Annotated in this window: 208 protein-coding genes, 2 tRNA genes, 3 rRNA genes, 1 other RNA gene and 2 pseudogenes (2 of these 216 cut by a window edge); 92 read left to right on the top strand and 124 right to left on the bottom strand. The window is 53.0% G+C overall.

Annotation, left to right across the window (positions count from 1 at the left end):
• Positions 1 to 1129, bottom strand: the 5' portion of a protein-coding gene (locus ACOXYR_RS02830; RefSeq protein ID WP_421356043.1) for an MFS transporter. 41 nt of this gene lie to the left of the window's left edge; 1129 of the gene's 1170 nt are visible here — the first part of the coding sequence; it begins with the start codon at positions 1127 to 1129; its stop codon lies beyond the left edge, outside the window.
• Between the two features lie 188 nt (positions 1130 to 1317).
• On the opposite strand from ACOXYR_RS02830, the gene ACOXYR_RS02825 reads away from it, so the two are divergent.
• From ACOXYR_RS02825 to ACOXYR_RS02815, 3 genes are all read left to right on the top strand, one after another.
• Complete coding sequence (locus ACOXYR_RS02825; RefSeq protein ID WP_167405878.1) at positions 1318 to 2211, top strand: LysR family transcriptional regulator; 894 nt, start codon at positions 1318 to 1320, stop codon at positions 2209 to 2211.
• A 190-nt stretch (positions 2212 to 2401) separates the two neighbouring features.
• Positions 2402 to 4606, top strand: coding sequence for a ferric-rhodotorulic acid/ferric-coprogen receptor FhuE (fhuE, locus tag ACOXYR_RS02820; RefSeq protein WP_415728514.1), 2205 nt, complete (start codon positions 2402 to 2404; stop codon positions 4604 to 4606).
• Between the two features lie 117 nt (positions 4607 to 4723).
• Positions 4724 to 6331 carry an FAD-NAD(P)-binding protein gene (locus ACOXYR_RS02815; RefSeq protein ID WP_421356042.1) on the top strand — a complete coding sequence of 536 codons (1608 nt, stop codon included), beginning with the start codon at positions 4724 to 4726 and terminating at the stop codon, positions 6329 to 6331.
• 51 nt (positions 6332 to 6382) lie between these two features.
• Here ACOXYR_RS02815 and ACOXYR_RS02810 read toward each other — a convergent pair whose 3' ends face one another.
• The 17 genes from ACOXYR_RS02810 to ACOXYR_RS02730 all read right to left on the bottom strand — a co-directional run bounded on the left by ACOXYR_RS02810 (position 6383) and on the right by ACOXYR_RS02730 (position 26662).
• Positions 6383 to 7378, bottom strand: a complete 996-nt coding sequence (locus ACOXYR_RS02810; protein ID WP_421356041.1) for a hypothetical protein — start codon at positions 7376 to 7378, stop codon at positions 6383 to 6385.
• Positions 7375 to 8316 carry an ACP S-malonyltransferase gene (locus ACOXYR_RS02805; protein ID WP_421356053.1) on the bottom strand — a complete coding sequence of 314 codons (942 nt, stop codon included), beginning with the start codon at positions 8314 to 8316 and terminating at the stop codon, positions 7375 to 7377. Before ACOXYR_RS02805 ends, ACOXYR_RS02810 begins: the two co-directional genes overlap by 4 nt.
• A gap of 16 nt (positions 8317 to 8332) precedes the next feature.
• Positions 8333 to 9721 (bottom strand): hypothetical protein, encoded by a 1389-nt coding sequence (locus ACOXYR_RS02800; protein ID WP_421356040.1) that lies wholly within the window; start codon positions 9719 to 9721, stop codon positions 8333 to 8335.
• Positions 9718 to 10506, bottom strand: a complete 789-nt coding sequence (locus ACOXYR_RS02795) for an outer membrane lipoprotein-sorting protein (RefSeq protein WP_189623903.1) — start codon at positions 10504 to 10506, stop codon at positions 9718 to 9720. Before ACOXYR_RS02795 ends, ACOXYR_RS02800 begins: the two co-directional genes overlap by 4 nt.
• An 8-nt stretch (positions 10507 to 10514) precedes the next feature.
• Complete coding sequence (locus ACOXYR_RS02790) at positions 10515 to 11825, bottom strand: ABC transporter permease (protein ID WP_189623902.1); 1311 nt, start codon at positions 11823 to 11825, stop codon at positions 10515 to 10517.
• Positions 11826 to 12482: a hypothetical protein gene (locus tag ACOXYR_RS02785; protein WP_421356039.1), complete on the bottom strand. Its 657-nt coding sequence runs from the start codon at positions 12480 to 12482 to the stop codon at positions 11826 to 11828.
• Complete coding sequence (locus ACOXYR_RS02780; protein ID WP_350435927.1) at positions 12466 to 13173, bottom strand: ABC transporter ATP-binding protein; 708 nt, start codon at positions 13171 to 13173, stop codon at positions 12466 to 12468. The genes ACOXYR_RS02785 and ACOXYR_RS02780 overlap by 17 nt, the downstream gene beginning before the upstream one ends.
• A gap of 10 nt (positions 13174 to 13183) precedes the next feature.
• Complete coding sequence (locus ACOXYR_RS02775; RefSeq protein ID WP_421356052.1) at positions 13184 to 14137, bottom strand: ATP-binding protein; 954 nt, start codon at positions 14135 to 14137, stop codon at positions 13184 to 13186.
• Entirely contained in the window at positions 14134 to 15357 is a 1224-nt protein-coding gene (locus ACOXYR_RS02770; RefSeq protein ID WP_108475902.1) for a beta-ketoacyl synthase, read from the bottom strand. The genes ACOXYR_RS02775 and ACOXYR_RS02770 overlap by 4 nt, the downstream gene beginning before the upstream one ends.
• Positions 15358 to 15361: 4 nt before the next feature.
• Positions 15362 to 17920, bottom strand: coding sequence for a beta-ketoacyl-[acyl-carrier-protein] synthase family protein (locus tag ACOXYR_RS02765; RefSeq protein WP_189623899.1), 2559 nt, complete (start codon positions 17918 to 17920; stop codon positions 15362 to 15364).
• Between the two features lie 77 nt (positions 17921 to 17997).
• Positions 17998 to 19158 carry an aminomethyl transferase family protein gene (locus ACOXYR_RS02760; RefSeq protein WP_189623898.1) on the bottom strand — a complete coding sequence of 387 codons (1161 nt, stop codon included), beginning with the start codon at positions 19156 to 19158 and terminating at the stop codon, positions 17998 to 18000.
• Positions 19159 to 19193: 35 nt separating this feature from the next.
• On the bottom strand, positions 19194 to 19475 hold the full coding sequence (locus ACOXYR_RS02755; protein WP_146745451.1) for an acyl carrier protein: 282 nt from the start codon (positions 19473 to 19475) through the stop codon (positions 19194 to 19196).
• Positions 19476 to 19496: 21 nt separating this feature from the next.
• Positions 19497 to 20045 (bottom strand): 3-hydroxyacyl-ACP dehydratase FabZ family protein, encoded by a 549-nt coding sequence (locus ACOXYR_RS02750; RefSeq protein ID WP_108475899.1) that lies wholly within the window; start codon positions 20043 to 20045, stop codon positions 19497 to 19499.
• 3 nt (positions 20046 to 20048) lie between these two features.
• On the bottom strand, positions 20049 to 20810 hold the full coding sequence (locus ACOXYR_RS02745) for an SDR family NAD(P)-dependent oxidoreductase (protein WP_146745450.1): 762 nt from the start codon (positions 20808 to 20810) through the stop codon (positions 20049 to 20051).
• Between the two features lie 13 nt (positions 20811 to 20823).
• Positions 20824 to 21192 carry a holo-ACP synthase gene (gene acpS, locus ACOXYR_RS02740; protein WP_108475897.1) on the bottom strand — a complete coding sequence of 123 codons (369 nt, stop codon included), beginning with the start codon at positions 21190 to 21192 and terminating at the stop codon, positions 20824 to 20826.
• A 14-nt stretch (positions 21193 to 21206) separates the two neighbouring features.
• Positions 21207 to 22826, bottom strand: a complete 1620-nt coding sequence (locus tag ACOXYR_RS02735; protein ID WP_108475896.1) for a ShlB/FhaC/HecB family hemolysin secretion/activation protein — start codon at positions 22824 to 22826, stop codon at positions 21207 to 21209.
• 89 nt (positions 22827 to 22915) lie between these two features.
• Positions 22916 to 26662: a two-partner secretion domain-containing protein gene (locus tag ACOXYR_RS02730; RefSeq protein ID WP_421356051.1), complete on the bottom strand. Its 3747-nt coding sequence runs from the start codon at positions 26660 to 26662 to the stop codon at positions 22916 to 22918.
• A gap of 1360 nt (positions 26663 to 28022) precedes the next feature.
• Here ACOXYR_RS02730 and ACOXYR_RS02725 point away from each other — a divergent pair.
• From ACOXYR_RS02725 to ACOXYR_RS02700, 6 genes are all read left to right on the top strand, one after another.
• Positions 28023 to 28646, top strand: coding sequence for a hypothetical protein (locus tag ACOXYR_RS02725; protein WP_421356038.1), 624 nt, complete (start codon positions 28023 to 28025; stop codon positions 28644 to 28646).
• A gap of 54 nt (positions 28647 to 28700) precedes the next feature.
• The gene (locus ACOXYR_RS02720) at positions 28701 to 29264 is read left to right on the top strand and encodes a fimbrial protein (RefSeq protein WP_421356037.1); all 564 of its coding nucleotides are present in this window, start codon (positions 28701 to 28703) and stop codon (positions 29262 to 29264) included.
• Positions 29265 to 29345: 81 nt separating this feature from the next.
• On the top strand, positions 29346 to 30047 hold the full coding sequence (locus ACOXYR_RS02715; protein WP_146745448.1) for a fimbrial biogenesis chaperone: 702 nt from the start codon (positions 29346 to 29348) through the stop codon (positions 30045 to 30047).
• Positions 30048 to 30098: 51 nt separating this feature from the next.
• Positions 30099 to 32621: a fimbria/pilus outer membrane usher protein gene (locus ACOXYR_RS02710; protein WP_108475893.1), complete on the top strand. Its 2523-nt coding sequence runs from the start codon at positions 30099 to 30101 to the stop codon at positions 32619 to 32621.
• 15 nt (positions 32622 to 32636) lie between these two features.
• Positions 32637 to 33971 (top strand): fimbrial protein, encoded by a 1335-nt coding sequence (locus tag ACOXYR_RS02705; protein WP_421356036.1) that lies wholly within the window; start codon positions 32637 to 32639, stop codon positions 33969 to 33971.
• Positions 33968 to 34657 carry a fimbrial biogenesis chaperone gene (locus tag ACOXYR_RS02700; RefSeq protein WP_421356035.1) on the top strand — a complete coding sequence of 230 codons (690 nt, stop codon included), beginning with the start codon at positions 33968 to 33970 and terminating at the stop codon, positions 34655 to 34657. Before ACOXYR_RS02705 ends, ACOXYR_RS02700 begins: the two co-directional genes overlap by 4 nt.
• A 60-nt stretch (positions 34658 to 34717) precedes the next feature.
• Here the strand turns inward: ACOXYR_RS02700 and ACOXYR_RS02695 are convergent, their stop codons facing one another.
• A complete protein-coding gene (locus ACOXYR_RS02695) occupies positions 34718 to 35500 on the bottom strand; it encodes an SDR family oxidoreductase (protein WP_108475891.1) in 783 nt (260 codons plus the stop codon).
• 819 nt (positions 35501 to 36319) lie between these two features.
• On the opposite strand from ACOXYR_RS02695, the gene ACOXYR_RS02690 reads away from it, so the two are divergent.
• Both ACOXYR_RS02690 and ACOXYR_RS02685 read left to right on the top strand, forming a co-directional pair.
• Positions 36320 to 37138, top strand: coding sequence for a winged helix-turn-helix domain-containing protein (locus tag ACOXYR_RS02690; protein WP_350436637.1), 819 nt, complete (start codon positions 36320 to 36322; stop codon positions 37136 to 37138).
• Positions 37131 to 37622, top strand: a complete 492-nt coding sequence (locus ACOXYR_RS02685; protein ID WP_350436636.1) for a FidL — start codon at positions 37131 to 37133, stop codon at positions 37620 to 37622. Before ACOXYR_RS02690 ends, ACOXYR_RS02685 begins: the two co-directional genes overlap by 8 nt.
• A gap of 22 nt (positions 37623 to 37644) precedes the next feature.
• Here the strand turns inward: ACOXYR_RS02685 and ACOXYR_RS02680 are convergent.
• From ACOXYR_RS02680 to ACOXYR_RS02670, 3 genes are all read right to left on the bottom strand, one after another.
• Positions 37645 to 37718 (bottom strand) — tRNA-Gly (locus ACOXYR_RS02680).
• Between the two features lie 82 nt (positions 37719 to 37800).
• Entirely contained in the window at positions 37801 to 38505 is a 705-nt protein-coding gene (gene actS / locus ACOXYR_RS02675; RefSeq protein WP_373300342.1) for an amidase activator ActS, read from the bottom strand.
• Positions 38506 to 38602: 97 nt separating this feature from the next.
• On the bottom strand, positions 38603 to 39505 hold the full coding sequence (locus tag ACOXYR_RS02670) for a LysR family transcriptional regulator (RefSeq protein WP_113857750.1): 903 nt from the start codon (positions 39503 to 39505) through the stop codon (positions 38603 to 38605).
• A gap of 169 nt (positions 39506 to 39674) precedes the next feature.
• On the opposite strand from ACOXYR_RS02670, the gene ACOXYR_RS02665 reads away from it, so the two are divergent.
• From ACOXYR_RS02665 to idi, 4 genes are all read left to right on the top strand, one after another.
• Positions 39675 to 41147, top strand: coding sequence for a UbiD family decarboxylase (locus ACOXYR_RS02665; RefSeq protein WP_421356034.1), 1473 nt, complete (start codon positions 39675 to 39677; stop codon positions 41145 to 41147).
• Between the two features lie 25 nt (positions 41148 to 41172).
• Positions 41173 to 41742, top strand: coding sequence for a UbiX family flavin prenyltransferase (locus ACOXYR_RS02660; RefSeq protein WP_108475960.1), 570 nt, complete (start codon positions 41173 to 41175; stop codon positions 41740 to 41742).
• Positions 41743 to 41760: 18 nt separating this feature from the next.
• Positions 41761 to 42477, top strand: coding sequence for a DUF554 domain-containing protein (locus ACOXYR_RS02655; RefSeq protein ID WP_015963137.1), 717 nt, complete (start codon positions 41761 to 41763; stop codon positions 42475 to 42477).
• A gap of 120 nt (positions 42478 to 42597) precedes the next feature.
• Positions 42598 to 43161: an isopentenyl-diphosphate Delta-isomerase gene (gene idi, locus ACOXYR_RS02650; protein WP_108475874.1), complete on the top strand. Its 564-nt coding sequence runs from the start codon at positions 42598 to 42600 to the stop codon at positions 43159 to 43161.
• A 135-nt stretch (positions 43162 to 43296) separates the two neighbouring features.
• Here the strand turns inward: idi and lysS are convergent, their stop codons facing one another.
• From lysS to xerD, 5 genes are all read right to left on the bottom strand, one after another.
• The gene (gene lysS / locus ACOXYR_RS02645) at positions 43297 to 44814 is read right to left on the bottom strand and encodes a lysine--tRNA ligase (protein ID WP_108475873.1); all 1518 of its coding nucleotides are present in this window, start codon (positions 44812 to 44814) and stop codon (positions 43297 to 43299) included.
• A 9-nt stretch (positions 44815 to 44823) separates the two neighbouring features.
• Positions 44824 to 45922, bottom strand: a protein-coding gene (gene prfB / locus ACOXYR_RS02640) for a peptide chain release factor 2 (RefSeq protein ID WP_108475872.1) whose coding sequence is annotated in 2 segments (ribosomal slippage) — positions 44824 to 45846 and positions 45848 to 45922 — 1098 coding nt in all. Because the reading frame shifts where the segments join, the coding sequence is not laid out codon by codon here.
• A 91-nt stretch (positions 45923 to 46013) separates the two neighbouring features.
• Positions 46014 to 47747, bottom strand: coding sequence for a single-stranded-DNA-specific exonuclease RecJ (gene recJ, locus ACOXYR_RS02635; RefSeq protein ID WP_421356033.1), 1734 nt, complete (start codon positions 47745 to 47747; stop codon positions 46014 to 46016).
• 5 nt (positions 47748 to 47752) lie between these two features.
• Complete coding sequence (dsbC, locus tag ACOXYR_RS02630; RefSeq protein WP_108475870.1) at positions 47753 to 48466, bottom strand: bifunctional protein-disulfide isomerase/oxidoreductase DsbC; 714 nt, start codon at positions 48464 to 48466, stop codon at positions 47753 to 47755.
• A 23-nt stretch (positions 48467 to 48489) separates the two neighbouring features.
• Positions 48490 to 49386, bottom strand: coding sequence for a site-specific tyrosine recombinase XerD (gene xerD, locus ACOXYR_RS02625; protein ID WP_108475869.1), 897 nt, complete (start codon positions 49384 to 49386; stop codon positions 48490 to 48492).
• 102 nt (positions 49387 to 49488) lie between these two features.
• Here xerD and fldB point away from each other — a divergent pair, with 102 nt between their 5' ends.
• Positions 49489 to 50010 carry a flavodoxin FldB gene (fldB, locus tag ACOXYR_RS02620; protein ID WP_108475868.1) on the top strand — a complete coding sequence of 174 codons (522 nt, stop codon included), beginning with the start codon at positions 49489 to 49491 and terminating at the stop codon, positions 50008 to 50010.
• On the opposite strand, the gene ACOXYR_RS02615 is transcribed toward fldB, so the two are convergent.
• Together ACOXYR_RS02615 and sdhE are read right to left on the bottom strand one after the other, a co-directional pair.
• Positions 50007 to 50423, bottom strand: coding sequence for a protein YgfX (locus ACOXYR_RS02615; protein ID WP_108475867.1), 417 nt, complete (start codon positions 50421 to 50423; stop codon positions 50007 to 50009). The genes fldB and ACOXYR_RS02615 overlap by 4 nt on opposite strands.
• Positions 50404 to 50670 carry an FAD assembly factor SdhE gene (gene sdhE / locus ACOXYR_RS02610; protein WP_108475866.1) on the bottom strand — a complete coding sequence of 89 codons (267 nt, stop codon included), beginning with the start codon at positions 50668 to 50670 and terminating at the stop codon, positions 50404 to 50406. The genes ACOXYR_RS02615 and sdhE overlap by 20 nt, the downstream gene beginning before the upstream one ends.
• 247 nt (positions 50671 to 50917) lie before the next feature.
• Between sdhE and ygfZ the strand changes: the two genes are divergently transcribed.
• Complete coding sequence (gene ygfZ, locus ACOXYR_RS02605) at positions 50918 to 51898, top strand: tRNA-modifying protein YgfZ (RefSeq protein WP_421356032.1); 981 nt, start codon at positions 50918 to 50920, stop codon at positions 51896 to 51898.
• A gap of 95 nt (positions 51899 to 51993) precedes the next feature.
• Here the strand turns inward: ygfZ and trhA are convergent, their stop codons facing one another.
• Entirely contained in the window at positions 51994 to 52653 is a 660-nt protein-coding gene (gene trhA / locus ACOXYR_RS02600; RefSeq protein ID WP_113857758.1) for a PAQR family membrane homeostasis protein TrhA, read from the bottom strand.
• Between the two features lie 142 nt (positions 52654 to 52795).
• Positions 52796 to 53128, bottom strand: coding sequence for a N(4)-acetylcytidine aminohydrolase (yqfB, locus tag ACOXYR_RS02595; RefSeq protein WP_189623883.1), 333 nt, complete (start codon positions 53126 to 53128; stop codon positions 52796 to 52798).
• 51 nt (positions 53129 to 53179) lie between these two features.
• On the opposite strand from yqfB, the gene ACOXYR_RS02590 reads away from it, so the two are divergent.
• Entirely contained in the window at positions 53180 to 53908 is a 729-nt protein-coding gene (locus ACOXYR_RS02590) for a MurR/RpiR family transcriptional regulator (RefSeq protein WP_113857819.1), read from the top strand.
• A gap of 119 nt (positions 53909 to 54027) precedes the next feature.
• Positions 54028 to 55461, top strand: coding sequence for a 6-phospho-beta-glucosidase BglA (gene bglA, locus ACOXYR_RS02585; RefSeq protein ID WP_189623882.1), 1434 nt, complete (start codon positions 54028 to 54030; stop codon positions 55459 to 55461).
• A gap of 128 nt (positions 55462 to 55589) precedes the next feature.
• On the opposite strand, the gene ACOXYR_RS02580 is transcribed toward bglA, so the two are convergent.
• The 8 genes from ACOXYR_RS02580 to ACOXYR_RS02545 form a co-directional block, all read right to left on the bottom strand.
• The gene (locus ACOXYR_RS02580) at positions 55590 to 56333 is read right to left on the bottom strand and encodes an SDR family oxidoreductase (RefSeq protein ID WP_421356031.1); all 744 of its coding nucleotides are present in this window, start codon (positions 56331 to 56333) and stop codon (positions 55590 to 55592) included.
• 56 nt (positions 56334 to 56389) lie between these two features.
• Positions 56390 to 59263, bottom strand: a complete 2874-nt coding sequence (gene gcvP / locus ACOXYR_RS02575; protein WP_421356030.1) for an aminomethyl-transferring glycine dehydrogenase — start codon at positions 59261 to 59263, stop codon at positions 56390 to 56392.
• A 69-nt stretch (positions 59264 to 59332) separates the two neighbouring features.
• Positions 59333 to 59722, bottom strand: coding sequence for a glycine cleavage system protein GcvH (gcvH, locus tag ACOXYR_RS02570; RefSeq protein ID WP_421356029.1), 390 nt, complete (start codon positions 59720 to 59722; stop codon positions 59333 to 59335).
• 25 nt (positions 59723 to 59747) lie between these two features.
• The gene (gene gcvT / locus ACOXYR_RS02565) at positions 59748 to 60842 is read right to left on the bottom strand and encodes a glycine cleavage system aminomethyltransferase GcvT (RefSeq protein WP_421356028.1); all 1095 of its coding nucleotides are present in this window, start codon (positions 60840 to 60842) and stop codon (positions 59748 to 59750) included.
• A gap of 408 nt (positions 60843 to 61250) precedes the next feature.
• Positions 61251 to 62453 (bottom strand): FAD-dependent 2-octaprenylphenol hydroxylase, encoded by a 1203-nt coding sequence (ubiI, locus tag ACOXYR_RS02560; RefSeq protein WP_113857763.1) that lies wholly within the window; start codon positions 62451 to 62453, stop codon positions 61251 to 61253.
• A gap of 9 nt (positions 62454 to 62462) precedes the next feature.
• Positions 62463 to 63641 (bottom strand): 2-octaprenyl-6-methoxyphenyl hydroxylase, encoded by a 1179-nt coding sequence (gene ubiH / locus ACOXYR_RS02555; RefSeq protein ID WP_189623879.1) that lies wholly within the window; start codon positions 63639 to 63641, stop codon positions 62463 to 62465.
• Positions 63638 to 64954: a Xaa-Pro aminopeptidase gene (pepP, locus tag ACOXYR_RS02550; RefSeq protein WP_421356027.1), complete on the bottom strand. Its 1317-nt coding sequence runs from the start codon at positions 64952 to 64954 to the stop codon at positions 63638 to 63640. The genes ubiH and pepP overlap by 4 nt, the downstream gene beginning before the upstream one ends.
• A gap of 33 nt (positions 64955 to 64987) precedes the next feature.
• Positions 64988 to 65566 (bottom strand): YecA/YgfB family protein, encoded by a 579-nt coding sequence (locus tag ACOXYR_RS02545; protein ID WP_144052225.1) that lies wholly within the window; start codon positions 65564 to 65566, stop codon positions 64988 to 64990.
• Positions 65567 to 65726: 160 nt separating this feature from the next.
• On the opposite strand from ACOXYR_RS02545, the gene zapA reads away from it, so the two are divergent.
• The 3 genes from zapA (at position 65727) to ACOXYR_RS02530 (ending at position 66900) form a co-directional block, all read left to right on the top strand.
• On the top strand, positions 65727 to 66056 hold the full coding sequence (zapA, locus tag ACOXYR_RS02540) for a cell division protein ZapA (protein WP_015963113.1): 330 nt from the start codon (positions 65727 to 65729) through the stop codon (positions 66054 to 66056).
• A 41-nt stretch (positions 66057 to 66097) separates the two neighbouring features.
• Positions 66098 to 66281, top strand: a non-coding RNA gene (gene ssrS / locus ACOXYR_RS02535) — 6S RNA.
• A 22-nt stretch (positions 66282 to 66303) separates the two neighbouring features.
• Positions 66304 to 66900 carry a 5-formyltetrahydrofolate cyclo-ligase gene (locus tag ACOXYR_RS02530; RefSeq protein WP_108475854.1) on the top strand — a complete coding sequence of 199 codons (597 nt, stop codon included), beginning with the start codon at positions 66304 to 66306 and terminating at the stop codon, positions 66898 to 66900.
• Between the two features lie 100 nt (positions 66901 to 67000).
• Here the strand turns inward: ACOXYR_RS02530 and ACOXYR_RS02525 are convergent, their stop codons facing one another.
• From ACOXYR_RS02525 to rpiA, 3 genes are all read right to left on the bottom strand, one after another.
• Positions 67001 to 67060, bottom strand: coding sequence for a type I toxin-antitoxin system Ibs family toxin (locus ACOXYR_RS02525; protein ID WP_113857820.1), 60 nt, complete (start codon positions 67058 to 67060; stop codon positions 67001 to 67003).
• A 227-nt stretch (positions 67061 to 67287) separates the two neighbouring features.
• Positions 67288 to 68520, bottom strand: a complete 1233-nt coding sequence (serA, locus tag ACOXYR_RS02520) for a phosphoglycerate dehydrogenase (RefSeq protein ID WP_108475852.1) — start codon at positions 68518 to 68520, stop codon at positions 67288 to 67290.
• A 262-nt stretch (positions 68521 to 68782) separates the two neighbouring features.
• A complete protein-coding gene (rpiA, locus tag ACOXYR_RS02515) occupies positions 68783 to 69442 on the bottom strand; it encodes a ribose-5-phosphate isomerase RpiA (RefSeq protein WP_108475851.1) in 660 nt (219 codons plus the stop codon).
• A gap of 148 nt (positions 69443 to 69590) precedes the next feature.
• Between rpiA and argP the strand changes: the two genes are divergently transcribed.
• Complete coding sequence (argP, locus tag ACOXYR_RS02510; protein ID WP_015963109.1) at positions 69591 to 70484, top strand: DNA-binding transcriptional regulator ArgP; 894 nt, start codon at positions 69591 to 69593, stop codon at positions 70482 to 70484.
• A 43-nt stretch (positions 70485 to 70527) separates the two neighbouring features.
• Here argP and ACOXYR_RS02505 read toward each other — a convergent pair whose 3' ends face one another.
• The 8 genes from ACOXYR_RS02505 to ACOXYR_RS02470 all read right to left on the bottom strand — a co-directional run bounded on the left by ACOXYR_RS02505 (position 70528) and on the right by ACOXYR_RS02470 (position 79055).
• Positions 70528 to 71274, bottom strand: coding sequence for an oxidative stress defense protein (locus tag ACOXYR_RS02505; protein WP_113857766.1), 747 nt, complete (start codon positions 71272 to 71274; stop codon positions 70528 to 70530).
• Between the two features lie 91 nt (positions 71275 to 71365).
• Positions 71366 to 72001 carry an arginine exporter ArgO gene (gene argO / locus ACOXYR_RS02500; RefSeq protein ID WP_421356026.1) on the bottom strand — a complete coding sequence of 212 codons (636 nt, stop codon included), beginning with the start codon at positions 71999 to 72001 and terminating at the stop codon, positions 71366 to 71368.
• Positions 72002 to 72139: 138 nt separating this feature from the next.
• On the bottom strand, positions 72140 to 72994 hold the full coding sequence (locus ACOXYR_RS02495; RefSeq protein ID WP_108475848.1) for a small-conductance mechanosensitive channel MscS: 855 nt from the start codon (positions 72992 to 72994) through the stop codon (positions 72140 to 72142).
• Positions 72995 to 73117: 123 nt separating this feature from the next.
• Positions 73118 to 74050: an HTH-type transcriptional activator AllS gene (allS, locus tag ACOXYR_RS02490; protein WP_189623876.1), complete on the bottom strand. Its 933-nt coding sequence runs from the start codon at positions 74048 to 74050 to the stop codon at positions 73118 to 73120.
• Positions 74007 to 74840: an oxamate carbamoyltransferase subunit AllH family protein gene (locus ACOXYR_RS02485; protein ID WP_421356025.1), complete on the bottom strand. Its 834-nt coding sequence runs from the start codon at positions 74838 to 74840 to the stop codon at positions 74007 to 74009. Before ACOXYR_RS02485 ends, allS begins: the two co-directional genes overlap by 44 nt.
• 39 nt (positions 74841 to 74879) lie before the next feature.
• A complete protein-coding gene (locus ACOXYR_RS02480) occupies positions 74880 to 76142 on the bottom strand; it encodes a YlbE family protein (RefSeq protein WP_421356024.1) in 1263 nt (420 codons plus the stop codon).
• A gap of 15 nt (positions 76143 to 76157) precedes the next feature.
• On the bottom strand, positions 76158 to 77819 hold the full coding sequence (locus tag ACOXYR_RS02475) for an acyl-CoA synthetase FdrA (protein ID WP_421356023.1): 1662 nt from the start codon (positions 77817 to 77819) through the stop codon (positions 76158 to 76160).
• 12 nt (positions 77820 to 77831) lie between these two features.
• The gene (locus ACOXYR_RS02470; protein ID WP_108475843.1) at positions 77832 to 79055 is read right to left on the bottom strand and encodes an MFS transporter; all 1224 of its coding nucleotides are present in this window, start codon (positions 79053 to 79055) and stop codon (positions 77832 to 77834) included.
• A 322-nt stretch (positions 79056 to 79377) separates the two neighbouring features.
• On the opposite strand from ACOXYR_RS02470, the gene ACOXYR_RS02465 reads away from it, so the two are divergent.
• Complete coding sequence (locus tag ACOXYR_RS02465) at positions 79378 to 80277, top strand: carbamate kinase (protein WP_421356022.1); 900 nt, start codon at positions 79378 to 79380, stop codon at positions 80275 to 80277.
• Positions 80278 to 80347: 70 nt separating this feature from the next.
• Here the strand turns inward: ACOXYR_RS02465 and fbaA are convergent, their stop codons facing one another.
• From fbaA to epd, 3 genes are all read right to left on the bottom strand, one after another.
• Positions 80348 to 81427 (bottom strand): class II fructose-bisphosphate aldolase, encoded by a 1080-nt coding sequence (gene fbaA / locus ACOXYR_RS02460; protein ID WP_108475841.1) that lies wholly within the window; start codon positions 81425 to 81427, stop codon positions 80348 to 80350.
• 97 nt (positions 81428 to 81524) lie between these two features.
• Positions 81525 to 82688 carry a phosphoglycerate kinase gene (gene pgk, locus ACOXYR_RS02455; RefSeq protein WP_421356021.1) on the bottom strand — a complete coding sequence of 388 codons (1164 nt, stop codon included), beginning with the start codon at positions 82686 to 82688 and terminating at the stop codon, positions 81525 to 81527.
• Between the two features lie 47 nt (positions 82689 to 82735).
• On the bottom strand, positions 82736 to 83755 hold the full coding sequence (epd, locus tag ACOXYR_RS02450; RefSeq protein ID WP_421356020.1) for an erythrose-4-phosphate dehydrogenase: 1020 nt from the start codon (positions 83753 to 83755) through the stop codon (positions 82736 to 82738).
• Between the two features lie 1458 nt (positions 83756 to 85213).
• Here epd and ACOXYR_RS02445 point away from each other — a divergent pair.
• Genes ACOXYR_RS02445 through ACOXYR_RS02430 form a run of 4 tightly spaced genes read left to right on the top strand, consistent with a single transcriptional unit; the run spans position 85214 to position 92612 of the window.
• A complete protein-coding gene (locus ACOXYR_RS02445; RefSeq protein WP_421356019.1) occupies positions 85214 to 86845 on the top strand; it encodes a PTS transporter subunit EIIC in 1632 nt (543 codons plus the stop codon).
• The gene (locus ACOXYR_RS02440) at positions 86845 to 88053 is read left to right on the top strand and encodes a CehA/McbA family metallohydrolase (protein ID WP_421356018.1); all 1209 of its coding nucleotides are present in this window, start codon (positions 86845 to 86847) and stop codon (positions 88051 to 88053) included. Before ACOXYR_RS02445 ends, ACOXYR_RS02440 begins: the two co-directional genes overlap by 1 nt.
• Before the next feature lie 3 nt (positions 88054 to 88056).
• Positions 88057 to 90045 (top strand): DUF5054 domain-containing protein, encoded by a 1989-nt coding sequence (locus tag ACOXYR_RS02435; RefSeq protein WP_421356017.1) that lies wholly within the window; start codon positions 88057 to 88059, stop codon positions 90043 to 90045.
• Positions 90042 to 92612, top strand: a complete 2571-nt coding sequence (locus ACOXYR_RS02430) for a glycoside hydrolase family 38 N-terminal domain-containing protein (protein ID WP_421356016.1) — start codon at positions 90042 to 90044, stop codon at positions 92610 to 92612. The genes ACOXYR_RS02435 and ACOXYR_RS02430 overlap by 4 nt, the downstream gene beginning before the upstream one ends.
• A gap of 45 nt (positions 92613 to 92657) precedes the next feature.
• On the opposite strand, the gene tkt is transcribed toward ACOXYR_RS02430, so the two are convergent.
• Positions 92658 to 94649 carry a transketolase gene (gene tkt, locus ACOXYR_RS02425; protein ID WP_108475834.1) on the bottom strand — a complete coding sequence of 664 codons (1992 nt, stop codon included), beginning with the start codon at positions 94647 to 94649 and terminating at the stop codon, positions 92658 to 92660.
• Between the two features lie 279 nt (positions 94650 to 94928).
• Between tkt and loiP the strand changes: the two genes are divergently transcribed.
• Both loiP and ACOXYR_RS02415 read left to right on the top strand, forming a co-directional pair.
• Entirely contained in the window at positions 94929 to 95687 is a 759-nt protein-coding gene (loiP, locus tag ACOXYR_RS02420) for a metalloprotease LoiP (RefSeq protein ID WP_113857777.1), read from the top strand.
• 435 nt (positions 95688 to 96122) lie between these two features.
• Positions 96123 to 97391 carry an OprD family outer membrane porin gene (locus ACOXYR_RS02415; RefSeq protein ID WP_015963093.1) on the top strand — a complete coding sequence of 423 codons (1269 nt, stop codon included), beginning with the start codon at positions 96123 to 96125 and terminating at the stop codon, positions 97389 to 97391.
• A 242-nt stretch (positions 97392 to 97633) separates the two neighbouring features.
• On the opposite strand, the gene ACOXYR_RS02410 is transcribed toward ACOXYR_RS02415, so the two are convergent.
• From ACOXYR_RS02410 to ACOXYR_RS02345, 14 genes are all read right to left on the bottom strand, one after another.
• A complete protein-coding gene (locus tag ACOXYR_RS02410) occupies positions 97634 to 99274 on the bottom strand; it encodes a thiamine pyrophosphate-binding protein (RefSeq protein WP_421356466.1) in 1641 nt (546 codons plus the stop codon).
• A gap of 15 nt (positions 99275 to 99289) precedes the next feature.
• A complete protein-coding gene (locus tag ACOXYR_RS02405) occupies positions 99290 to 100759 on the bottom strand; it encodes an aldehyde dehydrogenase (protein ID WP_415728545.1) in 1470 nt (489 codons plus the stop codon).
• A 9-nt stretch (positions 100760 to 100768) separates the two neighbouring features.
• Positions 100769 to 101539, bottom strand: a complete 771-nt coding sequence (locus ACOXYR_RS02400; RefSeq protein WP_421356469.1) for an aspartate dehydrogenase — start codon at positions 101537 to 101539, stop codon at positions 100769 to 100771.
• A gap of 9 nt (positions 101540 to 101548) precedes the next feature.
• Positions 101549 to 102343 carry an SDR family oxidoreductase gene (locus ACOXYR_RS02395; protein WP_421356465.1) on the bottom strand — a complete coding sequence of 265 codons (795 nt, stop codon included), beginning with the start codon at positions 102341 to 102343 and terminating at the stop codon, positions 101549 to 101551.
• Positions 102327 to 103097 (bottom strand): alpha/beta fold hydrolase, encoded by a 771-nt coding sequence (locus tag ACOXYR_RS02390; protein ID WP_421356464.1) that lies wholly within the window; start codon positions 103095 to 103097, stop codon positions 102327 to 102329. Before ACOXYR_RS02390 ends, ACOXYR_RS02395 begins: the two co-directional genes overlap by 17 nt.
• A 9-nt stretch (positions 103098 to 103106) precedes the next feature.
• Positions 103107 to 103637: a cupin domain-containing protein gene (locus ACOXYR_RS02385; protein WP_108475828.1), complete on the bottom strand. Its 531-nt coding sequence runs from the start codon at positions 103635 to 103637 to the stop codon at positions 103107 to 103109.
• Between the two features lie 10 nt (positions 103638 to 103647).
• The gene (locus tag ACOXYR_RS02380; RefSeq protein WP_189623864.1) at positions 103648 to 104904 is read right to left on the bottom strand and encodes an MFS transporter; all 1257 of its coding nucleotides are present in this window, start codon (positions 104902 to 104904) and stop codon (positions 103648 to 103650) included.
• A gap of 26 nt (positions 104905 to 104930) precedes the next feature.
• Positions 104931 to 106127, bottom strand: a complete 1197-nt coding sequence (locus ACOXYR_RS02375; RefSeq protein ID WP_421356463.1) for an NAD(P)/FAD-dependent oxidoreductase — start codon at positions 106125 to 106127, stop codon at positions 104931 to 104933.
• Positions 106124 to 107050, bottom strand: a complete 927-nt coding sequence (locus ACOXYR_RS02370) for a VOC family protein (protein ID WP_113857785.1) — start codon at positions 107048 to 107050, stop codon at positions 106124 to 106126. Before ACOXYR_RS02370 ends, ACOXYR_RS02375 begins: the two co-directional genes overlap by 4 nt.
• An 87-nt stretch (positions 107051 to 107137) precedes the next feature.
• Positions 107138 to 107926, bottom strand: a complete 789-nt coding sequence (locus ACOXYR_RS02365) for an IclR family transcriptional regulator (RefSeq protein WP_108475824.1) — start codon at positions 107924 to 107926, stop codon at positions 107138 to 107140.
• Positions 107927 to 107942: 16 nt separating this feature from the next.
• The gene (locus tag ACOXYR_RS02360; RefSeq protein WP_421356462.1) at positions 107943 to 108692 is read right to left on the bottom strand and encodes an SDR family oxidoreductase; all 750 of its coding nucleotides are present in this window, start codon (positions 108690 to 108692) and stop codon (positions 107943 to 107945) included.
• Complete coding sequence (locus ACOXYR_RS02355; RefSeq protein ID WP_108475822.1) at positions 108692 to 109714, bottom strand: aromatic ring-hydroxylating oxygenase subunit alpha; 1023 nt, start codon at positions 109712 to 109714, stop codon at positions 108692 to 108694. Before ACOXYR_RS02355 ends, ACOXYR_RS02360 begins: the two co-directional genes overlap by 1 nt.
• A gap of 10 nt (positions 109715 to 109724) precedes the next feature.
• Complete coding sequence (locus ACOXYR_RS02350) at positions 109725 to 110033, bottom strand: recombinase-like helix-turn-helix domain-containing protein (RefSeq protein ID WP_108475821.1); 309 nt, start codon at positions 110031 to 110033, stop codon at positions 109725 to 109727.
• On the bottom strand, positions 110030 to 110353 hold the full coding sequence (locus tag ACOXYR_RS02345; RefSeq protein WP_108475820.1) for a Rieske (2Fe-2S) protein: 324 nt from the start codon (positions 110351 to 110353) through the stop codon (positions 110030 to 110032). The genes ACOXYR_RS02350 and ACOXYR_RS02345 overlap by 4 nt, the downstream gene beginning before the upstream one ends.
• Positions 110354 to 110768: 415 nt before the next feature.
• Here ACOXYR_RS02345 and ACOXYR_RS02340 point away from each other — a divergent pair, with 415 nt between their 5' ends.
• Positions 110769 to 111980 carry an MFS transporter gene (locus ACOXYR_RS02340; RefSeq protein WP_421356467.1) on the top strand — a complete coding sequence of 404 codons (1212 nt, stop codon included), beginning with the start codon at positions 110769 to 110771 and terminating at the stop codon, positions 111978 to 111980.
• Between the two features lie 4 nt (positions 111981 to 111984).
• Here the strand turns inward: ACOXYR_RS02340 and speB are convergent, their stop codons facing one another.
• The 4 genes from speB to ACOXYR_RS02320 form a co-directional block, all read right to left on the bottom strand.
• Positions 111985 to 112905, bottom strand: a complete 921-nt coding sequence (gene speB, locus ACOXYR_RS02335) for an agmatinase (RefSeq protein WP_407731587.1) — start codon at positions 112903 to 112905, stop codon at positions 111985 to 111987.
• 233 nt (positions 112906 to 113138) lie between these two features.
• Positions 113139 to 115115 carry a biosynthetic arginine decarboxylase gene (gene speA, locus ACOXYR_RS02330; RefSeq protein WP_421356461.1) on the bottom strand — a complete coding sequence of 659 codons (1977 nt, stop codon included), beginning with the start codon at positions 115113 to 115115 and terminating at the stop codon, positions 113139 to 113141.
• A gap of 8 nt (positions 115116 to 115123) precedes the next feature.
• Positions 115124 to 115255, bottom strand: a complete 132-nt coding sequence (gene yqgB, locus ACOXYR_RS02325) for an acid stress response protein YqgB (RefSeq protein WP_144052291.1) — start codon at positions 115253 to 115255, stop codon at positions 115124 to 115126.
• An 84-nt stretch (positions 115256 to 115339) separates the two neighbouring features.
• Positions 115340 to 115489 (bottom strand): hypothetical protein, encoded by a 150-nt coding sequence (locus tag ACOXYR_RS02320; protein ID WP_421356460.1) that lies wholly within the window; start codon positions 115487 to 115489, stop codon positions 115340 to 115342.
• Between the two features lie 404 nt (positions 115490 to 115893).
• Here ACOXYR_RS02320 and metK point away from each other — a divergent pair, with 404 nt between their 5' ends.
• The 8 genes from metK to ruvX all read left to right on the top strand — a co-directional run bounded on the left by metK (position 115894) and on the right by ruvX (position 123128).
• Entirely contained in the window at positions 115894 to 117048 is a 1155-nt protein-coding gene (metK, locus tag ACOXYR_RS02315) for a methionine adenosyltransferase (RefSeq protein WP_015963075.1), read from the top strand.
• Positions 117049 to 117396: 348 nt separating this feature from the next.
• Positions 117397 to 118791: a galactose/proton symporter gene (gene galP, locus ACOXYR_RS02310; RefSeq protein ID WP_108475818.1), complete on the top strand. Its 1395-nt coding sequence runs from the start codon at positions 117397 to 117399 to the stop codon at positions 118789 to 118791.
• A 79-nt stretch (positions 118792 to 118870) separates the two neighbouring features.
• On the top strand, positions 118871 to 119371 hold the full coding sequence (locus ACOXYR_RS02305; protein WP_189623860.1) for a SprT family zinc-dependent metalloprotease: 501 nt from the start codon (positions 118871 to 118873) through the stop codon (positions 119369 to 119371).
• Positions 119372 to 119465: 94 nt separating this feature from the next.
• Positions 119466 to 120173: a deoxyribonuclease I gene (endA, locus tag ACOXYR_RS02300; RefSeq protein ID WP_108475816.1), complete on the top strand. Its 708-nt coding sequence runs from the start codon at positions 119466 to 119468 to the stop codon at positions 120171 to 120173.
• A gap of 122 nt (positions 120174 to 120295) precedes the next feature.
• Positions 120296 to 121027 (top strand): 16S rRNA (uracil(1498)-N(3))-methyltransferase, encoded by a 732-nt coding sequence (rsmE, locus tag ACOXYR_RS02295; protein ID WP_108475815.1) that lies wholly within the window; start codon positions 120296 to 120298, stop codon positions 121025 to 121027.
• 23 nt (positions 121028 to 121050) lie between these two features.
• Complete coding sequence (gene gshB, locus ACOXYR_RS02290; protein WP_421356459.1) at positions 121051 to 121998, top strand: glutathione synthase; 948 nt, start codon at positions 121051 to 121053, stop codon at positions 121996 to 121998.
• A 144-nt stretch (positions 121999 to 122142) separates the two neighbouring features.
• Positions 122143 to 122706 carry a YqgE/AlgH family protein gene (locus ACOXYR_RS02285; RefSeq protein WP_108475813.1) on the top strand — a complete coding sequence of 188 codons (564 nt, stop codon included), beginning with the start codon at positions 122143 to 122145 and terminating at the stop codon, positions 122704 to 122706.
• A complete protein-coding gene (gene ruvX / locus ACOXYR_RS02280; RefSeq protein ID WP_108475812.1) occupies positions 122706 to 123128 on the top strand; it encodes a Holliday junction resolvase RuvX in 423 nt (140 codons plus the stop codon). Before ACOXYR_RS02285 ends, ruvX begins: the two co-directional genes overlap by 1 nt.
• A 94-nt stretch (positions 123129 to 123222) precedes the next feature.
• Here ruvX and ACOXYR_RS02275 read toward each other — a convergent pair whose 3' ends face one another.
• Both ACOXYR_RS02275 and ACOXYR_RS02270 read right to left on the bottom strand, forming a co-directional pair.
• The gene (locus ACOXYR_RS02275; protein ID WP_015963067.1) at positions 123223 to 123876 is read right to left on the bottom strand and encodes a LuxR C-terminal-related transcriptional regulator; all 654 of its coding nucleotides are present in this window, start codon (positions 123874 to 123876) and stop codon (positions 123223 to 123225) included.
• A gap of 484 nt (positions 123877 to 124360) precedes the next feature.
• Positions 124361 to 125341 carry a type IV pilus twitching motility protein PilT gene (locus tag ACOXYR_RS02270; RefSeq protein ID WP_421356458.1) on the bottom strand — a complete coding sequence of 327 codons (981 nt, stop codon included), beginning with the start codon at positions 125339 to 125341 and terminating at the stop codon, positions 124361 to 124363.
• Positions 125342 to 125358: 17 nt separating this feature from the next.
• Here ACOXYR_RS02270 and ACOXYR_RS02265 point away from each other — a divergent pair, with 17 nt between their 5' ends.
• Genes ACOXYR_RS02265 through hemW form a run of 5 tightly spaced genes read left to right on the top strand, consistent with a single transcriptional unit; the run spans position 125359 to position 128665 of the window.
• On the top strand, positions 125359 to 126072 hold the full coding sequence (locus tag ACOXYR_RS02265; RefSeq protein ID WP_108475810.1) for a YggS family pyridoxal phosphate-dependent enzyme: 714 nt from the start codon (positions 125359 to 125361) through the stop codon (positions 126070 to 126072).
• 8 nt (positions 126073 to 126080) lie between these two features.
• The gene (locus tag ACOXYR_RS02260) at positions 126081 to 126647 is read left to right on the top strand and encodes a YggT family protein (RefSeq protein ID WP_108475809.1); all 567 of its coding nucleotides are present in this window, start codon (positions 126081 to 126083) and stop codon (positions 126645 to 126647) included.
• Complete coding sequence (gene yggU, locus ACOXYR_RS02255) at positions 126644 to 126934, top strand: DUF167 family protein YggU (protein ID WP_108475808.1); 291 nt, start codon at positions 126644 to 126646, stop codon at positions 126932 to 126934. Before ACOXYR_RS02260 ends, yggU begins: the two co-directional genes overlap by 4 nt.
• A gap of 8 nt (positions 126935 to 126942) precedes the next feature.
• Positions 126943 to 127536, top strand: coding sequence for an XTP/dITP diphosphatase (locus ACOXYR_RS02250; protein WP_108475807.1), 594 nt, complete (start codon positions 126943 to 126945; stop codon positions 127534 to 127536).
• Entirely contained in the window at positions 127529 to 128665 is a 1137-nt protein-coding gene (gene hemW, locus ACOXYR_RS02245; protein WP_421356457.1) for a radical SAM family heme chaperone HemW, read from the top strand. Before ACOXYR_RS02250 ends, hemW begins: the two co-directional genes overlap by 8 nt.
• A 38-nt stretch (positions 128666 to 128703) precedes the next feature.
• On the opposite strand, the gene ansB is transcribed toward hemW, so the two are convergent.
• Positions 128704 to 129750 carry an L-asparaginase 2 gene (gene ansB, locus ACOXYR_RS02240; RefSeq protein ID WP_189623851.1) on the bottom strand — a complete coding sequence of 349 codons (1047 nt, stop codon included), beginning with the start codon at positions 129748 to 129750 and terminating at the stop codon, positions 128704 to 128706.
• Between the two features lie 181 nt (positions 129751 to 129931).
• Positions 129932 to 130936, bottom strand: coding sequence for a DUF1202 family protein (locus ACOXYR_RS02235; protein ID WP_421356456.1), 1005 nt, complete (start codon positions 130934 to 130936; stop codon positions 129932 to 129934).
• A 150-nt stretch (positions 130937 to 131086) separates the two neighbouring features.
• Between ACOXYR_RS02235 and ACOXYR_RS02230 the strand changes: the two genes are divergently transcribed.
• Positions 131087 to 131473 carry an endonuclease domain-containing protein gene (locus tag ACOXYR_RS02230; RefSeq protein WP_421356455.1) on the top strand — a complete coding sequence of 129 codons (387 nt, stop codon included), beginning with the start codon at positions 131087 to 131089 and terminating at the stop codon, positions 131471 to 131473.
• 290 nt (positions 131474 to 131763) lie between these two features.
• Here the strand turns inward: ACOXYR_RS02230 and ACOXYR_RS02225 are convergent, their stop codons facing one another.
• The 3 genes from ACOXYR_RS02225 to trmB are packed head-to-tail and all read right to left on the bottom strand — an operon-like array spanning position 131764 to position 133580.
• Positions 131764 to 132483, bottom strand: a complete 720-nt coding sequence (locus ACOXYR_RS02225) for a YggN family protein (protein ID WP_108475802.1) — start codon at positions 132481 to 132483, stop codon at positions 131764 to 131766.
• A 51-nt stretch (positions 132484 to 132534) separates the two neighbouring features.
• Positions 132535 to 132861, bottom strand: a complete 327-nt coding sequence (locus ACOXYR_RS02220) for a YggL family protein (RefSeq protein WP_015963056.1) — start codon at positions 132859 to 132861, stop codon at positions 132535 to 132537.
• Entirely contained in the window at positions 132861 to 133580 is a 720-nt protein-coding gene (trmB, locus tag ACOXYR_RS02215) for a tRNA (guanosine(46)-N7)-methyltransferase TrmB (protein ID WP_108475801.1), read from the bottom strand. Before trmB ends, ACOXYR_RS02220 begins: the two co-directional genes overlap by 1 nt.
• 150 nt (positions 133581 to 133730) lie before the next feature.
• Here trmB and mutY point away from each other — a divergent pair, with 150 nt between their 5' ends.
• Genes mutY through mltC form a run of 3 tightly spaced genes read left to right on the top strand, consistent with a single transcriptional unit; the run spans position 133731 to position 136216 of the window.
• Positions 133731 to 134789: an A/G-specific adenine glycosylase gene (gene mutY, locus ACOXYR_RS02210; protein WP_421356454.1), complete on the top strand. Its 1059-nt coding sequence runs from the start codon at positions 133731 to 133733 to the stop codon at positions 134787 to 134789.
• A 26-nt stretch (positions 134790 to 134815) separates the two neighbouring features.
• Complete coding sequence (locus ACOXYR_RS02205) at positions 134816 to 135091, top strand: oxidative damage protection protein (protein WP_108475799.1); 276 nt, start codon at positions 134816 to 134818, stop codon at positions 135089 to 135091.
• Positions 135092 to 135136: 45 nt separating this feature from the next.
• Positions 135137 to 136216: a membrane-bound lytic murein transglycosylase MltC gene (gene mltC / locus ACOXYR_RS02200; protein WP_108475798.1), complete on the top strand. Its 1080-nt coding sequence runs from the start codon at positions 135137 to 135139 to the stop codon at positions 136214 to 136216.
• Between the two features lie 38 nt (positions 136217 to 136254).
• On the opposite strand, the gene citG is transcribed toward mltC, so the two are convergent.
• The 8 genes from citG to ACOXYR_RS02160 are packed head-to-tail and all read right to left on the bottom strand — an operon-like array spanning position 136255 to position 143597.
• Positions 136255 to 137076 carry a triphosphoribosyl-dephospho-CoA synthase CitG gene (citG, locus tag ACOXYR_RS02195; RefSeq protein WP_421356453.1) on the bottom strand — a complete coding sequence of 274 codons (822 nt, stop codon included), beginning with the start codon at positions 137074 to 137076 and terminating at the stop codon, positions 136255 to 136257.
• Positions 137054 to 137593, bottom strand: a complete 540-nt coding sequence (gene citX / locus ACOXYR_RS02190; protein WP_421356452.1) for a citrate lyase holo-[acyl-carrier protein] synthase — start codon at positions 137591 to 137593, stop codon at positions 137054 to 137056. The genes citG and citX overlap by 23 nt, the downstream gene beginning before the upstream one ends.
• Positions 137593 to 139116, bottom strand: coding sequence for a citrate lyase subunit alpha (citF, locus tag ACOXYR_RS02185; protein ID WP_421356451.1), 1524 nt, complete (start codon positions 139114 to 139116; stop codon positions 137593 to 137595). The genes citX and citF overlap by 1 nt, the downstream gene beginning before the upstream one ends.
• 10 nt (positions 139117 to 139126) lie before the next feature.
• Positions 139127 to 140002: a citrate (pro-3S)-lyase subunit beta gene (gene citE / locus ACOXYR_RS02180; RefSeq protein ID WP_108475794.1), complete on the bottom strand. Its 876-nt coding sequence runs from the start codon at positions 140000 to 140002 to the stop codon at positions 139127 to 139129.
• Positions 139999 to 140292 carry a citrate lyase acyl carrier protein gene (gene citD, locus ACOXYR_RS02175; protein ID WP_421356450.1) on the bottom strand — a complete coding sequence of 98 codons (294 nt, stop codon included), beginning with the start codon at positions 140290 to 140292 and terminating at the stop codon, positions 139999 to 140001. The genes citE and citD overlap by 4 nt, the downstream gene beginning before the upstream one ends.
• Positions 140293 to 140310: 18 nt before the next feature.
• Positions 140311 to 141333, bottom strand: a complete 1023-nt coding sequence (gene citC / locus ACOXYR_RS02170) for a [citrate (pro-3S)-lyase] ligase (RefSeq protein ID WP_108475792.1) — start codon at positions 141331 to 141333, stop codon at positions 140311 to 140313.
• Between the two features lie 15 nt (positions 141334 to 141348).
• Positions 141349 to 142212, bottom strand: coding sequence for a fumarylacetoacetate hydrolase family protein (locus tag ACOXYR_RS02165; protein ID WP_113857802.1), 864 nt, complete (start codon positions 142210 to 142212; stop codon positions 141349 to 141351).
• 23 nt (positions 142213 to 142235) lie between these two features.
• Entirely contained in the window at positions 142236 to 143597 is a 1362-nt protein-coding gene (locus ACOXYR_RS02160; protein ID WP_108475790.1) for a 2-hydroxycarboxylate transporter family protein, read from the bottom strand.
• Positions 143598 to 143796: 199 nt separating this feature from the next.
• On the opposite strand from ACOXYR_RS02160, the pseudogene ACOXYR_RS02155 reads away from it, so the two are divergent.
• The 3 genes and pseudogenes from ACOXYR_RS02155 to ACOXYR_RS02145 all read left to right on the top strand — a co-directional run.
• Positions 143797 to 143919: pseudogene (locus tag ACOXYR_RS02155) on the top strand (hypothetical protein); the annotation flags it as partial.
• A 1-nt stretch (position 143920) separates the two neighbouring features.
• The gene (locus tag ACOXYR_RS02150) at positions 143921 to 145558 is read left to right on the top strand and encodes an ATP-binding protein (RefSeq protein WP_113857804.1); all 1638 of its coding nucleotides are present in this window, start codon (positions 143921 to 143923) and stop codon (positions 145556 to 145558) included.
• Positions 145548 to 146240 carry a response regulator gene (locus ACOXYR_RS02145; RefSeq protein WP_108475788.1) on the top strand — a complete coding sequence of 231 codons (693 nt, stop codon included), beginning with the start codon at positions 145548 to 145550 and terminating at the stop codon, positions 146238 to 146240. Before ACOXYR_RS02150 ends, ACOXYR_RS02145 begins: the two co-directional genes overlap by 11 nt.
• A gap of 109 nt (positions 146241 to 146349) precedes the next feature.
• Here ACOXYR_RS02145 and ACOXYR_RS02140 read toward each other — a convergent pair whose 3' ends face one another.
• Positions 146350 to 148485, bottom strand: coding sequence for an ornithine decarboxylase (locus ACOXYR_RS02140; protein WP_421356697.1), 2136 nt, complete (start codon positions 148483 to 148485; stop codon positions 146350 to 146352).
• 259 nt (positions 148486 to 148744) lie between these two features.
• Between ACOXYR_RS02140 and ACOXYR_RS02135 the strand changes: the two genes are divergently transcribed.
• The 16 genes from ACOXYR_RS02135 to ACOXYR_RS02060 all read left to right on the top strand — a co-directional run bounded on the left by ACOXYR_RS02135 (position 148745) and on the right by ACOXYR_RS02060 (position 161767).
• Positions 148745 to 149455: a DUF554 domain-containing protein gene (locus ACOXYR_RS02135; protein ID WP_108475786.1), complete on the top strand. Its 711-nt coding sequence runs from the start codon at positions 148745 to 148747 to the stop codon at positions 149453 to 149455.
• Between the two features lie 104 nt (positions 149456 to 149559).
• Positions 149560 to 149635 (top strand) — tRNA-Phe (locus ACOXYR_RS02130).
• Positions 149636 to 149941: 306 nt separating this feature from the next.
• A complete protein-coding gene (locus ACOXYR_RS02125) occupies positions 149942 to 150343 on the top strand; it encodes a PAAR domain-containing protein (RefSeq protein ID WP_421356696.1) in 402 nt (133 codons plus the stop codon).
• Between the two features lie 737 nt (positions 150344 to 151080).
• The gene (locus ACOXYR_RS02120; protein ID WP_421356695.1) at positions 151081 to 151614 is read left to right on the top strand and encodes a fimbrial protein; all 534 of its coding nucleotides are present in this window, start codon (positions 151081 to 151083) and stop codon (positions 151612 to 151614) included.
• A 150-nt stretch (positions 151615 to 151764) separates the two neighbouring features.
• On the top strand, positions 151765 to 152199 hold the full coding sequence (locus ACOXYR_RS02115) for a fimbrial protein (protein ID WP_421356694.1): 435 nt from the start codon (positions 151765 to 151767) through the stop codon (positions 152197 to 152199).
• Positions 152200 to 152265: 66 nt separating this feature from the next.
• Positions 152266 to 154776, top strand: a complete 2511-nt coding sequence (locus ACOXYR_RS02110) for a fimbria/pilus outer membrane usher protein (protein ID WP_421356693.1) — start codon at positions 152266 to 152268, stop codon at positions 154774 to 154776.
• 29 nt (positions 154777 to 154805) lie between these two features.
• Entirely contained in the window at positions 154806 to 155567 is a 762-nt protein-coding gene (locus tag ACOXYR_RS02105) for a fimbrial biogenesis chaperone (protein ID WP_421356692.1), read from the top strand.
• A 20-nt stretch (positions 155568 to 155587) separates the two neighbouring features.
• Positions 155588 to 156193, top strand: coding sequence for a fimbrial protein (locus tag ACOXYR_RS02100; RefSeq protein WP_421356691.1), 606 nt, complete (start codon positions 155588 to 155590; stop codon positions 156191 to 156193).
• Between the two features lie 38 nt (positions 156194 to 156231).
• Positions 156232 to 156732 carry a fimbrial protein gene (locus tag ACOXYR_RS02095; protein ID WP_421356690.1) on the top strand — a complete coding sequence of 167 codons (501 nt, stop codon included), beginning with the start codon at positions 156232 to 156234 and terminating at the stop codon, positions 156730 to 156732.
• Between the two features lie 43 nt (positions 156733 to 156775).
• Complete coding sequence (locus ACOXYR_RS02090) at positions 156776 to 157507, top strand: EAL domain-containing protein (RefSeq protein ID WP_421356689.1); 732 nt, start codon at positions 156776 to 156778, stop codon at positions 157505 to 157507.
• A 217-nt stretch (positions 157508 to 157724) separates the two neighbouring features.
• Positions 157725 to 158381: a hypothetical protein gene (locus tag ACOXYR_RS02085; RefSeq protein ID WP_421356688.1), complete on the top strand. Its 657-nt coding sequence runs from the start codon at positions 157725 to 157727 to the stop codon at positions 158379 to 158381.
• A gap of 13 nt (positions 158382 to 158394) precedes the next feature.
• Entirely contained in the window at positions 158395 to 159204 is an 810-nt protein-coding gene (locus tag ACOXYR_RS02080) for a fimbria/pilus periplasmic chaperone (RefSeq protein ID WP_421356698.1), read from the top strand.
• Complete coding sequence (locus tag ACOXYR_RS02075) at positions 159201 to 159740, top strand: fimbrial protein (RefSeq protein WP_421356687.1); 540 nt, start codon at positions 159201 to 159203, stop codon at positions 159738 to 159740. The genes ACOXYR_RS02080 and ACOXYR_RS02075 overlap by 4 nt, the downstream gene beginning before the upstream one ends.
• 29 nt (positions 159741 to 159769) lie before the next feature.
• Positions 159770 to 160294, top strand: a complete 525-nt coding sequence (locus tag ACOXYR_RS02070; RefSeq protein ID WP_421356686.1) for a fimbrial protein — start codon at positions 159770 to 159772, stop codon at positions 160292 to 160294.
• 11 nt (positions 160295 to 160305) lie between these two features.
• Entirely contained in the window at positions 160306 to 160830 is a 525-nt protein-coding gene (locus tag ACOXYR_RS02065; RefSeq protein WP_421356685.1) for a fimbrial protein, read from the top strand.
• 58 nt (positions 160831 to 160888) lie between these two features.
• The gene (locus ACOXYR_RS02060; RefSeq protein WP_421356684.1) at positions 160889 to 161767 is read left to right on the top strand and encodes a hypothetical protein; all 879 of its coding nucleotides are present in this window, start codon (positions 160889 to 160891) and stop codon (positions 161765 to 161767) included.
• Positions 161768 to 162384: 617 nt separating this feature from the next.
• Here ACOXYR_RS02060 and ACOXYR_RS02055 read toward each other — a convergent pair.
• The 7 genes from ACOXYR_RS02055 to ACOXYR_RS02025 form a co-directional block, all read right to left on the bottom strand.
• Positions 162385 to 163505, bottom strand: a protein-coding gene (locus ACOXYR_RS02055; RefSeq protein ID WP_421425921.1) for an IS3-like element ISSen4 family transposase whose coding sequence is annotated in 2 segments (ribosomal slippage) — positions 162385 to 163247 and positions 163247 to 163505 — 1122 coding nt in all. Because the reading frame shifts where the segments join, the coding sequence is not laid out codon by codon here.
• 272 nt (positions 163506 to 163777) lie between these two features.
• Positions 163778 to 163893: ribosomal RNA gene (gene rrf / locus ACOXYR_RS02050) — 5S ribosomal RNA — on the bottom strand.
• Positions 163894 to 163990: 97 nt separating this feature from the next.
• A 23S ribosomal RNA gene (locus ACOXYR_RS02045) occupies positions 163991 to 166896 on the bottom strand.
• A 205-nt stretch (positions 166897 to 167101) separates the two neighbouring features.
• Positions 167102 to 168643, bottom strand: a 16S ribosomal RNA gene (locus ACOXYR_RS02040).
• Together the 16S, 23S and 5S rRNA genes form the textbook arrangement of a ribosomal RNA operon.
• A 435-nt stretch (positions 168644 to 169078) precedes the next feature.
• Positions 169079 to 170260: a cyanate transporter gene (locus tag ACOXYR_RS02035; protein WP_421355371.1), complete on the bottom strand. Its 1182-nt coding sequence runs from the start codon at positions 170258 to 170260 to the stop codon at positions 169079 to 169081.
• A gap of 48 nt (positions 170261 to 170308) precedes the next feature.
• On the bottom strand, positions 170309 to 170779 hold the full coding sequence (gene cynS, locus ACOXYR_RS02030) for a cyanase (RefSeq protein WP_108475140.1): 471 nt from the start codon (positions 170777 to 170779) through the stop codon (positions 170309 to 170311).
• 27 nt (positions 170780 to 170806) lie between these two features.
• The gene (locus ACOXYR_RS02025; RefSeq protein ID WP_108475139.1) at positions 170807 to 171466 is read right to left on the bottom strand and encodes a carbonic anhydrase; all 660 of its coding nucleotides are present in this window, start codon (positions 171464 to 171466) and stop codon (positions 170807 to 170809) included.
• A 109-nt stretch (positions 171467 to 171575) separates the two neighbouring features.
• On the opposite strand from ACOXYR_RS02025, the gene cynR reads away from it, so the two are divergent.
• The 5 genes from cynR to ACOXYR_RS02000 all read left to right on the top strand — a co-directional run bounded on the left by cynR (position 171576) and on the right by ACOXYR_RS02000 (position 178133).
• Positions 171576 to 172463: a transcriptional regulator CynR gene (cynR, locus tag ACOXYR_RS02020; protein WP_189624148.1), complete on the top strand. Its 888-nt coding sequence runs from the start codon at positions 171576 to 171578 to the stop codon at positions 172461 to 172463.
• 652 nt (positions 172464 to 173115) lie between these two features.
• A complete protein-coding gene (locus ACOXYR_RS02015; RefSeq protein WP_108475137.1) occupies positions 173116 to 173766 on the top strand; it encodes a fimbrial protein in 651 nt (216 codons plus the stop codon).
• A 99-nt stretch (positions 173767 to 173865) separates the two neighbouring features.
• Entirely contained in the window at positions 173866 to 174570 is a 705-nt protein-coding gene (locus tag ACOXYR_RS02010; protein WP_415728218.1) for a fimbrial biogenesis chaperone, read from the top strand.
• A 69-nt stretch (positions 174571 to 174639) separates the two neighbouring features.
• Positions 174640 to 177156, top strand: a complete 2517-nt coding sequence (locus ACOXYR_RS02005) for a fimbria/pilus outer membrane usher protein (protein WP_421355372.1) — start codon at positions 174640 to 174642, stop codon at positions 177154 to 177156.
• The gene (locus tag ACOXYR_RS02000; RefSeq protein WP_108475134.1) at positions 177153 to 178133 is read left to right on the top strand and encodes a fimbrial protein; all 981 of its coding nucleotides are present in this window, start codon (positions 177153 to 177155) and stop codon (positions 178131 to 178133) included. The genes ACOXYR_RS02005 and ACOXYR_RS02000 overlap by 4 nt, the downstream gene beginning before the upstream one ends.
• A 1-nt stretch (position 178134) precedes the next feature.
• Here ACOXYR_RS02000 and nikR read toward each other — a convergent pair whose 3' ends face one another.
• From nikR to gss, 7 genes are all read right to left on the bottom strand, one after another.
• Entirely contained in the window at positions 178135 to 178533 is a 399-nt protein-coding gene (gene nikR / locus ACOXYR_RS01995; RefSeq protein WP_108475133.1) for a nickel-responsive transcriptional regulator NikR, read from the bottom strand.
• A gap of 5 nt (positions 178534 to 178538) precedes the next feature.
• Positions 178539 to 179345 carry a nickel import ATP-binding protein NikE gene (gene nikE / locus ACOXYR_RS01990; protein ID WP_421355373.1) on the bottom strand — a complete coding sequence of 269 codons (807 nt, stop codon included), beginning with the start codon at positions 179343 to 179345 and terminating at the stop codon, positions 178539 to 178541.
• Positions 179342 to 180106 (bottom strand): nickel import ATP-binding protein NikD, encoded by a 765-nt coding sequence (gene nikD, locus ACOXYR_RS01985; protein ID WP_421355374.1) that lies wholly within the window; start codon positions 180104 to 180106, stop codon positions 179342 to 179344. Before nikD ends, nikE begins: the two co-directional genes overlap by 4 nt.
• Positions 180106 to 180939, bottom strand: coding sequence for a nickel ABC transporter permease subunit NikC (nikC, locus tag ACOXYR_RS01980; RefSeq protein ID WP_113858985.1), 834 nt, complete (start codon positions 180937 to 180939; stop codon positions 180106 to 180108). The genes nikD and nikC overlap by 1 nt, the downstream gene beginning before the upstream one ends.
• Entirely contained in the window at positions 180936 to 181880 is a 945-nt protein-coding gene (gene nikB, locus ACOXYR_RS01975) for a nickel ABC transporter permease subunit NikB (RefSeq protein ID WP_189624156.1), read from the bottom strand. Before nikB ends, nikC begins: the two co-directional genes overlap by 4 nt.
• Positions 181880 to 183466, bottom strand: a complete 1587-nt coding sequence (nikA, locus tag ACOXYR_RS01970) for a nickel ABC transporter substrate-binding protein (RefSeq protein ID WP_421355442.1) — start codon at positions 183464 to 183466, stop codon at positions 181880 to 181882. The genes nikB and nikA overlap by 1 nt, the downstream gene beginning before the upstream one ends.
• A 164-nt stretch (positions 183467 to 183630) precedes the next feature.
• Entirely contained in the window at positions 183631 to 185484 is a 1854-nt protein-coding gene (gene gss, locus ACOXYR_RS01965) for a bifunctional glutathionylspermidine amidase/synthase (protein WP_421355375.1), read from the bottom strand.
• 255 nt (positions 185485 to 185739) lie between these two features.
• On the opposite strand from gss, the gene yghU reads away from it, so the two are divergent.
• Complete coding sequence (yghU, locus tag ACOXYR_RS01960; protein ID WP_113858981.1) at positions 185740 to 186606, top strand: glutathione-dependent disulfide-bond oxidoreductase; 867 nt, start codon at positions 185740 to 185742, stop codon at positions 186604 to 186606.
• Positions 186607 to 186636: 30 nt separating this feature from the next.
• On the opposite strand, the gene ACOXYR_RS01955 is transcribed toward yghU, so the two are convergent.
• Positions 186637 to 186927 carry a DUF2623 family protein gene (locus ACOXYR_RS01955; RefSeq protein ID WP_421355376.1) on the bottom strand — a complete coding sequence of 97 codons (291 nt, stop codon included), beginning with the start codon at positions 186925 to 186927 and terminating at the stop codon, positions 186637 to 186639.
• 80 nt (positions 186928 to 187007) lie between these two features.
• The gene (gene yghX / locus ACOXYR_RS01950) at positions 187008 to 187895 is read right to left on the bottom strand and encodes a YghX family hydrolase (RefSeq protein WP_421355377.1); all 888 of its coding nucleotides are present in this window, start codon (positions 187893 to 187895) and stop codon (positions 187008 to 187010) included.
• Between the two features lie 156 nt (positions 187896 to 188051).
• Between yghX and ACOXYR_RS01945 the strand changes: the two genes are divergently transcribed.
• On the top strand, positions 188052 to 189092 hold the full coding sequence (locus tag ACOXYR_RS01945; protein ID WP_421355378.1) for an aldo/keto reductase: 1041 nt from the start codon (positions 188052 to 188054) through the stop codon (positions 189090 to 189092).
• A gap of 47 nt (positions 189093 to 189139) precedes the next feature.
• Here the strand turns inward: ACOXYR_RS01945 and ACOXYR_RS01940 are convergent, their stop codons facing one another.
• From ACOXYR_RS01940 to exbB, 4 genes are all read right to left on the bottom strand, one after another.
• Positions 189140 to 189637 (bottom strand): TIGR00645 family protein, encoded by a 498-nt coding sequence (locus tag ACOXYR_RS01940; protein WP_015963007.1) that lies wholly within the window; start codon positions 189635 to 189637, stop codon positions 189140 to 189142.
• Between the two features lie 88 nt (positions 189638 to 189725).
• Positions 189726 to 191177: a methyl-accepting chemotaxis protein gene (locus ACOXYR_RS01935; protein ID WP_108475149.1), complete on the bottom strand. Its 1452-nt coding sequence runs from the start codon at positions 191175 to 191177 to the stop codon at positions 189726 to 189728.
• A gap of 330 nt (positions 191178 to 191507) precedes the next feature.
• Positions 191508 to 191933 carry a TonB system transport protein ExbD gene (gene exbD, locus ACOXYR_RS01930; RefSeq protein WP_189624161.1) on the bottom strand — a complete coding sequence of 142 codons (426 nt, stop codon included), beginning with the start codon at positions 191931 to 191933 and terminating at the stop codon, positions 191508 to 191510.
• A 6-nt stretch (positions 191934 to 191939) separates the two neighbouring features.
• Positions 191940 to 192674: a tol-pal system-associated acyl-CoA thioesterase gene (exbB, locus tag ACOXYR_RS01925; protein WP_108475122.1), complete on the bottom strand. Its 735-nt coding sequence runs from the start codon at positions 192672 to 192674 to the stop codon at positions 191940 to 191942.
• 250 nt (positions 192675 to 192924) lie between these two features.
• Here exbB and metC point away from each other — a divergent pair, with 250 nt between their 5' ends.
• Together metC and yghB are read left to right on the top strand one after the other, a co-directional pair.
• Positions 192925 to 194112 carry a cystathionine beta-lyase gene (metC, locus tag ACOXYR_RS01920; RefSeq protein ID WP_113858978.1) on the top strand — a complete coding sequence of 396 codons (1188 nt, stop codon included), beginning with the start codon at positions 192925 to 192927 and terminating at the stop codon, positions 194110 to 194112.
• A gap of 266 nt (positions 194113 to 194378) precedes the next feature.
• Positions 194379 to 195038 (top strand): DedA family general envelope maintenance protein YghB, encoded by a 660-nt coding sequence (gene yghB / locus ACOXYR_RS01915; RefSeq protein WP_108475120.1) that lies wholly within the window; start codon positions 194379 to 194381, stop codon positions 195036 to 195038.
• 76 nt (positions 195039 to 195114) lie between these two features.
• Here the strand turns inward: yghB and ACOXYR_RS01910 are convergent, their stop codons facing one another.
• The gene (locus ACOXYR_RS01910) at positions 195115 to 196014 is read right to left on the bottom strand and encodes an AraC family transcriptional regulator (protein WP_108475119.1); all 900 of its coding nucleotides are present in this window, start codon (positions 196012 to 196014) and stop codon (positions 195115 to 195117) included.
• A 198-nt stretch (positions 196015 to 196212) separates the two neighbouring features.
• Between ACOXYR_RS01910 and yqhD the strand changes: the two genes are divergently transcribed.
• The 3 genes from yqhD to ACOXYR_RS01895 all read left to right on the top strand — a co-directional run bounded on the left by yqhD (position 196213) and on the right by ACOXYR_RS01895 (position 198888).
• The gene (gene yqhD, locus ACOXYR_RS01905) at positions 196213 to 197376 is read left to right on the top strand and encodes an alcohol dehydrogenase (RefSeq protein WP_350435761.1); all 1164 of its coding nucleotides are present in this window, start codon (positions 196213 to 196215) and stop codon (positions 197374 to 197376) included.
• Positions 197377 to 197506: 130 nt separating this feature from the next.
• Positions 197507 to 198334: a 2,5-didehydrogluconate reductase DkgA gene (gene dkgA, locus ACOXYR_RS01900; protein WP_350435762.1), complete on the top strand. Its 828-nt coding sequence runs from the start codon at positions 197507 to 197509 to the stop codon at positions 198332 to 198334.
• A gap of 89 nt (positions 198335 to 198423) precedes the next feature.
• Positions 198424 to 198888 carry an HIT family protein gene (locus ACOXYR_RS01895; protein ID WP_108475115.1) on the top strand — a complete coding sequence of 155 codons (465 nt, stop codon included), beginning with the start codon at positions 198424 to 198426 and terminating at the stop codon, positions 198886 to 198888.
• On the opposite strand, the gene ACOXYR_RS01890 is transcribed toward ACOXYR_RS01895, so the two are convergent.
• Complete coding sequence (locus ACOXYR_RS01890) at positions 198885 to 201104, bottom strand: YgiQ family radical SAM protein (protein WP_421355379.1); 2220 nt, start codon at positions 201102 to 201104, stop codon at positions 198885 to 198887. The two genes, ACOXYR_RS01895 and ACOXYR_RS01890, sit on opposite strands and share 4 nt — an antisense overlap.
• Before the next feature lie 371 nt (positions 201105 to 201475).
• On the opposite strand from ACOXYR_RS01890, the gene ACOXYR_RS01885 reads away from it, so the two are divergent.
• Entirely contained in the window at positions 201476 to 202027 is a 552-nt protein-coding gene (locus ACOXYR_RS01885) for a LemA family protein (protein WP_421355380.1), read from the top strand.
• An 18-nt stretch (positions 202028 to 202045) separates the two neighbouring features.
• The gene (locus ACOXYR_RS01880) at positions 202046 to 202804 is read left to right on the top strand and encodes a M48 family metalloprotease (RefSeq protein ID WP_421355381.1); all 759 of its coding nucleotides are present in this window, start codon (positions 202046 to 202048) and stop codon (positions 202802 to 202804) included.
• Between the two features lie 190 nt (positions 202805 to 202994).
• On the opposite strand, the gene ftsP is transcribed toward ACOXYR_RS01880, so the two are convergent.
• The 5 genes and pseudogenes from ftsP to ACOXYR_RS01855 form a co-directional block, all read right to left on the bottom strand.
• Positions 202995 to 204407, bottom strand: a complete 1413-nt coding sequence (ftsP, locus tag ACOXYR_RS01875) for a cell division protein FtsP (RefSeq protein ID WP_421355382.1) — start codon at positions 204405 to 204407, stop codon at positions 202995 to 202997.
• Between the two features lie 119 nt (positions 204408 to 204526).
• Positions 204527 to 205264 carry a 1-acylglycerol-3-phosphate O-acyltransferase gene (gene plsC, locus ACOXYR_RS01870; RefSeq protein WP_189624168.1) on the bottom strand — a complete coding sequence of 246 codons (738 nt, stop codon included), beginning with the start codon at positions 205262 to 205264 and terminating at the stop codon, positions 204527 to 204529.
• 248 nt (positions 205265 to 205512) lie between these two features.
• Complete coding sequence (gene parC, locus ACOXYR_RS01865) at positions 205513 to 207771, bottom strand: DNA topoisomerase IV subunit A (RefSeq protein ID WP_113858969.1); 2259 nt, start codon at positions 207769 to 207771, stop codon at positions 205513 to 205515.
• Positions 207772 to 207886: 115 nt separating this feature from the next.
• Positions 207887 to 208354: pseudogene (locus ACOXYR_RS01860) on the bottom strand (AraC family transcriptional regulator); the annotation flags it as partial.
• Between the two features lie 65 nt (positions 208355 to 208419).
• Positions 208420 to 208812: a YgiW/YdeI family stress tolerance OB fold protein gene (locus ACOXYR_RS01855; RefSeq protein WP_108475147.1), complete on the bottom strand. Its 393-nt coding sequence runs from the start codon at positions 208810 to 208812 to the stop codon at positions 208420 to 208422.
• 153 nt (positions 208813 to 208965) lie between these two features.
• Between ACOXYR_RS01855 and qseB the strand changes: the two genes are divergently transcribed.
• The 4 genes from qseB to ACOXYR_RS01835 all read left to right on the top strand — a co-directional run bounded on the left by qseB (position 208966) and on the right by ACOXYR_RS01835 (position 212004).
• Positions 208966 to 209625: a quorum sensing response regulator transcription factor QseB gene (gene qseB / locus ACOXYR_RS01850; RefSeq protein WP_108475107.1), complete on the top strand. Its 660-nt coding sequence runs from the start codon at positions 208966 to 208968 to the stop codon at positions 209623 to 209625.
• Positions 209622 to 210971: a quorum sensing histidine kinase QseC gene (qseC, locus tag ACOXYR_RS01845; protein ID WP_108475106.1), complete on the top strand. Its 1350-nt coding sequence runs from the start codon at positions 209622 to 209624 to the stop codon at positions 210969 to 210971. Before qseB ends, qseC begins: the two co-directional genes overlap by 4 nt.
• A 106-nt stretch (positions 210972 to 211077) precedes the next feature.
• Positions 211078 to 211659: an NAD(P)H-dependent oxidoreductase gene (locus ACOXYR_RS01840; RefSeq protein WP_015962981.1), complete on the top strand. Its 582-nt coding sequence runs from the start codon at positions 211078 to 211080 to the stop codon at positions 211657 to 211659.
• 30 nt (positions 211660 to 211689) lie between these two features.
• Entirely contained in the window at positions 211690 to 212004 is a 315-nt protein-coding gene (locus ACOXYR_RS01835) for a putative quinol monooxygenase (protein WP_108475105.1), read from the top strand.
• An 88-nt stretch (positions 212005 to 212092) separates the two neighbouring features.
• Here the strand turns inward: ACOXYR_RS01835 and ACOXYR_RS01830 are convergent, their stop codons facing one another.
• From ACOXYR_RS01830 to ACOXYR_RS01820, 3 genes are all read right to left on the bottom strand, one after another.
• Positions 212093 to 213283 (bottom strand): glycoside hydrolase family 88 protein, encoded by a 1191-nt coding sequence (locus tag ACOXYR_RS01830; RefSeq protein ID WP_421355383.1) that lies wholly within the window; start codon positions 213281 to 213283, stop codon positions 212093 to 212095.
• A 31-nt stretch (positions 213284 to 213314) separates the two neighbouring features.
• A complete protein-coding gene (locus tag ACOXYR_RS01825; protein WP_421355384.1) occupies positions 213315 to 214583 on the bottom strand; it encodes an oligosaccharide MFS transporter in 1269 nt (422 codons plus the stop codon).
• A 61-nt stretch (positions 214584 to 214644) separates the two neighbouring features.
• The gene (locus ACOXYR_RS01820) at positions 214645 to 216483 is read right to left on the bottom strand and encodes a DUF2264 domain-containing protein (RefSeq protein ID WP_421355385.1); all 1839 of its coding nucleotides are present in this window, start codon (positions 216481 to 216483) and stop codon (positions 214645 to 214647) included.
• 151 nt (positions 216484 to 216634) lie between these two features.
• Here ACOXYR_RS01820 and ACOXYR_RS01815 point away from each other — a divergent pair, with 151 nt between their 5' ends.
• Complete coding sequence (locus ACOXYR_RS01815) at positions 216635 to 217480, top strand: AraC family transcriptional regulator (protein WP_108475101.1); 846 nt, start codon at positions 216635 to 216637, stop codon at positions 217478 to 217480.
• Positions 217481 to 217512: 32 nt separating this feature from the next.
• On the opposite strand, the gene parE is transcribed toward ACOXYR_RS01815, so the two are convergent.
• Genes parE through nudF form a run of 5 tightly spaced genes read right to left on the bottom strand, consistent with a single transcriptional unit; the run spans position 217513 to position 221912 of the window.
• Complete coding sequence (gene parE / locus ACOXYR_RS01810) at positions 217513 to 219408, bottom strand: DNA topoisomerase IV subunit B (protein WP_108475100.1); 1896 nt, start codon at positions 219406 to 219408, stop codon at positions 217513 to 217515.
• A 27-nt stretch (positions 219409 to 219435) separates the two neighbouring features.
• The gene (gene yqiA, locus ACOXYR_RS01805) at positions 219436 to 220011 is read right to left on the bottom strand and encodes an esterase YqiA (protein WP_108475099.1); all 576 of its coding nucleotides are present in this window, start codon (positions 220009 to 220011) and stop codon (positions 219436 to 219438) included.
• Positions 220011 to 220838 (bottom strand): 3',5'-cyclic-AMP phosphodiesterase, encoded by an 828-nt coding sequence (cpdA, locus tag ACOXYR_RS01800; RefSeq protein WP_108475098.1) that lies wholly within the window; start codon positions 220836 to 220838, stop codon positions 220011 to 220013. Before cpdA ends, yqiA begins: the two co-directional genes overlap by 1 nt.
• Before the next feature lie 25 nt (positions 220839 to 220863).
• Positions 220864 to 221283, bottom strand: coding sequence for a DUF1249 family protein (locus ACOXYR_RS01795; RefSeq protein ID WP_108475097.1), 420 nt, complete (start codon positions 221281 to 221283; stop codon positions 220864 to 220866).
• Positions 221280 to 221912 carry an ADP-ribose diphosphatase gene (gene nudF, locus ACOXYR_RS01790; protein WP_108475096.1) on the bottom strand — a complete coding sequence of 211 codons (633 nt, stop codon included), beginning with the start codon at positions 221910 to 221912 and terminating at the stop codon, positions 221280 to 221282. The genes ACOXYR_RS01795 and nudF overlap by 4 nt, the downstream gene beginning before the upstream one ends.
• A 200-nt stretch (positions 221913 to 222112) precedes the next feature.
• Between nudF and tolC the strand changes: the two genes are divergently transcribed.
• The 3 genes from tolC to ACOXYR_RS01775 all read left to right on the top strand — a co-directional run bounded on the left by tolC (position 222113) and on the right by ACOXYR_RS01775 (position 225539).
• Positions 222113 to 223531, top strand: a complete 1419-nt coding sequence (gene tolC, locus ACOXYR_RS01785) for an outer membrane channel protein TolC (protein WP_108475095.1) — start codon at positions 222113 to 222115, stop codon at positions 223529 to 223531.
• Positions 223532 to 223701: 170 nt separating this feature from the next.
• Positions 223702 to 224373: a DUF1190 family protein gene (locus ACOXYR_RS01780; protein WP_108475094.1), complete on the top strand. Its 672-nt coding sequence runs from the start codon at positions 223702 to 223704 to the stop codon at positions 224371 to 224373.
• Positions 224374 to 224378: 5 nt separating this feature from the next.
• Positions 224379 to 225539 (top strand): glutathionylspermidine synthase family protein, encoded by a 1161-nt coding sequence (locus tag ACOXYR_RS01775; protein ID WP_421355386.1) that lies wholly within the window; start codon positions 224379 to 224381, stop codon positions 225537 to 225539.
• A 36-nt stretch (positions 225540 to 225575) separates the two neighbouring features.
• Here ACOXYR_RS01775 and ygiD read toward each other — a convergent pair whose 3' ends face one another.
• Positions 225576 to 226364, bottom strand: coding sequence for a 4,5-DOPA-extradiol-dioxygenase (ygiD, locus tag ACOXYR_RS01770; protein ID WP_421355387.1), 789 nt, complete (start codon positions 226362 to 226364; stop codon positions 225576 to 225578).
• 194 nt (positions 226365 to 226558) lie between these two features.
• Here ygiD and zupT point away from each other — a divergent pair, with 194 nt between their 5' ends.
• The 3 genes from zupT to ACOXYR_RS01755 all read left to right on the top strand — a co-directional run.
• Positions 226559 to 227332 (top strand): zinc transporter ZupT, encoded by a 774-nt coding sequence (gene zupT / locus ACOXYR_RS01765; RefSeq protein WP_108475091.1) that lies wholly within the window; start codon positions 226559 to 226561, stop codon positions 227330 to 227332.
• 335 nt (positions 227333 to 227667) lie between these two features.
• The gene (locus ACOXYR_RS01760; protein ID WP_113858961.1) at positions 227668 to 228234 is read left to right on the top strand and encodes a fimbrial protein; all 567 of its coding nucleotides are present in this window, start codon (positions 227668 to 227670) and stop codon (positions 228232 to 228234) included.
• Positions 228235 to 228289: 55 nt separating this feature from the next.
• On the top strand, positions 228290 to 230686 hold the 5' portion of the coding sequence (locus tag ACOXYR_RS01755) for a fimbria/pilus outer membrane usher protein (RefSeq protein ID WP_421355388.1). 60 nt of this gene lie beyond the right edge of the window; the window shows 2397 of its 2457 coding nt (coding positions 1-2397); it begins with the start codon at positions 228290 to 228292; its stop codon lies off the right edge, out of view.

Below are 230686 nucleotides of genomic sequence, written 5' to 3'. Positions count from 1 at the left end.
TGATCGATGCGCAGAGCAAAACGCCAGCGCTCAGTGCAAAGGTGCTGTGCCAGCCGTGATGGTCGTACATCAGGCCACCCAACGTTGATCCCAGCGCAATGGAAAGCTGAATGATGGCGACCATCACGCCGCCGCCGACTTCCGCGTCATGGGGTAACGTTCGCGCAAGCCACGTCCACCAGCCTGTCGGGGCTGCGGTTGCGACCAACCCCCAGGCGCCCAGCAGTGGCACGACGAACCAAAGCTGATGACCAAAAATCATCAGTGCGATAGCAATCGCCGCCATCAACAGCGGAATGAGAATTAGCGTGCGATAAATACCGTGTTTCAGCAGGCGACCCACTACCAGTGTGCCAATGAATCCCATCACGCCGATGATCAGCAGAACGGCAGACAAGGCAGTTCCCCTCACCTGCGTAATGCCTTCAAGAAAAGGACGCACGTAGGTGAAGAGCGTGAACTGACCCATAAAAAAGAGCCCGCAAGCAAGAAGCCCCACCGCCACAACTGGACGTGCGAAGAGAGGAAGCACCCTGCTGCGCTGTTGGCTGTAGCGCATAGCTGGCAGACTAAACCATTGCCAGATGAAGGCGGCAATCGAGACAGGCACCAGGCAGAAAAATGCGCCCCGCCAGCCCATTACTTCACCAAGATAACTCCCAAACGGCGCAGCAATAACCGTCGCCAGCGCATTGCCGCCATTGAAAATGGCTAATGCGCGAGGCACCTGCGATTCAGGTACCAGACGGATCGCCGTCGCCGCCGACATGGACCAGAAGCCGCCAATGGCAATACCAATCAGCGCACGCCCAACCATATAAACACCATAATTCGCAGCCATGGCGATCATCGCAGCTGAGAATGCCATCAGCGCAGTCATGCCCAGTAGCAGATATCGGCGATCCAGCCCAGCGGTGAGCCGCGAGAGCGTCAGGCTGGTGATGACCGCCAGCGCCCCGGAGATAGCAATGCCCTGACCCGCCAGGCCTTCCGTCACGCCTAAATCAGCCGCGATGGGCGACAACAAACTCACCGGCATAAATTCAGAGGCAATTAATACAAAAACACACAGTGTCATGGCGTAAATGCCGCCCCAATGGGCGCGTTGAACGTCAGCCTGCAAAGCCATTATGTTTTTCCTCCTGTTTTACCGGCTGTTTTCAGACAAGCCGGGGCCGCACGTTATTCGCGGGAATAACGTCATTCATTTGGCGGGAATATTCGTTGCTGAAAATTTTACACGGTGAGCGTAGGATAACTAGCTAATGAATACTTAATAGGCTTATAAGCAGCGCTTATTAATTGAGAATGCCGATCATGAAAAGAAATCTGAACGATCTGCTCTACTTTGTAACCGTGGCTCGCGAAGGGAGCTTTACCCGCGCGGCGGCACTGCTGGGCGTCACGCAGCCGGCAATCAGTCAGGCGATTTCTGCGCTGGAAGCGCGAATGCAGATTCGCCTGCTCACCCGCACCACCCGCAGCGTGTCGCCCACGGCAGCGGGGGAGCGGTTGATGGCCTCAGTCGGTACACGCATTGATGAAATTGAAGCGGAACTGGATATGCTGACCGAACTGCGCGACAAACCGGCTGGCACCGTTCGCATTACCTGCGGGCCCAACGTTTTGCGCACCACGCTGTTACCAAAGCTCACGCCGCTGCTGCGTGAATATCCGGATATTCACGTTGAGTTTGATGCCAACCACGGCTTTCGCGACATTGTGGCGGATCGCTTTGACGCTGGCGTACGTCTGGGCGATACCATCGACCAGGATATGATTGCCGTGCCGATTGGCCCGAAGCTGCGCATGGCGGCGGTCGCTTCACCGGACTACTTTGCCCGTCATCCCGCGCCGAAAACGCCACACGAGTTAACGCAGCATCAGTGTATTAATCAGCGGATGGTTAAATCCGGCGGGCTGTATGTGTGGGATTTCGATCAGGATGGCGGTGATTTAAATGTGCGCGTTAGCGGGCAGCTCACGTTTAACACTTCAGAACATATCGTTGATGCGGCGCTGGCCGGTTTTGGTATCGCTTTCCTGCCTGAAGAAGAGTTTGGAACGCACATTGCTGATGGCCGCCTGGTTCGCATACTCGAACCCTGGTGTTTACCTTTCCCCGGTTACTATCTCTACTACCCCAGCCGCAAACAGCCCTCCCCGGCATTTTCCCTGGTAGTCGACGCGTTACGCAATAAACATCCCTGACATTCTGCTGGTGATTTCCCTTATGTGAAAGCGGTTCCATAAAATCCGCTTACATCCATTTACATCTAAAACACTAATGCGTATATTTCTCATTCGCATTTTTATGCTCATGAGTTAATTAAAAATACAAAACCTGGCGCGGCTATGTATCGCTGTCGGGCAGTCCCGCAAACACACTTAAGGGTTTATCATGTCTTTCACTTATCAGCCCCGGGAAACGCGTCGCCCGCTCGGATGCTCCCCTTCTTTGCTCGCCCTCTCCGTGGCGATGGCTTTCACGCCTGCGCTATCCTTTGCCGCCACAGCGAACAGCGATGACACCATTGTGGTGGAAGAGAGCACCACGCCGGGCGACGAAGGTCAGGACCAGGATTACAGCGTTAAAACCACCACCACCGGCACCAAAATGCTGCTGGTGCAGCGCGATATTCCCCAGTCGGTCAGCGTTATCAGCCAGCAGAGAATGAAAGATCAGGAGCTGAACTCGATTGAAGAAGTGCTGGATAACACCACCGGCGTGAGCGTTTCCCGTATCGACAGCCATCGCACCAATATCTTCTCACGCGGTTTCTTCGTCAGTAATTTTGCCTTCGACGATATGCCGACGTTCCTCGACGATCGCTGGAATTTTGGCGACACAGCGGGTGATACGGCGATTTTTGAGAGCATTGAGGTAGTGCGTGGCGCAGCGGGTTTGATGAGTGGCACGGGCAACCCATCGGCATACGTCAACATGGTGCGTAAGCACGCCGACAGCCGCGAATTTAAAGGCTCCGCTTCCGCGACATACGGTAGCTGGGATAAACAACGTTATGTGCTGGATTTACAGGCCCCGCTGACCGAATCCGGTGACGTACGTGGCCGCGTGATTGCCGGGTATCAGGACAATGACAGCTGGCTTGAGCGCAATCATTACCGCAAAAAATTCATCACCGGCGTGGTGGATGCCGATATCACAGACTCCACCACCCTCTCTCTGGCTTACGATTATCAGAAGAGCGAAGAAGACAGCCCAACCTGGGGCGGCTTCCCTTCCCTGTGGAGCGACGGCAGCCGCACCGATTTCCGCCGTGAATTCAATACCGCCGCTGACTGGACTTACTCCAATGAGGATACGTCGCGCGTATTCGCCAACCTGACCCAACGTTTCGACAACGGTTGGGAGGCGAAGGTGAACGCCATGCATGCGGAAACCAATTTCGATAGCCGCCTGATGTATATCGACGGCTTCCCGGATAAAAATACCGGCCTGTACAACAGCGCACTTTACCAGGGCGCATGGGGCGGTTGGAACCGTGGCGAGCGTAAACAGGATTCAGTGGATGCCTTTGTGCGCGGGGGTTATGAACTGTTTGGCCGCCAGCATCAGATAATGTTCGGCGGCAGCTACAGCCGTCAGCGCAACAACTACGACAACGCGTATCCGGTTACCGATAACTACGGATTGATGGATGTCGGCAATATTCACAACTATGACGGCAAACTGGCGTATCCGGAGTGGTCTGACTGGGCGCTGTATCAGCGCGATATCATCCGCCAGAAATCGCTCTACACCGCGACGCGCCTCTCGCTGGCCGACCCGCTTAACCTGATCCTCGGCGTGCGCTGGACGGAGTGGAGCGCCCATTACAATCTGGAGCGCAAACCGGACGAAACCCGCGACAGCAAATTCGATGATGTCACGCCATATGCAGGCCTGGTGTATGACATCAACGATGAGTGGTCGGCCTATGCCAGCTATACCTCCATCTTCCAGCCAACCAGCAAGCGCAACGCCAACAGTGAGTTCCTCGACCCAACCACTGGCAAAAGTTATGAAGCTGGCGTGAAAGGTGACTGGTTCAACACCCGCCTGACCGCGACGCTTGCCGTATTCCGCACCGAGCAGGACAAAGTTGCGGTCAGCACCGGGCAAACCATTCCGGGCTCCGGCGGCCAGACGGCCTATAAATCCGTCGATGGCACCGTGAGTAAAGGCGTGGAGTTTGAGATTAACGGCGCATTGACCGACCGCTGGCAGCTTACTTTCGGCGCATCCCGATATATTGCGGAAGATGGTGATGGCGTGGCGGTGAACCCGGAACAGCCGCGTACCACGGCGAAACTGTTTACCCGCTATCAATTGCCGATGCTGCCTGAACTGGCGGTCGGCGGCGGCGTGCGCTGGCAGAATAAAACCTGGCAGGACATTGCCGGGCCGAACGGCGACACGCGTATTAAACAGGGTGGCTATGCGGTGGTCGATCTCTTCAGCCGCTATCAGGTCACTAAAAACTTTGCCCTTCAGGCCAACCTGAACAACCTGTTCGATAAAGAGTATTACGACTATCTCGGCACTTACGGCGTGTACGGCGCACCGCGAAACTTCTCGGTCAGCGGCACCTATAACTTCTGATCTCCCTCAACGGCACCGCCCGGTGCCGTTTTCCTTCTTCTGAATTTCCGCCGCCGGGTTTGGCGCAATCGCCTTTTTCGACCAGACTTATCACTGTGTTTCTTATTCAGGATGATTATGAAAAACGTTGCGATTGTCGGCGTCGGCCCGACCGGAATCTACACCTTTCACGCGCTTCTTGAACGCGGCGAACCGCTTGCGATTACGCTCTTCGAGCAGGCAGACGAAGCTGGCGTCGGCATGCCTTATAACGATGATAATAATGCTACGCTGATGCTGGCGAATATCGCCAGCATTGAGATCCCGCCAATTTTTATCACTTATCTGGATTGGCTACGTCACCAAAGCGACAGCTACCTGGCGCGCTTTGCGATTAAACGTGAATCGCTGCATGACCGGCAATTTTTGCCGCGCGTGATCCTCGGCGATTATTACCGTGACCGCTTTCTGGCACTGGTCGAAAAAGCAGAACGTTCAGGGTTTAGCGTTTCCGTTCGAGAAGCAAGCAAAGTCACCGATCTGAAAGCTTCCGCAGAGGGCGTACAGGTATCAACGGAAGGCAGCAATAAACCAGAAACGTTTGATTTTGCGGTTGTTGCTACAGGTCATCTCTGGCCTGACGATGATGACTCGCCGCGCGACTTTTATCCCAGCCCGTGGACCGGGCTGATGGATGCGCACATTCATCCCTGTCGCGTCGGTATTATGGGCGCTTCGCTGAGCGGCCTTGATGCGGCAATGGCCGTCGTTTCGCAGCATGGGAAATTCATCACCGACGAAGGCAAAACAGTGAGTTTTCGCCTTAATCCTGGCAGCGAAGCACTCCAGTTGACCCTGATGTCACGCACCGGGATCCTGCCCGAGGCTGATTTTTACTGCCCGCTTCCTTATGAACCGCTGACTATCGTGACGGAAAAAACGATTGCAGATGAAATCGCCAAAGGCAGTGATGGCCTGCTGGACAGGGTATTTCAGCTCATCGTCGCGGAACTGGAACGGGCAGATCCGCAGTGGGCGGCTGAAATTGGCTTAAATAATCTTAACGCCGACACGCTGGCCGATGCCTGGTTTGCCGATCGCAAAAAACACGATCCGTTTTACTGGGCACAGGACAACCTGGAAGAAGTGGAACGCAACAAGCGCGAAAAACACACGGTGCCCTGGCGTTACACCATTTTGCGGCTACATGAAGTGGTAGAAGAGATTGTCCCGCATCTGAGTGAGCAGGAGAGTAAACGTTTCAAAAAAGGTCTGGCGCGTGTTTTTATCGACAACTATGCCGCCATTCCCTCGGAATCCATCCGCCGCCTGCTGGCGCTGCGTGAAGCCGGGCTGATTCATATTCGGGCCCTGGGGAACGACTATGAGATGCAGGTCAACGACGGCCTGACGATCATTACCACCGATGACGCGCGCTATGAATTTGACGTGTTTATCGACGCTCGCGGTCAAAAGGCGCTGAAAACCAAAGACCTTCCCTTCCCCACGCTGCGCAAACAGCTTTTAGCCTGCGGCGATGACATCCCGGACGTGGGTGACGACTATACCTTGCAGGCGCCTGATAGCGTGCGCGGGCGAATCGCTTTTGGCGCACTGCCGTGGCTGATGCATGACAGACCGTTTGTGCAGGGGTTGGTGGTGTGTGCGGAAATCGGCGCGGCGATGGCGAAAGGGGTAGCGCAACAAGCCGCCGGAAGACGCAGAAAACTCGCGGCACCGGAGTAAAGCCGGATGCGGCATGGAAGCCTTATCCGGCCCAGGGCGATCGCACACAATTTAGTGTGCGATCGTTTTCAGCCGATCCCAGCGAAAATACATATCACACGCCATCATAAAATCGTAGTGCCACTGGTAGCGACAATGGAGAAAATAGTAGGTCAGGCAAGGGATATAACAGATTAAAAAATAGACCTCAAACCCAATATTAACGCCAACGAGCGTCGCCGCTATTGATACCAGCGTAATCCATGACACTTCAATAATCAGCAGAATAAACATCCGAAGCCAGAAGGCTTTGGCAAAAAACGTTGGAAGCATAATCCCGGTGGAAAAAAGAAGATCGACCTCCTGCAAAAAAAGGCGTCCCAAAAAAACATAGCGCTTGGTAAAGCGCAGAAACAGCAGGTTAATCGTCAATACCACCGCACATAAAATAGTCATCGCAATAACCGCCTGAAACGATAACCAGTGTCCCGAAAAAGAAAAGGCATCGCTATTGCGTAATGGGCTGATGGTGAGAAGATTGATAATCGTTGATACGCTCACGGACAGTAATACATAGCGTGTCAAATTTTTAAACTTCACTTTTTTCACCACCGAAATCGCCACCTGCTTTACGTAGCTGTCTCTGATGGGCCGGAACAATAAAAAAATTACCAGCGGCCCAAGCAGGGCAATGACCAGCAACGCATAAAGGGAAGGCATCACACGGTAACATCCCCATCCCAGCATGCTAAACAGTAGCAATGAAAGGAAACTCGCCACAACAGGATGTGTCAGGGCCACTTCGCTTTTGCGGTTTTTCTTGTTCTTAAACCAGGAGAAATCAATATTTTTGGTGACACATTTATAAGCCCAGTATGCCTTTAGATCGACAATAAAGTTATATAAAACCAGCGCCAGGATTCCACTGACGATCACAATATCCCGCGCAGGAAAGGCGAATGCCGCATTCTTCCAGTAAAAACCAAGCAGAATAAGGCTTACAGCATAAATGAATATCAGGCTGCGTTTATCCTGAAAGCGAATAAACGTTAAATAGTCGGGAATCATTTCATTACCTTCGCATCACTAAAGGCTTTACGACAATGCATCACACGCTGTGGATCAACGCCCGCAAAATCATTCAGCATATTTCCCAGGTAAGGTTTATTACTGATCTCAAGGAACGTCACCGGCGTCGGAAGATCCAGGAAAACCTGAAGGGAATCCGTCCATTTAACCGTGTGGGTTAAATGCAACGACAGGTTTTGTTTAATGATAGATGGAGCCGTTTCGCTCTTCGCGGTCACGTTCATCAAGACCTGATGCTGCGGCGAGGCGATATCCAGCCCGGCGAGGTAATCGTGCATCGCCTGAACACCGTCCGCCATCAAGCGGGTATGCCAGGCACCGCTTACGCCGAGTTTGACGGGTTCAAATCCAGCGGCCATCAGCACCGTTGCGAACGCATTTAGCGCCGCCTGCGTCCCTCCAATAACCTGCTGGCGCGGTGTGTTATCGCAGCTGATATCCAGCGCAATACCCGAGTCAGTTATCATCTTCTGCAAGTGTTCGCGATTTATTCCCTTCACCGCCAGCATCGCACCTTTATTTCTCTGGCTTTCGTCATGCATCAGATTCGCCCTGAAATGAACCATGCCGAACAGTGTCTCAAGAGAAATTGCCCCGGCAGCGTAGAGCGCGCTGTATTCGCCAACGCTATGGCCGCATGAACCGACGACCGTGACGTTCTCCAGCCGCGCTTTACACAGGGTATAAAGCGTCACATTAATCGCCGTCACGGCCAGTTGCTGTACTGTGGTTTGTATAAGGCGATTCATCGGCCCTTTCTGGCACAGGCGGCGCAAATTAAGCCCGGAAATATCGCTGGCACAATCCCAAATATGTTTAGTGGTGGCATTCAGATCCCAAAGATCGCTGCCCATCCCGATAACGGGATTACCCTGGCCGGCAAAAAGCAGCACGGTCGGTTGCGGTGCATTATTCATCATCATATTTCTATCCTTACAAATAGTATTTAAAGCCCAAATAGAGGCCTAACGTGTCACCAAAAAGCGCAAACTCTGCGTCACGGTGTCCCAGCGCGCTCCAGGCACCTGCATAGGCTTCAATCTGGTTATTGATAGCGCTGAGCGGCGTGGAATAATGCACATTCAGCAATGTGCTGCGATCCATGACATTCACGACCATTGATGGTTGTAGAGTGGCTCCCCCCGCCAGCGGCAGGCTGGCATAGGTATTCAGATAGTGCTTACCTTGCAGCATGCCCTGATTAGCGGTATTGCTGATTTCTGACGCCATCAGGTATTTATAAGAATCAAACGCCTGATCCAGTGGGGCATAGCCCGTTCGGGTGTTCAGAAAATCGATAAAATCACGCTGCTGGCGCTGCTCAGAACGTGAATAGCCTTCGCTCTGGAAATAATATTCCACGCCAAATACGCTAAAATTATCCCGGGTGTATTGCGCCCCCAGCGCCAGCTCTACATTATTTTCATCTGCCGTTTCATACAGCGAATTCGGGAACTGATACTGTTCAACTTGTGCCAGCTTATGACGAGAAAGATGCCGCCACTGCTGAGTACGGTGATAGGCTGCGTCAATATTCAGCGTCAGCTGCGGGCTATAGTGGTAGCTGTCAGACAAAGCCACTGACGGTGATGGCCCAAGCCGCAGCGTAACGGAAGGCGTGTGTTCACCGAAGCGATGATCGCTATAGCTCAACAGATACGCTTCGTCGCTGTTTCCCTGTTGACTGGCAGACCAGTTTCCCGAGGTTATATAGCGCTTATCTATCGTCGCTAATTTAGGGACAACGCTCGCCGTAAACGCGTAATCACGCGTTTCCACACTCATTTTTCCCGCCCACGATGAAGATTGATATACCGATGCCATTTTGGGATCGTGCAGACGCGTCGACTGAAAACCGGTGTAATAATGCGTTTGTAAATCAGAAGGTGAGCGCAAAAAGAACATCCCTGATGATGCACCTAATTTGCCCGCTTCAAACTGAACACTGTCAGAGGCGCTATAGACCAGACTCAGACGGTTAATTAACGCACGCGTACGGCTATCATCCGATTCAAATTTCCCTGCAGGTTTAAGCGCATACTCATTTATTCCATACAGATTCAGCTTGAGATCCAGCTTATTATCGATAATCGAGCAACCAGTGCTAATGCCGACGCCAGCCTCCTGATAACCGTTATGACGGGTGTACGGATTTTTCCCTTCAATTTGCCAGGCCGAGGTCTGCTTGTTGATATAGGACACCTGCTCATAAAGCGTCACATCACTATTTTGCGCGACGTCTTCACCTGACAGACAATCCGCCTGCGCCGCCAGCGGCAGCGCAAGGAATAGCAATACGTGAACGTTCAGCGCGCGTTTCATTTCGCACCTCGCTGAATATACTCTTTGGTGAAATGAAACTCTGGAAGTGACTCCAGACGAACATCGCTGTACTCCATTACCGAATAGTTATTGCCATGACGTACATCGGTAACGGTGATTCGCATAGGACGCGATTTGCCCAAAACAGGCTGAAAATCCTGATACTGCACTTCTTTAATTAACTGGTCATCCTGCGAGTAATAGGCCGCTTTCCACGGGCGGTTATCACCCTCTTTTTCAACGTAATAGATAACCTTCGGCCAGGTGATATCCGCCGACTTACGCAGTAGCGACAGCTTATAACACTGCTTTTCGCCACACGAAACTTCCCCTACCAGAGTTGAGTCGTAGGCATATTCAAAATTTGTCACAATGACATCGCCATTGGAAATTTGCCCAATCAATCGTTGTTGTCGAGAAATAGGCATCGGGCGACGCAGTTCCGGCGTGTAAAACCATAAATCGTACCAATCGGAAAGCATAACTTTGCCTTTATCTCGCGGCGGATAAATAAACCGCACTAACGAGCGAGCATCTGCTTTTTCAGTACCCTGCGGTTTCATAAAACGCATAGAAATATCAAGAATTTGTTTATTCTCTGGTTGCGTTGCGCCTGCTTTATATTCCGTTACCGTCAGCGTATAGCGAAACGGTTTATTCGGCGAACGGATTTCGTCAGCGCGACGAATAATCTCAAGCGCCGTATTATCAATGCTCGCCGCCTGAACGCATGACGTCGCGAGCCACAGGCAAGCAAACCACTTGCCATAAAAAGCCATATTCATAATGTGTCCTACGAAAATTTAAATGCGTCAGAAATATTCAATCGGGAAGCCCGTAAAGCCGGTAATACCGACGCGCCTGTTGCCGTCAAAATGGGTAATACCACCGTCACCCAAATCAATTCCGGGTTACTGGTTTTTATAAAAGCGGTATAGCCGATGGTTTGCCCCGGTGATGGCGGCATCGCAATGCCGTAAAGGTTAATTACCCAGGCGATAGCTCCCCCCACCAGCAGGCTGCCGACTGCGCCAATCACGCCAATAAAAATGCCTTCCGTCAGAAACAGACGCGTTACGTGAAGCGGCTTCAGGCCAATAGCCCTGAGGGTGGTAATCTCCCGGGTACGCTCAACGATATTCATCGCCATGGAATTGCCGATCATGAAGATGACAATCAGGGCGACAATCAGCTTGATGAAGAAATAGATGCCGGACAGGAGCCCTTCAACCTGCTGATAAAAAAGTGATACATCACGCCAGTCTTTCACCATTAACGGCAGATGATGGCGTTCGATAAACTGACGCAGCTTCGCGCTGAATGCCGCGGTGTCATCATCCTTAAGCAGGATAAGCACTTTACTGACGCCGTCAGTCCCCATCATACGTTGCGCGGTCTCAAGCGGGATCTTCATCGCGACATCGTCATAATCCTTGATGCCTGATTCAAAAATACCGCGCAGTTTTAACGACAACGCGCCCTGCCCGCCCGCCGTATTGACTACCATTACGTCCAGCCAATCGTCATATTTCGCATTCAGCGTTTTCGCCAGACCACTTCCCAGCGTGATTTCATCCCCCTTCACTCGGGAAAGATCGCTGCCTGCGATGATCTTATCGAACGATCCCAGCTTTAACGCGGGTAACGGTTCCACGCCCAGCGCAGAGAAGTAGCTGGATGTTTCGCTCTCGTAATGAGACATCACCCCAGTGAACTCCAGTTGCCCGGAAAGCGTTGAAATATCTGCCGCCAGCGCGGGATCGTCCAGGATGGCTTTCTTTAACGCTGCATAATCGGCAATCAGGCTCTTATTTTTATTCGACGTTTCAAAGTAATGGTTGTTATAGATCTGTACATGACCAATATTAGTGCGAATGGTCTGCTCTTTCAGGATCCAGAAAGAGTAATCAATAAACCCGCCATACAAAAAAATCGCCACGCCACCCAATACAATTGCGGTTATCGTCGAAAATGAACGGCGTTTATGCCGAAAAAGATTTAAAAATGAAAATTTGACATCGCGTGAATAAAATACAACCTGATAAATCACAAAAAACAGGATCAGCATCAACACGATATTAACGACTATAATTTCCCTGGACATTTACTTACCTTTTATCAGCGGCAGCAGTACCTGGGTTAACTCTTCACTATCCCATTCCGGTACAACATTAAAATCATGCGTCAGCGACTGCGCGAGCGTGGCATTTTGCCCTTTAATTTGCGCCAGCAGTGCATTCGCTCCTGGAGTATCCTGACAGTGACGCAAAGCGCGATAACGCATTGCGAGAATGTGGTCGAGGATCGTCGCTGTCCATATCGCCGGGGCGGCCAGCATCTGTTCGGTATCCTTGATAGTCACCACACACCGTCCTGAATTAGCGGGTAAATAGGCGTCCACCCGGGCACGCAAATAACGTACCCGTTGATTCTTCTCATGCAAATCCACTGCTTCATCGAGCCAGAAAAAACCGCTTTTGGCATATTCAGAGGCATGGATAAAATCGTTCGTCATCGAATATCCATCTGCCTGACGCAGCAAGCCGTAGGCGTAAAAAACCAGCGCCACCACGTTATGCCGGGCGTCATACTCTTGTTTTAACGCCTCGGTCAAGGCCGCCAGTTCTGCTGGTTGCGCCGGAAGCCCCTTTTGCAGGACATGGTTTACTGCATCGGGTGTCGCCGCATGAATCCCCGGAGCCAAAAACATGGCATACAGAAAGATGGCAACCAGCCAGAATCCTTTATGCATCTGAGTCATGAATCACTACTCCATCCTGAATTTCAACCACGCGCCGCGCCCGCGCTCTTAATTCGCTTGAGTGCGTGGAAATCACAAATGTGGTGCCGGTCTGCTGGTTAATGTTCAATAGCAGATCCAAAATGGCCTCGCCCGTGGCCAGATCTAAATTCCCCGTCGGTTCGTCAGCAACCACCACTTTAGGTTCGTGAGCTAATGCCCTGGCAATGGCGACACGCTGCTGTTGACCGCCCGATAATTGTCCCGGTTTACGATCGCCAAAGCCGCTTAACCCCACGCTATCGAGATAATGTCGCGTCCGTTCTTTGGCTTCTTTTTTACTGAACAGCCCATTCAGTATTAGCGGGAAATAAACGTTATCGAATACGTTTAATACCGGCATAAGGTTAAAAAACTGAAAAATAAAACCCAGATGTTTTCCACGGATGACCGACAGCTGCTCTTCCGGCAACTGGCTCAATAATTTATTTAAAAAGATAACCGTTCCGGAGGTCGGTTTATCAATACCCGAAAGAATATTCAAAAGCGTACTTTTACCACTGCCCGATGGCCCACACAGTGCAAGAAACTCGCCTTTATTGATATCAAGATTAATGCTTTTAAGCGCATCAACTTTTGCTGCCCCGGTGCCATAACACTTGTAAATATTGCTAAGTGAAATAGCGGGCAACGATTTAATAGTAGATTGCATATGACTGTCGTTATCCTTCAAGATATTCAAGGTCAAAGTAGTGATAACCAAACTGCTTATCGGCAATGACCGTGCGCATTTTCCCGCCAGGCTGAATATGCCGGGTCAAATAGTCCATGCTCAACGCTGGCGTCAGACAGCCACTTTCACCATAATGCGCCACCAGGTCGATAATGCCAGTCTCGGGCCGGAACGGCTTTTTTTGCCGATCGCTGAACGCCATGACATCAATACCCGCAGCATGCTCTGGCGCACGGCCGGAAATATACTCTCCGCACTGCACCTTAATTGCGCTCTCACGCTGGCTGAGAATAAAGCAGCCCACCCGCTCAACGGATAAATTCACATCATCTGCCTGGCGAGGGAATAAACGCTTACGCGGTTTACCCACATCCTCTTCAGAGAACACCAGCACCGGAATTGCCCGATAGGCGGCACAAATCACCACATTGTCGAATACATCCCAGGCTAAATAATCCTGAGCCATGCGCAGTGCCTGAGCGAAGGCCTGTTTTTCGCCACGAATCTTGCAGGTCGGTTCTGTTATAGAGAATTTCTTCAGCAGATTCTTTGGCAGCGTATCAATCATCGCGATATGCAACGCGCTGGAAATATTCTCAAACGGCCCGGATTCCCCCCAGGAATCAGCATAAATAAACGCCGTACGCGATTTCATTAATTTCATCCGCTCTTTAGTCGGCATGTTCTGTAATGCAGAATCGGTAACCTGCTCCATGGCCTCAAGGTAGGGCATATAGTGTGGATTACGGATCCGTTCCGGCGCATAAACGTCGGACTCCACGCCAAAGCGTTTAAGCCCCCAGCCATTCGCACGGGTGCCATGTAATCCTCTTTCATACATATGCGCTTCCCAGGCGTTGAGCCAGGTCGGCTGATAAAAATGAAACGTGTCCTCCGGTTCCGTTAGCGACCAGGAAGACAGGTAGAGACTTTTTGCCATTATTTCGCGCTCCCCGTCTGCATAGCAGACATCACCACGCCGATAACCGAGCCATCAACTCCCACGCCGACCTTCAATAACCGATGTTTGTTATGCCCTGTAACGCTACCGTCGGTAAGCACCAGCGAAGCCAGGCTATCGATAATCACGTCGTTACCAACCGGTGCGATCAGTTCATGATGCGTCAACGTATGGTGGCCGATGATCAGATCGATAACGCCAGATCCGGTCGCGGTGTAGCCGATCTGCCCTTTATAGGCGAGTACGGGGATCTGACGATCGCTGACAAACATGGCAAGGGCTTTGGCTTCTGCGTTGTCACTCACAGAGGAACCGTTGCCGTGCGGAAGAATAGCTGCAAGGTCATCCACCGTGATTTCAGCCTGCTTCATCGCGGCCTGCATAACCTTATGCACGTTAGTGCTTAGCCATGAAGCATCGTTGCTACGCCCGGCACTGATTTGGGTGTAGACCGTTTGCAACCTTATGCCTTCTGTTCGTTGACGCGCCCGGCGATGACTGGCGCTTTCCAGCAGAAGTGCGCTAAAACCCTCTGCGAACAAGACGCCTTTACTGTTCTCACCAAACGGTTGAACCTGCTCGCTATCCAGCATGGATTGCGTTTCAAGGAACCAGATGTCCTGGGTTTTGATTTTTGAGCAGTTCAGCACAATGGCGATATCAATCCCGCCCTGCTCAATTCCCTGCGTTGCCAGATGCACGGCAGTCAGGGATGAATTGCTGGTACAGTTCAAATTTGGCGGCAAATATTGCAAGCGATAATGACGCGCGAGATGGCTGGAAATCGAGTCCTGCGACATCTTAGAAGCATGCAGATTCATGATGGTCTGCGTTAAGTTGATATCTTCTACATCGTTGTAATTATAGAAAGATTTGTAATCCAGCCCGTCGATACGCGGCCCGATACCGGTCAGGTAAACGCGAACGTTACGCCCGCTCAGGCAATGCTTATCAAGCATTGCCTGCTCGAGTGCTTCATCGACCAACTGAGACAGCAGATCCAATGCGCTATCATCCACGTGTTTCAACGTCGCCACGGATGTATTACCTTTGAATCCGCACTTAATGGCTTCTTCGTCAGTGGTAAACCAGGGCTGACGTTTTACACGTTTGCCCTGTTTCAGATGATCAATTAACTGCGAACAGTCTTCGGCATACGGCAAACAGACGCTGTAACCCGAAATAATAGCGGCATTGTCCACAGTCTTATCCCTTAATGACGAATGCGTAGTAGTTACCGCCTTCCGTTGCGCCCACCAGTAAGACATGCTTAAGAGCAAGCTTCATCGGTTGGCGAACAAAATTCACGCGGTCATCAAAGAAATTCACCGTATTCGGAATAGCGGGTACGGCCTGCTTTTTAATGCAGTCAACGATCACGGCCAGGTTAAGCAAACCGGCTGCAGAGGCGACAAAACCAAAGCAAGCGTTGTAGTTCACTACCGGTACCGCCGGTTTTTGGGCGGCGAAGGTGTTGTAGATCGCGTCAATTTCGATACGGGAATGATCATCGCTACCGTTGCTGGTACCACACACCAGATCAATATCGCCAGCAGTGATACCCGCGTGCGTAAGCGCGCGTTCAATCGCCAGCGCCATTGAGGCCGATTTTTCCTCCAGCAGAGAGGCGTCGAAATAGGTGTTGCTGCATGATTTGCCGTAGCCGACCAGTTCTGCCAGCACCTCAGCCCCCCGCGCAGCGGCCTGCTGCGGATCTTCCAGCAGCAGCATGCAGGCGCCTTCGCCCGGGACATAGCCCTTCGGGTCTTCACCGTAGATCTGATAGTCGCTTGCCTTAGCCGTCATGTGGATCTTTTGCGTCACCGCGTCCATATACAGCGACATGGACGGGAAATACTCATCCGCACCGCCCACCAGTACTTGTGGCTGCAGGTTCTGACGCACAATTTCATAGCCGTAGGTGAGCGCGCCGAGCGCCGCGTTTTCACCGGTAGCCAGCGTGGTGGTATACCCTTTGATCCCTTCTGAGATCCCACAGAATGTTGGGATCGCATTCATCAGCGAGCCAGGGAATTCCGAGGTACGCACTTTGCGTGGATCGGGCTTCAGGCTTTGCAGATATTTGTAGGTGGTTTCCTGCGGCCCACGGGACATCCCCATGATCATGCCCAGCTCATCGCCATCGCGCTTGATTTTACGCTTTGCCTGTTCCAGCGCCTCGGTGAGGGCAATCAGGGCGAACGTGCCGCCACGGGTTGCTTTACGCGGGTCGAAACGACGAAGGTGTTTACGCGGCTCCAGCCCAGAGACCTGGAACGTTTTGAAGTTGCTTTCAGTTTCCGGCAGCGTCGCGTCGCTAAAGCTGTACTCTTCATCAAACAACTCGGCAAACTGGTTAGACGCATCCAGCACCGCCAGCAGTTCTTTGGCTTCTTCCAGCGTGTCGTCCGGGAAAGTGACGCCACCCAACTCGACGTGATTCTCCTGCGACCAGACGTTCTCCAGCACCTGATTCAGCGTATGACCAATGGCCGATACCGCGCCGATCCCTGAAATCGCAACGCGCTTCGCATCATAGGTGCTAACCGGGATCGAAGCCGGCGCCATACTCAGGATCATGCAGCAGTTATTGCCGCCGAAGGCATAGTTGTTCTTCATGAAGATGTTAACGTTGCGATCGCGAAACTCATTCGGCACATAGTCCAGATCGCAATTCGGGCGAGCCTGGCTGAAATTCAGCGTCGGCAGTACGCGGTTATCCGGAAGCGTTGCCAGACAGGCAATCAGTTCCACAATACCCGCAGCACCAATGTTGTGGCCGAAGTAAGATTTGGTGGAGCTCACCAGCAACTTATCGTGGTTGGCGAAGACCTTTTTCATCGCCAGCGTTTCGATGCGATCGTTAGCTTCGGTACCCGTACCGTGCGCGTTGACGTAGTCGATCTGTTCTGGCGTGACACCCGCGTTTTCCATCGCTTTATGCATCACCTGCACCGCACCGCTGGCGCGCGGATCCGGCCCGGTTTCATGGAAAGCATCACAGGATGTGGCATAAGAGAGGATTTCACCGTAAATGGTCGCCCCACGCGCGATGGCGTGCTCGTACTCTTCCAGCACGATGGCACCCGCACCTTCACCAATCGACATACCGGATTGACCCGAGAACGGCGTACAGGTGTCAGGGTGCATGACGTTTAGCGCGTAGAATCCGGCAAAGGTTGGCAGATAAATTGGCTCAGTGCCCACTGCCAGCATCGTTTTACTTTTACCGTTCTGGATGTAGTCAAACGCCATCCCTACCGCGTTCGGGCTGGCGGTACACGCCGTAGCAACCAGTTCAACTCCCCCCTGAAGACCCAACAGCGTCGACACGCTGGAGCAACAGGATGAGAACGCGCCGGAAAAGAGCGCTTTACGCAGCGAAAAATCTTTCATGCGCTGTTCAAAAAGCGGCAAAAACGCTTCCGTTCCCGCTGACGAGACGCCGACGATAAGGCCAGTCTCTTTGAGCGTTTCACGGCTTTCCATCAGGCCGGCTTGATTCAATGCATCTTTACCGACTTTGTAAGCCCAAAGCGCTGCGTTATCCAGCGAAGCAATGACGTCCTCTGAGAGATCGGAATAATCAATATCATGCAGCACTTCGGCCGCACGTGCATTTTCAAACCATGTTGAAAAACGTTCGCTATCAGCAACACCATTTTTCTTATTTAATAATGCTTCCCGGAAATCCTGAATATTTTCAGCCAGGGAGGATAAAATCCCCAGTCCGGTAATAACAACTCTTTTCCTGCTCGTTTTCATGAATAATACCTGGCAACCCAGCCATTCGTCGTGGTGAAATGGTCGCGCGGGTTATTTCCCCGCGCGACATATTTTAATTACGCTGCGCTTTTATTTTTAGATGCATCGATATAACTGTGCTCTGTTGGGCTAACCAACATGCTCAGGTTATAAATAAACGGCAGACATTTTGATTGTGCGGGAATGGTTTCGCTGGCAGTCTGAATTTCATAGCCGCTGATATCCGACCAGGCGTAATCATTTTCCAGCATGGTCAGTGCAATAAACCGCTGTAGCGCCGGTGAAAATACCGCTTTCACCACGTACCCTACATCCTTACCTTCCGCGAGAACGCGATCGCCTGCAGCAATACCTTCGCATTCAGTCTGAGCAATCATCCCGATGAGTTTGGTGCCGGTATAATTCTCAGAGAGTGCAGTGACAGCCTCCTTACCAATAAAGTCATCTTTGTCATACTGCACTGCCCATTGCATTTGCAGTTGAACCGGGTTAACCGCCTGACCTTCCCAAAGGCTTGCGTCCCAGCATGGGTTTTCTACGCGAACGGTTTTTTGATAATCCAGGCCGCCAGTCTGCATCTGATATTTTTCACCAACGGTTAAGAGCTTTTCCCACTGTTCAGCCAGTTTTGCTTGCTCACCGATAGTCATATAAGCGTACTCACCGTGTTTGCCGCAGCGGAAGATCAGCAGATCCTCATCGGTATTCATATACTCATAATAAGGCAGGCCAATCACGTCAAACCCATGAATTTCTGACATAATTTCCCATGAGTAAGGGCCTTCAAGCAGGATCGCCCCCCAATCACTTTCCTGCATATCCTGAATCTCGGGCAGCGTCTGAATATCCAGCTCTTCCGCTTTTTCAAGAATGGTATTCATGCTGGCAATCAGTTCTGCTGCCGGAATATCTTCGGACAGCAGGTAGTAACCGTCGATGCTGCACAGCACGTAGATATCCCCGCGAAGGGTGCCCTCTTCGTTCAGCACCAGAGAGTAAATGGCCTGCTCATCACGAATGATGGATACATCAGCGGAAACCAGATGGTTGATTAGCGCCCAGGCGTCATCGCCCATTACGCTCACAATAGAGAGATGGGAATGATCCACCAGCAATGCATTTTCACGCACAGCTTTATATTCAACGATTGCCGGATGATAAGAAGATGGCACCGTGCGATTGTTATATACACCCATTACGGCGTTGTTTTTCAAGTGAAATTCAGTAAGAGATTTCATACATAGGTCCTGATAATATTCTCGTTAATGGGTGATTAATCGTTTTTCTTTTGAATAACGAAAGTCGCCAGACTGTTAATGCTGCGCATATAAGATGGATCGTCACTTTCGCTAATTTTGATATCGAAAACTTTATCCAGTAGAACGACAATTTCCGTCGCATCGACTGAATCTAATTTAAAACCATTACCAAACAGCGCAGTATCATCATCAATTTGCGCTTCCTCACGCTGAATATTCAGGCGCTGGATAATCTCAGTTTTAATGGTCATCAGAACTTCTTTACGCTGTTCAATCGCGTCATTCATGTTAGACATGGTGTTCACTCTCTTATTGGACTACTTGGTTTCACGGAAATTAATAATGGTGCCCTGGCTAATCAGCTTTTTACCGACGTGCGCGGTGACGGCATAATGTTTAAAGCCGTTGGCATCCGAAAAGGCGAGTTTGCTGATAACGTCGATGGAATCACCCGGATAGACGATATCTTTAAACTTTAAATTTTGTGCCGCCAGCACACCGCGCACCTGGGTGCGACGGGTACGGATTATCTCCAGCATTTCTGGGCGATAAATACGCGCATGGATATCGCGCAATGACTTCAGTTCTTCCTCATAACGCTCGCGCCAGATATCGCAAATGTCTGTCAGGAATGACAGATACTCACTCGCCTGACCGAAGATTTCAGAGATGATCACGCCAGGCATAATCGGATCATCAGGGAAATGTCCGAGTAGATACGGTTCGTTATAAGTGACGTGTTTTACGACACTAACAAAGCCATTTTCGCCATATTTATAATCTTCGATTTTATCGACCATCAGCAGCGGCTGACGCCAGCCGCCCATTTCGAGGAAGATCTTCGAAGGGATCGTGTATTTAGACATAAATCACCGCATAACCAGGCCGCCATCGATAACGATGGTCTGGCCGACAATGTAACTGGAGGCTGAAGAACTTAAGAAGACGATGGTGTTTGCCACTTCTTCGCATGTGCCAAGACGGCGTAACGGGATGGTGCTGGTTACCGCGCGAACCACCGCACGGGAGACTTTCTTCACCATTTTCGATTCAATCATTCCCGGTGCAACAGCATTAACGCGGACGCCCCAGGGGGCCATCTCTGCCGCCAGCGTACGGGTAAAGCCAAGAATCGCGCCTTTCGAGGCGCTGTAGTTCGCCTGGCCGACGCTTGGGATCAACGCTGCAATAGAGGCAACATTGATGATGGCCGGTTTGTCTGCCGCGCGCAGCAGCATCAACGCGTCTTTGGTGAGGCGGAAAATGCTGAACATATTGGTCTCGATAACCTGAGTGAAATCCTCATAGCTCATCGAGGCAAAAAGGCTGTCTTTGACGACGCCCGCGTTGTTAACCAGCACATCAATTTTGCCGGCTTCGCGTTCAATCTGTTCGCAGAGCGCAGTAACGCTCTGTGAACAAGCGAGATCGCATTGCACAATATGCAGCTTATCGCCAACCGGATGGTTCGCTTTCAGGGCATTTAATTGCACATCATTGGATTTATAGAGCGCATAAACATTGCAGTTCTGCTCAAGATACTTTTCGCAAATACCCAATCCAATATCGCCACTGGCACCAGTCACCAGCACAGTTTTTTCATTCAAATCATTATATTTGTACATATTCATCACATATATTGAGTTAATAAACGATGACGGTCGCAATGGCGTGGGTACGGCAATGCGAAATACTCAGGGCGACATTTTTAAGGCCTTGCCCAACAAGAATATCTTGCAGTCGTCCAGTGATAATAAAATATGGAGCCCCATTAACATCGTGGGTTATTTCAATATCCTGAAAGCGAACTCCGTCGCGAAAACCACAGCCTATAGCTTTAACTAGCGCTTCTTTGGCGGCCCAAAAACCCGAGGCGCGTTCATAATCTGGATTGTCCGGATTAATAAGCGCACACTCTTTCAGCGTATAAACACGCTGATAAAAAGCCTGTTCACCATTGAGAATCGCACGGGTGATTCGGGCAATCTCGACAATGTCGGTTCCTATTCTCATTACGCTACTCTCTTCTACATCTGGTACGAGAAATTAAAATTTACGTTAACCTTGTCGATATCCAGTGTGTCCGGATATTTAAGTGGTGTTGACACGGAAAAGTTATATTCGAGACTTTTTATCGTGCCATCAATACCGACTGCTGCGCCAATAAGTGTTTCGTCACCGTATGAGGCATCCTGGTAAATCTGGCCATAATCCACACCCGCATAATAACTGGCCTTGCCGCCCATAAAGGGATAGGTCAGCGTGTTTTTAATATAAAATCCGTCATTACCTGAAAGACCAGCACTATTTTCAAAACCGCGAATACTCCAGCGATCACCTACAGTTATTTGATCCTGCAGCGTCAGTTCACGTGGTGCATACTGAGCCATAAACGCGGCGTTGTAATATCCGCTATTAATTTGTCGGGTATAGTTCCCGGCAAAATTAAAAACATGACTAACCGGGCTTACGTCGCCGTACACCATATCAGGCGTTTCTTTTCCGCCAAACCAGGTTAAAAAACGCTGCCATGAGAGCGTTGAATCCCAATATGCGCCTGGCAACTGCTGCTTATAATTAAGCCCAAGCTTGACGTTGCCCATATCCCGCGCCTGCAAAGTAATCTCTTCGCCGTTCAGCGTATAAGCCGACTTCCGGCGGATCAGCTCAACGCTTCCGGCCAGCTTTTTGTTTTTATCGCGATATACCGTACGCGAGGCTTTTGCGCTCCAGTATTCGCTGTCACCCTCGTAATCCAGGGTAGAATAAGAGAGCGGAATCGCTTGCTGCGATTGGCTTTTGCTGTAAAAGAAGCCATATTCCCAGTAGCCAACCGGAAGAGAGTAGTAACCACTCACATTCTCATATTGCCCGGTGGTGCTACGGGTTCCCGCCACATAAAACAGGTCGCCCATTTTCGCGGCATTGAACAAATAACCGACCGCAGAAGTCTGGTAGCGTCCGGTCTCTTCATCGCCCCAATTGTTATAGCTCGCCCGAACACTCCAGGTTTTTCCACGCTGGGTATTGATATGAACGATGCTGTAACCGTCCCGCGTTCCCGGTTCAATGTTAATTTTGACGTCAACGCCAGGTACCCGCTGAAGGTTTTCCAGCCCCTGCTCAATATCCCGTATATTCAGAATATCGTTACGCTGAAACGGTAACATCCACTCACTAATGTCGTTACCTTCAACAACCGTTTTTTCTATTTTTCCTGCATTCACCCGTAAACGCAGCGTGCCTTTGGAAATATCCTGCGCGGGAAGACTAATACGCGTTGTGATATACCCGGCGTTAATATAATAATCCTGCAGTGCCGCGGCAATTTTCTGCACCCCCACACTACCAACACAACGTCCGGCAATGGCTTTATTCACCGCTTTACTCAGCTGACGTCCCAGGAAGTCATGTTCGAGTTCTACGCGGTTAATCAGAAAGCAGTTTTTCTCCTGCGGTAAATCACCCAGCATAAACGTATGGCGTTGCGCGTTAGAGTAGACGTCCTTTTTCTCTAATTTATGCGCGCGATACGTCCCTGCATCAGCATTTTTTTGCTGCTTAATCAGGTTATCTAGGCTGTCTTTTGCGGATGCCTGAAAACATAAAAGAATGAGCAGCCAGCTAAATTTAAATCGTAATTCCATTATGGTCTCAAGCTTAATAAAGACAGCAGCAACCCCTGCGTAACATGACGCATATATTTAAGAACGTTGCTGCTATCTTTGGTTACATCTTACATACCGACAATAGTACCAGTGTTATTGGTTTCGTTTGCTTCTAACGCTAAGCCGTAGAAGCCACCGAGAACGGCGTTTGTCCCGCTGTTCGTTACCTTATTCGCTGATACACCTGCTACGCCATAGCTGAGCATATTGAGATAGTTATAAATATTCCCTTGCGTTTTTACACCCAGAGAATAATCACTCACAATATTGCCCCAGTTATTAATGTCATTAACGGCATTAATCGCGATGGTTTGCCCCAGCATATTGCTGTTACTGTTGTTAGTAACATGCTTCTGAGTATCAATTGTCAGCGCCGTTCCCGCCACGATGTCTTTAACGTTCTCAACACCATTCAGGGCACTAATAGTCAGTGCTTTATCGGCCGCAATGGCATTGCGGTTATACAGCGTGCCTTTCAGAACGTTGAAATGCACATCGCCTTTCCCGCTGATCCAACCATAGTTAGTGACGCTGTTATCAACATTCAGATCCAGATTGTTATCCGAAGCAATAATACCCGTGGCGGTATCGTCTTCCAGACGACCGTCGCTGTAGTTGCTCAGAGAACCAGCGTAGATGTCGAGATTACCGGCGCTGTAGGTGGTGGCATAATTGTTGTAGAACGTTCCTGCCGCACGGATAATAGCCTCAGCACCGCTGCTCAGAAGCGCGCGGGTGTTATCCAGCGTTCCCTTTGACAGCAGGCTAAGCGGGCCATTTTCAGCGATGATGCTGCTATTGTTGTTGTAAACGTTCTGAGCAGAAATCGCGACACCTTCTTTACCTACAATACCGCCAACATTGTCCGTAATACCGAACACCTGGCCGTTATAGCGCAAGAAGTTATTGCCATCGCGGTTTTCGATATTGCCACCCGCGTTAATGGTCAGCTTTTTATTCGCAGCGATCAGCGCGGTGTTGTTGTATACCGTCGATTTGGCATCGATGGAGACATTCTCACCGGCAATCAAACCATTCGCATTGTCCACGGTGTTCGCCGCCAGAGTTACGTCGCCGGTTTCAGAGGTCAACGACCCCTTATAGCTGTCGTAATTTCCGGTCAGTGCCAGCGTAACATCGCCATAACCACGAATTTCACCGTAATCATTGTTCAGATTATTGCCTTTTACAGACAACACGCCGTTCAATGCATGCAGCTTACCGCGGTTGTTGCCCACGTTGCCCTTCGAATCGATTGTCAGATCGCCTGTCGCTTCGATGGTCGCGTTGTTGTTAGTTACGCTGTTTGCGGTCAATGCGATATCGCCATAGCCAACCATGTAGAGAGAGTTATACAGGTTGCCTTTGGTTGTCACCGTCATGTCAGCGTCGCTGACAATGTTGCCGCGGTTGGTAATATCATTAACCGCGTTGATGACGATATTCCGCCCAACCATGTTGCTGTTGCTATTGTTGGTTACATGACGATTTGTGGTCATCGTCAGGTCATCACCAGCGGAGATATCTTTCCAGTTTTCAATGCCGTTAAGCGCAGCAATATCGAGAGCCTTTTCCGCCGCAATGGTATTGCGGTTGTACAGGTTGCCGTTATTGACCGTCAGATCAACATCGCCTTTACCACTGATCCAACCGTAGTTGGTGAGCGTATTATCGACATTCAGGGAAAGGTTTTTGTCGGAAGCAATGAACCCAGTCGCATTGTTATCGATCATCGTACCACTGCTGCTGTTTTGCAGAGTGGTCGCATCGATATCAAGGTTGCCCGCACTCCAGGTGGTGGCGTAGTTGTTGTAATACGTGCCGCCCACCTGAATGGACGCATCAGCGCCACTGGTCAACATACCACGCGTATTATCAAACGTGTTCTGCGATTCCAGCGTCAGAGGGCCATCTTCAGCGATAAGACGGCTGTTGTTGTTGTAGACGTTCTGCCCGGAAAGCTCAACGCCTTCCTTGCCGATCAATCCACCCTTTTGCTGAGGCATACCGAAGTAGACGCCGTAATCATTGCCAAAGTTATTCCCGTCGCGGTTTTCGATGCTGCCGCGCGCATTCACCTTGAGCTTTTTACTGGCCACGACCAGCGCGGAGTTGTTATTCACACCCGACATCGACTGGATCGTGATGTTCTGACCCATCATGAAACCACCGTGGTTGTCCACGGAATTCGCTAACAGGGAGATGTCACCCTCTTCAGAACTGATTACACCAATACTATTGGTCAGGCTGCCGCCAACGGCGACATCAATGCCCTGCTTACCGCTGATACCACCGGTATCATTACGCAGCGAACTGCCTTTGATGCTGACCTTGCTGCTCGACAGTATCTTGCCGGCATAGTCGTCAACAGCGCTGTTGCTGGCAAGGGTAACATTGCCGTTCGATGCAATTTGGCCACCGTTGTTATTGATGCTGTTGGCACCAATCTCAACGCCGGTATCAGCAAGAATACCCAAAGAGTCCGAACTGCTGGTGTCCGCCGTTTTAGTGGAACCGTTATTCACAGTGCCCGCCGCGCCCACCACAACGTGCCCCGCCGATGAACGGATCAGCCCCTTGTTGTTATCTACGTTACCCTTGCTGATAATGTCGATATCTCCGGTGGTCTGGATATCACCGTTATTGTTATTGACCGCGCCAGACTCAAGCCCAACATAGCCACCGTGAATCTGACCAGTGCTGTTGTTCAGCGTGCCCGTTTTCAACGCCACAATACCGGCTTCAATCCCGACAGAACTGCCTTTACCGTAGTTAGTCAACGTCGCGTTGTTAGTGTCGACTGCCACCATGCCCGCTGCGGCAATTTTACCGTTGGTGTTGTCGATAGCGCCGCTGTTAACGTAAATATCGGCCATCGTGGAGATATTACCCGAGCGGCTGTTTACGATATTTTTCTTATTGGTATCCAGCGAGATGGTGCCTACTGCCGTCACGTTACCCGTGGTGTTATCCAGCGTACCGTTGGTCTTCAGGTTAACCGTGCCTGCGGATTGAATCTGCGCATTGCTGTTAAGCAGGTTGCCTTTGGAATCAATGCTAACGCCGTTAGCGCCGCCCGCAATAACGCCCTGGTTACGAACCCCTACACCATTTTCGGTGCTGACGAGATTGATTTTGTTGGCGTACATCCCACCCAGGCTGGCGACATCGACGCTATAAGCGTTACGGGAGCCGGTCGCAATGACGTTACCCGTCACCTGGCCCGCGGCATTAACATAGTTATTGCCGGCAACAACGTTCAGTTCATCGGCAGACACTTTGCCGTTCACCACGACGTTGCGAGACAGAATTTCTGTCGGGCTGGCGTTATCCAGTTTACCGAGGGTAATCGTGCCGCCGTTAACGGAGTAGCCGGCCAGCTTATCGTCCTTGATATCAGGCGTACCGGTAGTGAGGGTCAGTTTACCTGTATTGATGGAGCCGCCACCGTTTACGCTAATACCGTTCGGGTTAGCAATAATCAGGTCGGCTTTATCCCCCGCAACTTCCATCATCCCATTAATGGTGGATGGATTTTTAGAGGTCACCTCATTCAGAATCACTTTCGCTGACCCGGCGGTCAGATTGCTGTTTCCCTGAATATTACCCGCAAGCGAAGTATTGGCACCGTTCGCGCTGTTGTTAAAAATAACGCCATTCTTATCGACGTTCAGGTTATCCCAGACGTTATGCGACAAACCATTACTATTTGGCGTATTGATGTCCACGACGGGAACGCCATTCGCGTTATAGACCGTTCCATTCTTTATTACCAGTCCTGCAGCTTGAGTTACAACAGGAAAAGACAACATCATAAGTAAAGCAATCGGGGTGATTTTTCTCACCACTGTTGCTTCCTTTTTTAAAGTCACATTTGCCACAAAGGTCTTCCTTATTGAAGCTATACATTTTGGATGTGCAGATCATTTTTAGACAGTTTCCCGCTCCCCATCAAAAATGACCGCTGCAAATCCTATCATCAGCCCCAATAAAAAATCACGAAAAATAAAGTGAAATAGAACTTCAGAAAATAACTCAGAACTATTATTTTAAGCACTCAAAACGCCGCCTGTAACCCCCTAAAACATAAGGCTTAAAAAACGCCTGATAAAAATTTTACCAACTTATATAAAGTGACAAAACAGATCTGAAATGATGTGTGATTCCAGACACACAATCATTTCATATAAAATAAAGAGAAACCTGGCGAGTTTCTCGGATAATTTATTTCAAGATTGTTATATGCTTAACAATCATTAAACACATTTCTCAATTGCTTTCTTATAAAGAAGCGAAGAGATGTTTTGTTTGGCCGCAGAGAAAAATGAGTGGCAATGTTAGAACGTCATCTGCAGCCGTTTACCCAGAAAACCAATACCCCACCGAATTTCCAGCGACCGGCACTTTATTATGACACCCGGTACAACAGCAGTGCGCCAGCGCTGACGTAGTGCTATATAGATGAAGCCTATCCCTGACATTGTTTTATGTTGTATTGCCCCACATTGGATGAGAGCGGCATATAAATACCCTTCTGGATCAATTTTTGATGACCGTCGCGAATCATGGCAAAGAAAAACGAGCTAATAACTCCTTCCATTTTACTCAGGTAAATATTTATCAATGTATTCAATGGATAAGAACAAAATCGCGCTTATTCCAATACCTCTTAACTGATCTTAAATACATCAACAACCGTGCTTTTTGTGAGCAAAGCCGTTAATTTCTATAGGATTATTGCAAGAAGGAGCACCGATACAACATAAAAGTAAACAACAACAGCGCATTTCTGGTGAAAAATGCCTTAAATGAAAGTGATTAAGATAAGATACAGCACAAAGCACCAATCACACCCAACAGAGCAAGCATTAAATTTTTTATTAAAGTTCGCCACAATAATCTCGTGGGAATTCAGTTGTGATGCATATTACGAATGACTTATATTATTTCCATCGCTGTTAGGACATAAACCAGCTTCTTACTTACCTTGTCATCAAGCACGTCTACGATTAACCGTATAGATAGCAGTAACAGGGTACAACGAAGCCAGAAAGCATTAGATGTTTTATTGAAAATGTCGCGCAACAAAAGAATCCAGATACATACCTTCTTGTTTAAATAGTTTTAAAACTAAAAAAAGAAGACGCTTTTGTTGTTAGCAACAGAGTTATAACAATGAATAAACATTTAAAGTCCAGGGTAATCGTCATCTCTGATGATTTGTACTACCTGCAAGGATTATGCGTAAAACTTTCCCGCAATAACTTTTTTGCGGTCGACAGTTTTTTCCATGTTCAGGATATAAACGACATTGACTTTAGTTTACTGCGTTTTGATGAGGCGTTCGTTAAAAACATTCTCATTGTTGCGCTGGATGATTTCAGTATCATTTCGCAGATTCCTGAACTCTCTCGTTTCTTAACGTTTATTTCGTTGAGAAAGATGAAAAACCGACAGGTCTTGTTCTCTATCTATGACAAGGTTTTTCTGAGCAGATACACGAGATTTAATGAGTTACTGAAACTGTTTAACGCACCAGCGCTAAGCAGGCGCGTTAAATGCATCAAGCTAACAAAATTTGAATGGGATGTTTATAGCGCATACTTCTTGATTGATAACAGAAGAATACTGCGCGCCATTCTGCAAAAGGATGTTAAGTACATTAGTCATTATAAGATCTCAACGTTTAATAAGCTTGAGATTGATTGTGATAGCGATGGCTTTCATATATTTAAAGTTCTCATACAGTTAAGGAGTATTACGGAGCAAAGAAATATTACGTTGGACCATATAGATTGATTGTTTGATTTTTTATAACAGCTTTATTTAAATCTTAATTTAAAGGATATGATTATGTTTTCTGCATTCAAAAAAGCGGCTCCTCTGATGATTGCTGCAGCATTACCCCTGTCTGCTTTCGCTGCACCGACTGTGACTTTCCAGGGTGAAGTGACCGATCAGACCTGTTCTGTGAATGTGAATGGCCAGACCAACTCTGTCGTATTGCTGCCGACCGTCGCTATGGCTGACTTCGGTGCAACATTAGCTGACGGTCAGAGCGCAGGTCAGACTCCGTTTACCGTTTCTGTCACTAATTGCCAGGCACCGACCGGTTCAGATCTGGCTATCAACACCACGTTTCTGGGCTATGACGTTGACGCCACCACCGGTGTGATGGGCAACCGCGACACCAGCAGCGATGCAGCCAAAGGTTTTGGTATCCAGCTGATGGATGCAAGCACTTCCGGTAACCCAGTCACCCTGTCTGGCGCAACCAACGTTCCGGGCCTGACCCTGAAAGTGGGCGAAACTGAAGCCAGCTATGACTTCGGCGCTCGTTACTTCGTCATGGACAGTACAAATGCAACCGCAGGTAAGATCACGGCTGTTGCTGAATACACCCTGAGCTACCTCTAATTTCCATACTGGCTGGCAGTTAATGCCAGCCAGTATTTTGCTCCTTTATTCAGATATTTCATGGACATGGAAAAGATAAGAATGAACATTTTTGCATATTTACTGGTACTTGTATTTTCCATGGGCATGAGCAGCAGTGCGTTTGCCAGCGTGGTTATGACCGGAACGCGAATCATCTTTCCGGGCAACGCAAAGGAAAAAACAGTCCAGTTGCGTAATACCAGCGAACAACCCTACATCGTCAACATCCATATTGAAGATGAGAAGGGTTCAGGAAAAAACGTACCGTTTATGCCCACTCCGCAGGCGTTTCGTATGGAAGCGTCTTCCGGTCAGTCACTGCGCTTGCTCTTTACCGGCGGGAATTTACCGCAGGATCGTGAGTCAGTGTTCTGGTTCAGCTTCAGCCAACTGCCTTATTTGAAAAACACCGATAAAGGCCAGAACCAACTGATCCTGGCCTTGACCAACCGCGTCAAAATTTTCTACCGCCCAGGCACCATCGCCGGTAAAGCAAACGAAGCGGCAGGCAAGCTGACTTATCAGGTGAAACAGAACCGCATAGAGGTCACCAACCCGGGAGGGTATTACGTTGTGATTCGTGCCGCCGAGTTGCAGAGCAACGGGAAGAAAATCCCGCTGGCCAATTCGGTGATGATTGCCCCGCAGAGCAAAGTTGAATGGCCGCTGAAACCTGGCGCGAGCGTGGCGCAGGGCGCACGCATTCATCTGGTAACGGTCAACGACTACGGCGTGAATGTGGCTTCCGATCACAACTTATAACGTTTTTCCTGCCTGACGAGCGGTCTTATTTTTACGCGCGAGTACTAAGAAATGAATAAATCCGTTGTGTTATTTTCGGCGGCATCATTGGTTTTTCTGTGCCTGCCGACCAGGGGAGAAACGGTCACGCCGGTTACGTCGTCAGATGAAAACACCTACACCTTTGACCCCCAACTCTTTCGTGGTAGTCGGTTCAGCCAGTCATCATTAGCCAAACTGACCACCCGCGAATCTGTGGTACCCGGCAATTATAAAATGGACATCTATACCAACAATAAGCTTTCAGGCAGTTGGGATGTCAATTTTAAAGAGGCGGCGGATGGCCGTGTGCTTCCCTGTCTGACGCCAGAGGTGGCGACGGCTATCGGTCTCAAAATGGCGGCCGCGAACGATAAACCGCTGCCCGTGTGTTCCTTCGCCCAGGATCTCGCCCCCGGCGTCACCAGCCAAACGCAGTTATCGCAACTGCGTTTAGATCTGACGGTACCGCAAAGCCAGTTAGTCAGCCGCCCACGCGGGTATGTACCGCCTAATGAGCTGGATACAGGTACGTCATTGGCGTTTATGAATTATATCGCCAACTACTATAACGTCGCTTATACAGGCCAGAATGCCCACAGTCAGCGTTCGTTCTGGGCATCGTTGAACGGCGGCGTAAACCTTGGCAGCTGGCAATATCGTCAACTCTCGAACCTGACCTGGGATAATACGCAGGGTAGCCAGTGGAATAATATCCGCAGCTATCTGCAGCGCCCGCTGCCTGGCATCAATAGTCAGTTAACAATGGGGCAACTCATCACCAGCGGACGTTTTTTCTCTGGCCTCAATTACCATGGCGTTAGCCTGGCAACCGACGAACGCATGTTGCCTGACTCTATGCGTGGATACGCGCCGACAATTCGTGGCGTCGCGGCAACCAACGCCCGGGTATCTGTCATGCAGAATGGTCATGAAATTTATCAGACCACCGTGGCTCCCGGGCCTTTTGAGATAAATGATCTCTATCCTACCAGCTACAGCGGTGACCTGGAGGTTACCGTCACGGAAGCCGATGGCGCCGTCAGCCGTTTCAGTGTGCCCTTCTCGGCGGTACCGGAGTCGATGCGTCCCGGAACCTCCCGCTATAACGTAGAAATCGGGAAAACACAGGATAGCGGTGATGACTCGATGTTCGGTGATCTTACCTGGCAGCACGGGTTAACCAATACCCTGACCTTTAACAGTGGGTCACGTATTGCAGACGGCTATCAGGCATTGATGCTGGGCGGGGTTTACGGCAGCACCCTGGGAGCCTTCGGGGCCAATTTGACATGGTCACACGCCCGTGTTCCGGAAAACCAGACGCAGAATGGCTGGATGACGCAACTGACATGGAGTAAGACTTTCCAGCCAACGGCAACCACGGTTTCACTGGCTGGCTACCGTTATTCCACCAGCGGCTATCGCGATCTGGCGGATGTGCTCGGTGAACGCCATGCGGCCAGCAATAGTGAGTTATGGGATTCCAGTCAATGGCGTCAGCGGTCGCGATTTGATCTTACGCTGAGCCAAAGCCTTTCGGACTACGGCAACCTATTCGTTTCGGGCTCTACGCAAGACTATCGTGGTGGAAAAAACCGCGATACGCAGCTTCAACTGGGATATAGCAACAGCTTCCGCCACGGTATCAGTATGAACCTGTCTGTCGGACGCCAGCGAACCGGGAGTTATAACGGTAGCGCAGGTGAAATGCAGACAGTGACATCACTCTCGTTCTCTTTCCCGCTTGGCGGCAGCGGGCCACGCGTCCCGAGCCTGAGTAACAGTTTGACGCACTCCACCGACGGCAGCACTCAGTACCAAAGCTCGCTGACGGGCATGCTTGATGAAGCACAAACCACCAACTACAGCCTGAACGTCATGCGCGATCAGCAATACAAACAGACAACGCTGAGCGGCAACATGCAAAAACGTTTCTCTCAAACCACCGTTGGGCTTAACGCCTCCAAAGGTAAAGATTACTGGCAGGCATCCGGCAACGTACAAGGGGCGCTGGCGGCGCACCGTGGCGGCGTCACGTTTGGGCCTTATCTTGGCGAAACCTTCGCACTTGTCGAAGCCAAAGGCGCTGAAGGCGCGAAAGTGTACAACTCAAGTCAGTTGGAAATTAATGATAGCGGCTATGCCCTTGTGCCGGCGGTAACACCTTATCGCTACAACCGTATTTCACTCGATCCGGAAGGCATGGAAGGTGATGCCGAGCTGGTCGATAGCGAAAAACAAGTCGCGCCGGTGGCGGGAGCCGGGGTGAAAGTGGTCTTCAGAACCCGGCCAGGTAAAGCTCTGCTGATTAAATCCAAAATGGCGGATGGTTCAGAACTGCCGATGGGTGCTGATGTGCTCGATGAGAATAATACGGTGGTGGGAATTGCGGGCCAGGGGGGACAAATATACCTCCGCACCGAGCAGACGAAAGGTCGCCTGTCCGTGCGCTGGGGTGACGGCGCGCAGGATAGCTGTCAGTTGCCCTTCGACATCAGCGGGAAAGAGAACAAAAGCCCTCTTATCCGTCTGAATGAAACCTGTCAGTCCTGATACAGAGAAAACACGATGTCTAAGAATACTTTTTTACACATTCTTTTAAGCTCCATCATATTGGTTGCGCTTATACAGTCGACCGCATGGGCAACCTGTAGCAATAAACTCGTTGGGCAAACGGAAGATACCAGGACAGCGATTATTGAGTTCGGGAAAATAAACATGACCGATCTCTATTTCGCACCAGTAGGCTCACTGCTGGCAACAACGGTGGTTCCGCCCACCAACTACACAGCACGTGGCGCGACAGGGGACTCCGTACTCTGGGAATGTGACGTGACGGATTTGCCGAACATCTATTTTTTGGTCGCGACGAACGGTGACGATCGTGTCGGAGGGTTTCATGATGCAGGCGGCCCTGACGGACTGACTGATGTTTACGCCACCTGGTTCGCCTTTGTTGGGTTGAAACAAACGATGGCTGGCGTGACGCTTGGACGCTACTGGAAGAAAGTGCCTATCACCAGCTATGCCACGCAGGGGACGAAAATTCAGATCCGTTTGCAGGATATTCCTCCCCTTCATGCGGAGCTTTATCGAATCAGTACGCTACCGGACACATCGGCGTTATCAAGTTTTTGCGGTAATAATAATACCGATGGAAGCGGTGTGGGATACGCAAGCCCTACTGGTGTGGTTTACAAATGTACGCAACCTAATGCCTATATTCAGCTTTCCGGCACCAGCGGCGTTCCCTTTGCTCATGATGAACCGGGCGAAGACAGTTCAGTTCACTGGTCATTCTGGGGTGTGGATAATGGTTTCGGTTATGGCATGCGGTCAGGGAATATTCTCTATAACAATGCCACCTGCGTTGCCCGTAGCGCCACGCCGCTAGTTATGCTCCCCACCATTTCAGAATCACAGCTTAGCGCGGGTATGGAGAGCATTGGCAACTTTAATGTGCGTGTGGAGTGCAGCGACGCGGCGAAATCCGGGGTAAACGATACCCAAACGGCGTTGGGGATACAGGTTTCTGAGGGGGCTTATACCGCAGCGCAAAAACTGGGTCTTATCAACAGCAGCGGCGGTGTCAGCGCTTTAGTTTCAGATAACTATGATGGGGCGGATATGGCAAAAGGTGTAGGGATCTACATCTCGAACAGTGCTCACCCCGCTACGCCGATGACGCTGGTTGGCCAGCCGGGTATTGCGACGTTAACACCGGGCGGCGACGCCGCAGGGTGGTATCCGGTGTTAGAGGGCGCCACACCAGAGGGAGCCACCCTGCCGGGCTATTCCAGCTATAGTTACTCTTTTATCGCCCGGCTGAAAAAGTTACCTAATGAAACCGTGCGCTCAGGCAAGGTTCGGGCAACGGCTTATATATTGGTGAAAATGCAATGAAATCCGTTGTACTGCTTTTTCTCACCCTCTTCGCTTGTACTGTGGAAGCCGGCATCATGCCGGCTTCATCGCGTGTTATTTATCGCGAGGGCGATCGGGAAAAGACGCTGATGCTGGTCAATACGAACGACTACCCTGTGGTGGTACAGAGCTGGGTCGATAATGGAGAAGGCTCGCCTGAATCAACCACGGCACCGTTTATCGTACTCCCGCCGGTATTTCGGTTGATGGCGAAACACACTCAGGGAGTGAGAATCGTCTACAATCACGATCCGCTTCCGCAGGATCGTGAATCAGCGTTCTGGCTGAATCTTTATGAAATGCCGCCTGAAAGTCCGCGTAAAGACTCTGCGCATGTGACACTGGCAATGAATACTCAGCTAAAAATCTTCTACCGTCCCAAATCCATCACGCTACGCCCGGAAGAGGCCGTGCGTAAACTTACCTGGCGTCTGGGCCGCGATGGCAAAGCCGGTTATATTGAATTCAATAACCCGACACCGCTACATATCTCATTTAGCGGCATCCGCGTTGGCGCAACCCGGGTGAACCAGGAGAGCGATATGATGGTAAAACCGTTCAGCCAACGGCGGTACTGGCTGGCGGATGCGGTGACCGGAGGAACAGTGACGGCAGTGTATCTGGGGGATCACGGCGAAAAACGGGAAATCACCTTCTCTGATTAAGGATTGTCGTTCGACTAAGTGCGCTCCCGAATCGTTACAACACCGGAAGCGCGCTCTGTACTAGCGAATAGAATAACCGCCATCAATCACTAAAATGTGCCCATTAACGTAATCCGACGCTGAACTTGCCAGAAAGACCATCGCCCCCATTAGATCCTGTGCTTTACCCCAACGTTTCGCCGGGATCCTGCCTTTAATAAGTTCCCTGATTTTTGGATTGTTATAGATAATTGACGTCATTTCGCTGACGTAGTAACCCGGCGCGATACCGTTAATCTGAATGTTATATTCGGAGAAGTCATCAGAGTAGGCTTTGGTTAGACCCGCTAACGCATGTTTCGTCGCCGCATACCCTGGCGACCATCGGCCACCGTGGAAAGAGAGAACCGAACAGATGTTGATAATTTTTCCTCTCCGTTGCGGAACAAAAATCTGCATCGCGGCCTGACACATCTCAAATGCAGCCGTCAGGTTCAGATTGATCATAGGATCCCAGTCATTACGGTTAAAATCAATCGGGCGATTGATATTACAAATACCGGCGTTATTAACAAGAATATCGAGCTGGCCGAATCGCTCTACACTTCTGTTCACAATCTTCGTGGCAGCGCCCGGTTCTGTGATATCTATCGTCATAAAATCGACGTCACCGCCCGCACGCTTTAACCGCGTAATATATTCCTGATTAGCTGATTTGATATCTACCAGTAAGAGATTGGCACCCGCCTTCGCCAGCGCAATGGCTAAACCCCGACCCAATTCACCTGCCGCTCCGGTGACGATCGCCACTTTGTTTTTCAGTGAGAAAAACTCCATTGAAAAATCATCAATTAAAAATTTCATATTTCATTTTTTCCTTGTAAGCAAGCCCCCTTTACGGGGATTAACAGTATTGTTTAAGAGTGATGTTTTAGATGGTGATAAACTTATAAGATTTTACAGACACTTATTCGCATCTGGCTTTTTATATTTAATACTGGAAAGGTTTATCACTTTTTAAATTAAGATCGTTTCAGAACACATTAACTCTTCGTCGTAGCATTAACATTTCATAAGAAAAAACAAAAGCACGACGAAAATATTTAAAACAATCTCTCACTACAATTCTTTTGCCTGGATACAAGGAATATCATGCACGTATTTATAATAACACAAATGAATCATTAGCAACCAGTATTAATAAAGGCAGAAGGGAACTGGATAGCATAAATATTGATGGCTCTCCCCGGCGTTGTGCAGGGCCAGCGGCATCTGAAATTCAAGTCGCGATCTCGCCATCGATAACTATCTGATTCGCGCATCATGGAGGCACCGATTCGCAGCGAGGTAGCTGACGGCAGCGCATTTTGCTGCGCTAAACCCTCGTGGTTTGTAGTGTTTTACCTGAAATCAGCAGACGCACAAGATGACCTGCAGCAGAGAAAATTCTTAATCTAATAAATTCAGTGAGTTATTGAATTTAGTTACATTGCAGACCACATTCAAATCACAAAAAAAACACAATTGAAAAGATTTATAAACACCTTAAAATCAGATAATTCCTAGAATTCAGATAATTCACAGTATCTTCACGGCAAAATCTTCTACACTTAACATCATGTTGTGCACACAGCATTTTGCTCAAGAATAACATCGAGTTAAAAGGGTAAAGGTATAACCTTAATGATATACATCATAAATGATGAAGTGAAATTCAATTCTTCATCAAATAAATTAACATCATTGACCACCTCAGATGAGGTGATGTTGACTTATCCTGCAGGGAAATGCTTGAGTTTGCTTTTAGACAACGCTCATCAGGTGGTATCGCATCATCGTTTTTTCGAAAAAGTGTGGAGTGGCGCTGAATCTGAAGTCGCGACAAACACCCTTTACCAGAATATTTCGATTATCAGACGTTCATTTCGGGAATTAAGTACATCGCCTGATGCCAGCGACATCATTAGAACTGTTCCAAGAAAGGGTTTTAAAATCAACGAAGAAGCAACTGTTAAAGTCGTTGAGACTCCTAAAGAAACACCAGAACATGACGCAATCCATGAGGATGTTGTGAATCAGGAGGAATCATTACCTCCTTTAAAAGAACGCTTATTAAAAAAAAGTAATATTATGTGGCTATGGATATCGATTGCTTGCGTTTCGATATATATCATATCTTACATGATTTACAACTTTCATAATAACATGTCGCATACCGTAAAAAGCGAGGATGTATTCTCTGAATACAAACACCTTGTCACAAAACAAGGATGCACATTTTATTATGATAATAAATCCTTTCCGTCCGCTAATGCGTTGGCACCAGTTATCAATGAGATGAATAGACTCGACATTAAATGTGAGAGAAATCCCCACATTTATATTTCAACAACAAATACGATGAGAGGGTTCTATGCGCTGGCATGTAACTCAAAATTAGATCAGGAATCATCGGGTAGTTGTTCTTCTTTATTTATTAAAATGGAGTTAAACCATGAATAAAAAGAACACTGCATTGATTATGGTTCTTATCATTATTGTTGTCGCTACACTGATCAGCCACCTTGCCATGTTACGACTGGACAGAGCAAACAGCAATATCTCCTGCACAGCCAGTCTCATCAATTACGTTGATAATAATCAGCTCAATGAGAACATGACATTCAGCATTGTCCCTGAAAATAATTCAGGTACGGTCTATCTCAGCGGCGTGTATATTGAGAATGACAAAAAGGTCGGTTTCATCCGACGATACATTGACTTTTCCTACAAAAAATTCGGTGATGCAGTCTATTTCACCTCCGTAAAAATTCAAAGAATACAGAGAGATGATACGTTAAGCGATGAAATTCTGGAAAAGATAACGTCTGACTTTTTGATCAAAGAAGGAACATCTATCAATTTTCATCTTTATAAGCAGAATGATAACAATTACATTTTCTTTACCGGAAAAATACCGCGATTTATTTGTTACATACAGCACTGAGTGATGAGACAGGATGTAGGATTGGAGCGGGCGAAGGGAATCGAACCCTCGTATAGAGCTTGGGAAGCTCTCGTTCTACCATTGAACTACGCCCGCTTCGGCGTGTGCGAGGAGCATTATAAACCTTATGCCCTCGCTGGCAAGCCTCATCGCCACTGACTGGCGATAAAATAGTCTTTTAGCACTTAGGCTTACTGCCCTGCGGCGGTAAATAGCGCAGTGGATCAATCGCCGTCGCGCGGTAGCGGATCTGGAAGTGCAGTCGCACGGAATCAGCATCGCTGCTGCCCATGGTGGCAATCTTCTGACCTATCTTCACGCTTTGCCCGTTGTTCACCAGCAGCGTGTCGTTATGCGCGTAAGCGGTGATGTAATCTTCGCTGTGTTTAATCATGATCAGATTGCCGTAGCCACGCAGCTGGTTGCCGACGTAGACCACCTTCCCTGCACCTGCGGCGTAAACCGGCTGACCACGACTGCCGGAAATATCGATACCTTTGTTACCGCCATCTGCGGTGGAGTACGGCATGATGACTTTCCCGCTGGTCGGCCAGCGCCAGCAGCGTTGCCCCACCGGCGGCCATGATGATTGCGGCACGGCGGAGGACGGTGTGACTTTTGCCGTGCTGGTCGGCTTTTTGCCAAGAAGTTTGGATGAACTTCCGGTTTTAATCTTTTGCCCCACTTCAATAATGTAAGGCGGTTTGATGCCGTTCAGACGCGCCAGCTCAGCCACGCTGGTGCCTGTGGCGCGGGAGATGCGCGACAGGGTATCGCCACGTTTTACGGTGTAGACCGAACCATCATAGCTGCCGGAGCCCGATTTGCTCCCGGAACAGCCCACCAGCACCACGCCGAGGAACAGGCACAGTAAAAAACGCATTGGCTGGGTACTCAGGCATCCTGCTATCAAAACATCGTCCTCGGGTTAGTTCGGTCAGGTCGCCTATGATAGCAGGCTGATGGCGGATGCCAATATCTCAGACAGAAGGAGGAGAGTTAAAAGGATACCCTTCCGCCACCAACTCCATCACTTCCGGTACCCAGTTCGCGGCGGGCATTTTCACCAGCGCGGGATAGAAAACCTGCGGCGAGGGGAAGACATCAACCACGTGGCAGTGGGATAAGCGCGTCAAGTCCACTTCCGATGAGGGTAGCAGCGTGGCGGCAGACAGCCCCGATTCGAGCCAGTCGAGGATCATGCCCGGCTGGGTGATATGCATAATCACATTCGGGTTTACCCCCGCCTTTCTGAACAGATCGATAAGCATCTCGTAAGTGCCGGAATCTTTCGCCCGATGCAGCAATACCAGCGGAAAGTCAGCCAGCGCCGTGTAGTCGAAAGGGTTCGCGGGTGCCTGGGGCAAACATTTTTTGCTGATGACCGCCACCAGCTTGATGGGATCAAAGGAGACAAAATCAAACCCTTCACTGCGATAAGGGCGCTGAATGAGTGCTAAATCAATGGCCCCTTCATTGAGTAGCATCTCCAGATGACTGGAATCGGTGACCGAGATGTTCACCTCAATGTTGGGATTGCGCTCATACAGCGCCAATAGCAATGGTTTAAAGTAGGACTGGAAAAGGTGCGTGAGGCCAAGACGAAACTGCGGATGATCTTTTTGCGCGATCTCCATGGTTTCTCGCGCGGTGTCTTCCACCTGACGCAAAATCTCGCAGGCTTTGCGATAAAGGAAAAATCCTGCCTCTGTCGGCTCAATTCGATTACCCCGACGGGTAAAGAGCGGTGTTTGCAGCTCATCCTCCAGCTCCTGGATACGTTTACTGAGCGGCGGTTGCGCCATATTCAGCACTTTCGCCGCCTGGCTTATCGAGCCTTGCTCCACTACCCGACAAAAATAGCGTAATCGTTTTAAATCCACGAAACCGTCCTCCTCGCCAACGTCCTGAAGGCTAGTGTACGTCAGCCACCACACCTGCCTCACACTTTTTTGATCTACTCAGACGCAGCTAAACGGTATTTGTCCCTTTTTCTGTTGGGGATTAGGGTAACCGCAGACAGTTTTACTGCTTACTCACAGGAATAGCACAATGAAAAGTAAGGTTCATGACCTACGCTCCGCGCTGGAGCTGTTGAAAACGCTGCCAGGCGAATATGTTGAAACCGATACCGAAGTTGACCCGCACGCGGAACTCTCCGGTGTTTACCGCTATGTTGGCGCAGGCGGAACCTGCCAGCGTCCAACCCGCAAAAATGGCCCGGTAATGATGTTCAACAAAATTAAAGGCTTTAACGATATCAGCGTCGCCATTGGCCTTAACGGTTCCCGTCACCGCGTCAGCCACTTCCTGAACTGCCCGCCGGAACGTCTGGGTCATCTGCTGAAAGATTCCGTACAGACGCCAATCGCGCCCGTTCTGACTACCGCACCTGCTGTAGGTCAGGAAGTGGTTCACCTCGCTACCGACGCCGGTTTCGACCTGCGCAAACTGCTGCCTGCGCCGACCAATACTGAAGAAGATGCCGGCCCGTATATCACCATGGGGCTGTGCTACGCCTCAGATCCGCAAACGCATGAATCGGATATCACCATTCACCGTTTATGCGTGCAAAGTAAAGATGAGCTTTCAATGTGGCTCACTCCAGGCCGTCATATTGATGCGTTCCGCATGAAAGCCGAAGCCGCGGGCAAACCACTGCCGATTTCTATCAGCATCGGCGTTGACCCGGCGATTGAAATTGCCGCCTGCTTCGAGCCGCCAACCACGCCACTGGGCTTCGATGAACTGAGCATCGCCGGTTCGCTGCGCGGTCATGCCGTTGAAATGGTACAGTGTAAAACCATCAACGAGAAAGCGATCGCCCACGCGGAAATCATCATCGAAGGCGAACTGCTACCTAACGTGCGCGTGCGTGAAGACCAGAACACTAACACCGGCAAAGCAATGCCGGAATTCCCTGGCTACACCGGCGAAGCCAAAGAAGCGATTCCGGTGATTAAAGTGAAAGCGGTAACGCACCGTAAAAACCCAATCTGGCGCACCACCGTTGGGCCTGGCGAGGAACACGTGAACATGGCGGGTATTCCGACCGAAGCAAGCATCCTCGATATGGTTGAACGCGCGATGCCGGGTAAATTGCTGAACGTCTTTGCGCATACCGCAGGCGGCGGCAAACTGCTGGCGGTGATGCAATTTAAAAAATCCGCCGCCGTCGATGAAGGTCGTCAGCGCCAGGCTGCTCTGCTCGCCTTCTCCGCGTTCCCGGAACTGAAACACGTCATTCTGGTGGATGAAGATGTCGATATTTTCGATAGCGATGATGTGCTGTGGGCGATGCAGACGCGCTATCAGGGCGACGTGGACACCGTCACCATTCCGGGCGTACGTTGCCACCCGCTCGATCCATCTCAGGTTCCTGCATACAGCCCGAGCATTCTGCAACAGGGGATGTCTTGCAAAACTATCTTTGACTGCACCGTACCGTTCCATCTGAAAAGTCACTTTGAACGTTCGAAATTCAAGGAAGTCGATGTGAAACGCTTCCTGCCGGACTTCGAATAAGGAGAACACCGTGGCCACGAAACGCATGATTGTCGGCATTAGCGGCGCCTCCGGGTTCCAGTACGGCGTGAAAGCGCTGGAACTGTTGCAGAAACTGGACGTTGAGGTTCATCTCGTTGTCTCGAAAGGGGCGGAGAAAACCTGCCAGCTGGAGACGGATTACCGCCTGGAGGATGTCTTCGCCATGGCGGACGTCGTTCACCCGATTGGTCATCTGGGCGCGGCGATTTCCAGCGGTTCATTTAAAACGGCGGGGATGATTGTTGCCCCCTGTTCAATGAGAACACTGGGCGCTATCGCCCACTGCCTGACCGACAATCTGCTGACGCGGGCGGCAGACGTGGTGCTCAAAGAGCGCCGCCGTCTGGTGCTGCTGGCGCGAGAAACGCCGCTTAACCTCGGCCATATTCGCAATATGGGCGCGGTGACCGAAATGGGCGGCATTATCTTCCCGCCTGTACCTGCGCTTTATCAGCGGCCACAAACGGCTGACGAGATCGTTACTCATAGCGTCAGCCGTGCTCTCGATCTGTTTGATTTTGATATTAACGATCTTCCGCGTTGGGGCGAAGGATCTCTTAGCCACACTGAATAACTCTATCAGGACACTTCCATGTTAATTGGCCCCTATGTGAACGGCGCGGCGGTGATCGTCGGCGGCCTGTTCGGATCGGTCATCGGGACGCATATTCCCGATCGCGTTAAAACGGCGCTGCCGCTGACCTTCGGGCTTTGCTCGGTAGGCCTTGGTATCAATCTGGTCATCAAGGTGAAATTCATGCCCGCCGTGGTGCTGGCGATGGTTATCGGCGCGGTGATTGGCGAAATGTTTTTCCTCGAAAAACAGATTGGTAAAGCCGCGGGCAGCACGCGCGGTCTGATCAACCGCATCTTCCCGCCGGTTCAGGGCTTAACGCACGACGAGTTCACCGAGAAATTTGTCGCGATTCTGGTGCTCTTCTGCGCCAGCGGTACCGGGATTTTCGGTGCGATGCATGAAGGGATGACCGGCGATCCGTCGATCCTCTACATTAAAACCGTGCTCGATTTATTCACTGCGGCAATTTTTGCCACCATGCTCGGATTTTCGGTGATGACGATTGGCATTCCGCTGATTGCTGTTCAGGTTGCGCTGGCAGTGCTGGCGGTGCATATCCTGCATTTGATTACACCGGATATGATGGCCGATTTCTCCTGTGCAGGCGGGTTGATTATGGTCGCCACCGGGTTACGCATCTGTAATATCAAAGCGTTCCCGGTCGCCAATATGCTGCCAGGCTTAATTCTGGTTATGCCGATTTCCGCACTGTGGGCCAGTTTGTTCGCCTAAGCTTGAGGTATAATCGCTGTGCCCGGTGGCGCTTCGCTTACCGGGCCTACGGAGTAATATTCGTAGGCCGGATAAGCGCAGCGCCATCCGGCGTATTGGAATTCGCTATCGGGAGCCGTGATGAAAGGGCAAGAACACGTCATTTTACTGAATGAAAAAGGTGAATCGGTTGGCACGGCGGAAAAATATGCCGTACATACCGCCCACACGCCTCTCCACCTCGCCTTCTCCTGCTGGATCTTCAATAACGAAGGTCAGGTTCTGATCACCCGCCGTTCGCTCGGCAAAAAAGCCTGGCCGGGTGTCTGGACGAACTCTGTTTGTGGTCATCCTCAATTAGGTGAAACCTTCGAGCAGGCGATTACGCGCCGCTGCCGGTTTGAAGTGGGGGCCGAACTTACGAGTATCACCCCGGTTTTTCCTGAATTTCGTTATTGCGAAACCGACGCCAGCGGCATCGTGGAAAACGAAGTCTGCCCGGTGTATGCGGCGAGGCTAACCAATACCGTTGCCTTGAACCCGGACGAAGTAATGGATAGCCACTGGGTTTCATTAGATGCGCTTTTTCAGGCTCTGGCGGCCACTCCGTGGGCGTTCAGTCCGTGGATGGTGTTGCAGTATCGTTCGCAAGAAGCGCGGGATAAGCTGGTGCGGTTTGTCCCCTCACCCCTGCCCTCTCCCTGAGGGAGAGGGAGAAAACCTGCACCAGTCTCAACCACCAGCGCTATCTGTCCCCTCTCCCTTAGGGAGAGGGTTAGGGTGAGGGGTAAAAAAAAGCCCCGATGCTCACACATCGGGGCTTTTTCACATCTCAGTGATTTATTTCACCGGGCGCATCGCCGGGAACAGGATCACGTCGCGGATGGTGTGGCTGTTGGTGAACAGCATCACCATACGGTCGATACCGATACCCAGACCCGCAGTCGGTGGCAGGCCGTGCTCCAGCGCAGTCACGTAGTCTTCGTCGAAGAACATCGCTTCGTCGTCGCCCGCGGCTTTCGCATCAACCTGATCCTGGAAGCGCTGCGCCTGGTCTTCTGCATCGTTCAGCTCGCTAAAGCCGTTACCGATTTCACGGCCACCGATGAAGAATTCGAAGCGGTCAGTGATTTCCGGGTTCACGTCATTACGACGCGCCAGCGGAGAGACTTCTGCCGGGTATTCGGTGATGAAGGTCGGCTGAATCAGGTGCGCTTCGGCCACTTCTTCGAAGATCTCGGTCACGATACGGCCCAGACCCCAGCTCTTCTCAACTTTAATACCGATGCTTTCGGCAATCGCTTTTGCAGAGTCAAAGTTATCCAGATCCGCCATATCCGTTTCCGGACGGTATTTCTTGATCGCTTCGCGCATGGTCAGTTTTTCGAACGGTTTACCGAAGTCGAAGGTTTCTTCGCCATAAGGCACTTCAGTGGTACCGAGAATATCCTGCGCCAGGGTGCGGAACAGAGATTCGGTCAGTTCGATCAGATCTTTGTAATCCGCGTACGCCATATAGAGTTCCATCATGGTGAACTCTGGGTTATGACGTACTGAGATGCCTTCGTTACGGAAGTTACGGTTGATTTCGAAGACGCGCTCGAAGCCGCCAACCACCAGACGTTTCAGGTACAGTTCCGGCGCGATACGCAGGTACATGTCCAGGTCAAGGGCGTTGTGGTGGGTGATGAACGGACGGGCAGAAGCACCGCCTGGGATCACCTGCATCATCGGTGTTTCCACTTCCATAAAGTCGCGGTTCACCATGAACTGACGGATGCCAGCCAGGATCTTAGAGCGAATTTTGAACGTATTGCGGGATTCATCGTTAGAGATGAGATCCAGGTAACGCTGACGGTAGCGCGCTTCCTGATCCTGCAGACCGTGGAATTTGTCCGGCAGCGGGCGCAGGGCTTTAGTCAGCAGACGCAGCTCGGTGCAGTGGATAGACAGTTCACCAGTTTTGGTTTTGAACAGTTTACCTTTCGCGCCGAGGATATCGCCGAGATCCCATTTCTTGAACTGCTCGTTGTACACGCCTTCCGGCAGATCGTCACGAGCAACGTACAGCTGGATGCGGCCACCCACGTCCTGTAAGGTCACGAAAGAAGCTTTACCCATAATACGACGGGTCATCATTCGGCCAGCGACAGACACTTCAATGTTCAGCGCTTCCAGCTCTTCGTTCTCTTTCGCGTCGAAGTCAGCGTGCAGTTGGTCTGAGGTGTGATCGCGGCGGAAATCGTTCGGGAACGGGAGCCCCTGCTCGCGCAGTGCTGCCAGTTTCTCGCGGCGCGCTTTCAGTTCATTGTTAAGGTCAGCTACCGCGTCAGCACCTTGTGCGTGTTGTTCAGACATGTTGGTTCCTCATAACCCTGCTTTCAAACTTGCTTCGATAAATTGATCCAGACTGCCGTCCAGCACCGCCTGCGTGTTTCGGGTTTCTACACCGGTACGCAAATCTTTGATGCGGGAGTCGTCCAGGACATAAGAACGAATCTGGCTACCCCAGCCGATGTCAGACTTGTTGTCTTCCATCGCCTGTTTCTCCGCGTTCTTCTTCTGCATTTCCAGTTCATAAAGCTTCGCTTTCATCTGCTTCATGGCCTGGTCTTTGTTCTTGTGCTGAGAACGGTCGTTCTGGCACTGCGTTACCGTGTTGGTTGGAATGTGGGTAATACGTACCGCAGATTCCGTACGGTTAACGTGCTGACCACCTGCCCCGGACGCGCGATACACGTCGATGCGCAGGTCAGCCGGGTTGATTTCGATATCAATATCGTCATCCACTTCCGGGTAAACAAACGCAGAGCTGAAAGAGGTGTGGCGACGGCCACCGGAGTCGAACGGGCTCTTACGCACCAGGCGGTGAACGCCGGTTTCAGTACGTAACCAGCCGTACGCGTAATCACCGGAAATCTTGATGGTGACGGATTTGATACCCGCAACTTCACCTTCAGATTCTTCGATGATCTCGGTTTTGAAGCCGCGCGCTTCGGCCCAACGCAGATACATACGCTCAAGCATGCTGGCCCAGTCCTGCGCTTCGGTGCCGCCGGAGCCTGCCTGGATGTCCAGGTAGCAATCGGCGCTGTCATATTCACCGGAGAACATGCGACGGAATTCAAGCTGCGCCAGTTTCTCTTCCAGGGTATCGAGTTCCGCAACGGCTTCGTTGAAGGTCTCTTCGTCATCGGCTTCTACTGCAAGCTCCAGCAGACCGGAAACATCTTCCAGCCCCTGAGACATTTGATCCAGCGTATCGACGATGGCTTCCAGAGAGGAACGCTCTTTACCCAGCGCCTGTGCGCGCTCAGGTTCGTTCCAGACGTCCGGCTGTTCCAGCTCGGCGTTTACTTCTTCAAGACGCTCTTTCTTGGCATCATAGTCAAAGATACCCCCTAAGAACGTCAGAGCGCTCCGTGAGGTCCTGAATGCGGTTATTTACCGGGTTAATTTCAAACATGGTCTGTTTTCTTTTAATGGACTTGTCAAAATGCGGTTATAAGGGCGAGATTTTACCGGATCTGCGCCCTTATTTATAGCGATTACTGGCGCTAAATTGGCCAGATATTGTCGATGATTAACTGCAAACTGCGGTTTCCGCGAAACTCATTGATATCGAGCTTATAGGCAAGCTTAACTTCGCGCACGCCGTTATCCGGCCAGCAGGTGGTATCAACGTTGAACGCAATGCCGTCCAGCAGCGGGCCACCGCCTACGGGTTCCACCATCACCTTCAGATGACGTTCGCCAACAATCCGCTGTTGCAACAGGCGAAAATGCCCATCAAACAACGGTTCCGGGAACATCTGCCCCCACGGCCCCGCGTCACGCAGCATCTGCGCCACGTCCAGCGTCATTTCCTGCGCGGAAAGTTCGCCATCCGAAAGAATTTCACCCTGCAGCAGGGCCGGGTCGAGCCATTCGGTGACCAGTTCGCCAAAGCGCTGCTGGAACTCATCAAACTTCGCTTCTTCCAGCGATAAACCGGCCGCCATCGCGTGGCCGCCAAACTTCATCATCAGGCCAGGATAAAGCGTATCAAGGCGTTCCAGGGCATCGCGCATATGCAGCCCCTGAATCGAACGGCCAGAGCCTTTCAACATACCGTCTCCGGCAGGCGCAAACGCAATCACCGGGCGATGGAAACGCTCTTTAATGCGCGAAGCCAGAATACCCACCACGCCCTGATGCCATTCAGGATGATACATCGCCAGCCCGCCGGGCAGAGTTTCGCTGCTGCGCTCCAGCTTTTCGCACAGCGTCAGCGCTTCCGCCTGCATGCCCTGCTCAATCTCTTTGCGCGTCTGGTTAAGGGCATCAAGTTCATTCGCCAGCATGCGGGCTTCACCGAGGTTTTCGCTCAGTAATAGCGCCACGCCCACTGACATATCATCCAGCCGCCCGGCAGCGTTCAGACGCGGGCCAAGGGCAAAGCCGAGATCGCTTGCCACCAGCTTTTGCGGGTCGCGATTGGCAATTTCCAGCAGCGCTTTAATGCCCGGACGACACACGCCCGCGCGAATACGGCTCAACCCCTGCCAGGTCAGAATGCGGTTATTGGCATCCAGCGGCACCACATCGGCGACCGTACCCAGCGCCACCAGATCGAGGAACTCGACGATCTTCGGCACCGCGATGCCGCGAGACTCGAACCAGCCTTTCGCCTTCAGATGATTACACAACACCAGCATCAGATAGAATGCCACGCCGACACCCGCCAGCGATTTCGACGGGAACGGGCAGTCCACCAGGTTTGGGTTCACCATCGCATCAGCGTTCGGCAGCGTCTCGCCCGGCAGGTGGTGATCGGTGACCAGCACGCGGATCCCCAACGCATGCGCGTGATCGACGCCCGCGTGGGAAGAGATCCCGTTATCCACCGTCATGATCATCTGCGCGCCGCGTGCGTGCGCCTGATCGACGACTTCCGGGCTCAGGCCATAACCGTCTTCAAAGCGGTTCGGCACCAGATATTCTACGCTATGGCAGCCCATCGCGCGCAGCGAGAGCACGCTTAGCGCGGTGCTGGTCGCACCATCGGCGTCAAAATCGCCCACCACCATAATGCGCAGATTCTTTTCGAACGCATCGTGCAGCATCTCAACGGCTTTTTCGACGCCCGTTAATGTGCGCCAGTGCAGCATGCCCTTCAGGCCGCGCTCCAGATCGTCCGCCGATTTCACGCCACGACTGGCATACAAACGACGCAACAACGGCGGCAAATCAGCAGGCAACGAATCTGAATCAACCGCCTCACGGCGGCGAAGTTGAATCTGTGGTTTCACGCGAATTATTTACCGCTGGTCTGTTTTTTGTGTTCGTCGAGGAAGGCTTTCATCTCTTTCGGCCCCTGATAGCCCGGCACAACGTAGCCATCGTTCAGGACAATCGCCGGTGTGCCGCTAACGCCAAACTGCACGCCCAGGGCGTAGTGATCCGCGATATTGATATCGCAGCTGGCGGGCTGAACGCCTTTGCCGTTCATTGCATCATCGAACGCTTTGTTACGATCTTTCGCACACCAGATGGCTTTCATATCCTGCTCAGCCTGGCTCTGAAGCCCCTGGCGCGGGAAGGCAAGATAGCGCACGGTGATGCCCAGCGCGTTGTAGTCGCTCATCTCTTCATGCAGCTTGTGGCAGTAGCCGCAAGTGATATCGGTAAAGACGGTAATCACGTGCTGCTCTTTCGGTGCCTTGTAGATAATCATCTCTTTTTCCAGCGCGTTGAGATGCGTCATCAACAACTGGTTGGTTACGTTCACCGGCTGTGCGCCGCTGACGTCATACATAGGCCCCTGAATGATATGCTTGCCGTCTTCAGTGACATACAGCACGCCGCTGTTGGTCAGCACGGTTTTCATGCCCGCGACCGGTGCATTCTGGATATCTGTGCTTTGTACGCCCAGTTTAGCCAGCGACTGTTTAATAGCCGCATCATCCGCATGGGTGGTCGCGGAAAAAGCCGCCGCCAGCAGGGTGAGCATCACTAAACCTTTTTTCATAAAATCGTCCTTTGTAGTCAGCATCACGCGCGTGGGTGGTGCTGTTGATGAAGTTGCCGCAGTCGCTCGGTCGCCACGTGCGTATAAATTTGTGTTGTCGATAAATCACTATGACCTAACAACATTTGCACCACACGCAAATCTGCGCCATGGTTGAGCAAATGCGTGGCAAATGCGTGACGTAATACGTGCGGGGAGAGCTTTTCGCTGTCGATACCCGCCAGTTGAGCATAGTGTTTAATGCGATGCCAGAACGTCTGGCGCGTCATTTGTTGCGCGCGCTGGCTGGGGAACAGAACGTCTATCGAAACCCCGTTGAGCAGCCACGGGCGACCATGTTCCAGATACGTTTCCACCCAATATACCGCTTCTTCCCCCAGAGGGACGAGCCGTTCTTTATTGCCTTTACCGATAACGCGCACCACGCCCTGACGCAAACTGATATCGCTCATTGTCAGCCCAACCAGTTCAGAGACACGAAGCCCGGTGGCGTAGAGTACCTCAAGCATCGCTTTATCGCGCAATTCCAGCGGGATATCGGTTACCGGCGACTGCAGCAGCCGGTCAACCTGCGCTTCACTTAAATCCTTCGGTAAACGCTGCGGCAACTTCGGTGAGGCCAGTTGCGCACTCGGATCATCGACGCGTACTTTCTCGCGATAAAGATGCTGGAAGAAGCGGCGCATCGCGCTTAACAGACGCGCCGAACTGGTGGCTTTATACCCGCCCTGTTGGCGTTCTGCGAGCAAATTTTGCAAATCGTCATGCTGTACGGTCTCAAGCGTCAGGCCACGATGCGCCAGCCATTCGACCACCATGGTAAGATCGCGACGATAAGCGCTCAGCGTGTTTTCGGCAAGATTGCGCTCCAGCCACAGCGCATCGAGAAATTGTTCGATTCGTGCGAGATCCTGTTCCACGTTCGCCCCTTTGCCTGTTTCATCGGCACCATTATGCCTGAATCTTTAGGCTTTCTGGTACACTGCGGGCATAGTCACTGTAAGAATCGAGACCTTTACGTTATGAACATCGGCCTTTTTTATGGTTCCAGTACCTGCTACACCGAAATGGCGGCAGAGAAAATTCGCGACATCATCGGCCCGGAACTGGTGACGCTGCACAATGTGAAAGATGACGCGCCAGCGTTAATGGAGCAGTACGATGTGCTGATCCTCGGCATTCCGACCTGGGATTTCGGTGAGATTCAGGAAGACTGGGAAGCCATCTGGGAACAACTGGATACGCTGAATCTGGAGGGCAAAATTGTTGCACTCTATGGAATGGGCGATCAGCTAGGTTACGGTGAATGGTTCCTGGACGCGCTCGGCATGCTACACGATAAACTGGTGACCAAAGGCGTGAAGTTTATTGGCTACTGGCCGACCGAAGGGTATGAGTTCACCAGCCCGAAACCGGTCATCGCCGACGGTCAGTTGTTTGTCGGCCTCGCGCTCGACGAGACCAATCAGTACGACCTGAGCGATGAACGCATTCAGAACTGGTGTGAACAAATTCTTGGCGAAATGGCCGAACAGTTCTCTTAATGCTTACTCGGCGCGGGCTGCTGCATCATGATACGCCGCAGATCGCGCCACTCTTCAGCATCCATACTGTCTGCCGCAATCCACAAATGCTGACGACGACGGCTGGCCAGCCTGCGCAAACGCAGCATCATGCCTGAATTCAACACCCACGGCTGCCCGAGTATTTCCCACTCCTGATCGCGCCAGCGAAGACGAGAATCCATCAGCAGTTTAATTTCTCCCTGATGGCTGTTGATGCGCCGTTGGCTGCGTACGCAGTCAAATACCACCAGCGACAGCAATAATAACCACAGTGGGGTGTAGCTCAACGGCCAGGGCATCAGCAAAATGAATGCCGCCACGAGGCCGTGGAGCAGTAAAGAGAGCCATTGTGAGCGCCAGGAGACGCGTAAATCAGATTGCCACAGGACCACGTTCCCGATTCCGAGTCTGAATTAAATGCACCATGCGCTGGAGATCCGCATCCGCCGGCTTACCGTGATTCATCAGCCAGTTGAACAAGTCTGGATCGTCGCACTCCAGCAGACGAATAAAAATCGCTTTGTCGTCATCGCTCAGCGAATCGTACTCATGCTCGAAAAACGGCATGATGGAGATATCGAGCTCACGCATACCGCGACGGCATGCCCAGTGGATACGGGCTTTATTATTGATGTCCATAATTTCCTTCCAGCATAACGATGTCATTAGTCTAACGTGTTTTTTGCACTTACTTTACAGCAATCTCGTTAATCGCGAGCAACATTCAGAAAAGCCACGCAAACTTAATGGGATTTCAGGTCGCCTGCGTACCTTATCGCAAACCGCGCGACAGGGCACGAATCGTCTGTTGAAAGCACTTGCATTGATGACTATCTCTTTTACCATGAGTTATCTACCCGTGCGTTAAGCAATTCAGGACATCATTATGGCTTTTACACCTTTTCCACCCCGTCAGCCCTCCGCATCTGCGCGTTTACCGCTGACGCTTATGACACTTGATGACTGGGCGCTGGCGACCCTTACCGGTGCCGACAGTGAAAAGTACCTGCAAGGCCAGGTTACCGCCGATGTCGCGGAACTGGGCGCCAATCAACATCTGTTAGCGGCCCATTGCGATGCTAAAGGCAAGATGTGGAGCAACCTGCGCCTGTTTCGCCGTAATGAAGGGTTCGCCTGGATCGAACGCCGCAGCCTGCGCGACGCACAACTGACACAGTTGAAAAAGTACGCGGTGTTCTCAAAAGTGGTTATCGAACCGAACGATACGCTGGTGCTACTGGGCGTAGCGGGCTTCCAGGCGCGTGCCGCGTTGGCGAATCTGTTTGCCGAACTGCCGGATGCCGACAAACCACTGGTACAGGAAGGCGAAACTTCACTGTTGTGGTTTGCCCACCCGGACGAGCGCTTCCTGCTTGTCACCGACGAAGCCACCGCCACGCGCGTCACTGACGCCCTGCGCGGCGAAGCGCAGCTCAACAACAGTCAGCAGTGGCTGGCGCTGAACATTGAAGCGGGTCTACCGGTTATTGATGAAGCCAACAGCGGGCAGTTCATTCCGCAGGCCACCAACATTCAGGCGCTGGGCGGTATCAGCTTTAAGAAAGGCTGTTACACCGGGCAAGAGATGGTGGCGCGCGCCAAATTCCGTGGTGCCAATAAACGTGCCTTGTGGTCACTGGCGGGAACGGCCAGCCGCGTACCGGAAGCCGGGGAAGATCTGGAACTGAAGATGGGCGAAAACTGGCGCCGTACCGGTACCGTTCTAGCCGCGGTACAACTTGATGATGGCCGACTGCTGGTGCAGGCGGTGATGAATAACGATATGGAACCAGACAGCATCTTCCGCGTGCGTGATGATGCCAACACCTTAAGCATTGTGCCGCTGCCGTATTCGCTGGAAGAGTAAGGGTGTCAGTGCCAGATGCGGCTTCGCCGTATCCGGCCTACGACAGGCATGACGCAGTTTGTAGGCCGGATAAGCGAAGCGCATCCGGCAAACAATTACGCCTGCCCGATATAAAGATAAATCGCCAGGAAGTGACACACGCTACCGCCTAACACAAAACCGTGCCAGATAGCATGATTGTAGGGGATGCGTTTGCAGACGTAGAAAATTACCCCCAGCGAATAAATCACCCCGCCGACCGCCAGCAGCGTCACCCCACCAATCGCCAGCTTAATCGCCAGTTGATACACCACAATCAGTGACAGCCAGCCCATTGTCAGGTAAGTCACCAACGACAACACTTTAAAGCGGTGAGCAATGGTGAGCTTAAACAAGATCCCCAGCAGCGCCAGGCTCCAGATAACTATCATCAACCCGCGCGCCAGCGGTGAATCCAGGCCTACCAGCAAAAATGGCGTATAGGTGCCCGCAATCAGCAAATAGATAGCGCAGTGGTCAAATTTCTTCAGCCATATTTTGGCCCGCTGATGTGGTATCGCGTGATACAAGGTCGAAGCGAGAAACAGCAAAATCATGCTGCCGCCATACAGGCTGTAGCTGGTGATCGCCATTGCGCTGGCGTTGGTGTCCACCGCCTGCACCAGTAGCAACACCAGCCCCACAATACCAAATACAAAACCCACTCCATGGCTGATGCTGTTGGCAACTTCCTCTGCCAACGAGTAACCCTGTTTAATGAGCGGTTTCTGGTCCATTTCGTACTCCGGGTGAACAACACCATCTGTTAAACACCCCTAGCGTAACTGAGAATGATTCCAGTGAACACATGTTAGCTAAAATAAAAAGATGTAATTTTGTAACTTATTAAAAATCATTAAGTTATAATAATCATTCACCTCACACTTGTTCACCGTTTTCGTGAAGAAGCTTGAACTCAATCACGTGATAGGTCGTTTGACCAGGATAAATATCGGTGATTACCCGACGCAGTTCGGCAAGCGTCATGTTTTCCTGCTGCGCGTGCCGCTCTGTCAGCGAATCAAGCGTAATGCGCGACGTTGCCAGCACTTCGATAGTGCAGAAGTAACCATCATCTTCATAGCGCCCAACGCGTAAAATATCACCGGTTTTAAAATGCGATTCTGTGTCATCGCGCAGGGTAATGGTTTTACGCCCAGCCAGAATGTCATCCTGAAAACGGCGAAAAAAAGTGATGTCGTTGGGCTGCATGGTACTATTCCTTTAAGGTCTATGAATTATACGAGTATCGCCACCGTGAGCATGTTTACCCACACCGCCGTCGCCAGCCTCAATAATCTTGAAATGATGGTCTATCACTACGTTATCAAAAACCGTGACAAAGTGATGTACATGACCATCCGTGAGCTGGCCGATGCGGTGGGTGTCTCTACCACCACGGTGATGCGTTTCTGTCGCAAGCTCAACTGCGACGGTTACTCTGAGTTTCGTGTTCGTTTTAAATTGTATCTGGAACAAAACGAGCCGCAACCGGCTAATTTCGGTGCGAGTGAAATTATTGGTTTTTTTAAAAGCGTCAACAATGATGAGTTTGATAAATTACTCGATGATGCCGTAGATATTATATTATCCTCCGAACGTATTATTTTCGTTGGCGCAGGAACATCAGGCTCCCTCGCCAAATACGGCGCACGTTTTTTCTCCAATATTGGTAAATTCAGTAACCATATTGATGATCCCTATTTCCCGGTAACCAATGACATGGCGAAAAACGCGTTGGCGATTGTGCTTTCAGTTTCCGGTGAAACGGAAGAGATCCTGCGCTTTGCCAGCCAGTTTAGCCTGCATCACTGCAAAGTCATGTCAATAACCAGCCATGAGCACTCGCGTCTTGCAAAGCTCGCCGATTTTAATCTCTCCTGGCATTTCCCCCAAACACGTATTGGCGGCGTATATGATATTACGACGCAAATCCCGGTGGTTTATATTCTCGAATCGCTTGGCCGTAAACTGGCGAAGAAATTAGCATAAAAAAACAGGGTGTATTTTCGATGTAACATATTCCACGACGCAAGATTTGTTATATCGTGACTTTTCCAGGCCCTTTGTTAGACTCACTTTAATTGTCTTAACGAGTGAGTAGAGCAACAATGAAAAAACTGACCTTACCGAAAGATTTTTTATGGGGCGGCGCGGTCGCGGCACACCAGGTTGAAGGCGGCTGGAATAAAGGCGGTAAAGGCCCGAGTATCTGCGATGTACTGACCGGCGGTGCACACGGCGTGCCACGCGAAATCACTCAGGAAGTCGTGCCGGGTAAATATTACCCGAACCATGAGGCCGTCGACTTTTATGGGCATTACAAAGAAGACATCAAACTGTTTGCTGAGATGGGCTTCAAATGTTTCCGTACTTCTATCGCCTGGACACGAATCTTCCCGAAAGGTGACGAAACGCAGCCGAATGAAGAAGGCTTGAAATTCTACGACGACATGTTCGATGAACTGCTGAAATATAATATCGAACCGGTTATCACCCTCTCCCACTTTGAGATGCCGCTGCACCTGGTGCAGGAATACGGCGGCTGGACGAACCGCAAAGTGGTTGATTTCTTTGTGCGTTTCTCCGAGGTTGTGTTCGAGCGTTATAAGCACAAGGTCAAATACTGGATGACCTTCAACGAAATCAATAATCAGCGTAACTGGCGCGCGCCGCTGTTCGGTTACTGCTGCTCCGGCGTAGTCTACACCGAACATGAAAATCCGGAAGAGACCATGTATCAGGTGCTGCATCACCAGTTTGTCGCCAGTGCGCTGGCGGTAAAAGCGGCGCGTCGCATCAACCCGGAAATGAAAGTCGGCTGCATGCTGGCGATGGTGGCGCTCTATCCGTTCTCCTGCAAACCGGAAGACGTGATGTTTGCTCAGGAATCAATGCGTGAACGCTATGTCTTTACCGATGTTCAGCTGCGCGGCTACTACCCGTCATATGTGCTGAACGAGTGGGAACGCCGTGGCTTTACCATCAAAATGGAAGACGGCGACGAGGCCATTTTGCGCGAAGGTACCTGCGACTATCTCGGTTTCAGCTACTACATGACCAACGCGGTTAAAGCGGAAGGCGGCAGCGGCGATGCCATTTCCGGCTTCGAAGGCAGCGTGCCCAACCCGCACGTGAAGGCCTCCGACTGGGGCTGGCAGATTGACCCGGTAGGCCTGCGATACTCGCTGTGTGAACTGTACGAGCGTTACCAGAAACCGCTGTTTATTGTCGAAAACGGCTTCGGCGCGTATGACAAAGTGGAGGAAGACGGCAGCATCAACGATGACTATCGCATCGACTACCTGCGCGCGCACGTTGAAGAGATGATGAAAGCGGTCACTTACGATGGTGTGGATTTAATGGGCTACACGCCGTGGGGCTGCATCGATTGTGTATCGTTCACCACCGGCCAGTACAGTAAGCGCTACGGTTTTATTTACGTCAACAAGCACGACGACGGCACGGGTGACATGTCGCGTTCACGCAAGAAAAGTTTTGAGTGGTACAAAGCGGTGATTGCCAGCAACGGCGAATCGCTTTAAACATCCCCCCTCACCCTACCCTCTCCCTCAGGGAGAGGGTAAAAACCAGCGCAGTTCTTTAGACCACGCTCGATCGGTTCCCTCTCCCTGCGGGAGAGGGTTAGGGTGAGGGAGGGAAACACAACCCCTCACTTCCCGCCCGCCAGCTCAAGAAAACTCCCCGTCACGTACGACGCTTTATCGCTCAACAGCCAGACAATCGCCTGTGCCACTTCTTCCGGCTGGCCGCCACGTTGCATCGGCAATACCGATTTCACCCGGTCAACCCGCCCCGGCTCGCCGCCATCGGCATGCATTTCGGTATAAATAAACCCAGGCCTCACGCCATTAACCCGAATCCCCTGCGCCGCCACCTCCAGCGCTAACCCGGTGGTTAAGGTATCCACCGCCCCTTTCGACGCCGCATAATCCACGTATTCGCCTGGCGCGCCTAATCGCGCCGCCGCAGAAGAGACATTTACAATCGCCCCACCTACACCACCATGCTGATGCGCCATGCGTTTAACCGCTTCGCGACAGCAGAGAAAATATCCCGTCACGTTGGTCGCCAGCACCCGGTTGATGCGATCTGCCGTGAGCAACTCCACGCGGCTTTGTTGGAACAGAATGCCCGCGTTGTTCACCAGTGCGACCAGCGGTTGATGATGTTTATCAATGGCCTCAAACATCGCCATTACCTGCGATTCATCGCTGATATCGGCACGCAGCGCGAAGGCTTCACCGCCCGCTTCGGTTATCTCGCGCACCACGTCGGCTGCTGCCTGCACGTTATGCCGATAGTTCACGGCAACGCTGTACCCTTCCTGCGCCAGCTGCAGTGCAGTAGCCCTGCCAATTCCCCGACTCGCGCCGGTTACCAGTGCAATTCCCATAAATCTCCCCCATAAGAAAGGGCGCCGAAGCGCCCTTAAAAGCATAGCCGAATAACTTATTGGTACTCGCTCATCGGCACACAGGAGCAGAACAGGTTTCGGTCGCCATAAACGTCATCCAGACGTTTCACGGTCGGCCAGTATTTGTTCTCCACGCCTGCCGGGAAGACCGCCACTTCGCGGCTGTAAGCGTGGTTCCACTCAGAAACCAGCTCATTCTGTGTATGCGGAGCATTCACCAGCGGGTTATCTTCCAGCGTCCACTCGCCCGCTTTCACACGGTCGATCTCCGCACGGATGGCCAGCATCGCGTCAATAAAGCGATCCAGCTCAACTTTGCTTTCCGATTCCGTCGGCTCAACCATCAGCGTACCTGCAACCGGGAAGGACATGGTCGGCGCATGGAAACCGTAGTCGATCAGACGCTTAGCGATATCCAGTTCGCTGATGCCGGTTTCTTCTTTCAGCGGACGAATATCGAGAATGCATTCGTGCGCCACGTGACCTTCACGGCCGGTATACAGTACCGGGAACGCGTCTTTCAGGCGGCTGGCAATGTAGTTGGCATTCAGAATCGCCACCTGACTTGCCTGCTTCAGTCCTTCTGCGCCCATCATGCGGATGTACATCCAGCTAATCGGCAGGATAGAGGCGCTGCCGAACGGTGCGGCAGAAACCGCGCCCTGACGGGTCAGCATGCCTTCAATCTGAACCACGCTGTGGCCCGGAACAAACGGGGCCAGATGCGCTTTCACACCGATTGGGCCCATACCCGGGCCGCCGCCGCCGTGCGGAATACAGAAGGTTTTATGCAGGTTAAGGTGCGAAACATCCGCGCCGATAAAGCCCGGCGAGGTAATACCTACCTGTGCGTTCATATTCGCGCCATCAAGGTAAACCTGACCGCCGAACTGATGCACGATTTCACACACTTCACGAATCGTCTCTTCATACACGCCGTGGGTAGACGGGTAGGTCACCATGATGCAAGAGAGGTTTTCGCCGTGCTGCTCGGCTTTGGCACGCAGATCCGCCAGATCGATGTTGCCCTGTTTATCACACGCGACCACCACCACCTGCATTCCAGCCATCTGTGCGGAAGCCGGGTTGGTGCCGTGCGCCGATGCCGGGATCAGACACACATCGCGATGGCCTTCATTGCGGCTTTCATGATAGTGGCGAATCGCCAGCAGGCCCGCGTATTCTCCCTGCGCGCCGGAGTTCGGCTGCATACAAACCGCGTCATAGCCGGTCAGTTTCACCAACCAGTCAGAGAGCTGACCGATCATCTGATGATAACCTTCCGCCTGATCGGCCGGGCAGAACGGATGCAGCTCAGCAAATTCAGGCCAGGTGATCGGGATCATTTCCGCTGCCGCGTTCAGTTTCATGGTGCAGGAACCCAGCGGGATCATCGCCTGGTTCAGCGCCAGATCTTTACGCTCCAGCGAGTGCATATAGCGCATCATCTCGGTTTCGCTGTGGTAGCGGTTAAATACCGGATGGGTCAGGATCGCGTCGTCACGCAGCATCGCTGCCGGGATCGAACGGCTATCGAGCGCCACGTCTTTATCCAGCGTGTCGATATTCAGGCCGTGGTTGTCACCGAGGATCACGCTGAACAGCTTCAGCACATCATCACGGGTGGTAGTTTCATCGAGCGTAATACCCACCGCATTGTGGATGTCGCTGCGCAGGTTAATTTCCGCTGCTTCGGCACGCGCCAGCACGCTGGCTTTATCTGCCACCTCTACACACAGCGTGTCGAAGAAGTGCGTAAAGCGCAGTTTTTGCCCTTTCTGCTGCAGACCTGCCGCCAGGATATCGGTCAGGCGATGAATACGATTCGCGATACGTTTCAGGCCAACCGGGCCGTGGAAGACAGCATACAGGCTGGCAATGTTTGCCAGCAGAACCTGAGAAGTACAAATGTTGGAGTTCGCTTTCTCGCGGCGGATGTGCTGCTCGCGAGTCTGCATCGCCATACGCAGCGCGGTATTACCCGCCGCATCTTTCGATACACCGATAATACGGCCCGGCATAGAGCGTTTAAATTCATCTTTCGCCGCAAAGAACGCCGCGTGCGGGCCACCGTAGCCCATCGGCACGCCAAAGCGCTGAGCAGAGCCGAAGATAATGTCTGCGCCCTGTTTGCCCGGTGCGGTTAACAGCACCAGCGCCATAAAATCAGCGGCAACGCTTACAACGACTTTGCGGGATTTCAGTTCCGCCATCAGCGACGTGTAATCGTGAACTTCGCCGGTGGTGCCAACTTGCTGAAGCAGCACACCGAAGACATCCTGGTGATCCAGCGCTTTGCTGGCATCATCAACAATCACGTCAAAACCGAACGTTTCTGCGCGTGTACGTACCACATCCAGCGTCTGCGGATGGACATCGGCAGCCACGAAGAAACGGTTGGCGTTTTTCAGTTTGCTGACGCGTTTTGCCATCGCCATCGCTTCGGCGGCGGCGGTGGCTTCGTCCAGCAGAGAAGCGGAGGCGATATCCAGACCGGTCAGATCCAGCGTCACCTGCTGGAAGTTCAGCAGCGACTCAAGACGGCCCTGCGAAACTTCCGGCTGATAAGGCGTGTATGCGGTGTACCAGCCCGGGTTTTCCAGCATGTTGCGCTGGATAACCGGCGGCAACTGAACGCCCGTATAGCCCATGCCAATGTAAGACTTAAAGCGCTTGTTACGTCCGGCAATCGCTTTCAGCTCCGCCAGTGCGGCGAATTCTGTCGTCGCGTCACCCACCTGCGGCGGGGTGGCAAGCTGGATATCTTTCGGCACGATTTGGGAAATCAGTGCAGTTAATGAATCCGCGCCAACCGTTTTCAGCATCTCCTGCTGTTGCTGAGCGTCCGGCCCGATGTGACGTTCGATAAAAGCATCACGGTTTTCAAGCTGGCTTAAAGTCTGTGTCATGAGCGATGGTTCCTGAAACGTGCGGTGATTTTAGAATGCCCTCTCCCTGAGGGAGAGGGAGAACAACGGTTACTCGTCTTCTAACAGTGCGGCGTAGGCTGTCGCATCCAGCAGCGCGGCAACTTCTGCTTCATCGCTGGCTTTGATTTTGAAGATCCAGCCGCCCGCGTACGGTTCGCTATTGACCAGCTCTGGCGAGTCGCTCAGTTCATCGTTAACCGCGACGATTTCACCGCTGATTGGCGCGAAGATGTCGGACGCCGCTTTAACGGACTCCGCTACCGCGCAGTCATCGCCTGCGGCAACGGTCGCGCCGACATCAGGCAGGTCAACAAACACCATATCGCCCAGTAATTCCTGCGCGTGTTCGGTGATGCCTACGGTGTATGAGCCATCGGCTTCTTTACGCAGCCATTCATGTTCTTTGCTGTATTTCAGTTCTGCGGGTACGTTGCTCATCAAAATGTCTCCAGAAAAGGGGGAATTACGCGACGGCCTTGCCGTTACGCACAAAAACAGGTTTCGTTACTTTTACCGGCATTTCACGGTTACGGATCTGGACGATCGCGGTTTCGCCAATGCCCGCCGGAACGCGAGCCAGCGCAATACTGTGACCCAGCGTCGGGGAGAATGTCCCGCTGGTGATCACGCCTTCCAGCGCATTACCGTGAGCGTCAGTGAAACGCACCGGCAGTTCGCCGCGCAGCACGCCTTTTTCGGTCATCACCAGGCCAACCAGTTGCTCGGTGCCTTTTTCACGCTGCATCTCCAGCGCTTCACGACCGATAAAATCACGGTCGGCAGGTTCCCAGGCAATGGTCCAGCCCATGTTGGCCGCCAGCGGAGAGATACCTTCATCCATCTCCTGACCGTATAAATTCATCCCGGCTTCCAGACGCAGCGTATCGCGCGCGCCCAGACCACACGGTTTTACACCCGCTTCAACCAACGCGCGCCAAAAATCGGCGGCTTTTTCGCGCGGCATCGCAATTTCGTATCCAGCTTCACCGGTATAGCCGGTGGTAGCCACAAACAAATCACCCGTCTGTACGCCAAAGAACGGTTTCATGCCCTCAACGGCTTGACGCTGTTCATCGTTAAACAGGGTTTCGGCTTTTGCTTTGGCATTTGGCCCCTGCACCGCGATCAGCGACAGGTCATCACGAACGGTGATTTCAATGGCGAACGGTTCAGCGTGTTGGGTAATCCAGGAGAGGTCTTTTTCGCGGGTGGCGGAGTTTACAACGAGGCGGAAATACTCTTCGGTGAGGAAATAGACGATAAGGTCGTCAATTACGCCGCCCGAGGCGTTTAGCATACCGCTGTATAGCGCTTTGCCCGGTTTCGTCAGTTTGGCGACGTCGTTTGCCAGCAGATAGCGCAGAAACTCGCGGGTGCGGCTGCCGTGCAGGTCGACGATGGTCATGTGCGACACATCAAACATTCCGGCATCGGTACGCACCGCGTGGTGCTCGTCAATCTGCGAACCGTAATGCAGCGGCATCATCCAGCCGTGAAAATCCACCATTCGCGCGCCGCACTGCACATGTTGATCATACAAAGGCGTTTGTTGTGCCATCTTGTCCTCGTTGAGTAAGCAAAGCCAACCACTTTCCATTACAAAAAACCCGGCGCCGACACTGCGAACAGCCCCGACGCAAACGTTCTCTTTTGCCTGAACTTACCACCGAAATCGGCAGTAAACCATAAGCAAAGATGGGTCATCAGATTAGCTTATGGTCAAAATCAGCCCAAAAGCTTACAGAGTTATTCGCTGTAAAAATGCGAATAACACCACATATAATTAACATTGGCGCACGAACATTTAGCATAAAACCATATTTAGTGCGGAAAACGAGGCGTGTTTTTCGTTATCTCAAAAATGCTGAATTAGAAAAACTAATGCGAAATAAGGCGTGAAATTAGAATTTTTCAAACGAGAGGGTAGCACTCCCGACAGAGCGTCGGGAGCAGAAGTGTGACGCAGTTAACGAAGCCATTCCGGCAGATCATTCAGACCCATTGCCTGACGAATTAACTGGGGTTTAACACCCGGTAATGTATCGGCGAGTTTCAGGCCAATGTCGCGCAGCAGTTTTTTCGCCGGATTCTCGCCCGCGAAGAGTTCGCGGAACCCCTGCATGCCTGCCAGCATCATCGCCGCGCTGTGCTTACGACTGCGCTCGTAGCGGCGCAGATAGAAATGCTGACCGATATCTTTGCCCTGCGCATGCAAACGACGAACTTCATCAATCAATTCCGCCGCATCCATAAAGCCCAGGTTGACCCCCTGCCCCGCCAGCGGATGAATGGTATGCGCGGCATCGCCAACTAACGCCAGACGGTGTGCAGCAAACTGGCGCGCGTAACGCCCGGTTAGCGGATAGACCTGACGTTCGCTCTCAAGCGTACACAGACCAAGACGATTATCGAAAGCGATGTTCAGCGCTTTGGTAAACACGTGCTCATCGGCCTGCTGCATCCGTTCGGCTTCCTGCGGCGACAGCGACCAAACGATTGAACAAAGGTGCGGATCAGAAAGCGGCAGGAAGGCCAGAATGCCTTCGCCATGGAATGCCTGACGGGCGATGGCATCATGCGGTTCAGTGGTGCGAATGGTCGCCACCAGCGCGTGATGTTTATAATCCCAGAAGGTTAACGGGATATCCGCTTTATTCCGCAGCCAGGAGTTTGCACCATCGGCCCCCACCACCAGACGCGCCGTCAGCATGGAGCCATCTTTCAGTGTCAAAAACGCGTCGTTCTCGCCCCAGGCAACCTGCTGAAGTTCAGCGGGAGCCATCAACGTAATATCCTGACAACGCTGCGCTTTTTCCCACAATGCATTGTGGATCACCGCATTCTCAACAATATGGCCGAGATGACCGTAGCCCAGACTTTTATCATCAAAAGCGATGCGCCCGAAGCTGTCTTTATCCCACACTTCCATGCCGTGATAGGGGCTGGCGCGATGGGCAAGAATAGAAGACCAGACATCCAGCCTTGTCAGTAATTTTTCGCTACCCGCATTGATTGCCGACACACGCAACGCCGGAGGCGCATCGGCCGCCAGCGGCTGGGGCAACGTCTGTTCCAGCACCGCGACGCGCAGGCCGCTGCCCTGTAAACCACAGGCAACCGCCAGGCCCACCATTCCACCGCCAACGATAGCGACATCTACACTCTGCACATTGACTCCTTAACGGGCTACCCAGCCCAGCGTACGCTGCGCCAGCACATCGCGTGCCGGGGTGAATAATTCCATCGCCATTAAACCGACATTACGCCCAACAACCAGCGGGGCCCAACGGTTGGCGAACAGGTGCACTAAACCATCGGTCACGCCGATGGTGGCGGCTTTATCATCCGCACGCTGACGTTGATAACGACACAGCAGCCCATAGCTGCCAATATCCTGGCCCGCGTCAAACGCCTGCGCCAGCAATTCCGCCAGCGACATAACGTCACGCAGACCAAGGTTGAAGCCCTGACCGGCTATCGGATGCAGCGTTTGTGCCGCGTTGCCCACCAGTGCCAGACGGTGTGATACCGCACGTGTCGCCGTGGTGAGAGACAACGGATACGCATGGCGTGTGCCAGCCTGGGTAATGCGCCCCAAACGCCAGCCAAACGCCTGCTGGAGTTCATTGCAGAAACGTTCGTCCGACCAGCCCATCACCTCGTCACGATTCTCCAGCGCATGGCACCACACCAACGAGCAACGCCCTTGTGACATCGGTAGCATCGCCAGCGGGCCATTCGAGGTGAAACGTTCATACGCGCGCCCCTGATGTGGCACGGCGGTGGTGACATTGGCGATAACCGCAAGCTGTTGATACGGCTCCTGTTGCCAGCTAATGCCGCACTGTTCACCCAGCGCCGAGCGCGAACCGTCGGCGGCCACCAGCATCTGCCCGCTGATCGTCTCGCCGCTTTCCAGCGTGACGCTCACAGCATCCTGAGTACGATTAACGCTGGCTACACGCGCCGGGCAATGCAACGTAACACCCGGCGCTTTACGCAGCAGCGCGAAAAGGCGTTGTCCGACGTCATGCAGTTCCACCACGTTGCCCAGAGCAGGCAAGCGATAATCTTCTGCTTCCAGCGTAACGAACCCGGCATGGCCGCGATCGCTGACATGGACGGTGTTGATTGCCGTCGCGCAGCTGGCGATGGCCTGCCAGATACCGACTTTCGCCAGTTGCTGACACGTGCCTGCCGCCAGCGCGATCGCCCGGGCATCAAAGCCCGGATGTTGCAGAGAATCCACTTCCGCCGCTTCAATCAGATGCACGGGCAAGCGCCCGCCGGTCATTTGCGATACCGCCAGCGCAAGCGTCGCGCCGGTCATCCCGCCACCAACAATAATCAGGCTCATAAGCGACGCGCCGCCGCCATCAGCGCTTCAATATCGTCCGCGCGTTTAACCACCGAGGCGGTCAAATTTTCGTTACCGTCTGCGGTAATCAGAATATCGTCTTCGATACGAATGCCAATGCCGCGATACTCCGCGGGTACGTCCGCATCCGGCGCGATGTAGAGGCCCGGCTCGACGGTCAACACCATGCCAGGCTCCAGCACGCGCGAGCGATCCACACCGTAAACACCAACGTCGTGTACATCCAGCCCCAGCCAGTGGCTCAGGCCATGCATAAAGAACGGACGATGGGCGTTTTCCGCGATCAATTCATCGACTTCACCGTGCAGAATACCCAGATCGCGCAGGCCGGTAATCATGATGCGCACCACTTCAGCGGTGACTTCCTGAATAGAGGTGCCTGGGCGATAGAGTTTGAGCGAGGTTTCCAGCGATTCCAGCACGATGTCATAAATGGCGCGCTGCGCCGGGGTAAATTTGCCGTTCACCGGGAAGGTACGGGTGATATCACCGGCGTAGCCTTTGTATTCACAACCGGCGTCAATCAGCACCAGATCGCCATCGCGCAGTTCAGATTCATTTTCGGTGTAGTGCAGAATGCAGCCGTTTTCGCCGCCGCCAACAATCGTGTTGTAAGAGGGGAAACGCGCACCGTGACGGGTAAATTCATGCAGAATTTCCCCTTCGAGCTGATATTCGAACATGCCCGGCTGGCATTTCTCCATCGCGCGCGTGTGGGCCAGTGCGGTAATTTCGCCGGCGCGACTCATTACGGCAATCTCTTCTTCCGATTTGAACAGGCGCATTTCGTGCACCAGCGGACGCCAGTCAATCACCGTGGATGGAGCCACCAGATTCTGGCGCGAACCTTTGCGCAGTTTGTCCAGGGCAGTGAAGACGATTTCATCGGCCCAGGCATATTCGCCCTGCGCGTGATAAATCGTGTCCAGACCGTTGAGCAACTGGAATAACTGCTGATTGATTTCACTGAAGGCCAGCGCGCGATCTACGCCCAGTTTTTCCGGAGCCGCATCCTGCCCCAGCCGGCGACCAAACCAGATCTCCGCTGTCAGATCGCGTACACGGTTAAACAATACGCTGTGATTGTGAGTGTCATCGCTTTTAATCAGCACCAGCAAGGCTTCCGGCTCGTTAAAACCGGTGAAGTACCAGAAATCGCTGCTCTGGCGATAGGGATACTCGGAATCCGCGCTACGGGTGACTTCCGGCGCGGCAAAAATCAGCGCCGCGCTGCCTGGCTGCATTTGCGCCAGCAGTGCCTGGCGGCGACGGAGAAACTCTTGCTGTGTCATGACATCTCCTTATTCTGCGACAATCAATAATGTTTAGTGTAACGTCGGCTTTTGCACTTCTGGCGCAGTCGGCTGTGGACGCGTGAAGGTATCGTGGCACAGCAGCGCCGCAACGCGCACATACTCGATGATCTCTTCCAGCGACATCTCCAGCTCTTCCTGGTCTTCGTCTTCGTCGTAGCCCAGTTGCGCGATATTACGCAGATCGTCGATTGCTTCCCCGGTTTCGCCTTTCACTTTATCCAGCTTCGGCTGCGACACGCCGAGCCCCAGCAGGTAGTGATTCACCCAACCAGAGAGCGCGTCGGCGCGTTCGAACACGCTAACGTCGTCGCCATCAGGCAGATAAAGCTGAAAAAGAAAACCGTCGTCTTCCAGCGAATCGCTGGTCACCGCGTGCATGGTGCGTAGCGCTTCAGCCAGCTCGTGACCGAACGCCAACCCTTCGTTGGTGAGGTCGTGAAGCAGCGGCTGCCATGAGCTGTCGCTGTTCCCGCCACAGAGCATCCCGCTGATGAGGCCATGCATTTCCGCAGGCGTCAGGCCTACCCCTTGTTGGTTCAGTAACTGGTTCACATCGGTGTAACCAGGCATTTCGTTCTGTATAGACATGCGCATTCATCATCGTTGGGAGGAATATTCATGGTATGCTACCACTTTGGACCCTGGTGATACCAGAAAAGGGCTTGTATGTTCATACCAGGGTAGCTATAGTGTCGCCCCTTCGCATCCTGGGTGTGAAGGCCGCGCAGTCAATCAGCAGGAAGGTGGCATGTCTGCAGAACCCGTCGATATTCACATTTTTGGCCGTTCGCTTCGCGTGAATTGCCCGCCTGAACAAAGGGATGCTTTGAATCAGGCTGCGGACGATCTGAATCAGCGGTTGCAAGATCTGAAAGAACGCACTAGAGTCACAAATACTGAGCAGCTGGTTTTCATCGCCGCGTTGAACATCAGCTATGAGTTAACTCAGGAAAAGTCCAAGACGCGCGACTACGCTTCCAGTATGGAGCAGCGCATTCGGATGCTTCAGCAGACCATTGAGCAAGCATTGCTTGACCAGGGTCGCACCTCCGAAAAGTCGGGGCAAAACTTTGAATAACACTTTGCAGTTTACTGTGGTAGAGTGACTGTGAAGACAAAATTTCTCTGAGATGTTCGCAAGCGGGCCAGTCCCCTGAGCCGATATTTCATACCACAAGAATGTGGCGCTCCATGGTTGGTGAGCATGCTCGGCCCGTCCGAGAAGCCTTAAAACTGTGACGACACATTCACCTTGAACCAAGGGTTCAAGGGTTACAGCCTGCGGCGGCATCTCGGAGATTCCCCTTCTTTTACCACTACCCCCTATGACACAACTTCCTGAACTCGCTCTCTCCCGACAAGACATCCGCAAGATGATTCGGCAACGTCGTCGCGCGCTCACAGAACAACAGCAAATTGATTACGGCGAACAGGCCGCAACGCGCATGATGGCGTATCCGCCCCTAGTGATGGCCCATACGGTGGCGCTGTTTCTTTCCTTTGATGGCGAGCTCAATACCCAACCGCTAATAGAGCAACTTTGGCGAGCGGGTAAACGTGTTTATCTACCGGTGCTTCATCCTTTCAGTCCGGGAAATCTGCTGTTCCTGCACTACCACCCGCACAGCGAACTGGTGATTAACCGTCTGAACATTCACGAACCCAAGCTGGATGTGCGCGATGTTCTTCCCCTGAGTGAACTGGATGTACTGATTACGCCGCTGGTGGCTTTTGATGAACAAGGGCAACGACTGGGTATGGGCGGCGGTTTTTACGATCGCACACTGCAAAACTGGCAACAGCATGGCATTAGCCCGGTAGGCTACGCGCACGATTGTCAGTTGGTGGATCGGCTGCCGGTTGAAGAGTGGGATGTTCCGCTGCCAGCAGTGGTGACACCGTCGAAAATTTGGGCGTGGTAGGGCGAAGCTTCCGACTCCACCCCGATTGACTTTGCTGATTCTTTGACCTAATTTAGTGAGTAAGGGTAAGGGAGGATTGCTCCTCCCTCTGGAACTCTGTTTAGAAAGCTGGCGGGCTTATCATCAACAGAATAACCAGGATGATGACTAACTTCATCATACCCCTTCTCCTTTGAGCCCCTGCTTCGGTAGGGGCTTTCCCGTTTTAGCACCATGCTGCCCCTATCCTAATCTTTCTTACGCACGCAAAAACGCCGTCGCGCGGCTTTAGTTGCCTTTTACGACTCGCTTCGCAAAGGGTGTTACATACGTTTCAGAATGGAAAACAGCGGCAAATGAGCGGGAAAGAACGGGCAGGCCATCGGCCCGCCCGTGAGATAAAAGGAATCAGAACAGCATACGTGCGCGAACCGTGCCCGGAATCGCTTTCATACTTTGCAGCGCTTTCTGCGCCACGTCTTCTTCCGCTTCAATATCGATGACCACATACCCCATCTGCGGTGTGGTTTGCAGGTACTGTGCTGCAATGTTGACGCCCTGCTCAGCGAAGATCTGGTTAATCGCGGTTAACACACCAGGACGGTTTTCATGGATGTGCAGCAGACGACGGCCACCGTGAATTGGCAGCGACACTTCCGGGAAGTTCACAGCAGAAAGGGTTGAGCCGTTATCAGAATATTTAGCCAGTTTACCCGCCACTTCCAGGCCGATATTTTCCTGTGCTTCCTGCGTTGAGCCACCGATGTGTGGCGTCAGGATCACGTTATCAAACTCGCACAGCGGCGAGGTGAACGGGTCGCTGTTGGTCGCCGGTTCGGTTGGGAAGACGTCGATCGCCGCCCCCGCCAGGTGTTTACGCGCCAGCGCATCGCACAGCGCCGGGATATCCACAACGGTGCCGCGAGAGGCGTTAATCAGCAGTGAACCTGGCTTCATCAGCGCCAGTTCTTCTACGCCCATCATGTTTTTGGTGGAGGCGTTTTCCGGCACGTGCAGACTCACCACGTCGCTCATATTCAACAGATCGGAAAGATGCTGAACCTGCGTCGCGTTGCCCAGCGGCAGTTTATTTTCGATGTCATAGAAGAAGACATGCATCCCCAGCGATTCCGCCAAGATGCCCAACTGCGTGCCGATATGACCGTAGCCGATAATACCCAGCTTTTTACCGCGTGCTTCGAACGAGCCCACCGCCAGCTTATTCCACACGCCGCGGTGTGCTTTGGCGTTCGCTTCCGGCACGCCGCGCAGCAGCAGCAGCAGTTCGCCAATCACCAACTCGGCCACGGAACGGGTGTTCGAGAACGGTGCGTTAAAGACCGGCACGCCGCGTTTGGCAGCCGCTTTCAGATCAACCTGGTTGGTGCCGATACAGAAACACCCGACCGCCACCAGTTTTTCCGCTGCCTCAAAAATTTCTTCGGTCAGATGCGTACGGGAGCGCAGGCCAATGAAATGGGCATCACGGATAGACTCTTTCAGTTGTTCGCTGTCCAGCGCGCCTTTGTGAAACTCGATGTTGGTGTAACCTGCTGCACGAAGGCTATCCAGCGCCTTCTGATGTACGCCCTCTACCAGCAGAAATTTAATCTTCTCTTTTTCCAGTGATACCTTAGCCATTTCCCCGCCCTGTCTCTGTTTTACTCATGTTGTGATGAACGAAAGTTCACCTAAGCAACATATCAAAAAAAACTATCGCGGCAATCTAAACGTTTGCGTGTGAGTCATGCGGAAATTTCACGCAGGGCGCAATGTCAGAATAAAATGCTATGCATAAGAAATTAAATGGGATGTTAATGAAGTGGTTTTATGAAATGTGACACAAGTCACCAAAATCGGGCAGGTAAAAAATTTTGGGGGAATTGCGCTTCCCCCAGTCAGATCATTTCGTGATAGTTTTCACACCATCAGCCGTACCAATGAGTGCCACGTCAGCCCCACGGTTGGCGAACAATCCTACGGTCACCACGCCTGGAATGGCATTGATGGCGTTTTCCAGCGCGATGGCATCAAGAATTTCCAGACCGTGTACGTCCAGAATCACGTTGCCGTTATCGGTTACTACGCCCTGACGGTATTCCGGACGACCGCCCAGCTTCACCAGTTGGCGTGCCACGCAGCTGCGCGCCATCGGGATCACTTCAACCGGCAGCGGGAAATTACCCAGAATATCAACCTGCTTAGAGGCATCGGCGATGCAGATAAATTTGTCAGCCACCGAGGCAATAATCTTTTCGCGCGTCAACGCCGCGCCACCGCCCTTGATCATCTGCATGTGGCCGTTGATTTCATCCGCACCGTCAACGTAGATACCCAAACGGTCAACTTCATTGAGGTCAAAAACGGTGATTCCCAGGCTTTTCAGTTTCTCGGTGGAAGCATCCGAGCTGGATACCGCGCCTTCAATCTGCCCTTTCATGGTGCCCAGCGCATCGATAAAGTGCGCGGCGGTAGAACCCGTACCCACACCGACGATGGTGCCTGGTTGTACATATTGAAGCGCCGCCCAGCCTACTGCTTTTTTCAGTTCATCCTGCGTCATGATTATTGCCCGTGCTGTAATGATATTTGGCGCATTATAGAACATATGCGCAGGTTGTCGCATTGCGCCAGGCACCAATTTCGTCTGTATCTGCCTGCAATTTATGTCATAGTGCGAGATAACGATTTTAGAGGAGCCCCTCAACGCAATGAAACGTCCTGACTACAGAACATTACAGGCGCTGGATGCGGTTATTCGGGAACGCGGCTTTGAGCGCGCAGCGCAAAAGCTTTGTATCACCCAATCAGCCGTGTCGCAGAGAATTAAACAACTGGAAAATATGTTCGGGCAACCGTTGCTGGTGCGAACCGTTCCACCACGCCCGACAGAGCAAGGGCAAAAGCTGCTGGCGTTGCTGCGTCAGGTTGAACTGCTGGAAGATGAGTGGCTGGGCGATGAACAAACGGGTTCAACGCCGCTGCTGCTGTCGCTGGCGGTCAACGCCGACAGTCTGGCAACCTGGTTGCTTCCGGCACTCGCGGATGTACTGGTCAACTCGCCTATCCGTTTGAATTTGCAGGTTGAGGATGAAACCCGTACGCAAGAGCGTTTGCGTCGCGGCGAAGTGGTTGGCGCGGTAAGTATTCAACCTCAGGCGCTACCGAGCTGCCTGGTCGATCAGTTGGGCGCGCTGGACTATCTGTTTGTCGGCTCGAAAGCCTTCGCAGAACGCTACTTCCCAAATGGCGTGACGCGTTCAGCGCTGCTCAAAGCCCCTGCCGTGGCATTTGACCATCTCGACGATATGCATCAAGCCTTCCTGCAGCAAAACTTTGATTTGCCGCCGGGCAGCGTGCCGTGTCATATCGTGAACTCCTCAGAAGCGTTTGTGCAACTCGCGCGTCAGGGCACAACCTGCTGCATGATCCCGCATTTGCAGATTGAGAAAGAGTTGGCTTCAGGTGAGCTTATCGATTTGACGCCAGGGCTCTTCCAGCGTCGGATGCTCTACTGGCACCGCTTTGCACCGGAAAGCCGCATGATGCGTAATGTGACGGATGCGCTGCTGGCCTACGGGCGTCGGGTACTACGACAGGATTAAAGGTAAACGCCGGATGGCGCAGCGCCATCCGGCATATCAACAATTACTGCGCTTTCGCAGGCGTTGCTGGCTGAGACTGCGCCTGAGCCGGTTGCAGCTCAAACACCACATCTACCTGGTCGCCAAACTGAATGGTTGGCTGTTCGTAAGTTTCTTCCGCTGATACCGGCGCGGCATCGGCTTTCATCATGCGAACCATCGGGCTCGGCTGATAGTTCGACACGTGATAACGCACGCTGTAAACCGGCCCCAGCTTGCTGTTAAAGCCAGCAGCCAGCTCTTTAGCCTGATGAATCGCATCATCAATCGCCGCTTTACGCGCTTTATCTTTATAGGCATCCGGTTGAGCCACGCCCAGCGACACGGAACGAATTTCGTTCAGGCCCGCTTTCAACGCGCCATCCAGCAGTGAATTAAGCTTATCCAACTGACGCAGCGTCACCTCAACGGTACGCACCGCGCGATAACCTTTCAGAATGCTTTTGCCATTCTGATAGTCATAATCTGGCTGAGTACGCAGATTAGCCGAGCTGATATCTTTCTTCGCCACGCCATTCTGCTCCAGGAAGGAGAGATACTGCGCCACACGTTGATCTGCCTGCTTCTTGGCCGTCGCCGCATCTTTTGCCGCAATATTCACTTCAATTGCCAGAGTGGCAATGTCCGGGGTCGCGTCTACGCTGGCCGTACCGGAGGTGACAATATGCGGGCCGTTAGGTAATTCATTCGCCTGTACCGACATCGCGCTCAAACCCATTAATGCTGTCAGCGCCATCACTTTAAACTTCACTGTCGTCTCTCCATGTTACGTTATCACCCAAAAATACAGGGACTCGCATCCAAGCTTAGCGCTTCAGATGTGAAAGTCCATCGGACAACGCTTAGTTGAACAAGGCGTGAACATGCCCAATACCCTCTTTCGCCAGCTGGAAGGCGATAAACCACATCACCACACCGACCAGAGTATTAATAATACGCTGTGCTTTGGCGGTGCGCAGGCGTGGCGCCAGCCAGGCAGCAAGCAGCGCCAGGCCAAAGAACCAGAGGAACGAGGCGCTCACGGTGCCGAGCGCAAACCAGCGCTTAGGTTCGACATCAAGCTGGCCGCCAAGACTGCCCAGCACCACAAACGTATCGAGATAAACATGTGGATTCAGCCAGGTCACCGCCAGCATGGTGGCGATAATTTTCCAACGTCCCTGCTTCAGCACTTCGGCGCTGGCCAGTTCCAGATTGCTGCTCATGGCAGTTTTTAATGCGCCATAGCCATACCAGAGCAAAAACGCGACGCCACCCCAGGTGACTAACGCCAGCAGCCACGGCGACTGCATCAGCAGCGCGCTGCCGCCAAAAATACCTGCGCAAATGAGCAGCAGATCGCTAACGGCGCACAGCAGCGCAATCATGATGTGGTATTGACGACGAATGCCCTGGTTCATCACAAAAGTGTTTTGTGGCCCGAGCGGAAGGATCATGGCTGCACCAAGCGCAAGCCCTTGAAAATAGTAAGATATCACGTGGTATTATCCTGAGCGGTGTCTGTTTACGGCAGACTATAGCGCGGGATAATCATTAGCGGAAATTGATAATTTTAATCACTGATTAGGAAGGCTAATAATGGCGGAGCCACGCTCCGCCATCGGCAGGAAATGTTATTACGCGTCTTCTTTCACGCGTTTGAAATTAACGTCCATTTGCGGATACGGGAAACTAATACCGGCGGCATCAAATTCACGTTTAACGCGTTCCAGCACGTCCCAGTACACATTTTGCAGGTCGCCGCTGTTACTCCAGACGCGCACCACAAAGTTAATTGACGATGCGCCCAGCTCATTCAAACGCACGGTCATTTCGCGATCTTTGAGGATACGTTCATCGGACTGAATGATATTGGTGAGAATGGATTTCACCTGATCGATATCCGAATCATACGCCACGCCGATGATAAATTCGTTACGGCGCACCGGCTCACGCGAGAAGTTAATGATATTGCCGGCAATGATTTTCCCGTTCGGGATCACCACGATTTTGCCGTCGACCGTACGCATGGTGGTGGAGAAAATCTGCACGTTCAGCACAGTACCGGCCACGCCGCCGAGATCTACATACTCGCCCGCACGGAACGGACGGAACATCACCAGCAATACGCCAGCCGCCAGGTTAGAGAGCGAACCTTGCAGCGCCAGACCTACGGCTAAACCCGCGGCACCCAGTACTGCAATCACCGATGCGGTCTGAACCCCCACGCGTCCCAGCGCGGCAATCAGCGTAAACGCGATAATGGCGTAACGGACCAGCGCGGAAAGAAAATCGGCGACGGTCGCGTCAATATGGCGCGCGCGCATCAAACGGTTTACGGTGTTAGAAACCAGACGCGCGATGATCATCCCGACGATGATAATCGCGATAGCCGCGACGATGTTCACGGCATAACTGAGCAACAGCGCCTGGTTGCGAACCAGCCAGGTGCCCGCCCCATTGATGCTGTCGACAACGTTTAAATCTTCCATTCAAACTCCCCGAAAATAAAAAAGTGTGAGTTGGCTCTCACGAAAAATGACTCTTTAAAGGTAAACAAAAAGCATCAAATATGCCATTTTTCAATATGATTCAGGGAATGTATGGACGGTAATTCAGATTCCAGCAGGGCGATCAACCATACGCAGGAAGCCGCTCACTAACGCGTTTCTCTGCTTAAAGACTTCTGCAATTTCGCTCACCACCTTGCCGCTGCCAGCATTCTTCCAGGCGATTGAAAGCGGTGAAGGCTGGCGCGGATGAACAACCTCGCGGGCCACCAGCGCTCCCGATTCCACATAGGGGCGGCACATCCGTTCCGGCAGAAAACCGACCCCAAGGCCGCTTAAATGACAGGCCAGCTTAGTACTGAGATCGGGCACTTTGATCTCTTTTTGCCCACTCAGCAACCATGCCACCCGCCGCGTCAGGGTTCGGGAGGTATCTTCGATATTAATGGCGGGATAACGCCGCAGCACATCATCCGGCAGCAGCCTGGCGGGATGAGTGGCAAGAGGATGGGTGGCCGCCACCACAAACTGCCAGCTGATATCGCCCAGCGGCAGCAATGAAATGTTATTAGAAAGCGATTCCGACCCCGTAACGCCTATCGCCAGTTGAAAATCGTCATACAGCAGAGAGTCCCACACGCCCATATAGACCTGACGCGAAATCTGAAAACGAGTAAAAGGAAACTGTTGATGCAGCCAGGTGAGCAGGTCTGCGGTGGTTTGCGGTTGATAAAGCAGATTATTGATTACAATATTCACCTGCCGTTCAACGCCCGCGTTTATTTGCTGTAGCTCATCCGGCATGGCATCCAGCCAGTTGAGCCACTGACGGCAGTGTTCAAGCAGATGCTGCCCGGCGCGGGTGAGGCTGACGGAGCGAGTGGTGCGTAAAAAGAGTTGCGTGCCGACCTGCTCTTCCAGGGTTTTAATGCGATAGCTGATCGCTGCCGGTGTTTTATGCAGCGAGCTGGCCGCACGAGAAAAACTCTCCGTCTCAGCGACCCGAATAAACGTACGAATTGTTTCCTGATCGAGCATGCACTCTCCTTGATTCCCTCTGCCGCAACCCCTGTTGCGCCATCGCCATTCCCAACAAGATGTCCGCCCCAGACGTGTGCCCAACGTTCAGCAAACGCTGAACCGCAAACTGTGCGTTGCGTATAGATTGCCATCGCCGTAGCAACCTTAACACTGGCGTTGAGAACGTGCCGTGACGTGCGCTGTTAAGATAGCGACAGCTTACCGACGTTGTGAGATGCGCGAGTTGATCCGCCGGGGGTAAAAATGGACGCTGCGGTGAGGCAAGACCTGCCGCGTGAAGTATAGCAAGCGCCCCCACCAGCATGTCGTCACCGCTTGGCGTCAGGCCGGGGCCGCAGCCAATCAACCATGACCAGTTCGGCATTTCACCGTTTTGCCAGCGTTCCAGTTCCTGCGTAAAACGGTCAAAAATCGGCATGGCTGCCAGTGGCTGATTCAGCGCGCCGCACAAACCACTCAGATGAGGCGAGACATGCACGTTATCCTGCCTGAGTTCGGCTACCTCTGGGGTGAGTGAAAGCACGCGACGTGGGCGAATCAGAATACTCCCTCCCCAAAGCAAATTGCCCTGCTTGATAACTCGCGAAAGGTGAAAACAGTCTGCAAAGTGACGGGTTGAAAGCAATACCCCCACCGGGCCCATTCCTTTGCCGAAACGGAAAAGCGTTAACAACTCGCCATCCGGGCGACAGTAGTTTATTGCCTGTGAGAAGCGGCTGTGCAACGTCCATTCGCCATCGGGTAAATGAGATAGCCCGGAACTCGCCAGAGCATTAATGATTTTCATCAGCGGCACTCCGGGGCGGCAGCGCCGCCCCTGTTTTTGTTACGCGGTGATGTGGTGCAACTCCGCCAGCGCTTCCAGCGCTTTTTCGAAGCAAAGCAGCGGTGCGCGTACGGTGCCCGCGCCAACCTGACCAATACCCGCCTCGCGGTGTGCGATACCGGTGTTAATCAGCGGCGTAATGCCCATTTCCACGACGCGGCGAATATCCAGCCCCAGGCACGCCCCTTTAAAATCCCAGGAAGGGATCTGGAATAGCGGGTTGTGATCAAGGTAGATCTCCGCCATTTCTTCCGACGTTTCCAGCGCCGCGCCCATGCCTCCTGCGCCAACAAAGCGGGTTACGCCCGGTGCCGCAATCATCGCCGCACCCCCAATACCCAGCGTTTCAGTGATCGCACTATCACCAATATCCGGGTTTGCATCGGCCTGACTGTAACCAGTGAAGAACAGCCCCTGCGGCGTGTTGACCGGCGCGGTGAACCAGCGATCGCCGGTACCGCTCACGCGAATACCAAATTCGCGACCATTGCGCGTCATCGCCGTCACCACCGAGCCCGCTTTAATCACCGCCGCGGCATCCATCACCGCCTTGCTGTAAGCCATCGCCAGGTTCAGGAAGAACTGATCGGTCACGCTCAGGAATTGTAATACCTCAATCACTTCGGCTTTGGGGCGATCCAGACCCGCGATCACTGGCGATAGTGTACGCAACAGTAACGAAGAGGCGGCGATATTTCGCTGATGGAATTCATCACCCATGGTGATGGCTTGCGCCATCAGCGCGGTGAGATCGACGCCGTTTTCCAGCTTGCCAATCGCATCCTGAAGTACCGGGGCCAGCGTGTCGCGCATCCAGCGCAAACGTTGCTGGACGTCGTCACCGTAGGCTCCAAAACGCATCACCTTGCCAATGCCTTCGTTCAGATTGCAGCAAGCGTGATTGCCATGGACTACATCTTTGACCACCAGAACAGGCATATTTGCGGAAGTAATGCCCCCCATCGGGCCCACGGCCCCCACATGATGACAAGGGATGAACTCGACCTCACCCTGACCAAGCAAGCGCACGGCCTCTTCTTCCGAGGCAGCCCACCCCTCAAACAGTGATGCCCCAATACAGGCACCACGCATTGGCCCGGTCATCTCTTCCCAGGCAATTGGCGGCCCGGCGTGAAGCAGTTTGCGGCCTGATGCCAGCGTCGTAACGACTTCCTTAGCGGGGCGAACAGCCACCCAATGCGGGCGGGCCGCTTTAATGCGTTCAATGATGGCTTCGTTAGCCTGTGCAATAGATGAATACATATCCGTACCTCTAACTTAACGTAACTGTTTGAGAAGACTGGCAAGATGCGCGTTACCACCGGCAACAGGCGCCCACTGATAGTGCACAACGGGTGTGCCACTGCTTTGCAGATCCAGCGCGAAGCTGCGTAAACCGGCGTTAATAACCTGCACGCCATCCAGCAACGGATACTGTTTTTCTGCCGGACGGCTTTCCTGATGATGCGTCAGGCTGATAGCCAGCAGAATCGCCTCTTCTAACGTCTCGACGACCGCAACGCCCGCAGCCTGGAGTTTTTCGCTTTGCGCGGCACGCCCCTGCGGATCGCCATCCGTGCCCGTCAGGGTGGCGATGGTCACCAGCGGCGCGGCACGGCGTGTGCGTACCTGTTCCAGGGTTTCAACCACCGCTCCCGCCGGGTCTTCACAGGCTCCGTAGCCGAGCACCACATCCAGCAGCAGCACGCCAACATCCGGTAGTGCGGCCAGTTTTTCGATTTCGATACTGCGGGTGGTTGGATCAATCATCGGATGCGGCCTGCCGAGGGTGTAACTGTCATCCCCCAAATCAACAATTCGATGGCCGCCAGCATCCAGCATCACGCCTTGCGCGTGGCTTTCACTCACCGGCACATTTAACCCGGCAGAGAGCAACATTGCGGCTTCCGCTGCCAGGGTTCCCCCGGCGTACAGCCCATAAATGCCTTTGCCCGCCACTTCCGGTTGAATCTGTCGCTGTTGTGCGACCCGCATGAGCAATACCGCCAGACGTGCGGCTTCCGACAACGAGTTCGCCAGCCAGACGTTCCCTTCTCGGCGTTGTTCCGGCTTACTGCCGAGGAAGAGTGCCACGACGGGCTTCCCGACGTTCTGCATCGCGGCAATAATTCGCGTGCGAACCTGCGGTGACGGAGGCTTGGAAACAAATGCAATCACCTGAGTGGCCTCATCAGAAGCCAGCATCTCAAGCGCGGTTAACGCGCTAATGCCGCCAACATCGGCACTTAAGTCACGTCCGCCGAGGCCAATCGCATGGCTGATGCCCTGTTGATGCAGTGCCACCTGCGAGGTGATCTCCTGAATCCCCGTGCCCGATGCGCCAATCACGCCAATCCCGCCTTTCGGCAGCACGTTTGCGAAGGCCAGCGGGCTCCCGGCTATCATCGCGGTACCACAGTCTGGGCCCATGACGATAAGTTCACGCTCACGCGCCAGGGTTTTCAGCTCCACCTCTTGCGCCAGCGGGACGTTATCGGAAAACAACATCACGTTTTTGCCTGCGAGCAGGCCCTCTTTCGCCACCGAGGCGGCGTACTCTCCCGCTACCGAGACCAGCAACAAATTGGCTTGCGGCAATTTTTGACACGCGCTTTCCCAGCGTCGGGCTTTCAGTAGTTGCTGCGAGCTACCTGAAGCATTGGCAATGGCACTAAGTTCTTTCTCCAGTTGCTCACGAATTAAATCCATAATCGCCGGTTGTTCTGTTTCAGTGCGCACCGCCACACAAATATCGTTGGGTGTGGCATCCGCGAAATCGTCATGCCAGAAACCGGTAGATTCCAGCATTGATTTATTTGCGGGCGTGCCCATCATTACCGACACTTGATCCACTTCCGGGCGTTCGCTCAGTTTGCGGGAAATAATCATCAGGCTGACGGAGTCCTGAAAACTTCCCTTTTTAATAAAGGCGTAAATCATTACCGCTACCTCTTATGTACGTTTTTCTTTTAAAAACAGCATGGCAACCAGGCCGATAGCCAATAAGACGGCTGAAACATAAAAACTGGAGGCCAGACTTCCGGTCATATCACGTGCTGCACCAGCAATAATCGGTGCAAGAATTGATGAACTCATACCGATGAAATTAAATAAGCCAAAGGCGGTGCTGTAATTATTTTCATCTACGCTATCAGCAACCAGTGCGACCAATACCGGGTCAAGCGCCAGTTTACCCACCAGACCATAAACGCACAGGGCCACAACAACGCCGGTCATATTTGGCATCCAGACGATGGATAGCATGCTGAGAATGGCAACCGGCACCAGGAACATAATTAATGGCTTACGTTTTCCTAATCTGTCCGATAGACTGGAGAATAACAGCGCACCTGGGATAGAGATCCACGCAACCAGTGAAGAAATAAAGCCTGTTTCGCTACCCGCAATACCACGTTCATTTTGCAAATAATAAGGGAGCCAGGTCAGTATGACGAAGAAACCGAACAAGCTACAGAACACCATAATATAGGTAAGAATCAAATTACGGTTTTTCAGCAGATCGCTAAACTTACCTTTCTGAACGGGCTTACCGTCAACAGCCGCTGTGCGTTTTTTCTCTTTAACAAAAAACCAGATGGCCAGTCCGACGAGCACGGAGGGCACTGCCATCGCATAAAACGGCATCCGCCAGGAATGGCCCTGATCGTAGACCAGCCAGCTTGAGGTCATCAGGCCCAGCGCAATACCAAACGCCATACCGCTGTTAATGATGGCGCTACCCAGCGAGCGGAATTTCTTTGGAATTTGCTCGGAAGAGAGGCCATATTGCGGGCCGTAATAGGTTCCCTCGCCCGCCCCGGTTACCACGCGGGCAAACAGCAATGTGTACCAGCTTTTTGCCCAGCCTGTTACCGCAGTAAAGACGCCAAATAAAATAAATCCCGGAACCAGAACCTTTTTCTTACCAATTTTATCGCCAAGGATCCCCGCGGGTACCTGCAATAAGGCGTAGGAAAAATAGAATACGGAATTAAGAATACCCAACTGTGTTCCTGTTAAGCCAAACTCTTTTTCCAGTTCCCCCATTACCGGATTCAGAACGGTACGGTCGGCATACATGAAAATCCAGCCCAGCCAGAACAGAAATACAGTGACCCACCAGGCCGGTATTCCTTTTCTTTTTGTGACATCAGTCACTTCACATGAATCAGACATAAGTGAACTCCCGGTAATCATTACCGCTGAATGCCTCTGTCAGGAGGCTTGATGTTTAAACTGACTTAACCATATCGGGGTTAACCCTCTTTTCATTTGAGCAAAGTCACACTAAAACCATTGTTATAAATTCCTGGTAACTCACCGCGTAATTATTAAAAAAAGTCTAATAATCATTTTTAAATTTAGTTTTATAAAAGCAATTAAAACATCGGTGATTGACAAGTTATTTTTCGCGATAATTAAATCATTATCGCCGTCACAACGAATAGAAATAGAAAAACTATATTGAGCGCGACATCATCTATTTTGTGAGGCAACAATGAAAAAGAAACTGGTCATTGCCCTTGGGGGCAATGCGTTATTACAACGTGGTGAGATTCTCAGTGCCGAGAATCAACAGAAAAGTATCCAACTCTTTTCCCAAATGGTGGCCCAGCTGGCGCGTGATTATCAGTTGGTGATCGTTCACGGTAACGGCCCGCAGGTCGGACTACTGGCCTTACAGAATGCCGCCTATCAGGATGCGCCAGCCTGGCCACTGGATATCCTGGTTGCCGAAAGTCAGGGAATGATCGGCTTTGCGATTGCGCAGGAGCTTACCGCCAGCAGCAGCGGCCCGGTCACCACGCTGATGACTCGTGTAGAAGTCGATCCGAATGACCCTGCGTTTGCATCGCCGGGCAAATATATCGGGCCCGTTTATCCGCCAGAACAACAAGCCGAGCTTCAGGCACGCTATGGTTGGCAAATGAAGGCTGACGGCCAGTACATCCGCCGCGTGGTTGCCTCACCCACCCCTTTAAAAATTATCGATAGTGAGGCGATCCATACGCTAATGGATGACGGGCATCTGGTGATTTGCTGCGGAGGCGGTGGGATTCCGGTCATTGCAAAAGGGGGCGGTTATCAGGGTACTGAAGCCGTAATTGATAAAGATTTGACCGCGGCCGTGCTGGCTAAGGCAATCAGCGCTGATCATTTGCTTATTTTGACCGATGCCGATGCGGTGTATGAAAATTGGGGTACGCCACAGGCGCGCGCTTTACGTCACGTTACCCCGGCAGAACTGGCGCCGTTCGCCGCACCGGACGGGGCGATGGGGCCAAAGGCCGCTGCGGTCATTCAGTTTGTAACGCAAACAGGCAATACGGCGTTTATTGGCGCGCTGAAAGATGCGCCAGAGATCCTTGCAGGGAAAAAAGGGACGTGTATTTCATAATAATGCTTTGTTTTTCCAGCAAAAAAAAGGCTTCCCGGAGGAAGCCTTTTATCAATCATGCTGCATCAAATTACAGAACGTCAACCGCGTTCAGTTCTTTGAAAGCCTGCTCCAGACGAGCGCTCATGCTGGTCTGGCCAGCGCGCAGCCATACGCGCGGATCGTAGTATTTCTTGTTCGGCTGGTCTTCGCCTTTCGGGTTGCCCAGTTGGCCCTGCAGGTAAGCTTCGTTGGTTTTGTAGTAGTTCAGAATACCTTCCCAGGTCGCCCATTGGGTGTCGGTATCGATGTTCATTTTCACTACGCCATAGCTTACGGAGTCTTTGATTTCCTGAGCAGAAGAACCGGAACCACCGTGGAAGACGAAGTTCAGGCTGTTGTGCGGCAGGTTGTGTTTCTTAGACACATACTCCTGAGAATCACGCAGGATGGTCGGGGTCAGAACCACGTTACCTGGTTTGTAAACGCCGTGTACGTTACCGAAGGAAGCGGCGATGGTGAAACGCGGGCTGATTTTGCTCAGCTCGGTGTACGCGTAATCAACGTCTTCCGGCTGGGTGTACAGTGCAGAAGCGTCCATGTGGCTGTTGTCCACACCATCTTCTTCGCCACCGGTGCAACCCAGTTCGATTTCCAGGGTCATGCCCATTTTGGACATGCGCGCCAGGTATTTGGAGCAGATTTCGATATTTTCGTGCAGAGACTCTTCAGACAGGTCAATCATGTGAGAAGAGAACAGCGGTTTGCCGGTAGCAGCGAAGTGTTTTTCACCCGCGTCCAGCAGGCCATCGATCCACGGCAGCAGTTTTTTCGCGCAGTGGTCAGTGTGCAGGATAACCGGAACACCGTAGTGCTCAGCCATCTGGTGAACGTGATGCGCACCAGAGATTGCGCCCAGGATTGCTGCACCCTGAGGAACGTCAGTTTTCACGCCTTTACCTGCGATGAATGCTGCGCCACCGTTGGAGAACTGAACGATAACCGGTGCTTTAACTTTCGCAGCGGTTTCCAGAACGGCGTTGATGGAGTCGGTGCCCACGCAGTTTACTGCTGGCAGTGCAAAGTTGTTTTCTTTTGCTACCTGGAACACTTTCTGAACGTCATCACCAGTGATAACACCAGGTTTTACGAAATCAAAAATTTTAGACATGTTTACGAGTCCTATCTGTATCTTCGGCCGTTAGAAAAAGAAGCGCGAGCTATGTAGCGCGCTGAAAAACAGGCGGGTTTCCCCGCCTGCTCAAACATTACTTCTTAGCGCGCTCTTCGAGCATTGCAACTGCTGGCAGTACTTTGCCTTCCACGAATTCGAGGAATGCGCCACCGCCAGTGGAGATGTAGGAGATTTTGTCAGAGATACCGAACAGGTCGATTGCAGCCAGAGTATCGCCGCCGCCTGCGATAGAGAACGCTTCGCTGTCTGCGATAGCGTTAGCCACGATTTCAGTACCTTTACGGAAGTTCGGGAATTCAAACACGCCAACCGGGCCATTCCACAGGATGGTTTTCGCGTTTTTCAGGATCTCAGCTAACTGCTGTGCAGATGCGTCACCGATATCCAGGATCTGCTCGTCTTCTTTCACGTCAGATACGGATTTCAGCGTCGCTGCTGCCGTTTCAGAGAACTCAGTTGCCACGCGAACGTCAGTCGGAACCGGAATATCGCAGGTGGTCAGCAGACGTTTGGCTTCATCAACCAGGTCAGCTTCGTACAGGGATTTACCGACGCTGTGGCCTTGAGCGGCAACGAAGGTGTTCGCGATACCACCACCAACGATCAGCTGGTCAGCGATTTTAGACAGAGAGTCCAGAACGGTCAGTTTGGTCGACACTTTAGAACCACCAACGATAGCGACCATCGGACGAGCCGGTTCTTTCAGTGCTTTACCCAGCGCATCGAGTTCAGCAGCCAGCAGCGGGCCTGCACACGCAACGTCAGCAAATTTGCCGATACCGTGAGTAGAAGCCTGCGCGCGGTGAGCGGTACCGAAAGCATCCATTACAAATACGTCACACAGTGCAGCGTATTTTTTGGACAGTGCTTCGTCGTCTTTTTTCTCGCCTTTGTTAAAGCGAACGTTCTCCAGAACAACCAGTTCACCCGCAGCAACTTCAACGCCGTCCAGGTAATCTTTAACCAGACGTACCGGGTTAGACAGTTTGTCTTTCAGGTAATTAACAACCGGCAGCAGAGAGAATTCTTCGTTGTACTCGCCTTCGGTCGGACGACCCAGGTGGGAGGTTACCATCACTTTCGCGCCTTGTTTCAGGGCCAGTTCGATGGTTGGCAGAGAAGCACGGATACGCGCGTCGCTGGTTACTTTCCCTTCTTTAACTGGTACGTTCAGATCCGCACGGATAAAAACACGTTTACCAGCAAGATCCAGATCGGTCATCTTAATTACAGACATGGTGAATCCTCTCGTTGATTCTAAAGTTTTGCAGACGCATTCGCGTCCTACCTGAAACCTTGTGCGGCCATCGCTAACGTAGTGTCGAGCATTCGGTTAGCAAAGCCCCATTCGTTATCGCACCAGACCAATGTTTTGATCAGGTGCGCTCCACTCACTCGCGTCTGCGTGCCATCGACAATGGCGCTGTGCGGATCGTGGTTAAAATCTGTTGAGACCAACGGTAATTCCGTATAGTCAACTATACCATGAAATGCATCCCGTGCTGCTTTTTGCAGCAACTGGTTGACTTCATTAGCGTTTACCGGATTTTTTACCGTAACGCTAAGGTCGATTGCCGTGACGTTAATCGTCGGTACGCGCACCGCAATCGCTTCAAAACGGTCGTTAAACTGCGGGAAAATACGTGTAATCCCTGCGGCAAGCTTCGTATCCACCGGAATGATCGACTGACTGGCTGCTCGCGTGCGGCGCAAGTCAGGGTGATAAGCGTCAATCACCTGTTGATCGTGCATGGCTGAATGAATGGTCGTGACCGTTCCTGACTCAATGCCCCAGGCATCATCCAACAATTTTATAATGGGAATTATGCAATTCGTGGTACAGGAGGCATTGGAGACAATGTAGTGTTCAGGGCGTAACGCATCATGGTTTACGCCATACACCACCGTTGCGTCGAGATCGTTGCTACCGGGATGTGAAAAGAGCACTTTCTTCGCGCCTGCGACGATATGGGCTTCGCCATCAGCTCGGCTACCGTACACACCGGTACAATCGAGCACCACATCAACCGACAGTTCACGCCAGGGCAGCGCGTTAATCTCGCGCTCATGCAGTAGACGAATGCTATCGCCGCCGACAAACAGCTGTTCCCGTTCCTGGCGCACATCCCAGGCAAAACGGCCATGGCTGGTGTCATATTTCAATAAATGTGCGATGCCCGCAGCATCCGCCAGTTCATTGATTGCCACCACGGTGATTTCCGCACGGCGTCCGGATTCATACAAAGCACGAACCACGTTACGCCCAATGCGACCGAAGCCATTAATCGCTACGCGTACGGTCATAGGTCTCCTGCAAGGTCATCCCAAAGCAATGTGGCTGACAGAGTAATGCAGCAATTCATTCCGGGAAACCTTACCTGCCACAAACAGTGACTGATTGGTCAAATGTCGAACACTTCAACAACTGAAACGCTTCAGCCAGAATAAGCGAAAGCTGGAATAAAAGGAATGATTGTCCAGACAAACGCACCAGGAATCTGACATACATCACATTTCTACAGGAATAATTCACAGCGTTATGCCAGAACAGGTTGAGCGATGGAATAAAGAGCGAGTACGGATTCAGACTGTCTCTGAATGAGTGATTAGGCGAAATGAAGGGTAAAATTTGCGTGTCGATGCGTCAGTCATCGACAGGTGCAACGGCGCGGGGACTTTTTCCGTGCGGCTCCTTGCACTGGATAAAGAAAACCCCCGTCGTTGCGGTATAAATACAGGCAAACTACGGGGGTGATCCATGACTCTCCACAGGTCTAGGATAGCCGCTGACGCTTGCCGCTTCAAGCAGGATTTGCGGTATGGATATTCTGAAATTCGCAGTATTGATGGTTGTACTTCATTTAATTGTATCGTCAATGATACATCACGATTTACAACCCTCTTTGGTTAATCGCGTTATAAATACGCAGAGCGAAGGAGGGATGCCACACCGCTATTCTTAAACTTGAAACTGGCTAACGTTGCCCCTTGATTAGCCCCGCCTCGGCGGGGCTTTTCTAAAATATCACTTATTTCTAATAATATCCGAATTCAGACATTCTAAATAAAAGCGATAAATAACAAGCGCGAGTAAAATTTATCTGTTGGTGAACATTCATCGACAGGTGCAACGGCGCGGGGACTTTTTCCGTGCGGCTCCTTGCGCTGGATAAAGAAAACCCCCGTCGTTGCGGTATAACTACAGGCAAACTACGGGGGTGATCCATGACTCTCCACAGGTCTAGGATAGCCGCTGACGCTTGCCGCTTCAAGCAGGATTTGCGGTATGGATATTCTGAAATTCGCAGTGTTGATGGTTGTACTTCATTTAATTGTATCGTCAATGATACATCACGATTTACAACCCTCTTTGGTTAATCGCGTTATAAATACGCAGAGCGAAGGAGGGATGCCACACCGCTATTCTTAAACTTGAAACTGGCTAACGTTGCCCCTTGATTAGCCCCGCTTCGGCGGGGCTTTTCTTAGGCATAAATAAATACACAAGAAATATAGATATTATCAATATTTATTTATCGCTGCCCCTGTCACAAAATCCAGTTTTTACGATGATAAACTCCCCTCTTGTTTTTTAAATGCAGCAACCATGCGCCTGCATGATGGCTAATAATTATTAGCACCATCAATAAAAATCCCCTTAATTACATTTACATAATAAATATAAAAATTCAGAAGGTCGCGAATAAAAACAGAGGAATTCATCCGATTTATCGTCGGACGAAATATTCACAAGGATAATTTATGAAGCAGCAGATGCAAATGATTGGCCAGGCCATGTTGGTCCCCATATCAATTATCACCATCGGCTCCATGTTTATGGGCTTTGGCAGCGCCTTCACCAATACAGAAACCCTTGCGGCGCTGCATCTCTCCTCGCTTATCAGCAAAGGTTCGCCAGGATACATCACGTTTAGCGTCATGAAAGCCACTGGCGATGTGGTTTTTCGCAATCTTCCGCTCTTTTTCTCCATTGGCGTCGCGTTCGGGTTGGCGAAGAAAGAGAAAGCCTGGGCCGCATTTTCCGGCGCGGTCTGCTTTATGGCAATGCACTACATCCTCAACACGCTGCTGGATTCCCAGGGCATCAGTGCGCAAACCACCACCGCTGACTGGTTTATCACTCAGCAGCACATGACCCCCGTCTCTGCCGTGCAGAAGGCCTCAATCTATACTACCGAGCTGGGCATGTTCACCTATCGCATGAGCGTTTTCGGCGGAATGGCGGTTGGCCTGACTACCGCCTGGCTGCACAATCGCTTGTATAACGTGAAGCTGCCGCTGGTGCTCTCATTTTTTGCCGGTACGCGTACGGTTCCTATCGTGACGCTGGTTGTCGGGGCGCTGATGGGCGTGCTGCTCTATTTCATCTGGCCGCCTATTGGCTGGATGCTGGCGCAGTTCAGTAAAATGATCGGCGATTCCGGTCTGTTTGGCACCTTTATTTGGGCGATTGCTGACAAATCGCTTCTGCCCGTAGGGCTGCACCATCTCATCACCACGCCTATCCGTTTGACCGAACTCGGCGGAACAATGGAGATTTGCGGCAATCTGGTTAGCGGCACCACCAATATTTATATGGCGCAACTGGGCTGCGAATCCTCACACGAGCTACTGGTACGCGGTTTTCAATCTGGCCGCGTGGTGATTCACTTCGGTGCGCTCCCCGGTGCTGCGCTGGCGATGTACCACTGCTCACGCTCAAGTCATAAAAAAGTGGTTGCCGGCTTACTGCTCCCTGTCGTCGCGACCATGATGCTGTTTGGCATTACCGAGCCCATTGAATACACCTTTTTGTTCGTCGCGCCATGGCTGTTCTACTTTGTGCACGTACCGCTGACCGGCCTGATTTTTGTTTTGTCGGAAATGGCGAATATTTCCGTGTATGGCGGCTGCCTGAAGGACATTCTTCCCGTTCTGCTCCAGCCGGATAAACTCGATATGTGGGGCTACCTGTGGCTGACCCCACTCTTCTTCGCCGTTTATTATTTTTTATTCCGCTATCTGATTACGCGTTTCAACGTAATGACGCCAGGGCGTGAAGAGTACTCCGCCGCAGACGAAGATGTGAGGTTATTCAGCAAGCAAGATTTTAAAGACAAAGTGAATGCCAGCACGCCGCAATCCCCTCTTTTCGCCCAGCAGATTATCGATGCCCTGGGCGGCCCGCACAATATTTCGCAGTTTGATAACTGTATTTCCCGGCTGCGTGTTGAGGTCATTGACCCCTCTCGCGTCGCCAGCGATGACGTCTGGAAAAAAAACCTGCGCGCGAAAGGCGTTGTTCACGTCAGTGAGAAAGGTCTGCAAGTCATTTATGGTGCCGAAGTGGTGATGATCGCCGGCGATTGCAAAGAACTGCTGGGGGAGGCGTAATGGGATCCACTACCCTGCATCAATCCGTTGTGGTTCATCCTTATGACGAGAAACAGCTCAGGCCCGTTACCTTTGAAATCGATGGCGAGGTTGAGCGGCTGATTATCAACTACCGCTTTAGTGAAGGTAACGTGGTGGATCTGGGCCTCGCTCGCGGCGATGACATCATTGGCTGGAGCGGCGGCGCGCGAAAAGAGCTGATTATCAGCGAATCATTCGCCACGCCAGGCTATCTCCACACGCCCATTAATACAGGAACCTGGTCCGTTCTGCTCGGTTTGTACAAAATTCGTGGCGAATGCCGCATCGATATCGACATCACACTCCAGCGTAAAACAATGCGCTGGCTGACGGGCGATACGCATGTTCACTCTGAACACAGTGATGGCAAGCTTTCTGTCGATGCGTTAATTGAGCGCGCGATGAGGCTGAATTTCGATTTCCTGTGTCTGACCGATCACAATACCACGTCGCAAAACCGGCTGATCACGGGAATGAACGCACCTCTGACCCTGATTCCGGGTATGGAGCTGACCACCGATCGCGGGCACGTTAATTTTCTTGGCCTGACGCAGCCCGTTGAGCGCTTTCTTCCCCATTTCAGCGAACAAGATATCACGGCCAAAATGGACGAGGCTCGCCGTAACGGCGCACGCATTGGTATCAATCACCCTTTCTGTCACTACTGCCCCTGGATGCTGCCGTTTCATGGCCACGACTGGCTGGAACTGTGGAATGGCCCCTGGGATGGCACCGGCAATGAAATGACCTTCCAGTACTGGTTACAGTTGCTCTACGACGGCATCAAAATGCCCGTCACCGCAGGCAGTGATTTCCATAAAGAAAAAGGTCAGATTCTGCCGCGCATCCGCGTACGGGCGCACAGCGCAGAGCGGGAGGACATCCTGCAGGCACTTGAACGTGGACAAAGCTATCTGCAAAGCGACAGTGAAACCCAATTAAACCGCTTTGTCATGGGCGACGCCAATATCGGTGATATCTCTGACAGTGCCCTGCTTCAGGTCAATCTCGATACCCATCCCGACAACCAGGTTCTGCTTTACACGCAAAAGAAAATCCACCTGCTTAACAACCGTAACGGCCACATCAATCAGGAAGTGGATTGCAGCCAAAGCTCATTTGCTTTTCTGCGAGTCAATCGCGACCAGACGGCCCAGTTGATTACCAACCCCATTTTCAGGGAGTGAAAAATGAAACGTGTACACGTTATCTATAAAACGCATCTGGATATCGGCTTCACCGATTTTGCCGAGGTGATTGAAGATAAATATCTGAATGACTTTATTCCATCGGTCATTAACCTGGCGCAACAGGTGAACCGCAACGGGCAAAAAAACTTTATCTGGAGCTGCGGCTCCTGGCTTATCCATCGCTATTTCCAGAAGGCCGATCGCACGTCTCAGGCGCGCCTCACCGAGGCAATTAACCAGGGTGATATCGTCTGGCATGCGCTGCCGTTCACCACGCACAGCGAGCTGCTGACGCCACAATTGTTGCAGCACGGTCTCTCTTATAGTCAGGCGCTGGATGCGCGCTTCGGGCGTCGCACTATCGCCGCGAAAATGACGGATGTTCCCGGCCATCCGCAAACGCTGGTCCCCTGGCTTGCTGATGCAGACGTGCGTTATTTGCATCTTGGCGTTAACCCGGCCTCCTGCCCGCCCGATGTGCCGCCACTGTTTCTGTGGAAATATGGCGATCGTAGCCTCATCGTTAACTACTCCTTCGGCGGCTATGGCAATGAAACCTGGTGCGAAGCGCTGGATGAACTGTTGGTCTTCTGCCATGCAGAAGATAACTGCTCGCCGCCCTCGGCAAGCGATGTATTGCAGCTTATCGATCGCTACCGGGAGCGCTATCCGGAGGCGGAAGTCAGCGCGTCAACACTCGATACCTTCGCCGCGCGTCTGGAAACTATCCGTCATACGCTGCCGGTAATTGAAGCCGAGATGGGCGATACCTGGAACCACGGTATCGGCACCGACCCGGCGAAAGTGAGCCGCTACCGCCGGCTGACAAACCTGCTTGCATCAATGCCGCAGCCCAACCCCCAGGCGCTGGATGCACTGCTTATGATCCCGGAACACACCTGGGGGATGGATCTCAAACTGCATCTTGGTGATTACAGCCACTATCTGCCCGAGGAGTTTGACAGCGCGCGTAAAGCCGACCACGTGACCGACCCGTTGCCCGAGAAATACGCCTTTATTCAGCAATTTGTTGATAAATTACCGCATCGCAAAATTCGGGGATATTGCCATTTTGCTCGTTCCTGGCAGGAGCAGCGAAACTATCTGGAAAGCGCATTTATCCATCTTCCCGATGCGCTGGTGCAGGCAAGCCAGCCCGTTCCCGTTGAGGTAAAAGGTGACGTTACGGTTTCTCGCACATTCCACTTTGGTGATTACACCCTCTCTCTGGCGCAGGACGGTAGCCTGGCGGCGTTGCAAATTGAGGACGCCGAACAGCTTCAGGCTCCCTTTGGGCGGCTGATTTACCGCCAGGTGGGTACACAGGAATACGATCGGTTCCGCGCGCGCTATATGCAAAACATGGAGGTGACCTCCGTCTGGTCGCTCTCCGATTTCACCAAACCAGGCATGGAACTCTATTCTCAACCAATCACCACGCAACAGGCGGAGTTCACGCTACATCAGACACGCTGGCGTGAAGATGATGAAGCCTGGTACTTACAGGCGATAACACGCCCGATGGCAAGCGACAACCTGATCATCCGCCTGCCAGAGGAGATCCGCATCGAGTACCGCTTTAGTAAAACTCACCACGATGTCACCCTGCGCGCCAGTATTGTTGGCAAACAGGCTAACCGCCTGCCGGAAGAGATCTGGCTGCAACTCGGCCTTGCCGACACACAGTACAGCCAGTGCCATAAGCTGGGCTACCCGCTGAACTGGCATAACATCATTAAAAATGGCAACCGTAACCTGCACGCAGTTGAGTCAGCCAACAGCCACCACTGGACGCTGGAACCCGTCGATGCCCCACTGCTGGCGCTGTACGAACCCCGCGTACTCTGTTTTAACGATCACCCACTCACCATTACCAGCCTTTATGGCCAGCTTTACAACAACATCTGGGGAACCAATTTCCCAATGTGGTATGAAGAAGATATTCACGCTGAATACCGACTGCGTTTCCATAGGGGGGAAAGCGAATGAGCGACACTCGCACCATCCACGCGGTATCGCACACCCACTGGGATCGTGAATGGTATTTCTCGACGCTCGATACCCAACTGTTTGCTCTCAAGGCCTTCAGCGAATTAATCGAGGCGCTGGAAAACAACCCGCGTTTCGTTTTTCATCTGGATGGGCAAAGCTCAATTTTCGATGACTTCGTCCGTCTCAGACCCGAAATGACCGAGCGCGCCCGAGCGCTGGTTGCCCAAAAGCGCTTGCTGATTGGCCCCTGGTACACCCAACCAGACCTGTTCAACATCTGCACTGAATCGCTGTTCCGCAACCTGCGCATCGGTATGCATCATGCTAAACAGGCGGGTTACTGCATGCAGGTGCTTTATTTGCCCGATACCTTTGGCAGCCACGCGCAACTCCCGCAAATCGCCCACGCGTTTGGCCTACCCGCCATTTTGCTACGTCGTGGGTATGATCCCAACGTGATGGGCCCGACAGAGCTGAGTTGGGAGGCGCTTAACGGCGACACGGTGACCACCGTCATCACGCCGTTCGGCTATTCGCTGGCGCACCCGGAACGCGGCGGCCGCTGGCGAAATTTCTCACGCCACCATCTGGATGAAGAGACCTTTCCACTGATCGCGCGAATGAAAACCTTAACGGCGTCAGAGGATCTTCTCTGCCCGATCGGCGGCGATCAGGTCAGTTGCGATGCGGATTTTGAAAAGCTCATCAACGCGATCAACCTTCACAGCCAGGATCGCTGGGAAGTGAGCAGCTACGAACGCTTCTTTGCCACATTAGACGGCAAAACGTTACCGCACTGGCGCGGGGAGTTTCGCATACCACGCTTCGCGCGCGTGCACAAAAGTATTGGCTCATCGCGCTACGACATCAAAAAAGCCAACTTCGATGCCGAAGAGATCCTGACCCGTCTGGCGGAACCAATGCTGGCGATCGCCCGTTTAAACGGCATCGCCCACGGTGATGCACTGCTCGAACAGGCGTGGCGCTGGCTGCTGGAAAGCCACGCACATGACAGCATGGGTGGCTGCAATAGTGACGAAACCAACCGCGATATCCTTCACCGCTGCCGCCAGGCGCAACAGATTGGCGAGGCCATTTACAGCCTCCACGCGCGTCAGATTCTGGCGAACCTCGCCCCAGACAAAAACTACCGTTTTCTGCTCAGCAACGGCACCAGCAGCCCAACCGTCACGGTGCGCCAGCAAACGCTAATCACGCCGCAAGCCAGCTTCTGCGTGCTGGATGAAACAGGCCAACCGGTGCGGGTTGTCTTACGTCAGCAGCAAAAAATTCAGCGCCCGCGTCACGTATTGCTCACCCCGGATGGCGAAGTCGAAACCGAACAGCAGGCGTGGTACTACGAAAATGTGGTGGATATCCTGAACGCGCCGGTTCCGCCACTGGGTCTGGCGCTATTTTTCGTCGCCCCAGCCTCTGCACCACAGCCTTTGCTCACTCACACGCCCGACGCCATGGCGATTGAAAATACCTGTTATCGCCTGAGCCTGCACCGCAACGCATTGCGACTGGAGGACAAAATTCAGGGCCGCGTATTAGAGCCCCTGCTTCTTCTTCATGACATTAGCGATGACGGCGATCTTTATGATTTTTCTCCCCTTCCCGATGATGACGGCCTGCTCTTTTCGGCATTTCAGCGCGTAGCGATACACCACCACCCGCAATGTCAGGAGATGCACCTGCGCGCCACGCTCAATTTGCCGGAAGGTCTGAACGACGATCGTTGTACGCGTAGCGAAACGACGCATCCTGTCGCTGTAGAGCTGCTCATTTCGCTCGAAGAAGATGTCATCCGTTTTGCAATGCGCGTGGATAATCAGGTACGCGAGCATCGTCTGCAGCTACGTTTTAACAGCGGCAAAGTGATAAACGCAGTAACTGCCGATGTGCCTTTCGGATCAATAACGCGTCAAAACCAGACCATCAACAGCGCTATGGGCTTTGCCGAAATGCCTGTCGATAGCGAACCGTTTATGCACCAGTTAAGCGCACATTCGGATTTCCACTTTTTTGCCCGTGGTTTGAAAGAGTATGAATATCATGAAGAAGAGTTGCGGGTAACGCTGTTTCGCGGTACCGGCAATCTGGGCAAAGATGATCTGCTCTATCGTCCGGGTCGCGCCTCCGGACAGCGAATGGCAACGCCAGAAGGCAATCTTATCGGCAAACTGCATTTTGAATTTGCGCTTTGCCTGGCTCCCCTTTCGCCCGCCCAGCTCGCCGTTCGCCAGCAACACTATAGCTTCTCGCCTGTACTCTGGCAGTGGCAGCAAGATCGCAGTTGTCTGCAGAGGCTGGATAACGTTGATCTGCATATTGTACAGCAGGAGATCGTGCGACGGAAGATTATTGATGCGCTCCCAGAAGGTTATATCGTCAGTGGCGTTGACGTACTGTACGGGCAAACGCTGGTGCGGCTTTACAACCCTTCAGCCGAGGAATTACCTATTCCCGCGCAGTGGCTACCGTACCTGTGCAATGCCATGGGCGAGCCGGTGAAGAAATCCCGATTACGGGGATGCGATCATTTGACGCTGAAAATATAAAAAAAGGGCCGCTTTCGCGGCCCTTCTCATACAACATCTTACCGATTACAGCAGCGCTTTTGCTTTCGCAACAACGTTGTCGACGGTGAAGCCGAACTCTTCAAACAGCTGTTCTGCCGGCGCAGACTCACCAAAGGTGGTCATGCCGACGATAGCGCCGTTCAGGCCAACGTATTTGAACCAGTAGTCTGCAATACCCGCTTCCACTGCAACACGCGCGGAAACCGCTTTCGGCAGGACAGATTCACGGTAAGCCGCATCCTGTTTGTCGAATGCATCAGTAGACGGCATGGAAACCACGCGCGCTTTTACGCCTTCGGCAGTCAGTTTTTCGTATGCGGCAACAGCCAGTTCAACTTCAGAGCCGGTCGCGATGAAGATCAGTTCCGGCTGACCGGCACAATCTTTCAGCACGTAACCACCGCGAGCGATGTTTGCCAGCTGCTCTTCAGTACGTTCCTGCTGCGCCAGGTTCTGACGGGAGAGGATAAGCGCGGTCGGGCCGTCCTGACGCTCGACGCCGTATTTCCACGCGACCGCAGACTCAACCTGGTCACACGGACGCCAGGTAGACATGTTCGGCGTTACACGCAGAGAAGCCACCTGCTCTACCGGCTGGTGAGTCGGGCCATCTTCGCCCAGACCGATGGAGTCGTGGGTGTAGACCATCACCTGACGCTGTTTCATCAGCGCGGCCATACGCACGGCGTTACGCGCGTATTCCACGAACATCAGGAAGGTAGAGGTGTACGGCAGGAAACCACCGTGCAGAGAGATACCGTTAGCGATCGCGGTCATACCGAATTCACGTACACCGTAATGGATGTAGTTACCGGCGGTATCTTCGTTGATAGCCTTAGAACCAGACCACAGGGTCAGGTTAGACGGTGCCAGGTCAGCGGAGCCGCCCAGGAATTCCGGCAACAGCGGGCCGAACGCTTCAATCGCATTCTGAGACGCTTTACGGCTGGCAATTTTCGCCGGGTTAGCCTGCAGTTTAGCGATGAATTCGTTAGCTTTCGCGTCGAAGTCAGACGGCATTTCGCCTTTCATACGACGGGTGAATTCAGCGGCTTCCTGCGGGAAGGCTTTTGCGTAAGCCGCGAATTTCTCATTCCAGGCTGATTCTTTCGCCTGGCCTGCTTCTTTCGCATCCCACTGAGCATAGATTTCAGACGGGATTTCAAACGGCGCGTATTTCCAGCCCAGTTTTTCGCGGGTCAGCGCGATTTCAGCGTCGCCCAGCGGCGCACCGTGGGAGTCGTGGGTACCGGCTTTGTTCGGCGAACCGAAACCGATGATGGTTTTGCACATCAGCAGGGACGGTTTGTCAGTCACTGCGCGCGCTTCTTCTACTGCGCGTTTGATGGAATCGGCATCGTGGCCATCAACGCCGCGAACAACGTGCCAGCCATAGGCTTCGAAACGTTTAGCGGTATCATCGGTGAACCAGCCTTCAACGTGACCATCGATAGAGATGCCGTTGTCATCATAGAATGCAACCAGTTTGCCCAGTTTCAGGGTGCCTGCCAGAGAACATACCTCGTGGGAGATACCTTCCATCATGCAGCCGTCGCCCATGAACGCATAGGTGAAGTGGTCAACGATGTCGTGGCCCGGACGGTTAAACTGCGCCGCCAGCGTTTTTTCTGCGATTGCCATACCGACTGCGTTCGCAATACCCTGACCCAGCGGGCCAGTGGTGGTTTCTACACCAGCAGTGTAGCCCACTTCCGGGTGACCCGGCGTTTTGGAGTGCAGTTGACGGAAGTTTTGCAGTTCAGACATCGGCAGATCGTAGCCGGTGAGGTGCAAGAGGCTATAAATCAGCATGGAGCCGTGGCCGTTAGACAGCACGAAGCGGTCACGGTCAGCCCAGGAAGGGTTCTGTGGGTTGTGGTTCATGAAATCACGCCACAGGACTTCGGCAATGTCAGCCATACCCATCGGGGCACCCGGGTGACCGGATTTGGCTTTCTGTACTGCGTCCATGCTCAGCGCACGAATAGCATTAGCAAGCTCTTTACGTGAGGACATTTTGACTCCAGTTCGGACTGTTGAAGGCCATGCCCTTAACGACTTGACGACTGCGCGTTTTGGGCTACGCCAGAAAAAAGTGCCAACAATGTAACCCAAGCGACAAGTCATGTACATGGAGCATCCTTTTGCCGCTTCAGAAATCTCCGGAACAGGGCACACTCTGTGCAAACCCCTCGCTCATTTGTAAGGATTTTCTTTATACTTGAGGAAAATCCGGCTCCGCTTGCAGGGGCAATTTTCAGACATTATCTCGATAAGTGAGTTTGGAATAACATCATGAAAACACGTGCGATCGTGCTGGCCCTGGGTGCGACACTGCTGCTGAGCGGCTGTCAGAATATGGATTCAAACGGCATGTTAAACTCCGGCGCGGGTGCCTTTCAGGCCTTCTCGCTGAGTGATGAACAGGTGCAGGCACTGAGCGATCAGGCCTGTAAGGATATGGACGCAAAAGCTACCATTGCACCGTCGACCAGCGACTACAGCAAGCGTCTGAGTAAAATTGCCGCCGCGCTGGGTGATAACATTAACGGTCAGCCGGTGAACTATAAGGTTTACGTGGCAAAAGACGTCAACGCCTTTGCGATGGCCAACGGTTGTATCCGTGTTTATAGCGGCCTGATGGACATCATGACCGATAACGAAGTCGAAGCGGTGATTGGCCATGAAATGGGTCACGTTGCGCTGGGCCACGTGAAAAAAGGGATGCAGGTGGCGATTGGTACCAACGCCCTGCGCGCCGCAGCGGCCTCAGCGGGTGGGATCGTGGGTAGCCTGTCCCAATCGCAGCTTGGCGATTTAGGTGAAAAACTGGTGAATTCCCAGTTCTCCCAGCGTCAGGAATCGGAAGCGGATGACTACTCTTACGATCTGCTGCGTAAACGAGGCATTAATCCAACCGGCCTTGCCACCAGCTTTGAAAAACTGGCGAAACTGGAAGACGGTCGTCAGAGTTCCATGTTTGACGATCACCCGGCATCGCAGGAACGTGCGGCGCATATTCGTCAGCGTCTGGCGGCAGACGGGATTAAGTAACTCCCTCTCCCCGTGGGAGAGGGCCGGGGTGAGGGCATCAGCGCGCACATCCCCTCCCGTTTAACCTCGTTATCAATAATTGTGCAAAACTAATGCGATTATTTTATTCATCATTAAATCGCATCAATCGTTAATTAAATAGCACGTTTTGCTAACAATAACTGAAAATCACCAAATAAATAATTTCAAAAGATCGCGTTTCAAAAGATATTTATTTTGTCATTTACAAACTTCCTGTTCATTCTCTCCTTAAGAATAAACCAATGCCATATAATCCATAGTCCATCCCCTGTAAGCCTTACCAGCCGTGGCCTGACATACCCGGCAATAGTGAAGAAACATTTACACACATAATGATTGCAATCGTTTTTCATTCAGGAGAATATCGCGAAGAACTCAATACTTTTAATATAGACAGACAGAGACGTTCCCGCCGTGAAAAATAAATTATCGTTAATTGCATTAGGCCTGATCGCCGCTACACCTGCATTTGCCAGCCAGCAATCTGAAAGCCAGGGCTTTGTTGATGACAGCCATTTAGATGTATTTTTGCGCAATGCGTATATCAACCGTGATTACCAGGATGGGCTAAAAGATAAAGCCGAATGGGGTCAAGGCATTGTCGCGACCTTTGAATCGGGCTTCACCCAGGGTGTGGTCGGTTTTGGCGTTGACGGTATTGCGCAGTATGGCGTGCGTTTAGACGGTGGACGTGGCCGCAGCGGCGCGGGCGGGATCGACTTCTTCGCGCAGGATAACGATGGCCGAGCAAAATCTGACCTCGCGAAATTTGGCGCGACGGTTAAAGCCCGTTTCTCAAATACCGTACTGAGCTACGGCACCCAGCGCCCGGCGCTGCCGATTCTGACCGCGGATGATTCTCGTCTGTTGTACGAAACCTACACCGGTACCCTGTTGACCTCGAAAGAGATTGACGGCCTGGAAGTGAACGCCGGTTACTTCACCGACGAACAGCGTAAGAGTGACGACAGCCATAACTCTGGCCTCGAAAGCATCTCCTTCGGCGGTGCGAGCTACCAGTTCAACGACCAGTTCAGCGGTGCAATCTACGCATCTCACATTGAAGATGTGATGAACAAACAGTACCTGGGCCTGAACTACAAACAACCTTTCAGCACCGGCCAGCAGTTGGTTCTTGATTTCAACGGTTATAACTCTCGCCTCACCCCAGGCTATGCTGAATCGCTGGATACCGGCCGTAGCAACAGCATCTGGAGCCTGGCAGCCAGCTATATCTGGGATATTCATACCTTTAAAATTGCTTATCAACAGAGCAGCGGCAGCACCGGTTACAACTATGGCGGCTACCGTAACCAGGGCGGCGTAGGCGATGGCGGCAACACCATCTGGCTGGCGAACTCCTACTGGTCTGATTTTAACGGTGAAGATGAACGTTCATGGCAGGCATCTTACGGCCTTGACTTCGCGGGTCTTGGTTTACCGGGCCTGAGTTGGACCACTGCTTACGTGCGCGGCGATAACATCAAAACGTCACAGACCAGCAACGGTAAAGAACACGAATGGTTCAACCAGGTGCAATACCAGGTTCAGGACGGTGTGGCAAAAGATCTGAAATTCAAAGTCCGTTACTCCGTACTGCGCGTCTCTAACAACGCCAGCGACTATAACGTGAGCGGGAACGAGGTTCGCGTGTACGTTGAATATCCGTTCAACGTCTTCTGACCCTCACCCTGCCCTCTCCCAAAGGGAGAGGGTAAAACCCTGCGCAAAATATCACATCTCACACTGTTTGTTCCCTCTCCCTTTGGGAGAGGGTAAAACCCTGCGCAAAATATCACATCTCACACTGTTTGTTCCCTCTCCCTTTGGGAGAGGGTAAAACCCTGCGCAAAATGTACATCTCGCACTGTTTGTTCCCTCTCCCTTTGGGAGAGGGTTAGGGTGAGGGGGATAAAGACCGCACCTTAATACAACGTCTTCTGCGGCGGCCCGGCAAAACGCAGCGCGCCAATCTCGCCCATTCGCACTTCCACCACCGACGGCCCCGGCATTGCCAGTGCTTCTGTCATCGTGGCCTGAAAATCTTCCGCACGATTAACCGTCCACGCCTGTAAGCCGATGGCCTGCGCCAGCGCGGTGAAGTCCGGCGTGTGCAGTTCGTTATAATACTGACGGCCACCGAAGTATTTATCCTGAATACCGCGCATCACACCGTAGCCGCCATCATTCATAATCAGCAGCGTCACGTTGGCTTTTTCCTGTGCCAGCGTCGCCAGTTCACCCAGATTCAGGCTCAGGCCACCATCCCCCACCAGCCCCACCACTTTGTGCTGCGGGTTAGCAATGGCGGTGCCAATCGCCATCGGCAGCCCCATCCCAATTGCCCCGGCGAGGGAGTGAATATTTTTCAGCGGCTGATGGGCGCGGAACAGACGGCTGCCCCACAGGCTGCCGGAAACGGTAATATCCCGCACCAGAATGCCGTCGTCCGGCAGCGCATGTTCAATAGCGTCATTCAGCCCGGCATACGCGCCGCACTGCTCGCGCAAACCTTGTTCCGCCGCCACGACTGCCTGCTGCACCTGCTCATCCCACGCGCTGTTGCCCCATTCACGCCCCTGAGCTTTCGCGGCTAACGCCGTCAGCAATGCATCGCAGTCAGCGATAATCGTCTGCTCCATCAGGTAATTCCGGCTCGCTGCCGCCGGGTCGATATCAATCTGCACGCGCGGCTCCGGCAGCGTCAGCGTCCAGGAGCGAGTTTCATTACTGCGCAGACGTGAGCCCGCCACCAGCGTGAAATCACAGGTTTCCATCATCGCTTCCACGGATGGCGAGTTATGGAACGCGCGCAGGCTGGCGCGATGATTATCCGGCAACACACCGCGAGCATGGGTGCTGGAAATAACCGTCATCCCGGCATCCGCCAGCGTCTTGACTGCCGCGGCGCTCGCCAGTGCCCCGCCGCCCAACCACAGCAGCGGTTGCTTCGCCTGCTTAAGCTGCGCCCACAGCGCATCAACGGTTGCGGCATCCACCGCCGCAGGCGTCGCCGGACGTATCGCGGTCGTCACCAGCGAAGCGGGGATTTTCGCGCCCTGAATATCAATAGGAATTTCCACCGACACCGGGCCACACGGCGGTGTCTGTGCGTCCTGAATCGCTTTATGCAAAATCGCTACCGCCTGATTGGCATTGCTGATGCGGTAGGCGCGTTTTGAGCTGGCCTTCAGAAAAGTTAGCTGGTCGCGCGTCTCGTGAATAAACCCGGTATCCGCATCCAGCCAGGCTTTTTCCACCTGGCCGGTCAGATGCAGCAGCGGCGTGCAGGCGTTCATCGCCTCAACCAATGCACCAACGGCATTACCCGCACCTGCGCCGGTGCTGGTCAGCGCCACGCCGAGGCCCGAAAAACGCCCGTGCGCATCCGCCATCGTCACCGATCCCGCTTCACCGCGCGCCGGGACGAAACGGATGTTGCCACGCTGCCCAACGGCATCGGCAATCGGCAGGTTGTGGATAGAGATAACGCCGTAGATGGCGTCTACCTGATACTGCTCCAGCGTTCTGGCAATGGCCTCGCCGACGGTAATCATTTCACTCATAACTCACCCTTATTCTTAGTCGCACCAGCGGTTGACGCTATTGCCCGTCGCCAGATAAATGCTCTTTTGTTGCATCCAGGCTTTCAGCCCCTGAATACCCTTTTCGCGGCCCAGACCGCTCTCTTTAAAGCCCCCGAACGGGGTCGAAATGGCGAAAACTTTGTAGGTGTTGATCCACACCGTGCCCGCTTCCAGCCGCTCGCTTAAACGCAGCGCTCGCCCGGTGTCGCGCGTCCAGATACCCGCCGCCAGCCCGTAAACCGATGCGTTCGCCTCAGAAATCAGCGACGCTTCGTCGGCAAACGGCATCGCCACCAGCACCGGGCCGAAGATCTCTTCCTGACAAACGCGCGCCTGATTATTCAGGCCATCAATAATCGTCGGCTGGAAATAGCTGCCACAGGCAAGCGCCGGGTCAGCGGGAATTTCACCACCGCACAGCACGCGTCCGCCCTCTTTTTGCGCCAGCGCGACGTAATCCATCACGCTTTTACGGTGTTTTTCGTTAATCAGCGGCCCAATGTGCGTACCTTCCTGATGAGGGTGCCCGACGCGCAGCGCGCGCGTTAATTCCAGCAGCCGCGCCATCAGCGGTTGATAAACCGACGCGTGAATAAACAGACGCGAACCGGCGATACATGCCTGCCCTGCTGAACTGAAAATGCCGTAGCAAATGCCGCGCGCCGCCTGCTCGATATCGGCGTCTTCCAGTACGATGGTCGGCGACTTACCGCCCAGTTCCAGCGAGGCGGGGATCAGTTTTTCCGCCGCCACGTGCGCCAGATGCCGCCCGGTGGTCGTGCCACCGGTGAAAGAGATTTTCCGAATCAGAGGATGGCGCGCCAGCGCATCGCCAATCACCGAGCCTTTCCCCGGCAGCACGCTCAACAGCCCGGCGGGAAGTCCAGCCTGTTCAAAAATACGCGCCAGCTCCAGCGCCATCAGCGGCGTAGCTTCCGCTGGTTTGAGGATCACTGCATTGCCCGCGGCAATCGCCGGAGCGACCTTCTGCATTTCGCTGGCAATCGGCGAGTTCCACGGCGTAATGGCCGCTACTACGCCCAGCGGCTCATAGCGGCTGAGGGTTAATACCTCCGCCATGCGCGGGGTCGGCAATTCGCCCTCCAGCAGTTCGCAGGCCGCCGCAAAATAACGCGCCGTTCCCGCAGCACTCATTACCAGTCCACGCGCTTCCGGCAACGGTTTGCCGTTGTCGCGGCTTTGCATCAGGGCCAGTTCCTCCACGCGCGATTCGATAATGTCCGCCACGTTGTGCAGCACTTTCGCCCGCTGATGGGGCAGCGCATTGCGCCATGCCGGGTCACGCCAGGCGCGCTCGGCGCTTTTTACCGCGTCGTTCATGTCGTCGATGCTGGCGGCGTTGAGCGTGGCGTTCAGCGAGCCGTCCGCCGGGAACGTACTTTGCATCGCTTCGCCGTTACCACGTCGCCAGACGCCGCCCACAAAAATTGAGAGTTCTTGCATATCAGCCTCTTAGCACTGAGCCAGTTCACGGCAGGCGCGCACCGCGCTCAGTGCCGCCAGAGTGGAGGTTTTCGGGTTGCTGGCGAGCGGCAAGCCGCTGAGTTCGAGGTGGAATTCGCCAAACAGGCCCTCGACGTGCAGGGTATGGGTGTTACGTTTCGTCGCCGGGTCAACCATTAACTGAACGCGAGTGTCATCCATTCCCACGCCACCCAGAGCCACGGTTGCCGCCACGTTGGCATTCGCTGGAAAGAGGCGTGCGGCTTCCCGCGCACTGCCTTCGAAAAAGATTTGCGCCTCCTGCACCGTCGCCAGGTCAATCAGCTGCTCAGCATAGCTCCCGCGCCAGCTGGCGGGGCTTTTACGCGACTGATAGGTTACGCGCTGAAGGCCACCCTCTTTTGCCGCCGATAAACCGTCGATGCCTGCCACCGCGCCTGCCAGCAGGGTTAATTTCCCCCCCGCGTTCAGCAGCCGCTGCTCAAGTTCGCTATCGGCCAGTGCGCCAGTGGAGACAACCGCCAGGTGCCAGCCGCGTTTGAGAACCGCTTCGCCGTACTGCGCCACCGCCTGCTGACTGGCACACTCCAGCACCAGATCCGGCGCGGCATCGCATGCCAGTGGATCAACCAGCGGGGTAACCTCACCGTGAAAACGATCCAGAATCGCCTGATGATGTGATTCCCGCGCCACGATCCAGCCGATCGCCACGTTGGCAGGTAAACGTTCGATCACCGCCTGGGCCATCGCGCCGTAGCCAATTAACATGACCTTTTTCATCATTGCTCCTTAAAGGTGACGGCAGAAACCGCCGGAGACATCCAGCGCGGCCCCGGTGGTAAACGAGGCCAGCGGTGACGCCAGGAATAACAGTGCCTGCGCGGGTTCATGTGGTTTACCCAGACGCCCCATCGGGATGCCGCGCTTGCGGGCGATATCACCTGTCCACGCCGGCCAGCTCTGGCTTTTATCGCTGCGCTGCTCATAGCGGCGCTGCCATTGGCCGGATTCCACCATCCCCAGCAGAATGGAATTCACGCGGATGCCTTTCTCCACCAGGTCTTTCGACAGGGTGAGCGTCATGTTCAGCAGCGCGGCGCGCGCGGCGGAGGTGGCGATCATGTGCTCTTCCGGCTGTAGCGCCAGCAGCGAATTGACGCAGGTGATCGACGCGATATCCGACGCTTCAAGCTGGCTTAAAAACGCCTGCACCGGGTTAATGACGCCAAATAATTTCAGCTCGGCTTCATGCAGCCATGCGCTGCGCGGGGTGTCAGCAAAATGGGCGACGAAGCCCTGCCCGGCGTTGTTGATCAGCATGTCGGCGCGGCCCAGATTCGACTCAACGGCGGCGGCGAATGCCTGTACATCCTCTTCTTTCAGTACATCGCAGCAGGCAGAGAAAATCTCGCCCTGCGGAAATTCGTTGAGCAACGCGGCATGCGCGCTGGCGAGCCTGTCCGGATCGCGGCCACAAAATGCCACTTTTGCGCCTTCGCCCAGTAACAGGCGCAGGGTTTCGAAACCGATCCCCGACGATCCTCCGGTGACTACCGCTACACGCCCTTCAATTTGTGCATTCATCGCGCACCTCTTCCATTGCCTGCAAAAGCCATTGATTAAATGTCGTTTCGTTATCGAGATAGCTGGCATGCCCGGCCTTCGGAACGGCGGTGTATGGCATGCCGTAGCGTGCGGCCAGCGCCTGCGCGGCCTCCGGCGGCGTGATGGTGTCCTGCTCGCCGCAGCACACGCTGAACGCACCGCCGTACTGTTCAAGCCAGCGGTGAATATCGTCGTGCGCCAGCATCCATGCCGCCGCCAGATAGCCTTCCGGGCGCAGACGTCGCATCCCTGCCGCCACCGTCGCCACATCGTCCTGGCGTGCCGCCGGTTGCAGCAGGGCCGCCGCGCGGGTTTGCGCGTGGATCTCACCGCCCATCGCGATTTGCTGTTCCCGACTGCGCCAAACCTGCTCGCGTTTTTGCGCCGTCGCGTTGCCGTAACCCTGCGCCGGGTCTGCCAGCAGCAAATGCACAACCCGTTCGGGGTAACACGCGGCAAAGGCGCTGGCTACCAGCGCGCCCAGCGAATGCCCTACCAGCACTGTTTGCCAGATGCCAGCACGGTCAAGCAACAGCGCGAGCGCATCGGCGTAGTCGCCCGCATTCGCCCGCTCGGTTGCCAGCATCGGGCTTTCGCCATAGCCCGGCATATCCCAGGCCAGCACGCGGCAGCCCGGTAGCGTCATCTGCTTATGCCAGGACGCCGCGCCGGAGCTAATGCCATGCAGCAGCATCACCGGTACGCCATGGCCCTGTTCACGAAAACCCGTCATCGCAATTCCTTAGTTACGTTTCACTTTCGACAGCGGATGGTCTGCCGGATAGGTTGGGATCTCCGGCTTTTTGGTGCCGAGCATCACACACATCAGCGCTTCTTCTTCGCCATGGTTAAACAGGCCGCGATAGATCCCCGCCGGAACGGAGATGAGATCGCGCTCGCGCAGTACCGTTTCGGTGTAGTTGTCACCATCCTGAATCATCAGGGTGATCTGCCCTTTCAGCATGAAGAAGACCTCTTCCACGTCATCGTGCAGATGCAGCGGGCCTTCGCATTTCGACGGCAGCACCATGGTGGAGAAGGTGAAGTGCTCCGCCGCCACGGTGTTGGTATCGCTGGCGACACCGGTCGCCCCGGTACCGATATAACGCATCTGCGCACGGCGATATTTCGGGTCAAAATCCGCCTGGAACTTCAGCGCGTTCCAGTCATATTTACGGCCTTCAAAGCGGGCAATACGCGACTCCACCCACTCTTCCATGGTCAGATTTTCTGGCTTGATGCCGGTTTTCGCGCTTACGGTTGAATCAGACATGACACACTCCTCAGTAACGTTTAAGCAGCGGCAGTAACAGGACGCACCCTACGGTCGCCATCACCACCAGAAAGATCAGCCCGGAATCCATGCTGTGAGTGAAGGCGATCAGCGCCCCCATCACCGCCGGCGACAACGCCCCGGCAAAGTTTCCCAGCCCGTTGAAAATACCGCCCGCCGTGGCGCTCACCCGTGGATGGGTCGCTTTTGCCAGCAGGGCGAAAATGTTCGGCGCGCCCACGCCCCACATAAAGGTGCTGAAGCTCATGGCGGCGATGATGGTCAGCGGCGTATCCAGATGCATGACCGCCGTCAGGCCAATGGCCGCCCCTGCCATTGAGATAAAGCAGGCGGCGGCGCGTTTATCGACGCGATCGGAAAGCCACGCGCCAATCACTTCGCCCAGCAGCATGGCGATGAACGGCATCGACGACAGCCAACCCGCATGCTCCAGGTGAATGCCTTTGCCTTTAATCAGGTAGCCCGGCAGCCAGCCGTTGATGCCCCACAGATAGGTCAGAAAAGCGATGTTAAAGACGCAAATCATCCAGAAGTGAGTGCTGACAAACAGTTCCTGACGCGCCGCCCGACGCGTTAGCTGCGACTGTTGCGTCGGTGCCTGTTTCGCCTCAAGCTGCACGCCACGCAGACCAATGCGCACCAGAATCAACACCGGGATAGTGAGCAGCGCCATGGTGAAGAAGGTGCTCTGCCAGCCAAAGGTATTGAGCAGCCAGATGGAAAGCGGGAAGCCAATTGCCGCCCCCACGGGCGTGCCGAGTAGCCAGAGCATGGTGGCGCGCGCCTGCAAATGCTGCGGGAAGGAGTGGCGTACAATGGCGAACGCCAGCGGGAACAGCGGCCCTTCCGCCACGCCGAGCAGAATGCGCAGCGTCACCATCAGCGTGTAGTTGTGGGTAAAGCCCATCATCACCATCAATACGCACCACAGCACCATCATGCCGGTGAGCAGACGCAGCGGTGCGATCTTGTCGCCCAGCCCACTCAGCAGTACGGAGGAAAAACCGTAGCTCAGCAGGAACGCGCTCATCAGGATACCCAGACGCGTGGTGTCAAAATCGATGCCCATCGCCTGCTGGAAATGGCTATCGGAAAAGAGTGCGGCGATGCTGATTTTGTCGAAAAACGCCAACAGGACGCAGGCCAGCAGCGACAGCGGAATAGCCCAGCGAACGGTCGTTTCAGGCGTGCAGACGCCCTCACCGCGCGCCTCTACGGGCGCGGTGTTGTTCTCTAATGTGCTCATGTTCCCCCCTGAGGGTTACGTCGCGGTTAGCGTAGTGACATCAGTGAAAAGTCAGGATCGCCCAAGGGCTCAGCGCTCAGGTTGCGCCCGCTCGCCATCCAGCGTTTCGCAAGTTTAACGGTGCGCGGATCGTTAAACGCCACCAGTTGATTCAGCGTACCGTCAGCGTTGAGCGAGAAGAAAAGCGGCCCTTTTTCTTCCCGGCGAACCACCGTCCGGCTGTTCGGCTGCGGAATGCCGAGGATCTGAATGTTGTGCTGGTATTGATCCGACCACAGCCACGGCACGTCGTCGTAACCGGGCGCGCTGGCATCCAGCATCGCTTTGGCCGTCGCCACCGCCTGATTCTGCGCAAATGCCCATGACTGCACGCACAGACCATAACGCGCGTGCTGCGCCACATCGCCCACGGCGAAGATCGCCGGATCGGACGTGCGCCCCTGCGCATCGACCACAATGCCGCGATCGGTTTTCAGCCCGGCATCGCGTGCCAGTTCCAGATTGAGATCGACGCCGATCCCCACCACCACCGCATCGAAGATCTCGCGCTGGCCGTCGCAGTGGATCACCGCGTTTTCATCGCCTTCATCCAGTTCAATCGCGCCACATCCGGTGCGCACATCCACGCCCTGTTGCTGATGTATTGCCAGCAGTTCAGCGGACACTTCCGCGCTGACCGAGCGCATACAGAGCGCGGGCTGTTGTTCAAACAGAGTGACCGCGATACCGCTTTTGCGCGCTGAGGCGGCAATCTCCAGGCCAATCCAGCCACCGCCGATAATCGCCAGCGTTTGGCTCTGCGCCAGACGCTTTTTCAGACGCTGCGCATCCTGCCAGTGGCGCAGGGTATACACCTGCGGATGCGTCGCCCACGCGTCTCCCGGCAGGCGGGCCCGCCCACCAGTAGCAATCAAAAGCTGGTTATAGCTCAATGATTCTCCGTTACTCAACGCAACGGTTTTTGCGTGTGGATCGATAGCCAGCGCACGTAGCGGGCGGTACCAGCGCAGGTTCAGCGCCTGCTGTGCGTCTTCGCTGAACAGACGCGGCAGCGTCGGGGACGCTTCCAGCAGCGAGGCTTTTGACAGTGGCGGGCGTTCGTAGAAATCCCACTCCTCTTCTGCCACTACGCAGATCTCACCGTCGAAACCGTCGTCGCGCAGGGTTTTCGCCGCCCAGCCGCCCGCCTGGCCGCCGCCGATTATCACGATGCGCGCCGTCATACCGCCTCCGGCTTCTTCTGCTGGCGGCGGGTGTCGTGGTCGATACCGCCTTCCACCGCCCATTCGGTAAAGGAGACCAGCGAATGCTCCAGCTCGCGCGGTTGCCACTTCTCGGTGAGGTAGTCGTCGTTGGTGTAGTACTCAAACGCCCCGCCGGTTGGGCTGTTCACATACCAGAAATAGGCGGAAGAGACCGGATGACGACCGGGGCCGATAAACGTGCTCCAGTCATGTTTGTTCATGGCAATGCCGCCGCCGATCACTTCATGGATGTCGCGTACGGTGAACGCGACGTGATTCAGCCCGCGCTTGCGGTTTGGCAATTGCAGCAGGAAAAGATTGTGATGGCCGCCGCGCGCCTGGCAACGCAGGAACACCGCGCGGTTGATGTAACGGTCAGAGACCTGGAAGCCCAGCACTTCACGGTAGAATTTCTCCACCGCCGCCAGTTCTTCAACAAAGAACACTACGTGGCCGATGTTGATCGGCTCTGCACGATCGTAAACCGGGCTTGGTGTGTCGATACGACGCGCATCGCCCCACTGGTTAATCGGCTCAACGTTCAGTTCAACTGGCTGCTGCTGGCTGACCTGCACGCGCAGGGTCATGCCGTTCGGGTCGCGGCATTCCAGCGCGCCGTCCACCTCACAAAAACCCGGCTGGCTGGCAAGCTTCGGGCGCAGCGCGTCCAGTTCACTTTGGGTAGCCACGCCCCAGGTCATGCGACGCAACGTGTTGCCTGCTTCAAAAGCGTCCGGCAGCGTGGGGGCATCCTGCGAATTTAACTCCACGCTGGCACCGCTCAGGGTGGTGAATCGACGCCCGCTGGCATCCCCCTTCAGGCCAAAATCAGCCATAAATTTTGCGCTGTAGGCCACGTCATCGACGCCAAACTCCAGTTTTTCAATTCCGATTACACTCATGGTTCGTTGCCTCTTTGCCACTCAATGCCCAGATTTGGGCGTAGAGCATGCCCGACGCCGCTCAGCGCCTGCACCTAACTGTTTGATTTAGCTGGCTTGTGACAGATACCCCAAAAAGCCAGAGATTTTGTCCGCCGCCATGCGAACGTCGTTTTGCAACCGATCGCGATCGGTTTGCGGCACCTGTTCCGAGGGCACCAGAATGCTTACTACCGCCGCCACGCGCCCGCTGCGGTCATAAACCGGATAGACAATGGAGGAGATCCCTTCACGGAAGAATGATTCGCCAATGACATAACCACGCGCTTTATCCTGCTGCACCATTTGCCACAGCGCTTCCCGATCATGCGGCTGACCCAGCGTATTTCCGGGTAACCGCTCGTTCGGGAAAATCTGTTCGAACTCGCTGCGCGACACATCCGTCAGCAGCATACGGCCCAGCGATGTGCAGTGCACCGGCAGACGTGTACCAATACTGACGTGATTGATACGCGAACCAGCGGCGCTGACGCGGGCGATGTAGATGATGTCGCGCCCGTCGCGGATCGCCAGATGGCTGCTGCACTGACTGCTGTCGCGCAGTTGCTCAATCACTGGCTGCCCGACCTGGGCAACATCCAGCGAGGCGATATATTCAAATCCAAGACGCAGCACGTTCATCCCGAGCGAAAAGGTATTGGTACGCGGGTTGCGCTCCAGAAATCCCATATATTCCAGCGTCTGCACCACGCGGTAAGCCGTCGCTTTCGGCATATCCACCAGCCGATGCAGCTCGGCGAAGGTCAGGTCGCGATGCTGTTCACCGAAGGCCAGCAGCAGCTGTAAACCGCGCTCCAGACCGGGCACCAGGTACTTGATTTCGTGCTCGTTCGCCATACTGCCTCCGCCCTGCTCAGTTAAAAATAAAGCCACCGTTGACTGGAATAAGCTGCCCGGTTACAAACCCGGAGAGATCGCTCAACAGCCACAACACGCTACCGGTGACATCTTCCGGCTGCTGCGCGCCCGCCAGCGCCCGGCCATTTTCATACAATTGATGGCGCTCGGCAGGCACGTACTCCGTCGCTTCCACGCGCGTCAGACCCGGCGCAATCGCATTAATACGGATACGTTTTTCGCCCAGTTCACGCGCCATCGAACGCGTCATGGCAATCACCGCCCCCTTACTGGCCACATAGGCCATCAGGCGTGGTGCGCCCCACAGGGCAGTGTCCGAGGCCACATTAACGATCCCCGATCCTTCGCGTAGCAGAGGCGCGGCGGCGCGGGTCACCAGCCAGGTGCCTTTGACGTTGACGTTCATGACCCGATCCCAGAGATCCGGATCGTAGTCGATCATATTTTTACCGCCGACGCCGGTCGCCATCGCCGCGTTATTCACTAATCCGTCTATCAACCCAATTTCTGCGATGGCGGCAAACGTCGTGTCGATGGATGTGCTATCGGCTAAATCAATCACGTAATCTTCAATACGGTAACCCTGCCCGCGCAGGCTGTGCGCGCTTTCCGCCAGTTCGCCCGCCAGGATGTCGCACATCGCAACCGTCGCGCCCTGCTCTGCACAGGCTTTGGCAAAGTGAAAGCCGAGCCCGCGTGCCGCGCCGGTCACCACGATGCGCTTGCCATCGAGTAAGCCGTGCATCAGGCCGCTCCCTGCTGCGCGTCGCGCGTCGCCAGTTGCTCTTTCGCCGCTTTCTGCATCATGCGGCGCAGACGGGAAAGGCCGACATCGTGTTGATAGAGATATTCATGATCGCGGGCGTTCGGCGCCAGGCTCTCCAGCACTACGCGATCCTGTTCCAGCACTTCCCAGTGCAGTTTTTCCAGACGGTTGCGGTACATGAAACGCCAGAGATCGCGCTGCCAGCCCTGTACGCGGCGAATACGCCAGAAGAAGACGCGGCAGTTGTCGTTATCTTCCGGCACTACCATACCGACAATCCAGAAGTGACCACCCGGCCCAAAACGTCGTTTGTACGGAATCGAGAGTCGCATCCAGTAAGTGCCGCTGTTGCCCAGTTCAACCCAGTCGAAGTTGACGCCGCTCTGCCCTTTTTTCTCAAAGATGAAGCCAGTTTGGGTCGGTTGCAGGATCATGTCCGCTTTGCGATCGCCTTCCGCCATCGAGTGAGAAGACGAGTGAAGGTAGGTGCCGTGCATTGGGTCCATCACGTTTTCCAGCGCGTACTGGTAATTGCATTTCCACGCGGCGGAACAGAGGAAGTTGCTGTAGCTTTCGGTGTCCGCCAGCTCTTCCGGGAAGGTGAGTTCTTCCGGCTGTTGGTCAGCGGTAACGCCAAACCACAGGAAAATCGCGCCGTGCGCTTCCTGCACGTTGTAGCTGCGCACGCACTGCTGGCCTACCAGCGGGCAGCGGTCCACCGCCGGAACGTCTTTCACTTCACCGTTGCCCGCTACTTCTACACCGTGATACCAGCAGGCAATACGGTCGCCGAGGTTCCAGCCCATCGACAGACGCGCGCCACGGTGCGGGCAGCGATCTTCAAGCGCCTGTACCTGACCCTCTTTGTTACGCCACACCACAATTTGTTCACCCAGGCGGGTGATCCCGACCGGCGCGGACTGGACTTCCCAGCTTGCCAGCACCGGATACCATAAACCGCGTAACCCTTTATCGAGATAGCTCTGCACTGTTGTTGTCATCACCCGCCCCTCAGTAACCGTTAACCTGTAAGAATGCCTGGAAGCTGTCATCGTTCCACGGCGCGCCCTGCTGGTCGTACATGCGAATCGCGTTCAGCCCGTTGACCAGTTCCGGCAGCGTTTCCACGCCCTGCTCAAACAGCTCTTCCAGCGCGGTAATCAGCAGCAGCTCCCAGTTCTCCGGCACGCGGCTACGGGTTTGCCAGATGATGTTTTGGTATTCGCCTGGCTTATGAATATTGCCGTTACCGCCTTCTGCGGGCGGGGTAAACTGGCGGCTTTCCGGCAGCGCCGGGTTGAAATCCAGGGTTTCGCTCATACCACGGTCTCCTCAATGAAAGTGATCTGAATTTGGTTTTCGAATACCCGTACCGGGTAGCGATTCAGGTTGCGGCCTCCAGGCCCGTGCAGGCACTGGCCGGTTTTGACGTCGAACACCGCTTCATGCAGCGGACATTCCACCTTGCCATCTTCGACAAACCCCTGGCTCAACAGCGCGTAAGCATGAGGACAAACGTCTTCCAGCGCGTAAAACTCGCCATCGACCAGATAAATACCGATCTCTTTACCTTCAATGTTGCCGCTATAAGGGAAATCTTCCTGTACCTGCTCCGCGTCACATACGCCTATCCAGCTCATCGCATTCCTCCAGGCTTTTGTTTCATATATGAAACTGTGTTTCTTATTTAATACGCTCAATATAAAAGCGGTGAATGTTTCGTCAAGCGCAAATGTGACGTTTTTGTTAAGTGCAATGAAATTAATTAGCTAAGTGTGTAATCGATCACGAAAAACTGCATCGATATGAAATTGTGATTTATGAAGGAGGAAAGAATCGGTTTTATAAATAGCGTGACATTCACTTTCAAAGATATTGACTTTTGAATAACGGGATTATTAATAAATAGCGCGAGGCTTCATCGATGAGTTTCACAGGTGAAACCAAAAATTTAATTATCCATTAATATCAATGAGTTTCACAGGTGATACATTTTCATTGTGAAACTATAAACACAAAATAATAAATAAATTTTCTGGCAGGAGAAGTGAGATGATTTCAACACGCTGGCAGGGCGTCATCGCGTTATTGTTTCTAATTGTGATTTCTTATGTCGATAGAGTAAATATCTCGGTGATGATTCTTAATGACGACTTCGTCACTCATTTTCATATAAATGAAAACAGAATGTTACAAGGAATGTTAATGACATTCTTTCTTCTGGGTTATGGGTTTTCGGCTCTTCTATTAACACCGGTAATGGAAAGTAAACTCAATTATCGTCAGGGGCTGCTGATTAGCATCACGGTCTGGGCGCTGGTTTGCGCCATCTCTCCCCTGCTCGGGTCGCTGTTCGGTATGCTTATCGCGCGCGTGATCCTCGGCATTGCTGAAGGGCCGCTCTTTTCATTGAAAACTCGCTACATCAGCGACCACTTTGCCGCACAGGAGATTGGCAAACCGAATGCCGTAAGCGCCCTGGGCGTATCGCTTGGGCTGGCTGTTGGCTTCCCGCTGGTCACGTTTATGATGCAACATCTGGGCTGGATGGGGTCGTTTTATGCGCTTGCCGCGCTGAATTTGCTGCTTGGTGGCGGGCTGATTTATCGTTTTTTGCCTGCGCCACAGAAAGCGAATCGCCCCCGCAAAAAGGGGTTGAGCGAGACCTTTATACTGGCCTGGCGCACGCCGTTGCTCGGCTGGATCTTGCTGGTTGAGATTGCCACGTTGAGCTATCTCTGGGGCAGCAGCGCATGGCTTCCGGCATGGCTGCGCGATGAACATCACTTCTCACTGCACGCAACGGGCTTTTTAGCGGCAATTCCATTTCTGCTGAGTCTCGGGTCAAAATTTTTAGGCGGCGTTCTCCTCGATAAACTGCGCCCGGAACAGGCCCCGCTGCTCTTCGTCACCGGTGGCGCGCTGACGGCGTGCTCGGTGCTGACGTTGATGTTCAGCCATCAGCCCGCCATGCTGGGGCTGTTTTTACTCTCAGCCAATATTTTCTGGGGATTACAGGGGGCAGCCATTCCGGCGGTGGTACAGCATCATGCGGCGCACGACGCGGTGGGCAGCGCCTATGGCATCATTAACGGGATTGGCAATATTTGCGCGGCGTTTATTCCGCTCATGATGGGCGTGGTGATGAAATATGCCGGGTCGGTGAGCGCAGGATTTTCGGTTCTGGTCGCGTCGCAAATCGTGACGCTGCTGGCGGGCGGAATGTTGCTGCTGCGCATGCGTCGCGCAGCAGCAGTAAGCGCGTAACAGATTACTCGCCTTTTTTCGCGGCCTGGATGTAGAGCATTTCCAGTGCGAGGGTCGCCGCTGCCAGCGCGGTGATTTCAGACTGATCGTAGGCCGGCGCCACTTCCACAACATCCATACCCACGATGTTGAGATCTTTCAGGCCGCGTACCAGTTTGATGGCGCGATCGGATGTCAGGCCGCCGATCACTGGCGTCCCCGTACCTGGCGCAAAAGCCGGGTCGAGGCAGTCGATATCGAAAGTCAGATAAACCGGCATATCACCGACAATCTGTTTCACCTGCGCGATGATGTCGTCAGCGGTGCGATCGTTCACCTGGCAGGCGTCCAGCACGGTGAAACCGTTGTCTTTATCAAACTCGGTACGGATACCAATCTGCACGGAATGGTTAGGGTCGATCAGGCCTTCATTCGGCGCGGTGTAGAACATGGTGCCGTGGTCGAATTCACAGCCATTCGCATAGGTGTCGGTGTGGGCATCGAAATGCACCAGCGCCATTTTACCAAAGTGTTTGGCGTGCGCGCGCAGCAGCGGCAGCGTGACGAAGTGGTCACCGCCGAAGGAGAGCATGCGTTTACCCGCCGCCAGCAGTTTTTCCGCGTGCGCCTGCAGTTTTTCGCTCATTTCACGGGCATCGCCAAAGGCATACACCAGGTCGCCACAGTCAATCACGTTCAGGCGTTCGCGCATGTCGAAGTTCCACGGGAAGCGGTTGTGCTCCCAGGCGAGATTGGTCGATACCTGGCGGATGGCAGCCGGGCCATGACGACCACCGGCACGACCCGAGGTCGCCATATCAAACGGTACACCGGTGATCACCCAGTCGGCGTCGCTGTCATACGGTTGGAAGTTCAGCGGCAGACGTAAAAAACCAAATGCGTTAGATACCAGGGAGTTATCGTACTGATTTCCTAAGGTACTCATGGCTATGACCTCTTCTAAAGTCGGTAAAAAAAATCCCCTCCGCGTCGTTAGGCCCGACGAGGAAGGGATTGATTTGAGTTACAGCTTGTTGGGGCGAATTATCGCCGTTATTTTGTGCGGGTTCAAGTGAGTGTAGCAAATGTGCGGTCTGATGCCCTCACCCCGGCCCTCTCCCACAGGGAGAGGGGGAAAACCCGCACGCTCTGTTCCCTCTCCCTCAGGGAGAGGGTGTATTACTCGTCTTCCAGATACGTATACCCGTAAAGCCCCGCTTCAAACTCTTCCAGGAACTGCTGTTGCAGCGCGTCGTCCAGACCGGTGTTTTTCACTTGATCGCGGAACTGAGTCAGCAACGTGTTGGGATCAAGCTGCACATATTGCAGCATATCCGCCACCGTATCGCCCTCATCAGACAATTCGACTTCCACGCTGCCGTCAGGGAAGACAAATACGTCAACCGCTTCGGTATCACCGAACAGGTTGTGCATGTTGCCGAGGATCTCCTGATACGCACCGACCATGAAGAAGCCCAGCATCGGCGGGTTCTCCACATCGTACTGCGGCATCGGCATGGTGGTGGCGATACCATCACCATCGACGTAATGATCAATCGCTCCATCGGAGTCACAGGTGATATCGAGCAGCACCGCACGGCGTTCTGGAACCTGATTCAGCCCTTCCAGCGGCATCACCGGGAACAGCTGGTCGATACCCCATGCATCCGGCATTGACTGGAACAGGGAGAAGTTGACGTAAATTTTATCCGCCATACGTTCCTGTAACTCATCAATAATCGGGCGATGGGCACGGTTGCTCGGGTCGAGTTGTTTCTGCACTTCGTGGCACATGTTCAGATAAAGTTGCTCTGCCCATGCACGCTCTTTGAGGCTGAATGTGCCGGAGGAGTAGCCGATATGAATATCGTGCAGATCCATCTGGCTGTCGTGCAGCCATTCACGCAGCGAGCGGCGCGTGCCGGGTTCATGCATCTCCTGCCAGGTTTCCCACATGCTTTGCAGCGCACGCGGCGCGTCATCAGCCGGCGGAGTCGCCTCGGTATATTCGTTACGCTCAACGCCGATGATGTTCGATACCAGCACCGTGTGATGCGCGGTAACCGCGCGGCCCGATTCGGTGATCACCGTCGGATGCGGCAGGCCGTTCTCTTCACAGGCATCGCCAATCGCCCAGATGATGTTGTTGGCGTATTCGTTCAGGCCGTAGTTCACCGAGCAATCGGACTGGGAACGCGTCCCTTCATAGTCCACGCCCAGGCCACCACCAACGTCGAAGCACTGAATGTTCACACCCAGTTTGTGCAGTTCAACATAGAAACGCGCCGATTCACGCACGCCGGTGGCGATGTCGCGAATATTGGCCATCTGTGACCCCAGGTGGAAGTGCAGCAGTTGCAGGCTGTCCAGATGTCCCGCCTCACGCAGGATATCCACCAGTTGCAGCACCTGTGTTGCCGCAAGGCCGAATTTCGATTTTTCACCACCGGAGGACTGCCATTTACCGGAACCCTGCGAGGCCAGACGTGCACGCACGCCAAGGCGCGGCACCACGTTCAGTCGTTCAGCTTCTTCCAGTACGATGGCGATTTCGGACATCTTTTCGATAACCAGATAGACCTTGTGGCCCATCTTCTCGCCCACCAGCGCCATACGGATGTATTCACGGTCTTTGTAGCCGTTACACACAATCACGCTGCGGGTCATGCCAGCGTGAGCCAGCACAGCCATCAGCTCCGCTTTGGAACCCGCTTCCAGCCCCAGCGGCTCGCCGGAGTGGATCAGGGATTCAATCACGCGGCGATGCTGGTTTACCTTGATCGGGTAGACCAGGAAATAGTCGCCGTTATAGCCATAGGACTCACGCGCGCGCTTGAACGCGGCGTTAATCGAGCGCAAACGGTGCTGGAGGATCTGCGGGAAGCAGAACAGCGCTGGCAGACGTTGCCCCTGCGCTTCGCGCGCTTTGACCAGCTGCGCCAGGTCAACGCGGGCTTCCGGAACGTCAGGATCAGGGCATACACTAATATGGCCTAACTCATTGACGTCATAGTAGTTATTGCCCCACCAGGCAATGTTGTATGTGCGTAGCATCTTGCTTGCTTCCTGGGAGCTCATCGCAACCTCCTGCATGGAACGTAGTACACCTTGTTCGCCCGCTGACGAAGGCAAACCCATAGACATGTCGTCAGACATAGCGAACCTCAATAATTTGTATCTAGTGTAAAACAGTTAACTACTATCGCAGCGTAACGATGCGATAACAACCCATATACAGCCTGATTTCCCAGCGCGTTATGCTGGTGCGTCGGCTGTGCGACCGGTTTCTTGTTCATATCATTGTAAAACACGCAACCGAACTTAAGACGATGTTCGGAGAAACCACGAGAAATCTCTTGCAGGTGCAAGAGCGCCCTTGTTCAGTTCCGGGAAGCCTGACCAGCCCTGGAGTCCTGAGAAGCGCCGAAATGGGTAAAACATCGGCAGGTATACAAAGCAGAGATACTGAGAACGGGAATCGGGTTCACACCAGGACGGTGTGACAGATTGGGCACAATACAACGGTTCATTATTTGATATCACCTCCACGCCAGCCCCGAAGGACTTGCTATAGCCAAAAAACACATGTTTTAGCCCGGCTGGAAGTGGCGTCACGAAGTCAACTTCGTACACTTTTTGGTATGAGCCGCGCGCCGCGTTTTATACCGGGAAGACGGGTAAAAAGCAAAATAAAATTACGGACTCTGCCAGCAATGTCAGGAAAAATTTCCACCTTTTGTTGCGCAAGAATGCGAGCCAAATCAAAAAACGCTGGAAATCGGATTAAGAAGTAACCTAGAATAGCCGTCCAGAAGTTAATCCGTCTATACTGACTTCTTGTGTGCCGACCTGCTGCCCTGTTATTGCGCATCGCATCGCGCGGGCACCGCCACATGAAGCTTATCGAACTCTCTTTTTCCAGGGTGAAGAAATTATGGCAAAACACCTATTTACGTCCGAGTCTGTATCCGAAGGGCATCCTGACAAAATTGCGGACCAAATCTCCGACGCCGTGCTGGACGCCATCCTTGAACAGGATCCGAAAGCGCGCGTAGCCTGCGAAACCTACGTGAAAACAGGCATGGTTCTGGTTGGCGGTGAAATCACCACCAGCGCATGGGTTGATATCGAAGAGATCACCCGTAACACCGTTCGCGAAATTGGCTATGTGCATTCGGATATGGGCTTTGACGCCAATTCCTGTGCCGTGCTGAGCGCAATTGGTAAACAGTCTCCGGACATCAACCAGGGCGTTGACCGTTCCGATCCGCTGGAACAGGGCGCAGGCGACCAGGGTCTGATGTTTGGTTATGCAACCAACGAAACCGACGTGCTGATGCCAGCGCCAATCACCTACGCACACCGTCTGGTGCAGCGTCAGGCTGAAGTGCGCAAAAACGGCACCCTGCCGTGGCTGCGTCCGGATGCGAAAAGCCAGGTCACCTTCCAGTATGACGACGGTAAAATCGTTGGCATCGATGCGGTAGTGCTGTCTACTCAGCATGCGGAAAGCATCGATCAGAAATCCCTGCAGGAAGCAGTGATGGAAGAGATCATCAAGCCGGTTCTGCCGACTGAATGGCTGAACGCATCCACTAAATTCTTCATCAACCCAACCGGTCGTTTCGTGATCGGCGGCCCGATGGGCGATTGCGGTCTGACCGGTCGTAAAATTATCGTTGATACCTACGGCGGCATGGCACGTCACGGTGGCGGTGCATTCTCTGGTAAAGATCCCTCAAAAGTTGACCGCTCCGCAGCCTACGCGGCACGTTATGTAGCGAAAAACATCGTTGCGGCAGGCCTCGCTGACCGTTGTGAAATTCAGGTATCCTACGCAATTGGCGTGGCAGAACCGACGTCCATCATGGTGGAAACCTTCGGTACTGAGAAAGTGCCTTCTGAACAGTTGACCCTGCTGGTACGCGAGTTCTTCGACCTGCGTCCGTACGGCCTGATTCAGATGCTGGATCTGCTGCACCCGATCTACAAAGAGACCGCCGCTTACGGTCACTTTGGCCGTGAACATTTCCCGTGGGAAAAAACCGACAAAGCGGCGCTGCTGCGCGATGCTGCCGGCCTGAAATAATCTCCCCACCGTTTTGCCTGAAGGCCAGCCACGTGCTGGCCTTTTTTATTGCCTGTGCGCCATTAATGAAAGCGATTACACAGCATAGCTAATGCACCACACTGATGCAGCCAGACGTGTTACACAGCAAATGCCTTGTTGTTACATTTATTTTTCAGGCTAATCTGAAGCATTATTTTTTCTCCCCGACTTTCACAATTAACCATTTGATTACTATAATTTTTAATGCATACGCACGATGAATGATAGTGTAACCGATTACACTCATGTGATTACTATCACATCTTTTTACGCCTGACTCACTTAACCTTTACATCGACCAATCTAATAATTCAAATGGAGGGCATAATGCCTGACAATAAAAAACAGGGGCGTTCTAACAAGACAATGACCTTCTTTGTCTGCTTCCTGGCAGCTCTGGCGGGACTTCTCTTCGGTCTTGATATTGGTGTTATTGCCGGTGCCCTACCCTTTATCACCGATGAATTTCAGATTTCTCCACACACCCAGGAGTGGGTGGTCAGCTCCATGATGTTCGGTGCCGCGATTGGTGCGGTCGGCAGTGGCTGGCTCTCCTTCCGCCTCGGGCGTAAAAAAAGCCTGATGATCGGCGCGATCCTGTTCGTGCTCGGCTCGCTGTTCTCTGCTGCCGCGCCGAACCCGGAAGTGCTGATTATCTCCCGCGTTCTGCTGGGCCTGGCTGTGGGTGTCGCTTCCTACACTGCGCCACTGTATCTCTCTGAAATCGCGCCGGAAAAAATTCGCGGCAGTATGATTTCCATGTACCAGTTGATGATTACCATCGGTATTCTGGGCGCATACCTGTCTGATACTGCCTTCAGCTACTCTGGTGCATGGCGCTGGATGCTGGGCGTGATCATCATCCCTGCGATTCTGCTGCTGATTGGCGTCTTCTTCCTGCCGGACAGCCCGCGCTGGTTCGCCGCCAAACGCCGCTTCCATGATGCCGAACGCGTGCTGCTGCGTCTGCGTGATACCAGCGCGGAAGCGAAACGCGAACTGGATGAAATCCGCGAAAGTTTGCAGGTGAAACAGAGCGGCTGGGCGCTGTTTAAAGAGAACAGCAACTTCCGTCGTGCGGTGTTCCTTGGCGTGCTGTTACAGGTGATGCAGCAGTTCACCGGGATGAACGTCATCATGTATTACGCGCCGAAAATCTTTGAACTGGCGGGTTATACCAATACGACCGAACAGATGTGGGGGACGGTAATTGTTGGCCTGACCAACGTGCTCGCCACCTTTATCGCTATCGGTCTGGTTGACCGCTGGGGCCGTAAACCAACCCTGACGCTGGGCTTCCTGGTGATGGCGGTCGGTATGGGCGTTCTGGGTACGATGATGCACGTCGGTATCCATTCACCGTCTGCCCAGTACTTCGCGATTGCCATGCTGCTGATGTTTATCGTTGGCTTCGCCATGAGCGCAGGCCCGCTGATTTGGGTACTGTGTTCTGAAATTCAGCCTCTGAAAGGCCGCGATTTCGGTATCACCTGCTCGACCGCAACCAACTGGATCGCCAACATGATCGTCGGTGCAACGTTCCTGACCATGCTCAACAACCTGGGGAATGCGAACACATTCTGGGTTTACGCCGGTCTGAACCTGCTGTTCATCGTACTGACTCTCTGGCTGGTTCCGGAAACCAAACATGTGTCACTGGAACATATTGAACGTAACCTGATGAAAGGTCGTAAACTGCGCGAAATCGGCGCACACGACTAATCATCCGGCAAGCTTCCTCCCTCTCAGGGAGGAAGCTTCTTCTTGCACATGCCCCTCTACCCGCACTATCCTCTGCTCCATGAAAAGCCCCCGAATTCCTATCGCCCTTCAGCAAAGCGTTATGCGTTGTCTGCGGGAAAATCTTGCCAAAGCGAATCTTGCGCTCAAGCGTCATTACCCCGAGCCAAAGCTGGTTTATCAACAGCGCGGCACCTCGGCGGGTACCGCGTGGTTGCAGGAGTATGAAATTCGCCTCAATCCGGTACTGCTGGCGGAAAACCAGCAGGCGTTTATTGATGAAGTGGTTCCGCACGAACTGGCGCATCTGCTGGTGTGGAAGCACTTTGGCCGCGTGGCACCGCACGGTAAAGAGTGGAAGTGGATGATGGAAGCCGTGCTCGGCGTTCCGGCGCGCCGCACCCATCAGTTTGAACTGAGTTCGATACGCACTAAAACCTTCCCCTATCGCTGCCGCTGCCAGCAGCATCAATTGACTATCCGCCGCCATAATCGCGTGGTGCGCGGTGAAGCGACCTATCGCTGCGTACACTGCGGCGAGCCATTGGTTGCAGAATTGTAACTGATGGAATTTTCTGGAAGTTTTCTGATCTGACTGATTGCATCTGACTCTTGCTTTCGCTACGTTGCGGGCTCGTTTTGAGACGGAGTTTGTGATGTCCCGTAAAGTAGCAATCGCAGTCGTGGTGTTAGCGACGGCGCTCTCAGGCCAGGCGCAGGCCGAAGGTATTAAAAGTTTTTCCCAGGCCAAAACCGCAGGGGTAAAAGTTAACAGCGATGTGCCGGGTGACTTCTACTGCGGCTGTAAAATTAACTGGCAGGGTAAGAAGGGCGTCATTGACCTTGAATCCTGCGGTTACAAAGTGCGTAAAAATGAAAACCGCGCCAGCCGTGTTGAATGGGAACACGTGATGCCCGCCTGGCAGTTTGGTCATCAGCGCCAGTGCTGGCAGGATGGCGGGCGAAAAAACTGCGCCAAAGATCCGGTGTACCGTAAAATCGAAAGCGATATGCATAACCTCCAGCCGGCGGTTGGAGAAGTGAATGGCGATCGCGGTAACTTTATGTACAGCCAGTGGAACGGCGGCGAAGGCCAGTACGGCCAGTGCGCCATGAAAGTCGATTTTAAAGAAAAAGTGGCCGAGCCGCCGGCACGCTCGCGCGGCGCAATCGCCCGCACCTACTTTTATATGCGCGACACGTACCAAATCAATCTTTCCCGCCAGCAGACGCAGCTTTTCAACGCGTGGAATAAGCTCTATCCGGTCAGCGAATGGGAGTGTGAGCGCGACAGGCGCATCGCCAAAATTCAGGGTAACCACAACCCTTACGTGTTGCAGGCTTGCCAGGCGCAAAAGAGCTAACCTACACTAGCGGCTAATTGTTTAATTTTCTGCCGGACATTTCCCCCTCACCCTGGCCCTCTCCCTCAGGGAGAGGGAACGGACAGTGCCTGGTATCTAAGCTATTAATGGAACGTCACATCATGCGCATCCCCCGTATTTATCACCCTGAACGCATCACCGCCGGGCATGAAATCGCCCTGTCGGAAGACGCGGCAAACCATGTTGGCCGCGTGCTGCGCATGGGGCCGGGTCAGGCAATTCAGCTTTTCGATGGCAGCAATCAGGTCTTCGACGCCGAAATTACCCACGCCGACAAAAAGAGCGTGCGCGTGAATGTCGTGAGTGGAGAAGTCGACAATCGTGAATCACCGATCCACATTCATCTGGGCCAGGTGATGTCGCGCGGCGATAAAATGGAATTCACCATCCAGAAATCAATAGAACTGGGTGTAAGCCTCATAACGCCACTGTTTTCTGAGCGCTGTGGCGTTAAACTGGATGCCGAGCGTTTGAATAAGAAGATCCAACAGTGGCAAAAAATCGCAATTGCCGCCTGTGAACAGTGTGGCCGTAACACGATTCCGGAAATTCGCCCGGCGATGGATCTGGAACAGTGGTGCGCCGAAGAAGATAGCGGGCTGAAGCTGAACCTGCATCCGCGTGCCAGCGCCAGCATCAACACGCTGCCGCTGCCGGTGGAACGCGTACGTTTGCTGATTGGCCCGGAAGGCGGTCTCTCGGCAGATGAAATTGCCATGACCGCACGCTACCAGTTTACTGATATCCTGTTGGGACCTCGCGTTCTGCGTACTGAGACTACCGCGCTCACCGCCATCACCGCACTGCAGGTGCGCTTTGGCGATCTGGGCTAATACCGGCTTCCAGGAGAACTAGAATGATTAAGCTCGGCATCGTGATGGACCCCATCGCAAACATCAATATCAAAAAAGACACCAGCTTCGCGATGTTGCTGGAGGCACAGCGCCGGGGCTATGAACTCCATTACATGGAGATGAATGACCTCTATCTGACCAACGGCGAATCCCGCGCGCGTACGCGTCTGGTGAGCGTTGAGCAAAACTATGACAAATGGTACGAATTCGGCAGCGAGCAGGATATCCAGCTTGCCAACCTCGATGTGATTCTGATGCGTAAGGATCCGCCGTTTGACACCGAATTCATCTACGCGACCTATATTCTGGAACGCGCGGAAGAGAAAGGTACGCTTATCGTCAACAAACCGCAGAGCCTGCGCGACTGTAACGAGAAGCTGTTCACCGCCTGGTTCTCTGAGCTGACCCCGGAAACGCTGGTCACCCGTAACAAAGCACAACTGAAAGCGTTCTGGCAGGAGCATGGCGACATCATCATGAAACCGCTGGACGGCATGGGCGGCGCGTCGATTTTCCGCGTGAAAGAAGGCGATCCAAACATTGGCGTTATCGCCGAAACCCTGACCGAGCTTGGCAGCCGCTACTGCATGGCACAAACCTATCTGCCAGCGATTAAAGACGGTGATAAGCGTGTGCTGGTCGTTGATGGCGAGCCCGTACCTTACTGCCTGGCGCGTATTCCGCAGGGCGGTGAAACCCGTGGCAACCTGGCCGCCGGTGGCCGTGGCGAGCCGCGTCCGCTGAGTGAAAGCGATTGGGAAATCGCCCGCAAAGTGGGCCCGACGCTGAAAGCGAAAGGTCTGATTTTTGTCGGTCTGGATATCATCGGCGATCGCCTGACGGAAATTAACGTTACCAGCCCAACCTGCGTGCGTGAAATCGAAGCGGAGTTCCCGATCTCCATCACCGGGATGCTGATGGACGCTATCGAAAAACGTGTAGGCAAGTAATCACTGCGGCGGGAGGGAACCCGCCACAACCAGGCTTTCCTGCCAGCCGCTTACGCGCGTTTACAGGACTGCCTGGTGACAGCACGCCTCTTTCCCCGCATACTGGACGTTGCTGCTTTTTGAACCAGGACAGAACCTCTGACAATGAATTTACAGCATCACTTTCTTATTGCCATGCCGGCTCTTCAGGATCCCATCTTCCGCCGTTCCGTTGTCTATATCTGCGAGTATAACGACGATGGCGCAATGGGGATTATCATCAATAAGCCGCTGGAAAACCTGCAAGTTGAAGGCATTCTGGAAAAACTGAAGATCACCCCCGATCCGCGCGATCCGTCGATTCGCCTTGATAAACCGGTGATGCTCGGCGGGCCACTGGCGGAAGATCGCGGCTTCATTCTGCACACGCCACCCGCGTCGTTTTCCTCAAGTATTCGTATCTCTGACAACACCATCGTCACAACTTCGCGCGATGTACTGGAAACCCTGGGCACCGCGGGGCAGCCAACTGACGTGCTGGTTGCGCTGGGTTACGCATCGTGGGAGAAAGGCCAACTGGAGCAGGAAATTCTCGACAACGCCTGGCTCACCGCGCCTGCCGATCTCAATATTCTGTTTAAAACGCCGATCGCCGATCGCTGGCGCGACGCGGCAAAACTCATCGGCATCGATATACACACCATGCCCGGCGTGGCGGGGCATGCATAATGAGCGGAACTTTTCTCGCCTTTGATTTTGGTACCCGCAGTATTGGTGTCGCGGTCGGCCAGCAAATCACCGGTACTGCACGTCCACTTAACGCACTGAAGGCGCAAAACGGCACGCCTGACTGGAACCTTATTGAGAAGCTGCTCAAAGAGTGGCAACCGGCGTTAGTGATCGTCGGCTTGCCGCTAAATATGGACGGCACCGAGCAGCCTCTTACCGCGCGTGCACGTAACTTCGCCAATAAAATTCATGGCCGTTTCGGTGTGGCGATTAAACTGCATGATGAGCGTTTGAGTACCGTTGAGGCCCGCGCCGGGTTGTTCGAGCACGGCGGTTTTCGTGCACTGGATAAAGGCAGCGTGGATTCAGCTTCTGCGGTGGTGATTCTGGAGAGTTTCTTCGAGCAAAGTTTCGGTGAGTGATTCGCCCAACACGACGTACATACCCTGGACGTTCAAAAGAGGAAAGCCGGATGGCGCGAGCGCGTATCCGGCCTGCAACGTTTCCAGAGTAAGCTTAGTGGCGCAAATTTTCATTCGCCCAGCTGACTGCCTGGGTTCTGTTTTTCACGCTTAACTTACGGAAAACATTATATAAGTGCGTACGCACGGTGTTTTCACTGATGAACAATGCGCGCGCAATATCCATATTGGTCGCACCATGACGTAATTCATTAAGAATTTCGCATTCACGTTCAGTCAGGGGAATATTGTCTGATGATTCAGTCGGCTGTTCAACTGCGTACATTGCCGGATGCATTACGCTCAATTCAGCAGTCTGTTCACCGTTCAGCACGGCTTTGACACCCTCAATTAAGCGCGATTCTTCATCATCATGACGGAACACACCGTACAGCGCTGGCCACTGCGCCATTTCGTATAATTCATACTTTTGCGCACTGTTAATAATCAGCAAACGCGGAGAATCAAACTGCGAGCGGATAATATCGCGCCAGATACCGTTCAGTTTTTTGTTCGATACCGCAATGTCAAACAGCACCACAGTACCTTTAGCAAGGCGCTGTACCATCGGCTTATTGATATTGTGAACATCTACAGAAACTGAAAGTAAATCAGAAAGATAACCAGCGAATGCATTGGCCTGTACTGACGGGTGGGTGATTAAAATGATTTTGCGGGATTTAGATACACTCTCTGATACATCAAGCATTTGAAACTCTCCTTAGTATTTTGCCACCATCATGGTGTTTTAATAAATCAAAGCAATCTTAATTATCAGGGATAATAATAATCAAGACAGTATGAAGTGAAACAATATTTCATAAGAATTATCCTAATTCCATAATTAGGATAGAACGATCCCCGCTGAGTGTCAAAAGAATATCAACCTTTTTTTCTATGTCTACACAACATAATGTTGTGCATCGGTGTAAAAATCCGTCAGCCATATTACTTAGTAATTATAGCTTAGATGCAACATGTTTCGCCGGTGATAATATTTCACAGAATAATAACGGGGCAACGGATTTACAAATAAAACATTATCACAACAGAATGACGAATAAATATCACATTCCCAATATATTGAAACATTTTTTCTTGTCGATTAATTCTAAAAACCTTACTGTCGTCACAGTAATAACACTTATCTATTAGAAATAGAATTAATAAGCGTCGGAGAAATAGCCTAATCCTTATAGCTTACCCCTCGCCAAACATTGTTGATAGCTCTGCGTAAAAGTTTGCATACCTGCCTGCTGTCCAGTTTGCATGACACCCGGTAGCTGATGGGTTTTGCCTTCGCGGATCAGATTTCCCACCGCCGGGGTGTTCACCAGCAGTTCGAAGAGCGCCACGCGCCCGCCTTGCTTATCCGCCACCAGTTTTTGCGCGACGACGGCACATAAACTGTTCGCGAATTGATTGCGTACAGGCTCTTTTTCCTGCGCCGGGAAAACGTCCACCAGACGCTCAATCGCCTGGGCTGCCCCACGCGTGTGCAATGTTGCCAGCACCAGATGGCCAGTTTCAGCAGCCGTTAATGCCAGCCGGATCGTCTCGCTATCGCGTAATTCTCCCAGCAAAATAACATCGGGGTCCTGACGTAACGCGCCACGCAGTGCATCAGCAAATGAAGAGATATGCTGGCCAATTTCGCGTTGTTGAATTAAGCAGCGCTGACTGGCATGGATAAACTCCACCGGATCCTCCAGCGTCAGAATATGACCATCCAGCGAGTGATTCAGATGGTCGACCATCGCGGCAAGGGTCGTCGACTTCCCGCTGCCGGTCGCGCCAGTGACCAATATTAGCCCGCCCTCTTCGTGTAACAGTTCAGGGAGGGCCGCAGGCACGCCGAGTTCAGCGAGTGTTGGGCAGCGCGACGGTAGCACACGCAATGCCAGCGAAACGCCGCGCGCATGGCGAAATGCGCTGGCGCGCAGGCGTGTTCCTTCAGATGGCACTATCGCAAAATCAAGCTGGCCCTGCGCTCGCCATTGCGCATGCTGTGCTTCACTTAACCAACCGCGCAGCAGTTCTTCCGGCTCTGGCGATGAAAATGGCGCAGACTCCAGCATTCCGCAACGCCGCCATCGCGCCATTGCCCCGCTACACAGGTGTAGATCCGACACGTTATGCTTTACACTAAGCGCCACGATTTCTTGTATTTCCATAAGACCCACCAGCAAATATGAACGATATAGCGCATAACCTGGCACAGGTCCGGGACAAAATCTCAGCCGCTGCATCACGATGCGGCCGGCTTTCAGAAGAAGTTACACTGCTTGCAGTGAGCAAAACAAAACCTGCGAGCGCCGTCGAAGAAGCGATGGCCGCCGGGCAGCGCGCGTTTGGCGAAAACTATGTTCAGGAAGGCGTGGAAAAAATCCGCTTCTTTCAGGACAAAGGCATAACGACTCTACAATGGCACTTTATTGGCCCGTTGCAGTCCAATAAAAGTCGCCTGGTGGCAGAACATTTCGACTGGTGCCATACGGTCGACAGGCTGAAGATCGCCACCCGACTCAGCGAACAGCGCCCTGCACATTTGCCGCCGCTTAACGTGCTGATTCAGGTCAATATTAGTGATGAGCAAAGTAAATCCGGCATTGAGCCCGAGGCGATTGACGCATTAGCGGCGGAGGTTTCCGCCCTGCCCAATCTCTGCCTGCGCGGTTTGATGGCCATTCCGGCACCGGAAACTGAGTACGAAAAGCAGTTTGCCGTCGCTCAACAAATGGCGGTAGCATTCGCGCGGCTGAAGACGCACTACTCTACAGTCGATACGCTCTCACTGGGCATGTCAGACGATATGGAAGCCGCCATTGCGGCGGGTAGCACTATGGTACGCATCGGCACCGCGATTTTCGGTGCGCGTGATTACACAAAAAATAAGGAACTCTGAGGAACGCCATGAAGACGTTGACTTTCCTGCTCTCGACAGTGATTGAACTGTACACAATGGTGCTACTGCTGCGCGTCTGGATGCAGTGGGCGCGCTGTGATTTTTACAACCCGTTCTCCCAGTTCGTGGTGAAAATCACCCAGCCTATCGTGGGGCCGCTGCGCCGCATCATTCCGGCGATGGGGCCGCTCGACAGTTCCTCGCTGCTGGTTGCCTTTATTCTGAGCGTCATCAAGGCGATCACCCTGTTCATGGTTATCACCTTCCAGCCGATTATCTGGATTGCGGCGGTGCTGATCCTGCTGAAAACCACCGGCCTGCTTATCTTCTGGGTACTGCTGCTGATGGCGATTATGAGCTGGGTAAGCCAGGGCCGTAGCCCGGTTGAGTTTGTACTGATGCAGCTCGCCGACCCACTGCTGCGCCCGATTCGTAAGCTGCTGCCTTCAATGGGTGGTATCGATTTCTCGCCGATGATCCTCGTGCTGCTGCTCTATGTCCTTAATATGGGCATCGCCGAAGTGTTACAGGCCACGGGCAACATGCTGCTGCCGGGGCTGTGGATGGCGCTATGAGTGCCGTTACATCCTGCGACGACGGGCTGGTGCTGCGGCTGTATATTCAGCCGAAGGCCAGCCGTGACAGCATTGTGGGTGAACATGGCGACGAATTAAAAGTCGCCATTACCGCCCCGCCGGTCGATGGGCAGGCCAATGCCCATCTGGTGAAATTCCTCGCCAAACAGTTTAAGGTCGCCAAAAGCCAGGTCATCATTGAGAAAGGTGAACTGGGCCGCCATAAACAGGTTAAAATCATTCATCCGCAGCACATCCCAGCGGGCGTCGACGCCCTGATTAATTAGGATATCCCATGCAAAAAGTTGTCCTCGCTACCGGTAATGCCGGTAAAGTGCGCGAGCTCGCCTCGTTGCTGAGCGATTTTGGTCTCGATATCGTTGCGCAGACCGACCTTGGCGTCGACTCTGCCGAGGAGACCGGCCTGACGTTTATCGAGAACGCCATCCTTAAAGCACGCCATGCGTCTCAGATTACCGGCCTGCCCGCGATTGCCGATGATTCCGGGCTGGCGGTGGATTATCTCGGCGGTGCGCCGGGTATCTATTCCGCACGTTATTCCGGTGAAGACGCGACCGACGAGCGTAACCTGCAAAAGCTGCTGGAGACGCTGAAAGACGTGCCGGACGACCAGCGTCAGGCGCAGTTCCACTGCGTGCTGGTCTATCTTCGCCATGCGGAAGATCCAACGCCGCTGGTGTGTCACGGTCGCTGGCCGGGCGTTATCACCCACGCGCCTGCGGGCAACGGTGGCTTTGGCTACGATCCTATTTTTTATGTCCCCTCTGAAGGGAAAACCGCCGCTGAACTGACGCGTGAAGAGAAGATTGCCATCTCTCACCGTGGTCAGGCGCTGAAACAGTTACTGGAAGCGTTACGTAATGGCTAATTTGCCGCCTCTGAGCCTTTATATTCACATTCCGTGGTGCGTGCAGAAATGTCCGTACTGCGACTTTAACTCGCACGCGCTGAAAGGCGAGGTGCCGCACGACGATTATGTTCAGCATCTGCTGAGTGATTTAGATGCTGACTTGGCCTACGCGCAGGGACGTGAAGTAAAGACCATTTTTATTGGCGGCGGTACGCCGAGCCTGCTTTCAGGCCCGGCGATGCAAACATTGCTGGATGGCGTGCGTGCACGTCTTACTCTGGCAGCAGATGCGGAAATCACTATGGAAGCGAACCCGGGTACGGTGGAAGCGGATCGCTTCGTCGATTACCAGCGTGCGGGCGTGAACCGTATTTCCATCGGCGTGCAGAGCTTTAGCGAAGCTAAACTGAAACGTTTGGGGCGCATTCACGGCCCGGAAGAAGCCAAACGCGCGGCGAATCTGGCGACGGGTCTGGATCTACGCAGCTTCAACCTTGATCTGATGCATGGCCTGCCTGACCAATCTTTAGAAGAAGCGCTGGATGATTTGCGCCAGGCGATTGCGCTCAATCCCCCGCATCTCTCCTGGTATCAGCTCACCATTGAACCGAATACCCTGTTTGGCTCGCGTCCACCGGTACTGCCGGATGACGACGCGCTGTGGGATATCTTCGAGCAAGGCGACAAGCTGCTGGCGGCGGCAGGTTATCAGCAGTATGAAACGTCGGCTTACGCGAAGCCGGGATATCAGTGCCAGCATAACCTCAACTACTGGCGCTTTGGCGACTACCTCGGCATTGGCTGCGGCGCGCACGGTAAAGTCACCTTCCCCGACGGGCGTATTCTGCGTACCGCCAAAACGCGCCATCCGCGCGGGTATATGGAAGGGCGCTACCTGGAACGCCAGCACGATGTCGACGCGGCAGATAAACCGTTTGAGTTCTTTATGAACCGCTTCCGCCTGCTGGAACCCGCTCCACGCGCGGAGTTTAGCCGCTATACGGGGCTCAGCGAGCAAGCGATTCGCCCACAAATTGACGAAGCGCTGGCGAAGGGGTATTTGACCGAGTGCGAAGAGTATTGGCAGATTACCGGGCACGGTAAGCTGTTTCTGAATTCGCTGCTGGAACTGTTTCTGGCTGAATAACCGATACCGGATGGCGACAAGCCATCCGGTCATTTCCGTTAATATTGATTAAACATCTGCTGAATTTGTTTTGGATCTTTGGTTTGCGTTAACGCAAGCTGCAGCAGGACACGCGATTTTTGCGGATTCAGCGTTCCCGAAGCGACAAAGCCATATTTCGCGTCATCAATTTCCGCATCTTCCGTTGTCGCGCCTGTCGGAACGCGGGATGATCGAACCACAGCAACGCCCTGATGTGCCGCGGTTGCCAGCGTATCGAAGATCGTTTTATAAAGATTGCCGTTACCCACACCCGCGCTCACGATGCCCTGATATCCCGCCTCAATCAACGCTTTTGCCGGAAGATCGGAAGCATTGGCGTAGTTATAAACAATACCCACTTTCGGCAATTCACTCAGGTTAGAAACATCAAAAGGCGTGGCGGCAGTATGCTTACGTGCCGGCGTGCGTTGATAATCAACTTTTCCATTATGGATATACCCCAACGGCCCGAAATTCACTGAGCGGAACGTCGCGACATCGGTGGTATTTGTTTTGGTTACATCGCGCCCGTCCATAACTGTATCGTTCATTACGACCAGCACGCCGCGTTTTGCAGATTGCGGGTCAACCGCCGTTACCACCGCGTTGTAGAGGTTAAACGGGCCGTCCGCACTCATCGAGGTTGATGGGCGCATCGCGCCGACCAGTACGACAGGCTTCTCGCATTTGACGGTGAGATCGAGAAAATAAGCTGTCTCTTCCATCGTATCCGTGCCATGCGTGATCACGAATCCATCGGTAGCCGCACAATCATGATTAATCTTTTTCGCCAGCGTCAGCCAGACGTCATCATTCATATCCTGAGAGCCGATATTAACCACCTGCTCCCCTTTAACGACGGCAATATCTTTTAATTGAGGTACCGCATTCACGAGGTTCTCCACGCCGACTTTACCTGCGGTGTAATTGGATTTTGTCGCTGAATCACCGCCACCCGCAATGGTTCCTCCGGTCGCCAGTATCGTCACATTGGGTAGCGCTAACGCAGCACTGCTGCACCCCATAACCAGTGCAGCCAGTGCCGTTTTCCTGAAAAACTCCATGTTATTTCTCCAGTTACGTGAATTTGTCGCATTATCCCAATGCAGAAGATGAATAATGTGACCCCATTCCATTAACCAGATAAATATCTTAATAAGATTGTGTATTTTAGACATTGCTATCAAAACGGCACTGGTGCGTGCCGTTGATGGAGGGGGCGCTCTTTTGCCCCCTATATTTTGTTTACTGGATAACGCCCTCTTTTTTCATTTTCTCAAGCGCTTCTCGCCACCACTTATAATCACGAGTGAATTCGCGGGTACTGACCTCCAGCGCAACCAGTTGCTTGCGCAGCTCCCCCTGCTCTTTACGCAACGGCGCGACGTTATTATCCAGCGCGGCCATATCCTCACGAATTTTGCCGGCCATTTGCGTATGTTTTGTATAGTACGCGTTGCGATGCTCGGCAAAAGCTTTGTCGCGAGCGTCGTACAGCGGCGTTGCATCACAGGAGAGTTTTTGCTGGCATGCCGCGAGCGCGGGCTCGTAGACAGTTTCGAGGTAGTGATTTTCGAATTTTAGCGGATCGTTTTCACGATCCACGGCGTACATTTTTTCCAGTTTTTCTTGCTGTACCGCGCTGCGATCGCGCGGTTTACCGTTGGCATCTTTTCCCCACGAGAGGCTGATTTTCTCATCGAGAGCAGCAATTTTCTGCTTCAGCACCTTTTGCTGAGCAAGGTCTTTATCTGCCGTCGCTTTCCTCCGTGCAAAGTCGGCTTCCACCTTGCCAAGCTCGGTCATGAAGTGAGCGTCGTTAACCACCAGCATTTTGCTGCGATCTTCTCCCGCTTCAAATGGCCTGCCGACATTTTTCGCAGCGGTTTGCATAGAAAAGAAGGTCGTTTTCCAGCCGGAGTCTTTCGTCCCCACGGCCTGCATCATGGCTGAAAATTTAACGGGCTGCCCTTTTGTCCACGTCCTTTCATAAAAGAGATAATCCCCCGCCCCCCCAACAATAGAGTACAGATCGTCAGTGGAGGACATTTCGCCCTCTACCTGATACGTCGCCTGATTTCCCAGCGCATCAAGCTGGCGCAGGGTGAACGTATCCAGGCACACTATCCCCCCGGACTCTTTGGCGAACTGTTGTTTGATAACGTCATCTGTCGGCGTGTTATCGACCGCCAGCGCGTAAAGTGAAAAACACCACAGCAGCAACGCCGCCGTTTTCCAGGCTCGTTTCATTGGTTAAATCCTTTTAGTGAGTAAGGACATCATCATACGAAACTCCCCCACGGAGGAAGGATAAACAGAATCCGAAAGTACTCTGGAAGACCGGCTCCAGTTTTGATGATGAGATCTGACGATGGTTGAGCGCAGTGGCAAGATGAGGGCATGGAGAAACGACGGGAATATGCAAAGACGTTACGTGGCCAGCAAACGAGAGAAGAGCTGCGGCTTTGGTATTTGTTGAGGGGGCGACGGTTTCATGGTTTTAAGTTTCGTCGGCAAATGCCAATTGGGAATTACATTGTTGATTTTGCCTGCTACAAAGCGGCACTGATTATCGAACTGGACGGAGGGCAGCATGCTGAACGTGTGAGATATGACGAGACGCGCACTGGTTTCTTAGAACGGCAGGGGTGGTTGGTTTTACGTTTCTGGAATAATGACTTCAGAAATAATGAAGAGGGCGTTTTGCTGACCATTTTAAGACATCTGCAAACCCGCGCCCCTCACCCCGGCCCTCTCCCACAGGGAGAGGGAGAAGGTCGGAGCTGAGCTCAAACAAGTGTGCTGTTGCTTCCCCTCACCCCGCCCCTCTCCCACAGGGAGAGGGAGAAGGTCGGCGCTGAGCTCAAACAATTGTGCTGTTGCTTCCCCTCACCCCCGCCCTCTCCCACAGGGAGAGGGAGAAGGTCGGAGCTGAACTCAAACAAGTGTGCTGTTGCTTCCCCTCATCCCGGAACGCTCCCACAGGGAGAGGGAGAAGATCGGTGACAACACGACGTATTTGCACTATCGGTCCCCTCTCCCTGTGGGAGAGGGTTAGGGTGAGGGGTCAGCGCGCTCTACTTCAGCGTACCCACCAGCGCCTTACGGCTGTCCTCAAGCGCAATCACGCGTCCGCAGACATCTTTGCCGAACGCTTTAAAATCGGCTTCCTGGTTTTTCCATTCGTTCTGAATAGAGGTTTGCAGTCCACCCAGGCTACCCAGCACACCCTGCAACGGGTTACCGCCGCCTTTAAGCACCGCTTTCGCGCCCATTTCGTTGATGCTGTCCTGCAGAATGCCGCCCATCGCCTGGTTCACCAGGTTCTGGCCATCAGCACGCACTTCATCAATCGCTTTATAGTGGAACGTCAGACCATCGGTGCGATGCTCGATAATACGGTTCATCTGCGCTTTGAGCTGAGCATCCAGCTTGGTCAGACGGCTGCGCATGTTACTGCTCTCGCCCACTTCTTTGGCGATGATTTTGTCCAGCGCAACGCGGCCTTTTTCAACGCGTGTTCTCGCGCCTTCGTCGATCCACGGCAGTGCGCTGCGCAGTTCGGTTTGATAATCTTTTGCCTGTTCGCGCTGTGCCGCGTTCAGGGCGTATTGTTTACCGTTAAAGGTCACACCGCCGTCGGGGGTGATGACCAGATTGCCATTCTCGCCTTTGACCTGCACCGTTTGCGGACTCAGGATCACATCATCACGCGGGGTGACGCTGCACTGGTAATCCGCGTGAGCGGATAATGCCGTTAACGAAAGTGCCGCCGCCAGCAGCGTTTGACGCATCATACAAATCCCTCGATAGAAAACGGGCCAGCATGTGCTGGCCCCGATGCTAATTTAGTCCCACCAAACGTCGAAAAGTTCGCTGGTGCGCACTTCTTCGAATTTGTGGTCTTCCAGCCATTTACGCACCTGAGCCTGATGGTCCTCGGTGCATTTGCCGATTTCCTGGGTGCAAATCAGACCTTCCCAGGCCAGATAGCCGCTGCCGTCAAACGCCAGCTTGTTCGGCTCAATCACTTCTTCAATGAACTTATCAACCGTCTGGTCGATCTGCTCTTCGCTGGTGCCTTCCGGGAAACGCCAGGCTACAGAGAAGCCAATTTCCTGAAACTCATCGATGTGCATTTTTTTGCGCAAACGACGGCTACGATTCTTTGCCATTATTTCACCCTCTCGAACATTAAGTCCCATACGCCGTGACCAAGACGATGGCCACGTTGTTCAAATTTGGTTACCGGACGTGATTCCGGGCGCGGTACATAGTCGTTTGTCTCTGAACGGTTTTTATACCCTTCAATGGAAGACATCACTTCCAGCATATGTTCCGCGTAGGCTTCCCAGTCGGTCGCCATATGGAAAACACCGCCCAGTTTGAGCTTGCTCTTCACCAGTTCAGCAAACGGTACCTGAACGATACGGCGTTTATTATGACGCGCTTTATGCCACGGGTCAGGGAAAAAGAGCTGTACCATGGTTAAAGAATTGTCAGGGATCATTTTGTGCAGCACTTCCACCGCGTCGTGGCACATCACACGCAGGTTTTCTATGCCCTCTTCATGCGCGGTCGCCAGGCAGGCGCCGACGCCCGGCGAGTGAACTTCAATGCCGAGGAAGTTTTGATGCGGATTCGCTTTCGCCATCGCCACCAACGATGCCCCCATGCCAAATCCGATTTCCAGGGTAGTCGGCGCTTCACGACCAAACAGCGCGGCAAAATCGACAGGTTCTTCGCTGAATTCAACGCCCATCACCGGCCAGTAGTTTTCTAATGCGTGTTCCTGCCCTTTGGTCAGTCGCCCCTGGCGACGCACAAAGCTGCGAATTCGGCGCAGCGGGCGGCCGTTTTCATCAAATTCCGGTGAAATGACGTCGTTCTTCATAAAAGTATTGTCTGCTTGTGAGAGTATTCGGGAAACGGGCATTATCCAAAGATAGTTGTCGGATGCAAGCACCGGAAAGTTCCTGTTTACACCATAGTGCCGCTGTGCTGCAATCTGCCACCCAAATAGTGCGATATCGGAAACCCTGCTTTGACCCTACAAGCGTCTCAATTTTCGGCCCAGGTGCTGGAGTGGTACGACAAATACGGGCGTAAAACCCTGCCCTGGCAACTTAACAAGACGCCCTACAAAGTATGGCTCTCTGAGGTGATGTTGCAACAGACTCAGGTCGCCACCGTCATTCCCTACTTTGAGCGCTTTATGGCGCGTTTTCCCACGATTACCGACCTGGCTAATGCGCCACTGGATGAAGTGCTGCATCTGTGGACTGGCCTCGGCTATTACGCCCGCGCGCGTAATCTGCATAAAGCCGCGCAGCAGGTGGCAACGTTGCACCACGGGCGCTTCCCGGAAAACTTTGAAGAGGTTGCCGCGCTGCCTGGCGTCGGACGGTCAACCGCAGGGGCGATTCTCTCTCTGTCGTTAGGGCAGCATTTTCCTATTCTTGATGGAAACGTCAAACGCGTGCTGGCGCGCTGCTATGCTGTAAGCGGCTGGCCCGGCAAGAAAGAGGTTGAGAAAAAACTGTGGGAGCTCAGCGAGCAAGTGACGCCCGCAAATGGCGTGGCGCGCTTTAACCAGGCGATGATGGATTTAGGCGCGATGGTCTGTACGCGCTCGAAACCGAAGTGCGAGCTTTGCCCGCTCAACACCGGGTGTGTGGCGTACGCGAACCATAGCTGGGCGCAATATCCTGGTAAAAAACCGAAGCAGACGTTACCTGAACGCACCGGTTATTTTCTGATGATGCAACGGGGTGACGAGGTTATGCTGGCGCAGCGTCCGCCGAGCGGATTGTGGGGCGGGCTGTACTGTTTTCCACAATTTGAAGATGAAGCTGCGCTTCGCGAGTGGCTGGCAGCGCGTCAGATAAACACAGAGCATCTCATGCAGCTAACCGCGTTTCGCCACACATTCAGCCATTTCCATCTGGATATTGTGCCAATGTGGCTTCCCGTGTCCTCATTCACCTCATGCGTGGATGAAGGCAGCGCTCTCTGGTATAACTTAGCCCAGCCACCGTCCGTTGGACTGGCGGCTCCCGTGGAGCGGTTGTTGCAGCAGTTACGCGCGGGCGCATTCGTGTAAGCGTCCGCGAACAAAGAGGATTTATCATGAGCAGAACGATTTTTTGTACTTTCCTGCAGCGCGACGCTGAAGGTCAGGATTTTCAGCTCTACCCAGGCGAGCTGGGCAAGCGTATTTATAACGAGATCTCGAAAGAGGCGTGGAAGCAGTGGCAGCACAAGCAAACCATGCTCATCAACGAGAAAAAACTGAACATGATGAACCCGGAACATCGCAAACTTCTGGAAGAGGAAATGGTCAATTTCCTGTTTGAAGGTAAAGATGTGCACATCGAAGGATACACTCCGCCAGAAAAACAGTAAGGGCCTCAGGCCCTTTAGCCCAACACAACACGCGCTCCCGGAATGATGAAAAAATTATTTGCACTGGCTCTGATTGCGCCGTTGCTTATCTCCTGCTCAGGCTCAAAAAAAGGTGATACCTATAATGAAGCCTGGGTTAAGGACACCAACGGTTTTGATATTCTGATGGGGCAGTTTGCCCATAACATTGAAAATATTTGGGGATTTAACGAAGTTCTTATCGCAGGCCCAAAGGACTACGTTAAATACACCGACGGCTACCAGACCCGTAGCCACATCAACTTCGACGAAGGTACCATTACCGTCGAGACCATCTCCGGCACCGAACCGGCGGCTCACCTGCGCCAGGCGATTATCCAGACGCTACTGATGGGCGACGATCCCGGTTCAATCGACCTCTACTCCGACGCCAACGATATCCAGATCTCCAAAGAACCGTTCCTTTATGGACAGGTCGTGGATAACACCGGTGAGGCGATTCGTTGGGAGTGGCGTGCAGCGCGCTTTGCCGATTATCTGCTGCAAACGCGGATGAAAAGCCGCAGCAACGGCATTCGGATGATCTACAGCATTACTATCAATCTGGTGCCGAACCACCTCGACAAGCGTGCACATAAGTACATCAATATGGTGCGCCAGGCGTCGCGTAAATATGGCGTCGATGAGTCGCTTATCCTGGCGATTATGCAGACCGAATCCTCTTTCAACCCGTACGCCGTCAGCCGTTCCGATGCGTTGGGTTTGATGCAGGTTGTGCAGCACAGCGCCGGGAAAGATGTTTTCCGTTCGCAGGGAAAATCAGGCACGCCGAGCCGCAGTTTCCTGTTTGATCCGGCCAGCAACATTGATACGGGTACGGCGTATCTGGCGATGCTGGGTAATGTGTATCTCGCCGGTATCGATAACCCAACATCGCGGCGTTATGCGGTGATTACCGCCTACAACGGCGGTGCGGGTAGCGTGCTGCGCGTCTTCTCGAACGATAAAGTTCAGGCCGCGCAAATCATTAACAGCATGGCACCGGGCGATGTGTATACCACCCTGACCACGCGTCATCCGTCTGCGGAATCGCGTCGCTATCTGTATAAGGTAAATACGGCGCAGAAGAGTTATCGGCGTAGGTAATTTTTAGTCTTCATTAACCCTTCCTTTTTCCGGAAGGGTTAATGTTTACATCCGCCGAGCACCCACGCTACCGATAATAAGTCTGCGCTTCCACCCGGGCTTAAATTGCGGGCAATCAGTTGTTTATCCATTTCAACCAGATCATCGTGCTGCCAGCCTCGTGCTAACAGTTGTTGCGAATAGTTTTGTACATAGCGCATCCCTGCCAATCCGCCCCTGGACACCAGATTGCTGTCGGGATTCACCGCCATCAAACGCAGCAGCATTTCGTGCATGGAATGCGAGTTCCAGTGCGGCAACACATGGCGCATCACCGTCGCAAACCCGCTTTCGGCCTCGCCGCGTGCGCCGGTCAGGCCGAACTGATGGAACTGTTTTTCACCTGCTGTCGCTCTACTCTGGCGGCTGGCTAATTCCCGTTGAACCATTCCCTGGCATATTTCGCTTACCTGCGTAGAAAGCGATAATGCATTCATCTGCATCCCTTTTTCCGCCAGCCGTCCGGCGGCAAAGCACAGCAGCCCTAACGCAAAAATACCGCCTTTATGTGTGTTCACCCCGTGAGTTGCGCGCAGCATGGCCTGTTCGCAGGCGATGCCGATGGGGCGCAGTAAGGCGAGCTGCTCACGATCGGTACGCGGCGCAAACTCACGCCCCGCAGCTTCAAAGCGAGCAAACCACGGCGAGATGGCCTGAATACTGCGCACAAACAACGCGTGGTTCATGTCGCGGTGCGAACCGTTATTGTTTTTATCCACCAGCCCCGGCTTTGGCGTTAGTTCAAGCTCCTGCCACAGCGCTTCTTCTGCCAGCGACGCCACGTTAATGGCGCGGGGTTTAATCGCGAGCAAACCAGCCATCAATCAGGCCCTCCACGCGAGCGACAACCTCTTCCACCGGATGGGCGCGCGAGCGGGCGCAGGCGTGTGCTGCTTCATCGCAAATCAGGCAACGGCGCATAGAGGAACCGAGCGATAAGCGCCCAACGTGGCCATTTTGCGGGCAGATCACATCTAAATCCCACAGACGTCCCAGCGGATGGGTTTGTTCCAGCGCCGCACAGTGCGCTTTAATTTCCGGGGCCTGATGTGCAACGCACCATAGCGCTTCCGGGCCCGTGGGCAGCCACAGTACCTGGCGGTCGAGCACTTTCCAGCCATTGCCCCATAGCATCTGGTCGCAGGCCTGCAGCGCCACGCCCATGGTGTTGCGGTAGCGAATGCTGTCTTTTACCGCGCCGGGCGTCACCAGCGTCAGCGAAATCAGCGATTGTTGATAGTGTTGCAGCCAGTCAGCCTGACGCGCGGCGCGGCGTTCTTTTGCCGTCAACAGCGCATCGAGACTGACGCCCTCACACGCGGGCGCCATCGTTTCCATTATGCGTACTCCTTCACCTGGCGGACGACGTCAATCACGCTGCCGTCGCGATAGCGGATCACGCCGACAATTTTGTCGGTAAATTCAATCGGCTTCGGGTTACCGGTCAGGGAAATCGCGCGTTGATAAAGGTCATCGATATCCACCACTTTTAGCCCCGCCGCCAGCAGGCGCTGGCGAATTTCCGGGCGAGCCGGATTCACCGCGATGCCGTGGTCGGTGACCAGCACATCGATACTTTCGCCGGGTGTTAAGCGAGTCGTCACGCGTCTCACCACGGTTGGGATGCGGCTACGCAAAAGCGGCGCAACGACGATAGTGAGGTTGGCCGCCGCCGCTACGTCGCAGTGGCCGCCGGATGCCCCGCGCATTACGCCATCTGAGCCGGTGATCACGTTGACGTTAAAATCAACGTCAATCTCCAGCGCGCTCAGAATCACCACATCCAGTTGGTCGCAGCAGGCGGCTTTACTGCCTGGGTTAGCGTAAACATTGGTGGAGATTTCGACATGATTCGGATTTCGCGCCAGTGACGCTGCGGCCTGACCGTCGAAGCACTGGGTATCAAGCAGTTTGCCAATCAGCCCTTTCTCATGAAGATCGACCAGACTGCCGGTAATACCGCCAAGCGCGAAACTGGCTTTAACGCCGCTGCGCTCCATTTTCTCTTCCATAAAGCGCGTGCAGGCGGTCGCCGCCGCGCCGGAACCGGTTTGCATCGAGAAGCCATCACGAAAGTAGCCGGAGTGCTCAATCACATCCGCCGCATAACGCGCAATCATCAGTTCGCGCGGATTGCTGGTCACACGCGCCGCCCCGACGCTGATTTTCGCCGGGTCACCGACGCTTTCTACCTTCACGATGAAGTCCACCTGATCCTGCACCAGGCTCGCCGGCATATTGGGGAACGGCACCAGTGCTTCGGTCAGCAGCACCACTTTACGGGCAAACTGCGCGTCAACCATCGCATAGCCCAACGAACCGCAGCTCGATTTTCCCTGCGTGCCGTTGGCGTTGCCGAATTCATCGCTGCACGGCACGCCGAGAAACGCCACGTCGATGTTCAGCTCACCGTCCTGCAACAGTTTTACGCGGCCTCCGTGAGAGTGAATTTGTACCGGCTCATCCATCAAACCGTGGGAAATCGCATCTGCCAGTTTGCCGCGCATGCCGGAGGTATAAATCCGCGTAATCACGCCGCTTTCGATATGCTCAATCAACGCGTCGTTACAGGTCATCAGCGAACTGGAGGCCAGCGTCAGATTTTTAAACCCCATTTTCGCCAGCAGGGCGACCACGGTGTTAATCACCCGGTCACCTTCGCGAAACGCATGGTGGAAGGAGATGGTCATGCCATCACGCAGGCCGCTACGTTCAATCGCCTGTTCCAGCGAGCCGCAGAGTTTACGCTGGTGTTTCGATTCCAGATTATCCAGCCACGGTGTGGCGCTGTGTGCGTTATCAAAAGGTTTTAACGCCCGCAGATGCGGGAAATTCACATGAAGAAGTTCTGTCTGATTCATTGTTCTGTCCTTAACGACGCACACCGGATGCGGCGGCGCGTTCCAGCACGCGCTGCGCGTGATTAATAATCGGCGCATCAACCATTTTTCCGTTGAGCGACACGACGCCCAGGCCGTTACGCTCGCCCTCTTCTGCCGCTTCAATGACGCGTTGCGCGTGGTCTACTTCCTGCTGCGTTGGCGCATAGGCGTTATGCAGCAGGTCAATCTGGCGTGGGTTAATCAGCGATTTGCCGTTGAAACCCATTTTGCGGATCAGCTCGACTTCGCGCAGGAAGCCGGCTTCATCATTGACGTCTGACCACACCACGTCGAACGCATCAATCCCTGCGGCGCGTGCCGCATGCAGGACAGCGCAACGCGCGTAGAACAACTCGGTGCCGTCACTGCGCTCGGTTTGCATATCCATCACGTAGTCAAACGCCGCCAGGGCGATACCAATCAGACGCGGGGAACTGCGGGCAATCGCCACGGCATTAATCACGCCTACGGCAGATTCAATCGCTGCCATCACGCCCGTGGAGCCCACTTCACGCCCGCATTCACGCTCAATGCGTTCAAGGTGGCCTTCGAGTTCAAAGATATCTTCCGGGGTATCGGTTTTTGGCAGGCGAATCACGTCAACGCCCGCACGCACCACCGCTTCGAGATCCGCCAGACCAAACGGTGTGTTCAGCGGGTTAATACGCACCACGGTTTCGATATCCTGATACATGGGGTGTTGCAGAGCATGGAACACCAGCAGACGCGCGGTGTCTTTCTCACGCAGCGCCACGGCGTCTTCAAGGTCGAACATGATGGAGTCGGGGCGGTAGATGAATGCGGTAGAGAGCATGGCGGCGTTCGCGCCGGGTAAAAACAGCATACTGCGGCGAAGTGTGTTCATGAGAGAACCTCCCAGGCGATCGCTTTTTCATCGGCGGCACGCAGCAGCGCACTCTGTAAACGGGCGCGAATGACACAATCCAGCGCGCCTTTGTCTTCGATGATAATGAGCCCCTGCACCACGCCCATGCGTTGCAACGTCTCTTCCACTACCCAGCGGATCTGCTCGCCAAACTGTTTAATCACTTCACTGTGGATGACAATCTCCAGCTCGCCGTCGGCGGGGGCGATTTTCACCATCAGGTCGCTGGACTCCTGCGTACCGGCCAGCGCCTCCCTTACTATTTTCATGATGTATTCCCTGAATGTTTACGCCACTTCCACCGCGCCATAATGCGCTTCCAGGTGGGCGAAAGTGGTTTCTGGTACGATCTCCCGAATTCGGGAAAACTGTTCTGTTTTTAATAATCTGCGCACTTCGGATGCGGAAATCGCGCTGCCGGTTGCCCGGATACGCGGCACTTCCACCACCTCAATACGGCCCGCCAGCAACTGATGCAGCGTTTCGTTGTACTGCCGCGTGACGTCGCAAAACGGTTCAGAGCCGATAAAACGGTGGGTAATGCCTAATGCCGGGGCGATATGGTCGCGGAAAATCAGCGCATCAATTTCGCTCCAGGCGCGCTGCACCTTGCCGGTCTCTTTCAAAAAGTAGGCCGGGAAAGTGGCACGGGAAATGATGTACTGCGAACCTTCATGCACCGTGACATTCGGCAGATGGGCCACGCCTGCGCGCACCATCGCCAGCCGCGCGCTAAACGGGAAAAATGACGCGTCTTCTCGCACCACAAAGAGATGTAGCCAGTCGCAGCGCGATGCCGCCAGTTCAACCAGATGACGATGCCCGAGTGTGAACGGGTTAGCGTTCATGACGATAGCGCCCTTGCGCGAGCCTTCGTGGCGATAACGGTGCAGCGAGCGACAGTAACGAGCGATCCCCTGCGGCGTGTTTTCCATCAGTACGGCATTACTGCCGCTTTGCGCAATCGGCCAGAAGCCGCTGCGCTGAAAGCGCTCTGCATTGCAGGGGCGGGTGCACAGAAAGAGATGAAAGTGACCGCGATCCACGGCCAGGTTTTCCACTTCCGCCAGCAGTTTCGCGCTGAGGTTTTCGCCACGGAGTTGCTTATCCACCGCCACGCATTTGATAACGTTAGCGGCAAGGCCCGCGCAGCCCACCAGTTGCGAATCGGACCAGGCTTCAACAAACAACGTGATGTCGGCATCCATGCCCAGGCCGCTGTCCGCCAGAAGCTGGCGGATCTGCATCAGACGTGCCGGGTGTTTAGCGACTTCCGTCACCCTGAAGTCGATTGCGGGTTGCGACTGCATCCTGTCACCTGCCGGTTAGTGTGCTGCCGTCAGCGTCTGCGCTGGCGCTTCCATAATCACATTGCTGAGGTGACCGATATGTTCGATCTCGACTTCAATGCGATCGCCTTCGTGCATAAACAGCGGCGGATTGCGCTTTTTACCCACACCGCCAGGGGAGCCGGTAATGATCACGTCGCCCGGGCTTAAACGGGTGAAGGTGCTGATGTACTCAATCAACTCGGCGACTTTGTGGATCATGCTGCTGGTGTTGTCTTCCTGCACCATGCGGCCATTGAGCCAGGTGCGAATAGCCAGTTGATGCGGATCAGGAATTTCGTCCGCCGTCGCCATCCACGGGCCAAAAGCCCCGGTCTGGCGCCAGTTTTTCCCGGCGGTAAACCAGGTGTGCTGCCAGTCGCGGGCGGAGCCATCCATATAGCAGCTGTAACCCGCCACGTGGTTCAGAGCCTCATCACGAGTAATATTTTCGCCGCCTTTACCAATGATGACCGCCAGTTCACCTTCGTAATCAAACTCATTGGAGCTGCGTGGTTTCAGTACCGGCGAGTTGTGGCCGGTTTGCGAATCGGGGAAGCGCACAAACAGCGTGGGCGCCGGGTTGTGCTGGTCAAACTCTTTGCGTTTTTCGGCATAATTCATGCCCACACAGAGGATCTTTTCCGGATGTTCAATCACCGGTAAGAAGGTGATGGCCTCCATGTTCAGATCGGCCGGTTCATTGGCGTACAGGCGGGCCTGAGTTAAACCATCGCCCTGTAACAGAGCCTTGAGGTCACTGTAGCGGTCGCCAAGACGGCGACCTAAATCCACCACACCTTCGGCATTGACGATGCCGTAGCTGCGAATACCCTGATAAGTAAAGCTTGCGAGTTTCATTGTTCTGTTCCTGCGTACATCAATTAAACAAGGAAGTTGCCGAGTACCAGCAGCGAGACGGAGACGTTAATCGCACCACCAATACGGGTAGCAATCTGGGCGAATGGCATCAGGCTCATGCGGTTGCCTGCAGTCAGGATCGCCACATCGCCGGTGCCGCCCTGGCCGCTCTGGCAGCAGGAGACGATGGCGACATCAATGGGGTGCATACCGATCTTTTTACCGACGAAGAAACCCGTGGCGACCAGTGCGGAGACGGTGCTGACAATCACCAGCAGGTTGCTGAGGGTGAACGCATTCACCAGTTCCTGCCATGGGGTAATGGCCACACCAACGGCGAAGAGAATCGGGTAAGTGACTGACGTCTGGAAGAATTTGTAGACCACCTGCGAACCTTCCAGCAGGCGCGGAGACGCTCCGTTGCACAGCTTGACCAGTACCGCGACAAACAACATGCCGACCGGTGCTGGCAGGCCAATCAATTTGTGGCCGAGCATACCAATCATATAGAGCAGCACCGCCAGCAGTGCACCAGATGCAATGGTCGTGACATCCGTTTTGCCAGACACAACAGGCTGCGAAGAGGCGGTATCCGCGTTAGCGTGATTCGGCATCAACTGGCCTTCGCCGGTCAGATGCGGGTAGCGTTTTCCCAGTTGGTTGAGGCAACCGGAGATAATAATCGCCGTCAGGCCGCCAAGCATAACCATCGGCAGCACGCGTCCCAGCGCCACGCCCTGATCCATATGCAGCAGCGTCGCATAACCGATGGAGAGCGGAATCGCCCCTTCCCCGACGCCGCCCGCCATAATCGGCAGAATGATAAAGAAGAAGATCTGGAACGGTTCCATCCCCAGCGCCAGTCCGACGCCCATCCCGACAATCATGCCAACGATTTCGCCACACAGCATCGGGAAGAAGATGCGCAGGAAGCCCTGAATCAGCACCGTGCGGTTCATGCTCATGATGCTGCCAACGATAATGCAGCAAATGTAGAGATAAAGAATGTTGGTCGATTTGTAGAATTTAGTGGTGGATTCGACCACAACATCCGGCAGCAGCCCGTAATAGACCATCGCGGACGGAATAAAGGTGGCGCAAATCGCCGCCGCGCCCAGTTTGCCGACGATCGGCAGGCGTTTACCAAATTCACCACAGGCAAAACCGAAGAACGCCAGGGTGGCGACCATTACCACAATATCGCTCGGCAGCTTGCCGCCTAAACAATCGATGGCAATCAGTACACCAGCCAGTAAGAACAGCGGCAGCGGAATAATACCCACTTTCCAGGTATCCATAATGTGCCACCAGCGCTCTTTCAGCGCCGGGCGCTGCATATCTATTGGGTCGTGAGGTACAGAGAAAGAATCATCAGTTGTGCTCATAATAAGCCCCTTGGTTATTTTTCACGTTCAGCTTAGGGCTACGAAGGCATACTTTATGTGAGGGAATGCATATTAAAACCAGAGTTTTAATGGCATCTATGGTTTTTAAGGTTTCTTTTATTTTATGTGACTCACCGCTTATTTATTAGCGTGGTTTTTATGGTTTCTTTTATAAAGTCTCGAATAAATATTTTCTTGCATGAATTATTTTTCGCAAAGATTGGAGGTGATGTGCAAAGGCTCACAACTTTCCGTAAAAATAGCAGCTACCCGCACAAAAGGTGATACATTAGGCCTTCCAACTGCTAACGTGCGTGATAGTCATGAAGTTGTCATTCCAGATAAAACTGTTTATATCGCTGGTTGCTTTTTTCTCGGTGCTGTTTGCATTACTGGGTGGCTATTATTATGTCGATATGGAAAGACAGCTTTATCAGGAAATGAGCGGGCGTGCCAGAATACAAGCAGAAGAGATTGCGCTTATTCCGTCCCTCCGTCAGGAAGTCGCCGATAAAGATATTGCAGCAATTAAAGCGTATATGCAGAAACTGGCCGCGCACAGCGATGCCAGTTTTATTGTGATTGGCGATAATAAGGGAATGCATCTGTTTCATTCGGTATTTGAAGACCGCGTGGGGAAAGAACTGGTGGGCGGCGATAACACTGAAGTGCTGGCAGGGAAAAGCACCATCACCATTCGCAAAGGTGGGCTTGGGATTTCACTGCGTAGCAAAGCGCCTATTTTGAATGACGCCGGTCAGGTGGTGGGGATTGTTTCGGTGGGATACCTCACCAGCTATCTCGATGCGATTACGGTGAACAAAGTCGTCAATATTCTGCTGGCCGCCGTTTTGCTGCTGATCGCCCTGTTCATTTTTTCATGGTTCTTCACCCGCAGTATTAAGAAGCAGATTTTCTCGCTGGAGCCGCGCGAAATTGGCCTGCTGGTGCGTCAGCAAAAGGCGATGATGGAATCCATCTACGAGGGCGTCATCGCCATTGATAAAAACTGCCGAATCGAGGTAATTAACCAGGCCGCGCGGAAACTGCTTTCACTGAGCCAACCCACGCGCCATCTGCGCGGGCACCTCATCAGCGAGGTTATCTCGCCCGTGCCTTTCTTTAACCCTGAAACCATGCTCGCCCGCGATACGCACGATGAAATCTGCCACTTTAATCAGTCGATGGTTATTGCCAGCCGGGTACGCATCATGCTTGAGAACGAGCTGCAGGGTTGGGTGATCACCTTCCGCGATCGTAACGATATCGATTCGCTGAGTGCGCAGCTTAGCCAGGTGAAGCGCTATGTCGATAATCTGCGCATCATGCGCCACGAACAGCTTAACCGCATGACGACATTATCTGGCCTGCTGCATATGGGGCGCTATGAAGAAGCGGTTAGCTACATCCAGGCGCAGTCTGAACACGCGCAGGAACTGCTCGATTTTATCTCCTCACGTTTTGCATCACCGACCCTGTGTGGGCTGCTGCTGGGTAAAGCTGCACGCGCGCGTGAGAAAGGCGTCGAGCTGGCGTTTGATCCTGCCTGTCTGATGGATAAACCTTTCACTACGCTTAGCGAAACGGAGCTCATTTCTATTATCGGCAACCTGCTGGACAACGCGATCGAAGCTACCCAGCGTTCTGCGCTTCCCCACGCGCCCGTTGAAGTGCTGATAAAACTCACTGAACATGAGCTGATTATCGAAGTGGCGGATCAGGGTGTCGGCATCGCCCCTGAACTGCGTGACCGCATTTTTGAACGCGGCATTACCACCAAAATTCACGGCGACCATGGTATTGGCCTGTACCTGATTGAAAGCTATGTTACTCAGGCAGGCGGTGCGATAGAAGTGGCGGATAACACGCCGCGCGGCGCCATTTTCTCTCTTTTCATCCCCGCAGGGGGAGAGGCACGACGCGCCACGCCAGCGCAGGAAGAGACTGACTATGCAACATGAACTTATCGATGTACTGATCGTTGAAGATGAAAACGAACTGGCCCAGCTCCATGCGGAACTGATTAGCAAGCACCCGCGATTGCGCCTGGTGGGGATCGCCGGGTCACTCGCCGAGGCGCAAACACAGCTTGCGGAAAAGCAGCCGCAGCTGGTTTTGCTGGATAACTATTTGCCGGATGGCAAAGGCATCACGCTTATTAACAATCCCCTGGTGGCGCGGGCTAACTGTTCGGTGATTTTCATTACCGCCGCCAGCGATATGGACACCTGTAGCCAGGCCATTCGCAACGGAGCCTTCGACTATATTCTCAAGCCAGTATCATGGAAGCGGTTGAGCCAGTCGCTGGAGCGCTTTGTGCAGTTTAACGAGCAACAGCGCGTGTGGAAGATTGTTGACCAGCAGAACGTTGACTCGCTCTACCAGTTGCAGGCGAAAAATTATCGCCAGGACGGCGGCAGTAAAGGCATTGAAGAGAATACGCTGGCGCGGGTGCAAAAACTGTTTAATGACCAACCGGCGTACTGCTTCTCGGTGGATGAGGTGGTGAGCGAAACCGGGTTGAGTAAAACTACAGCACGCCGTTATCTGGAGCACGGCGTGGATAACGGTTTTCTGAGCGTTGAAATGCGCTACGGCAAGATTGGGCATCCGCGCAGGATGTATAAAAGGAGTGCGGCCTGAAGGGGCCCTCACCCTAACCCTCTCCCACAGGGAGAGGGGACTGACTGTGCAGAACTGTAAGATCAGTTCTGGTTTTCTCCCTCTTCCTGTGGGTGAGGGGCTCAAAAAATTACTTCAACATATACCCAAACAACCGCTCGATCCCATCGGCATCGGTTTCGCTGTAAACCCCCTGCAACTCCGGTGAGAAGCCCGGCAGCAGGTTGACACCCTCTTCCAGCGCCAGGAAGTAACGTTGAACCGCACCACCCCATACCTCGCCAGGCACCACACAGAGCACGCCTGGCGGATATGGTAGCGCGCCTTCAGCAGCTATCCGCCCTTCGGCTTCACTGATGCGAACCAGCTCCACGTTGCCACGAATGAACTCGCGATTGGCATCCTGGGGGTTCATCACCACCTTCGGCAGGCTCTCTTTGCGGAACATCGCCTTTTGCAGATCTTTTACGGCAAAGCTGACATAAAGGTTGTGCATCTCCTGGCACAGTTCGCGAAGGGTGTAATCGCGGTAACGCACCGGATACTTGTTGAATATCGTCGGCAATACGTCTGCCAGCGGCGTGTCATCTTCGATGTGCTGCTCGAACTGGGCCAGCATTGCCACCAGTTGCGCCAGCTTGTCGCGACTCTCAGCAGGCGTCAGCAGGAATAATATGGAGTTGAGATCGCACTTCTCCGGCACAATACCGTTCTCGCGCAGGTAATGCGCCAGAATCGTCGCCGGGATCCCGAACGCTGTATATTCGCCGGTTGCGGCGTCAATCCCCGGCGTGGTGAGCAGCAGTTTGCAGGGATCAACAAAGTATTGATCCTGCGCGTAACCTTCAAAACCATGCCAACGCGCGCCTGGCGCGAAACTGAAGAATTTGCGATCGCTGGCAAGCGTTTGGGTCGAATAACTCTGCCATGGGCGACCCTCCACCTCTGGCGGGACAAACGGCTGGATCATTTTACAGTTAGCGATGATCGCTTTACGCGCGTCGATCCCCAGCTCAACGCATTCTGCCCACAAACGACGCCCGCTTTCACCTTCATGAATTTTGGCGTTGATATCCAGTGCGGCAAACAGCGGATAGAACGGGCTGGTAGAGGCGTGAAGCATAAAGGCATTGTTCAGACGCTTGTGCGGGCAGAAGCGCGCCTGACCGCGAATATGGTTATCTTTTTTGTGGATCTGCGAGGTTTGGGAGAATCCGGCCTGCTGCTTGTGCACCGATTGGGTGACAAAAATCCCCGGATCGTTCTCGTTAAGTTCCAGCAGCAGTGGAGAGGTGTCGGCCATCATATCGATAAACTGCTCGTAGCCGACCCACGCAGAATCAAACAGAATGTAGTCGCAGAGATGACCGATTTTATCCACCACCTGACGCGCATTATAGATAGTGCCATCGTAAGTACCGAGCTGGATCACCGCCAGGCGGAACGGGCGCGCGTCCTCCGCTTTTTCCGGCGCAACGTCGCGGATGAGCTCACGCAGATAACGATCATTAAAGCAATGCTCATCAATCCCACCGATAAAACCGAACGGGTTACGTGCAGCTTCCAGATAGACAGGGGTCGCCCCGGCCTGAATCAGCGCGCCATGATGGTTGGACTTGTGATTGTTACGGTCAAACAGCACCAGGTCGCCACGCGTGAGCAGTGCATTAGTGACGACTTTGTTCGCCGCCGACGTGCCATTAAGCACAAAGTAGGTTTTGTCCGCGTGGAACACTTTTGCCGCAAATTTCTGCGCATCTTTCGCGGAGCCTTCGTGGATCAGCAAATCGCCCAGTTTGACATCGGCGTTGCACATATCCGCCCGAAAGACGTTCTCACCGAAGAAATCGTAGAACTGGCGGCCAGCCGGATGCTTTTTAAAAAACTCACCGTGCTGATGGCCCGGGCAGGCGAACGTGCTGTGGCCCATTTCGACATACTGACTCAGCGTATCGAAGAACGGCGGCAGCAGATTTTCTTCATAGCGACAGGCAGCAGATTCAAGTTCAAGCCACTCCTGCGCTTTGCCGGTGATCACCGCATCAACACCCGCAGGAGCATTTCCCCCCTCCGTCGCCAGCAAAAAGACCGGCAGATTAAACCCGGTGCGCTTAAGCAGCGCCAGAATACCGCTACGGCTGTCTGCCACGGTAATGACGACGGCCGCAACGTCGGTGAAGTCGGTACTGTCCAACGCCACCACGCGACGGTGGGTGGAGAGTTGAGAGACCAGCTCCGCGCTGGCGGCGATATGCAGTGATTTCATCGGCGCAACAACCCATTTCGGAAAAGGAAAAACCAGGACAAGACAGTCAGTCCTGCCCCGCGAAACATCAGGGGCCCAACGGAATTCCAGCTTCGACAGCAATGGCATAGCTGGGGAAAAATCGCGCAATCATGGCACCTTTCACCCACAGGGGCAAGATGAAAACCCCATCACCGCGAATGTCGATTTAACGCGCACTGAACCGATTAACCAGGTCATAATAGCGCCCTACTGAAGGGATCATTTTACAGGAGTCAACGTGGTTATCGGGCCATTTATTAATGCCGGTGCTGTCTTAACAGGCGGTATCCTCGGCGCGCTTCTCAGCCAGCGTTTACCGGAACGTATTCGCAGCTCCATGACCTCAATTTTTGGTCTGGCTTCGCTTGGCATTGGTATTTTGTTAGTAGTGAAGTGCGAAAACCTGCCGGTTATGGTGCTGGCAACATTAGTGGGAACGCTTATCGGTGAGTTCTGTCTGCTCGAAAAAGGCATCAATGACGGTGTGAGCAAGCTGAAGAAACTGCTGTCGCGTAAAAGTAAGAGCAATAACAACCATGAAACGTTTATTCAGAGCTATGTCGCCATTATCGTACTGTTCTGCGCCAGCGGGACGGGGATTTTCGGCGCGATGCGCGAAGGGATGACTGGCGACGCCTCGATTCTCATCGCCAAGGCATTTCTGGATTTCTTTACGGCGACAATTTTCGCCTGCACGCTGGGCATAGCCGTTTCGGCGATAGCCCTGCCGATGCTGATAATTCAGATTGCATTGGCCATGTGCGCGTCGCTTTTGCTCCCGCTTACCACACCAATGATGATGGCCGACTTCACCGCCGTTGGCGGCATGCTGCTACTGGCAACCGGGTTACGGATTTGCGGTATCAAAATGTTTGCCGTGGTAAATATGCTGCCAGCCCTGATACTGGCGATGCCGATTTCAATCTTGTGGACCCACTTTTTCGCCTGAGTCGCGTGCAAATGCAGCAAGGTGATGATATATTGCGCAATTCGCATCAAATTTTATAAATTCCGTTGACGCGGAGAGGTGAATAAGGTTTAATGCGCCTCGTTGCCCGGATAGCTCAGTCGGTAGAGCAGGGGATTGAAAATCCCCGTGTCCTTGGTTCGATTCCGAGTCCGGGCACCACTATTCAGAGAACCCAGCCTATGGCTGGGTTTTTGCTTTCTGAGGTTCCGGTAGATTTCTGGTCACACTGGCCTTGCCTGTCAGACTTCCTATCCCCAATAAATACTATTTCCATCATGTGTTCTTGGTTGGCGGATTCATTTCTGCAAGGCCACATCCGGTCTTTGTCCAGTCTGAAGTAAAACGCTTACCACCTGATTTGAACCCTCCTAACTCCCCCATACATCAAACCAAACATTTTTCTCCCTAATTGATTTAGCTTTAGTCTCATTACATCTATGATATCAATATGATTTATAATGGATTATGACCTTACTACTGGTAAGGCCTGGAGACAAAACCACGAGCGGCGGTGAAGTGATTTCAGCTTCCTCGACGATTATTGAAGAACGGAATATTGCCCTGAATGGCGAAAGGGCATGGTGCCCGAAAGATTCCTGCAGCGGGCCATTTCAGATCAATGGCACTGCGCATTACTTAGCGGCAGACAACCTCTGCGTAATCACAGGCGATCGAGTACTTTGTAACTGCAAAAAAAAAGGTGCTGGTAATACCGATGCCGGGGAGTCAGAAGAGCCACAAAGCAACATTGGCGAAATGAGTTTCTATCAGTCACAACCCACTTACCCAGACCCTGAGCCAAAACAACACGCACAGGTCGCAAAGAATAAGCAAACTTTACCGCCACCAGAGGCAACGAAGAAATAACTCTTCGATAAAGTTAGAGGCTTTTTCTTTGGTGAAGCTGAAGCGATGCCCCTCCCCCCCGCTCCAGTTTACTAACCACCGCTTTTTAGTCCATTTGGGACACAAATTTCAGGCTAGTACGCGCCATATAAACAATGCACAACGGGATACGAATCTACGGATAGTAGCATTGCACATAGATCACCAGTTCATCGCGGTGAATACTCCTGTCCTCTGCAAAGATAATGGCAATCAAATTACACATCCCATTCCTTATTTTTTCAAAAAACATTGTGAACATTCCTAGTCGCTGACGGAAAATTGTTTTTATTTTGTTATTATTTGGTTTTAAGAATGTACGATTAAATAAGATATACCTTAGTTATTACTGAGTGTTTATATTGTGTTATCCATTTTAACGATCTTATATATCGCAATACCCGCATTACACAGAGCTTTTGACTGCAAAAACATTTAACCACCTAGAAAACCAGTGAAATACACTTTTATTTTTGATTTGAGCAGGATTTTAGATCGTTTTCATTGCTCAAATCTGTTTTACTTCTCATTTTTGCAATTAATAGGAATAATTATTTCGAACTGTTAACGAGCACCCCATAAATATTGGGAGACATTGACGAATATCTATAAATGATAATCTCTAGCTTTGTTTAAACAGTCTGCATCACATATTTGACGCGTACTCAATTATGTGAAATATAGTATTTATATTCAGTTTATTTACAGGATTTAATTTAATGAAACTTAATGCAATCGCGTCTGCTTTTATTATGACTATGGGTCTGGTTTCTTCTTCTGTATATGCTGCGGAGGAAGGCAGCGGTAAAGTAACTTTTACAGGTTCTATCATTGATGCAGCTTGCTCCATCAACCCGGACTCTTCAGATCAGGAAGTTAACCTGGGTCAGATCGCAGCTTCTCAGTTGGCAGACAATGGCGTATCTACTCCACGTAATTTCGAAATCAACCTTGAAAATTGTGCCCTGAATGACGATGGCACCGCGCCGTCCGTTAAAGTGACTTTTGGTGGTTCTAAAGCTGTTGAAAATGACGATACCTGGTTCGGTATCACCGGTACCGCTAATGGCGCAGGTATTGTGATTACTGATGGTTCCAGCAATATTATTCCGGTAGGCGGAACCAGCACTGCTCGTGAACTGATTGAAGGCAACAATACCCTGGGCTTCTCCGCATATTTACAGGGACTGGGCGGTGATATTACTACTGGTGAATTCCAGTCTATCGCTGACTTCACACTGGCTTACGAATAATTTTCTGTAAGTAAAAAATAAAAGTTCGGGCAATATGCCCGGGCTTTTTCGGGGGAAGTCATGTCCTTTTTTTTCCGTGTGTTTCCTGTCGTGATATTACTACTTTCCTGCAATACCTGGGCTTCGGTGATAGGACAAGGGCGGGTTACCATGACGGGTCAGCTTCTGGCTTCAGCCTGCAATATTCACACCGACGATGTATGGCAGGAGGTTAATTTTGGCACTCATTCATTTAATTCTCAGCATAACCTGAGCCGCCCCATTTCTCGCCCCGTTAGTATACGGTTGGTGAACTGTCACCTGGAGAATAGTGAAACCTGGCGTGATGTCAGTGTGACTTTTGATGGCGTTCGCTCTGCTGCATCAGACGCAACATTTGCCGTTAGCGGCCCGGCAAAAGGTATAGCTCTACAACTGACGGATGTACGGGGATATATCGCACGTCCAGGAGAAGCATTGCCGGCGGTGTGGTTGTCACCTGAAGGGAATAGCCTGAATTACCGTCTTCATGTAGTTCAAACCGATGAACAGACTAAAGAGGGCGAATGGTCTGCATTTCTGCGCTTTATGGTGGAATATCAGTAAATTTCATTTCGTTTTTTTTATGTTTCTCTGGGATGTGTAATTCGTTATTTTCATTATGAAATATAAATGGGTAATTCAATGTTGTTTCAGCGAAACATATTAGGCTTTTATATTTTTATTGCGCTATCTGGAATATCTCAAGCTGCATATTCAGTCGAGTTCAACACAGATATTTTGAATGCAGAAGATCGTGACAACATTGATTTATCCCGTTTTCAGCAAGCTGGCTATATCATGCCTGGCAGTTATTTATTTTCGATTCGCTTAAATGATCAGACCATTTCTGAGCAGGATATTGTATTTAAAGAATTCCCTCCAGTATCTGGTTCACAAACCATCGTTCGAGCTTGCTTGACGCGTGAACAGACTGAGCTTCTGGGCTTAAAACCAGATGCACTGGAGAAAGTGCTATTTGATGCTCAGGGTAGTTGTGCGGATTTTTCTGCGCTGGAAGGTGTGGTGCTACGCGGTGATTTGTCCGAATCGACCCTTTATATATCCGTGCCTCAGGCGTGGCTGGAATACCAGGATAGTTCATGGTTGCCGCCATCCCGCTGGGAGAATGGGATTCCCGGAATCATGCTGGATTATAACGTCAATACAAATGTGACGCGGCCCACACAGGGGAATCAAAGTCAGAGCGCAAGTGCCAGCGGAACGCTAGGCGCGAATTTAGGAGCCTGGCGCCTACGTGGCGACTGGCAGGGAAGTTACAACCACACCACAGGGCAGAGCAACAGCACACAACAAAATTTTGACTGGAGCCGTGTGTACGCTTATCGGGCGCTACCAGGAATGATGGCAAAGCTGACGATTGGCGAAACGTATCTGATGTCGGATTTATTTGACTCATGGCGTTATACCGGTGCCGCGCTAATGAGCGATGAAACACAGCTACCGCCAAAACTGCGTGGCTATGCGCCGGAAGTATCGGGCATTGCACGAACCAATGCCAAAGTAATTATCACCCAACAAGGACGAGTACTGTATGAAACGACCGTCGCTGCGGGTCCATTTCGTATCCAGGAGCTAAATAGCGCGGTAAATGGTCAACTGGATGTACGGGTGGAAGAGCAGGATGGCAATGTCCAGACATTTCAGGTGGCAACTGCCTCTGTACCGTATCTGACCCGTCCGGGACAAGTACGTTATAAGCTAGCTACCGGGCGTCCATCTGATTACACACATCATGTAGAAGGTCCGTATTTTGCAACGACTGAAGCATCGTGGGGCATTACCAATAGCTGGTCGTTGTACGGTGGGGGGATCTTTTCACAGGACTACAACAGTCTGGCTGTCGGGGTCGGGCGCGATCTGTATCAGTTCGGCGCTATTTCAGCAGATATTACACAGTCGATGGCCCACCTCCCTGACGGCGAGCGCCCTCAGGGACGTTCTTACCGTCTAAGTTACTCCAAGCGTTTTGATGAAATAAACAGCAACCTCACATTCGCTGGTTATCGCTTTTCAGAACGTGATTATTTGACGATGCCGGAGTATCTGGACGCCCGTTATTACGGCGGGATTCGGGGAGGTAATAAAGAACTGTACACCGTGTCAGCCAGTAAGAGCTTCACGGACTTGCGGCTGTCCACCAATCTGAGCTGGTCGCACCAAACCTACTGGAACCGGCCACAGACAGACCGCTATACCTTGTCGACCAGTCGCTACTTTGACCTGGGAGACTGGCGAAATATGTCGGCCACAATGTCGGCGAGCCGCAGTGACTATAACGGCAGTCGCGATGATTCCGTCTGGCTGAGCCTCACTATCCCACTGGGCGGGGGAAACGTCAGTTATAACGGCAACTGGGGTAATAACCGCTACACCCAGACCGCGGGCTGGTATCAACGCCTATCAAACGACGACAGCTACCGCCTTACGGCGGGAAGCCGCAGTGGCGGAGGAGAAGCATTCACAACTCAAGCCAGCGGTTACTACAGCCATACCGGTGATATGGCCGATGTGACGGCGGGTATTAGCTGGCAGGAAAGCGGCTACACCTCAGGCAGTCTGTCGTTAAACGGTGGGATGACAGTGACAACTGAAGGGACAGCTCTGCATGGAAGCGCTGGTAACGGCGGGACCCGAATGCTGGTTAGTACTGATGGTGTTCCCGGAGTACCGATTGGCCGTAATGGAAAAACAAATATGTTTGGTATTGCCGTAGAGCCGTCGGTTGCGAGCTACTACCGCACCACAACAGAAATTGATGTAACTCGTCTACCAGATGATGTAGAGACAGCCGGCTCACCGGTAGCAGAAGCAGCACTGACCGAAGGAGCAATTGGCTTCCGACGCTTTGATGTGTTGAAAGGCGCGAAGGTGGTGGCCGTTCTGACACAACAGAACGGCTCGCCCCCACCGTTCGGCGCCATTATCCGCAATGCCGCTTCTCGCGAGCTTGGGATGGTGAGTGATGGTGGGCTGGCATGGATCTCCGGAGTTAAGCCCAATGAACAACTGAACGTGTTCCGGGGTGCAAATGTACTGTGTACCGTCACGCTGCCGCCAGTAATTCCAGCTCAGCAGATATTGTTACCGTGTACTCCGACTGTCCAGACCGTAAAAGAATAGTAAGTCCTATTTGATTGAGTAAATGAATTATGAAGCCAATAAATATTAATAAATTATCCACCGTACTGATCGGCGGCTGTCTGGCTGCAACCCTGGCAATCCCCGCACAGGCCGCTATTGCGCTGGACAGAACCCGGGCAATTTTCCCGGGTACCGAAAAGAGTCTGGCACTAAATATCTCCAACGCCAGCAGCAAAAAACCATATCTGGCACAAGCATGGCTGGAAGATGCGCAGGGTAAACGAATGGAGAACAATATATCTTCTCCACTGATCGCCATGCCAGCACTACAGAGGGTTGAACCGGGACAAAAGAGCGTCATTCGAATTAATGCTTTACCAGCCGCAGCCAGCCTGCCGCAGGACAGGGAGAGCCTCTTTTATTTTAGCGTGCGAGAAGTACCGCCAAAAAGCGACCATCCAAATGTCCTGCAACTGGCGTTACAGACCAAAATTAAGCTGTTTTATCGCCCGGCGTCCATTATTCCGGAACGATACAGTCGTCAGGACGAAAAACTGGTACTGCATCGGGTTAGCGGCGGCTATCGCATTGAGAACCCAACGCCTTACTACATCACAGTGCTTGGGGTAACTGGCGGAGAGAAACAATCCGTGGCGAAAGATTTTCAGAGTGTGATGATCGAGCCTAAGTCCAGTGGAATCGTCCGCAGTGGAACATTTTCCGCACCATGGCTAACAACCATTAACGACTTCGGGGGTAAGCCTGGGCTGGCGTTCCGCTGCAACGGTGATATCTGCCGCGCTGATCCCGTGACACAGAACGGTGCCTGACAGAGGATCGTATGATGACAATGCCGGGGAACACAATGATCGAAACCTCATGGGCAAGGCTATTCGTACTGGCTACTGTGGGGCTAGCCTCTATTTTTCCCGCCAGAGGGAACTGGCAAGTTGACGGGTTAAACGGCGGTATTCTGGCCCGAGGTCAGTTGGTTAGCTCCCCCTGCATATTATCTCCGGAGTCGGCCGAGCAGGAGATCTCTCTGGGGCAAAATGCCCTGTGGGCACTGGAACCACCGGGATCGGTTTCACTGCCGGTGACGGTACAGTTTGTGCTGGAAGACTGTCCGACAGGACCTTCATGGCTGAGCACACCGCAAATAATGGCGGGTAAACAATGGCTCTCCACACAGCCGGGAATACGTCTAACCCTGACCGGAGAGTCCGACTCGATGGATGAGCGCTATTTTCGCATACATGGCAGCGCCTCCGGAGTAGCTCTTCGCCTTGAAGACGAGCGCGGCGAGTGGCTACAGCCATCGGTGTCTTCTCACCCGTTACCTCTTAATCCAGGACGGAACGTTATACCTTTGAAAGCACAATTGTGGCGCACTAGTGCACCACTACATGCCGGGGAAGTGTACGCAGCGGTTAACGTAAATATGGAGTACGAGTGATGGAACTACGACTGAGAGACAGGAGATGTTGCAGACTGATGAAGGCTGCGCTGATGTGGGCGGTCCTTGGGTTTCCGGCAGCCACCGCTCTGGCTGACACTGATGTGGAGTTCAGCGGTACTCTGGTAGCCGACCCATGCCAGATTGAGATGGATTCATTAGAGCAGGAAATCAATTTTGGCAACATCGCCGCAAAAACGTTTATTAACCACAACTACAGCGTGGCGAAAAGCTTCAGCATACATCTGACGGAATGCGATCTCTCCTTAGGAAGCCAGGTCAGCGTGACATTCCTTGGAGAGGAAGATAGTACTCATCCAGGAACGCTAGCCGTAACAGGGAGTGCAAAAGGAATATCAATACGAATGACAGACAGTGAAGGCCGTCTGGTAGCACCGAACCAAGCACAGCCAGTCTCTGGTTTGCACGCTGGCGACACGATTCTCGAGTATCAAGCCCGAATAGAGGCGCAGGATTTTAGTCAGGTCAGCGAAGGAGATTTCTCGGCGGTAACTACGTTTGTGCTGGTTTGGGAATAACGGGGTTGATTACCACCAGATAAGTTTGAGTACAGGAGGATATATGGCCGTGGATCTCGGATTATTATCGCATGCAGAACATATGATAAAGAATGGAATGGTTCAGGGGCTACGCCTGCAACCGTTGATGGATCTACACAGTAACCAATGTATTGGTCAGGAGGTATTATCACAGCTGACTATTCCTGTGTTTACAGAACTGTTCTTTAAATATTTATCGGCAGAAACTGCATTGTCGTTATTTTTAATGCAGGCTGAAATTGTCTCACACCGTTATTCCGGAGAGACATTACTGATTAACCTGCCTGTCAGAACATTACGGGATACCGCCAATCTGGACAGGCTACTCACTTCACGAACCGATCTTAGCCGAAACATAGGCATCGAGATACAAGACCCGGGCGCACTACAGGGATTGTCCGGTTCGGAACGGCATTGCCTCGTCGTGACGTTGATGGTCCTACGAGAAGAAGGGTGGAAGTTGTGGATAGATGACCTGACTCCAGCGCTGCTCCCGGAAGTAGGCTCCCTATGTGTAACATTTGATGGAGTCAAAATTGATCGAGGAGAAATACGGCGTCGTCACCGGGAGCCTGATGCGCTGTCTCATCTGGTTAAATTGGCAAGAGGGATGGGAGCTCAGGTGGTGGTTGAGGGTGTTGAAAGTCAGGACGATTTGATTCACGCACAGCAGAGTGGAGCGGATATTGGCCAGGGTTTTTACTGGCCTGAGACCATATTGCCATTACCTCAGCAAATGAGGATATGGGGATGAGTAGCGATAGGGAATCATTCCTGATAATTACACTACAAAGTCTGATGGCACAAAGCTGTCGTGATGGCTGGGTCTCCACACGGCAGTTCTCCGATGTGATGGATTGTAGCATTTACAGCGCCCGGGCCCGACTTCTGGCACTCCAAAATACAGGACGCGTACTCTGTCGGCAGTATGGGAAAGGGCGGCACAACACCCTTTACTGGAAAGTCATGATATGAACGTACATATGGAATATATCCCGTCAGGCCGTGGACTGACCATATTCTCAGGCGATCGTTTTTTTGCTCAGGGTGCGGCCGAAGCATTGATGAGAGACCGGCGTCTCCAGGAGGTGCTTGAGAGGAGAACTGTTAGCGTACTGCATTTCCCGGATCAGCTATACCTGTTGGCCTGGAGTCAGGCCCCGGTGTTGCCTGAAGGGTTAACGGTAATTGCCGGAAGTGGGTTAATCATCGATGAATTGTCCAATCTGTTCAGCCCTGGAAGGGTAGGCTTAGTTGATGCCAACAGTCCGGGAGAGTCTCTGATCTCTACCGTCGTGAATACTGATATCTGGCATGTAATAAATCATCGACCAGATATAAAGGATATTTGGCTGACAGGAGAAGAAATGGCCTTTATGTGGGCATGGATATCCGGTCGTATGCCGAAAGGAAATCCGAAGCATAATAGCAGGCTTAAGCGCCAGGTTATGTATAAAACAGGCTCCAGTAATAATATCGGACTTCTGGTTCGGTTCCGCCTGATGTTTTTATCAAAAGAGAGTCTGCTGCGCTGCCGTATGAAGGTACAGAGTAGCCGACAAAATATCAGTCAATCTACCACGCTGCCAGGCTCTGCTAGCCATTACGGTGACTGGCTGATTGAGTAACAGGAGAAATATGATGAATAAAGGCATATGGGGGCTGGTAATGCTTCTTTTACTGGGCACTGTACCTGCACATGGTGCGCTAACAGTGGATCGGTCGCGACTGATATACAACGAAGGTGAGCAGTCAGTGAGCCTTAATGTTACTAATCGAAACGAACGTGAGCCATATCTGGCGCAGGGATGGATGGAAAATGAAAAAGAAGAAAAACTCACCGGCCTATTGATGGTGCTACCGCCAGTACAGCGAGTAGAAGCTGGCGCAAAAACGTTAGTTCGACTGCAAGCTCTGCCGGATCTGTATGATTTGCCGAAGGATCGGGAAAGTGTATTTTATTTTAATCTGCGTGAAATCCCCCCTAAATCAGAGAAACCCAATGTATTGACGCTTGCAATGCAGACTCGACTTAAAGTTTTTTTCCGCCCAAAATCTATAAAGGTTGATGAGATGGCAGACGTTGTGCCGGGAATTGAAAAACTGACCCTGACTAAACAGGGCGAGAGTTATTTAATTAATAACCCAACACCTTATCACTTTTCTTTTGTTGAAGCGCGGACATCTATTCAGGGTAAGGGCATCGAAAATTTTGAACCGATAATGGTTGCTCCTGATGATACTATCGCACTTCCTGTTTCATCAATAGCATTGGGGCACTCTCCGGTACTGGTATTTGTAAATGATTACGGTAGCCAACGGTTACTTCAGTTTTCCTGCCAGGAAAAGACCTGCCAGGCAGGCAATGTGCTTATTCCTGAGAATAAAAAATCAGCGAAAACATTGGCCGCAACCAAGAACACGATATCCCAAAAGGCGGTACAGCAATGAATTTACCGTCATTATCGGGTTGGTTAATTACCAATACGATTGCCATGAGTCTTATTAGCGGAAGCCCTATACCAGTATTCGCTGCCGTTGAGGGAGATACTACAGCGATTACAGTTACAGGTACCATTATTGATACTCCGCAATGTACCGTGGGGGGAAAGGGGCTGGTTGAAGTCGATTTTGGTGACGATGTTTATATTTACCTTATTGATGGCAAAGATTATAAGAAAAAATCCGTTGCCTTCACGCTAACCTGCCAAAATATGGAACGAAACTCGTCATTAAAGATGGCCTTTAAATCTACTCAGACGGCAGGATTTGGCTCTGGATTACTCGGAACATCAAAAGACGGTCTGGGGATCCGTCTTTATAATGGCAATGTGGAGCTTGCTGCTGGCACCTATATTAATTTTAAATATACAGGCAGTAACAGTGATATCCCTACGCTTTATGCTGTACCTGTAAAAAAAGAGAATGCAACCCTGACCTCTGGATTCTTTTACAGTTCAGGCACGATGGTCATCGACTATCAGTAGTTTATTACTAAAGACAAGGAGCATACACTATGAATATGCCTGCAATATGGGCCGGCATCAAGCCGCGTGCCGGGGGGACTATCTCTTTCATTTTTTTGATTTACGCAGTGAGCCCACAAGCATTTGCTAATGAGGTTGCGACATATTTTTATGGCACTTTACTGGAATCTCCCCCCTGTATAATAAATGGTGGAAATAATATTGTCGTCGATTTTGGAAATGAGCTGATGACAACACGAATAGATGGTCAAGAGTATCGTCAAAAAATTGAATTTACGCTGGACTGTTCTGTCGCACTTAGCTCTAAACAGAAAGTTAGAATTAACGGTGCGACCGTATCGGCTGGGTTTAATAGCGCGGTGCTAAAGACGGAAAAAAATGGTTTAGGTATAGCCCTATATAGTGGTGATAGCAGATATTCCCCTGGAACCTGGATAACGTTTACTGACCCCAATCTACCTGTGTTATATGCAGTACCAGAGAAGCAGGATGGCGTTGCATTAAGCGGAGGCACATTTAGCGTATTGGCTTCCCTTGTCGTAGATTACCAGTGAGGATACTGAGGATGAGAAAGTCTGTATTTGTTACAGGAGGGCTACTGATGTCCTTGATTACAGGTGGGATGATGATGGTATCCCCCGTGCTAGCAGAGGATCCACTGAATCTGGAGTTTAAAGGCACTCTGGTTGAGCCGCCACCTTGTAGCCTTGATGATAGCGGAACCATTCTTGTGGAATTTGGCGATCGCTTAGCGGTGAATAGAGTAGCTTCGGGAATATACCGTAGGCCTGTTCCGATCACGCTTGCTTGTGAACACGATGATAGTGGATTGGCCTGGCAACTCACGCTATCAGTAACAGGCACGCCAGCCTTATTTGATACTGATAATGCCGCCGTGCTCACACCAGAACAGTCTTCTCTAGGGATAAAGCTATATATTGATAACCAGCCGTTTGAACTCAATAAATCAGTGAAAATTAATAGCACCACCTCCCCCTCTCTAGAGGCTGTTCTGATCCAGGCTGATGGTGCTGAGCTTGCTGAAGGGCCATTTACCGCACAGGCAACATTACGGGCTGCCTATCAGTAAACCGGTGTACTAACCGCGGCCTGAATAGGGATTCGGTTCACCTTGAATGGATTATAAAATGCGAAAACTGCTACTGCTTCTTTTTATGTATTCAATGAGTACCAGCGCTCTGGAATACCAATGGCCTGTACTTGTCTCAGCGAACGCTACTAACACTAGTTTAACTATGACTTATACGGTTTCGACCTACAATGATCCTACAATCTCTGATACAAGCACGCTTATAGAAGTGGCTCAGGCTAAATTGGGGACCTTGGGGGCAGCTATCTTAGTGGCCCAGTTTATTAAATGGAATGGTGGCACTTGTACCTATACCGATTGTGGTTCTTATATTGCGCTACCAAACGTACAATATGGTACAGGTCAACATATTAACAATGCGACCGTACAAAAATTAACCTTCAAAGATTACGCTGCAGATCTGATTAAAGCGGCTGGAACATCGACATACAACAATCTCCCATGGAAAGCCAATATGGGATGTTTATTTATGACCACAGGCGTTGAAAGTATTAGTGATTTTAGCAATGCACCCTGGAGTTCTCTCGAAGCGTTGCCGCGCTGGAATCCAGGAGGCGGACTTGGATGTGTTGGACTACCGCCAGCGCCTGAGTGGTGCGCACTGGCAACACCATCTCTCACTTATGCTTTCGGAACTATGCAGCTTGCCAATGCGCCTGGCTCTTCGCTTACCGAGGAACTCTCGGTTCAGTGTACTGCGGGAGTCAAATATACGTTAGATCTTGTAGGTAATTCTGAGATTGATTTATCTAACGGAATGAAAGCCATAATTACAGCTGATAGCTCTACCCTAGGTTCGACATTAAATGGTGTAGAAGGGATTAACAGGGTACCGTTAACTGCAACACTGAGTGGTACACCAACAACATCGGGCGCCTTTTCAGGCGCAGGTATATTATTTGTGAGCTATCCTTAACCTAAATACAAACACCAATAGTTCAATAGCCTTTCACTCTAGTCCAACGCATCTACGGTCGTGGGGTCAGTCCATCATAAGACTGGCCCTTACTGTCAGAATTACCAAATTAATAAAAAACAGTTTGAAAGACAAATAGGATAGATACTGCTACAGGAATCAGGAAAATATCAACCGTTCAATATTTTAGCTACGGCAACATAAATCATCACCAGATGGCAGATTCAGGAGTGAGTTATGAACCTGTAGTGATTCACTTCGACTTCGAGGAAATAGGCAATGGAAATATATACTATTAGTTTTTATCTCGATACCAGGGCAACCTATTGAAAGGCGCGAGCAGGAGTGACAAATTAACCATAAATTCTTTTAATCGTGACCAATTTAGGCGCGAATTTTGAAAATCCCCGTGTCTTTGGTTCGATTCAGAGTCCGGGCACCACTATTTAAAGAACCCAGCCTGTGGCTGGGTTTTTGCTTTTCTGGGGTTTGCACTCCACTCTTCCTGCGCTCCTCCCTTACGCTTTTAAATCATCGCTGTAATCCACGAGGCGCGTTTTAATCTGTTGAGTATTTTCTGGGGCAGGTTGACCTGCCCCCACGATTAGATACAACACTCAGTTAGTAACGTCGGAATCTTCATTCTCAGAATGACCCTTTCTCCAGCCCGCTGCAAATTCAGACGGTGTCTGATAATTCAGCGTGGAGTGCGGGCGGCATTCGTTATAATCCTGCCGCCAGTCATTAATAATTTTCCTGGCATGAACGATATCGCTGAACCAGTGCTCATTCAAACATTCATCGCGAAATCGTCCGTTAAAGCTCTCAATAAATCCGTTCTGCGTTGGCTTGCCCGGCTGGATTAAGCGCAACTCAACACCATGCTCAAAGGCCCATTGATCCAGTGCACGGCAAGTGAACTCCGGCCCCTGGTCAGTTCTTATCGTCGCCGGATAGCCTCGAAACAGTGCAATGCTGTCCAGAATACGCGTGACCTGAACGCCTGAAATCCCAAAGGCAACAGTGACCGTCAGGCATTCCTTTGTGAAATCATCGACGCAGGTAAGACACTTGATCCTGCGACCGGAGGAAAGTGCGTCCATGACGAAATCCATCGACCAGGTCAGATTGGGCGCCGCCGGACGGAGCAGCGGCAGACGTTCTGTTGCCAGCCCTTTACGACGTCTTCTGCGTTTTACGCCCAGGCCACTGAGGTGATAAAGCCGGTACACGCGCTTATGATTAACATGAAGCCCTTCACGGCGCAGCAACTGCCAAATACGACGGTAGCCAAAACGCCTGCGCTCCAGTGCCAGCTCAGTGATGCGCCCTGATAAATGCGCATCAGCAGCCGGACGGTGAGCCTCATAGCGGCAGGTCGACAGGGATAAACCTGTAAGCCTGCAGGCACGACGTTGCGACAGACCGGTCGCATCACACATCAACATCACGGCTTCCCGCTTCTGGTCTGTCGTCAGTACTTTCGCCCAAGAGCCACCTGAAGCGCCTCTTTATCCAGCATGGCTTCGGCAAGCAGCTTCTTGAGTCTGGCGTTCTCTTCCTCAAGCGACTTCAGGCGCTTAACTTCAGGCACCTCCATACCGCCATACTTCTTACGCCAGATGTAAAACGTGGCATCGGAAATGGCATGCTTGCGGCAGAGTTCACGGGCGGGTACCCCAGCTTCGGCTTCGCGGAGAATACTGATGATCTGTTCATCGGAAAAACGCTTCTTCATGGGGATGTCCTCATGTGGCTTATGAAGACATTACTAACATCGGGGTGTACTAATCAACGGGGAGCAGGTCAAGGTATCGTTAAGATGTCGTCAGGGAGCGGTTGTGCGCGTTGTGTTGTCCGGAGGCGCGGAGCTTACCGGGCCTGCGGGGTCGTGTCATTCGGTGGGATTGTTCTTTTGCAGGCCGGATAAGGCGCAGCCGCATCCGGCAGGGTTTTTTCGCACTAACGCAAAAAGGCCATCCCTGCGGATGGCCTTCTGCTTTATTTGATGCCTGGCAGTTCCCTACTCTCGCATGGGGAGACCCCACACTACCATCGGCGCTACGGCGTTTCACTTCTGAGTTCGGCATGGGGTCAGGTGGGACCACCGCGCTACTGCCGCCAGGCAAATTCTGTTGTATTAACCCGCTTATTGCCGGTTAATCTAATCTGTTATCAGGCTTACTTCTCGATGTCTCTTCGCCAAAACACCTTCGGCGTTGTAAGGTTAAGCCTCACGGTTCATTAGTACTGGTTAGCTCAATGCATCGCTGCACTTACACACCCAGCCTATCAACGTCGTCGTCTTCAACGTTCCTTCAGGAGACTTAAAGTCTCAGGGAGAACTCATCTCGGGGCAAGTTTCGTGCTTAGATGCTTTCAGCACTTATCTCTTCCGCATGTAGCTACCGGGCAATGCCATTGGCATGACAACCCGAACACCAGTGATGCGTCCACTCCGGTCCTCTCGTACTAGGAGCAGCCCCCCTCAATTCTCCAGCGCCCACGGCAGATAGGGACCGAACTGTCTCACGACGTTCTAAACCCAGCTCGCGTACCACTTTAAATGGCGAACAGCCATACCCTTGGGACCTACTTCAGCCCCAGGATGTGATGAGCCGACATCGAGGTGCCAAACACCGCCGTCGATATGAACTCTTGGGCGGTATCAGCCTGTTATCCCCGGAGTACCTTTTATCCGTTGAGCGATGGCCCTTCCATTCAGAACCACCGGATCACTATGACCTGCTTTCGCACCTGCTCGCGCCGTCACGCTCGCAGTCAAGCTAGCTTATGCCATTGCACTAACCTCCTGATGTCCGACCAGGATTAGCTAACCTTCGTGCTCCTCCGTTACTCTTTGGGAGGAGACCGCCCCAGTCAAACTACCCACCAGACACTGTCCGCAACCCGGATCACGGGTCTACGTTAGAACATCAAACATTAAAGGGTGGTATTTCAAGGTTGGCTCCATGCAGACTGGCGTCCACACTTCAAAGCCTCCCACCTATCCTACACATCAAGGCTCAATGTTCAGTGTCAAGCTATAGTAAAGGTTCACGGGGTCTTTCCGTCTTGCCGCGGGTACACTGCATCTTCACAGCGAGTTCAATTTCACTGAGTCTCGGGTGGAGACAGCCTGGCCATCATTACGCCATTCGTGCAGGTCGGAACTTACCCGACAAGGAATTTCGCTACCTTAGGACCGTTATAGTTACGGCCGCCGTTTACCGGGGCTTCGATCAAGAGCTTCGCCTTACAGCTAACCCCATCAATTAACCTTCCGGCACCGGGCAGGCGTCACACCGTATACGTCCACTTTCGTGTTTGCACAGTGCTGTGTTTTTAATAAACAGTTGCAGCCAGCTGGTATCTTCGACTGATTTCAGCTCCATGAGTAAATCACTTCACCTACATATCAGCGTGCCTTCTCCCGAAGTTACGGCACCATTTTGCCTAGTTCCTTCACCCGAGTTCTCTCAAGCGCCTTGGTATTCTCTACCTGACCACCTGTGTCGGTTTGGGGTACGATTCGATGTTACCTGATGCTTAGAGGCTTTTCCTGGAAGCAGGGCATTTGTCACTTCAGCACCGTAGTGCCTCGTCATCACGTCTCAGTCTTGAAGCAGACCGGATTTACCTGGTCTGCAAACCTACACGCTTAAACCGGGACAACCGTCGCCCGGCCAACATAGCCTTCTCCGTCCCCCCTTCGCAGTAACACCAAGTACAGGAATATTAACCTGTTTCCCATCGACTACGCCTTTCGGCCTCGCCTTAGGGGTCGACTCACCCTGCCCCGATTAACGTTGGACAGGAACCCTTGGTCTTCCGGCGTGCGGGTTTTTCACCCGCATTATCGTTACTTATGTCAGCATTCGCACTTCTGATACCTCCAGCATGCCTCACGACACACCTTCAACGGCTTACAGAACGCTCCCCTACCCAACAACACTTAGTGTCGCTGCCGCAGCTTCGGTGCACAGTTTAGCCCCGTTACATCTTCCGCGCAGGCCGACTCGACCAGTGAGCTATTACGCTTTCTTTAAATGATGGCTGCTTCTAAGCCAACATCCTGGCTGTCTGAGCCTTCCCACATCGTTTCCCACTTAACTGTGACTTTGGGACCTTAGCTGGCGGTCTGGGTTGTTTCCCTCTTCACGACGGACGTTAGCACCCGCCGTGTGTCTCCCGTGATAACATTCTTCGGTATTCGCAGTTTGCATCGGGTTGGTAAGTCGGGATGACCCCCTAGCCGAAACAGTGCTCTACCCCCGAAGATGAGTTCACGAGGCGCTACCTAAATAGCTTTCGGGGAGAACCAGCTATCTCCCGGTTTGATTGGCCTTTCACCCCCAGCCACAAGTCATCCGCTAATTTTTCAACATTAGTCGGTTCGGTCCTCCAGTTAGTGTTACCCAACCTTCAACCTGCCCATGGCTAGATCACCGGGTTTCGGGTCTATACCCTGCAACTTAACGCCCAGTTAAGACTCGGTTTCCCTTCGGCTCCCCTATTCGGTTAACCTTGCTACAGAATATAAGTCGCTGACCCATTATACAAAAGGTACGCAGTCACCTAACAAGTAGGCTCCCACTGCTTGTACGTACACGGTTTCAGGTTCTTTTTCACTCCCCTCGCCGGGGTTCTTTTCGCCTTTCCCTCACGGTACTGGTTCACTATCGGTCAGTCAGGAGTATTTAGCCTTGGAGGATGGTCCCCCCATATTCAGACAGGATACCACGTGTCCCGCCCTACTCTTCGAGTTCACAGCATATGCATTTTGGTGTACGGGACTATCACCCTGTACCGTCGGACTTTCCAGACCGTTCCACTAACACACATGCTGATTCAGACTCTGGGCTGCTCCCCGTTCGCTCGCCGCTACTGGGGGAATCTCGGTTGATTTCTTTTCCTCGGGGTACTTAGATGTTTCAGTTCCCCCGGTTCGCTTCATTACGCTATGTATTCACGTAATGATAGTGTGTCGAAACACACTGGGTTTCCCCATTCGGAAATCGCCGGTTATAACGGTTCATATCACCTTACCGACGCTTATCGCAGATTAGCACGTCCTTCATCGCCTCTGACTGCCAGGGCATCCACCGTGTACGCTTAGTCGCTTAACCTCACAACCCGAAGATGTTTCGTAAAACACCACCGTGTTGCGAAAATTTGAGAGACTCGAACACACTTAATAGTGTGTCGTTTCAATTTTCAGCTTGATCCAGATTTTTAAAGAGCAAAACTTCTTAATGCACTCGAAAGTACATTCAGAAGTTCATCATTTATCAGACAATTTGTGTGAGCACTTCAAGGAACGGTTCTTTAAGGTAAGGAGGTGATCCAACCGCAGGTTCCCCTACGGTTACCTTGTTACGACTTCACCCCAGTCATGAATCACAAAGTGGTAAGCGCCCTCCCGAAGGTTAAGCTACCTACTTCTTTTGCAACCCACTCCCATGGTGTGACGGGCGGTGTGTACAAGGCCCGGGAACGTATTCACCGTAGCATTCTGATCTACGATTACTAGCGATTCCGACTTCATGGAGTCGAGTTGCAGACTCCAATCCGGACTACGACATACTTTATGAGGTCCGCTTGCTCTCGCGAGGTCGCTTCTCTTTGTATATGCCATTGTAGCACGTGTGTAGCCCTGGTCGTAAGGGCCATGATGACTTGACGTCATCCCCACCTTCCTCCAGTTTATCACTGGCAGTCTCCTTTGAGTTCCCGACCGAATCGCTGGCAACAAAGGATAAGGGTTGCGCTCGTTGCGGGACTTAACCCAACATTTCACAACACGAGCTGACGACAGCCATGCAGCACCTGTCTCACAGTTCCCGAAGGCACCAAAGCATCTCTGCTAAGTTCTGTGGATGTCAAGACCAGGTAAGGTTCTTCGCGTTGCATCGAATTAAACCACATGCTCCACCGCTTGTGCGGGCCCCCGTCAATTCATTTGAGTTTTAACCTTGCGGCCGTACTCCCCAGGCGGTCGACTTAACGCGTTAGCTCCGGAAGCCACGCCTCAAGGGCACAACCTCCAAGTCGACATCGTTTACAGCGTGGACTACCAGGGTATCTAATCCTGTTTGCTCCCCACGCTTTCGCACCTGAGCGTCAGTCTTCGTCCAGGGGGCCGCCTTCGCCACCGGTATTCCTCCAGATCTCTACGCATTTCACCGCTACACCTGGAATTCTACCCCCCTCTACGAGACTCAAGCTTGCCAGTTTCAAATGCAGTTCCCAGGTTGAGCCCGGGGATTTCACATCTGACTTAACAAACCGCCTGCGTGCGCTTTACGCCCAGTAATTCCGATTAACGCTTGCACCCTCCGTATTACCGCGGCTGCTGGCACGGAGTTAGCCGGTGCTTCTTCTGCGAGTAACGTCAATTGCTGTGGTTATTAACCACAACACCTTCCTCCTCGCTGAAAGTACTTTACAACCCGAAGGCCTTCTTCATACACGCGGCATGGCTGCATCAGGCTTGCGCCCATTGTGCAATATTCCCCACTGCTGCCTCCCGTAGGAGTCTGGACCGTGTCTCAGTTCCAGTGTGGCTGGTCATCCTCTCAGACCAGCTAGGGATCGTCGCCTAGGTGAGCCATTACCCCACCTACTAGCTAATCCCATCTGGGCACATCCGATGGCAAGAGGCCCGAAGGTCCCCCTCTTTGGTCTTGCGACGTTATGCGGTATTAGCTACCGTTTCCAGTAGTTATCCCCCTCCATCAGGCAGTTTCCCAGACATTACTCACCCGTCCGCCACTCGTCAGCAAAGCAGCAAGCTGCTTTCTGTTACCGTTCGACTTGCATGTGTTAGGCCTGCCGCCAGCGTTCAATCTGAGCCATGATCAAACTCTTCAATTTAAGTTTGATGCTCGTGAATTAAACTTCGTAATGAATTACGTGTTCACTCAGAGACTTGGTATTCATTTATCGTCTTGCGACGTTAAGAATCCGTATCATTGAGTGCCCACACAGATTGTCTGATAAATTGTTAAAGAGCAGTGCAACGCGGCGTGAAGCTCACCGTTGCGAGGTGGCGTATAATACGCTTTCCTCTCTCAGAGTCAACCCTGATTTTCAGGATTTTTCTCTTCAACCAACCGGCTGTTTGTGTGAAGTAATTCACATCTGCCGTGTCAGTGGGAGCGCATTATAGGGAGTTACGCCGAGCCTGCAACCCCTAATTTGCACATATTTCACTGACTGCTGCATTCCACAGCATAACCCTGCCTTATACCCACTTAACCACAGAGTTATCCACAAAGAAGTGCTTTTTACTGATGAAAGGACGCCGTTCTATTCTGTTGCAGACCACTCCTGCGGATAGCGTGACGGAACAAAACGCAGCGTCAGCAGCATTAATCCAACAACACAGCACGCATGAAACACCCAGTCGACGACAAAATCACCGCTCATGCTACGTAATAACCCCGAAAGATAAGGTGACAGCCCGGCAATGATAAAACCCATCCCCTGCATAAACGCCACCAGCTTCCCGGAAATAACCGGATGTCCGGCATGATCGAGCGCCAGAACGAGGCAAAGCGGGAAAGCACCTCCCAATCCTACCCCGCAGGCGATCGCCCACAGCACGGAAAGATGCGCAGGCCACAGGATAAAGCCGAGGAAACCGATCATTTGTAAGGCCAGCGCCACCAGCAGCAATCGCCGCCGATCCTCATGCCGCGCCAGCAAAGGTAGCAGCAGCGCGCCAGCCGTCTGCCCGACAGTCATCAGCGCCAGCAGCGTGCCACTAAACTGCGCGCTATTTCCCAGTTGCATATAATAAGGAGGCAGCCAGGCTATCAGACTGCCATAGCCGCCATTAATAACACCGAAATAGAGCCCCAAAGACCATGCACGGGGATTGCGGGTGATGCGAATTGAACTCTGAGCGCTTCCCGGGCCAGCTCTGGTGGAACCTCGGCTTTGCGGCCACCAGCCAATCAGAGCAATAATTGCAGGCACTGCCCACCATGCCAGGGAGCTGTACCAGAATTCACTCTGCCCGGCGATCCATGGCGTTAATGCCGCCCCCAAACCTCCGCCCCCCATCAATGCCGCTGACCAAAGTCCCATGACCTGTGGCATACGACGCTGAAACTGGCGTTTGATAACCGTGGGCATCACAACCTGAATAACACCAATGCCGATTCCCCCCAGCAGCGCGCTACTCAGAAGCACGACGCTGTGGGGTGCCAGTTCACGTAGCAGTGCTCCGAGGGTGATCATCAACAGACCGATCGCCACGCTATCACGTTCGCGAACATGACGATTGATCCAGCCTCCCGCTAACGCCAGACCGCCCATCGCGATCATCGGCAATGCGGTAAGAAGAGAAGCCAGCGTAAAACTCATGCCGCTGGCAGCTCGTAATTGTGGAAGTAAAGGCCCGATAGACGTGAGTAACGGGCGCATATTCAGGCCAATGAGCACCAACACCAGGAGCATCAGACCAGTACGAGGAGATTGTTTCATGTTGTTCTTTTAGCCCGGCGCGGACAACGCGACGGACTTTACTCAGTTTTAGAAAGGTTTTGTCGGCAGATATTTACCATCCAGCGTAATCACCGCGCGTTCACCGCCTTCGGGATCGGCCACTTTTTTGACATCCAGTTTGAAATTGATGGCACTGATAATGCCGTCGCCGAACTTCTCATGAACCAGCATCTTCAGCGTGGAGCCATATACCTGCAGGATTTCATAGAAGCGATAAATGGTCGGGTCAGTGGGGACGCGGTCGTCAATACTGCCGCGCAGAGGGATCGTTTGCAGAAGCAGCACCGCATCTTCATCCAGCGAGAGCTTTTCACCAACCAGGCGCGCCGCATCAGCCGGCAATGCATGCTGCCCCAGCAAGGCCGCGGTGACAAAAGCTTCAGACAATCCTGTACCATCGGAGAGTTGCGCAAAGGTAAGATCTTTTTTCGCTTTAATAAGCAGAATCTGATCGGCCAGAGAAAGGCGAATATCGCGGTTAATTTGTGCGTGGATCATGATGGAACCTCCTTTATATAGAAAAAATTAAGCGGCTGACAGGCTACGAAGTGGCATCGCGCAGGTATTCGGGTTCTCAGCAAGCGAGACAAACTGCCCGCTGGCACCGTTATAAGCGGCAATGTCACCGCGTTCGATGTCGTAAACCCAGCCATGCAGCGCGAGTCGCCCCTCTTCCAGCGCCAGGCGCACTGACGGGTGAGTCTGAAGATTGGCCAACTGCGCAATGACGTTTTCCCGCACCATTGAGGCGGTTTTCGCCTGCAATGAAATGTGCGTGCGTGATTCATTCACCACACGAGCTGAATCGGCATAACGCAACCAGTGACTGACGGCGGGCATACTGTCCAGACAATGGCATCCGGCTATCGCGGTCATCGCACCGCAATCTGAGTGACCGCATATGACAATGTCATTCACTTTTAAAACCGATACGGCGTACTCCACCGAGGCGGTGACACCTCCCGGCTCGGGGCCATAAGAAGGAACAATGTTGCCCGCATTACGGATGACAAACAGATCGCCAGGCTCACGCTGCGTTACCAGTTCCGGCACCAGGCGGCTGTCAGAGCACGAAATAAAAAGCGCACGTGGGTTTTGCTGGTTCGCCAGCGTTCTGAAAAGCTCGGCGCGTTCTGGAAAGACGTTGCGCTGAAATTTCAAAAAGCCATCAATAATCTCTTTCACGATTGTTCCTCTGTCTCACTATGGAATGGGCACAGGCTACTCGCTACTTCTCATAAGATAAAAGACTCATTTATAATGAAGTCTATTGGTTATACTTATGGGTTAGTTCATGCTGTTACGACATATTCACTACTTTCTGGCTGTCGCTGAGCATCGCGGCTTTACCCGCGCCGCCACGGCGCTTCACGTTTCACAGCCCGCGCTTTCACAGCAAATCAGACAGCTTGAAGAGTCACTTGGCGCGCAACTGTTCGATCGCAGTGGTCGCCATATTCAGCTTACCGATGCCGGTGAAGCCTGGCTGGATTACGCGAGAAATGCGCTGAGAGCGCTGGAAGAGGGAAAGCGGGCAATTCATGACGTTGAAGATTTAAGCCGTGGCTCACTGCGTGTCGCCGTTACCCCCACGTTTACCTCGTGGCTTATCGGGCCGCTTATGGCGACGTTTTACGCGCGCTACCCCGGTATCACCCTGGCGTTACAGGAAATGTCGCAGGAGAAAATGGAAGAGCTGCTGCTCAATGATGAACTGGATATTGGCATCGCGTTTGATGATGTTCATTCAGCGGACATCGACGTACTGCCGCTACTGAAGGAATCCCTTGCGTTGGTTGTCTCTGAAAGCCATCCGCTGGCTCAACAGGATTGCGTAGCGTTGTCACATCTTAATAATGAAAAACTCATTTTACTGAGTGAAGAATTTGCGACCCGCGAACAAATTGATCGCTACTGCCGCCAAAGAGAACTGCATCCACAGATAGTAATGGAAGCTAACTCTATCAATGCCATTCTGGAACTGGTGCGCCGCACAACGCTCACCACCCTCCTACCGTCGCCAATTGCCGCACAAAATGAAGGATTAAACGCCGTGTCACTGAAACCGCAGTTGCTGGAACGAACTGCCGTGCTGCTACAACGCAAAGGCGCGTGGAGAACGGCCGCCGTAAAAGCATTTACGACACTGGCGCAGGAAGTGACGGGAGCGTACCCCCGATAGCATTGAATTCGCCCGCCAGCAGGCGATAGTGCTTTTTTCACTGAGACAGAAGACGAGTATGGCATCAACCGCACTCTCATCAACACTCAAAGGCGGCGCGCTGCTTTTGCTGCTTCATATTTTGACCTTTGCCGCCTTTAATTCACTCCAAATACTGTTCCTGGTACATTTCCAGAGTTTTTCATTCGAATATTAACAAAATCAGTGAGCGCTATTATTTAATTTTTCATCCCCGAAGGAGTCATTAGCAATTTTGTAATTTTCTTGCCGGAAATAGATACACTCCCTGACAAGTCATTGCTATAAAGCTGGGACTTGTCATACAAACCAACTGACACACCTCGTCAATAAAAAGAGAGCTGACGCACATTACAAACCGTCATTCAATATCATCAGCCCTGGTTTTCACTTACGAAAATTACCGCCATTTCAATACAGTCATACTATTTCGCCACCAAATCCGCCGAAAAATACGAAAAAGGCATTAGATGCAATACCGTTTCGGTTGCCCACTATTATCGGGCAGCATTTATCACAGGAGAGATTAAATAATCGCGAAGAATTATTTAATCACTGAAGAGAGGAAGCTGTGCACGTCTTTATCATTGTAATTCGAATGTCCTATTAAACAACACAGTAACAGGATACGCACATGAAAAAGATATATCTGGGTTTGATGGTTACCGCGGCTTTATTGGGTGGTAATGTGGCAGCCTATGCAGATGACGCATCTGTAGAATCATTTAATTCGCAAGGCCACGGCGGCGATAATGACCATGGTGGTTACCCTGGCGGCGGAAATGGTGGCTATGTTACCGGTGGGCAAGTGTTCTTTGACGGTGATGTTTATACCGGCTCCTGTAAAGTAAAAATTGTCGGCGGCAAAAATGACGGAAATACTATTTTCCTGAATTCCGTTCGTACAACCGCGCTTTCTGTTAAAAATGCGCTGGTTAACCGCACAGATTTCAGTATTAATTTGAAAGACTGTGGTGACCCGGATGGTAAACACGGCACCTTTACGCGTAAAGTCAAGTGGACTGACTCTTCTGGCCTGGTAACCGGTACAAGCTTCCTGAAAAATACCGACAATAGCGGTGCCACTAACGTCGCTTTTGCACTCACTAACCCTAATAGCCCTACGGTGATCAAACCGGGTAACGACAATGGTAAAATCCGCGATACCAATGACGGCACCTGGGATATTTATAAATACCAGGTTAGCTATGTGAACCCGACCAACAGCAGCGCGACTGCCGGGCATGTTGCAGCCAATGCAACCTATGAAATTTCTTACGATTAATCGCAATAAAAAAAGTGGCGGTACGCCGCCACTTTTCCTTCACTCACCTAATCCCGTAAATAATGACAACAATATAACTTAGAGAAGATGAGGGTGTTTATGAAGCTTATCGCTGCACTCGGTGGATTAATGTTAACGTTTCCGGTTTTGGCAGACAGCATTATTGTAAACGGAACACGTTTTATCTATAAAGGAAACGAAAAAGAACTCACCGTACAACTCTCAAATACTGCGGAACGGCCTTCGCTTGCCCAGGTCTGGCTGGATAATGGTGATGCGACCATTACACCCGATAAAATTACGACACCATTTATTATTAACCCCCCGATTTCACGTATTGATAGCCACAGCGGGCAAGTCATACGCATTAAACTCAATGCGGGTAATAGCTTGCCGCAAAACAAAGAATCCCTGTGGTGGATAAATGTATTGGATATTCCTGGCGCCTCTAAAGCGGATAAAGCACCGGAAGGCATCGGTGTTTTCAAAATGGCCGTGCGTTCGCGGTTTAAGTTGATATATCGCCCGGAACCTCTTTCTGGCCGAGTCTCGGCCATTGCCAAACTCAGATTGCAGCCTGCGGGAACCGCGCTGACATTAACGAATCCGACACCGTTTTACATTACGGTTGCCACGATTAGCCAGGGCCGTGGTGAACCGATAAATACAGAAGCCGTTATGATTGCCCCGCAATCTTCACAAACGATTAATTTGCGCCAGGCCGTGCGAGCGGGGGAAGAATTAACCCTTGAAGAGATCAATGACTATGGCGCGCTGGCAAAAAGTAAAACCCGGGCAGGTTAATGTCATTACGAGATAAATAAATGGCACCAGTAATGGTCGGCGTATTCTCTTTTTTCAGGGCGGAATCTCATGGAGCATTGGCGAGTCACACCCTGGCAGGTTGGCGGTCTGGTGACCCTTTTTTGCCTGGGAACCGGCATTTGCCGAGCGGAACAGGTTAACGCAGAAGAGAGTGGAACAGACTATGAATTCGACAATAACTTCATCGTCGGTAGCCAACAACAGGCCAGCATGAAACGGTTCGATGCTCTGGCATTCAAACCAGGCACCTATTCCGTTGACGTTTATACCAATGAGAGCTGGAAAGGACGCTATGACGTTGACGTTAAGCGTTCTGCCGATGGCAAGCCGCAGATCTGTTATACAGCAGAAATGCTTCAGAACTTTGGTCTCTCACCTGAGAAGCTGGATTCGACAAAAACCAGCGACGAAAAATTCTGTGGAACGCTATCTCAGTGGAACAGTGAACCCGCGCTGAAAGATACGTTTAGCGCCTCCACGATGCGTCTGGATTTCAGTGTCCCTCAGCGGCTGATGGATGGCAGTAGTAGCGGCTATATTCCGCCGCAATTCTGGGATGAAGGGATTACCGCGCTCAACCTGGGTTATATGGCCAACTACTACAACATCATGAAATCTGACAGTAATGATAAAGGCGCAAGCGCTTATCTGGGCGTGAACGCTGGCTTTTCCTCAAACGGCTGGTTACTGCGCCATTCCGGAAACTATACCTGGGATGAGAACAGCGGCGAGAACAAATGGAATAGCAACCAAACCTACTTACAGCGCCCTATTGCGGCAATGAAATCGATCCTCACGATGGGGCAATTCAGCACCAACGGCACGTTTTTCGACGCCATCAGCCTGATCGGTCTTGACCTGCATACGGACGATCTCATGTACCCTGATAGCATGCGTAGCTACGCGCCCGTCGTGAACGGCGTGGCGCAGACTAACGCCCTGGTTACCGTTCGTCAGGACGGCAACATTATCTATCAGACCACCGTCACGCCGGGCCCCTTCAGCCTTACGGATGTTTATCCTTCAGGCACGGGTAACGATCTTATTGTGACCTTGCAGGAAGCCGATGGGCGCACCTCTACCTGGTCTATTCCCTATGATTCAGTGGTGCAGTTATTACATCCGGATATGAGTCTGTACGGCATTGCCGCCGGTCAGGTTGATGAAGACGGGCTGAAAGATAAACCGACCATCGGCCAGGGTAGCTTTCAGTATGGTTTGAATAACACCTTCACACTCTATTCAGCCCTCACGGGGTTCAACGATTATCAGGCCGGACAGGTTGGCGTGGGGATGAATACCGGTTATGGCGCGCTGGGGCTGGATGTGACCCAGGCAAAAACGAAACTGCCCAGCGCCACAACATCGGGTCAGGAATACCGCGCCACCTTTAGTCGCATGTTTGGTGCCTCGCAAACCAGCATGAATATTCAGGGATGGGTTAATAACTCCGACAATTACTACTCTCTGCGTGATGCACTCTACGCCCGCGATGACGAAATGCGCGGCACCACCAGCACCAATATTCGACAAAAAAGCGGCGTCAGTTTTTCCATTAACCAACAACTGCCGGAAGCGTGGGGGATGCTCTATCTGAATGGTTCCGTCACGCGATACTGGCATTACTCCGGCAAAGAAGAGCAGTACTCACTGGGATACAGCAATAGCTGGGGACGTCTGAGTTGGTCATTGACGTTCCAGCGGAGTTATTCCAATGAGAATGAAACAGATGACGATACCGGGACAACCTCCTCAAGACGTAAAAAAGAGGATTTCGTCTTTCTGAGTTTCAGCTATCCCCTTTTCCAGGGCGAAGATAGCTCTGCCACGCTTTCATCGAACACCCAATTCAAAGACTCGTCCTTCGATCGCAGCCAGTTGGGTGTCAATGGTTCAGTCGGTCAGGATCACGCGCTGACATGGGGCGTCAACGCGAACACAGACAAGGAGGGTCACTACACGACAGGCGTTAACGGCGGATACATCTCCCCCTGGACGGCGTTGTCGAGCAGCTATACCTATGGTCGCAGCTATCAGCAGGCTGCCGCCTCTGCGGAAGGCTCGGTTGTCGTACACTCCGGCGGCGTGACGCTCACGCCGGAAACAGGAACAACGCTCGCGCTGGTTGAAGCAAAAGATGCCAAAGGCGCCGCCATCATGGGCGCGCCGACCTGGTTTGATAATCAAGGTTATGCCGTACTTTCATCCTTGCAGCCTTACCGCGTCAATAACATTGAAATCGACCCCAAAGGGGCGCACGAAGATGTTCAATTCGCCAGCACTGAAGCCCGAACGGTACCGTATGAAGGCAGCGTGGTGAAGGTGGTATTCAATACCCGCCGCGAAAAAACGCGCGTGTTTTTTGCCAAACAGAGCAACGGAACGCCGCTCCCATTCGGCTCTGAAATTACCGATGGGCGAGGTAAATCCCTCGGCTTTGTCGGCCAGGGCAGCACACTTTATATCACTGGCGAAAATGTGAAAAACGCCTGGGTTCGCTGGGACGGTGGGCAGTGTCAGGTGGTACTGCCGATCGGTGGTTCACAACAGCTGAGGTGCTTATGATGCTTCGCATAAAATGGTGGTTAGCCGCCACGCTGCTCACCAGCGGCGTGGCCCATGCCGGTTGTATTCTGGGATCAGACGCCATCCCTTCCCCACTGTTTATGGATATTGGGCGCATCATGGTTCAGCCGCAAACGCCACCCGGTACGGTGATTGCCAGCCGCAGCTGGCCGTTACGCGACAATCGTTTGCAGCTTCAATGTAGCGGCTCGCAGAGTCTGGAAACGAAAGTTATCGCCAATGGCAGTCGCGAAACAGGCAATCAGATCTGGTCAACCAATATTCCCGGTATTGGCCTGCGATTTACGCTTCAGCGCCAGGCTCAGCAGATTGGCTATCCAGGGAAAATTGACGTTGGCGGAGGCGGTAAAAGCGATGTCTCGCTTAACGATCTCACCTTCAAACTGGACGTCATTAAGACAGCGAGCCTTGTGGGGAGCGGCACGGTTGCCGCCGGGCAATACACCACTTTTGGTAGCGGGAGTCAGTCGTTGCTGAATACCTGGCTGCGCGAAAATTCGCTGATTATCGTCTCGCCCTCTTGCCGCATCACCAATAATGCCAACTTTCGTGTGAATCTCGGCTCCATTCCCCTTGCGGCTCTGAAGGGGAAAGGTACAGGAGCCGGAGGGCGCAATTTTTCGATTCGTATGCAGTGTGCGGGGAATGTTAGCGTCGCCGGTACGCGGCTGAATATGACCTTTGACGGAAACACGCCAGAGGGTATTTCACCTGCCCTGGGCGTGATTCGCAATGAGAGCCGCAGCAGAACCGCAGCGGAAGGTATCGGCGTGCAGATCATGGACGAGAACCGCCGACCGGTGCCGTTCCGCCAGGCGAATCACGTCGCGACCCTGAATAGCGCCGTCTCGCAGTTTATTGACCTACGCTATTTTGCCCGATTCTATCAATATCAACCCAAAGCGCAGGCGGGTGATGTCACCGGGCATATGGTCTTCAACGTAAGCTACGACTAATTCACTCTTCCGGCAGGCACTGCAAATGCCCGTGCCGCACGCCGCGCTGGGCGATAACGTCATCGGCAAAATGCTGCACATCGCCCATGTCGCCTTTTAGTACGGCGATTTCCAGACAGTCGTCGTGATTAATGTGCACATGCAGCGTGGCGACCGAGAGATCGTGGTGATGGTGCTGCGTGGAGACAATACGGCTGGCTAAGTCGCGTTTTTCGTGTTCATACACATACGACAGCACCGCGAAACCTTGTGTGCCGTGCTGCTGGGTAGCCTCCTGCGCCAGCGCGCTACGCAGAATATCGCGGATCGCCTCTGAGCGGTTGTTATAACCACGACGCTGGCTCAGGCTATCCAGCGTCTCCAGTAAATCGTCATCAAGCGTGATGGTGACTCGTTGCATTTGCGTTAAACCTTTTCTGTGGCGCGACGGCGCACGGGGAATGCGGGTAATACCGCGTTTTGAAGCACGCGTCCGGCGTCAGAGGAAAAGGCTAATTTCTCCCCCACGGTCTGTGTTTCAACAATGTACCCGTTATCCATCACCATCACCCGCTGGCAAAAGCGTTCCACCAGGCGTAAGTCGTGGGTGATGAACAGACAGGCGGTGCCAAACTGTTGTTGCAGCTTTTTCAGCAGGCGAATGACGCCCGCCTGTAGCACGAGGTCAAGGTTGGAAACGGCTTCATCCAGAATCAGCAGTTTTGGTTCGACCGCCAGCGCGCGCGCCAGGCAGACGCGCTGAAGCTGGCCACCGCTTAACTGCGGTGGGCGTTTATCGAGCACGCTGTCGTCGAGATCGACCGCCTTCAGCATTTCGCTGGCGCGCGCCAGTTGCTCCGATTTTTTCAGCGATAGCAGGTGGCGCATCGGTTCACGCAGGATCTCGCGCACAGTTTTACGCGGATTCACAGCGCTAATGGCGTCCTGAAACACCATCTGAATATCGCGGCGGAACGCCTTACGCTGCGCGCGATTGAGCTTCGCCAACGGTTCGCCGCGCCAGCTAATATTTCCCTGTGAGGGCGATTCTAAGCCTACCAATAGCCGCGCGAGGGTGCTTTTGCCGCAGCCGCTGCGTCCCAGCAGGGCGACGGTTTCACCGCTTTTCAGAGTCAGAGAAACGTTATTGAGTACCGCATGATGCTGGTGCTTACCGCTAAATCCACCGTGCGCATAGTGATGGGAAAGGTCGCATACATTAAGTAAAGTCATGATGCCATCTCCATACCATAAAGCGCGAGATGAGCCGAAACCAGGCTGCGCGTCACCGCATGTTTAGGGGCGTTAAACAGCGTTTCGACATCGCCCTGTTCGACAATCTTGCCGTCAGACATCACCGCCACGTCATCCGCCAGACGCGCCACCACACCCATATCATGAGTCACCAGCAGCATTCCCGGCGCCTGTTTTTGCATAATGCTTTCCAGCAGATCGAGGATGCGCGCCTGTGCGACTACATCAAGGTCGGTGGTTGGTTCATCGGCGATGATAAACGGCGATTCGCACAGCACTGCCATCGCAATCATCATGCGCTGCAACATACCGCCGCTCATCTCAAACGGGTACAGCTTCAGCACGCGCGCGGCGTTTTCCAGCCCCACCGCTTCTATGGCGGCGATAAGCGTAGCGTCATCGGCGGGTTTCCCTAACGCCTGGCAGGTTTCCCGCGCGTGGGTGTGCATGGTGTGCAGCGGATTAAAGGCGCTGCGCGGGTTCTGCATGATGGTGGCAATTTTTATCCCGCGTAGCGTACAAGGCGAAACCGGTTTGCCATCGGCTAAAATTTCCCCCGCCGTCTGGCGAACACCAGCGGGCAGAATGCCCAGCGCAGCGGCGCAGGTTAATGATTTCCCGCTGCCGCTACCGCCGACTAACGCCTGCACGCGCCCGCGTTGCAGGGTTAACGATACGCCGTGTACCAGTGGCTGCACGACCTGTAGCGTGATATTACGTAGTTCAATCTGTTGTGGCATTAGTGTGCGTGCTCCGTCACCAGATGAGGGTCCAGATGATCGCGCAGTGCGTCACCCACCAGGTTAAAGGCCATCACGCTGATAAACAGCGCCAGCCCCGGCCAGAACATTTGCAGCGGCTGAGTCCAGATATACTGGCGCGCGTCGTTAATCATCACGCCCCATTCGGCGGTCGGCGCGGTCACGCCAAGGCCGAGGAAGGACATCCCCGCGACGTGCAGCATCATATGGCCGATATCCAGCGTCGCCAGCACCAGCAGCGAGGGGATCACCGCACCTGCCAGATGATCAACAAACACCCGCACATGGCCCGCCCCGGAAAGTCTTGACGCCAGCACAAATTCGCGCTGGCGCAGTGAAATCACCAGGCTGCGTACCATGCGCGCGTACCACGCCCAGTGCGACAGGGCGATGGCGATAATCACGTTGGTTAGTCCAGTGCCGAGTACGCCAACCATAAAGAAAGACAGAATCGAGGTCGGGAAGGTCATGAACATATCCGCGACGCGCATGGTAGCCTGATCAACGCGCCCGCCAATCAACCCGGCGCTGCCGCCAATAACCAGCCCTAATGTCAGCACCAGTAGCAGGCAGGCCATTACCGAGCCGAGCGACACGCGCGTCGCCGCCATCAGCCGCGAGAAAATATCACGCCCTAAGTGATCGGTGCCCAGCCAGTGCTGCGCATCCGGCGAGAGCAGGCGCGACGGCAGATCAATTGCCTGTGGATCATACGGCAGCCACCACTGGCTGGTGAGCGCAATCAGCGCCAGCAGGGCGATAAGGATCACCGCCAGGCGTACCGACCAGCGGGAAGAGAGGAAAAAGTTCACGCGTGCGCTCCTTCATGACGACGAATACGCGGGTCCAGCGCGGCGTTGAGCAAATCGACAATCAAATTGCAGACCACAAAAACCACCACCATCATCAGCGTAAAGCACTGGATCACCGGATAGTCACGGTTAAAAATCGCCGACACCGCGTAGCGCCCGACGCCCGGCCAGGCAAAGATATTTTCGATAATCATCGTCCCGCCAATCAGTTCACCAATGTGCATCCCCACGGCGGTGATCATCGGCAGCGAGGCATTACGCAGGATATGGCGGCGTTCGGTCTGTTTGTCGTTCAGGCCGCGCAGCCGCGCCCAGGTCACATGACGCTGACCAGCGACGTCCAGCATGCTGGCGCGCAGCAGCCGCGCGTTTATCGCCAGCGACATAAAGGCGATGGAAACCGCGGGCAGAATGATGTGCTGCCAGCCACCGTAGCCCATCGCGGGCAGCCATTGCAGGTAGACGGAGAAGAACATCACCAGCAAAAATGCCAGCCAGAAGTTGGGCATCGACACACCAAGAAACGCGATGAAACGCACGGCGAAATCGGGCAAACGATCGCGATGACGAGCCGCCCAGATGCCGAGCGGCACGGAGGTCAGCAGAATTAACACCAGCGCCGCCCCCGCAAGTTCCAGTGTGGCGGGCAGGAAATTCAGCATATCGTCCAGCACCGGGCGCTGCGTGGCGAATGAGATGCCGAAATCGAGATGCAGCGCCTTCCACAGCCAGGTTCCGTACTGCACGTACAGCGGCTGATCCAGACCGAGCATGGTGCGGGTAGAGGCCAGCATCTCCGGCGTCGGCGGCAGGTTAGATAAACGCAGATAATCGAGCGCCGGGTCACCGGTACCGAGACGCAGCATCAGAAAAATAATCACCGAGGCGGAAAGCACCATCGGGATCAGCAACAGCACACGGCGGAATACGTAACGCAACATCAGGGTTTCACCGGATTAATCTGTTCAAAAGGAATATCGCTGGCGATTGGCGCGTAAGGGATTTTGCCCAGTTCAGGTTTTGCCACCACCATCATCGAAACGTAGCTAATCGGCAGATACACCGCATCGCTATGCAGGCGCGTCAAAATATCGCGGTAAAGCGCCTGGCGTTTCGTCTCGTCCGGGGTTTCCAGAACTTCGCCGATCTCTTTATCAATCAGCGGCTTGTCGGCCAAGCCTTGTTGCGCCTGAAAATCAGCGTGTGATGGTACGCGCATCGAGCTTAAAAACGCATGCGGATCGTAAGGCGCGCCCCAGGTGCGGTTGAAGATCATGCCAAAACGCCCATCGCGCTGACGCGCGTAGATGCTGCTCTCTTCTTCGCCAACCAGCGCCACATCGACGCCAATCTGGTGCATATCGGCCTGAATGATTTCGGCCATTGATTTGCTTAATGCATCGGTGCCGATGAACGACAGTTCAATGCGTAGCGGCTGACCGTTTTTCTCGCGGATAGTTTTCCCGGCAGGCAGCGTCCAGCCTGCTTTTTCCAGAAGATTTTTCGCCCGTTGCGGATCATACTGGCGCGGTTTCAGGTTGAGGTCGGCATAAGGTACGGTCGGCGCAAACAGCGTATCCGCCACCTGCTGCGTGCCGTAAAGCACGTTGTCGATCAGCGATTTTTTATTCACCGCGTAATTCAGCGCTTCGCGTACCGCCAGTTCATTGGTGGGGGCTTTAGCGGAGTTGAGTGCCAGCATCACCGTTTCAATCGGCTGTGAAAGCTGGGTACGGTACGCCGGGTTATGGCTGAAACGCTCAAAGGTATCAAGCGGCAATAACCCTTCATTGCCATACAGCAGGTCAATATCGCCGGTTTCAAACGCGACTGCGCGGGTGGTTGGATCGGGGATGACTTTAAGGGTTATTTTTTTAATCGCTGGCTTTTCGCCCCAGTAGTTTTCGTTGCGGACGAAGACATCGTACTGATTCAGTTTCGATTCTTTCAGCACCCACGGGCCCGTGCCGATAGGTGCTTTAATCCCGCGCATCGTCTCGTTATTTTTAAACTGCGACGGGGCGATAAAGCGGAAAGGTCGGGGTAAGGCCAGCTCTTGCAGGAAGGGGTAGTAGGCGCTTTTCAGGGTAATTTGCAGCTCGGTTTTATTCAGCGCTTTCACATCGACAATCTGATTCACCAGCTCCAGCCAGGCATGACGCTGACGGTTATCGAGCACCACGCGGAAGTTTTCTGCTGCCGCCTCTGCATCAAACGGTTCACCGTTGGAGAAGGTCACATCATCGCGCAGGGTGAAGGTCCAGATCTTGCCATCTTCCGAATGCGTCCAACTTTTTGCCAGCCAGGGTTTCACCGAGCCATCCGCCTGATATTTCACCAGCGGTTCGTAAACCATGCTCTGGGCGAACATCTGATTTGGCGTATAAAGATGCGGATTGAGCGGCCCAACGTTAACCGGCCAGGCGGTAGTGATTTCATCTGGCGCAGCGGCGTGTGCGAAAAACGAGGCACAGGTCAGCAGCGCAATGAGCGTGCGACGGAGAATGGACAAAACGGTGACCTTCAGTGAAAAGGAGTAAGACTAAGTGAGTATGATGATTTTAAGGATTCATCATACGTTTGGGCTGTGCTGGATCAATTTATGCGCCGAATTGACGGAAGGGTTCAATATTGTGTCGTGATGTTCGCAGGTAAAAAAACGGAGCCTGTTGCAGGCTCCGCCTTAGCTGTTTACCGCTCAATCACCACCAGCGGTTCGATATCGCTCTCTTTCTTAATCACCAGCGACGTATCGCCACGCAGGCAGGTTCCGCCGTAGTTACCGCCGACGGTAAAGGTACAAACCTGGATGTATTTCCCGGCGACCTTCGGCAGACACCACAACTGCTGGTAGATATTTTTGCGGTCGACAAACTTACCGCTGGTTTGGTCAAGAAGCTGATCGTGCCCGCTCACCAGGTCAATATTGCTGCCGCAGCGCCCGGAGATCGGTTTCACCGCATAGCCGGTTTTCGCCAACGCATCGGTCACTTCAAAATCGGTGTCGAGAAGATAAGGATGATTCGGGAACAGCGACCACAGCACCGGCAGAATCGCTTTGTTGCCCGGGATCACTGTCCACAGTGGTTCGAAGACCATCACTTCCGGGCGTAACAGCACGTCAATCAAACGCACCTCCCCCGCCGGGCTCCCGGTGCGGATCGGCACGGCGGCATACTCGGCATCGCTGACTTCGCGCACCTGTTCAATGGCGGTTTCCCACGCCCAGGTTTTCCATACGCAATTTACCAGTCGCCCTTCATCATCCACTAACTGCCCGGCGGCATCCCAGTGCACCTCTTCCAGGCCGTGGAGAATTTTGCACTCGAACCCGGCCTGCGTAATGGCGCGCTGCATAAACTGCGCGTGATAGTCCTCTTCCAGATCTTTATCCTGCATGATGTGAACAAACGGACGCGCCGAGCTGTGTTTCCACGCACCAATCAGTTCGCTGAGCAGTTCATCTGAAGGGTTATGACCTTTGCCCTCAAAGCCGGTTTTCAGCCACTGTTCGAGGATCAATCCACCTTCCGTATGACAGGATGCGGAATCGGCGTTGTATTCGTACACCTTCAGACCGCGTTCATCCATGCAGAAATCCATACGCCCGGTGATCATGTCGTGGCGACGGCGCTGCCAGGAGAGACGCAGACGCGGCCAGAGGATTTTCGGGATATCAAACAGCGCCAGCAGGTTATCGTCACGCATCACTTTATCGGTGGCGTGCAGATACATCAGGTGCATTTCGTTGGTGGCTTTAATCAGCTCCTGTTCGGCGCTTTCCGTCATGGTGAAGTACTGATACGGGTCCTGGTTAATCACATGACCGTTGGCAGCGACGTACGCTTTCTGCAACGAATCCTGTTCGTTAAGCCATTTGCCCTCGAACTGACCGCGATTTTCCAGCCGCGCGCCTTGCAGATTCAGCGCTTTGCTGGCAATTGTCGGTTGCGGCAGACTGTGTTCGGTATCGGCGGTCTGGATCATCCAGCCAAGAATGGTGGTGTCGTCAAACGTATCGTGAAGGATGTAATGGCCGTCTTTCACTTCCAGCGTCAGTTCGCGCGTCCACTGCTGGCCCGCAGGCAGCGGCGAATGGATAACGTTCTGTTCTGCAATACGGACTTTGTTGCCAACCAGTTGGGTGATAACCGCGACGTGGCCGGTTTCATGGAATTCGCCGCCCTTCTGCCAGATGAGCAGCGAGCCCGCTTTCGGTGCACGGCGGGAACCGTTGGCAAACGCCTGCAACGGCAGAATGTCGTCATTCACCACCTGACGCAAAAAGCGCAGTGAGAAGATTTCATAGGCCATGCCGACATCGGTGAAAACGAAACCGTAGGTAAGGAACAGGAAGCGGCGCGCGAATTCGACGCACTGCCACTTGTAGCCCATGTACTCGTTATCGATATAGCTACGGAACGAGACATCATCCGCCCGCTCTTCGGGCTTCAGGCTGCTGTAATTTGAAGAATAGATGGCAACGCCACCCGGTGCATATCCCAACAACGTGCCAAACGGCGCGTCACTACTCGTACAACTCATGTGTCTTCCTCAGAGCATGCAGGCGGCGAGTAATAGCGGCTGAGGTCGTCCCTGCACGTTGTTATTTATCCAACAGGTGTCGGTTAATCATACACCTGTTGTGCACGCTGTCACACTGTGCGGTCTGATGCCCTCACCCTAACGATCTGTGCGGTTTTTCTCCCTCTCCCTCAGGGAGAGGGCCGGGGTGAGGGTGATCATTTCCGCCATCAACTGCTACACTGCCTCAACACATCATCAAAAAGGCAGGCCAACATGTCAGACAATACCTATCAGCCTCCCAAAGTCTGGGAGTGGAAACAGAATAACGGCGGCGCGTTCGCCAATATCAATCGCCCGGTTTCCGGTGCGACGCATGAGAAGGAACTGCCGGTTGGGCATCACCCGCTTCAGCTCTATTCGCTGGGTACGCCGAACGGGCAGAAAGTCACCATCATGCTCGAAGAGTTGTTAGCTCTGGGCGTGACGGGCGCGGAGTATGACGCGTGGCTTATCCGCATTGGTGAGGGCGATCAGTTCTCCAGCGGCTTTGTTGACGTGAACCCGAACTCGAAAATCCCGGCGCTACGCGACCACTCCACCACACCGCCGACCCGCGTGTTCGAGTCCGGCAATATCCTGCTGTACCTGGCGGAAAAATTTGGCCATTTCCTGCCCAAAGATCCGGCGGGCCGTGTGGAAACGTTGAACTGGCTGTTCTGGCTGCAAGGCTCTGCACCGTTCCTCGGCGGTGGTTTTGGTCATTTCTATAACTACGCACCGGTGAAAATTGAGTACGCGATCGACCGTTTCACCATGGAAGCGAAACGTCTGCTGGATGTGCTGGATAAACAGCTGGCGCGCGGACGCTATGTGGCAGGCGAAGAGTACACCATTGCCGACATGGCGGTGTGGCCGTGGTTCGGCAACGTGGTGCTGGGTACCGTGTACGGTGCGGATGAGTTCCTTGATGCGAAGAGCTACAAAAACGTGCAGCGCTGGGCGAAGGATATCGCCAGCCGCCCGGCGGTACAGCGTGGACGCATTGTTAATCGCACCAACGGCCCGTTGAATGAGCAACTGCATGAACGTCATGCCGCCAGCGATTTCGACACCCAAACGGAAGATAAACGTCAGGGTTAAACGGCGAAAACCGGGTGCATTCCACCCGGTTTATCTCCCTTCCAGCCGGTAGCCCGCCATAAAGTAGCGCACCGTGGTGGTGGATTCGTGTTCTTTAAAGAAATCCATCACCATCTCTTTATCCAGGCCATAACGTCGCGTCAGAACGCCCGCTTCCCAGGCGCTAAGCTGACGGTCACCCGTCTTCTCAAACATGCGATGGGAAAACCCCAGCACAAACCCGCGTTTATAGTCAGAACAAAAGCCCAGAACCTTCTGCGCACTGTCGGCGTAAGGTGCTTTCAGCCCGGCCATCAGGCCTTTACCAAAATGGTTATCCATCGCTCAACCCTCAATCGTTATATATAAAATTATATAGCGTCTTTTTGAGCGATAGCCAGTGCTATTTGCAGCCTTTACTTTCAGTGCAAATATTTCTCAAACCACGCCAGCGTTCGTTGCCAGGCGAGCTCCGCTGCGGCCTTGTCGTAGCGCGGGGTCGAGTCGTTGTGGAAGCCATGATTCACGCCCGGATAAACATAGGCTTCGTAAACTTTTTTATGCGCTTTTAACGCCTCTTCCATTGCCGGCCAGCCTTCGTTAATACGCGTATCCAGCGCCGCGTAATGCAGCAATAAAGGAGCATTGATTTTTTCGACATCCGCGATCGGGGCCTGGCGCCCGTAGAACGGCACCGCGCAGGCCAGCTCAGGGTAAGCCACCGCCGCCGCATTCGACACGCCGCCGCCGTAGCAAAAACCGGTGATCCCGACTTTGCCCGTCGCCTGCGGATGCATCTGCATAAACTCAATCGCGGCGAAGAAATCATTCATCAGTTTGGTGGGATCAACTTTTTGCTGTAACTCGCGCCCTTCATCATCATTACCGGGATACCCGCCAACGGAAGAGAGTCCATCCGGCGCAAGGGCGATATAGCCCGCTTTCGCGACGCGTCGGGCAACGTCCTCTATATACGGGTTAAGCCCACGATTTTCATGCACCACCACCACGGCGGGCACTTTGCCAGTGGCTTTCGTCGGCGTGACCAGATAACCACGCACCTCGCCGTGGCCGTTGGGCGACGGGTAGCGAATATATTCCGGTTTGATATCCGGGTCGGTGAACCCGACCTGTTCCGCCAGCGCGTAGTTGGGCTTGAGCAGATTAAACAACGCCAGCGCAGTCATGCCGCCGACGGCGTACCGCCCCGCCAGTTGCAGAAACTCGCGTTTTGTAATTTTACCGTGCGCGTAATAGTCGTAGTAATCGAGCAACTCTTGCGGAAAGTCTTTGGCGGTCAGTCGGGTCATCGAGGGATCTCCATTAACAGGCATTAACTAAGAAAAGCACAAGACAGATTTATTGCCCATAAATCATCAGCATTGTGATCCCGCCGACGGGTTGGATGTGACAAAAACATTAATCTGGAAACAGCGTTTCAAAAATCAGACAATCAAGGAGACATTATGACCTGGTCCGCCAATCCTGCCCGTTATGAACAGATGCAATATCGCTATTGCGGCAACAGCGGCCTGCAACTGCCCGCGCTGTCACTCGGGTTATGGCACAGTTTCGGTCATATCCAGTCGCTCGACAGCCAGCGCGCGCTATTGCGTAAAGCGTTCGACTGCGGCATTACTCACCTCGATCTCGCTAACAACTACGGGCCGCCTCCAGGCAGTGCGGAAGAGAACTTTGGCCGCCTGCTGCGGCAAGATTTCGCCGCGTATCGCGATGAACTGATCATCTCAACCAAAGCCGGATACGACATGTGGCCGGGGCCATACGGAAAAGGCGGTTCGCGCAAATATCTGCTCGCCAGCCTCGATCAGAGCCTGAAGCGCATGGGGCTGGATTACGTCGATATCTTCTACTCGCACCGCGTGGATGAAAACACACCGATGGAAGAAACCGCTGCCGCGCTGGCGCAGGCGGTGCAGAGTGGGAAAGCGCTGTATGTGGGGATCTCATCCTATTCACCCGAGCGCACGCAAAAAATGGCGGAACTGCTGCGCGAGTGGAAAATTCCGCTACTTATTCACCAACCTTCCTACAACTTGCTCAATCGCTGGGTCGATAAGAGCGGTCTGTTGAATACGCTGGAAGAGAACGGCGTTGGCTGCATCGCCTTTACCCCGCTGGCACAGGGGCTGCTGACCGGTAAATACCTCAACGGAATTCCGGACGGCTCACGCATGCAGACAGAAGGGAAAAAAGCGCGCGGCCTGACAGAAAACATGTTGAGCGAAAGCAACCTCAACAGCCTGCGCCTGTTGAACGAGATGGCGCAAAGCCGCGGCCAAAGCATGGCGCAAATGGCCCTGAGCTGGCTGCTGAAAGATAATCGTGTAACGTCTGTGCTGATTGGCGCAAGCCGACCGGAACAGATTGAAGAGAACGTTCAGGCCCTGAATAACCTGAACTTTACCGCAGAAGAGCTGACGCAGATTGATCAGCATGTTGCCGATGGGCAACTGAATTTGTGGCAGGCGTCGTCAGATAAATAGCCCCCCCCTTGCCCGGTGGCGCATCGCTACCGGGCACGAGTCGCGTTTTAATGCTTCTGGCCGCGCGTTAAGCGATCCAGATACCCCATCACAAACGCCGAGAGCACAAATGTCAGGTGGATAATCACATACCACATCAGCTTGTTATCCGGCACATTCTTGGCATCCATAAACACCCGCAGCAGATGAATAGAGGAAATAGCGACGATCGACGCCGCGACCTTATTCTTCAGCGATGTGGCGTCCATTTTCCCCAGCCAGTTCAGCTTCTCTTTGTGGGTGCTGATATCCAACTGTGAGACAAAGTTTTCGTAACCGGAGAACATCACCATCACCAGCAGACCACCCACCAGCGTCATATCGACCAGTGATAACAACGTCAGGATAAGATCGGCTTCTGCCAGCTCAAAGATGTTAGGCAGTACGTGAAAAATCTCCTGAAAAAACTTAATCATCAACGCCAACAGCGCCAATGAAAGGCCAAAATAGACCGGGGCTAAAATCCAGCGCGACGCATACATCGCATTCTCAAAAAAACGTTCCATAGTGTCCTGCCGATAAACTCAATTCGGCTTAGTATATCGCAACCATGCAACATCATTTCAACAATTCGCATCAGCAATTTAGGGTTATTTACACCAATCTGAACACCGAAATTGCCTGTTGCAGCTCGCCGGTATAGCGCTGCTGTTGCTGCGCCATTTGCATGGTCTGCGCCACATGCTGAACATTTTCCTGCACGCTGGCGTCGATGCTGGCGATGCTGCCCTTCATCTGTATAACGCTGGCGCGCTGCTGCTCGCTCATCGAAGAGAGGATTTCGAGGGAGTCCTGCAAGCCTTCAATGTGCCTAATGATCGCCTGCATGGTATTTCCTGCCAGTTCGACCTGTTCAGCGCCCTGATGCGTACTTTTCACCGAAGCGGCGGTGAGCTGGCGAATCTCTTTTGCAGCCTCTTCACAACGCAGTGCCAGCGAACGCACCTCAGAGGCGACTACCGCAAACCCTCTGCCATGCTCGCCCGCACGCGCGGCTTCAACGGAGGCGTTCAGCGACAGAATATGGGTTTGAAAGGCGATGCCGTCAATTAACTCCAGAATGCTATTAATCTGCTGTGATTCATCACGAATATGCATCATTGAAGCCGTCGCCGCGCGGATGTTCTCCCCGCCCTGCCTTGCGACATCGCACGCCTGTAAAACACGCTTGCGCGCCTCGCCAGCTTGTTCACTGGTCTGTGACGCAGCACTCGCCAGTTGTTCCATGGCGCTGGCGGCGATAGCGAGAGAAGTGGCCTGGCTGTCGGTGCGTTCTGAAAGCGCGGTATTGCGCTGCAAAATCGTGTGCGACGCGTCCAGCAACTGCCCCACATTGCCGCTCACCTGCTCAAGGGTAGTGCGCATCGCACCCAGTGTACGGCTGAACGTACGGGCAAACGGCGAATGGCTGACGTGGGTTTCTCGCGAAAGGGTCAGGCTTCCGGGTTCACGATTAATCACCGCCGCCAGTTTCGCCACCTCGCTGGCAGATATCGCATCCTGTTCCATACGCACCGCCAGTACGACCAGGAACAGCGTTTGCGCTACCACAAATACACCATGCATCACCACCATATGCAGGCCGGTATGCATAAAAATGACGATGTGATAAAGATGATATTCCTGCAAATAATTAAAGACTAAATGATGTACCGCGATAATTGCGGCCCCCATCACTAATGGACGCCAGTCACGCCAGGCCAGCAACGCCGATAAAAGCACAAAGACAGAGAAGTGATATTCCGTTTCTCCCTCACCAAGCTGAATAAGCAGTGCGGAAAAGGCCATCAGGATAAACGCAAAAATCAGCCGTGAAATTAATCGACCGCGAAAAAATGCGGTGACAAGTGTAGCCAGAAGCGCTAATGGCGTCGCGAAAAAGAGTGCTACCAGCGCGTTGTCAGCCATCCATCCCACAGACAGGGTGATCCCCCAAAGTAACCACACCAGCGCCAACATCTGGCCGTCGGCCCGCTGGCGAATAGACGAGACAGAGATACTTTCACGCAGCAATCCGCGAGTATCTGAATTGTTTGATTTATCCATATTGTTCCGCACTGTACAGGTAATGTTATTAGTATTTTTAACGCCATTAATAAGCGTAGAGAGTTTGTAAATCATTACCAGTGGAGGGGGAGAATATATTCTTCGTGGTGTTTTTAATAACTATATAAAAAGAATTAAATTTAATTTAAAGCAGCGAAGGATAATTAAATTGGGAGAAGTATTTATTAGGGGAGAGGACTTAGGGGAAATGTGCGGTGTTTACCCCCTCACCCTGCCCTCTCCCTCAAGGGAGAGGGCACCGACAGAGCCGAGGTTTAAGTGAGTGCGGTTTTCACCCTCTCCCTGAGGGAGAGGGCCGGGGTGAGGGGTTTATTTCGCCCCTGCGTGCTCTTCCCCTACCAGGCCAATCTTCAGATAACCGGCCTGATGCAGGGTGTCCATCACCTTCATCATCGTTTCATAGTCGACAGTTTTATCGGCGCGGAAGAAAATAGTGGTCTCTTTCTTCCCTTCCGTCAGCGTGTTCAACGCATTCACCATGTTCTCATCGGTAATGGGGTCATTACCCAGGAACATCGACTTATCCGCTTTCACCGACAGATAGATCGGTTTTTCCGGGCGCGGCTGCGGTTGGCTGGAAGACGCGGGCAGATTGACCTTTACATCCACCGTCGCCAGCGGCGCGGCAACCATAAAGATGATCAGCAGAACCAACATAACGTCGATAAACGGCGTCACGTTGATTTCATGCATTTCGCCGTTATCGTCCAGATTTTCATTAAGACGCATAGCCATGGGGCATCAACCTACTCGTAATTTCTGTGCGGAACGTACCGGCTGGGTCACGCCGCTGGCGTTAAGATCCAGGTCACGGCTTTGCAGCAGCAGAACCTGCGCAGCAACATCGCTGAGGTTTGCTTTATAGCTGCCAATCAAACGGGCGAAGACGTTATAGATAACCACCGCCGGAATCGCGGCAAACAGACCAATGGCGGTCGCCAGCAGCGCTTCTGCGATACCCGGCGCAACAACAGCCAGGTTGGTGGTTTGTGTCTGCGCAATACCGATGAAGCTGTTCATGATACCCCAAACGGTACCAAACAGACCGACAAACGGGGAAATGGCGCCGATAGTCGCGAGGTAACCGGTGCCGCGGCTCATATTACGGCTCACGAAGGCAACGCGACGTTCCAGGCGGAAGCCGGTACGCTCTTTAATCCCTTCATTGTCTTCAGAGCCCGCAGAAAGCTCACGCTCGTCCTGCGCTTCATGAATCAGTTGCGTGCTAAGGCTTTTCGCGTGGAAGGCGGCGGCGATTTCGTGCGCCTGATCGATAGAGCGGGCTTCCGCTAACAGCTGCTGCTCGCGTTTGAGGCGACGCTTCTGGGAGAACAACTCTGCGCTCTTACTAAAGAAGATGGCCCAGGTGACTACGGATGCCAGAATCAGGCCAATCATAACCACTTTAACAACGATGTCGGCATGATGATACATACCCCAAACGGAGAGATCCGCCTGCATCAAATTATTACCCACTCTGTATCTCCAGGACATAAATCACAAAATCTGAGCACAATAATATCAAAACGACGTCGAATTGATAGTAGTTCTCATTAGTATTTACATAGTGACTCAAATCATACTTATTTTCCTTGCGCTTACGCAGTAAAAAAGTCACCACCGCGCTTTTTGAGAAATTTTCTGCTTTATATCGTGCAAGCGGGTACATCTTGCAACAATCGTGATAATTTAGACGTCCAGACGTATAAAAATAGGCAGGAGAGAGATGGCAGATAAGCACCTGGATACCGCGCTGGTCAACGCCGGGCGGAGTAAAAAGTACACGCAGGGTTCGGTAAACAGCGTCATTCAGCGCGCCTCTTCGCTGGTGTTCGACACCGTAGAGGCGAAGAAACATGCCACCCGCAATCGCGCGAAAGGCGAACTTTTCTACGGGCGTCGCGGCACGCTCACCCATTTCTCATTACAGGAAGCGATGTGCGAGCTGGAAGGCGGCGCGGGCTGCGCCCTCTTCCCGTGCGGTGCAGCGGCGGTCGCTAATACGATTCTGGCCTTCGTTGAGCAGGGCGATCATGTGCTGATGACCAATACCGCCTATGAGCCGAGCCAGGATTTCTGTACCAAAATCCTCGGTAAACTAGGTGTCACCACGAGTTGGTTTGACCCGATGATTGGCAGCGAAATCGCACATCTGATTCAACCCAATACCAAAGTGGTGTTCCTGGAATCTCCAGGCTCAATCACCATGGAAGTTCATGATGTTCCGGCGATTGTCGCCGCCGTGCGCAGCGTTGCGCCGGAGGCGATCATCATGATCGACAACACCTGGGCGGCAGGCGTACTGTTTAAAGCGCTCGATTTCGGTATCGATATCTCAATTCAGGCAGGCACGAAATACCTGATTGGCCACTCTGATGCGATGGTCGGTACTGCGGTATCTAACGAACGCTGCTGGGCGCAACTGCGCGAAAATGCGTATCTGATGGGCCAAATGGTGGATGCAGATACCGCCTACATGACCAGCCGTGGCCTGCGCACGCTCGGCGTTCGCCTGCGTCAGCATCATGAAAGCAGCCTGAAGATTGCCGAATGGCTGGAACAACATCCGCAGGTTGCTCGCGTGAATCATCCGGCGCTGCCTGGCAGTAAAGGTCACGAATACTGGAAACGAGATTTTACAGGCAGTAGCGGCTTGTTCTCCTTCGTGCTTAAAAAGCGTTTAACGGATGCCGAACTTTCTGCTTACCTCGACAACTTCTCCCTGTTCAGCATGGCCTATTCCTGGGGCGGTTTTGAGTCGCTGATCCTGCCGAACCAGCCAGAACAACTGGCGGAGATTCGCCCCGGTGGCACTGTCGACTTCACGGGCACCCTGATTCGCTTACATATTGGTTTAGAAAACATTGACGATCTTATCGCGGATTTAGCAGCAGGCTTCGCACGTATTGTGTAAAATAGCCTCAGGCCCGGTGGTATATCGCCCCGGGCTGTCTGGTTAGCAATGTCCCTGAAGATACGCGTCGCGCAATGCCTCGCGCGTTTTCAAGATTTTGAGAACAGTCTATCAACCGAATGGCCAGAATATTCCGGCGTAAACGCATACGGCTCAGGTTGTTCTTATTCCTGAACAGCTGTGCATCTGTTGTTGCGCGAGGGATCAAAGAGTTTCAGGCAATTCGGGAGTACAATAAGCGAAAATGCTGTTCCACAGGAAAGTCCATGGTCGTCATTCAAGATATTGTCGCCGCGCTCTGGCAACATGACTTTGCCGCACTGGCGAATCCTCACGTTGTGGGGGTGGTTTATCTGGTTATGTTTGCCACGCTGTTTTTAGAAAACGGTCTGCTTCCGGCATCCTTCCTGCCGGGCGATAGCCTGTTGCTGCTCGCGGGCGCGCTCATCGCCAAAGGGGTGATGGGATTTGTACCGACGGTGATCATTTTGACGACTGCCGCCAGCCTCGGCTGCTGGCTGAGCTATATTCAGGGGCGCTGGTTGGGCAACACCCGAACAGTGAAAGGTTGGCTCGCGCAATTACCGGAAAAATATCATCAACGTGCGACCTGCATGTTCGATCGTCACGGCCTGCTGGCGCTGCTCGCCGGGCGGTTTCTGGCGTTCGTGCGTACGCTGCTGCCAACCATGGCGGGCATTTCCGGGCTCTCTAATCGTCGCTTCCAGTTCTTTAACTGGCTGAGCGCGCTGCTGTGGGTGGGCGTTGTCACCAGTCTCGGCTATGCCATAAGCATGATTCCGTTTGTAAAACGTCATGAAGATCAGGTGATGACCTTCCTGATGATCCTGCCTATTTTCCTGCTGGTTGCCGGGCTGCTTGGTACGCTGGTGGTGGTGATTAAGAAGAAGTATTGCAGCGCCTGAGGGCGCTGCTCTTTAGGGCCGGATGCGCTTTGAAGCCGGATGCGCTGCGCTTATCCGGCCTACAAAAGCCTCTTGCCTAAACGATTTGAATCGCGCGTAAACGCGCCGCATCTTCTCCCGGTGTAATGCCGAAATAGCGTTTAAATTCGCGGCTAAACTGCGATGCGCTTTCATATCCCACCTGCATTGCCGCTGCGCTTGCTTTTAATCCATCATGCACCATCATCATGCGCGCCTTGTGCAGGCGATACGTTTTCAGGTACTGCAACGGTGACGTGCTGGTCACCGATTTAAAGTTATGATGAAACGCTGACAAGCTCATATTGGCCTCGGCGGCCAGTTGGTCGACGCTCAGATTTTCGGTGTACTGACTTTCGATGCGCTTCAACACGCGACTGATCTGGCTGAAATGCGTCTGGCGACTGACCAACGCCAGCAGTGCCCCACCGCGCGGCCCGGTAAGCACATAGAACAGCATTTCGCGGATAATCTGTTTGCCGAGAATACGCGCTTCCAGCGGACGTTCCATCACATCCAGCAGCCGCTCAGCCGCACAAAGGATCTCATCAGAGAGCGTCGCCGAGTTAATCCCACTCGCCGCCATTGCAGGCTGGAAGCGTTCATCTTCCCCGATATCCATTAACAGCTCCTGAAGCTGCATAATATCGACGTTCAGACGTAACCCGGCCAGCGGCGCGGTCTCGGTGGCGAAGGTTTCACACTCAAACGGCAGCGGCACCGTCAGCAGTAAATATTCATTGGCGTCGTAGCGGAAGGTACGTTCATTGATATAGCCAATCTTATAGCCAGAAAAGAGAAATATAATCCCAGGACGGTACATAACGGGTGTGCGTGCGGCAGGCTGAGTACCATAGATAAGCTGGATATCTGGCACCAAAGCACTAAGACTTTGTTCATTACTTTTCAATAATTTAATCTTATCCGTTAACAACGCACAAATCTCTTCCCGGTTCATTTTCCCACTCTCCCGCCAGATGAATACAGGCATTCATTGTTGACCTTTTCGCTACTTTTCTCCAGCTCTGTGGAGAAATGGGCAAGACAATGGCAGAAATGTGCATTGAGAGGATCGCCCCTGAAGACCACAATAGTCGTCATCCGGTAGCCACCATTGCTACCCACTTTTTCCATCCTCCGATGAAGGAAACGAGCCATGTTTAATTTTGATCTCCATACTCCAACCCGCATTCTTTTCGGTAAAGGCGTTATTGAAAACCTGCGTGCGCAAATTCCGGAAGACGCTCGCGTGCTGGTGACCTACGGTGGCGGCAGCGTGAAAAAAACCGGCGTACTGGATCAGGTGTTATCCGCTCTGGAAGGTCTTGACGTTCGCGAGTTTGGCGGTATTGAACCGAACCCGTCTTATGAAACGCTGATGAACGCGGTGAAAATTGCTCGCGACGAAAAAATCACGTTCCTGCTCGCCGTTGGCGGCGGTTCCGTTCTGGACGGCACCAAATTTATCGCGGCGGCAGCGCATTACGATGCGTCTATCGACCCGTGGGAAATTCTGGAAACTTACGGCAGCAAGGTGAACAGCGCGATTCCGATGGGTTCCGTTCTTACCCTTCCGGCAACCGGTTCTGAATCCAATAAAGGTGCGGTTATTTCTCGTAAAACCACCGGCGACAAACGCGCCTTTATGTCGCCGCACGTGCAGCCGGTCTTCGCGATTCTGGATCCGGTTTACACCTACACGCTGCCACCGCGTCAGGTAGCCAACGGCGTGGTTGATGCCTTCGTGCACACGGTTGAACAGTACGTCACCTACCCGGTAAACGGCAAAATTCAGGATCGCTTCGCGGAAGGTATTCTGCTGACGCTGGTTGAAGATGGCCCGAAAGCGCTGAAAGAACCTGAAAACTACGATGTTCGCGCCAATATTATGTGGGCGGCAACTCAGGCGTTAAATGGCCTGATCGGCGCAGGCGTGCCGCAGGACTGGGCGACCCACATGCTGGGCCACGAACTGACCGCCATGCACGGCCTTGACCACGCACAGACGCTGGCCATCGTCCTGCCTGCCCTGTGGAATGAAAAACGTGACACCAAACGCGCCAAACTGCTGCAATACGCGGAACGCGTCTGGAACATCACCGAAGGTTCCGATGATGCGCGTATCGACGCTGCCATCGCCGCCACCCGCAATTTCTTCGAGCAAATGGGCGTTCCGACTCATTTGTCCGATTACGGGCTGGACGGGAGCTCCATCCCGGCGCTGCTGAAAAAACTCGAAGAGCATGGCATGACAAAACTGGGTGAAAATCAGGATATTACCCTAGAAGTAAGCCGTCGCATTTACGAAGCGGCACGTTAATCCCCACTCAAAGCCAGACCTAAGTCTTTAGCGTCTGGCTTTCGTTTTTGCATATTTCGACCAGAATTGATCTTACAAATCTTATCGGGCCCACTGCGCCGATAAGCAATAGAGAGAAAAGGAGAAATGCATGACACATCCAACCGTAATCAAACTCCAGGACGGCAACGTGATGCCGCAACTGGGTCTCGGCGTGTGGAAAGCAAGCAACGAGGAGGTTGTCACCGCGATTCATAAAGCGCTGGAGGTCGGGTATCGCTCGATTGATACCGCCACCGCCTACAAGAACGAAGATGGCGTGGGCCAGGCGCTGAAAAGCGCGGGTGTTCCGCGTGAAGAGCTGTTTATCACCACTAAACTGTGGAACGACGATCAGAAACGCCCTGCCGAGGCGCTACAGGAAAGCCTTGATAAGCTGCAACTCGATTATCTCGACCTCTACCTGATGCACTGGCCGGTTCCCGCCATTGACCACTACGTGGACGCGTGGAAAGGGATGATTGAACTGCAAAAGCAAGGGCTGGTAAAAAGCATCGGCGTCTGCAATTTCCAGGTAAATCACCTGCAACGCATTATCGATGAAACCGGTGTCGCCCCGGTTATCAATCAGATTGAACTTCACCCGTTGATGCAACAACGCCAGCTGCATGCGTGGAACGCGACGCATAAAATTCAAACCGAATCCTGGAGCCCGCTGGCACAGGGCGGCGAAGGCGTATTCGATCAGAAAATCATTCGCGATCTGGCGGATAAATATGGCAAAACTCCGGCACAAATCGTGATTCGCTGGCACCTGGATAACGGCCTAGTCGTCATCCCGAAATCAGTGACGCCTGCGCGTATTGCCGCCAACTTCGACGTCTGGGATTTCCGTCTTGATAAAGACGAACTGGGCGAAATAGCCAAACTGGATAAAGGCAAACGTCTTGGGCCCGACCCGGATCAATTCGGCGGCTAACGCATTCATACTAAACGCTACCGACTACGGTAGCGTTTTTTTTATCTGTGATAATCTGGCTTACACCTTATCTTTTTCGCGAGGATCGCATGACCTGCATTTTCTGCCAAATCGTTGCGGGCAAAGCGCCCTGCCATAAAATCTGGGAAGATGAACATCACCTGGCCTTCCTGTCGATTTTCCCTAATACCGAAGGCTTTACCGTCGTCATTCCGAAAAAACACTATCCAAGCTATGCCTTTGATATGCCACCACAGGCGCTGGCCGATTTGGTTCTGGCGACACAGAAAGTGGCTAAATTGCTGGATAAATCTTTTGCTGATGTGGGTCGCAGCGGAATGTTTTTTGAAGGTTTCGGCGTGGACCACGTGCACAGCAAACTCAGCCCGATGCATGGCACCGGCGACATGACGAAATGGCAGCCTATCGAGTTTACGCAGAAGAAGTATTTTGAACAGTATGAGGGCTATTTATCTTCTCACGATCACGAGCGGGCGGATGATGAGAAGCTGGCCGCATTAGCGGCCAGAATCAGAGCGGAGCAGGATTCTTAACGCCCTGCCGCCGGTTTTGCGCGTTTTTTCGCCCCCGTATTAACCGGGCGTGGCTGCGCGGCAGGAGCCTTCTTCGCGCCTGCTGGCGTTTGACGCTGATGCGCCACCGGCGTGTGTTTAGTCAGCGCCGGGCGCGTGTTGCGGTTCTGGCGACGTGCTTCACGCATCTCATCCAGCGTCGGTGACGGCACCAGGCAATCACGACGCGGGCCGATAAGATGTTTTTTACCCATGGCTTCCAGCGCCTGACGGATCATCGGCCAGTTTTTCGGATCATGGTAACGCAGCAGCGCTTTATGCAGGCGACGCTGTTTATCACCTTTCGGCACAACCACTTCTTCACTCTTATAGCCAATTTTACCCAGCGGGTTCTTGCCGGTGTAATACATGGTGGTCGAGTTCGCCAGCGGCGACGGATAGAAGTTCTGCACCTGGTCGAGACGGAAGCGATGTTTCTTCAGCCACAGCGCCAGATTCACCATATCTTCATCACGCGTACCCGGGTGTGCAGAGATAAAGTACGGAATCAGATACTGCTCTTTCCCGGCCTGCTTCGAATAGGTGTCGAAAAGCTCTTTAAAGCGGTGATAAGTCCCCATCCCCGGCTTCATCATTTTCGACAACGGCCCCTCTTCCGTATGCTCTGGCGCAATCTTCAGATAACCGCCCACGTGGTGGGTTGCCAGCTCTTTGATATAGCGCGGATCTTCCACCGCGATGTCGTAACGCACACCGGAGGCGATGAGGATCTTCTTGATACCTTTCAGATCGCGCGCGCGACGGTAAAGGTTGATCGTCGGCTCATGGTTGGTGTCCATGTGCGGGCAGATATCCGGATAAACGCAGGAGAGACGGCGGCAGGTCTGCTCGGCACGCGGCGATTTACAGCGCAGCATGTACATGTTCGCGGTCGGCCCGCCGAGGTCGGAAATCACGCCAGTAAAGCCTGGCACCGTATCGCGAATGGCTTCGATCTCGTTGATGATCGAGTCTTCCGAACGGCTCTGAATAATGCGCCCTTCGTGCTCGGTAATGGAGCAGAAAGAACAGCCGCCAAAACAGCCGCGCATAATGTTGATCGAGAAGCGGATCATCTCATATGCCGGAATGCGCGCATTGCCATACGCCGGATGCGGTACACGCTGATACGGCAGCGCGAACACGCTATCCATCTCTTCGGTGGAAAGCGGGATCGCCGGTGGGTTGATCCAGATATAGCGATCGCCGTGCTTTTGCATCAACGCACGTGCGCAGCCGGGGTTCGTTTCATGGTGCAAAATACGCGAAGCATGTGCGTACAGCACTTTATCGTTTTTCACTTTCTCAAAAGACGGCAGCAGCACGTAGGTTTTTTCCCACGGCTTAGGGCGAGGCGGCTGAACGGTGACGGTTTTAACTTCCGCTTTCTGCGGTTTCACCGGCTTGTTGTCAGCACACGGCAAATCTTCGCCATACGGATGCGGGATCGGGTCGATTTTCCCCGGCGTATCTAAACGCGTTGAATCCACGCCAGCCCAGCCCGGCAGCGCTTCTTTGACGATAATCGCCGTGTTACGCACATCGCGAATCTGTGAAATGAGTTCGCCCTGCGCCAGACGATGCGCGACTTCCACCAGCGGGCGCTCGCCGTTACCGAACATCAGCATATCGGCTTTAGAGTCAACCAGTACCGAACGGCGCACGGTGTCAGACCAGTAATCGTAATGCGCGGTACGACGCAAGCTGGCTTCAATGCCGCCCAGGATCACCGGCACATCTTTCCACGCTTCTTTACAGCGCTGGGTATAGACCAGCGTTGCGCGATCGGGGCGTTTGCCACCGACGTTATCCGGCGTGTAGGCATCGTCCTGACGCAGCTTACGATCGGCCGTGTAGCGGTTGATCATCGAGTCCATGTTGCCTGCGGTGACGCCGAAAAAGAGGTTTGGCTTACCCAGGCGCATAAAATCGTCTTTACTGTTCCAGTCCGGCTGCGCAATGATGCCCACGCGGAAACCCTGCGCTTCCAGCATACGACCGCAAATCGCCATCCCAAAGCTCGGATGGTCAACGTACGCGTCGCCGGTAACCAAAATGATATCGCAGCTATCCCAGCCAAGTTGATCCATCTCTTCACGGGACATTGGCAAAAACGGCGCCGGCCCAAAACAGGCGGCCCAGTACTGCGGCCAGGAGAACAGGTCGCGATCCGGTTGGATCAGGGAGATAGAGCTCATTTTGCTTCCAAAAAGAAAAGTGGTAAAAAAATAATCAAAGGCCGGGGATTATACGCTGTATTCAGGGGGGAAATGAAGGAGATTGTTGCCAGGTATGCGGCGCGGCGCGGTGATTCTACCAGGTAAGCATCCTGACGAGCGTGACAGCGGAGAAGGAACAAGTAAGCGAGGGTGTGGAGAGTTTATCCCTCTACAGGAGTCGCAAAACTATTCATAATATTAATCAGGATTCATAAATTAATTTACCAGAAATATTAACCTATAACGAAGCCACACTAAACATCACAAAAAACCGCCGACTAACACACCTTATATTTACCCCTAACGCCACATTATTTATAGTGATGACTTTATTATCAGAGGGATCGACAATGTTTTTTCTTATCGCGCTTGCCATCGTTATTATTTTGGCCGGATTCTATATTGGAACCTATAACGCGTTTATAAAAAACCGTAACCGCGTCGAGGAGACGTGGGCACAAATCGACGTGCAGTTAAAAAGACGCTGCGATTTAATTCCTAATCTGGTCGAAACAGTTAAAGGATTTGCACGTCATGAGCAAGATACACTGGAAAAGGTGATCGCCGCGCGTAACAGCATCATTGCTGCCGGAAACAGCCCGCAGCAACAGCTTGAGGCGAACAATCAACTGACGGGTGCACTGCGCTCCGTTTTCGCGCTTAGCGAAAGCTACCCAGAACTCAAAGCGAACGATTCCTTCGTTGAGTTACAGCACGAACTCTCCACCACGGAAAATAAAGTAGCTTATTCACGCCAATTATATAATTCAACCGTAATGAACTGGAATAACCGGGTAGAATCATTTCCATCAAATATCATTGCTAATCTCCATCATTTCGAGAAAACAGAGATGTTAAGCATCGCCGAAACTGAACGGGAAACACCCACCGTTAAGTTCTAATCCGCAAGGAATGCGCTCATGTTATTTGAAGAAATTGCCCACAATAAACGCAACACATTTTTATTAGTGATTATTTTCTTTCTTTTGCTGATTGAAGTTGGCGCAGCGATGGGTTTTCTGTTGTTCAAGAATTTCTTTTATGGCGTTGGCGCCTCGATGGTCATTAGCATTGTGTATATCCTGATAATGATCTACCAGGGTTCCGCAGTTGTGATGTGGATGAACGGTGGAAAAGAAATCACTGACCGTGAACAGGCACCTGTTCTGTTTGAAACGGTAGAAGATATGGCAAATGTCGCGGGCGTCCCGGTGCCGCGCATTTTTATCATCGACGATGTATCCCCCAATGCTTTTGCTACTGGCACATCACCGGAAAAAGCCGCCGTGGCGGTCACTCGTGGGCTTCTGGAAAGCCTGGAGCGCTATGAACTCGAAGGCGTCATCGCCCATGAAATGGCGCACGTACGTAATTATGATATCCGCCTTGCGACTATCGCCGTCGCGTTGGTATCCGCCATTACGTTAATGAGTTCGCTGGGCAAACAAAGCCTGTTTTTGGGCGGGGGCAAAAATCGTAAAAGTTCCGGTAGTAAAGGTGGCGGTGGCAGCATGGTGCTGTATATCGCTGCTATTGTATTCCTGTTATTAGCTCCCATCGTCGCGACCATTGTGCGTTTAACGCTTTCACGTAATCGCGAATTTTTGGCGGATGCAACGGCGGTTGAGCTGACGCGCAACCCGCAGGGATTAATCGCGGCACTGGAAAAAATCAGCTGACGCGCAGAGATGATTGAGCGGGTCGATAACGCGAGTCAATCTCTCTGGTTCACATCACCTCTGAAAGCCGATCGGGGAAAAACGGGGTTATTTGCCACACACCCCTCCATTGAAGCCAGAATTGCGCGTCTGCAAGCGATGTAAAACAGCAGCGCCGGGCATTACCCGGCGCGGCTTCCTGTATCCCGCGTTACGGTGCCGGGTTCACCAGAATTTGCCCAATCGAGCCGCGATCCGCCAGCTCCAGCGTTTGACTGGAATACTGGAACGGGAAGTGCGGCCAGGACGGCTGGTTGTAGTAAACCAGCAGTTCCACCTGTCCATCCACCCAGACGGTATCTTTCCAGCCTCGGTCTTCCGGGAATGGCATCGCGCCGTTGACGTTGCGGATCAGGAACATCACGCCTTCAATATGGAATGACTGCGGCTCATCCGCGCGTACCGTCCAGCGCTCCCAGGTTCCCTGCTGCGCGGTGATATCAATGCGTTGCGGATCCCATAACTGACCGTTAATGCCAGGATCATCCCCCAACACAATATCGCGGCTGCGTAGCGGTGTGCCGGTCATGATCTCGGTGGAAAGCAGGCGCATCGGCAGGTTATCGGTGACCAGCGGCAGCAGGCCGGTCGGTTTCAGGGTGAGTACCAGCGTGGAAATCAGAATGCTCGACGGCTCAAAGAAGCCGCGCAGACGATCCATAATGCTCGCCGCTTCACCACAGGTAATGGAGACTTCATCACCATTGGTCATATCGACCAGGATCTCACGTCGTTCCCCCGGTGCGAGCGATAGTTGCTTGACCGAAACAGGCGCGGGCAAAAAGCCCTGGTCGCCGGAGATGACGTGCAGCGCGCGGCCATCGCTCATCTGCAACTGATAGCGGCGCGAGTTAGAGGCGTTCAGCAGGCGCAGACGCACCCAACCGCGTGAGACTTCAACGTAAGGGCTTTGGGCACCATTCACCAGCAGCGTGTCGCCGACAAAGCCACCGCTGCCCGGTTCGCTGTATTCCGGCGTACCGAAATTATCAAGACGCTTGTCCTGAATGATTACCGGGAAGTCATCGACGCCGTAGTGATTTGGAATGGGTAAAGACTTACTAACTTCATCTTCGATCAGCCACATCCCCGCCAGACCGTTGTAGACCTGCTGAGCCATATGGTTTGGCGTATTGGCCTGATACCACAGCGTTGCCGCGGATTGTCGAATCGGCAGCACCGGCGCCCAGTCAGCGTTTGGCGACATCATTCGCGCCGCGCCGCCAATCAGCGGGCCGGGAACCTGCAGACCGCGCACGGTCATGGCAACATTTTCCGTCAGGCGGTTGCTGTAAATCAGTTTGACGTCATCACCGTTCCACACGCGGATGGTCGGCCCAAGGTAGCGACCATTGATACCCCAGACAGGCGCGCGCGTACCCTGAGAGAAGGACCAGTGTGAACGTTGTAAGGTAAGAAAGAGAGGCTGTCCGCGACGCGATTCCACAAGCGGCGGTATCGGCAGCTCAGGATGTTTCCCTGCGGCATTTGCCCTCAGCGGCACTGCCCCTGCGCAGAACGCAACGCCCGATGCCTGAATAAACTGACGCCGACTGAGTGACATATAAACTCCATGAAAACTGATCAATCAAAAAAGGGAATTCGTTTCCCGTAAGCCAGCACCGCGTTTGATGATTGCCGCCGTGCTTTATTCGCCCGGCGGCGAGAGAGCCTGACCCGGTTTTATAGTTTTCCGTCAGACTCGCGCTGAGCGACTTCTTTATCCAGTTCTTCTATCTTTGCCTGCATTACATCACGACAATATTTGGAAAGCTCGCGCACCTGGTCTTTACCCCATTTGCGGGTATCGATCGGCGGCAGCATTTCAACAATCACCAACCCGTTGTTCAGGCGGTTAAGGTTAATCTTATCCGATGTATTGGAAACGCACACGGGAATAATCGGTACACCTGCCGCAATGGCTGCGTGAAACGCGCCGGTTTTAAACGGCAACAGGCCACGGCCACGGCTACGCGTGCCTTCCGGGAACATCCAGAAAGAGATTTTGCGATTGTTGAAGGCTTTCACCACTTCGGCAATGGTGCTGTGTGCTTTCGCACGATTATTACGATCAATCAGCAGGTTACCGGTGAGCCAGTAGAGTTGACCAAAAAATGGGATCCACACCAGGCTCTTTTTACCCACGGTGACGGTCGGCGGCTGAACAATATTTGCCGCAGTCACCATGTCGTAGTTGTTCTGGTGGTTCGCAATGTAGATAGCATTCCCGTAGCTTGCGGCGTCCGCAGGCAGGCGGGTTTCAACTTTCAGACCAAACAGCGGGGCCATACGGCCAAACATATGGCCGAAAGTGGCAACGTGTTTTGGATTACGCGGACTAAACAGGCAATAGATACAGCCAAACACGCATACCAGGATGCAGTAAATGACCACGATGATGACACGAAAAATAAATAGCATAGCTACCTCTGAAGCCCTGACCGCTTAGAGTTATATATTGGTCAGGATTTGTGACTCGCAAACCCTCGTAAGGGCTATTCTTAATCGCAACGGCGTAATTAACAACGTTTTTACTTTAGAAAGTGCATTTTGTCCCCCTCACCCCAGCCCTCTCCCTTAGGGAGAGGGTGAAAAACCGCGCAGTTCTTCATGTCAGGCACATTCTATCCCCTCTCCCCAGGGGAGAGGGTTAGAGTGAGGGGTAAGCTTTACTCCTCGCTCTCCCCCGCGCTCTGACGCAGCGGAGAGTCGATATCGATACGGTCGATTTTCTGCAATCCACGCATCAACGTACCGCGACGACCGCGTTCGCCCGTCACTTTTTGCAGCTCTTCCGGACGCAGTTTGATTTTGCGTTTACCGACGTGCACGGTCAGCGTGGTTTGCGGCGGCAGCAGGTAAAGGTGCGCCAGACTATCTTCCCCTTTCGCCGCTTCCGCCGACGGGATGTTGATAATCTTGTTGCCCTTACCTTTCGACAACTGCGGCAGGTCGCTCACCGGGAACATCAGCATGCGACCCGCGCTGGTGATCGCCAGCAGCATGTCAGACTCATCTTCTACTACTACCGGCGGCAGAACATGTGCGTTTTCCGGCAGCGAGATCATCGCTTTACCCGCGCGGTTGCGCGCGACAAGATCGTTGAACGTACACAAGAAGCCATAGCCCGCGTCGGACGCCATCAGCAGTTTCTGATCGTCGCTTTCCATCAGCATATGCTCAACGGTCGCGCCTGGCGGCAGCGTCAGCTTACCGGTCAATGGTTCACCCTGACCGCGCGCCGACGGCAGCGTGATGGGGTCGATGGCATAGCTTCGGCCCGTGGTATCCACAAACACTACCGGCTGGTTGCTCTTGCCTTTCACCGACGCTTTCCAGCTATCGCCCGCTTTATAACTCAGCCCCTGCGCGTCGATATCGTGGCCTTTGGCGCTACGCACCCAGCCCATCTGCGACAGCACAATGGTCACCGGCTCAGACGGCAGCATGTCATGCTCACTCATCGCCTTCGCTTCATCACGCTCATGCAGCGGAGAACGACGGTCGTCGCCAAAGGTATCGGCATCCGCCTGCAGTTCTTTCTTCAGCAGGTTATTCATTTTGCGCTCGGACGCGAGAATCGCCTGTAACTGATCGCGTTCTTTCGCCAGATCGTTTTGCTCGCCGCGAATCTTCACTTCTTCCAGCTTCGCGAGGTGGCGCAATTTCAGCTCAAGGATGGCTTCAGCCTGCGTTTCGCTGATGCCGAAGCGCGACATCAGCGCCGGTTTCGGCTCATCCTCGGTGCGAATGATCTCAATGACTTCGTCGATGTTGAGAAACGCCACCAGCAAACCTTCGAGGATATGCAGGCGCTTAAGGACTTTCTCCAGACGATAGTTCAGACGACGGCGCACGGTATCGCGACGGAACGCCAGCCATTCGGTGAGGATCTCCAGCAGATTTTTTACCGCCGGACGACCATCCAGGCCAATCATGTTCAGGTTGATACGATAGCTTTTTTCCAGATCCGTGGTGGCGAAGAGGTGATTCATCACCGGCTCCATATCCACACGGTTTGAACGCGGCACAATCACCAGACGCGTCGGGTTTTCGTGGTCTGATTCATCACGCAAATCATCAACCATCGGCAGTTTTTTGTTGCGCATCTGGGTGGCGATTTGTTCCAGCACTTTCGCGCCAGAAACCTGATGTGGCAGCGCAGTGATCACCACCGCGCCGTCTTCTTTATTCCAGACTGCGCGCATACGCACTGAACCGCGCCCGTTCTGGTAAATTTTGCGGATTTCCGCCCGAGGGGTGATGATTTCGGCTTCGGTCGGATAGTCCGGCCCCTGCACAATATCCAGCAGATCATCCAGGGTGGTTTTCGGCTGTTCAATCAGCCTGATGGCGGCGTTTGCGACTTCGCGCAGGTTGTGCGGCGGAATATCCGTCGCCATCCCCACCGCAATGCCAGTGGTGCCGTTCAGTAGAATATTCGGCAGACGCGCAGGCAGCATTTTCGGCTCCTGCATCGTACCGTCAAAGTTCGGCACCCAGTCCGCCGTGCCTTGCCCCAGTTCGCCCAGCAGCAGCTCGGCATACTTTGACAGGCGCGATTCGGTATAACGCATTGCCGCGAACGATTTCGGATCGTCCGGTGCCCCCCAGTTCCCCTGGCCGTCGACCAGCGGGTAACGGTATGAGAACGGCTGCGCCATCAGCACCATCGCTTCATAGCAGGCGCTGTCGCCGTGCGGGTGATATTTACCCAACACGTCACCAACGGTACGCGCCGATTTTTTAAATTTGGCGCTGGCATTCAGGCCCAGTTCAGACATCGCATAGACGATGCGGCGCTGCACCGGCTTCAGACCATCACCAATAAACGGCAACGCGCGATCCATGATGACGTACATGGAGTAGTTTAAGTAGGCGTTTTCCGTGAATTCATGTAGCGCAAGGCGCTCTGCCATATCGCTCATTAATGGGGGTTCCTCAAATCTGCATGCTGACCGTTCGGACGGCAATATTGCCGCAGATAATACCCTATCTCACGGGCTGAGTCACAAGTCCGTGAGAGAAGGCGAGAAAGGCGGTTTATTGCAGTGGCAAATAGATATCCGTTTGCCGTTCGTGTTCAGCAACGTCATCGACAAAATTGTGGTACTGGAAAAAGACCGGGAAATCGCGTGGCGTTTCACCGCTGCCCGGCAGCCAGTCGCGCAACAAGAACCAGACGCTTTCGCTGACCGTATCCAGCGAGCCGTGGTGGCGTACAACCGCGCAGCGCCCGGCGGGAATTTCGCTGTTGATGACGCCGTGGGCATTTTCAGGCACAGGCGCGCTTATGCTGCCGCAGATATCAAAACGAAACGCTTCCGGCGGCGTGGTTTGAGGATCGTCCCAGGCGATGCCGAAGGTTTGACTCTGCTCAACCGGTGAAAAACCTGTATCTCTGCGCCATAAAATGAATTTCGCAGCGCTATAGTTAACCAGTTCCGGGCTGCAACGATGTTGCAGCAAAGCAACCCGCGTGCGCGGAAAATCAACGAGGGTAACATCCATATAGTGACCTCAACATACATCCTGAAAACGCGCCAACGACAAGACAGGCCGCTGGCGCTTTCTGATTACGGTTTCAGTTTCTGAATCTGTTTAACGTCGATTTCAACCGAGTTCCAGTCTTTATCCACTTCACCGCGAATTTCAACTTTATCCTGCGGCGTCACCGTCAGGCCATTCCAGCGTTTGTCGTCGATATCAACGTTGATAGTGCCGGTCTCATCTTTAAAGGTATAGAGATCGTCAGAGATACGCTCAACGATAGTCCCTTTCAGCGTAACCCAGGTGTCATCGCGCAGGGTTTTCGCATTAGCAACGGTGGTTGCAGTGCCATCCGGGCCAACGAAACCGCCGCTTTGTGTTGACGTTGAGCCCGGGCCGGAAAAACCGCCCTGAGTGTTAGCCAGAACCGGGGTAGCGATCAGCGCCAGGACGGCGGCCATTGCAGCAAATTTCTTCATGATATTTTCTCCCTTAAATTTCATTACGAAAGCCATTAAACAGGATAATGCTTAACGACTTCTTAAGGTAAAAATATTCATTTTTTTACTGTACAGCGCAGGTCTGATAAGGGTTTACTGGCTTTATTCAAGCGGAGAGGCAAGGAAGGCAAGATGCGAATTTTACTGGTGGAAGATGACAAGCTGATTGGCGACGGGTTAAAGACCGGCCTTGGCAAAATGGGCTTTACGGTTGACTGGTTTACCCGGGGCGAAGAAGGAAAAATAGCCCTCGACAGCGCGCCGTATGACGCCGTGATCCTCGACCTCACGCTGCCTGGCATTGATGGACTGGATATCCTGCGCGCCTGGCGAGAAAAATCGCATCATGAGCCGGTTCTCATCCTCACTGCGCGCGATGCGCTCAGCCAACGCGTTGAAGGGCTTCGCCTGGGTGCGGATGACTACTTATGTAAGCCCTTTGCGCTGATTGAAGTCGCCGCCAGGCTGGAAGCCTTAATTCGTCGCGCACACGGGCAGCCGAGCAATGAACTGCGCCACGGCGCGGTGACGCTCGATCCGGGTAAACTCACCGCCACGCTTAACGGCGACCCTCTCGCCCTAAAACCGAAAGAGTTCGCCCTGCTGGAGTTGCTGCTGCGCAACAGCGGGCGCGTGCTGCCGCGCAAGCTGATAGAAGAAAAGCTCTACAGCTGGGATGATGACGTCACCAGCAACGCCGTGGAAGTGCACGTGCATCATCTGCGCCGCAAACTGGGCAGCGAGTTTATCCGCACTGTACACGGCATCGGTTATACCCTGGGGGCACAGTGAAACTGTTTCCCCGCCTCAGCCTGCGCGTCCGCCTGACGCTGCTGTTTATGCTGCTTTCCGCCGCCGCATGGCTCTGCGCCAGCCTGGTGGCCTGGCATCAAACCACCAATAAGCTGGATAAACTCTTCGATACCCAGCAAATGCTCTTCGCCAAGCGCATCAGTGCAATGGATTTTACCGACGTGCGCAGTTCGCAGCAGTTTATCCGCGCGCCGAAGAAGGTTAAACACGGTCACCTTGACGAAGACGTGCTGGCCTTCGCGGTATACGCGATTGACGGCAGAATGGTGATGCATGACGGCGAGAATGGCCCGTTTATCCCTTATAGCTATCGCCGGGAAGGGTTTGACGATGGCAACTTAATCAATGACGACGATCGCTGGCGTTTTCTGTGGCTAACCACCGCCGATAAAAAATACCGCATCGTGGTCGGCCAGGAGTGGGAGTATCGCGAAGAGATGGCGCTGGATATCATCACGTCGCAGCTTACGCCGTGGCTGGTTGCGCTGCCGGTGATGTTTTTACTGTTGATCCTGCTGCTTAGCAGTGAACTACGCCCACTGAAAAAACTGACGCTCACCCTGCGCCGCCGCTCGCCGGAAGATGATACGTCGCTTGATACACGGGGCGTGCCGAATGAGGTGCGTCCGCTGGTAGACGCCCTCAATCACCTCTTCCATCGAACCCACGAAATGATGATCCGCGAGCGACGTTTTACCTCTGACGCCGCCCATGAACTGCGCAGCCCGTTAACCGCACTGAAAGTACAAACCGAAGTGGCACAGCTCTCACAGGATGATGCTGACGCGCGCGAGAAAGCCTTATCGCAGTTGCATGAAGGGATCGACCGCGCCACCCGTCTGGTGGAGCAACTGCTCACTCTCTCCCGCCTCGACTCGCTTGATAACCTGGCGGATGTACAGACCGTCCAACTGGAAGAGTTGCTGCAATCCGCGGTGATGGATATTTATCACAGCGCCCAGCGTGCGGGAATCGAAGTGCGCTTGCACCTCAACGCACTCAACATCGCCCGCACCGCCCAGCCGCTGCTGCTGAGCCTGCTGGTGCGTAATCTGCTGGATAACGCCGTGCGCTACAGTCCATCAGGCAGTGTTATCGACGTGACGCTGGAGCAAGACGGTTTTACCGTGCGCGATAACGGGCCAGGCGTGTCACCGGATGCGCTGGCGCGAATGGGCGAGCGTTTTTATCGTCCGCCAGGCCAGGAACAAACGGGCAGCGGGCTGGGATTGTCGATTGTGCGGCGCATTGCATCTCTGCACGGGATGACGGTGAATTTTGACAATATCCCTGAAGGTGGGTTTGAAGCGCGGGTGCGCTGGTAATAAGATTATTGCTTCTGGAGCAAAAGACTTTGCACATTTTGCTCATATTCACGCTTCGTCCGGAGGAGTATTATGACAGCCAAACGCTTTTCATCGAGGACAAAAAATGAGCAACATACTGATTATTAACGGCGGAAAAAAATTCGGCCACTCTAACGGTCAACTGAACGACACCATGACCGAGGTCGCGGAAAGCTTCCTGCGCGACGCCGGGCATGATGTTAAAGTTGTGCGCGCCGACAGCGATTACGACGTTAAGGCCGAAGTCCAAAACTTTCTGTGGGCGGACTCCGTTATCTGGCAGATGCCGGGCTGGTGGATGGGCGCACCGTGGACCGTGAAAAAATATATCGATGACGTGTTCACCGAAGGCCACGGTTCTCTGTATGCCAGCGATGGCCGCACCCGTTCCGATGCCAGCAAAAAATATGGCTCCGGTGGTCTGATTCAGGGCAAAACCTATATGCTTTCCCTGACCTGGAACGCGCCGATGGAAGCGTTCACCGATAAAGAACAGTTCTTCCATGGCGTGGGCGTAGACGGTGTTTATCTGCCGTTCCACAAAGCCAACCAGTTCCTGGGAATGGAAGCGCTGCCGACCTTTATCGCCAACGACGTTATCAAAATGCCTGACGTTCCACGTTATATTGCAGAATACCGCGAGCATCTTGGTAAAATTTTTGCTTAACTGGGAAGCTGGATTAAGAAGGAGTTTACTATGTTGACAGTTATTGCAGAGATTCGTACACGTCCGGGCCAACACCATCGTCAGGCGGTTCTGGATCAGTTTGCGAAAATCATCCCGACCGTTTTGCAGGAAGAAGGCTGCCACGGCTACGCGCCGATGGTTGACCATGCCGCAGGCGTGAGCTTCCAGACCACGTCCCCCGACTCTATCGTGATGGTTGAGCAGTGGGAAAGCATCGCGCATCTTGAAGCGCACCTGCAGACCCCGCATATGAAAGCCTACAGTGAAGCGGTGAAAAACGACGTGCTGGATATGTCTATTCGTATCCTGGAAGCGGGCGTTTAACGTTCCAGTGTTTTGCCGGGTGGCACGTAAGCGTCCCCGGCAACATGATAATGTTGGCCCGGGAAGCGCAGCGCCACCGGGCAATGACTCACCAGTACAATTTCCAGCTCTGCGTCATGCGCACCAGCGCTTCCACATAGAAATAATCCCCCCAGCTACTGCACTCATCCACGCCCTTGTTCCCGGCTAAATGGTAGACCGAGTGTTTCAGCAAGCCGTTACCCGGCTCGTCTAACCCCGCCAGATAATGCTTCGTCAGCGACGACATCATCCCCATCGCCCATTGCTGATAGCGCGCGCGATCCGGATCGATGACCGGCAGAGATTTCACCAACTCCAGCAGGCCGCAAACTGCAATCGCCGCCGAAGAGGAATCACGTAACGCATCCGTCCCCTGCAACGCCAGATCCCAGTGGCATACCGCATCCTCCGGCAGACGATTGAGAAAGTAGTTCGCCAGCTTTTTCGACAGGCTAATCAGTTCTCTGTCACCGGTGTAGAGGTAACTCAGCATAAAACCGTAGATGCCCCACGCCTGCCCGCGCGACCAGCAGGAGTCATCCGCGTAGCCCTGCTGCGTATTGCCAAAACGCGGCGCGCCGGTCTGCACATCCATATAGTAGGTGTGGTAGGTTGATGCATCGTCGCGCACCAGATATTTCGCCGACTGGCGCACATGCGCTTTCGCTGCATCAGCAAAACGCGGGTCACCGGTTTGTTCGCTGGCCCAGTAAAGCAGCGGCAGGTTCATGGTGCAGTCGATGATCATGCGCCCGGCCTGCGCGGGATCCTTGAGATCGCCCCATGCCTGAATGATCTCGGCTTTGCGATGAAAACGTTCCAGCAGCGCTTCGGCGGCCAGTAGTGAGAAACCGCGTGCATCACGATTTCCCGTCAGACGCCAGGCGGCCACGCAGGAGAGCGTATATAAAAAACCAAGATCGTGCGTGTTGGTGTCGTGTCGCCCGGCAATACGCAGGCCAAACGAGCGCACATGTTTTTCCGCCAGCGTGCGGAAAGCCTCATCACCGCTCATCTCCCAGGCGAGCCACAGTTGGCCGGTCCAGAAACTGGTGGTCCATTCGACGTTTTCCGTCAGCGGGTAAAATCCTTTTTCACAGGTCTCCGCCGGAAATTTTTCACCAAACTCAGCCATATGACGGCGAATCAGTGTGAGTACGTGCTGTCGCGCAGCCCCCATTTCATCATTAAACGCGTCCATGTTCACTGGCGCGCCCGGAAATTCCGGTAATGTTTCCTCAACGACGGATTTGTGCATTTTCGTGTCCTTATTACTCTTCGGTTCAGGATTATTTACCCGCATTGTTTTCAGCCACATTCAGCGCCACGGCGCGGTTGCGTTGGGTACGACAGGCGGATAAGGTAAATGCCGAGATGACAGTAAACAGCAAGGCGATTGAGCCCATCAGGATGTACGTTTTTTCAAAACCTATGCGGTCATAAAGAATACCCGCAGGTGAAGAAACGACGACGTTGCCAACATATAACATCGCCTGGTAGCCAAGCAGGTACATGGTCGCATTGACGCGTTTATCAAAATGCTCAGCGATATATTTAAATACCGACACCAGCAGCAAACAGATTTCCAGACCATAAAGCGGTTTCAGTACGGAAATAAGCAGATGGGAATCGCACAGACCGGAAACAATCAGACGTGCACCGACCACGGCGCCGACGATTAATAAGCCTCGTTTGGCACCGATATAATTCACTACCAGCGGGATAAACATATACATCAGGAATTCGATACCCGACTGCACGGTGCCGAGATAACCAAATATCGCGTTGCCCTGATGAACATCCTCGAAGAAGGTGACGAAGTAGCGCGAGAACTGCTGCTCGGCGATAAACATCATCCACGCCACGCCAGAGACATACATACAGAAGGCCCAGAACTTGCCACTTCGCAGCAGGGCATAGACATCAGCCAGGGCGATTTTGTCTTTGGTCAGTACCTCGCCTGCATATACGGAGTTAGTGTTCACTTTCAGGCTAATCAGCACCACCAGCATGATAATCGACGTCACGCTGCCCATAATAAAGTTCCAGGCGGGCGAGATGTTAAACAGCAGGCCTGAGAAGGAAGATGCCACCGCCCAACCGAGCGATCCCCACATACGAATCTGGCCGAACTCCATGCCGTTTAAGCGGCTGTAACGGTCTGCATAGGATTCACAGGCCGCTACTCCCGCGTACCAGGCGAAGCTCAGATAAATCGCACCGACAATAATCCCCAGCATGGTGTGCGACAGCAGGAGCGGCTGATAGACATAAATAAAAAATGGTGCCATCAGGGCTGAGACCGCAACGACAAAATAGAGCAGGCATTTACTCATGCCAATTTTATCGAGAATATAACCGTAAATTGGTTTCAGGATGACGGCAAAGATACCGTTCACCGCAAAAACAGTCCCTATCACCGTACCGCTTAAATTGGCTTTTTGCCCTAGCCATATAGCGAATAAACCAATACTGGCGGACCAGGTAAAAAAGTAGAGAAAGATAAAAGTACTTATTTTGTAATATTCAAGCCTGTTTTGAGACGATAACTTTTCCATACCATCCTCGACGAAAGCATATAGGGTCAACAGAGAGTATTCCGGGCTTGCACCCGGAAAATTAAAAACTCAGAGCGGCATATTGTTTGTCTAAGGCACCCATTACCCTGAGCGTATTTTTTTCAATAACCAACCGTGGCGGCTGGTGATATTTTTTCTTAACGTCGCCGCTGGCAGCCACCGCACAACAGAGCCAGTGTTCACCCGGCGTCAGGTCGACAGTGAGTAGCGGAATCGACGCACATTCGGCGAACATAATGCTGCTATTCGGCGGCGTCACGACCGCATCGCTCTGGCGCGAAAGCGTTGGCGAGAGATCGGCAATCACGCTGACGCCATTACGCGCGGTAATCTGACACCGGCCTTCCCCCTGCTGCACATCGGCCTTCATCACCGCGAAACCGCCCTCGGCACTTTGCAAATGACGTGCGGTATCCAGACGATGCACGCGCACGTGCCACTCCCCCGCCGGGATAAGCCAGGTGGTGACATGCACGTCCCGCCAGGGCGACCAGCGCGACACAATCGCACTCTCCTGAATCTCGACGCTTTCGCATTCCCGACGTCCACGCCAGTGGTTATCGTTCTCAGCAAGCAGCAGCATGGAGTCGCTGGCCGCATGTTTAATGCCATAACGCCCGCGCTCGATGGTGAAACCAAAACGGCTGGAGTAAGCGAATTTGGTGTACTTAGCGTCGGTGTTCACATAATTGTTCAGCTCCAGCTGGCCGGAAGTGAGCATCACAACGTGCTGCGAATGTTCGCTGTGCTGCAAAACCTGCTGCGCGGGGGCTATCACATGAACATCGTCCAGCGTGGGCAATGGCAGTTCTTCCGCCAGCCAGAACGGATGATCCGCCGCAAGCGCCAGAATCAAAAAGACCTTCAGCGCCCAGTATGGCGACCCCGGTGAGTTGTAATCCTCGCACATCGCCAGATTCGGGTAGGCAAAACCGAGGGTCAAAATACCGTCGCGATCGAAAATCGGTTTTTCCAGCCACCAGCGCAGATGACGCAGAATGATGCCCTTCACCACGCCCGGCGAGAAGACATCCAGCCCGGCGAAGGCCACGCCGCTCCAGAAGGCGACCATCGCAAAACGGTAGGTCAGGCTGCGGCCAAACGGTACACAAGCGCCATCGGCGGCGCTGAGATAGATGAAGTCGCGGGCAAACAGCGTGGCGCGTTCGCGGAGAGTTGCCGCACGCAGCGGATCGTCGCTGCCGTTAAGCGTGGCGTAGATCAATCCATAGAAATGAAACGCCATTGAGATGTAATAATCTTTGGGCCGCCCGGGGCCGTCCGAGTACCAGCCATCGCCCAGATAGTAGGCTTCCATCATCGCGAAGCGCTTATCGACAGCCAGGCGATCGTAAGGCAGACCAGCGCGCTTAAAGCCCAGTTGTACCATGATGGCAAAGTAGTTCCAGTTGCTGTCCGGCATTTGTGAATCGGTGATTTGATCCAACCAGCGGTGCAGGTTATTCAGCTCAGCGGCGCTGAAATGATCGGTGAAACGGCCCTGTAACAGCGCCAACCCAAGGCCATAGGCCGCCATCTCGACCAGACGCTGATCGTACGGGCCCGTTTCGCCCCAGTACGCCGGGCTATGTGGGTCGGTGCCGCGCTTAATGGCGGTGAAATATTTATCGCTGAATGGCACTTCTTCCCCACCCGCCAGCAGCGGAAAAAGGCCCCACAGCGCGCGTGACAGCCCTTCCATTTCGGCAATATCCACACTGTAATGCGCGCAGGTATCACCCAACGAGAATTGCGCCGCACCGGCGGGAAACTGTTTATCCAGCGCACTCAACATGCTCGTGAGCGCGGTCACCACCTCTTCACGTGAAGACAATGAATTTGATTTTTCCATCACCGCCAGAATCCTCTGCTTAGCCATCCCCGAAAGTGGTACAAGCATAGAGAGTCAGGCGTGCGGTGAAGTGTTAACCCGGTCACAACTGATATGAATAAATAAACCGCGACTTGATAAAATTTAAAACGGTGGTTTAGTTGTGGGGATTATTACGTAAAAATTTAATTCTGTTGCTATGAGTACAACATTAAATTCGGAACATCTGGAGCTGATCACACTGAACGACAAGGTGGCATCGTTCAGCCGTCTGTACGCCAACAGCGTGCGCTATCACCACTGGCATCAGTGTCTGGAAGTGCTGTACGTCGAGGAGGGGTTCGGCGTGGTGATTGTCGATAATCGCCAGTACACCATGCGTCCGGGGCGGCTGTTTTTCTTCCCGCCGTTTACGCTGCACAAAGTGAGGGTGGATGAACAGGCTCAGGACAGCTACCGCCGCACGATAATTCATCTCGATCAGCATGCGATTCTTCGCCTGCTGCGCGACTTTCCCGATGCGCGTAGCCGTCTGCAAATGCTGTCTCAGCGCGCTGGCCCCGCCTTTGTTGCCGACCTTGCCGACGCACATGTTCACGTCGATTATCTGTTTACTCTCTACGCCGGGCTTGCCACTTCAGGGCTAAGCGCGGAGCATGTCACCACTCTGTTGATGACGCTTTTGCATATGCTGCCGCCGGTGCAGGAAAAAATGCCGGAAGATAACCGCGGCATCGCCAGCCCGGTAATGTTCTGGATTGAAGAGAACTATCAGCAAAAATTCAGTCTCGATAAACTGGCGCAGGATCTCGGCAAATCACGCAGCTATCTTTCACGGCGCTTTCATGTCGAGACGGGGGAATATATTCATAACTATTTGAATACAATACGGCTGCGGCGAGCCTGCGAATTACTGCTGCACAGCACAATCAGTGTGGCTGAGGTGGCAAGCCAGGTCGGTTTTGCCGATACCACATGGTTCATCAGCTCGTTTAAGAAAGGCATCGGTGAGACGCCGTTGCAGTATCGTAAGAATCATCAGTGATATGAAAACCCTCTCCGCAGAGAGGGTCTTAATCAGGCTTCAATATCCGCCATATCGCCTTTTTCCTGCAACCAGTTGCGGCGGTCTTCCGAACGCTTCTTGGCCAGCAGCATGTCCATCATGGCGTTGGTTTGCTGTTCATCTTCATCATCAATCACCAGCTGTACCAGACGGCGCGTGTTCGGATCCAGCGTGGTTTCACGCAACTGCATCGGGTTCATTTCACCCAGCCCTTTAAAGCGCTGAACGTTCGGTTTCCCTTTCTTGCGCTTAAGCTGTTCCAGCACGCCCGCTTTCTCTTCTTCGGTCAGGGCGTAATAGACTTCTTTGCCGAGATCGATGCGGTAGAGCGGCGGCAGCGCCACGTAAACGTGCCCCTGCTTAACTACCGAGCGGAAGTGCTTCACAAACAGCGCGCACAGCAGCGTCGCGATGTGCAGACCATCAGAATCCGCATCCGCGAGGATACAGATCTTGCCGTAACGCAGCTGGCTGAGATCGTCGCTGTCCGGATCGATGCCGATCGCCACAGAAATATCGTGTACTTCCTGCGAGGCCAGCACTTCATCCGATGAAACTTCCCAGGTGTTAAGGATCTTCCCTTTCAACGGCATGATCGCCTGATATTCACGATCGCGCGCCTGTTTGGCTGATCCGCCTGCAGAATCCCCTTCCACGAGGAACAGTTCGGTACGATTGAGATCTTGTGCGGTGCAATCTGCCAGTTTGCCGGGCAGCGCCGGGCCACTGGTCAGTTTTTTACGCACCACTTTTTTCGCCGCGCGCATACGGCGCTGAGCGCTGGAAATGGCCATCTCGGCCAGCATTTCTGCGGCCTGAACGTTCTGGTTCAGCCACAGGGAAAACGCATCTTTCACCACGCCGGAAACAAATGCGGCGCACTGGCGGGAAGAGAGACGCTCTTTGGTCTGGCCGGCAAATTGCGGATCCTGCATTTTCACCGACAACACGTAGGCGCAGCGTTCCCAGATATCCTCTGCCGTCAGCTTCACGCCGCGCGGCAGAATATTGCGGTATTCACAGAATTCGCGCATCGCGTCGAGCAGGCCCTGACGCAAACCGTTAACGTGCGTTCCGCCCTGCATGGTCGGGATCAGGTTAACGTAGCTTTCAGCAAGCAGTTCACCGCCTTCCGGTAGCCACAGCAGCGCCCAGTCAACCGCTTCCGTTTCACCGGAGAACGTCCCGACAAACGGCTGTTCCGGCAGCGTCGGCAAGCCGTTCACCGCTTCTTTCAGATAATCTGTCAAGCCATCTTCATAACGCCAGCTCTGCTCGGTGTTATTCACTTTGTCCTTAAAGACAATTTCCACACCAGGGCAAAGCACCGCTTTCGCTTTCAGCACGTGGTTGAGACGTGAAACGGAGAAGCGCGGAGTATCGAAGAAGCTTTCATCTGGCCAGAAGTGGACGCTGGTGCCGGTATTGCGTTTACCGCAGGTACCGGTAACGTGCAGGTCTTCCACTTTATCGCCATTTTCAAAGGCAATGCTGTAAACCTGCCCGTCGCGACGCACGTTTACTTCCACACGTTTGGACAAGGCGTTAACCACCGAAATCCCCACGCCGTGCAGGCCACCGGAGAACTGGTAGTTTTTGTTAGAAAACTTACCGCCCGCGTGCAGGCGGCACAGAATCAGCTCGACCGCCGGTACACCCTCTTCCGGGTGAATGTCGACCGGCATGCCGCGCCCGTCATCGATGACTTCCAGCGACTGGTCAGCATGAAGAATGACTTCGACACGTTTTGCGTGGCCCGCCAGCGCTTCATCGACGCTGTTATCGATCACTTCCTGACCGAGATGGTTAGGGCGTGTGGTATCCGTGTACATTCCCGGACGGCGGCGAACCGGCTCAAGCCCGGTGAGTACCTCAATGGCATCAGCGTTATAAGAAGATTGTGTCATGATCTGTTCGTAGGTAATGGGAGCGGCTTAATGCAGCCCCAGAAAGTCGATAATCTGTGTGAAATGATCTTCAAAACCAACAAATGCGTGATTACCGCCCTCCTCTACCGTTTGGCGGCAGGAGGCGAAATAGTCAACGGCCTGGCGGTAATCAAGCACTTCATCGCCCGTTTGCTGCAATAGCCAGATGAGATCCGGCGCTTCCAGCGGGTCAATTCGCATCACTTTGAGATCGTAAATATGGCGAGACTCTAGCACATAATGCTCACCGGTGTAGGGATTCTCGTTCGGACCGAGGAAGTTCGTTAGCAACTCATACGGGCGTATCGCCGGGTTCACCACCACAGCGGGCAACATGAAACACTGCGACAGCCAGGTCGCATAATAGCCGCCCAGCGAGGAGCCGACCACACCCAGCGGTTCGCCCCCGTGCTTTAACACCAGCGCCTCCAGCATTTCTGCGGCGTCAGCAGGATAGGACGGCAACTGGGGGATCACCATGGTGATATCCGGATAGTGCTCCGCCAGCCACGTTTTCAACGCCGTCGCTTTGGCAGACCAGGGTGAGCTGTTAAACCCATGCAGGTAGAGAAGCGTAGCCATCAGTATCCTTCTGACGCGGTATCCGGGTGAAACTCCGACCCGGCAAGGCGGCAAACTTCGGTGGTCAGCGAGCCATCGGCATGCAGTTCCAGCCAGCGCCAGCCCGGCGAAATCGTATCCAGCGTAAAGTTGGCGCAATGGGGTTTAAACTGCACACAAGTAGACGGTGTCGCCATCATCCGACGGCCATTCCAGTCGAGATCCAGCTCCTGGTGAATGTGGCCGCAGAGCAGATTTTTCACCTTCGGGAAATTCACCAGCACGTTATCCAGCGACGCGGCATTGCGCAAACTGTGCTGATCGAGCCAGCTACAGCCCGCAGGCAATGGATGATGGTGCAACAGCAGCAGCGTGTGACGTTCCGGCGCTTCTGCCAGCCGTTTTTCCAGCCACTCCAGTTGAAATTCGCTCAGTTCGCCGTGCGGCACGCCAAAGACCTGGCTGTCGAGCAGCAGGATTTGCCAGTGCTCCCCCACCATCACACGCTTGGCCGGGGAGATCCCAGCATCCTGTAGCGTGCTGTACATGGCGGGTTGGAAGTCATGGTTACCCGGCAGCCAAACGCAGGGCGCAGAAAATCGCGCGATGCCTTCAGCGAAGTGCTGATAGGCCGCGGAGGTGTGATCCTGCGCTAAGTCGCCAGTCGCGACCACCAGATCCACTTCACGCTGCGAGGCGTTGATTGCCTCAAGCACGGCGTGATAACTGTCCCAGGTATTCACGCCTAACAGCGTTTCACTTTTTTTAGCGAACAGGTGAGTATCAGTAATTTGCAGTAACCTGACACTGGCCCCACCAGCCAGCGGAAGGTTTAACAGGCTTTCCAAATGGTGTCCTTAGGTTTCACGATGCTTAAACCGGAATCGCCATCGCTCCATATGCTAAACAGTAACGTAACCAGTCAGCCAGAAACTGGTTAATTTGATGCTTTTCGTCGCGTTGATGCAACTTTTTATTAGGATAATCATAACGTGCTTTGAAGCGAAAAATCTGCTGGCTCGAACACACTTCAGCCACCATGGCATCATGATACAGGCGTACCGTCATGGACGGCAGGCTCCAGTAGCTGATCTTCGGGTGCGTTTGTTCTATCTCTACCAGCGTCGTGTAACGCGTCGATTCGACAATCGTTAACCGATATTGCGCATTCGCCACCTGATAGTTCACTGCGTCGCCGGGCGCATCTGTGCGCGGCAGTAATCGGCGTAACTGGGCGAAATTGGTTTCGCACAGCCGCATCATTTCAGGGAAGTCAGGTGTATAGCGCTTCATTTTAACCACTCTTGTCGTAAGTCTTGATAATGCAGTTGCAGCCATTGCAAAGCGATGACCGTCGCCGCGTTGTCGATTTTTCCCTCTTCTACCCACTGATAAGCTTGTTCCCGACTTACCACATGAACCCGAATGTCTTCGTTTTCTTCTGCCAGGCCATGAATGCCTTTGGCCGTCGTTGCGTCGACTTCGCCCGCTAATACAGAGAGGCGCTCACTGGTTCCCCCCGGGCTTGCCAGGTAACTCAGTATTTTTTTCGTGCGTCCGACGATTAAGCCCGCTTCTTCCACGGCTTCGCGGCGCGCCACCTCTTCGATGGTTTCGCCTTCTTCGATCATACCAGCCACCATCTCCAGCAACCACGGGCTTTCGCTGGTGTCGAAAGCGGCGATGCGGATCTGTTCAATCAGCACAACTTCGTCCCGCACAGGGTCAAAGGGTAGCAAGACTGCGGCGTGACCGCGCTCAAAAATTTCGCGTTTTACTTCGCCGCTCATTTCTCCGTTAAATAAACGGTGACGAAAACGATACAAATCAAGCGAAAAAAAACCGCTGTACAGCGTTTCCCGTGCAATAATTTCTACATCGTTTTTCGAGAACGTAACCACTGAGTCATTCGTCTTAGTCATGATTGGTTCCAAATGCATTTGTGATGAAATTGTGGAATTCGGGTCAGTTTGGCTACCGTTTAGCTGCCTGTATGCTAGATTGATGCAAATTAACGCCGCATGGCACATTACGCCAACTTTTTAAGCTGGCAGACTCTGATACAATCGGCGAATATTTTTCTGAATTAGATCAGCGCTAAGCTTCACAACAAGGAATGCAAATGAAGAAATTGCTCCCCATCCTTATTGGCCTGAGCCTTACGGGTTTCAGCGCAATGAGCCAGGCAGAGAACCTGCTGCAAGTGTATCAGCAGGCGCGTTTAAGCAACCCTGACCTGCGTAAATCCGCAGCAGACCGCGATGCCGCATTTGAAAAGATCAACGAAGCGCGTAGCCCACTGTTGCCACAGCTTGGCCTGGGTGCTGATTATACCTATACCAACGGCTACCGTGACAACAACGGCGTAAACTCCAACGTCAGCAGTGCGTCACTGCAGTTAACGCAAACGTTGTTTGATATGTCGAAATGGCGCGCCCTGACGCTGCAAGAAAAAAGCGCCGGTATTCAGGACGTCACGTATCAGACTGACCAGCAACAGCTTATTCTGAACACGGCGACGGCCTACTTTAACGTGCTGAGCGCGATTGATGCGCTTTCCTATACTGAAGCGCAGAAACAGGCTATCTACCGTCAGTTGGATCAAACCACTCAGCGCTTTAACGTCGGTCTGGTTGCCATTACCGACGTTCAGAACGCCCGCTCACAGTACGATACCGTGCTGGCGAATGAAGTGACCGCACGCAATAATCTCGACAACGCCGTTGAAGCGCTGCGTCAGGTCACCGGTAACTACTACCCGGAACTCTCTTCGCTGAACGTTGACAGCTTCTCCACCGATAAGCCGAAAGCGGTCAATGCGCTGCTGAAAGAAGCGGAAAGCCGCAACTTGTCGCTGCTGCAGGCACGTCTGAGCCAGGACCTGGCTCGTGAGCAGATCCGTCAGGCACAGGACGGTCACCTGCCGACCCTGGACCTCAACGCTTCCACCAGCGTGTCCAATACCAAGTATGATGGCAGCAAAACCGGCGGTTCCACCTATGCTGACCGCGATATCGGCCAGAACTCTATCGGCCTGAGCTTCAACCTGCCCATTTACAGCGGCGGTTCGGTGACTTCTCAGGTTAAACAGGCGCAGTACAACTTCGTTGGCGCAAGCGAGCAACTGGAAAGCGCGCACCGTACCGTGGTTCAAACCGTGCGTTCCTCCTTCAACAACGTCAATGCCTCTATCAGCAGCATCAACGCCTATAAACAAGCCGTTGTCTCTGCGCAGAGCTCATTAGACGCGATGGAAGCCGGTTACTCAGTCGGTACCCGTACCATTGTCGACGTGTTGGATGCGACGACCACGCTGTATAACGCGAAACAGCAACTCTCCAGCGCACGTTATAACTACCTGATTAACCAGCTGAATATAAAATCTGCGCTGGGTACGCTGAACGAGCAGGATCTGCAGGCGCTGAACAGCACGCTGGGTAAACCGGTATCCACGACGCCTGAGTCCGTGGCCCCGGAAAATCCGCAGCAGGACGCCTCAGCAGACGGCTATAACGGCGCGACCACTACCGCGAATCGTTAAGCTCAACGCCGTATAAAAACGCCACGCCGAACACGCGTGGCGTTTTACATTGCGCAGAACGTAAGGCAACGTAAAGATCCCACTGTTTCTTCCCCTTCTCGCTTCATTTTCAACCAGTCATCCACTATCCTGAGCGCTAATGCTCTACCACTGGGTCCAGGAAGATAACGATGAAACGGACAAATAATATTAAGCACGCCGCTTTTCGCAAAAGCTGGAGTGCACGCCATTTAACACCGGTTGCTTTCGCCGTCACCGCCGTTTTTATGCTGGCGGGCTGTGAACAAAGCGACGAAACGGTCACTCTGTATCAAAACGCGGACGACTGCTCGGCCGCCAACCCGGGGAAAAGTGCGGAATGCACCACTGCCTTTAATAACGCACAGAAAGAAGCGGAACGTACTGCGCCGAAATATGCCACGCGTGAAGATTGCGTCGCGGAATTTGGTGAAGGTCAGTGTCAGCAAACGCCAGCTCAGGCAGGTGTTGCGCCAGAAAACCAGGCACAGGCGCAAAGCAGCGGCAGCTTCTGGATGCCGTTGATGGCCGGTTACATGATGGGTCGTATGATGAGCGGCGGTGCGGGCTTCCAGCAGCAACCGGTGTTCACCTCTAAAAACCCGTCCAGCCCGGCATATGGTAAATACACCGACGCCAGCGGCAAAAACTACGGTGCCGCACAGCCAGGCCGCACCATGACGGTACCGAAAACCGCAATGGCGCCAAAACCGGCGACCACCAGCACGGTCACTCGTGGTGGGTTTGGCGAGTCTGTCGCTAAACAAGCGACAATGCAGCGTAGCAGCGCGTCCGGCACCTCTTCTCGCTCAATGGGCGGCTAAGTCTCATGGAAAGAATCAGTATTACAGAGCGCCCGGACTGGCGTGAAAAAGCTACCGAATATGGCTTTAACTTTCACACCATGTATGGCGAGCCGTACTGGAGCGAGGAAGCCTATTACAAGCTGACTTTGGCGCAGGTTGAAAAACTGGAAGAGGTCACCGCCGAACTGCACCAGATGTGTTTAAAAGTGGTCGAGCGCGTGGTCGCCAGCGATGAGCTGATGACCAAATTCCGCATTCCCAAACACACCTGGGGCTTTGTGCGTCAGTCCTGGCTGACGCATCAACCTTCGCTCTATTCACGCATGGATCTGGCGTGGGACGGCGTGGGCGAGCCGAAGCTGCTTGAGAACAACGCCGATACCCCAACTTCACTGTACGAAGCCGCGTTCTTCCAGTGGATCTGGCTGGAAGATCAGCTCAATTCCGGTAACCTGCCGGAAGGCAGCGATCAGTTCAACAGCCTGCAAGAAAAGATCATCGCGCGCTTCACCGAACTGCGTGAGCAGCACGGTTTTCAGCTACTTCACCTGACCTGCTGTCGCGATACCGTGGAAGATCGCGGAACTGTGCAATATCTGCAGGACTGCGCGGCAGAAGCGGAAATGGCCACCGAATTCCTTTATATCGACGATATTGGCCTGGGTGAAAAAGGTCAGTTTACCGATCTTCAGGATCAGGTTATCGGCAATCTCTTCAAGCTCTATCCGTGGGAGTACATGCTGCGCGAGATGTTTTCAACCAAGCTGGAAGACGCGGGTGTACGCTGGCTAGAACCGGCATGGAAGAGCATAATTTCCAACAAAGCGCTGCTGCCGCTGCTGTGGGAAATGTTCCCGGATCACCCGAATTTGCTGCCCGCTTATTTTGCCGAAGACGATCATCCGCAAATGGACAAATATGTGGTGAAACCGATCTTCTCACGCGAAGGCGCTAACATCTCGATCATTGAGAACGGCAAAACGCTGGAAGAAGTTGACGGCCCTTATGGCGAAGAAGGCATGATCGTGCAGCAGTTCCATCCGCTGCCGAAATTTGGCGACAGCTATACGCTGATTGGCAGCTGGCTTATCAACGATCAACCCGCGGGGATCGGCATTCGCGAAGACCGGGCGCTGATCACCCAGGATCTTTCCCGCTTCTATCCGCATATTTTTGTCGAGTAAGACTCCTGAAGCCCGGCGACGCCGGGCTTTTTTCTGCTATCCGATCTGCACCGACAGCATACTTAAGCTTCCCATTTCCAGCCCGTCCACCGGGATCGAAATCGGCTCTTCGCCATCCCATGCGCCCAAAACATACAGCAGAGGCAGGAAATGATCCGGCGTCGGATTCGATAACGCGCCCCCTTCGTGCTCCAGATAATTCACCAGCGGATGCGCAGCCACTGGCCCTTTCCAGCTCAGATTCGCTTTCACATACTCATTAAAGGATGATGCCCACGGATATGGCGTGCCATCACCATGCCATTTGGCGGTTCGCAGGTTATGCACCACGTTGCCGCTGGCCACCAGCATAATCCCCTCATCGCGCAGACTGGCAAGCTTACGCCCCATCTCCATATGCCACGCCGCCGGTTTAGTGCTGTCGATACTCAACTGTACCATCGGAATGTCTGCATTCGGGTACATTTTGATCAGCACGCCCCACGAGCCATGGTCAAAGCCCCACGCTTCGTTATCCAGCGTGACAGGTACCGGCGACAGTAACTCGACCAGCCTCTGCGCCAGCGCCGGAGACCCCGGTGCCGGATAATGAATGTCATACAGCGCCTGCGGGAAGCCGCCAAAATCATGGATCGTTTTCGGTGTTTCCATAGCCGTCACGCCGGTGCCACGGGTGAACCAGTGAGCTGAAATCACCACAATCGCTTGTGGACGGGGCAATGTCTCGCCCAGATGCTGCCAGGTACGGGTATAGATGTTGTCCTCCAGCACGTTCATTGGGCTGCCGTGACCTAAAAACAACGCTGGCATTCGGGTACGAGACATGATGTTATCCTTTGTAGAGGTATTTTCTGATAGCAACACCTTAACCTGGAATTCTGGAGGAGGAACTCAGATAACCATGATGAAGATCTTCAGAAATTTTGAATGTAAGGTGACGTAAAGAAGCAATGCGCCTCTCGTAATGGATGACAATCTCTAATAATATAAATGATAATCATTATCATAAGGAGTGAGCGATGTCAGTCCCTCTTATTCTGACGTTGTTAGCAGGTGCCGCCACGTTTATTGGCGCAGTTCTGGGTGTTATTGGTCAAAAACCCTCTAACCGCGTTCTGGCCTTTTCCCTTGGCTTCGCGGCAGGCATTATGCTGCTGATTTCACTGATGGAGATGCTTCCTGCCGCACTGGATGCCGAAGGAATGTCCCCTGTTCTGGGCTACGGCATGTTTGTCGTCGGGCTACTTGGCTATTTTGCGCTCGACCGCATGTTGCCGCACGCACATCCGCAGGATCTGGTTCCCGCTGATGTTAAGCCTCTTCCACCCAATCTTCGACGTACCGCAATCCTGCTGACGCTTGGGATTAGCCTGCACAATTTTCCTGAAGGCATCGCGACGTTTGTCACGGCAAGCAGCAACCTGGAGCTGGGGTTCGGCATCGCCTTCGCCGTGGCATTACACAATATTCCTGAAGGGTTAGCGGTTTCCGGGCCGATCTACGCAGCTACAGGCTCAAAACGCAAGGCCGTATTCTGGGCTGGCATCTCCGGCATGGCGGAAATTCTTGGCGGCGTACTGGCATGGTTGATCCTGGGTAGCCTGGTGTCGCCGGTGGTGATGGCAGCGATTATGGCGGCAGTGGCTGGTATTATGGTCGCCCTCTCCGTCGATGAACTGATGCCGCTGGCAAAAGAGATAGACCCCAATAATAACCCCAGCTATGGCGTGCTGTGCGGCATGTCGGTGATGGGGCTCAGTTTGGTTCTGTTACAATCGATTGGGTTAGGTTAAATGGTTTACGCCGTATGGCTGGCAGCAGTACGGCGTATAGCTCATCCGATAGCATTACAATTTGAGACTAAATATATTCCTAAAAAAAACATATAGATCATTGATTATTATGATATCTAACCCTATTGTTCACCCGGCTTAATATTGCATAAAAATCAAAACACAATCACCGCATCAATAATTAAATTAAACAATATTATTCTGAGCAAATTATTTAACTTCAACTGCCGATTGATTGTAATTTAACTAAAACCACCATTACTTCCCTTCAGATATAATCCGACTTTATATTATTCAAAAATAACGTTTGCATTTAATTTCAAAGGATATATCACATGAATTCAGGAAAGAAAACGCTGCTGGCGTTAGCCATTTCTGTACTCGCCTCAGGGTATGCCCTGGCAGATGATATTGATGGCGGTGGCGGCAAAATCACCTTTACCGGGCTGGTCATCAGCGCGCCGTGCTCTATTAAAGCTGACGATATCGATAAAAAAGTCGATCTCGGTGAAGTGACGGATACCTTCATTAACGCCAATACCCACTCTGAAGCCAAAGATTCAAGCATTACGCTGGAGAACTGCGCACTGCCCAGCTCTGATGATGGTAAGGGCCAACCCCTTTCTAAAGTGAAAGTGACCTTCACCAGCAGTAACGTTGTCGCCAGCAATCCGGGTCTGCTCAGTAACACCTTTGCTGGCGGCGCAAGCAATGTCGGCGTTCGCTTAATGGATTCCACTGGTGCGAATATTACTCTGGGTACCGCAAAAGAACTCGCGCTGAACCCAGACTCTGCGACCCAAATCCTGCCGTTTCAGGCCTGGATGGAAAAAATTGGCGCGAATACTGTCACCGCTGGCGGCGTAACCGCCACCGCAAACTACACGTTAATCTATAACTAAGAACATCGGTGGCCATGATGGCCACCCGTTCTTCCTTCTTTGCATATGCCCGGGTATGGATACCATGGATAATTGCAAGCTTCTCGCCGCTGGCTGTGGGTTATTACTGACACTCCCCGTCCATGCTGTGGAATTTAATTTAAACGTGCTGGATAAATCCATGCGCGATGGCGTTGATTTTTCTCAATTCAAAGATAAATCTGCCATCGCTGCGGGAGATTATTTTGTTTCCGTCACGGTGAATAAAAACCTTATTTCTTCTGGCCGTCAGCTTAGCTGGAAAAAACAGAAAGAAACCGTAGCGGTTTGCATTCCTGTCGATCTCGCTGACCAGTTAGGGTTAAAAGAAGATATCCGTAATACGTTTGCGATTAAGGACAATTGCCTCGATTTCACTACACAACCCGATATCACATTCAAACTGGACAGAGCGACCCAGAATCTGGACATCGTGATTCCTCAGGCTATGCTCGCGTGGCGCTCCGATACGTGGATGCCGCCTGCAACGTGGGATAACGGAGTCGCAGGCCTGCTGCTGGACTACAACTTATTTGCCAGCACCTATCGCCCAAATCACGGTGAGCACAGTGAAAATTATAATAGCTATGGCACCGCCGGGGCGAATCTCGGCGCATGGCGCTTACGTAGCGACTATCAAATCAGCCAAACGCAGAGTAGTGGCAGCGCGCAAACCACACGTAGCATCTCCAGAACCTATCTGTTTCGCCCGCTCCCCTCGCTGGGCGCTAAGTTAACCCTCGGCGAAACTGACTTCAGTTCGAATATTTTTGACGCCTTCTCCTATAATGGTGCGGCTATCGCCAGCGACGATCGTATGTTGCCCTGGGAACTACGCGGCTACGCGCCGCAAATCAGCGGCATCGCCCAAACGAATGCGACGGTCACGGTCAGCCATGCCGGGCGCGTGATTTATCAAACCAAAGTTGCGCCAGGGCCCTTCCTGATAAGCGACCTCAACCAGTCGGTACAAGGAACGCTGGACGTAAAAGTGCAGGAGGAGGATGGCCGCGTGAACAGTTTCCAGGTTTCCGCAGCCTCCACGCCTTTCCTGACGCGTGAAGGCCAGGTGCGCTATAAAGTGGCCGCCGGGCGCGCTCGCCCTGATATCTCTCACCATGTTGTAAACGATACTTTCATTAGTAGCGAAGCCTCATGGGGCATGCTTTCAGACACGTCACTCTACGGAGGCATTCTGGCGGCTGGCAGCGATTACCGCTCAGTTGCCGTTGGTATTGGCCAAAATATGCGCTGGCTGGGAGCGGTTTCTTTTGATATTACCCATGCCAGCAGTACCTTTGAAGATGGCCATCAGGAACGGGGCCGTAGCTACCGCCTGAACTACAGCAAGCGCTTTGATGCCACCGACAGCCAGGTGTCACTGGCAGCCTACCGCTTTTCCGAACGTGAATTTCATAGCTATGCCAACTTTGTTGATCATCAATATCACGACGCCGATACCCAGGACGAAAAACAGACACTCAGCATTTCGTTCAACCAACCCATTGATCCGCTCAATCTGAATCTTTATTTAAGTGGTTTGCGTCAGGAGTGGTGGGATGGCGATACATCAACCACCGCCAACCTCACGGCCGGGTTTAACTTCGATATTGGAAGCTGGAAAGGACTCACACTCTCAACATCCTGGAGCACGACACATTACGAAGAGCGAGGTAGCGATAACCAGTTTTATATGTCGCTCTCCATCCCGTTCGATTTTGGTCGTCGTCTTAACTACGACATGCACAGTAGCAATACCACCAGCCATATGGTGAGCTGGAATGACTCCTCCAGTGCACGTGACACCTGGGGTGTATCGGCAGGCATTGAGTCAGATAAACCCGATAACGGCGCGCAGTTCCGCGGTAATCTTCAGCACATAACCTCAGTGGGCGATTTGCAACTTTCGGGCAGTTATAACGCCAGTGATTACCGCTCAGTCAGCGCCAGTTGGACGGGGTCAATGACGGCGACACGGCAGGGTTTCGCATGGCATCGCCGTAGTTTTGGCAATGAGCCTAGAATTATGATCGACGCCGACGGCGTTGCGGGCATCCCGGTACAGGGCGAGCTCAACGAAACCAACTGGCTGGGCAACACGGTTGTCCCCATGATCTCCAGTTATTCACCTGCGACCATTGCCGTCAATATGAATAACCTGCCTGATGGCGTTACGGTTGACGAAAATATTATGCGTCAGGCCTGGACGGAAGGTGCTATCGGCTATAAATCGCTGGTATCGCGCGCCGGTAAAGATCTTTCCGTCATCATCCATACGGCAGACAACGGCGTGCCGCCACTGGGCGCGGTGGTTTATCTGAGTGATAAAAATATCGACGTTGGCATGGTGAGCGAAGAAGGACACGCCTGGCTGAGCGGCGTCAAAGGCGGCCAGACGTTTAACGTACAGTGGGGCAAAGAGAACCGCTGCACG

The sequence above is a fragment of the Pseudocitrobacter faecalis genome, assembly GCF_965231525.1.
In the GTDB taxonomy this organism is placed as follows: Bacteria; Pseudomonadota; Gammaproteobacteria; order Enterobacterales; family Enterobacteriaceae; genus Pseudocitrobacter; species Pseudocitrobacter faecalis.
The sequence above is the reverse complement of the archived record's forward strand: the minus strand, read 5'-3'. Positions and strand labels throughout refer to the sequence as shown.

Coding starts and splice junctions, on each gene's coding strand:
- ACOXYR_RS02825 (WP_167405878.1), top strand. CDS start 1,318: ATGAAAAGAAATCTGAACGATCTGCTCTACTTTGTAACCGTGGCTCGC.
- fhuE (WP_415728514.1), top strand. CDS start 2,402: ATGTCTTTCACTTATCAGCCCCGGGAAACGCGTCGCCCGCTCGGATGC.
- ACOXYR_RS02815 (WP_421356042.1), top strand. CDS start 4,724: ATGAAAAACGTTGCGATTGTCGGCGTCGGCCCGACCGGAATCTACACC.
- ACOXYR_RS02810 (WP_421356041.1), bottom strand. CDS start 7,378: ATGATTCCCGACTATTTAACGTTTATTCGCTTTCAGGATAAACGCAGC.
- ACOXYR_RS02805 (WP_421356053.1), bottom strand. CDS start 8,316: ATGAATAATGCACCGCAACCGACCGTGCTGCTTTTTGCCGGCCAGGGT.
- ACOXYR_RS02800 (WP_421356040.1), bottom strand. CDS start 9,721: ATGAAACGCGCGCTGAACGTTCACGTATTGCTATTCCTTGCGCTGCCG.
- ACOXYR_RS02795 (WP_189623903.1), bottom strand. CDS start 10,506: ATGAATATGGCTTTTTATGGCAAGTGGTTTGCTTGCCTGTGGCTCGCG.
- ACOXYR_RS02790 (WP_189623902.1), bottom strand. CDS start 11,825: ATGTCCAGGGAAATTATAGTCGTTAATATCGTGTTGATGCTGATCCTG.
- ACOXYR_RS02785 (WP_421356039.1), bottom strand. CDS start 12,482: ATGACTCAGATGCATAAAGGATTCTGGCTGGTTGCCATCTTTCTGTAT.
- ACOXYR_RS02780 (WP_350435927.1), bottom strand. CDS start 13,173: ATGCAATCTACTATTAAATCGTTGCCCGCTATTTCACTTAGCAATATT.
- ACOXYR_RS02765 (WP_189623899.1), bottom strand. CDS start 17,920: ATGAAAACGAGCAGGAAAAGAGTTGTTATTACCGGACTGGGGATTTTA.
- ACOXYR_RS02760 (WP_189623898.1), bottom strand. CDS start 19,158: ATGAAATCTCTTACTGAATTTCACTTGAAAAACAACGCCGTAATGGGT.
- ACOXYR_RS02755 (WP_146745451.1), bottom strand. CDS start 19,475: ATGTCTAACATGAATGACGCGATTGAACAGCGTAAAGAAGTTCTGATG.
- ACOXYR_RS02750 (WP_108475899.1), bottom strand. CDS start 20,045: ATGTCTAAATACACGATCCCTTCGAAGATCTTCCTCGAAATGGGCGGC.
- ACOXYR_RS02745 (WP_146745450.1), bottom strand. CDS start 20,810: ATGAATATGTACAAATATAATGATTTGAATGAAAAAACTGTGCTGGTG.
- acpS (WP_108475897.1), bottom strand. CDS start 21,192: ATGAGAATAGGAACCGACATTGTCGAGATTGCCCGAATCACCCGTGCG.
- ACOXYR_RS02735 (WP_108475896.1), bottom strand. CDS start 22,826: ATGGAATTACGATTTAAATTTAGCTGGCTGCTCATTCTTTTATGTTTT.
- ACOXYR_RS02730 (WP_421356051.1), bottom strand. CDS start 26,662: ATGATGTTGTCTTTTCCTGTTGTAACTCAAGCTGCAGGACTGGTAATA.
- ACOXYR_RS02725 (WP_421356038.1), top strand. CDS start 28,023: ATGAATAAACATTTAAAGTCCAGGGTAATCGTCATCTCTGATGATTTG.
- ACOXYR_RS02720 (WP_421356037.1), top strand. CDS start 28,701: ATGTTTTCTGCATTCAAAAAAGCGGCTCCTCTGATGATTGCTGCAGCA.
- ACOXYR_RS02715 (WP_146745448.1), top strand. CDS start 29,346: ATGAACATTTTTGCATATTTACTGGTACTTGTATTTTCCATGGGCATG.
- ACOXYR_RS02710 (WP_108475893.1), top strand. CDS start 30,099: ATGAATAAATCCGTTGTGTTATTTTCGGCGGCATCATTGGTTTTTCTG.
- ACOXYR_RS02705 (WP_421356036.1), top strand. CDS start 32,637: ATGTCTAAGAATACTTTTTTACACATTCTTTTAAGCTCCATCATATTG.
- ACOXYR_RS02700 (WP_421356035.1), top strand. CDS start 33,968: ATGAAATCCGTTGTACTGCTTTTTCTCACCCTCTTCGCTTGTACTGTG.
- ACOXYR_RS02695 (WP_108475891.1), bottom strand. CDS start 35,500: ATGAAATTTTTAATTGATGATTTTTCAATGGAGTTTTTCTCACTGAAA.
- ACOXYR_RS02690 (WP_350436637.1), top strand. CDS start 36,320: ATGATATACATCATAAATGATGAAGTGAAATTCAATTCTTCATCAAAT.
- ACOXYR_RS02685 (WP_350436636.1), top strand. CDS start 37,131: ATGAATAAAAAGAACACTGCATTGATTATGGTTCTTATCATTATTGTT.
- actS (WP_373300342.1), bottom strand. CDS start 38,505: ATGCGTTTTTTACTGTGCCTGTTCCTCGGCGTGGTGCTGGTGGGCTGT.
- ACOXYR_RS02665 (WP_421356034.1), top strand. CDS start 39,675: ATGAAAAGTAAGGTTCATGACCTACGCTCCGCGCTGGAGCTGTTGAAA.
- ACOXYR_RS02660 (WP_108475960.1), top strand. CDS start 41,173: ATGATTGTCGGCATTAGCGGCGCCTCCGGGTTCCAGTACGGCGTGAAA.
- ACOXYR_RS02655 (WP_015963137.1), top strand. CDS start 41,761: ATGTTAATTGGCCCCTATGTGAACGGCGCGGCGGTGATCGTCGGCGGC.
- idi (WP_108475874.1), top strand. CDS start 42,598: ATGAAAGGGCAAGAACACGTCATTTTACTGAATGAAAAAGGTGAATCG.
- lysS (WP_108475873.1), bottom strand. CDS start 44,814: ATGTCTGAACAACACGCACAAGGTGCTGACGCGGTAGCTGACCTTAAC.
- dsbC (WP_108475870.1), bottom strand. CDS start 48,466: ATGAAAAAAGGTTTAGTGATGCTCACCCTGCTGGCGGCGGCTTTTTCC.
- fldB (WP_108475868.1), top strand. CDS start 49,489: ATGAACATCGGCCTTTTTTATGGTTCCAGTACCTGCTACACCGAAATG.
- sdhE (WP_108475866.1), bottom strand. CDS start 50,670: ATGGACATCAATAATAAAGCCCGTATCCACTGGGCATGCCGTCGCGGT.
- ygfZ (WP_421356032.1), top strand. CDS start 50,918: ATGGCTTTTACACCTTTTCCACCCCGTCAGCCCTCCGCATCTGCGCGT.
- trhA (WP_113857758.1), bottom strand. CDS start 52,653: ATGGACCAGAAACCGCTCATTAAACAGGGTTACTCGTTGGCAGAGGAA.
- yqfB (WP_189623883.1), bottom strand. CDS start 53,128: ATGCAGCCCAACGACATCACTTTTTTTCGCCGTTTTCAGGATGACATT.
- ACOXYR_RS02590 (WP_113857819.1), top strand. CDS start 53,180: ATGTTTACCCACACCGCCGTCGCCAGCCTCAATAATCTTGAAATGATG.
- bglA (WP_189623882.1), top strand. CDS start 54,028: ATGAAAAAACTGACCTTACCGAAAGATTTTTTATGGGGCGGCGCGGTC.
- ACOXYR_RS02580 (WP_421356031.1), bottom strand. CDS start 56,333: ATGGGAATTGCACTGGTAACCGGCGCGAGTCGGGGAATTGGCAGGGCT.
- gcvP (WP_421356030.1), bottom strand. CDS start 59,263: ATGACACAGACTTTAAGCCAGCTTGAAAACCGTGATGCTTTTATCGAA.
- gcvH (WP_421356029.1), bottom strand. CDS start 59,722: ATGAGCAACGTACCCGCAGAACTGAAATACAGCAAAGAACATGAATGG.
- gcvT (WP_421356028.1), bottom strand. CDS start 60,842: ATGGCACAACAAACGCCTTTGTATGATCAACATGTGCAGTGCGGCGCG.
- ubiH (WP_189623879.1), bottom strand. CDS start 63,641: ATGAGCCTGATTATTGTTGGTGGCGGGATGACCGGCGCGACGCTTGCG.
- pepP (WP_421356027.1), bottom strand. CDS start 64,954: ATGACACAGCAAGAGTTTCTCCGTCGCCGCCAGGCACTGCTGGCGCAA.
- ACOXYR_RS02545 (WP_144052225.1), bottom strand. CDS start 65,566: ATGTCTATACAGAACGAAATGCCTGGTTACACCGATGTGAACCAGTTA.
- zapA (WP_015963113.1), top strand. CDS start 65,727: ATGTCTGCAGAACCCGTCGATATTCACATTTTTGGCCGTTCGCTTCGC.
- ACOXYR_RS02530 (WP_108475854.1), top strand. CDS start 66,304: ATGACACAACTTCCTGAACTCGCTCTCTCCCGACAAGACATCCGCAAG.
- serA (WP_108475852.1), bottom strand. CDS start 68,520: ATGGCTAAGGTATCACTGGAAAAAGAGAAGATTAAATTTCTGCTGGTA.
- rpiA (WP_108475851.1), bottom strand. CDS start 69,442: ATGACGCAGGATGAACTGAAAAAAGCAGTAGGCTGGGCGGCGCTTCAA.
- argP (WP_015963109.1), top strand. CDS start 69,591: ATGAAACGTCCTGACTACAGAACATTACAGGCGCTGGATGCGGTTATT.
- ACOXYR_RS02495 (WP_108475848.1), bottom strand. CDS start 72,994: ATGGAAGATTTAAACGTTGTCGACAGCATCAATGGGGCGGGCACCTGG.
- allS (WP_189623876.1), bottom strand. CDS start 74,050: ATGCTCGATCAGGAAACAATTCGTACGTTTATTCGGGTCGCTGAGACG.
- ACOXYR_RS02485 (WP_421356025.1), bottom strand. CDS start 74,840: ATGAAAATCATTAATGCTCTGGCGAGTTCCGGGCTATCTCATTTACCC.
- ACOXYR_RS02480 (WP_421356024.1), bottom strand. CDS start 76,142: ATGTATTCATCTATTGCACAGGCTAACGAAGCCATCATTGAACGCATT.
- ACOXYR_RS02475 (WP_421356023.1), bottom strand. CDS start 77,819: ATGATTTACGCCTTTATTAAAAAGGGAAGTTTTCAGGACTCCGTCAGC.
- ACOXYR_RS02470 (WP_108475843.1), bottom strand. CDS start 79,055: ATGTCTGATTCATGTGAAGTGACTGATGTCACAAAAAGAAAAGGAATA.
- ACOXYR_RS02465 (WP_421356022.1), top strand. CDS start 79,378: ATGAAAAAGAAACTGGTCATTGCCCTTGGGGGCAATGCGTTATTACAA.
- fbaA (WP_108475841.1), bottom strand. CDS start 81,427: ATGTCTAAAATTTTTGATTTCGTAAAACCTGGTGTTATCACTGGTGAT.
- pgk (WP_421356021.1), bottom strand. CDS start 82,688: ATGTCTGTAATTAAGATGACCGATCTGGATCTTGCTGGTAAACGTGTT.
- epd (WP_421356020.1), bottom strand. CDS start 83,755: ATGACCGTACGCGTAGCGATTAATGGCTTCGGTCGCATTGGGCGTAAC.
- ACOXYR_RS02445 (WP_421356019.1), top strand. CDS start 85,214: ATGAAGCAGCAGATGCAAATGATTGGCCAGGCCATGTTGGTCCCCATA.
- ACOXYR_RS02440 (WP_421356018.1), top strand. CDS start 86,845: ATGGGATCCACTACCCTGCATCAATCCGTTGTGGTTCATCCTTATGAC.
- ACOXYR_RS02435 (WP_421356017.1), top strand. CDS start 88,057: ATGAAACGTGTACACGTTATCTATAAAACGCATCTGGATATCGGCTTC.
- ACOXYR_RS02430 (WP_421356016.1), top strand. CDS start 90,042: ATGAGCGACACTCGCACCATCCACGCGGTATCGCACACCCACTGGGAT.
- tkt (WP_108475834.1), bottom strand. CDS start 94,649: ATGTCCTCACGTAAAGAGCTTGCTAATGCTATTCGTGCGCTGAGCATG.
- loiP (WP_113857777.1), top strand. CDS start 94,929: ATGAAAACACGTGCGATCGTGCTGGCCCTGGGTGCGACACTGCTGCTG.
- ACOXYR_RS02410 (WP_421356466.1), bottom strand. CDS start 99,274: ATGAGTGAAATGATTACCGTCGGCGAGGCCATTGCCAGAACGCTGGAG.
- ACOXYR_RS02405 (WP_415728545.1), bottom strand. CDS start 100,759: ATGCAAGAACTCTCAATTTTTGTGGGCGGCGTCTGGCGACGTGGTAAC.
- ACOXYR_RS02400 (WP_421356469.1), bottom strand. CDS start 101,539: ATGAAAAAGGTCATGTTAATTGGCTACGGCGCGATGGCCCAGGCGGTG.
- ACOXYR_RS02395 (WP_421356465.1), bottom strand. CDS start 102,343: ATGAATGCACAAATTGAAGGGCGTGTAGCGGTAGTCACCGGAGGATCG.
- ACOXYR_RS02390 (WP_421356464.1), bottom strand. CDS start 103,097: ATGACGGGTTTTCGTGAACAGGGCCATGGCGTACCGGTGATGCTGCTG.
- ACOXYR_RS02385 (WP_108475828.1), bottom strand. CDS start 103,637: ATGTCTGATTCAACCGTAAGCGCGAAAACCGGCATCAAGCCAGAAAAT.
- ACOXYR_RS02380 (WP_189623864.1), bottom strand. CDS start 104,904: ATGAGCACATTAGAGAACAACACCGCGCCCGTAGAGGCGCGCGGTGAG.
- ACOXYR_RS02375 (WP_421356463.1), bottom strand. CDS start 106,127: ATGACGGCGCGCATCGTGATAATCGGCGGCGGCCAGGCGGGCGGCTGG.
- ACOXYR_RS02370 (WP_113857785.1), bottom strand. CDS start 107,050: ATGAGTGTAATCGGAATTGAAAAACTGGAGTTTGGCGTCGATGACGTG.
- ACOXYR_RS02365 (WP_108475824.1), bottom strand. CDS start 107,926: ATGGCGAACGAGCACGAAATCAAGTACCTGGTGCCCGGTCTGGAGCGC.
- ACOXYR_RS02360 (WP_421356462.1), bottom strand. CDS start 108,692: ATGCACGGCTTACTCGATGGCAAGCGCATCGTGGTGACCGGCGCGGCA.
- ACOXYR_RS02355 (WP_108475822.1), bottom strand. CDS start 109,714: ATGACAACAACAGTGCAGAGCTATCTCGATAAAGGGTTACGCGGTTTA.
- ACOXYR_RS02350 (WP_108475821.1), bottom strand. CDS start 110,033: ATGAGCGAAACCCTGGATTTCAACCCGGCGCTGCCGGAAAGCCGCCAG.
- ACOXYR_RS02345 (WP_108475820.1), bottom strand. CDS start 110,353: ATGAGCTGGATAGGCGTATGTGACGCGGAGCAGGTACAGGAAGATTTC.
- speB (WP_407731587.1), bottom strand. CDS start 112,905: ATGAGTACCTTAGGAAATCAGTACGATAACTCCCTGGTATCTAACGCA.
- speA (WP_421356461.1), bottom strand. CDS start 115,115: ATGTCTGACGACATGTCTATGGGTTTGCCTTCGTCAGCGGGCGAACAA.
- yqgB (WP_144052291.1), bottom strand. CDS start 115,255: ATGAACAAGAAACCGGTCGCACAGCCGACGCACCAGCATAACGCGCTG.
- ACOXYR_RS02320 (WP_421356460.1), bottom strand. CDS start 115,489: ATGAACCGTTGTATTGTGCCCAATCTGTCACACCGTCCTGGTGTGAAC.
- metK (WP_015963075.1), top strand. CDS start 115,894: ATGGCAAAACACCTATTTACGTCCGAGTCTGTATCCGAAGGGCATCCT.
- galP (WP_108475818.1), top strand. CDS start 117,397: ATGCCTGACAATAAAAAACAGGGGCGTTCTAACAAGACAATGACCTTC.
- ACOXYR_RS02305 (WP_189623860.1), top strand. CDS start 118,871: ATGAAAAGCCCCCGAATTCCTATCGCCCTTCAGCAAAGCGTTATGCGT.
- endA (WP_108475816.1), top strand. CDS start 119,466: ATGTCCCGTAAAGTAGCAATCGCAGTCGTGGTGTTAGCGACGGCGCTC.
- rsmE (WP_108475815.1), top strand. CDS start 120,296: ATGCGCATCCCCCGTATTTATCACCCTGAACGCATCACCGCCGGGCAT.
- gshB (WP_421356459.1), top strand. CDS start 121,051: ATGATTAAGCTCGGCATCGTGATGGACCCCATCGCAAACATCAATATC.
- ACOXYR_RS02285 (WP_108475813.1), top strand. CDS start 122,143: ATGAATTTACAGCATCACTTTCTTATTGCCATGCCGGCTCTTCAGGAT.
- ruvX (WP_108475812.1), top strand. CDS start 122,706: ATGAGCGGAACTTTTCTCGCCTTTGATTTTGGTACCCGCAGTATTGGT.
- ACOXYR_RS02275 (WP_015963067.1), bottom strand. CDS start 123,876: ATGCTTGATGTATCAGAGAGTGTATCTAAATCCCGCAAAATCATTTTA.
- ACOXYR_RS02270 (WP_421356458.1), bottom strand. CDS start 125,341: ATGGAAATACAAGAAATCGTGGCGCTTAGTGTAAAGCATAACGTGTCG.
- ACOXYR_RS02265 (WP_108475810.1), top strand. CDS start 125,359: ATGAACGATATAGCGCATAACCTGGCACAGGTCCGGGACAAAATCTCA.
- ACOXYR_RS02260 (WP_108475809.1), top strand. CDS start 126,081: ATGAAGACGTTGACTTTCCTGCTCTCGACAGTGATTGAACTGTACACA.
- yggU (WP_108475808.1), top strand. CDS start 126,644: ATGAGTGCCGTTACATCCTGCGACGACGGGCTGGTGCTGCGGCTGTAT.
- ACOXYR_RS02250 (WP_108475807.1), top strand. CDS start 126,943: ATGCAAAAAGTTGTCCTCGCTACCGGTAATGCCGGTAAAGTGCGCGAG.
- hemW (WP_421356457.1), top strand. CDS start 127,529: ATGGCTAATTTGCCGCCTCTGAGCCTTTATATTCACATTCCGTGGTGC.
- ansB (WP_189623851.1), bottom strand. CDS start 129,750: ATGGAGTTTTTCAGGAAAACGGCACTGGCTGCACTGGTTATGGGGTGC.
- ACOXYR_RS02235 (WP_421356456.1), bottom strand. CDS start 130,936: ATGAAACGAGCCTGGAAAACGGCGGCGTTGCTGCTGTGGTGTTTTTCA.
- ACOXYR_RS02230 (WP_421356455.1), top strand. CDS start 131,087: ATGGAGAAACGACGGGAATATGCAAAGACGTTACGTGGCCAGCAAACG.
- ACOXYR_RS02225 (WP_108475802.1), bottom strand. CDS start 132,483: ATGATGCGTCAAACGCTGCTGGCGGCGGCACTTTCGTTAACGGCATTA.
- ACOXYR_RS02220 (WP_015963056.1), bottom strand. CDS start 132,861: ATGGCAAAGAATCGTAGCCGTCGTTTGCGCAAAAAAATGCACATCGAT.
- trmB (WP_108475801.1), bottom strand. CDS start 133,580: ATGAAGAACGACGTCATTTCACCGGAATTTGATGAAAACGGCCGCCCG.
- ACOXYR_RS02205 (WP_108475799.1), top strand. CDS start 134,816: ATGAGCAGAACGATTTTTTGTACTTTCCTGCAGCGCGACGCTGAAGGT.
- mltC (WP_108475798.1), top strand. CDS start 135,137: ATGAAAAAATTATTTGCACTGGCTCTGATTGCGCCGTTGCTTATCTCC.
- citG (WP_421356453.1), bottom strand. CDS start 137,076: ATGGCTGGTTTGCTCGCGATTAAACCCCGCGCCATTAACGTGGCGTCG.
- citX (WP_421356452.1), bottom strand. CDS start 137,593: ATGGAAACGATGGCGCCCGCGTGTGAGGGCGTCAGTCTCGATGCGCTG.
- citF (WP_421356451.1), bottom strand. CDS start 139,116: ATGAATCAGACAGAACTTCTTCATGTGAATTTCCCGCATCTGCGGGCG.
- citE (WP_108475794.1), bottom strand. CDS start 140,002: ATGAACACACTTCGCCGCAGTATGCTGTTTTTACCCGGCGCGAACGCC.
- citD (WP_421356450.1), bottom strand. CDS start 140,292: ATGAAAATAGTAAGGGAGGCGCTGGCCGGTACGCAGGAGTCCAGCGAC.
- citC (WP_108475792.1), bottom strand. CDS start 141,333: ATGCAGTCGCAACCCGCAATCGACTTCAGGGTGACGGAAGTCGCTAAA.
- ACOXYR_RS02165 (WP_113857802.1), bottom strand. CDS start 142,212: ATGAAACTCGCAAGCTTTACTTATCAGGGTATTCGCAGCTACGGCATC.
- ACOXYR_RS02160 (WP_108475790.1), bottom strand. CDS start 143,597: ATGAGCACAACTGATGATTCTTTCTCTGTACCTCACGACCCAATAGAT.
- ACOXYR_RS02150 (WP_113857804.1), top strand. CDS start 143,921: ATGAAGTTGTCATTCCAGATAAAACTGTTTATATCGCTGGTTGCTTTT.
- ACOXYR_RS02145 (WP_108475788.1), top strand. CDS start 145,548: ATGCAACATGAACTTATCGATGTACTGATCGTTGAAGATGAAAACGAA.
- ACOXYR_RS02140 (WP_421356697.1), bottom strand. CDS start 148,485: ATGAAATCACTGCATATCGCCGCCAGCGCGGAGCTGGTCTCTCAACTC.
- ACOXYR_RS02125 (WP_421356696.1), top strand. CDS start 149,942: ATGACCTTACTACTGGTAAGGCCTGGAGACAAAACCACGAGCGGCGGT.
- ACOXYR_RS02120 (WP_421356695.1), top strand. CDS start 151,081: ATGAAACTTAATGCAATCGCGTCTGCTTTTATTATGACTATGGGTCTG.
- ACOXYR_RS02115 (WP_421356694.1), top strand. CDS start 151,765: ATGACGGGTCAGCTTCTGGCTTCAGCCTGCAATATTCACACCGACGAT.
- ACOXYR_RS02110 (WP_421356693.1), top strand. CDS start 152,266: ATGGGTAATTCAATGTTGTTTCAGCGAAACATATTAGGCTTTTATATT.
- ACOXYR_RS02105 (WP_421356692.1), top strand. CDS start 154,806: ATGAAGCCAATAAATATTAATAAATTATCCACCGTACTGATCGGCGGC.
- ACOXYR_RS02100 (WP_421356691.1), top strand. CDS start 155,588: ATGCCGGGGAACACAATGATCGAAACCTCATGGGCAAGGCTATTCGTA.
- ACOXYR_RS02095 (WP_421356690.1), top strand. CDS start 156,232: ATGAAGGCTGCGCTGATGTGGGCGGTCCTTGGGTTTCCGGCAGCCACC.
- ACOXYR_RS02090 (WP_421356689.1), top strand. CDS start 156,776: ATGGCCGTGGATCTCGGATTATTATCGCATGCAGAACATATGATAAAG.
- ACOXYR_RS02085 (WP_421356688.1), top strand. CDS start 157,725: ATGAACGTACATATGGAATATATCCCGTCAGGCCGTGGACTGACCATA.
- ACOXYR_RS02080 (WP_421356698.1), top strand. CDS start 158,395: ATGAATAAAGGCATATGGGGGCTGGTAATGCTTCTTTTACTGGGCACT.
- ACOXYR_RS02075 (WP_421356687.1), top strand. CDS start 159,201: ATGAATTTACCGTCATTATCGGGTTGGTTAATTACCAATACGATTGCC.
- ACOXYR_RS02070 (WP_421356686.1), top strand. CDS start 159,770: ATGAATATGCCTGCAATATGGGCCGGCATCAAGCCGCGTGCCGGGGGG.
- ACOXYR_RS02065 (WP_421356685.1), top strand. CDS start 160,306: ATGAGAAAGTCTGTATTTGTTACAGGAGGGCTACTGATGTCCTTGATT.
- ACOXYR_RS02060 (WP_421356684.1), top strand. CDS start 160,889: ATGCGAAAACTGCTACTGCTTCTTTTTATGTATTCAATGAGTACCAGC.
- ACOXYR_RS02035 (WP_421355371.1), bottom strand. CDS start 170,260: ATGAAACAATCTCCTCGTACTGGTCTGATGCTCCTGGTGTTGGTGCTC.
- cynS (WP_108475140.1), bottom strand. CDS start 170,779: ATGATCCACGCACAAATTAACCGCGATATTCGCCTTTCTCTGGCCGAT.
- cynR (WP_189624148.1), top strand. CDS start 171,576: ATGCTGTTACGACATATTCACTACTTTCTGGCTGTCGCTGAGCATCGC.
- ACOXYR_RS02015 (WP_108475137.1), top strand. CDS start 173,116: ATGAAAAAGATATATCTGGGTTTGATGGTTACCGCGGCTTTATTGGGT.
- ACOXYR_RS02010 (WP_415728218.1), top strand. CDS start 173,866: ATGAAGCTTATCGCTGCACTCGGTGGATTAATGTTAACGTTTCCGGTT.
- ACOXYR_RS02005 (WP_421355372.1), top strand. CDS start 174,640: ATGGAGCATTGGCGAGTCACACCCTGGCAGGTTGGCGGTCTGGTGACC.
- ACOXYR_RS02000 (WP_108475134.1), top strand. CDS start 177,153: ATGATGCTTCGCATAAAATGGTGGTTAGCCGCCACGCTGCTCACCAGC.
- nikR (WP_108475133.1), bottom strand. CDS start 178,533: ATGCAACGAGTCACCATCACGCTTGATGACGATTTACTGGAGACGCTG.
- nikE (WP_421355373.1), bottom strand. CDS start 179,345: ATGACTTTACTTAATGTATGCGACCTTTCCCATCACTATGCGCACGGT.
- nikD (WP_421355374.1), bottom strand. CDS start 180,106: ATGCCACAACAGATTGAACTACGTAATATCACGCTACAGGTCGTGCAG.
- nikB (WP_189624156.1), bottom strand. CDS start 181,880: ATGTTGCGTTACGTATTCCGCCGTGTGCTGTTGCTGATCCCGATGGTG.
- gss (WP_421355375.1), bottom strand. CDS start 185,484: ATGAGTTGTACGAGTAGTGACGCGCCGTTTGGCACGTTGTTGGGATAT.
- yghU (WP_113858981.1), top strand. CDS start 185,740: ATGTCAGACAATACCTATCAGCCTCCCAAAGTCTGGGAGTGGAAACAG.
- ACOXYR_RS01955 (WP_421355376.1), bottom strand. CDS start 186,927: ATGGATAACCATTTTGGTAAAGGCCTGATGGCCGGGCTGAAAGCACCT.
- yghX (WP_421355377.1), bottom strand. CDS start 187,895: ATGACCCGACTGACCGCCAAAGACTTTCCGCAAGAGTTGCTCGATTAC.
- ACOXYR_RS01945 (WP_421355378.1), top strand. CDS start 188,052: ATGACCTGGTCCGCCAATCCTGCCCGTTATGAACAGATGCAATATCGC.
- ACOXYR_RS01940 (WP_015963007.1), bottom strand. CDS start 189,637: ATGGAACGTTTTTTTGAGAATGCGATGTATGCGTCGCGCTGGATTTTA.
- ACOXYR_RS01935 (WP_108475149.1), bottom strand. CDS start 191,177: ATGGATAAATCAAACAATTCAGATACTCGCGGATTGCTGCGTGAAAGT.
- exbD (WP_189624161.1), bottom strand. CDS start 191,933: ATGGCTATGCGTCTTAATGAAAATCTGGACGATAACGGCGAAATGCAT.
- metC (WP_113858978.1), top strand. CDS start 192,925: ATGGCAGATAAGCACCTGGATACCGCGCTGGTCAACGCCGGGCGGAGT.
- yghB (WP_108475120.1), top strand. CDS start 194,379: ATGGTCGTCATTCAAGATATTGTCGCCGCGCTCTGGCAACATGACTTT.
- ACOXYR_RS01910 (WP_108475119.1), bottom strand. CDS start 196,014: ATGAACCGGGAAGAGATTTGTGCGTTGTTAACGGATAAGATTAAATTA.
- yqhD (WP_350435761.1), top strand. CDS start 196,213: ATGTTTAATTTTGATCTCCATACTCCAACCCGCATTCTTTTCGGTAAA.
- dkgA (WP_350435762.1), top strand. CDS start 197,507: ATGACACATCCAACCGTAATCAAACTCCAGGACGGCAACGTGATGCCG.
- ACOXYR_RS01895 (WP_108475115.1), top strand. CDS start 198,424: ATGACCTGCATTTTCTGCCAAATCGTTGCGGGCAAAGCGCCCTGCCAT.
- ACOXYR_RS01890 (WP_421355379.1), bottom strand. CDS start 201,104: ATGAGCTCTATCTCCCTGATCCAACCGGATCGCGACCTGTTCTCCTGG.
- ACOXYR_RS01885 (WP_421355380.1), top strand. CDS start 201,476: ATGTTTTTTCTTATCGCGCTTGCCATCGTTATTATTTTGGCCGGATTC.
- ACOXYR_RS01880 (WP_421355381.1), top strand. CDS start 202,046: ATGTTATTTGAAGAAATTGCCCACAATAAACGCAACACATTTTTATTA.
- ftsP (WP_421355382.1), bottom strand. CDS start 204,407: ATGTCACTCAGTCGGCGTCAGTTTATTCAGGCATCGGGCGTTGCGTTC.
- plsC (WP_189624168.1), bottom strand. CDS start 205,264: ATGCTATTTATTTTTCGTGTCATCATCGTGGTCATTTACTGCATCCTG.
- parC (WP_113858969.1), bottom strand. CDS start 207,771: ATGAGCGATATGGCAGAGCGCCTTGCGCTACATGAATTCACGGAAAAC.
- ACOXYR_RS01855 (WP_108475147.1), bottom strand. CDS start 208,812: ATGAAGAAATTTGCTGCAATGGCCGCCGTCCTGGCGCTGATCGCTACC.
- qseB (WP_108475107.1), top strand. CDS start 208,966: ATGCGAATTTTACTGGTGGAAGATGACAAGCTGATTGGCGACGGGTTA.
- ACOXYR_RS01840 (WP_015962981.1), top strand. CDS start 211,078: ATGAGCAACATACTGATTATTAACGGCGGAAAAAAATTCGGCCACTCT.
- ACOXYR_RS01835 (WP_108475105.1), top strand. CDS start 211,690: ATGTTGACAGTTATTGCAGAGATTCGTACACGTCCGGGCCAACACCAT.
- ACOXYR_RS01830 (WP_421355383.1), bottom strand. CDS start 213,283: ATGCACAAATCCGTCGTTGAGGAAACATTACCGGAATTTCCGGGCGCG.
- ACOXYR_RS01825 (WP_421355384.1), bottom strand. CDS start 214,583: ATGGAAAAGTTATCGTCTCAAAACAGGCTTGAATATTACAAAATAAGT.
- ACOXYR_RS01820 (WP_421355385.1), bottom strand. CDS start 216,483: ATGGCTAAGCAGAGGATTCTGGCGGTGATGGAAAAATCAAATTCATTG.
- ACOXYR_RS01815 (WP_108475101.1), top strand. CDS start 216,635: ATGAGTACAACATTAAATTCGGAACATCTGGAGCTGATCACACTGAAC.
- parE (WP_108475100.1), bottom strand. CDS start 219,408: ATGACACAATCTTCTTATAACGCTGATGCCATTGAGGTACTCACCGGG.
- yqiA (WP_108475099.1), bottom strand. CDS start 220,011: ATGGCTACGCTTCTCTACCTGCATGGGTTTAACAGCTCACCCTGGTCT.
- ACOXYR_RS01795 (WP_108475097.1), bottom strand. CDS start 221,283: ATGAAGCGCTATACACCTGACTTCCCTGAAATGATGCGGCTGTGCGAA.
- nudF (WP_108475096.1), bottom strand. CDS start 221,912: ATGACTAAGACGAATGACTCAGTGGTTACGTTCTCGAAAAACGATGTA.
- tolC (WP_108475095.1), top strand. CDS start 222,113: ATGAAGAAATTGCTCCCCATCCTTATTGGCCTGAGCCTTACGGGTTTC.
- ACOXYR_RS01780 (WP_108475094.1), top strand. CDS start 223,702: ATGAAACGGACAAATAATATTAAGCACGCCGCTTTTCGCAAAAGCTGG.
- ACOXYR_RS01775 (WP_421355386.1), top strand. CDS start 224,379: ATGGAAAGAATCAGTATTACAGAGCGCCCGGACTGGCGTGAAAAAGCT.
- ygiD (WP_421355387.1), bottom strand. CDS start 226,364: ATGTCTCGTACCCGAATGCCAGCGTTGTTTTTAGGTCACGGCAGCCCA.
- zupT (WP_108475091.1), top strand. CDS start 226,559: ATGTCAGTCCCTCTTATTCTGACGTTGTTAGCAGGTGCCGCCACGTTT.
- ACOXYR_RS01760 (WP_113858961.1), top strand. CDS start 227,668: ATGAATTCAGGAAAGAAAACGCTGCTGGCGTTAGCCATTTCTGTACTC.